Source organism: Bosea sp. (in: a-proteobacteria) (assembly GCF_023953965.1).
Classification (GTDB): domain Bacteria; phylum Pseudomonadota; class Alphaproteobacteria; order Rhizobiales; family Beijerinckiaceae; genus Allobosea.
This window is the reverse complement of the sequence record NZ_JAMLIX010000001.1, coordinates 113,927-342,679: the sequence shown is the minus strand read 5'-3', so window position 1 is coordinate 342,679 and position 228,753 is coordinate 113,927. Positions and strand designations below refer to the sequence as shown.

The 228,753-nt window shown below is 66.2% G+C and carries 200 protein-coding genes, 2 tRNA genes and 1 pseudogene (2 of these 203 only partly in view); 99 read left to right on the top strand and 104 right to left on the bottom strand.

The window, feature by feature from the left end:
• Window positions 1–967 carry the beginning of a penicillin-binding protein 1C gene (gene pbpC / locus M9917_RS01505; RefSeq protein WP_465246310.1) on the bottom strand. Its footprint begins 1,187 nt before the window's first position, so 967 of the gene's 2,154 nt are visible here — the first part of the coding sequence; the start codon lies at window positions 965–967; the stop codon falls past the left edge of the window.
• Between the two features lie 70 nt (window positions 968–1,037).
• Window positions 1,038–6,290, bottom strand: coding sequence for an alpha-2-macroglobulin family protein (locus M9917_RS01500; RefSeq protein ID WP_297250543.1), 5,253 nt, complete (start codon window positions 6,288–6,290; stop codon window positions 1,038–1,040).
• A 204-nt stretch (window positions 6,291–6,494) separates the two neighbouring features.
• On the opposite strand from M9917_RS01500, the gene M9917_RS01495 reads away from it, so the two are divergent.
• Complete coding sequence (locus tag M9917_RS01495) at window positions 6,495–7,883, top strand: peptidoglycan-binding protein (RefSeq protein WP_297250542.1); 1,389 nt, start codon at window positions 6,495–6,497, stop codon at window positions 7,881–7,883.
• Between the two features lies 1 nt (window position 7,884).
• On the opposite strand, the gene M9917_RS01490 is transcribed toward M9917_RS01495, so the two are convergent.
• Complete coding sequence (locus M9917_RS01490; protein ID WP_297250541.1) at window positions 7,885–8,631, bottom strand: enoyl-CoA hydratase-related protein; 747 nt, start codon at window positions 8,629–8,631, stop codon at window positions 7,885–7,887.
• A 162-nt stretch (window positions 8,632–8,793) separates the two neighbouring features.
• Window positions 8,794–8,878 (bottom strand) — tRNA-Leu (locus M9917_RS01485).
• A gap of 140 nt (window positions 8,879–9,018) precedes the next feature.
• Between M9917_RS01485 and M9917_RS01480 the strand changes: the two genes are divergently transcribed.
• Together M9917_RS01480 and M9917_RS01475 are read left to right on the top strand one after the other, a co-directional pair.
• On the top strand, window positions 9,019–9,630 hold the full coding sequence (locus tag M9917_RS01480; protein ID WP_297250540.1) for a YqaA family protein: 612 nt from the start codon (window positions 9,019–9,021) through the stop codon (window positions 9,628–9,630).
• A gap of 10 nt (window positions 9,631–9,640) precedes the next feature.
• Window positions 9,641–10,174: a disulfide bond formation protein B gene (locus tag M9917_RS01475; protein ID WP_297250539.1), complete on the top strand. Its 534-nt coding sequence runs from the start codon at window positions 9,641–9,643 to the stop codon at window positions 10,172–10,174.
• On the opposite strand, the gene M9917_RS01470 is transcribed toward M9917_RS01475, so the two are convergent.
• From M9917_RS01470 to M9917_RS01420, 11 genes are read right to left on the bottom strand one after another with little or no spacing between them, the layout of a single operon-like run.
• Window positions 10,119–11,111 (bottom strand): alpha/beta fold hydrolase, encoded by a 993-nt coding sequence (locus tag M9917_RS01470; RefSeq protein ID WP_297250538.1) that lies wholly within the window; start codon window positions 11,109–11,111, stop codon window positions 10,119–10,121. The two genes, M9917_RS01475 and M9917_RS01470, sit on opposite strands and share 56 nt — an antisense overlap.
• 29 nt (window positions 11,112–11,140) lie before the next feature.
• The gene (locus M9917_RS01465; RefSeq protein ID WP_297250537.1) at window positions 11,141–12,277 is read right to left on the bottom strand and encodes a cobalamin-independent methionine synthase II family protein; all 1,137 of its coding nucleotides are present in this window, start codon (window positions 12,275–12,277) and stop codon (window positions 11,141–11,143) included.
• Window positions 12,278–12,299: 22 nt separating this feature from the next.
• Window positions 12,300–13,520, bottom strand: a complete 1,221-nt coding sequence (locus M9917_RS01460; RefSeq protein ID WP_297250536.1) for a thiolase family protein — start codon at window positions 13,518–13,520, stop codon at window positions 12,300–12,302.
• The gene (locus tag M9917_RS01455) at window positions 13,517–13,936 is read right to left on the bottom strand and encodes a Zn-ribbon domain-containing OB-fold protein (protein ID WP_297250535.1); all 420 of its coding nucleotides are present in this window, start codon (window positions 13,934–13,936) and stop codon (window positions 13,517–13,519) included. The genes M9917_RS01460 and M9917_RS01455 overlap by 4 nt, the downstream gene beginning before the upstream one ends.
• 10 nt (window positions 13,937–13,946) lie before the next feature.
• Window positions 13,947–15,590 carry an AMP-binding protein gene (locus M9917_RS01450; protein ID WP_297250534.1) on the bottom strand — a complete coding sequence of 548 codons (1,644 nt, stop codon included), beginning with the start codon at window positions 15,588–15,590 and terminating at the stop codon, window positions 13,947–13,949.
• Window positions 15,591–15,596: 6 nt separating this feature from the next.
• Window positions 15,597–16,322 carry an ABC transporter ATP-binding protein gene (locus M9917_RS01445; RefSeq protein ID WP_297250533.1) on the bottom strand — a complete coding sequence of 242 codons (726 nt, stop codon included), beginning with the start codon at window positions 16,320–16,322 and terminating at the stop codon, window positions 15,597–15,599.
• Complete coding sequence (locus M9917_RS01440; protein ID WP_297250532.1) at window positions 16,322–17,101, bottom strand: ABC transporter ATP-binding protein; 780 nt, start codon at window positions 17,099–17,101, stop codon at window positions 16,322–16,324. Before M9917_RS01440 ends, M9917_RS01445 begins: the two co-directional genes overlap by 1 nt.
• Window positions 17,098–18,069: a branched-chain amino acid ABC transporter permease gene (locus tag M9917_RS01435; RefSeq protein WP_297250531.1), complete on the bottom strand. Its 972-nt coding sequence runs from the start codon at window positions 18,067–18,069 to the stop codon at window positions 17,098–17,100. The genes M9917_RS01440 and M9917_RS01435 overlap by 4 nt, the downstream gene beginning before the upstream one ends.
• The gene (locus M9917_RS01430) at window positions 18,069–18,935 is read right to left on the bottom strand and encodes a branched-chain amino acid ABC transporter permease (protein ID WP_297250530.1); all 867 of its coding nucleotides are present in this window, start codon (window positions 18,933–18,935) and stop codon (window positions 18,069–18,071) included. The genes M9917_RS01435 and M9917_RS01430 overlap by 1 nt, the downstream gene beginning before the upstream one ends.
• A 27-nt stretch (window positions 18,936–18,962) precedes the next feature.
• Complete coding sequence (locus M9917_RS01425; protein ID WP_297250529.1) at window positions 18,963–20,141, bottom strand: ABC transporter substrate-binding protein; 1,179 nt, start codon at window positions 20,139–20,141, stop codon at window positions 18,963–18,965.
• 54 nt (window positions 20,142–20,195) lie between these two features.
• Window positions 20,196–20,675: a MaoC/PaaZ C-terminal domain-containing protein gene (locus M9917_RS01420; RefSeq protein WP_297250528.1), complete on the bottom strand. Its 480-nt coding sequence runs from the start codon at window positions 20,673–20,675 to the stop codon at window positions 20,196–20,198.
• A 169-nt stretch (window positions 20,676–20,844) separates the two neighbouring features.
• On the opposite strand from M9917_RS01420, the gene M9917_RS01415 reads away from it, so the two are divergent.
• Window positions 20,845–21,336, top strand: coding sequence for a MarR family winged helix-turn-helix transcriptional regulator (locus tag M9917_RS01415; RefSeq protein WP_297250527.1), 492 nt, complete (start codon window positions 20,845–20,847; stop codon window positions 21,334–21,336).
• Between the two features lie 166 nt (window positions 21,337–21,502).
• Here the strand turns inward: M9917_RS01415 and M9917_RS01410 are convergent, their stop codons facing one another.
• Entirely contained in the window at window positions 21,503–22,105 is a 603-nt protein-coding gene (locus M9917_RS01410; protein ID WP_297250526.1) for a TetR/AcrR family transcriptional regulator, read from the bottom strand.
• A 209-nt stretch (window positions 22,106–22,314) separates the two neighbouring features.
• Between M9917_RS01410 and M9917_RS01405 the strand changes: the two genes are divergently transcribed.
• Window positions 22,315–23,859: a carboxyl transferase domain-containing protein gene (locus M9917_RS01405; RefSeq protein WP_297254663.1), complete on the top strand. Its 1,545-nt coding sequence runs from the start codon at window positions 22,315–22,317 to the stop codon at window positions 23,857–23,859.
• 179 nt (window positions 23,860–24,038) lie between these two features.
• Window positions 24,039–26,036, top strand: a complete 1,998-nt coding sequence (locus M9917_RS01400; RefSeq protein WP_297250525.1) for an acetyl/propionyl/methylcrotonyl-CoA carboxylase subunit alpha — start codon at window positions 24,039–24,041, stop codon at window positions 26,034–26,036.
• A gap of 42 nt (window positions 26,037–26,078) precedes the next feature.
• Here M9917_RS01400 and M9917_RS01395 read toward each other — a convergent pair whose 3' ends face one another.
• Together M9917_RS01395 and M9917_RS01390 are read right to left on the bottom strand one after the other, a co-directional pair.
• The gene (locus tag M9917_RS01395; RefSeq protein WP_297250524.1) at window positions 26,079–27,554 is read right to left on the bottom strand and encodes a DHA2 family efflux MFS transporter permease subunit; all 1,476 of its coding nucleotides are present in this window, start codon (window positions 27,552–27,554) and stop codon (window positions 26,079–26,081) included.
• 49 nt (window positions 27,555–27,603) lie between these two features.
• A complete protein-coding gene (locus M9917_RS01390) occupies window positions 27,604–29,088 on the bottom strand; it encodes an aldehyde dehydrogenase family protein (RefSeq protein ID WP_297250523.1) in 1,485 nt (494 codons plus the stop codon).
• 191 nt (window positions 29,089–29,279) lie between these two features.
• Between M9917_RS01390 and M9917_RS01385 the strand changes: the two genes are divergently transcribed.
• Window positions 29,280–31,061 carry a thiamine pyrophosphate-binding protein gene (locus tag M9917_RS01385; protein WP_297250522.1) on the top strand — a complete coding sequence of 594 codons (1,782 nt, stop codon included), beginning with the start codon at window positions 29,280–29,282 and terminating at the stop codon, window positions 31,059–31,061.
• Between the two features lie 197 nt (window positions 31,062–31,258).
• On the top strand, window positions 31,259–32,482 hold the full coding sequence (locus M9917_RS01380; RefSeq protein WP_297250521.1) for an acyl-CoA dehydrogenase family protein: 1,224 nt from the start codon (window positions 31,259–31,261) through the stop codon (window positions 32,480–32,482).
• 68 nt (window positions 32,483–32,550) lie between these two features.
• Here the strand turns inward: M9917_RS01380 and M9917_RS01375 are convergent, their stop codons facing one another.
• Complete coding sequence (locus tag M9917_RS01375) at window positions 32,551–33,276, bottom strand: GntR family transcriptional regulator (RefSeq protein ID WP_297250520.1); 726 nt, start codon at window positions 33,274–33,276, stop codon at window positions 32,551–32,553.
• A 589-nt stretch (window positions 33,277–33,865) separates the two neighbouring features.
• Between M9917_RS01375 and M9917_RS01370 the strand changes: the two genes are divergently transcribed.
• From M9917_RS01370 to M9917_RS01340, 7 genes are all read left to right on the top strand, one after another.
• Window positions 33,866–34,918 carry a phosphotransferase family protein gene (locus M9917_RS01370; RefSeq protein WP_297250519.1) on the top strand — a complete coding sequence of 351 codons (1,053 nt, stop codon included), beginning with the start codon at window positions 33,866–33,868 and terminating at the stop codon, window positions 34,916–34,918.
• 14 nt (window positions 34,919–34,932) lie between these two features.
• Window positions 34,933–35,793: a 3-hydroxyacyl-CoA dehydrogenase family protein gene (locus M9917_RS01365; protein WP_297250518.1), complete on the top strand. Its 861-nt coding sequence runs from the start codon at window positions 34,933–34,935 to the stop codon at window positions 35,791–35,793.
• Window positions 35,790–36,563, top strand: a complete 774-nt coding sequence (locus M9917_RS01360) for an SDR family NAD(P)-dependent oxidoreductase (RefSeq protein ID WP_297250517.1) — start codon at window positions 35,790–35,792, stop codon at window positions 36,561–36,563. The genes M9917_RS01365 and M9917_RS01360 overlap by 4 nt, the downstream gene beginning before the upstream one ends.
• A gap of 16 nt (window positions 36,564–36,579) precedes the next feature.
• Complete coding sequence (locus tag M9917_RS01355) at window positions 36,580–37,368, top strand: SDR family oxidoreductase (RefSeq protein WP_297250516.1); 789 nt, start codon at window positions 36,580–36,582, stop codon at window positions 37,366–37,368.
• A gap of 26 nt (window positions 37,369–37,394) precedes the next feature.
• A complete protein-coding gene (locus M9917_RS01350) occupies window positions 37,395–38,576 on the top strand; it encodes a thiolase family protein (protein ID WP_297250515.1) in 1,182 nt (393 codons plus the stop codon).
• A 44-nt stretch (window positions 38,577–38,620) separates the two neighbouring features.
• Window positions 38,621–39,388: an enoyl-CoA hydratase/isomerase family protein gene (locus M9917_RS01345; protein ID WP_297250514.1), complete on the top strand. Its 768-nt coding sequence runs from the start codon at window positions 38,621–38,623 to the stop codon at window positions 39,386–39,388.
• 64 nt (window positions 39,389–39,452) lie between these two features.
• Window positions 39,453–41,243: an acyl-CoA dehydrogenase gene (locus M9917_RS01340; RefSeq protein ID WP_297250513.1), complete on the top strand. Its 1,791-nt coding sequence runs from the start codon at window positions 39,453–39,455 to the stop codon at window positions 41,241–41,243.
• A 133-nt stretch (window positions 41,244–41,376) separates the two neighbouring features.
• On the opposite strand, the gene M9917_RS01335 is transcribed toward M9917_RS01340, so the two are convergent.
• Complete coding sequence (locus tag M9917_RS01335) at window positions 41,377–44,835, bottom strand: indolepyruvate ferredoxin oxidoreductase family protein (RefSeq protein WP_465246360.1); 3,459 nt, start codon at window positions 44,833–44,835, stop codon at window positions 41,377–41,379.
• 288 nt (window positions 44,836–45,123) lie between these two features.
• Between M9917_RS01335 and M9917_RS01330 the strand changes: the two genes are divergently transcribed.
• From M9917_RS01330 to M9917_RS01270, 13 genes are all read left to right on the top strand, one after another.
• The gene (locus M9917_RS01330; RefSeq protein ID WP_297250511.1) at window positions 45,124–45,444 is read left to right on the top strand and encodes a putative quinol monooxygenase; all 321 of its coding nucleotides are present in this window, start codon (window positions 45,124–45,126) and stop codon (window positions 45,442–45,444) included.
• Window positions 45,441–46,322 carry an isocitrate lyase/PEP mutase family protein gene (locus M9917_RS01325; protein ID WP_297250510.1) on the top strand — a complete coding sequence of 294 codons (882 nt, stop codon included), beginning with the start codon at window positions 45,441–45,443 and terminating at the stop codon, window positions 46,320–46,322. The genes M9917_RS01330 and M9917_RS01325 overlap by 4 nt, the downstream gene beginning before the upstream one ends.
• 163 nt (window positions 46,323–46,485) lie before the next feature.
• The gene (locus M9917_RS01320) at window positions 46,486–47,478 is read left to right on the top strand and encodes an ABC transporter substrate-binding protein (RefSeq protein ID WP_297250509.1); all 993 of its coding nucleotides are present in this window, start codon (window positions 46,486–46,488) and stop codon (window positions 47,476–47,478) included.
• Window positions 47,479–47,582: 104 nt separating this feature from the next.
• A complete protein-coding gene (locus M9917_RS01315) occupies window positions 47,583–48,497 on the top strand; it encodes a DMT family transporter (protein WP_297250508.1) in 915 nt (304 codons plus the stop codon).
• Between the two features lie 353 nt (window positions 48,498–48,850).
• The gene (gene leuC, locus M9917_RS01310; RefSeq protein WP_297250507.1) at window positions 48,851–50,257 is read left to right on the top strand and encodes a 3-isopropylmalate dehydratase large subunit; all 1,407 of its coding nucleotides are present in this window, start codon (window positions 48,851–48,853) and stop codon (window positions 50,255–50,257) included.
• A gap of 17 nt (window positions 50,258–50,274) precedes the next feature.
• Complete coding sequence (gene leuD / locus M9917_RS01305) at window positions 50,275–50,919, top strand: 3-isopropylmalate dehydratase small subunit (protein WP_297250506.1); 645 nt, start codon at window positions 50,275–50,277, stop codon at window positions 50,917–50,919.
• 181 nt (window positions 50,920–51,100) lie between these two features.
• Window positions 51,101–51,874, top strand: coding sequence for an HpcH/HpaI aldolase family protein (locus M9917_RS01300; RefSeq protein ID WP_297250505.1), 774 nt, complete (start codon window positions 51,101–51,103; stop codon window positions 51,872–51,874).
• Window positions 51,875–51,895: 21 nt separating this feature from the next.
• On the top strand, window positions 51,896–52,882 hold the full coding sequence (gcvA, locus tag M9917_RS01295; protein ID WP_297250504.1) for a transcriptional regulator GcvA: 987 nt from the start codon (window positions 51,896–51,898) through the stop codon (window positions 52,880–52,882).
• 350 nt (window positions 52,883–53,232) lie between these two features.
• Window positions 53,233–54,444, top strand: a complete 1,212-nt coding sequence (locus tag M9917_RS01290; protein ID WP_297254662.1) for an IS256 family transposase — start codon at window positions 53,233–53,235, stop codon at window positions 54,442–54,444.
• A gap of 2 nt (window positions 54,445–54,446) precedes the next feature.
• Complete coding sequence (locus M9917_RS01285) at window positions 54,447–55,232, top strand: ABC transporter ATP-binding protein (RefSeq protein WP_297250503.1); 786 nt, start codon at window positions 54,447–54,449, stop codon at window positions 55,230–55,232.
• Window positions 55,229–55,981, top strand: coding sequence for an ABC transporter permease (locus M9917_RS01280; RefSeq protein ID WP_297250502.1), 753 nt, complete (start codon window positions 55,229–55,231; stop codon window positions 55,979–55,981). Before M9917_RS01285 ends, M9917_RS01280 begins: the two co-directional genes overlap by 4 nt.
• Window positions 55,978–56,778, top strand: a complete 801-nt coding sequence (locus M9917_RS01275; RefSeq protein WP_297250501.1) for an ABC transporter permease — start codon at window positions 55,978–55,980, stop codon at window positions 56,776–56,778. Before M9917_RS01280 ends, M9917_RS01275 begins: the two co-directional genes overlap by 4 nt.
• Window positions 56,779–57,347: 569 nt before the next feature.
• Window positions 57,348–57,773 (top strand): helix-turn-helix domain-containing protein, encoded by a 426-nt coding sequence (locus M9917_RS01270; protein WP_297250500.1) that lies wholly within the window; start codon window positions 57,348–57,350, stop codon window positions 57,771–57,773.
• A gap of 253 nt (window positions 57,774–58,026) precedes the next feature.
• On the opposite strand, the gene M9917_RS01265 is transcribed toward M9917_RS01270, so the two are convergent.
• From M9917_RS01265 to M9917_RS01230, 8 genes are all read right to left on the bottom strand, one after another.
• The gene (locus M9917_RS01265; protein ID WP_297250499.1) at window positions 58,027–58,584 is read right to left on the bottom strand and encodes an HNH endonuclease; all 558 of its coding nucleotides are present in this window, start codon (window positions 58,582–58,584) and stop codon (window positions 58,027–58,029) included.
• Between the two features lie 224 nt (window positions 58,585–58,808).
• The gene (locus M9917_RS01260; RefSeq protein WP_297250498.1) at window positions 58,809–59,693 is read right to left on the bottom strand and encodes a 3-hydroxybutyryl-CoA dehydrogenase; all 885 of its coding nucleotides are present in this window, start codon (window positions 59,691–59,693) and stop codon (window positions 58,809–58,811) included.
• Between the two features lie 82 nt (window positions 59,694–59,775).
• Window positions 59,776–60,732, bottom strand: coding sequence for an electron transfer flavoprotein subunit alpha/FixB family protein (locus M9917_RS01255; RefSeq protein ID WP_297250497.1), 957 nt, complete (start codon window positions 60,730–60,732; stop codon window positions 59,776–59,778).
• Entirely contained in the window at window positions 60,732–61,478 is a 747-nt protein-coding gene (locus M9917_RS01250) for an electron transfer flavoprotein subunit beta/FixA family protein (RefSeq protein ID WP_297250496.1), read from the bottom strand. Before M9917_RS01250 ends, M9917_RS01255 begins: the two co-directional genes overlap by 1 nt.
• A 166-nt stretch (window positions 61,479–61,644) precedes the next feature.
• The gene (locus M9917_RS01245) at window positions 61,645–62,343 is read right to left on the bottom strand and encodes a rhomboid family intramembrane serine protease (protein ID WP_297250495.1); all 699 of its coding nucleotides are present in this window, start codon (window positions 62,341–62,343) and stop codon (window positions 61,645–61,647) included.
• Window positions 62,344–62,351: 8 nt separating this feature from the next.
• Window positions 62,352–62,933 carry a cob(I)yrinic acid a,c-diamide adenosyltransferase gene (locus M9917_RS01240; RefSeq protein ID WP_297250494.1) on the bottom strand — a complete coding sequence of 194 codons (582 nt, stop codon included), beginning with the start codon at window positions 62,931–62,933 and terminating at the stop codon, window positions 62,352–62,354.
• 57 nt (window positions 62,934–62,990) lie between these two features.
• The gene (locus M9917_RS01235) at window positions 62,991–63,587 is read right to left on the bottom strand and encodes an acyloxyacyl hydrolase (RefSeq protein WP_297250493.1); all 597 of its coding nucleotides are present in this window, start codon (window positions 63,585–63,587) and stop codon (window positions 62,991–62,993) included.
• 156 nt (window positions 63,588–63,743) lie between these two features.
• The gene (locus tag M9917_RS01230) at window positions 63,744–63,932 is read right to left on the bottom strand and encodes a twin transmembrane helix small protein (RefSeq protein ID WP_297250492.1); all 189 of its coding nucleotides are present in this window, start codon (window positions 63,930–63,932) and stop codon (window positions 63,744–63,746) included.
• 218 nt (window positions 63,933–64,150) lie between these two features.
• Between M9917_RS01230 and cobS the strand changes: the two genes are divergently transcribed.
• From cobS to M9917_RS01215, 3 genes are read left to right on the top strand one after another with little or no spacing between them, the layout of a single operon-like run.
• Entirely contained in the window at window positions 64,151–65,134 is a 984-nt protein-coding gene (gene cobS, locus M9917_RS01225) for a cobaltochelatase subunit CobS (RefSeq protein WP_297250491.1), read from the top strand.
• A gap of 22 nt (window positions 65,135–65,156) precedes the next feature.
• Window positions 65,157–67,058: a cobaltochelatase subunit CobT gene (gene cobT / locus M9917_RS01220; RefSeq protein WP_297250490.1), complete on the top strand. Its 1,902-nt coding sequence runs from the start codon at window positions 65,157–65,159 to the stop codon at window positions 67,056–67,058.
• On the top strand, window positions 67,055–68,056 hold the full coding sequence (locus M9917_RS01215; protein ID WP_297250489.1) for an esterase-like activity of phytase family protein: 1,002 nt from the start codon (window positions 67,055–67,057) through the stop codon (window positions 68,054–68,056). Before cobT ends, M9917_RS01215 begins: the two co-directional genes overlap by 4 nt.
• Window positions 68,057–68,127: 71 nt before the next feature.
• On the opposite strand, the gene rpmB is transcribed toward M9917_RS01215, so the two are convergent.
• On the bottom strand, window positions 68,128–68,415 hold the full coding sequence (gene rpmB / locus M9917_RS01210; protein WP_297250488.1) for a 50S ribosomal protein L28: 288 nt from the start codon (window positions 68,413–68,415) through the stop codon (window positions 68,128–68,130).
• 261 nt (window positions 68,416–68,676) lie between these two features.
• Here rpmB and M9917_RS01205 point away from each other — a divergent pair, with 261 nt between their 5' ends.
• From M9917_RS01205 to denD, 6 genes are all read left to right on the top strand, one after another.
• Window positions 68,677–69,489 carry a DUF3108 domain-containing protein gene (locus tag M9917_RS01205; RefSeq protein WP_297250487.1) on the top strand — a complete coding sequence of 271 codons (813 nt, stop codon included), beginning with the start codon at window positions 68,677–68,679 and terminating at the stop codon, window positions 69,487–69,489.
• Between the two features lie 155 nt (window positions 69,490–69,644).
• A complete protein-coding gene (locus M9917_RS01200; protein WP_297250486.1) occupies window positions 69,645–71,477 on the top strand; it encodes an IlvD/Edd family dehydratase in 1,833 nt (610 codons plus the stop codon).
• A gap of 44 nt (window positions 71,478–71,521) precedes the next feature.
• A complete protein-coding gene (locus tag M9917_RS01195) occupies window positions 71,522–71,848 on the top strand; it encodes a hypothetical protein (RefSeq protein WP_297250485.1) in 327 nt (108 codons plus the stop codon).
• Window positions 71,845–72,507 carry a GNAT family N-acetyltransferase gene (locus M9917_RS01190; protein ID WP_297250484.1) on the top strand — a complete coding sequence of 221 codons (663 nt, stop codon included), beginning with the start codon at window positions 71,845–71,847 and terminating at the stop codon, window positions 72,505–72,507. Before M9917_RS01195 ends, M9917_RS01190 begins: the two co-directional genes overlap by 4 nt.
• Window positions 72,508–72,521: 14 nt before the next feature.
• A complete protein-coding gene (locus tag M9917_RS01185; RefSeq protein ID WP_297250483.1) occupies window positions 72,522–73,268 on the top strand; it encodes an SDR family oxidoreductase in 747 nt (248 codons plus the stop codon).
• 28 nt (window positions 73,269–73,296) lie between these two features.
• On the top strand, window positions 73,297–74,280 hold the full coding sequence (gene denD, locus M9917_RS01180) for a D-erythronate dehydrogenase (RefSeq protein WP_297250482.1): 984 nt from the start codon (window positions 73,297–73,299) through the stop codon (window positions 74,278–74,280).
• A 37-nt stretch (window positions 74,281–74,317) separates the two neighbouring features.
• Here denD and M9917_RS01175 read toward each other — a convergent pair whose 3' ends face one another.
• The 3 genes from M9917_RS01175 to rplU all read right to left on the bottom strand — a co-directional run bounded on the left by M9917_RS01175 (window position 74,318) and on the right by rplU (window position 76,221).
• Window positions 74,318–75,013, bottom strand: coding sequence for a GNAT family N-acetyltransferase (locus M9917_RS01175; protein WP_297250481.1), 696 nt, complete (start codon window positions 75,011–75,013; stop codon window positions 74,318–74,320).
• A 156-nt stretch (window positions 75,014–75,169) separates the two neighbouring features.
• On the bottom strand, window positions 75,170–75,436 hold the full coding sequence (gene rpmA / locus M9917_RS01170; RefSeq protein ID WP_297250480.1) for a 50S ribosomal protein L27: 267 nt from the start codon (window positions 75,434–75,436) through the stop codon (window positions 75,170–75,172).
• A 101-nt stretch (window positions 75,437–75,537) separates the two neighbouring features.
• Complete coding sequence (gene rplU, locus M9917_RS01165) at window positions 75,538–76,221, bottom strand: 50S ribosomal protein L21 (protein ID WP_297250479.1); 684 nt, start codon at window positions 76,219–76,221, stop codon at window positions 75,538–75,540.
• Window positions 76,222–76,519: 298 nt separating this feature from the next.
• Here rplU and M9917_RS01160 point away from each other — a divergent pair.
• Window positions 76,520–76,609 (top strand) — tRNA-Ser (locus M9917_RS01160).
• A 126-nt stretch (window positions 76,610–76,735) separates the two neighbouring features.
• Here M9917_RS01160 and M9917_RS01155 read toward each other — a convergent pair.
• Entirely contained in the window at window positions 76,736–78,019 is a 1,284-nt protein-coding gene (locus M9917_RS01155; RefSeq protein WP_297250478.1) for a hypothetical protein, read from the bottom strand.
• 503 nt (window positions 78,020–78,522) lie between these two features.
• Here M9917_RS01155 and M9917_RS01150 point away from each other — a divergent pair.
• Window positions 78,523–78,804 carry a hypothetical protein gene (locus M9917_RS01150; RefSeq protein WP_297250477.1) on the top strand — a complete coding sequence of 94 codons (282 nt, stop codon included), beginning with the start codon at window positions 78,523–78,525 and terminating at the stop codon, window positions 78,802–78,804.
• 12 nt (window positions 78,805–78,816) lie between these two features.
• Here the strand turns inward: M9917_RS01150 and M9917_RS01145 are convergent, their stop codons facing one another.
• The 6 genes from M9917_RS01145 to M9917_RS01120 form a co-directional block, all read right to left on the bottom strand.
• A complete protein-coding gene (locus tag M9917_RS01145; protein ID WP_297250476.1) occupies window positions 78,817–79,026 on the bottom strand; it encodes a DUF2934 domain-containing protein in 210 nt (69 codons plus the stop codon).
• A gap of 130 nt (window positions 79,027–79,156) precedes the next feature.
• Entirely contained in the window at window positions 79,157–79,858 is a 702-nt protein-coding gene (locus M9917_RS01140; RefSeq protein WP_297250475.1) for an ABC transporter ATP-binding protein, read from the bottom strand.
• Window positions 79,858–80,613: an ABC transporter ATP-binding protein gene (locus tag M9917_RS01135; protein ID WP_297250474.1), complete on the bottom strand. Its 756-nt coding sequence runs from the start codon at window positions 80,611–80,613 to the stop codon at window positions 79,858–79,860. Before M9917_RS01135 ends, M9917_RS01140 begins: the two co-directional genes overlap by 1 nt.
• Complete coding sequence (locus tag M9917_RS01130; protein WP_297250473.1) at window positions 80,610–81,602, bottom strand: branched-chain amino acid ABC transporter permease; 993 nt, start codon at window positions 81,600–81,602, stop codon at window positions 80,610–80,612. Before M9917_RS01130 ends, M9917_RS01135 begins: the two co-directional genes overlap by 4 nt.
• Window positions 81,595–82,509: a branched-chain amino acid ABC transporter permease gene (locus M9917_RS01125; RefSeq protein ID WP_297250472.1), complete on the bottom strand. Its 915-nt coding sequence runs from the start codon at window positions 82,507–82,509 to the stop codon at window positions 81,595–81,597. Before M9917_RS01125 ends, M9917_RS01130 begins: the two co-directional genes overlap by 8 nt.
• A gap of 286 nt (window positions 82,510–82,795) precedes the next feature.
• Window positions 82,796–83,959 (bottom strand): ABC transporter substrate-binding protein, encoded by a 1,164-nt coding sequence (locus tag M9917_RS01120; RefSeq protein ID WP_297254661.1) that lies wholly within the window; start codon window positions 83,957–83,959, stop codon window positions 82,796–82,798.
• Between the two features lie 878 nt (window positions 83,960–84,837).
• On the opposite strand from M9917_RS01120, the gene M9917_RS01115 reads away from it, so the two are divergent.
• The 8 genes from M9917_RS01115 to M9917_RS01080 all read left to right on the top strand — a co-directional run bounded on the left by M9917_RS01115 (window position 84,838) and on the right by M9917_RS01080 (window position 93,266).
• The gene (locus M9917_RS01115; protein WP_297250471.1) at window positions 84,838–85,893 is read left to right on the top strand and encodes an ABC transporter ATP-binding protein; all 1,056 of its coding nucleotides are present in this window, start codon (window positions 84,838–84,840) and stop codon (window positions 85,891–85,893) included.
• 65 nt (window positions 85,894–85,958) lie between these two features.
• Complete coding sequence (locus M9917_RS01110; RefSeq protein ID WP_297250470.1) at window positions 85,959–87,476, top strand: class I adenylate-forming enzyme family protein; 1,518 nt, start codon at window positions 85,959–85,961, stop codon at window positions 87,474–87,476.
• A gap of 48 nt (window positions 87,477–87,524) precedes the next feature.
• A complete protein-coding gene (locus M9917_RS01105) occupies window positions 87,525–88,601 on the top strand; it encodes an ABC transporter substrate-binding protein (protein WP_297250469.1) in 1,077 nt (358 codons plus the stop codon).
• Between the two features lie 3 nt (window positions 88,602–88,604).
• Window positions 88,605–90,293: an ABC transporter permease gene (locus M9917_RS01100; protein WP_297250468.1), complete on the top strand. Its 1,689-nt coding sequence runs from the start codon at window positions 88,605–88,607 to the stop codon at window positions 90,291–90,293.
• Window positions 90,294–90,318: 25 nt separating this feature from the next.
• On the top strand, window positions 90,319–91,464 hold the full coding sequence (locus M9917_RS01095) for a thiolase family protein (protein WP_297250467.1): 1,146 nt from the start codon (window positions 90,319–90,321) through the stop codon (window positions 91,462–91,464).
• Window positions 91,461–91,886 carry a Zn-ribbon domain-containing OB-fold protein gene (locus M9917_RS01090; protein WP_297250466.1) on the top strand — a complete coding sequence of 142 codons (426 nt, stop codon included), beginning with the start codon at window positions 91,461–91,463 and terminating at the stop codon, window positions 91,884–91,886. The genes M9917_RS01095 and M9917_RS01090 overlap by 4 nt, the downstream gene beginning before the upstream one ends.
• On the top strand, window positions 91,883–92,779 hold the full coding sequence (locus M9917_RS01085; protein ID WP_297250465.1) for an SMP-30/gluconolactonase/LRE family protein: 897 nt from the start codon (window positions 91,883–91,885) through the stop codon (window positions 92,777–92,779). The genes M9917_RS01090 and M9917_RS01085 overlap by 4 nt, the downstream gene beginning before the upstream one ends.
• A gap of 31 nt (window positions 92,780–92,810) precedes the next feature.
• Window positions 92,811–93,266, top strand: coding sequence for a PaaI family thioesterase (locus M9917_RS01080; protein ID WP_297250464.1), 456 nt, complete (start codon window positions 92,811–92,813; stop codon window positions 93,264–93,266).
• Window positions 93,267–93,299: 33 nt separating this feature from the next.
• Here the strand turns inward: M9917_RS01080 and M9917_RS01075 are convergent, their stop codons facing one another.
• The 22 genes from M9917_RS01075 to M9917_RS00970 form a co-directional block, all read right to left on the bottom strand.
• On the bottom strand, window positions 93,300–93,740 hold the full coding sequence (locus M9917_RS01075) for a PaaI family thioesterase (RefSeq protein ID WP_297250463.1): 441 nt from the start codon (window positions 93,738–93,740) through the stop codon (window positions 93,300–93,302).
• Between the two features lie 114 nt (window positions 93,741–93,854).
• Window positions 93,855–95,375 carry an aldehyde dehydrogenase family protein gene (locus M9917_RS01070; protein ID WP_465246309.1) on the bottom strand — a complete coding sequence of 507 codons (1,521 nt, stop codon included), beginning with the start codon at window positions 95,373–95,375 and terminating at the stop codon, window positions 93,855–93,857.
• A gap of 84 nt (window positions 95,376–95,459) precedes the next feature.
• Window positions 95,460–97,784, bottom strand: coding sequence for a CaiB/BaiF CoA transferase family protein (locus tag M9917_RS01065; protein ID WP_297254659.1), 2,325 nt, complete (start codon window positions 97,782–97,784; stop codon window positions 95,460–95,462).
• 188 nt (window positions 97,785–97,972) lie between these two features.
• Window positions 97,973–99,043: an ABC transporter ATP-binding protein gene (locus tag M9917_RS01060; protein WP_297250462.1), complete on the bottom strand. Its 1,071-nt coding sequence runs from the start codon at window positions 99,041–99,043 to the stop codon at window positions 97,973–97,975.
• Window positions 99,044–99,083: 40 nt separating this feature from the next.
• On the bottom strand, window positions 99,084–99,887 hold the full coding sequence (locus tag M9917_RS01055; protein WP_297250461.1) for an ABC transporter permease: 804 nt from the start codon (window positions 99,885–99,887) through the stop codon (window positions 99,084–99,086).
• Complete coding sequence (locus M9917_RS01050; protein ID WP_297250460.1) at window positions 99,884–100,816, bottom strand: ABC transporter permease; 933 nt, start codon at window positions 100,814–100,816, stop codon at window positions 99,884–99,886. Before M9917_RS01050 ends, M9917_RS01055 begins: the two co-directional genes overlap by 4 nt.
• Window positions 100,817–100,869: 53 nt before the next feature.
• Window positions 100,870–101,898 (bottom strand): ABC transporter substrate-binding protein, encoded by a 1,029-nt coding sequence (locus tag M9917_RS01045; RefSeq protein WP_297250459.1) that lies wholly within the window; start codon window positions 101,896–101,898, stop codon window positions 100,870–100,872.
• Window positions 101,899–102,024: 126 nt separating this feature from the next.
• Window positions 102,025–103,023 (bottom strand): Ldh family oxidoreductase, encoded by a 999-nt coding sequence (locus tag M9917_RS01040; protein ID WP_297250458.1) that lies wholly within the window; start codon window positions 103,021–103,023, stop codon window positions 102,025–102,027.
• Between the two features lie 230 nt (window positions 103,024–103,253).
• The gene (locus M9917_RS01035) at window positions 103,254–103,673 is read right to left on the bottom strand and encodes a Zn-ribbon domain-containing OB-fold protein (protein WP_297250447.1); all 420 of its coding nucleotides are present in this window, start codon (window positions 103,671–103,673) and stop codon (window positions 103,254–103,256) included.
• Window positions 103,674–103,677: 4 nt separating this feature from the next.
• A complete protein-coding gene (locus tag M9917_RS01030; protein WP_297250446.1) occupies window positions 103,678–104,850 on the bottom strand; it encodes a thiolase family protein in 1,173 nt (390 codons plus the stop codon).
• Window positions 104,851–104,974: 124 nt separating this feature from the next.
• On the bottom strand, window positions 104,975–105,910 hold the full coding sequence (locus M9917_RS01025) for a LysR substrate-binding domain-containing protein (protein ID WP_297250457.1): 936 nt from the start codon (window positions 105,908–105,910) through the stop codon (window positions 104,975–104,977).
• A 328-nt stretch (window positions 105,911–106,238) separates the two neighbouring features.
• A complete protein-coding gene (locus tag M9917_RS01020; protein ID WP_297250456.1) occupies window positions 106,239–107,108 on the bottom strand; it encodes an alpha/beta fold hydrolase in 870 nt (289 codons plus the stop codon).
• Window positions 107,109–107,181: 73 nt separating this feature from the next.
• Window positions 107,182–108,852, bottom strand: coding sequence for an AMP-binding protein (locus tag M9917_RS01015; protein ID WP_297250455.1), 1,671 nt, complete (start codon window positions 108,850–108,852; stop codon window positions 107,182–107,184).
• Window positions 108,849–109,616 (bottom strand): enoyl-CoA hydratase/isomerase family protein, encoded by a 768-nt coding sequence (locus M9917_RS01010; RefSeq protein WP_297250454.1) that lies wholly within the window; start codon window positions 109,614–109,616, stop codon window positions 108,849–108,851. The genes M9917_RS01015 and M9917_RS01010 overlap by 4 nt, the downstream gene beginning before the upstream one ends.
• The gene (locus M9917_RS01005; protein WP_297250453.1) at window positions 109,613–110,527 is read right to left on the bottom strand and encodes an ABC transporter permease; all 915 of its coding nucleotides are present in this window, start codon (window positions 110,525–110,527) and stop codon (window positions 109,613–109,615) included. Before M9917_RS01005 ends, M9917_RS01010 begins: the two co-directional genes overlap by 4 nt.
• The gene (locus tag M9917_RS01000) at window positions 110,524–111,411 is read right to left on the bottom strand and encodes an ABC transporter permease (protein WP_297250452.1); all 888 of its coding nucleotides are present in this window, start codon (window positions 111,409–111,411) and stop codon (window positions 110,524–110,526) included. Before M9917_RS01000 ends, M9917_RS01005 begins: the two co-directional genes overlap by 4 nt.
• The gene (locus tag M9917_RS00995; RefSeq protein ID WP_297250451.1) at window positions 111,408–112,427 is read right to left on the bottom strand and encodes an ABC transporter ATP-binding protein; all 1,020 of its coding nucleotides are present in this window, start codon (window positions 112,425–112,427) and stop codon (window positions 111,408–111,410) included. The genes M9917_RS01000 and M9917_RS00995 overlap by 4 nt, the downstream gene beginning before the upstream one ends.
• A 98-nt stretch (window positions 112,428–112,525) precedes the next feature.
• Complete coding sequence (locus M9917_RS00990) at window positions 112,526–113,626, bottom strand: extracellular solute-binding protein (protein ID WP_297250450.1); 1,101 nt, start codon at window positions 113,624–113,626, stop codon at window positions 112,526–112,528.
• Window positions 113,627–113,836: 210 nt separating this feature from the next.
• Complete coding sequence (locus M9917_RS00985; RefSeq protein WP_297250449.1) at window positions 113,837–115,255, bottom strand: MmgE/PrpD family protein; 1,419 nt, start codon at window positions 115,253–115,255, stop codon at window positions 113,837–113,839.
• A gap of 667 nt (window positions 115,256–115,922) precedes the next feature.
• On the bottom strand, window positions 115,923–116,132 hold the full coding sequence (locus M9917_RS00980; protein ID WP_465246308.1) for a DAK2 domain-containing protein: 210 nt from the start codon (window positions 116,130–116,132) through the stop codon (window positions 115,923–115,925).
• Window positions 116,133–116,259: 127 nt separating this feature from the next.
• Window positions 116,260–116,679: a Zn-ribbon domain-containing OB-fold protein gene (locus M9917_RS00975; protein WP_297250447.1), complete on the bottom strand. Its 420-nt coding sequence runs from the start codon at window positions 116,677–116,679 to the stop codon at window positions 116,260–116,262.
• A gap of 4 nt (window positions 116,680–116,683) precedes the next feature.
• Entirely contained in the window at window positions 116,684–117,856 is a 1,173-nt protein-coding gene (locus M9917_RS00970) for a thiolase family protein (protein ID WP_297250446.1), read from the bottom strand.
• 382 nt (window positions 117,857–118,238) lie between these two features.
• Here M9917_RS00970 and M9917_RS00965 point away from each other — a divergent pair, with 382 nt between their 5' ends.
• Window positions 118,239–119,453 (top strand): M20 family metallopeptidase, encoded by a 1,215-nt coding sequence (locus M9917_RS00965; RefSeq protein WP_297250445.1) that lies wholly within the window; start codon window positions 118,239–118,241, stop codon window positions 119,451–119,453.
• 151 nt (window positions 119,454–119,604) lie between these two features.
• Here the strand turns inward: M9917_RS00965 and M9917_RS00960 are convergent, their stop codons facing one another.
• The 4 genes from M9917_RS00960 to M9917_RS00945 are packed head-to-tail and all read right to left on the bottom strand — an operon-like array spanning window position 119,605 to window position 122,404.
• Window positions 119,605–119,922 (bottom strand): Gfo/Idh/MocA family oxidoreductase, encoded by a 318-nt coding sequence (locus M9917_RS00960; protein WP_297250444.1) that lies wholly within the window; start codon window positions 119,920–119,922, stop codon window positions 119,605–119,607.
• Between the two features lie 11 nt (window positions 119,923–119,933).
• On the bottom strand, window positions 119,934–120,353 hold the full coding sequence (locus M9917_RS00955) for a Zn-ribbon domain-containing OB-fold protein (protein ID WP_297250443.1): 420 nt from the start codon (window positions 120,351–120,353) through the stop codon (window positions 119,934–119,936).
• Entirely contained in the window at window positions 120,350–121,504 is a 1,155-nt protein-coding gene (locus tag M9917_RS00950; RefSeq protein WP_297250442.1) for a thiolase family protein, read from the bottom strand. The genes M9917_RS00955 and M9917_RS00950 overlap by 4 nt, the downstream gene beginning before the upstream one ends.
• 30 nt (window positions 121,505–121,534) lie before the next feature.
• On the bottom strand, window positions 121,535–122,404 hold the full coding sequence (locus M9917_RS00945) for an SMP-30/gluconolactonase/LRE family protein (RefSeq protein ID WP_297250441.1): 870 nt from the start codon (window positions 122,402–122,404) through the stop codon (window positions 121,535–121,537).
• Window positions 122,405–122,709: 305 nt separating this feature from the next.
• Between M9917_RS00945 and M9917_RS00940 the strand changes: the two genes are divergently transcribed.
• The 10 genes from M9917_RS00940 to M9917_RS00895 all read left to right on the top strand — a co-directional run bounded on the left by M9917_RS00940 (window position 122,710) and on the right by M9917_RS00895 (window position 133,219).
• A complete protein-coding gene (locus tag M9917_RS00940) occupies window positions 122,710–123,918 on the top strand; it encodes an ABC transporter substrate-binding protein (RefSeq protein ID WP_297250440.1) in 1,209 nt (402 codons plus the stop codon).
• Window positions 123,918–124,724, top strand: a complete 807-nt coding sequence (locus tag M9917_RS00935) for an ABC transporter ATP-binding protein (RefSeq protein WP_297250439.1) — start codon at window positions 123,918–123,920, stop codon at window positions 124,722–124,724. Before M9917_RS00940 ends, M9917_RS00935 begins: the two co-directional genes overlap by 1 nt.
• On the top strand, window positions 124,721–125,449 hold the full coding sequence (locus tag M9917_RS00930) for an ABC transporter ATP-binding protein (RefSeq protein ID WP_297250438.1): 729 nt from the start codon (window positions 124,721–124,723) through the stop codon (window positions 125,447–125,449). The genes M9917_RS00935 and M9917_RS00930 overlap by 4 nt, the downstream gene beginning before the upstream one ends.
• Window positions 125,446–126,309: a branched-chain amino acid ABC transporter permease gene (locus tag M9917_RS00925; RefSeq protein WP_297250437.1), complete on the top strand. Its 864-nt coding sequence runs from the start codon at window positions 125,446–125,448 to the stop codon at window positions 126,307–126,309. The genes M9917_RS00930 and M9917_RS00925 overlap by 4 nt, the downstream gene beginning before the upstream one ends.
• A gap of 2 nt (window positions 126,310–126,311) precedes the next feature.
• Entirely contained in the window at window positions 126,312–127,313 is a 1,002-nt protein-coding gene (locus tag M9917_RS00920) for a branched-chain amino acid ABC transporter permease (protein WP_297250436.1), read from the top strand.
• 29 nt (window positions 127,314–127,342) lie between these two features.
• Window positions 127,343–129,046, top strand: coding sequence for a GMC family oxidoreductase (locus M9917_RS00915; protein WP_297250434.1), 1,704 nt, complete (start codon window positions 127,343–127,345; stop codon window positions 129,044–129,046).
• A 26-nt stretch (window positions 129,047–129,072) separates the two neighbouring features.
• The gene (gene pcaC / locus M9917_RS00910) at window positions 129,073–129,456 is read left to right on the top strand and encodes a 4-carboxymuconolactone decarboxylase (RefSeq protein WP_297250432.1); all 384 of its coding nucleotides are present in this window, start codon (window positions 129,073–129,075) and stop codon (window positions 129,454–129,456) included.
• On the top strand, window positions 129,443–130,399 hold the full coding sequence (locus M9917_RS00905; protein ID WP_297250430.1) for an NAD(P)-dependent oxidoreductase: 957 nt from the start codon (window positions 129,443–129,445) through the stop codon (window positions 130,397–130,399). Before pcaC ends, M9917_RS00905 begins: the two co-directional genes overlap by 14 nt.
• Window positions 130,400–130,611: 212 nt before the next feature.
• Window positions 130,612–132,144, top strand: a complete 1,533-nt coding sequence (locus tag M9917_RS00900; RefSeq protein WP_297250428.1) for a class I adenylate-forming enzyme family protein — start codon at window positions 130,612–130,614, stop codon at window positions 132,142–132,144.
• A gap of 118 nt (window positions 132,145–132,262) precedes the next feature.
• Window positions 132,263–133,219 carry a LysR family transcriptional regulator gene (locus M9917_RS00895; protein WP_297250426.1) on the top strand — a complete coding sequence of 319 codons (957 nt, stop codon included), beginning with the start codon at window positions 132,263–132,265 and terminating at the stop codon, window positions 133,217–133,219.
• Between the two features lie 42 nt (window positions 133,220–133,261).
• Here the strand turns inward: M9917_RS00895 and M9917_RS00890 are convergent.
• A pseudogene (locus tag M9917_RS00890) lies at window positions 133,262–133,663 on the bottom strand (thiolase family protein); the annotation flags it as partial.
• A 180-nt stretch (window positions 133,664–133,843) separates the two neighbouring features.
• Between M9917_RS00890 and M9917_RS00885 the strand changes: the two are divergent.
• From M9917_RS00885 to M9917_RS00830, 12 genes are all read left to right on the top strand, one after another.
• Complete coding sequence (locus M9917_RS00885; RefSeq protein WP_297250424.1) at window positions 133,844–134,911, top strand: LacI family DNA-binding transcriptional regulator; 1,068 nt, start codon at window positions 133,844–133,846, stop codon at window positions 134,909–134,911.
• Window positions 134,912–134,926: 15 nt separating this feature from the next.
• Window positions 134,927–136,183 (top strand): DSD1 family PLP-dependent enzyme, encoded by a 1,257-nt coding sequence (locus tag M9917_RS00880; RefSeq protein WP_367273892.1) that lies wholly within the window; start codon window positions 134,927–134,929, stop codon window positions 136,181–136,183.
• A gap of 33 nt (window positions 136,184–136,216) precedes the next feature.
• Complete coding sequence (locus M9917_RS00875; protein WP_297250422.1) at window positions 136,217–138,283, top strand: hydantoinase/oxoprolinase family protein; 2,067 nt, start codon at window positions 136,217–136,219, stop codon at window positions 138,281–138,283.
• A complete protein-coding gene (locus M9917_RS00870) occupies window positions 138,280–140,112 on the top strand; it encodes a hydantoinase B/oxoprolinase family protein (RefSeq protein ID WP_297250420.1) in 1,833 nt (610 codons plus the stop codon). Before M9917_RS00875 ends, M9917_RS00870 begins: the two co-directional genes overlap by 4 nt.
• Complete coding sequence (locus M9917_RS00865; protein WP_297250418.1) at window positions 140,112–141,035, top strand: carbohydrate ABC transporter permease; 924 nt, start codon at window positions 140,112–140,114, stop codon at window positions 141,033–141,035. The genes M9917_RS00870 and M9917_RS00865 overlap by 1 nt, the downstream gene beginning before the upstream one ends.
• Window positions 141,032–141,916: a carbohydrate ABC transporter permease gene (locus M9917_RS00860; RefSeq protein ID WP_297250416.1), complete on the top strand. Its 885-nt coding sequence runs from the start codon at window positions 141,032–141,034 to the stop codon at window positions 141,914–141,916. Before M9917_RS00865 ends, M9917_RS00860 begins: the two co-directional genes overlap by 4 nt.
• A 30-nt stretch (window positions 141,917–141,946) precedes the next feature.
• A complete protein-coding gene (locus M9917_RS00855; protein ID WP_297250414.1) occupies window positions 141,947–143,251 on the top strand; it encodes an ABC transporter substrate-binding protein in 1,305 nt (434 codons plus the stop codon).
• A gap of 107 nt (window positions 143,252–143,358) precedes the next feature.
• The gene (locus M9917_RS00850) at window positions 143,359–144,168 is read left to right on the top strand and encodes an enoyl-CoA hydratase (RefSeq protein WP_297250412.1); all 810 of its coding nucleotides are present in this window, start codon (window positions 143,359–143,361) and stop codon (window positions 144,166–144,168) included.
• Window positions 144,165–145,823, top strand: a complete 1,659-nt coding sequence (locus M9917_RS00845; protein ID WP_297250410.1) for an AMP-binding protein — start codon at window positions 144,165–144,167, stop codon at window positions 145,821–145,823. Before M9917_RS00850 ends, M9917_RS00845 begins: the two co-directional genes overlap by 4 nt.
• A gap of 20 nt (window positions 145,824–145,843) precedes the next feature.
• Window positions 145,844–147,043, top strand: a complete 1,200-nt coding sequence (locus M9917_RS00840; protein ID WP_297250408.1) for an acyl-CoA dehydrogenase family protein — start codon at window positions 145,844–145,846, stop codon at window positions 147,041–147,043.
• On the top strand, window positions 147,040–148,191 hold the full coding sequence (locus M9917_RS00835) for an acyl-CoA dehydrogenase family protein (protein ID WP_297250406.1): 1,152 nt from the start codon (window positions 147,040–147,042) through the stop codon (window positions 148,189–148,191). Before M9917_RS00840 ends, M9917_RS00835 begins: the two co-directional genes overlap by 4 nt.
• Window positions 148,192–148,240: 49 nt before the next feature.
• Window positions 148,241–149,134: a DMT family transporter gene (locus M9917_RS00830; protein WP_297250404.1), complete on the top strand. Its 894-nt coding sequence runs from the start codon at window positions 148,241–148,243 to the stop codon at window positions 149,132–149,134.
• Window positions 149,135–149,149: 15 nt separating this feature from the next.
• Here the strand turns inward: M9917_RS00830 and M9917_RS00825 are convergent, their stop codons facing one another.
• The 11 genes from M9917_RS00825 to M9917_RS00775 form a co-directional block, all read right to left on the bottom strand.
• Window positions 149,150–150,064 carry a LysR family transcriptional regulator gene (locus tag M9917_RS00825; protein ID WP_297254657.1) on the bottom strand — a complete coding sequence of 305 codons (915 nt, stop codon included), beginning with the start codon at window positions 150,062–150,064 and terminating at the stop codon, window positions 149,150–149,152.
• A gap of 62 nt (window positions 150,065–150,126) precedes the next feature.
• Window positions 150,127–150,777, bottom strand: a complete 651-nt coding sequence (locus M9917_RS00820) for a flavin reductase family protein (protein ID WP_297250402.1) — start codon at window positions 150,775–150,777, stop codon at window positions 150,127–150,129.
• A gap of 42 nt (window positions 150,778–150,819) precedes the next feature.
• Complete coding sequence (locus M9917_RS00815; RefSeq protein WP_297250400.1) at window positions 150,820–151,287, bottom strand: RidA family protein; 468 nt, start codon at window positions 151,285–151,287, stop codon at window positions 150,820–150,822.
• Between the two features lie 26 nt (window positions 151,288–151,313).
• The gene (locus M9917_RS00810) at window positions 151,314–152,291 is read right to left on the bottom strand and encodes a dipeptidase (RefSeq protein ID WP_297250398.1); all 978 of its coding nucleotides are present in this window, start codon (window positions 152,289–152,291) and stop codon (window positions 151,314–151,316) included.
• Window positions 152,292–152,416: 125 nt separating this feature from the next.
• Entirely contained in the window at window positions 152,417–153,424 is a 1,008-nt protein-coding gene (locus tag M9917_RS00805; RefSeq protein WP_297250396.1) for a succinylglutamate desuccinylase/aspartoacylase family protein, read from the bottom strand.
• 21 nt (window positions 153,425–153,445) lie between these two features.
• Window positions 153,446–154,513, bottom strand: coding sequence for an ABC transporter ATP-binding protein (locus M9917_RS00800; protein WP_297250392.1), 1,068 nt, complete (start codon window positions 154,511–154,513; stop codon window positions 153,446–153,448).
• Window positions 154,500–155,324, bottom strand: coding sequence for an ABC transporter permease (locus tag M9917_RS00795; RefSeq protein WP_297250390.1), 825 nt, complete (start codon window positions 155,322–155,324; stop codon window positions 154,500–154,502). Before M9917_RS00795 ends, M9917_RS00800 begins: the two co-directional genes overlap by 14 nt.
• Window positions 155,321–156,223: an ABC transporter permease gene (locus tag M9917_RS00790; RefSeq protein WP_297250388.1), complete on the bottom strand. Its 903-nt coding sequence runs from the start codon at window positions 156,221–156,223 to the stop codon at window positions 155,321–155,323. The genes M9917_RS00795 and M9917_RS00790 overlap by 4 nt, the downstream gene beginning before the upstream one ends.
• Before the next feature lie 68 nt (window positions 156,224–156,291).
• Window positions 156,292–157,329 carry an ABC transporter substrate-binding protein gene (locus M9917_RS00785; RefSeq protein ID WP_297250386.1) on the bottom strand — a complete coding sequence of 346 codons (1,038 nt, stop codon included), beginning with the start codon at window positions 157,327–157,329 and terminating at the stop codon, window positions 156,292–156,294.
• Window positions 157,330–157,563: 234 nt separating this feature from the next.
• Window positions 157,564–158,772, bottom strand: coding sequence for a diaminopropionate ammonia-lyase (locus tag M9917_RS00780; RefSeq protein ID WP_297250383.1), 1,209 nt, complete (start codon window positions 158,770–158,772; stop codon window positions 157,564–157,566).
• Window positions 158,773–158,892: 120 nt separating this feature from the next.
• Window positions 158,893–159,804: a LysR family transcriptional regulator gene (locus M9917_RS00775; RefSeq protein WP_297250381.1), complete on the bottom strand. Its 912-nt coding sequence runs from the start codon at window positions 159,802–159,804 to the stop codon at window positions 158,893–158,895.
• A gap of 229 nt (window positions 159,805–160,033) precedes the next feature.
• On the opposite strand from M9917_RS00775, the gene ehuB reads away from it, so the two are divergent.
• The 7 genes from ehuB to M9917_RS00740 all read left to right on the top strand — a co-directional run bounded on the left by ehuB (window position 160,034) and on the right by M9917_RS00740 (window position 166,262).
• Window positions 160,034–160,888: an ectoine/hydroxyectoine ABC transporter substrate-binding protein EhuB gene (gene ehuB / locus M9917_RS00770; protein ID WP_297250379.1), complete on the top strand. Its 855-nt coding sequence runs from the start codon at window positions 160,034–160,036 to the stop codon at window positions 160,886–160,888.
• Window positions 160,889–160,973: 85 nt separating this feature from the next.
• Window positions 160,974–161,630 carry an ectoine/hydroxyectoine ABC transporter permease subunit EhuC gene (gene ehuC / locus M9917_RS00765; protein WP_297250377.1) on the top strand — a complete coding sequence of 219 codons (657 nt, stop codon included), beginning with the start codon at window positions 160,974–160,976 and terminating at the stop codon, window positions 161,628–161,630.
• Entirely contained in the window at window positions 161,623–162,285 is a 663-nt protein-coding gene (gene ehuD / locus M9917_RS00760) for an ectoine/hydroxyectoine ABC transporter permease subunit EhuD (protein WP_297250375.1), read from the top strand. The genes ehuC and ehuD overlap by 8 nt, the downstream gene beginning before the upstream one ends.
• Window positions 162,286–162,475: 190 nt before the next feature.
• Entirely contained in the window at window positions 162,476–163,180 is a 705-nt protein-coding gene (locus M9917_RS00755; protein ID WP_297250373.1) for a haloacid dehalogenase type II, read from the top strand.
• The gene (locus tag M9917_RS00750) at window positions 163,167–164,402 is read left to right on the top strand and encodes a CaiB/BaiF CoA transferase family protein (protein WP_297250371.1); all 1,236 of its coding nucleotides are present in this window, start codon (window positions 163,167–163,169) and stop codon (window positions 164,400–164,402) included. Before M9917_RS00755 ends, M9917_RS00750 begins: the two co-directional genes overlap by 14 nt.
• On the top strand, window positions 164,399–164,842 hold the full coding sequence (locus M9917_RS00745; protein ID WP_297250369.1) for a PaaI family thioesterase: 444 nt from the start codon (window positions 164,399–164,401) through the stop codon (window positions 164,840–164,842). The genes M9917_RS00750 and M9917_RS00745 overlap by 4 nt, the downstream gene beginning before the upstream one ends.
• A 19-nt stretch (window positions 164,843–164,861) precedes the next feature.
• Window positions 164,862–166,262, top strand: a complete 1,401-nt coding sequence (locus M9917_RS00740) for a (Fe-S)-binding protein (protein WP_297250367.1) — start codon at window positions 164,862–164,864, stop codon at window positions 166,260–166,262.
• Between the two features lie 25 nt (window positions 166,263–166,287).
• Here the strand turns inward: M9917_RS00740 and M9917_RS00735 are convergent, their stop codons facing one another.
• The 4 genes from M9917_RS00735 to M9917_RS00720 all read right to left on the bottom strand — a co-directional run bounded on the left by M9917_RS00735 (window position 166,288) and on the right by M9917_RS00720 (window position 170,498).
• A complete protein-coding gene (locus tag M9917_RS00735; RefSeq protein ID WP_297250365.1) occupies window positions 166,288–167,769 on the bottom strand; it encodes an aldehyde dehydrogenase in 1,482 nt (493 codons plus the stop codon).
• Window positions 167,770–167,869: 100 nt separating this feature from the next.
• The gene (locus tag M9917_RS00730) at window positions 167,870–168,526 is read right to left on the bottom strand and encodes a GntR family transcriptional regulator (RefSeq protein WP_297250363.1); all 657 of its coding nucleotides are present in this window, start codon (window positions 168,524–168,526) and stop codon (window positions 167,870–167,872) included.
• A 137-nt stretch (window positions 168,527–168,663) separates the two neighbouring features.
• Entirely contained in the window at window positions 168,664–169,056 is a 393-nt protein-coding gene (locus tag M9917_RS00725; RefSeq protein WP_297250361.1) for a tautomerase family protein, read from the bottom strand.
• A gap of 92 nt (window positions 169,057–169,148) precedes the next feature.
• The gene (locus M9917_RS00720) at window positions 169,149–170,498 is read right to left on the bottom strand and encodes an aspartate aminotransferase family protein (protein WP_297250359.1); all 1,350 of its coding nucleotides are present in this window, start codon (window positions 170,496–170,498) and stop codon (window positions 169,149–169,151) included.
• Window positions 170,499–171,069: 571 nt separating this feature from the next.
• Here M9917_RS00720 and M9917_RS00715 point away from each other — a divergent pair.
• From M9917_RS00715 to M9917_RS00685, 7 genes are all read left to right on the top strand, one after another.
• On the top strand, window positions 171,070–172,995 hold the full coding sequence (locus tag M9917_RS00715; protein ID WP_297250357.1) for a hydantoinase B/oxoprolinase family protein: 1,926 nt from the start codon (window positions 171,070–171,072) through the stop codon (window positions 172,993–172,995).
• Window positions 172,992–175,043: a hydantoinase/oxoprolinase family protein gene (locus M9917_RS00710; RefSeq protein WP_297250355.1), complete on the top strand. Its 2,052-nt coding sequence runs from the start codon at window positions 172,992–172,994 to the stop codon at window positions 175,041–175,043. Before M9917_RS00715 ends, M9917_RS00710 begins: the two co-directional genes overlap by 4 nt.
• A 37-nt stretch (window positions 175,044–175,080) precedes the next feature.
• Complete coding sequence (locus M9917_RS00705) at window positions 175,081–176,706, top strand: ABC transporter substrate-binding protein (RefSeq protein ID WP_297250353.1); 1,626 nt, start codon at window positions 175,081–175,083, stop codon at window positions 176,704–176,706.
• Between the two features lie 66 nt (window positions 176,707–176,772).
• Window positions 176,773–177,726: an ABC transporter permease gene (locus tag M9917_RS00700; protein WP_297250351.1), complete on the top strand. Its 954-nt coding sequence runs from the start codon at window positions 176,773–176,775 to the stop codon at window positions 177,724–177,726.
• A complete protein-coding gene (locus M9917_RS00695) occupies window positions 177,726–178,619 on the top strand; it encodes an ABC transporter permease (RefSeq protein ID WP_297250349.1) in 894 nt (297 codons plus the stop codon). Before M9917_RS00700 ends, M9917_RS00695 begins: the two co-directional genes overlap by 1 nt.
• Entirely contained in the window at window positions 178,616–179,650 is a 1,035-nt protein-coding gene (locus M9917_RS00690) for an ABC transporter ATP-binding protein (protein ID WP_297250347.1), read from the top strand. Before M9917_RS00695 ends, M9917_RS00690 begins: the two co-directional genes overlap by 4 nt.
• Window positions 179,647–180,660: an ABC transporter ATP-binding protein gene (locus tag M9917_RS00685; RefSeq protein WP_297250345.1), complete on the top strand. Its 1,014-nt coding sequence runs from the start codon at window positions 179,647–179,649 to the stop codon at window positions 180,658–180,660. Before M9917_RS00690 ends, M9917_RS00685 begins: the two co-directional genes overlap by 4 nt.
• An 82-nt stretch (window positions 180,661–180,742) precedes the next feature.
• On the opposite strand, the gene M9917_RS00680 is transcribed toward M9917_RS00685, so the two are convergent.
• On the bottom strand, window positions 180,743–182,065 hold the full coding sequence (locus M9917_RS00680) for an acetamidase/formamidase family protein (RefSeq protein ID WP_297250343.1): 1,323 nt from the start codon (window positions 182,063–182,065) through the stop codon (window positions 180,743–180,745).
• A 593-nt stretch (window positions 182,066–182,658) separates the two neighbouring features.
• Window positions 182,659–183,684: a LacI family DNA-binding transcriptional regulator gene (locus M9917_RS00675; protein ID WP_297250341.1), complete on the bottom strand. Its 1,026-nt coding sequence runs from the start codon at window positions 183,682–183,684 to the stop codon at window positions 182,659–182,661.
• Between the two features lie 302 nt (window positions 183,685–183,986).
• Here M9917_RS00675 and M9917_RS00670 point away from each other — a divergent pair, with 302 nt between their 5' ends.
• The 9 genes from M9917_RS00670 to M9917_RS00630 all read left to right on the top strand — a co-directional run bounded on the left by M9917_RS00670 (window position 183,987) and on the right by M9917_RS00630 (window position 194,680).
• Window positions 183,987–185,978: an enoyl-CoA hydratase-related protein gene (locus tag M9917_RS00670; RefSeq protein ID WP_297250339.1), complete on the top strand. Its 1,992-nt coding sequence runs from the start codon at window positions 183,987–183,989 to the stop codon at window positions 185,976–185,978.
• 90 nt (window positions 185,979–186,068) lie between these two features.
• Complete coding sequence (locus tag M9917_RS00665; protein ID WP_297250336.1) at window positions 186,069–187,247, top strand: acetyl-CoA C-acyltransferase; 1,179 nt, start codon at window positions 186,069–186,071, stop codon at window positions 187,245–187,247.
• A gap of 14 nt (window positions 187,248–187,261) precedes the next feature.
• Window positions 187,262–188,413, top strand: a complete 1,152-nt coding sequence (locus tag M9917_RS00660; RefSeq protein WP_297250334.1) for a CaiB/BaiF CoA transferase family protein — start codon at window positions 187,262–187,264, stop codon at window positions 188,411–188,413.
• A 155-nt stretch (window positions 188,414–188,568) separates the two neighbouring features.
• Window positions 188,569–189,294 carry an enoyl-CoA hydratase/isomerase family protein gene (locus M9917_RS00655; protein ID WP_297250331.1) on the top strand — a complete coding sequence of 242 codons (726 nt, stop codon included), beginning with the start codon at window positions 188,569–188,571 and terminating at the stop codon, window positions 189,292–189,294.
• Between the two features lie 55 nt (window positions 189,295–189,349).
• Entirely contained in the window at window positions 189,350–190,153 is an 804-nt protein-coding gene (locus M9917_RS00650; protein WP_297250329.1) for an ABC transporter ATP-binding protein, read from the top strand.
• Window positions 190,154–190,170: 17 nt separating this feature from the next.
• Window positions 190,171–191,100, top strand: coding sequence for an ABC transporter permease (locus tag M9917_RS00645; RefSeq protein WP_297250327.1), 930 nt, complete (start codon window positions 190,171–190,173; stop codon window positions 191,098–191,100).
• Between the two features lie 80 nt (window positions 191,101–191,180).
• Complete coding sequence (locus tag M9917_RS00640; protein WP_297250325.1) at window positions 191,181–192,053, top strand: ABC transporter permease; 873 nt, start codon at window positions 191,181–191,183, stop codon at window positions 192,051–192,053.
• Between the two features lie 135 nt (window positions 192,054–192,188).
• On the top strand, window positions 192,189–193,670 hold the full coding sequence (locus tag M9917_RS00635; protein ID WP_297250322.1) for an ABC transporter substrate-binding protein: 1,482 nt from the start codon (window positions 192,189–192,191) through the stop codon (window positions 193,668–193,670).
• Complete coding sequence (locus M9917_RS00630) at window positions 193,670–194,680, top strand: ABC transporter ATP-binding protein (RefSeq protein ID WP_297250320.1); 1,011 nt, start codon at window positions 193,670–193,672, stop codon at window positions 194,678–194,680. The genes M9917_RS00635 and M9917_RS00630 overlap by 1 nt, the downstream gene beginning before the upstream one ends.
• Before the next feature lie 308 nt (window positions 194,681–194,988).
• On the opposite strand, the gene M9917_RS00625 is transcribed toward M9917_RS00630, so the two are convergent.
• A complete protein-coding gene (locus tag M9917_RS00625) occupies window positions 194,989–195,459 on the bottom strand; it encodes a hypothetical protein (RefSeq protein ID WP_297250318.1) in 471 nt (156 codons plus the stop codon).
• A gap of 165 nt (window positions 195,460–195,624) precedes the next feature.
• Between M9917_RS00625 and M9917_RS00620 the strand changes: the two genes are divergently transcribed.
• The 4 genes from M9917_RS00620 (at window position 195,625) to M9917_RS00605 (ending at window position 200,849) form a co-directional block, all read left to right on the top strand.
• Window positions 195,625–197,136, top strand: coding sequence for an FAD-binding oxidoreductase (locus M9917_RS00620; protein ID WP_297250316.1), 1,512 nt, complete (start codon window positions 195,625–195,627; stop codon window positions 197,134–197,136).
• 347 nt (window positions 197,137–197,483) lie between these two features.
• Window positions 197,484–199,697, top strand: a complete 2,214-nt coding sequence (locus M9917_RS00615) for a hypothetical protein (protein ID WP_297250315.1) — start codon at window positions 197,484–197,486, stop codon at window positions 199,695–199,697.
• Between the two features lie 36 nt (window positions 199,698–199,733).
• Entirely contained in the window at window positions 199,734–200,243 is a 510-nt protein-coding gene (locus M9917_RS00610; protein WP_297250313.1) for a hypothetical protein, read from the top strand.
• Between the two features lie 156 nt (window positions 200,244–200,399).
• Window positions 200,400–200,849: a hypothetical protein gene (locus tag M9917_RS00605; protein ID WP_297250311.1), complete on the top strand. Its 450-nt coding sequence runs from the start codon at window positions 200,400–200,402 to the stop codon at window positions 200,847–200,849.
• A gap of 183 nt (window positions 200,850–201,032) precedes the next feature.
• Here M9917_RS00605 and M9917_RS00600 read toward each other — a convergent pair whose 3' ends face one another.
• Window positions 201,033–202,346: an NHLP bacteriocin system secretion protein gene (locus M9917_RS00600; RefSeq protein WP_297250309.1), complete on the bottom strand. Its 1,314-nt coding sequence runs from the start codon at window positions 202,344–202,346 to the stop codon at window positions 201,033–201,035.
• A gap of 8 nt (window positions 202,347–202,354) precedes the next feature.
• Entirely contained in the window at window positions 202,355–203,203 is an 849-nt protein-coding gene (locus M9917_RS00595; protein ID WP_297250307.1) for an ATP-binding cassette domain-containing protein, read from the bottom strand.
• On the opposite strand from M9917_RS00595, the gene M9917_RS00590 reads away from it, so the two are divergent.
• Window positions 203,159–204,961: an ABC transporter ATP-binding protein gene (locus tag M9917_RS00590; protein WP_297250305.1), complete on the top strand. Its 1,803-nt coding sequence runs from the start codon at window positions 203,159–203,161 to the stop codon at window positions 204,959–204,961. The two genes, M9917_RS00595 and M9917_RS00590, sit on opposite strands and share 45 nt — an antisense overlap.
• Here M9917_RS00590 and M9917_RS00585 read toward each other — a convergent pair.
• The 6 genes from M9917_RS00585 to M9917_RS00560 form a co-directional block, all read right to left on the bottom strand.
• Complete coding sequence (locus M9917_RS00585) at window positions 204,907–207,168, bottom strand: cysteine peptidase family C39 domain-containing protein (RefSeq protein ID WP_297254656.1); 2,262 nt, start codon at window positions 207,166–207,168, stop codon at window positions 204,907–204,909. The two genes, M9917_RS00590 and M9917_RS00585, sit on opposite strands and share 55 nt — an antisense overlap.
• Window positions 207,169–207,641: 473 nt before the next feature.
• Window positions 207,642–208,634, bottom strand: coding sequence for a N(2)-acetyl-L-2,4-diaminobutanoate deacetylase DoeB (gene doeB / locus M9917_RS00580; protein WP_297250303.1), 993 nt, complete (start codon window positions 208,632–208,634; stop codon window positions 207,642–207,644).
• Window positions 208,635–208,638: 4 nt separating this feature from the next.
• The gene (doeA, locus tag M9917_RS00575) at window positions 208,639–209,820 is read right to left on the bottom strand and encodes an ectoine hydrolase DoeA (RefSeq protein WP_297254655.1); all 1,182 of its coding nucleotides are present in this window, start codon (window positions 209,818–209,820) and stop codon (window positions 208,639–208,641) included.
• A 158-nt stretch (window positions 209,821–209,978) separates the two neighbouring features.
• Window positions 209,979–211,160 (bottom strand): ectoine hydrolase DoeA, encoded by a 1,182-nt coding sequence (gene doeA / locus M9917_RS00570; RefSeq protein WP_297250301.1) that lies wholly within the window; start codon window positions 211,158–211,160, stop codon window positions 209,979–209,981.
• Between the two features lie 70 nt (window positions 211,161–211,230).
• Entirely contained in the window at window positions 211,231–212,616 is a 1,386-nt protein-coding gene (locus tag M9917_RS00565) for an aminotransferase (RefSeq protein ID WP_297250299.1), read from the bottom strand.
• A gap of 11 nt (window positions 212,617–212,627) precedes the next feature.
• On the bottom strand, window positions 212,628–214,109 hold the full coding sequence (locus M9917_RS00560; RefSeq protein ID WP_465246307.1) for an NAD-dependent succinate-semialdehyde dehydrogenase: 1,482 nt from the start codon (window positions 214,107–214,109) through the stop codon (window positions 212,628–212,630).
• Between the two features lie 140 nt (window positions 214,110–214,249).
• Here M9917_RS00560 and M9917_RS00555 point away from each other — a divergent pair, with 140 nt between their 5' ends.
• A complete protein-coding gene (locus tag M9917_RS00555; protein WP_297250297.1) occupies window positions 214,250–214,717 on the top strand; it encodes an Lrp/AsnC family transcriptional regulator in 468 nt (155 codons plus the stop codon).
• Window positions 214,718–214,730: 13 nt separating this feature from the next.
• On the opposite strand, the gene M9917_RS00550 is transcribed toward M9917_RS00555, so the two are convergent.
• The 12 genes from M9917_RS00550 to M9917_RS00495 all read right to left on the bottom strand — a co-directional run.
• Complete coding sequence (locus M9917_RS00550) at window positions 214,731–215,711, bottom strand: D-2-hydroxyacid dehydrogenase (RefSeq protein ID WP_297250295.1); 981 nt, start codon at window positions 215,709–215,711, stop codon at window positions 214,731–214,733.
• Window positions 215,695–216,627 carry a hydroxymethylbilane synthase gene (gene hemC / locus M9917_RS00545; protein WP_297250292.1) on the bottom strand — a complete coding sequence of 311 codons (933 nt, stop codon included), beginning with the start codon at window positions 216,625–216,627 and terminating at the stop codon, window positions 215,695–215,697. Before hemC ends, M9917_RS00550 begins: the two co-directional genes overlap by 17 nt.
• A 33-nt stretch (window positions 216,628–216,660) precedes the next feature.
• On the bottom strand, window positions 216,661–217,422 hold the full coding sequence (locus tag M9917_RS00540; protein WP_297250290.1) for a class II aldolase/adducin family protein: 762 nt from the start codon (window positions 217,420–217,422) through the stop codon (window positions 216,661–216,663).
• 45 nt (window positions 217,423–217,467) lie between these two features.
• A complete protein-coding gene (locus M9917_RS00535) occupies window positions 217,468–218,544 on the bottom strand; it encodes an ABC transporter ATP-binding protein (protein WP_297250288.1) in 1,077 nt (358 codons plus the stop codon).
• Window positions 218,544–219,344 (bottom strand): ABC transporter permease, encoded by an 801-nt coding sequence (locus M9917_RS00530; protein WP_297250286.1) that lies wholly within the window; start codon window positions 219,342–219,344, stop codon window positions 218,544–218,546. The genes M9917_RS00535 and M9917_RS00530 overlap by 1 nt, the downstream gene beginning before the upstream one ends.
• 57 nt (window positions 219,345–219,401) lie before the next feature.
• Entirely contained in the window at window positions 219,402–220,205 is an 804-nt protein-coding gene (locus M9917_RS00525; protein ID WP_297250284.1) for an ABC transporter permease, read from the bottom strand.
• A gap of 62 nt (window positions 220,206–220,267) precedes the next feature.
• Window positions 220,268–221,083, bottom strand: coding sequence for an enoyl-CoA hydratase/isomerase family protein (locus M9917_RS00520; RefSeq protein WP_297250282.1), 816 nt, complete (start codon window positions 221,081–221,083; stop codon window positions 220,268–220,270).
• An 18-nt stretch (window positions 221,084–221,101) separates the two neighbouring features.
• Window positions 221,102–223,204 (bottom strand): acetate--CoA ligase family protein, encoded by a 2,103-nt coding sequence (locus M9917_RS00515; protein ID WP_297250280.1) that lies wholly within the window; start codon window positions 223,202–223,204, stop codon window positions 221,102–221,104.
• Between the two features lie 73 nt (window positions 223,205–223,277).
• Entirely contained in the window at window positions 223,278–224,444 is a 1,167-nt protein-coding gene (locus M9917_RS00510) for an ABC transporter substrate-binding protein (RefSeq protein WP_297250278.1), read from the bottom strand.
• A 761-nt stretch (window positions 224,445–225,205) separates the two neighbouring features.
• Entirely contained in the window at window positions 225,206–226,546 is a 1,341-nt protein-coding gene (locus tag M9917_RS00505) for an MmgE/PrpD family protein (RefSeq protein ID WP_297250276.1), read from the bottom strand.
• 249 nt (window positions 226,547–226,795) lie between these two features.
• A complete protein-coding gene (locus M9917_RS00500; RefSeq protein WP_297250274.1) occupies window positions 226,796–228,301 on the bottom strand; it encodes a tripartite tricarboxylate transporter permease in 1,506 nt (501 codons plus the stop codon).
• A 5-nt stretch (window positions 228,302–228,306) separates the two neighbouring features.
• A protein-coding gene (locus tag M9917_RS00495) for a tripartite tricarboxylate transporter TctB family protein (RefSeq protein ID WP_297250272.1) crosses the window boundary here: on the bottom strand, window positions 228,307–228,753 show its 3' portion. Its footprint extends 27 nt past the window's final position; 447 of the gene's 474 nt are visible here — the last part of the coding sequence; the start codon falls outside the window, past its right edge — the gene reads right to left on this strand; it ends in the stop codon at window positions 228,307–228,309.

The window sequence follows — 228,753 nt, the reverse complement described above, 5'->3', positions numbered from 1 at the left end:
TGAGGCCGAGGCTGCGTTCGCGCGCCAGCCCCTCGAGCGCGGCTTGCAGCCGCGCATCGAGCGAGAGCCTGTGGACGCTGAGCCTCGGCGCCTCCGCCACGGCCTGCTCGGCGACATGCGGGCTCAAGGCGGGGAAGGGGTGGCGCATCGCGGGGATCGGCTCGGCGCGGGCGGCGGCGATCTCTCCCGGCGTGGCGAGGCCGGCCTGTCCGATCCGCTCCAGCACGCGCTCGCGCGCCTTGCGGGCGGCCTTGGCGAAGCGGTCGGGCCGGCGGGTCTCGGGCGATTGCGGCAGGGCGACGAGCAGGGCGGCTTCCGCGGTCGAAAGCCGTTTTGGCTCCTTGCCGAAATAAGCGAAGCTCGCGGCGCGCACGCCTTCGAGATTGCCGCCGAAGGGAGCGAGCGTCAGATAGAGGTCGAGGATGCGGGCCTTGTCGAAGCGCCGCTCCAGCTCGATGGCGCGCACCGCCTGCCGGAGCTTGGCGGCAAGCGTGCGCTCCGCGCGCGGTTCGAGCAGGCGGGCGACCTGCATGGTCAGCGTCGAGCCGCCGGAGACGACGCGGCCGTTCGCCAGCATCTGGCCGGCGGCGCGCAGAAGCCCGAGCGGGTCGATGCCGGGATGGGCGTCGAAGCGCTTGTCCTCATAGGCTTTCAGCATGGCGAGATAGCGCGGATCGACGTCCTCGCCGGTGACGGGCAGCTTCCAGCGCCCGTCGGCGGTGAGGAAGGGGCGCAAGAGCCTGCCCTCGCGGTCGAGCACCACGGCCGAGCGCTCGGCGGCGGCGGAGAGGTCGAGCGGCGGCAGGGAGCGGATGTAGAGGGCGAGAGCCGTGGCTCCTGCCACGACCGAGACGGCCAGAACGCCGGCCGCGATCTTCAGCTTGCGAAACCGTCGCGGCCGCTCCCCTTCTCCCCTCGGGGGAGAAGGTGGCAGCGCGAAGCGCTGACGGTTGAGGGCGGCCCTCACCCCGTCCCTCTCCCCCGAGGGGAGAGGGGGCTCCGTCGTGCCCGGTCGTTCGGACTGCGCGCTCACGGCCTCACCGTGCCGACGAGATCTCCACCGTGCCGAAGCCGGTGCGGCCGAAGCGGTCGGGCCGGTACATGTCCTCGATCACGGCGGCGGGCGAGACGTAGCGGCCGGGCGAGACCGCCCGCGCGATATAGGCGACGGTGTAGGAGAGCTTGTCGCTCTTCGCGCCCGAGCGCTCGAAAGCGGCGACGAAGCGGTCGTCGCGCGATTCGGTATGGACCGGCGAAACCTCCTGGTTCAGCCAGTCGAGGCCTGCGGTCGAGGCGCCCTCCGTCAGGTTGGCGTTCTCGATCTCGAGCCCGGCCGGCACCGGATCGACCAGCAGCAGCCGGCCATAGCGCGAGGCGGGTTCCGTTACGGTCAGCGCCACGACATAGCGCTCGTTCTGGCGCAGCCGCGCCGGATCGGCCCGTTCGCCCGTCATCGTGTAGATCACGCGCTCCAGCCCGAAACCCTGGTTGAGCGCCGGCTCCGGCGCGGTCGGGATGCCGGCGACCGTGATCACCGCCTGCGCGCTGGCGGCGCCCGGATTGGCGATGGTCATGGGCTTGCCCTCCAGCGCCGCGGCCGGGAGCGTGCGGTAGAGGGCGCCCTTGCGGGCGGCCCCGTCGACCGTCAGCGTCATGCCCTCGGCATCCTTGGCCATGGCCTGCGCCGCCAGCACCATCCACATCTGCTCCTGCGTCGAGGTGTAGCGGCTGCTGCCCCGTACCGCGTCGAGGACGGAGATGGCCCGCGCGATATCGGCGCGCTCGCCGTTCGATTCCGCGATCAGCGCGAGCACGCCCGCGCCGTCGCGCAGCCGCGAGCCGTAATCGGGCCGCGACAGCCCGTCGTCGCTCACCGTCTGGAACAGGCCAAGCGCGCTGCCGAAGGCGGCGCGGCCACGGCCGCGGTCGCCGAGCGCCGAGAGCGCGGCGCCGATCTGAGCGCGGGCGAGCGGCGTCGCGAAATCGCCGAGCTTGTTGTCGGCGAGGTAGCGCAGATCGCCCATCACCGGCCGGCCGTTGCGGGCCAGCACATAGAGCGCATAGGCGATGCCTGCCGCCTCCTCCTTGGCGATCTCGCCGGTGTTGACGACCTGGTTGCGCAGGCGGTCGAGCGCGAGGTTGAAAGCGATCTGCGGCACGGCGAACTGCTTCTCGCGGGCCCGCGTCAGGAAGTCGGTGACGAAGGCGTCGAGCCATAAATCCTCGCCGCCGACGCCCCAGAGCCCGAAGGAGCCGTTGCCGCCCTGGCGGGCGAGCACGCGCTCGATCGCGTTCTGGACGCGCTCGTCGGCCGTGTCGTCGAGGGAAAGCTGCTCCAGCGAGGCGAGCTGGTTGACCGCGAGCAGCGGCAGCGCGCGCGAGACCGTCTGCTCGGTGCAGCCATAGGGGTAGCGGTCGAGCGCCTTGAGCAGGGCCGGCACGTCGAGCGAGGCGAAGGGCGAGACCGTCACCGAGACTTGCCCTGAATCCGGCACGAGGTCGGCCAGGAGGTCGGCGGAGACGGTGATCGCGCCGCCATTGCCGGGGATGGCGCGCACGATCCGGCGTGCGATCGTCGAAGCCGAGGGCTGCACGCGCACCGCGAGGTTCTGCACCGTGCCGATCCCGTTCGGCCCGCTGACCCGCACGTCGAACTCGGCGCGGCCGAGGCCGGCGGCGGTGACCGGGATCGTCATCTGCGTCTTGGCGCCGGCACCGAGCTGCATGGTGCGGCGGGTGGCGTCCGCGGCGACGAGCACCGGCCCCTTCACGTCGAGATCGACGGTATAGGCGCCGGCCGGCCCCTCGACATTGTCGATCTGGAGATGGAAGCGCGACTGGTCGCCGATGGCGAGGAAGCGCGGCAGCGTCGCCTGGGCGACGACCTGGTCGCGCACGATCACGTCGGCGCTGGCCGCGCCGGTGCGCCCGGCCGACCAGGCGACGCCCATGACGCGCACCGTGCCGTTGAAGGCGGGCAGGTCGAAATCGATCCTGGCGGTCCCGTCGGCTGCGACTTTCACCACGCCGGAATAGCGGGCGAGCGGCTCCTGTGTCGGCTTCTCGCCTTCCATCTGGGGGGCGCCGTCGCCGCCGGTGCGGATCGCGCCGCGCGTGCCCTGCATGCCGTCGATCAGAAGCCCGTAGAGGTCGCGCAGCTCATGGCCGAGCTGGCGCTGGCCGAAGAAGAATTGGCTCGGATCGGGGCTCTCGTAGCGGGTTAGGTTGAGGATGCCGACATCGACGGCGGCGAGCGTCACGAAAGCTTCTTCGCCCGGCTTCATGCCGGAGACCTTGACCGGCAGCGACAGGCTCGAGAGCGGCCGCACGAGCTGCGGTGCGTTAAGGTCGAGCGCGAGCGTGCGCGTCTCCTTGCCGATCTGGAACCAGGACAAGCCGATGGCGCGGCCTGGCAGGCGCTTGGCGGCGGCGTCCATCGGGCGGTGGGCGAGCACGACGAGATAGGCGCCGGCACCCCATTCCGCCTTGACCGGGATCGAGGCGCCGGTGCCGCCCTCGGTAATGTCGATGGTGCGGATATCGGCGACCTTGTCGGTGACGACCGCGAGCGTCGCCTTGCCGGAAAAGCGCGGCGAGAGGCGGACCTGCAGGCTCTCGCCATCGGCATAGGCCGCCTTGTCGAGCGCGACGTCGAGCACGTCGGGCGTATCGGCCGTCTTGTCGCTCTCGTAGCCGACGCTGAACGAGACCGAGGTTTCCGCCGCCTCGGCACCATCCGAGGTCACGTCGAGGCGGTAATTCCCCCATTCGACTGGCGCGGCGATCTTCGCAGCCGCAGCTTCCGCGACCGCGATCTCGCCATCGGCGACGCGGCGGGTGGTCTTGACGCCCTCGTAATTCCAGCGGCCGTCCTGGAAATACCATTGGTAGTTGCGGCGCACTTTCGAGAGCACCCATTTCACGCCGGGGCGGCTGAGCCGCTTGCCGTCGCCGCTCGCCAAGATCACGTCGAAGCTCGCGGTCTCACCGTTGCCGAGGTCGCCGTCGCGGAACAGCTTCCTCACGCCGATGGCGGCGCCCTTGGGCACGATCGGCAGCGTCACCGAGCGGGCGATGGCGCGCCCGCCGGGCTCGCCGACGCGCACCGTCATCTCGACCTCGAGCGGGCGGTTGGTGTCGGGCCGCTCGACGGGGTTGGAGAGGCTCGCCTTGCCGGCGGCGTCGGTGGTGGCGCTCTCCTCGAACTCGCTCTGGACCGGCTCGAACTCCTCGTCGGTGAGGCCGACCTGATAGTCCTTGAAGCCGGGGATGGCGCTGGCCGCCGCGGCGCGGATCGTCATCGAGCCGGTGACGTCGAGCGCCGAGCCCGGCGCGCCGTAGAGATAGCGGGCGGAAACGTCGATCTCGGCCGGCTCGCCGGCCTGGAGCACGGGCGCCTTCGGCGCGAGCGTCAGCTCCAGCCGCTCGGGCACATAGTCCTCGACCAGGAAGGAGGTCTCGCCGATGGCCTGTCCCTTCGGATCGGCATAGGCGAGGACGCGCCAGGTGCCGGTCGCGGCGCCCGAGACGAGCTGGATCGAGTGGCTACGCCCGCCCGCGCCCTGGTCCTCGACCTGGCGGCGGCGGTATTCGACGCCGTCGGGGCGCTTGACCACGACGGTCAGCGGCAGGCCGGCGACGGCGGCGCCGCGCGGGTCGCGCAGCAGGGCGGTGAGATAGACCGTCTCGCCCGAGCGGTAGACGCCGCGCTCGGTATAGAGATAGGCGTCGAGGCCGGCGGGCGCGACGCGTCCCTTCACGCCGCGGTCGGAGAGGTCGAAGGCGGTCTGCTTCAGGTCGAGGAAGCCGTAATCCTCGGCGAGCGCGGCCGTGACGAGGCCCGGCGCATTGCCGCCCTGGCCTTTGGCCAGCCCCGCATCGAAGCGGGCATAGCCGTTGGCGTCGGTCTTCGCCGTGCCGAGCACCTCGTTGTTGCGGGCGATCAGCCTGAGTTCCGCATTGGCGACGGGCCTGGCGTCGGCGAGCGAGCGGGCGAGCACATGCACGCCGTCCGGCCCGGTGAAGGAGGTGAGCCCGAGATCGGAGACGACGAACCATTGCGTCGCCCTGGTCGAGCCGTCGTCGTAATCGCCGTCGTCGCCGGAGACTTGCGTCTGTGCCGGCCCGCCCGAGGGCTTGGCCAGCATCACATAGACGCCGGGCTTCAGGGCGCCGATCGCCTCCGTCACCGGGAAGGCGGTGATCACGTCCTGGTTGAGCTCGGACTTGACCTCCATCGTGCCGGTCCAGACTGTCTGGCCCTTGTCGCTGGCGATCTGCCTGGCGGACCAGGTGCCGATCTGGCCAAGGAAATCCTCGGAATGGACCGAATTGATCAGGTTGCGGTCGCCGATGCGCATGACCTCGAGGTCGAGCTTGTTCGCATTGACCGAGACCACCGGGATGCCCTGCTGACCGCTGCGCGGCAGCACGTAGTTCTTGCCGGTGAAGCGCACCGAGGGCGTGCGGTCGCGGATATAGATCTCGTAATCGGCCGATTTCAGCAGCGTCTCGTCGGGGATGGCGGAGGGCACGCCCTGGCGGATGACGATGCCGTAGCGCTCGCCGTGCCGGAGCCCGTCGACGCAGATCTCGCTGCCCTCGGCGCTGACGGCGAAATCCCCCTTGCCGCCGGAAATGGCGACATAGGGCGCGAAATCGACGCGGCCGCGCGCCAGCGCTTCCGAGAACTCGAAGCAGGCGCGCGGAGAGGCGGCGTCGGAATCGGTCTTGTTGCCGGTGAGCCGGAAGCCGCGCTTCTCGCGCAGGCTCTCATAGGATTTCTGCAACGCGGCATTGGCGGAAAGCTCGAGGCTCAGCCGATAGGCGGTGAGCGCCGGGCGCCAGTTCTGGTTCTTCTCGAAGATCTGTGCCAGCAGGCCGAGCGAGGCCGCCTCGTCGGCGCGGCTGGTCGCGCGCTGATAGGCGAGATAGGCGGCGCTGATGGCGCGTCCGCGCAATTCCCAGCGCTCGCGGTAGTCGCGCGGCTCGATCGCGTTGGCGGCCCGCGCCATCAGGCGCCAGCCGGCCGGGTTGGCCGAATCGGCGACGATCGCCGCATTGGCCTGGGGCAGGGCGGCGCGGGCGTCGCCGCGACCGAGCGCCGCCTCGCCGGTGCGGATTGCGTCCGCCGCGGAGCGGTTGCCGACCGCGACCTCGCGCTTGAGCTGTTCTTCCAGCCTCTGCCCGTCCGCGGCGAGGTCGGCGCGGACATAGGCTTTCTGGGCCAGCGCGGGCACAGCTGCGAGCGTCAGCGAGAGGGCGAGCGCGAGACGGGTGAGCAGGGTCATCGTCGTTCCTCTTCGTCGGCCGTGGCGGCGGGCCGATGACGGCGTGAGACGGGGCCGGCAGGCTATCACCGTGCCGCGTGCGTTCAAGTCATGCGAATGCAGGTCGTGCGGGATGGCCCTGGGGTAAATCTCGTCTGCCGGTTGCGGCGCGGTGCGTTCTGACGCTCAATGGGCCCGCTTCGCCCGCCTTCGAGGAGGAGATTCATGCCGCGCGCGCCTCTCTATCACCCGCGAACCGCGCTGCTGTGCGCCACCGCGCTCGTGCTCGCGCTCATCGCGGCGCCGCCGGCCGGCGCGCAGGCTCCCGCTGCCAACCCGCAGATGGCGGCGGCGCAGACAAGCTTCGAAGCCCTGCCCGAAGCCGAGCGCAAGGCGATCCAGGACGACCTGATCTGGGCCGGCCAGTTCAACGGCGCGGTCTCCGGCGCCTACGGGCCGCTGACCTTCCGCGCGATCAACGCCTTCAAGGGCCGGCGCGGCGCGCCCGACGGGGTGCTGGCGCCGGCCGAGCGGGCGGCGCTGGCCAGGGCCGCGCAGGCGGCGCGCGACGCGGCCGGGTTCCAGCTGCTGGCCGACGACAGGACCGGCGTCCGCATCGGTATTCCGACCAAGCTCCTGCCGAAACGCGGCGCGACGCCCGCAGGCGGCAGCCGCTGGCAGAGCGCCGACGAGAAGGTCACGCTCGATACCTCCGCCTCGCCCCCGGGCGAGGATCTCGCCGCGCTGTTCGAGAAGGCGATCGCCGTCAATCCGAACAGCCCGCGCAAGATCACCTACAAGCTCTTGCGACCGGATTTCTTCGTGGTCACCGGCGAGACGCCCGGCGGCCGGTTCTATCGCCGGCTCTCGACCGGACCGCAGGGCCTGCGCGGCTTCTCGATCGGCTACGACAAGGCGCTGGCGCCGAGCGTCGACAAGCTCGTGATCGCGATCGCGGCGAGCTTCGAGCCCTTCCCGGGCGCGGCCGCGCCGCCCGCCGTCGCCGGCCCGGCTCCGGCCGCGCGCGGCAACGAGCGCCATGGCGTCGCGCTCGCGCTCGACGAACGGACGGCGCTCGCCGCGTCGGCCTCGCTGGATGGCTGCCGCAGCCTGCGCGTCGGCGATCGCGTCGCGAAGCTGCGCTTGAAGGACGATGCGAGCGGGCTCGCGCTCGTCGATCTGGAGGGTGTCGGTGCCGCGAAGCCGCCGGGCCTGCGCGCCGAGGCGCCCGCCGCCGGCGAGGCGCTGGTGCTGGTCGCCTATGGCGCCGATGCCGGCGGGCGCGTGGCCCTGGCCTTGCCCGGCGAGGGTGCCCCGGCCGGGGCCAAGCCCGGGCTCAGGGCCCCGCTCCAGCCCGGGCAGGCCGGTGCACCGGCCTTCGACCGGCAAGGCCGCCTAGTCGGGATCGTGACCGAAAGCCCTTCCGACAAGCTCCTGATCGCCGGTGTCGCGCCGCAGCGCGGCTATGGGCTGGCCGATGCCGCCGCGATCCGGGCGCTCACCGGCAAGGCCGGCGTCTCGCTGCCGCCGGCGGCAGGGGGACCGGAGCTCAGCACCGGTGCCGTGGTCGAGCGGGTCTCCGGCGCCGTCCGGCCCGTCCTCTGCGGGCTCTAGCCTATTTCTTCAGGAAGGCGGCGAAGGCCGCCACGGCTTCCGGCGAGCTGAGGCGTTCGCCGAAATGGCGGGCCTCGGTCGCGATGGTCTCGGCTACCGCCTGCGCGGTGCCGCGCTTCATCAGCATCTTGGTCAGCGCAAGCGATTCCGGTGGCAGGGCGGCCAGGGCCTTGGCTTTCGCCAAGCCGGCTTCCAGCGCCGTGCCGTCTTCGACCACGGCGTTGACGAGGCCGGCGGCGGCGGCGGTTTCGGCGGCGAACGCTTCGCCGAGCATCAGGAGCTCCGCCGCCTTCTTCTGCCCCGCGGCAAGCGGCAGAAGATAGCTCGAGCCGCCTTCGGGGCACAGCCCGAGCGTGACGAAGGGCAGGCGGAACGTCGCCGAGCGGGCGGCGAAGGCGAGGTCGCAATGCAGGAGCATCGTCGTGCCGATGCCTACGGCGAAGCCCTCGACCGCCGCGACGATCGGCTTCGTCGCCGTCGCGATCGCCTCGAGGAAGTCGATTGCCGCGCGGGGGGCTTCGCCGGCCGCGGCGGCGGAGGCGAAATCCTTGATGTCGTTGCCGCTGGTGAAGCAGCCGCCGGCCCCGGTCAGCAGGATGGCGCGGATTTCGGCATCGGTCTCGGCGGCGGCGAGCGCCGCGATCAGCCCGGCATAGCTTTTCCGGTCGAGAGCGTTCCTGCGCTCGGGCCGGTTCATGGTGATCTGCACGACGCCGGCCGCGACGGTTTCGCTCAGCACTTCGCTCATCGGTGTGCTCCTGATTGCCCCTCCCGGATCGCATGGGCGTTGGCCGGGGGCAAGCGGAGCGAGGTCGAACCCAACGGGTTCGCAAGTGCGACCGCACGCCGGCCTGTCAGGCCGCCCCATCGGAACGGTGAGCGAAGCGAACACGCGCGAGATTATGGAAATTGGTGCCCCTGGCCGGGATCGAACCAGCACTCCTTGCGGAACTCGATTTTGAGTCGAGCGCGTCTACCAATTCCGCCACAGGGGCCCTTGCAGGCGGGCGGACTATAGCGATCGGTCGATGCCGGTCAATCGGCTCCGCGCTGCTTCCCGCCGGTTTCGGCGGCTGCGCTCGCAAGGCCATGCAAGCCGTTGCGTCACCGGGCTGCCCATGCTCTTAAGCGCGCCATGCTGAAGCGCCTCTATGAATGGACCATGTCGCTCGCCGCCAGGCCGCGCGCCGAGCGCTGGCTCGCCGCCGTCGCCTTCGTCGAAAGCTCCTTCTTCCTGATCCCCGCCGATGTGCTGTTCGTGCCGATGGCGCTCGCCCGGCCGCAGCGGGCCTATCGGCTGGCCTTCGTCGCGACCCTATTCTCGGTCCTCGGCGGCATCGCCGGCTATGCCATCGGCTACTACGCCTTCGAGGCGCTGGCGAAGCCGGTGCTGGAATTCTACGGCAAGCTTGGCGCCTTCGAGACGCTTCGTGCCTGCGCCGGACCGGATACGACGCTGATCCTGCTCACGACCTCGGGCCTCGCCCATCTGCCGCCGATCAAGGTGGTGACGATCCTGGCCGGCGCGGTGCATATCGGGCTCACCTTCTTCATCGTCTCCTGCGTGCTGGCGCGGGGCGCGCGCTTCTTCGCGCTCGCCTTCCTGCTCAGGCGCTATGGCGCCACCATCCGCCATTTCATCGAACGCCGCCTGAAGATCATCGCGGTCATCGGTGCCGCCGCGCTGATCCTGCTTTATTTCGGCCTCAAGCTGGTCGCAGGGTCGGGCCAGCTTCTCTCCTGTTGAGTCCTCCGCCATGACCGCCGCCCTTCCCGCATCGCGGCCCCTGCCGACGCTGCGCCGATTGATCGCCCTGATCGGGTTCGTGAGCTTCGCCCTGGTCGCCGGGGCCTGGTATTTCGAGCTCGTCCTGCATCTGCTGCCGTGCAAGCTTTGCCTCGAGCAGCGCGTGCCGCATTATGCCGCCATCGGGCTTTCGCTCGCCGCGCTGGTGCTGGCGCGCTCGCCGCGGCTGCAATGGCTCGTGCTCCTGGGGCTCGCCCTGCTGATGGCCTGGAGCACCTGGCTCGGCGTCTACCATGCCGGCGTCGAATGGGGCTGGTTCGTCGGGCCGAACGACTGCGGCGGGGCGGCCGGGCCGGTGAGCGGCAGCGTGCAGGATTTCATGAAGCAGCTCGGGACCGCGCGCATCGTCGCCTGTTCGGAAGCGGCGTGGCGCTTCCTCGGCTTGTCGCTCGCCGGCTGGAACGCGCTCGCCTCGGCCGGGCTTGTGCTCATCGCCGCCTTCGGGCTGTTGCGGGGCGGGCTGCTGCGGGGAAGAACGGCCTGATCGGCTCATCCTGCGCCAGACGCCGCAGGATCGCCGCCAGAACCGCGTCGCCATTACGGTCCATCATCGGCAGATGGGAATTGCCGGGCAACCCCGCGCCTGGCAGGTCGAGGAGATCGGCCGTCCCGCCCGCGGCGGCCCAGGCCGAAAGCGTCGCGCGCCAGTCCGCCCGCAAGGCCGGCCAGGGTTCGTTCGCATCGAGGAAATCGCCTTCGACGACGAGCAGGCGGGGCAGCGCCAGCCCGGCCTCGAAGGAGGTCGGCGCCCCATGCGGCTCGATGGCGACCACCGCCCGGACGCGCTGCCGGCACGCCGCCGCCACATGGACGGCCTGCCCGCCGCCCTGGCTGTGCCCGACGAGGATGACCTGATCGAAGCGGCCGACCGCCTCGGTGAGCGCCGCGATCTGGGCCTGCGTGTTGCAGGTCCAGCGCGGCACCGAGCGGGCCGCGAGCGCGTCCAGATGCTCGACCGGAAACTGCTGCCCGCCGAAGGGGCGCCGCCGCGCATAGCGCTGCCTGGGGCCGAAGCGGAACAGGCTCCACATCTCCTCCAGGCTGCGCATGACCGGAGCCTCGTTCCAGAGGCCGGGCAGCGCGCTGAAGCCCGCGCGACCGCGCTCGACATTGTCGATCACATGGACGGCGAAGCCGGCTTCGAGCAGGCGGTTCAGCCAGCCCGGCCGGCCGTCGGGCGTGGTCTCCCAGGAGCTTCCGGTCAGCCCGCCGCCATGGACGAGCAGCACCGGCGGCAAGCGGTTGCGGACCGCCGGCTCGAAATACTGGACATAAGCCGCCTCGACGACATAGGTCCCGTTCGGGTCCGAGCGGGTGGCGAAGCCGCTCGACAGCGCAAGCTCGCGGACGGGCTCGCCGGCGACCGTCACGGTCCGGCCGCCCACCCTGTAGCTGCCCATCGCGGCCAGGCCGAGCGCCATCGCCCGATCCTTCTTCTGCGTCCTGCTGCTCAGGCGGTCTGCGGCCGGAGCGCCCGCGAGGCCAGCGCCGCCCCCTCGACCATGCTGCCGAGCTTCGCCCAGGCGATGTCGGCATCGACGAGCGAGACGCCGGTGAAGGTGCCGAAGCCGCAATCGGTGCCCGCGACGACACGCTCCGGCCCGACGACCGAGGCGAAGCGCTCCAGCCGCTGCGCCACCAGCTCCGGATGCTCGATGAAGTTGGAGGTCGAATCGACGACGCCGGGGATGAGGTATTTCCAGTCCGGCAGCTTCGTCTCCAGGAAGACGTTCCATTCATGGGCATGGCGCGGATTGGCCGCCTCGATCGACAGGCCGGCGGGCCTGGCCTTCAGCACCGAGGCGATGATCTGCCTGAGCGGCGTGTCCTTGTGGTGCGGCCCTTCGTAATTGCCCCAACACAGATGCATCCGCATCCGTTCGGACGGGATGTCGCGCACCGCGTGGTTCAGGGCCTCGATATGGAGGTCGACATAGGAGGTGCCGGCCTTGGTGCCGTGGATCGGGCGGTTGCCGGTCAGGTCCGGGCAGTCGAGCTGCAGGATGAAGCCGGCCTCGTGGATCGCGTCGTACTCGACCTTCATCGCGTCCGCGAGCGCCCAGAGATAGTCCTCATGGCTGGCGTAGTGATGGTTGTCCATGAAGCGCGCGATCACGCCCGGCGACGCGGCGGACATGAAGGCGCCCTTCGCCCCGGCGAGGTCGACGGCGCGCTGGAGGATGCGGCAGTCGCGCGCGACCGCGGCCTCGCCCCGGTAGGAGACCGGCCCCTCGCAGACCGGCGCGAGCACGCTCTCGAACTGCGGCAGCACGCGCTCGGCGTATTCGGGAAAGTCGACCACGTCCGGAAAGGAGGTGAAGCGCGGCTTCATCGCGCTGCTGAAGCCGGAGAGGCGGCCGGCCACATAGGTGGCGTAGCTGACCTTGCCGGCCTCGCCGTCATTGACGATGTCGATGCCGGTCTCGACTTGCCTGGCGACGATGCGCTCCACCACCCGTTCTAGCACCGCGCTGAACAATTCGTCGTCGAAGCGCCGCCCCTCGGCCTGCGCCACCAGCTCCGCGACGATGTCGGCGTGGCGCGGCAGGCTGCCGGTATGCGTGGTCAGGATGCGCTCTGCGGCCATGGTTCGTCCTCCCTCGCGGCTTTCAGCCGTCATGTCCCAGGATCGTCACGCTGTGGCAGGCCTGCATGCCGCCATTGGCGTGGATGAGCGAGAATTGCGGCGCCTTCACCTGCAGCCCCAGCGCCTCGCCGCGCAGCTGGCGGATGCCCTCGATCAGGCTGTCCATCACGCAGGAGACGCCGGGCTGGCCGAACGAGAGCCAGCCGCCATTGGTGTTGGTCGGCAGCTCGCCGCCGGGGCCGGTCGCGCCGGAGCGGACGAAGGCGCCCGCCTCCGGCAGCGTCGTGAAGCCGAGCTCGGTGAGGCACATCAGCTCGACATGCGCGAATTGCGAGGCGGTCTGGACCACGTCGATGTCCTGCGGGCGCAGGCCGGCCATGGCATAGGCGAGATCGCCGGCGACGCGGCAGCCCGTCGCCGTGATGTTGGGCAGGTCGCCGAGCGGCAGGCGGCTCGTCCGCAGCGCCATGCGGTCGGTCAGGTATTCATGGGTCTGGCATTCGCCGGCGCCGAGGATCGGCAGCGGCCGGTCGGTCAGCCTCCGCGCGGTGTCGATGTCGGTGACGATCACGGCGCCGCCGGTTCCGGGCGGGCCCCAGGGCGCGCAATGCCAGAGCCTGAGCGGCGAGGCGATCATCGGCGAGGCCATGACCTCCTCGATCGTGATCCTGCCCTTGTGGCCTTTTGCGGAGAACGGGTGATGCACCGCCCAGTCCTGGCACTGCACCGCGACGGCGGACATGTCCTCCTCCGTCATGCCGTGCTCATGCATCAGCCGCCGCGCGATCTGGGCATAGATCGTCGGAATGATCGGCTCATAGGGCTGCTCGAATTCGGGGTCGGCATCCATGCCGCCGATCGCGGCGCGCACATGCGGCATCGCCGCCGCCGCATCCGAGCCGACGCAGAGCACGAAGCGGGCGACGCCGCTCGTCACCGCCATCCCGGCATGCTTCAGCATCGCGTTCATGCCGGCGGCATGGATGGTGATCTCGGAGGCGTAGCGCGGGGTGATCTTGGCGTGGGCGGCCAGGATATTGTTCCATTGCTGGCGCTGATCGGACATCGGCGCCCGGCCGACCAGAAGCCCGTCGATATCGTCCTTCTCGAGCCCGGCGTCGGCGAGCGCCGCCTTGATCGCTTCCATGGCGAGGCGCAGCGCCGTCTTGACCTCGCCGCGGCGGCAATAGCTGTCGCCGAAGCCGACGATCGCCGCCCGGCCGCGCAGGCTGGCGGCGGTCATCGCCCGGCTCCGGCGAGCACCTTGAACTTCGGCAGGGTCAGCGTCTCGTCGACCCGGTCGAAGAAGACCTCGAGCCGGGCGCCGATCGCGATCTCCCCCGCTCCTTCCGCGACGAACTCCGCGAACATGTGGAAGCCTTCGTCGAGCGCGGCGATCCCCAGAAGCCTGGGCCGTGCCTCGCCCGCCCCGGGCCGCAGCGGGACGTGCTGCAGCGACCAGGAATAGACGCTGCCGCGCCCGGCCGAGCGCTCCCAGTCGAGCGCGTCGGAGAGGCAGTAGGGGCACAACGCGCGCGCATGGAACACCGTCTCCCGGCAATGGCGACAGCGCTGGAAGCGCAATTCGCCCTGCCGGCAGCCTTCCCAATACGGCTCGCTGTCGAGGCTCTTGCGCGGGTGGATGACGGGAAGGGACATCGCGGCGCTCTCAGGAGGCCTTGCGGAAATCCGCGAGGAAGGTTTCGCGCAGCTTGTGCTTCTGGATCTTGCCGCTGCCGGTCAGCGGCCATTCCGCGATCAGCCGGACATAGCGGGGCACGCGGAAATTCGCCATCCGCTGCACGCAGAAGCTGACGATCTCCTCGCTGGTGACGGTCTCGCCCTCGCGCGGCTCGACGATCGCCATGACGACCTCGGTGAGCCTGTCGTCCGGCGCGCCGATGACCGCCGCCTGCACCACCTTGGGATGGCCGAGCAGAACGCTCTCGACCTCCTCGGCCGAGACGTTCTCGCCGCCGATCTTCAGCATGTCCTTGAGGCGGCTGGCGAAGATCAGCCGTCCCTGCGCGTCGAGCGAGCCAAGATCGCCGGTATGAACCCAGCCATCGGGGTCGATCGTCTTCGCCGTCGCGTCGGGCTGCTTCAGATAGCCGTTCATCTTCCACCAGCCGCGCAGCAGGACCTCGCCGGTCTGCCCGGCCGGCAGGAAGGCGCCCGTCTCCGGGTCCTGGATCGCGAACTCGGTGCCGTGCACCGGCCGCCCGCAGGTGGCGGCCCGCTCCTCGCGCGGCTCGGCCGGATGGCCGGAGGTGCCCCCGCCCTCGGTCGCGCCATAGATCTGGACGAGGCCGGGGAGGTTCATTTCATCCATGACGCGCTGCATCAGCGCAGGCGTGCCGACGCACCAGCCGCCGCGCAGGCTGGAGATGTCGAATTCGCGAAAGCGCGGATGGCTCATCTCCATCACGTACATCGCGCCATAGCCGGAGCGGATCGTGCAGCGCTCGCGCTCGATCAGGCGCAGGATCGTCTCGGTCTCGTAATATTCGGCGCTGACGACCTTCGTGCCTTCCGCCAGCGGCACGGGAAGCGCGCCGCACGAGCCGCCGACATGGTAGAAGGGCTGCGTGTTGAGGAAGACGTCCCCGCCGTTGAGGCCGGTCGGCTTCAGGAAGGCGATGCCGAAGTTCAGCACGTAGCGATGGTTGCAGAGCGCGCCCTTCGGCAGGGCGGTGGTTCCCGAGGTGTATTGCAGCACCACCGGCTCGCTCCAGTGCCGCTCGCCCTGCCGCTGGCGCAGCGCCTCGCGCGGGATGTCCCGCCCCAGCGCCAGGAAATCCTCCCAGCAAAGCGCGCCCGGCGCGGGCTTCGGCGAGAGGCTGACCACGCGTTCCAGATGCGGCAGGCGCGAGGCCCGCACCCTGCCGTCCGGCCCGCGTTCGGCGAGGGGCGCGAGCTCGGCCAGCGTCGCGGCGAAATCGTGCTTGAGGAAGGCATCGACCATGACGAGCAGGCGCGCATCGCTGTGCTGGAGCACATGCTCGAGCTCGAAGGATTTCGAGCGGGTGTTGATCGCGGCGATGATCGCGCCGACCTTGGCGCAGGCGAACTCGCAATAGGCGAAGGCGGCGAGATTCGGCGTCCAGACCGCGACGACGTCGCCGGGCCGGATGCCGAGCGCCAGCAGGCTCGCCGCGACGGCGTCCGTGCGCTGCCGCATCTCGCTGAAGCCGATCTGCTCTTCGCCGAAGACCCAGCCGATGCGCCCGTCCCAGCGCCCGGCGGCCTGGTCCAGCGCGTCGCCGAGGCAGGTTTCGCGGATCTCGAAGCGGTAATCGTCGGTATAGGGCATGGCGGCTTATCCGGTTCCGGCGGCTTGCGCGCTGCCGAGATACGCATTGGCGATGCCGTCATTCGCCAGAAGCTCCGCTCCGGAGCCTTCCAGCACGGTCTTGCCGGTCTCGATGACGTAGCCGTGGTCGGCGTGCCGCAGGACGAGGCGGGTGTTCTGCTCGACGCAGAGCACCGCGATGCCCGAGCGCGCCAGCTCGACCACGACCTCCATGATCTGCTGGGCGAGCCTGGGCGCGAGGCCGAGCGACATCTCGTCGATCATCAGGAGGCGGGGCGCCTTGAGCAGGGCCCGCGCGATCGAGAGCATCTGCTGCTCGCCGCCGGAGAGCACCGAGGCCGGCTGCGCGAGCCGCGCCCTCAGCGCCGGGAAATAGCCGAAGATGCGCTCGCGATCGGCGGCGATGTCGCCGCCGGCGGCCCGGCCGTAGCTGCCGAGGCGAAGATTCTCGTCGACCGTCAGCGACGGCAAAAGGCCGCGCCCCTCCGGTACATGGGCGATGCCGAGGCGGGCGATGCTGTGCGCCCGCGCTCCGACGATCGAGCGGCCGTCGAAGCGGATCTCGCCCTGATCCGGCCGCACGAGCCCCGAGATCGCCCGCAGCGTCGTCGACTTGCCGGCCCCGTTGGCGCCGACGACGGCGACCAGCTTGCCGGCGGGGACCGAAAGCGAAATGTCCGAGACCGCGAGCATGCGCCCGTAGCGGACGCGCAGATGGCTGACTTCCAGCATCAGGCGTCCGTCCCTAGATAGCAGGCGATGACGGCGGGATCGGCCTGGATCGCGGCCGGCGGACCGGCCGCGACGCGCTGGCCGAAGTTCAGGACGCAGATGTGATCGCACAGCGGCATGACCAGGTTCATGTCGTGGTCGATCAGCACGATGGAGAGATCGGGCTCGGCGCGCAGGCCGCGCAGGCAGTCCATCAGCTCGCGGGTCTCGGCGTCGTTGAGGCCGCCGGCCGGCTCGTCGAGCATGAGAAGCCGCGGCCCCCTGACCAGCGCGCGCGCGACCTCGACCTTCTTCTGCAGGCCGAGCGACAGCGCCCCGACCTGCATGTCGAGCACCCTGGAGGCGATCCCGACCCGGTCGGCGACGGCGGCGACGGCGCGCCCGGCCTCCGCTTCCGCCCGGGCGACGCCGGGCAGCGGCAGCATCGCGGCAAGCGCGCCATAGCCGAGCGAGAGATGCATGCCGGCGAGGATGTTCTCGCGGGCGGTGCGGGTGCGGCTGAGCGAGATGTTCTGGAAGGTGCGGGCGATGCCGGCGCGCGCGATCGCATCGACGCGCCGGCCGATCACGTCCTGCCCGTCGAGCAGGATGCGCGCCCCGCCGGCCGGGCGGATGAAGCCGGAGATGCAGTTGAACAGCGTCGTCTTGCCGGCGCCGTTGGGGCCGATGATGCCGGTGGTCTCGCCGGTCTTCGCCTCGAGCGCGACATCGGTCAGCGCCTTGACGCCGCCGAAGCGGACCGAGAGGTTCTCGACCTTCAGGATCGCCGGTGCGCTCATGGCGTCTCCCCCGCGCCGGCGCGCCCCGGCAGCAGGCGGCGCAGCGGCTGGCCGAGCGAAACCAGCCCGCCCGGCAGGAAGATGATGATCAGCATCAGGAGGATGCCGAAGACGGCGTTGGCCGCGTCCTGCAGCCCGCGCAGCGCCTCGGGCAGCACGGTCACGACGATGGCGCCGAGCACGCCGCCGGCGATCGAGGTCATGCCGCCGACCGCGATCATCACGAAGAAGTAGATCGACTGCCAGATGTTGAAGTCGTCGACCGAGATATAGCCCTTGAGCGGGGCATAGAGCGCGCCCGCGAGCCCCGCCAGGAAGGAGGAATAGGCGAAGGCGAGCGTCTTGTAGCGCGCGACGTCGATGCCGAGCGCGCGCGCCGTCGGCTCGCGCTCGCGCAGCGCCAGCAGCGCGCGCCCGGGCTTGCGCCGCAGGAAGGCCGAGGCCGAGAGCGCGACGGCGAAGAAGGTGCCCGCGATCACCCAGTAGCGGCGCGCCTCCGTGTTCATCGCGAAGCCGAGCAGATCGGCCTCCGCCAGGGTCAGCCCCGACATGCCGCCGGTCCATTTGCCGCCCTTGCCGATGAGCTGGACGACGATGACGCCGAAGGCGAGCGTCACGATCGCCAGATGCAGGCCGGTGAGCCGCAGCGCCGGGGCCGCCAGCAGCGTGCCTATCACCGTCGCCGCGAAAGCGCCGACGATGGCGGCGGCGAGCCAGGGCACGCCGAAATGCGTCGTCAGCATGCCGGTGGCATAGGCGCCGATCGCCAGCAGCGCCGAGGTCCCGAGCGACATCTGCCCGGCCGCGCCGGAGACGATGACGAGGCCGATCGCCGCGATCGCGTTGATCAGCGTCAGGTTGACCACATAGATGAAGTAGCCGTTGACCTGCTCGGCGCTGGCGAGCGCGCCGAAGCCGGCGAGCGTCGCGAGCAGCACGAGGGTGCCGAGAAGACGCGCGACGCTCATCACGCCCTCCAGGCCGGGGCGGAGCCGAACAGGCCCTGCGGGCGCACCAGCAGGATGCCGATGATCAGGACGAGCGCGACCGATTCCTGCAGCAGCGGCGTCAGGTAATAGGCGACGAGGCTCTCCAGCACGCCGACGAGGAGGCCGCCGACGATGACGCCCGGCACGCTGGTCATGCCGCCGAGCACCAGCGCGGCGAAGCCCTTGAGGATCGCCAGGCCCATCATGTACGGGCTGAGCAGCACCGTCGCCGAGAACAGCACCCCGGTCACGGCGCCGAGGCAGACGGCGGCGATCCAGGCGAGCGAGCCGACGACGCGCAGGTCGATGCCGAGAAGCTGGGCCACGTTGACGTCCTCGGCCGCCGCCCGCATGGCGAGGCCGAGCGAGGTGAACTTGAGGAAGGCCGTGACCGCGACCATGGCGACGAGGCCGACGACCAGCGTCCAGAACTGGCCGGGGCTGATCATCAGCCCGAAGGCCGTGTAGTTCTGCGTGCCGAAGATCGGCGGGAACTCGCGCGCCTCGACGCCGAGCACCCAGGCCACCAGCCCGGTGAGGGCGAGCTTCATGCCGAGCGTCACCACCGCCAGGCTCTCGTGATCGCGCTCGCGGTTGGGGAAGATGATGAGGTTGTAGAGCCCGATCCCGAGGAGGATGCCGACGACGAGCGTCAGCGCCATCGCCGCCAGCGGCGAGAGGCCGAGGACGGCGATGCCGAGATAGCAGACGAAGGCCATCAGCATCGCCAGCTCGCCCTGGGCGAAGTTCAGCACCGTGGTGCTGCGGTAGGTCAGGGCGAGACCGAGGCCGAGCAGCGCGTAAAGCGAGCCGATGGCCAGCCCCGTCACGAGATATTGCAGCATGATCCGGTTCCGGGGCCGGGCTTGCGGCTACTTGGCGGCGCCGATCGGCAGCCAGTCGGTCAGCGCGACGGGCTTGTCGCCCTTCCACTGATAGACGCGGATGCCGTTGGCGCCGGTGCGCTTGTTCGGCCCGTAGCTGACGGGGGCCATCAGGCCGGCCTCGAAGTTCTTGGTGTTCTCCAGCGTGGCGAGCACGCTTTCGCGGGTGGGCGATGCGCCCGCCGCCTTCAGCGCGGCGACGATGACCTTGGCGTGGACGTAGCCGACCATCGCCCCCCAATCGAGCGCTGTCTGCGGGAAGTATTGCTTCATCAGCGCCGCGAGGTCCTGGGCGGCCTCGGAATCCGAGAACTGGGTTTCGATCTCGCTGCCGAAGACCATGCCGTTGATGGCCGGGCCGAGCAGCTTCAGCATCGGCGCGGAGGAGCCGACGCTGAAGGTCGCCCAGGTCGGGGTGTAGTTGGCGCCGGCCGCCTGCTTTACCGCGGTCGCCGTCGAGGGGGCGACGCCCATGGAGATCACCGCGTCGACGCCGGCGTCGCGCAGCTTCAGCACATGGGTGCTGAAATCGGTGGTGCCGCGCTCGTAGCCGACATCGGCGGCGAAGCTGACGCCGAGTTCCTTGAAGGCGCGCTCGATGCCGATGCGGCCGACCTCGCCGAGATCGTCGTTCTGGTAGAGATAGCCGATCTTCTTGAAGCCCATCTCCTTGGAGAGCTGGCGGGCGACGTAGTACATCACGTCGGAATAGTTCGCCATCAGGCCGAAGGTGTATTTGCGCGGCGGCTCCGGCGAGGCGTTGACGGTGAAGAACGGCACCTTGACCTGATCGGCATAGGGCGCGACGGCGAGCGTGGTGGGCGTGCCCATCGCGCCGAACAGCAGGAAGACGCCGTCGCGCTCGACCAGCTTCTTGGCGCCGGCGAGCGTCCGGGCCGGCTGGTAGGCGTCGTCCTCGACCAGCCAGTTGATCTTGCGGCCGTTGATGCCGCCCTGTTCGTTCACCCGGTTGAAATAGGCGCGGATCGCCTGCTCGTAGGGCTCGGTCACCAGGCGCACCGGGCCGCTGACGGCGAAGACGCCGCCGAGCTTGATCTCCTTGTCGGTGATACCGGACGCCGTCTGGCCGTAGGCCGGCAGCACGGCGCTTCCCATGAGGCCGGCAGCCGCGACAAGGCCTTCGCGCCGCGTCAGTTTAATCGTCATCTAGGCATCCTCCCCTGGAAGGCGGACCATTCCATCCGCTCGTTTGCGTGGACATCAGCCGGCAGCGGCCATCGCTTCGTCGGGCCTGCAGGCAATCAACATCGCCGAATCGCCGCTCTGGGTGACGACGCCGTTCTGATTCACGATCTCGAAAAAGCGCTCGATCACGCCGCGGCCGGGCTTGCTGGTCAGCCGCTTGCCGGTGATCGTCATGCGCACATGCAGCGTGTCGCCGATCAGGATCGGCGCATGGAATTTCCAGTTGTCGAGCGAGAGCATGGCGAGCGCCGAGAGCTCGAACACGCCCCAGCGCGTGAACATGCCGGTGAGCAGGGTTATGCCGAAGATGCCGCCGACGACGCGCTTGCCGAACGGCGTCGAGCGGGCGAACTCCTCGTCGCAATGCAGCGGGTTCCAATCGCCCGAAAGCATGCAGAACATGGTCGAATCGGCCTCGGTGACCGTCCGCCCGGTGCTGACGAAGACGCGCCCTGCCTCGATATCCTCGTAGTAGAGCGTATGCGTGTCCGCCATTCCGATGCCTCCTCCCCGGCGGGCGCATGGCTGCGCCTCTTGCCTGATCGATTCATATCATATGAAATGATTATCGCAACGGCCAAATCGCGCGGCATGCCGCCGAGGGCCGGGGCTTGACTTCGCCGGCATCCCGGCATCCGAAACACGGACGGCAGGGAGGCCCGAGGTGACGACGACCATGCACGATGATTGTGCCTTCACGCTGGAGACCTTCCTGCCCTACCACCTGCACACCGTTTCCTCGCTGATCATGCAGCTGACGACCCGTCGCTATGCCCGCGAGCTCGACGTTTCGGTGGCCGAGGGGCGTGTGTTGACGGCGGTGTCGAGCTTCGGCCCGCTCTCCACCCACGAAATCGCCGGGCGTACCCGCATGGACAAGGCGAAGGTCAGCCGGGCGGTGAAGCACCTCGTGGCGCGCGGATGGCTGCTGCGCGACATCAACCCGGACGACAACCGGCTGATCATGCTGACGCTGACGCGCGAGGGCCGGAAGATCCATGACGCCGTCGTGCCGATCATCACGGCCATCGAGCGCGAGATCGTCGATGCGATCGGCGCCAACTCCAAGGCGGCATTCATGGAGATGCTGACGAAAATCGAAGAGAGACTGGATAAATCAATGTTGGAAGATAGTTTATTGACGGATAAAAGCTGAAATTAGATAATTTATAATTATAAATAAGTTTTTTATGTATAGGCCCTCAGATTGAACGATTTTATATTGTTATAATAACGCCGGATTGGTTCATCGGGCCATCGAGCGAACCGGCCCTGCCCATTGCGCGGGCGATCATGCGTTGCAGCCGACATGTTGGGGCGTCCTAATCTCCATCCGCGCGAAAAACGCCCTTTGTCACGAGCCTTGAATAGCAGTCCACGAGCTCTTCCTTCGTGAGTCGCCCGCCTTCCTGGTACCAGGCCGTGAGGCCGGTCAGCATGGCGATGATTGCGAAGGTTGCCACGCGCACATCGGAAACTGAAAACAGGCCCTCGTCGATACCGTCTTTGAGGATCTCGCTGAGGATGTCCTCATAACGACGGCGCATCGCCACGACCTTTGATCGGCTGTCGGGGGCAAGGCTACGCATCTCCATATTGGCGATGAAGACTTCCTTGGGCTTGGCCGCATGATAGCGCACGTGGAACGCGATGAAGGCCTCGAGCCTCTCCTTGGCGCTCGCCGCCACGGGCCTGATTCCATCCCACTGGGACAATAATTCGGTCAGATGGCTGACGATGATCGTCGTCAACAGGTCGTTTTTGCTCGGGTAGTAGCGGTAGAGCGAACTCGCTTGGAGGCCGACATGCTCTGCGATTCCCCGCAGCGTGACGGCTTCAAAGCCCTTGGCGGCGATGAGATCGATCGCGGCACGGCGGATCGCAGCTTCAGTCCGCGCTCCATCTGAACCCGCTGTTCGTGCCATCGCAGCCCCGATCCCGCCCGCTTCGGGTCGTGCATAGGACCGGGGCGCTTGACATTCAACACAAGGCCATAAAGAAACGGTCAACCGTTCGATTATTGCGCCGACATGGAAATGAAGGCGGTGCCTGTGTGAGGGGGGATCGAAGCGTGCCGGCACTTCCGAGCGGCGTGGATCGCCGCCTTCCGCCTTTCGCCGAAAACGCGGCCGCCATGCGCGCGCTGGTTGACGACCTGCGCTCGCAGCTCGACCGGGTCGCCCGCGGGGGCAGCGACGAGGCCAGATCCAGGCACCTGTCCCGGGGAAAGTTGCTGGCCCGCGACCGGATCGAGCTGTTGCTCGATTCCGGTTCGCCGTTTCTCGAAGTCGGGCCCATGGCCGCGCACGGGCTCTACGGCGATGAGGTGCCGAGCGCGAGCCTCGTCGCCGGCATCGGGCGCGTGAGTGGCCGCGAATGTATGGTCATTGCCAATGATGCGACGGTGAAGGGTGGCACATACTACCCGCTGACCGTGAAGAAGCACCTGCGAGCGCAGGATATCGCTCTACAAAACCGGCTTCCCTGCATCTACATGGTCGATTCAGGCGGTGCGTTTCTGCCGTTGCAGGACGAGATCTTTCCTGACGAGCGAAATTTCGGCCGCATCTTTTACAACCAGTCGCGCATGTCGGCGGCCGGCATTCCGCAGATCGCCATCGTGATGGGCTCCTGCACAGCAGGCGGCGCCTATGTCCCGGCCATGTGCGACGAGAGCATCATCGTGCGCGACCAGGGCACGATCTTCCTGGGTGGACCGCCGCTGGTGAAAGCGGCGACCGGCGAGGTCGTCACGGCAGAGGAACTCGGCGGCGCCGACGTCCATACCAGGCAATCCGGCGTTTCCGATCACTACGCTCACGACGATGCGCACGCCATTGGCATCGCACGGCGGATCGTCGCGGGCCTGAACGGCCCGGAGAAATCGGCGCGCGGCCTGATCGCGTCGCGTGAGCCGCTCTACCCGGCCGATGACCTCTACGGCATCGTCCCGGCCGATCCGCGCAAACCCTTCGACATCCGCGACATCATCGCCCGCATCGTCGATGCCTCGGAATTCGACGAATTCAAGGCCCTGTACGGACCGACTCTCGTCTGTGGTCTCGCCCATATCTGGGGGCAGCCGGTGGGTATCCTCGCCAATAACGGGATCCTGTTCAGCGAGAGCGCGCTCAAGGGGGCGCACTTCATCGAGTTATGCAGCCAGAAGAACATTCCGCTGCTTTTCCTGCAGAACATCACCGGCTTCATGGTCGGCAGGAAATACGAGGCCGGCGGTATCGCCAAGGATGGCGCCAAGCTCGTGACCGCCGTCTCCACCACGAATGTGCCCAAGTACACGGTTGTGATCGGCGGCAGCTATGGTGCCGGCAATTACGGCATGTGCGGCCGCGCTTATTCGCCCCGCTTTTTGTGGATGTGGCCGAACGCACGGATTTCCGTCATGGGCGGGGAACAAGCGGCGACGGTGCTGTCTCTGCTGCGGCGTGAGGCGATCGAGGCCAAGGGCGGGGTGTGGAGCGCCGAGGACGAGGAGGCGTTCCGCGCGCCGATCCGCGAGCAGTACGAGCGCCAGGGGCACCCCTACTACTCGACCGCACGGCTCTGGGACGATGGCGTGATCGACCCGGTCGATACGCGCCGCGTCCTCGCGCTTGCGCTGAGCGCCGGCCGCAACGCGCCGGTTGAGCCAACCCGTTTCGGCCTGTTCAGGATGTGAGCCATGAGCCACGCCCGCACCAGGACCGGGAATGGCTTCCTGCGGCTGGGGCCTGGCCGCCGCGTGGCCGCATTTCAGCGTTGGAGCGCAACTATGGGCGCCCGACGAGGCCGGGGGCGGGATTCGGCGCTTTCCTCTTGCACCACACTCCAGCCTGAGCGCCTAGGGAGGAGACGTCGATGACGACCGCATCGCCGCCGCTGGCGCGGCGCTTCACCAAGCTGCTGATCGCCAATCGCGGCGAGATCGCCTGCCGGATCATCCGCACGGCAAGCCGCATGGGCCTGCAAACGGTGGCGGTCTATTCCGAAGCGGACAAGGATGCCGAGCATGTCTCGCTGGCGGACGAGGCCGTATGGATCGGGCCTGCCGCCGCCGCGGAAAGCTATCTGAGAATAGACCGCGTCATCGCGGCCGCGCGGCGCACCGGGGCAGGGGCTATCCATCCCGGCTACGGCTTCCTGTCCGAGAATCAGGACTTCGCCATCGCCTGTCGTGAAGCCGGCCTCGTCTTCGTCGGGCCGCCGGTCGAGGCGATCCGCGCCATGGCGTCGAAAGCCGCCGCGAAGACGCTGATGGAGACATCGGGCGTTCCGCTCGTGCCCGGCTATCACGGGGCGGAGCAAGACGTCGAAAAGCTTGCCGCCGAAGCCGCGCGGATCGGCTTTCCGGTCCTCGTCAAGGCCTCGGCCGGAGGCGGCGGGAAAGGCATGCGGATCGCCGAGGATGCGACCGGCATTGCCGCCGCCATCGGCGCCGCGAAGCGCGAGGCGCAGGCCGCCTTCGGCGACGATCATGTCCTGATCGAAAAGTTCATTATGCGGCCGCGGCACATCGAGGTGCAGATCTTCGGTGACACCCATGGCAATGTCGTCTCGCTCTTCGAGCGCGAATGCACGCTGCAGCGGCGGCATCAGAAGGTGGTGGAGGAGGCTCCGTCCTCCTCGCTGACCGAGGCGGAACGCGAGCGCATCTGTTCGGCGGCGCGTGCGGCCGGCGCTGCGGTCGGCTACACCGGGGCCGGCACGGTCGAGTTCGTCGCCAACGAGGACGGCTTCTACTTTATCGAGATGAACACGCGGCTCCAGGTCGAGCACCCGGTGACGGAGATGATCACGGGGCTCGATCTGGTGGAGTGGCAACTTCGTGTCGCCTTCGGCGAAGCGCTGCCGCTGGCGCAGGACGAGATCACGCGGCGCGGCCATGCGGTCGAGGTCCGCATCTATGCCGAGGATCCACAGAGCGGTTTCCTGCCGTCTATCGGCCGTATCGAGAGTTGGCGGCAGCCGGCGGCAGGCCCGGGCATCCGCATCGACAGCGGCTTTCGCGAGGGTGACACCATCACCCCCTACTACGACCCGATGTTGGCGAAGCTCATTGTCGGCGGTGCTGATCGGCTCGAGGCGTTCAGCCGGCTGCAGGACGCGCTCGCCGGCTTCCAGGTCGCCGGCGTGAGGTCCAATGTCGCGTTCCTCAAGGCGCTCGTGGCCCATCCCGCCGTTCGCGCCGGGACGATGGACACCGGTTTCATCGAGCGCGAGCTCCCGCAGCTTTTGGCGCAAGGCGAGGGCGGGATCGACGAGCGCGATCTGGCGGCCGCCGCGGCCGCCTTCCTCGCCCGGCTCCGCAAGCCCGCTGCCTCGCCCTGGGACAGCACGGACGGCTGGACGATCATCGGCCGGCGCCGCCTGCGTTTGGTCTTTGACGACATCGAGATCGCCATCGACTACCGCCGCGACGGCCTGATCCTGGCGACGCCTGGCGGGGCGCGTGCGTTTCGCGTGAATGTCCGGACCGACGGGCGGCTCGACGTTTTCCACGGTGACGGCAAGGAGGTCGTCTCGGCGGTCTGGCTGGGCCGCGAGGTCGAGGTCTCCACCGCGCGCGGTAGTCGCCGTTTCACACTTGCCGATCCTTTCGCCGGCACGGATGCGGCGGCTGTCGATGCAGGACATGTGCGTGCGCCCATGCCAGGATCCGTCACCCATGTGCTGGCCGCGCCCGGAGACAGGATGAAGCGGGGCGATCCCCTTCTGGTTATCGAGGCCATGAAGATGGAGCACATGTTGCGCGCCCCTGCCGACGGCAGGCTGGTCATGCTGCGCTGCGCGGTCGGAGACTTCGTTCAGGAAGGCACAGACCTCGTCGAATTCGAGATCGAGGCGATGGACGAATGACGCATGCCGCAGGTGAAAGCCTGACGCGCGATTTCCGGCCGCTCATCTTCCCGCGCGATAGCCGCTGACCTGTCGGCCATCCTCATCCCGCAGCAGGAGGAAGCCGGGGATGGCCAGGAGCGGCAGGATGGCCAGCACCAGGAAGGCCACGTGGAAGTCGCCCGTCGTTAGCGGGCCGTTGTCGAGATTGAGGACGGCGAGCAGCGAGGCGCTCACCGAGACACCGAGGCTGACGCTGAGCTGTTGCAATATGCCGCCCAGGCTGGTGGCGCTGCTCAGCCTGCTGTCCGACAGGTCCGCATATGCGAGGGTGTTCGTGCCCATGAAATGGGCCGCACGCACCAGCCCGAAGATGAAGATGTAGAGCATGATCGCCCAGGCCGGCGTAGTCTCGCCGATGAGCGCGAAGCCCGCCAACAGGATGGCGGATGTGATCGCGCTGCCCGTCAGCAGCTTGGCGAAGCCAAAGCGCCGCAGAAGCGAGGACATCGCCCAACGGGAGAGCACGGCGCCGGCGCTGATGAGGAAGGTGAGCGATCCCGAGGCGATCGCGCTCATGCCGAAGCCGAGCTGCAGCATCAGCGGCAGCAGGAACGGCACGCCGTTGATCGCGATCCGGCTCAAGCCACCGGCGAGCGTGCCCACGGCGAATGCGCGGTCGCGGAACAGGGTGAGATCGACCACCGGCGAGGCGGCGGTGCGAGCATGGTGGGCGAACAAGAACAGCAGCAATACCCCGGTAAAGCTCAGCGAAAGCATCATCGGGGTCGAGACGACAGGGTGACTGACGTTCTCCAGCGCGAACTGCAGCAGCACGATACCGCTACCGACCATGAGAAAGCCGCGGAGGTCGAACCTGCTTCGTGTTTCGCTGCGCGCGTCGTCCAGGCAGCGCAGCGCCAGCACAATGCCGGCGATTCCGAAGGGGATGTTCGCGTAGAAGATCCAGCGCCAGGACAGGTAGGTGGTGAGAAAACCTCCAAGCAAAGGCCCGATGACAGGGCCGATGATCGCCGGCAACGTCATGTATAGCATCGCCGTCATCATCTCGCGGCGCGGGAAGCTGCGCAACAGGATCAGCCTTCCGACCGGGGTCATCATCGCTCCTCCGAGGCCCTGGAGGATCCGCATCGCGACGAGCATTCCGTAGCTGTTGGCGACGCCGCACAGCGCGGAGGCGATGGTGAAGATCGCAAGGGCCGCAATGAAGACGCGCCGCGCTCCGAAACGGTCAGCCATCCATCCGCTGACCGGAATGAAAGCGGCGACGGTCAGCACATAGGCGGTCACCGCTGTGTTGAGGTGGACAGGCGAGGTCCCGAGGCTGCGGGCCATGTCCGGAATGGCGGTGGTGATGATGGTCGAATCGAGCTGTTCCATCAGGAACGCCATGGCGACCATCACGGGAATCAGGATGCGGAGCCGGGGCGTGCGCTGCGTTACGAAGGCCGGTTCGTCTTGCGAAATCTCCGGAGAAGGCCGGAAAGGCGGCTTGTGCTCGCCGTCAGACAACCGCACGTCTCGCGACTCCTCACGATAGGTTTTCCCGTTAACCCGCGTCGCCGAGCTAGAGCATAACCGTCACGCTTTTCAACTGCGTGCAGGCAAACATCTCTTCGATCGACTCTTCCCGCGAGGTTCCCGACTGCTTGAACCCACCGAAGGGGATTCCCAGGTGGTGCACGCTCGCATCGTTGACCCACATATAGCCTGCATCGATGCGGCGGGTGGCGCGAAGCGCCAGGGACAGGTTCGTCGTCCAGATCGATGCGGTCAAGCCGTATTCAAGGGCGTTTACATCGTCGAACAGCGCATCTTCGTCTTTCCATCGGACGATGGAAACGACGGGTCCGAAAATTTCTTCCCGCATGATGCGCATCGACATGCCGACATCGGTAAAGATGGTCGGCTCCAGGAAGAAGCCTTTGTCCAGGGGCTTGGATGTGATGCGCTTCCCCCCGTGATGCAGCGTCGCGCCCTCCTTGAGCCCCGTTTCGATGTAGCCCTGGACGCGCTCGAATTGTGCCGCGCTCGAAAGGCAGCCCATCTCGGTCGCGGGATCCGTCGGCAGGCCGATCCGCAGGGTTTTGACTTCGTCGACGATCATCGGAAGCAGTTTCTCATAGACATCTTCATGGACGAAAACCCGGCTGGTCGAATTGCACGATTGACCTGTGGTCCAGCGGAAGTTCATCCCCTTGACCACGCCTGCGGCGGCGCGCTCGAGCTCCGCATCGGGGAAGACGATCAGCGCGTTCTTTCCACCCAGTTCGAGCGAGAGATGTTTGACCGTGTCGCTCGCCGCGCGCATGACCGCCCGCCCGGCCGCGATGCTTCCGATCACCGCGACCTTCGCGACTCCGGGGTGGCTCGCCAGCGCCGCGCCCGCTGCCCTGCCGCCGGTCACCACGTTGAAGGTGCCGGGGGGTAAGAGGTCGCTCCAGAGTTCCGCCACACGCAGAGACGACAGCGGCGTCTGCTCGGGCGGCTTGACCACCACGGTATTGCCGGCGATCAGCGGGCAGGCGGCCTTCAAGGCGGTGAACAGGAACGGGTGGTTGAAGGCGCCGATCCGGGCGATGACACCCAGCGGCTCGCGGACGGTGAAGGCAAAGACATCGTCCGAAACGGGAATGGTGTCCCCTTTCATTTCGGTTGCGAGAGAGGCGAAATACTCGATGTTCGTCGCGGCCATCTCCACGTCCGAAAGCATCGCGGTGATTGGATTTCCGCCATCGAGCGCGTCGATATAGGCGAGTTCATGCGCGTGCTCGCGAAGCCGAAGCGCCGCGGTCCGCAGGGTATTGGCGCGCTCCAGAACGGGCACTTTCTTCCAGAGTTTGAAAGCCGCTCTCGCGGCATTCACCGCGGCATCGATATCGTCTTCGGCACCCTCCGCAACATCCCCGAGATCCTCCGACGTGGAGGGGCTCGTCACCTGTCGGCGCTCACCGGTGGCTGGTGGCTGCCAGCGCCCGCCAATGAACAGGTCTCGATGTCTAGGAAGACGATCGGCAGTGTCAGCGTTCACATCGGTCGCGCGCTTGTGCATGGACGTGTCCTCCTCCGAACGGGCGATGCGTTCGGAATGGCGTGCGCGACAACGCAGCTTGAGGATTGTACGAAGCTGCGCGCCCGTCCATGGCCTTGGGAGTTCTGTGCGCATGGGCGCAAATTCATACAATTATTTCACCCCGGCCCGGAGGCCTAGTCGAACGGTATCCTCTGCCACGGGACCGACCGATGAACTCAAGCCGTCCGCCTGTCAGGGCCAATGTGGAAATGGCATGGGGCAGCGATGCAGTCGCCCAGTTTCTTCGCGATGCCGGCTATACTTACATCAGCATCACACCCGGCGCGAGCTTCCGCGGTCTGCACGACAGTCTGGTCAATTATCTCGGCGGCGAGAAGCCGGCGCTCCTGCTGTGCATTCACGAGGAGCACGCCGTCGCGCTGGCGCACGGATTCGCCAAGGTGACCGACAAGGCAATGGCCGTCGCGTTGCACAGCAACGTCGGCCTCATGCATGCGACCATGGCAATCTTCAATGCATGGTGCGATCGCGTGCCGATGCTGATCATTGGCGCGCAGGGGCCGATGGATGCGGAATTGCGCCGGCCGTGGGTCGAGTGGATCCATACCGCACGCGATCTCGGGAGCCTGATCCGTGGATATGTGAAGTGGGATGATCAGCCCGCATCCGTTGGCGCGGCGCTGGAGGCGCTGGCGCGGGCCGGGATCATCACCGCGACCGCCCCGACCGGCCCGGTCTATGTCTGCCTGGACCTGACGAACCAGGAAGAGCCCGTGAGGCCGGGGCTTGCTCTGCCCGACCTGGCGCGCTTCAAGCCGCCGCTGGCGGCCCAGCCCTCCGATGAGGCGGTCGTCAAGGCCGTCGAACTCCTCAGGGCGGCGCGGAAGCCGGTCATCATCATCGGGCGCGTCAGCCGGGATGAGCAGGCTTGGGCGCTTAGGATCGCGCTGGCCGAGCGCCTGGGCGCCCGCGTTATCACCGATCTGCGTGTCGGAGCCGCTTTCCCGACCACGCATGAGCTTCATCCCCATGCGCCGGGCCTGTTCCTCGGCGAGGACGCCGTTGCGACCATCGCCGAGGCCGACGTCATTCTGAGCCTGGATGCCCTGGATTTGGGCGGGACCTTGCAGCGCGCATTCGGCGTGAGCGCGCCGAGCGCTTCGGTGATCAGCTGCTCCGTGGATCAGTACTCTCACAATGGCTGGAGCATGGACTATCTGGCGCTGCCGCCGGTCGACGTCACCCTGCTCGCGACGCCTGACGCGGCAGTCCCGGTGCTGCTGAAAAAACTCGGGGATGGCGTGCCCATGTCGGTCTGGGAGAGAGCGGTTCGCGGATATGCGGACTGTGCCCCGGGCGAACAGGTTCAGGGGGCGATGTCGATCCAGGCCTTTGCCGAGGCCGTCTCCGAGGAACTGGCGAATGTCGAGTGCTGCTACACGAGCCTGACCATTGGTTGGCCGAGGGAGTTCTGCTCGTTCGAACATCCTCTCGACTATCTCGGACATGATGGGGGCGGCGGCATCGGCGCCGGCCCTGGAATGGCGGTAGGCGCAGCCCTTGCTTTGCAGGATTCGGGACGAATTCCTGTCGCGGTTCTCGGCGACGGTGATTTCCTGATGGGAGCCACGGCGGTCTGGACCGCCGTCCACGAGAAATTGCCGCTGTTGATCGTCATCGCCAACAACAGTTCGTTCTTCAACGATGAACTCCATCAGGAGCGGGTCGCGCGGGCGCGTTCGAGGCCGGTCGAGAACAGATCGATTGGCTTGCGGATGTCGGATCCTTCGATCGACCTGGCGATGATCGCTCGCGGCCAGGGGGCCGAAGCCTTCGGGCCGGTGCGATCCGAAGACGAGCTGCGCACGATCATGAAACGGGCGATCGCGATCGTTCGGAATGGGGCTGTGTGCGTGATCGATGCAGCCGTCCACCCCGAATATGAGCGATCCACGTCGGTCAGCCTCATGAAAAGCGCGCAGACGGGCTGATCGCGCGGCGTTGGAGTTATTATCGTCTGACGATGATGGCTCTGCAATCCTTTGGCTCGATCAGGGTATGCCCGCTTTTTAGCAAAGTTTGCCGGAGTATGGCGAATTCGCTTTTAATTTTGGGCTGTCGCGAACTTTACATGCCTTCCGCGTTCCCATAAGCTCTCGACAAATCGTCTGACGAAATGGACATGAGCATGAACTGGGACACCGGTGTGAGCCCCCGCACGAAGGAACTGGCCGAGAGCCTTCAGGCGTTCATGCATCGCAAGATCTACCCCAATGAAGGGCGCTTTTTCCGCGAGGTCGAAAAGGAAGGCCCCTGGTCGGTATATCCAGTCGTCGAAGAGCTGAAGAAGGAAGCCAGGGCTGCCGGGCTCTGGAATCTTTTCCTGCCTGACAGCGAATATGGCGCCGGTCTCGGCAATCTCGAATACGCCCCGCTCTGTGAGATCATGGGGCGCTCATATCTGGCGCCGGAGGTCTTCAATTGCTCGGCCCCCGATACCGGGAACATGGAGGTTCTGGTTCGCTACGGCACGCCTGAGCAAAAGGAACGCTGGCTGAAGCCCCTTCTGGCCGGCGAGATCCGGTCGTGTTTCGCGATGACCGAGCCCGCGGTGGCCTCCAGCGATGCCACGAATATCGAAAGCCTCATTCGCAGGGAGGCGGACGAATACGTCATCAACGGACACAAATGGTACACGACGAATGCCACCGACCCCCGGTGCAAGATCGCGATCTTCATGGGCAAGACGGACCCGGATCATCCAAGCATCCATCAGCGTCAGTCGATGATCCTCGTTCCGATGGATACGCCCGGTGTCGAGGTCGTGAGGCCGCTTCCCGTGTTCGGATATTACGGCGTCCCCGATCGGGCATCCGAAGTCGTCTTCAAGGATGTGAGGGTCCCTGCTTCCAACATCCTCCTGGGCGAAGGCAGGGGTTTCGAAATTGCGCAGGGCCGGCTTGGACCGGGTCGGATCCACCACTGCATGCGGCTTATCGGTCTCGCGGAACGTTCGCTGGAACGCATGTGCGAACGAACGCTTGGCCGTGTCGCATTCGGAAAGCCGATTGCTGATCAGTCAGTGACGCGGGAGCGGATCGCGGAGGCGAGGATCCTGATCGAGCAGGCGCGCCTCCTCACGCTCAAGACGGCGCATCTCATGGATACCGTCGGCAACAAGGTGGCGCGAAAGGAGATTGCCATGATCAAGGTCGCCGTGCCCAATATGGCGTGCCGCGTCGTCGATTGGGCCATCCAGGCCCACGGAGGAGGCGGCACGTCCAATGATTTTGGTCTGGCGATGGCTTATGCAACTGCGAGGCTGTTGCGATTGGCGGATGGCCCGGATGAGGTCCACCGGGATCAGATCGCGCGTATGGAGTTGAAGGGCTTCCAGAAATCCAACGCTTAGATGCTGGAACAAAGAGCTGAATCGCCATTCTGCGTCCGACGGGACGCACGGCGATCCAGCCAAACAGGTTATTTCGGCTCGCTTGCAATGAACGCGCTGTCGGGCAGATGCTCGATGCTGCGCCTGACATGCGCGACATGCTGGCGGGCCATTTTTTCAGCCCAGTTCGGTTCACCAGCCAGCACGGCTTCGGCAATATCGCGATAGTCGTCGAATCGGACTTTCTCAAGGTTGTCGTCGCTGTCGCGAAATTGTATTCGAACGAGGTGGACCTGCATGCTCGGCAGAACTCTGTCTATTTCTCTATTGTTGGCAATGTCAGTAAGTGTCTTGTAAAATCGATTGCGTGCTCTGACGAATTGCAGGAACTCGCCCCCCTTTTCGAAGCCTACGAGCTGTTGAACCGTGGCGTTGAAGCGCTCGCGATTATCGCCGATGCCAATCCGCTCGGCGGCCAGCCGCGCGGAAAGCCCGACCAGCATTTCGAGCAGAAGAAGGGTATCGATGGCTTCTTCGCGGCTGAGAGCCCTGATGTAGGCCCCCCGATAGAGATTTAACGATACGATGCCTTCGCCCGCCAGCCGGCGTAGCGCTTCTCGGACCGAGCTCCGGCTCGTGCCATACTCACTCATGATGGCAGGTTCGCTCAGCCGCTGGCCGGGAACATAGCGACCCTGATAGAGGCCCTGCACGATCCTGTTGTAGATCAGATCGGGTGAGCTGGGGCCATGCCTGGGCTTGGGGGTCTCTTGCCCGATGCCCTTCTCGCCTTGTGGTTCCGTGACTGAAGACAACGTTGCCGTTCCCGAACTTTCTCGATGCCTCGCAACAGGCCGGAGCTTGCCGTAGCGAGCGATACCAGATGCGCCTCATCAGGCAATAGACGTGAGCGGCACCCAGCGCCCGGCGCAACGGCTTCGTTGCTGTCGTGCTCGCTGCCCGCGGTCACGGCCCTATGCTCCCGTATGGATCGTCTGACAGTCAAGTATTTTTCCGACCCAATCCATTTTCGCGGCTTCGGGAGTGCTCTTGGCCTTGAAATGACGTATGCGGACATTTAACCTCGGATCGATAGGCCGATAAAGCTGCGGGTAGCTTAAGTCCTCCGACAGCGACAAGGGCAGCGGTAGCATTTGTAAGCGTGAAGACGGGTTGACTTCGTCAGACGATTTTATATCGTGGCGGTACCGGGATGGTTCTGAAGGCCAGCAAAGTTGCGTGAGTGGCTGTCGGTCCGGAAGCGCCGGAGGGCAGGGCGCCGATCAGGCGTAGCTTCATCGACACTGACGAAAGGCCGGCGGGCATTCTTCGGCGAGCTCTGCGGAGCGTAAAGAAGAAGACCCGGAGCGATGAAGAATCGTCGCCCGAATTGGGAGGAAAAGGATGAGCGGTTCGCCCGATGGATCGGGAGCTGACGTTGCAACCACTGCCGGCTGGGGCACGCTCGACCATTGGCTCGCTTCGAACGTGAAAGGTTATGGCGGCCCGGCGACGATCTCTCGTTTCGAGGGCGGTCAGTCCAATCCAACCTATCGGCTCGACGCGCGATCCGGGGCTTATGTGCTGCGGCGCAAGCCGTCTGGCGTGCTCCTGCCGAGCGCTCACGCGATTGATCGAGAGGCTCGGGTGTTGTTGGCCTTGGCGGATAGCGGTGTCCCGGTAGCCCATGTTCACGGTTACTGCGCGGACCCGGCGGTCATCGGCACGCCCTTCTATGTCATGGACCTTGTCGAAGGCAGGGTCTTCTGGGATCAAGGATTGCCCGAGCTTTCTCGCGAAGAGCGGGCCGCGATCTACGATTCCATGAACGAGACCATCGCGAAGCTTCACACGCTCGATCCAGCGGCTGTCGGCCTCGAAGATTACGGCCGTCCCGGCAATTTCATGGCTCGCCAGATCTCGCGTTGGACGACCCAATATCGCGCCTCCGAAACCGAGGCGATCGAGCCGATGGATCGCCTGATCGAATGGCTGCCGGCTCATCTGCCCGGGCAGGAAAGCTCTTCCATCGTTCACGGCGACTATCGGCTGGACAACCTTATCATTCACCCGAGCGAACCGCGCGTGGCCGCCGTTCTTGATTGGGAGTTATCGACGCTTGGGGATCCGCTCGCCGATTTTACCTATCACGTCATGGCATGGCGCATCCCGCCGGACGTGTTTCGGGGGTTGAAGGGCGTCGATCTCGCGTCGCTCGGCATTCCCGATGAGGACACGTATCGGGCAAGCTATTGTGCGCGAACGGGCCGGGACGAGATCCGCGATTGGGATTTCTACATGGTCTACGGCATGTTTCGCATCGCTGCGATCCTTCAGGGGATTGCGAAGCGGGCACGCGATGGCAACGCGTCAAGTATCGCCGCGGCAGAGATCGGCAAAGCGACTCGGCCAATCGCCGGGTACGCCTGGGAGCTTGCCCGCAGCGTCGGCGGCTGATTTCGGAGGACATGATGGGGCGTGCTGAGCGGATCGGTGTCGTCGGAGCCGGCCTTATGGGGCGCGAGATCGCGTTGGTCTTCGCGCTGGCGGGCTATGACGTGCTGTTGGCCGATCAATCCATGGATCTCCTCGACGGCGCGCGCGCCCGCTTGGCGGAGATCATCCAGAAGGCTGTGGCGAGGGGGCTCTATCAGGAAAGCGACGCCGCGGCGCTCGATCGCATTGCGACGACGACCGACCTCGAACAGTTCTTCGATCGGGATTTCGTGACCGAGGCGGTTTTCGAACAGGAAAGTACCAAGGCGAAAGTCTTCGAAAGGCTTGACGCAGCATGCAAGCAATCCTGCGTCATCGCGACGAACACCTCGACGATACCAATTTCCGTTCTGGCCTCCCATGTGGGAGCGGAACGTCGAAGCCGCTTCGTTGGGACGCATTATTTTTCACCCGTTTCGCGTATGAAACTCGTGGAGGTCATGCCCGGCATCGAGACAAGTCCCGAAACCGTCGAGACGGCGATGCGGCTCTGCCGTGAGGTGGGTAAAACCCCTATCGCCATCAAGGACGTGCCTGGCTTCGCCGTGAACCGGCTCTTGCATGTCCTCATGATCGAGGCCGTCCGTCTGGTCGAGGAAGGGGTCGCTACACCCGAAGATATCGACACTGCCTGCCGGCTGGGGCTCGGCCACCCGCTTGGCCCCTTCGAGCTGATGGATGCGACGACATCGAGCCTGTGCCTGCAGGCCCAGCAGATCATGTTTGAAGCCTATGGCGAGCGCTTTCGTCCTCGCCCCTTGCTCAAGCAACGGGTTCAGGCGGGATATGGTGGCGGCCGCGGCAAGCCGGGCTGGCGAAACGAGGTCAGGCGATGACCATGTTCGACCTTACGGGAAAGGTTGCGATCGTCACCGGCTCGTCCCGCGGCATCGGCCGCGCCATCGCGGAGCGCATGGCTGAGGCGGGGGCAAAGGTGGTGATCTCCTCGCGGCGTGCCGACGCGTGTGAAACGGTCGCGGCCGGGATCAACGCCCGACATGGCGCGGGGCGGGCGCTTGCCGTCGCAGCCAGCATTTCGTCCAAAAGCGAGCTCGGCGCCCTGGTGCGCAAGAGCGTCGATGATTTCGGCCGAATCGATGTCGTCGTCTGCAACGCCGCCTCAAATCCGTACTTTGGCCCGATGAGCGCGATTGCTGACGAGCAGTTCCGCAAGGTCCTCGACAACAACATCATATCGAACAACTGGCTGATCAGCATGGCTGCGCCCGAGATGCAGCGGCAGGGGGAAGGCGCGATCGTCATTATTTCTTCGATCGGCGGACTGCGGGGCGTGCGATCGATCGGCGCGTACAACATATCAAAGGCCGCCGATATGCAGCTCGCGCGCAATTTGGCCGTTGAGCTGGGAGACCAGAACATTCGGGTCAATTGCATCGCGCCAGGCCTGATCCGGACCGATTTTGCGCGTGCGCTTTGGGAGAACCCCGACACGCTCGCGCAGCACAACCGCCTGACGCCGTTGGGCCGCATCGGCGAACCGGACGACATCGCCGGCTGTGCGGTCTTTCTGGCGAGCAAGGCCGGCTCCTTCATCACGGGCCAGACGATCGTCGTCGACGGCGGTTCCACGATCACGAGCTTCTGAAGGGCGGCGCATAACCATGGATATCCGGGGAAGGATCGTCGTCGTGACGGGCGGTGCGAGCGGCATTGGCCGGGCGCTTTGCGAACGCTTCCACGCCGACGGTGCAGCCAAGGTGATCGTGGCTGATCGTGACGGCGGCCAGGCCGATGCCGTCGCGGGCAGCGTGGAAGGCGCGTCCTTTCCATGCGACGTCTCGGACGAGGCGCAGGTACGGGCCCTGGTGGACACAGTCGAAAGCCGACACGGGCCGATCGCGCTGTTTTGTTCAAATGCCGGTATCGCGTCGTTCGATGCGCTTCCGCGCAATGCTGCCAGTGCCCCGAACGAAGCCTGGGCGAAGAGCTGGGCGGTGAACGTCATGGCTCATGTTTATGCGGTGCGGGCACTCGCGCCTGTGATGGAGCGACGGGCCGAAGGCTACTTTCTTCTGACCGTTTCCGCAGCCGGATTGCTTTCGCAGATCGGTGGGGCGCCTTACGCGACGACAAAGCATGCGGCGATCGGCTTCGCCGAAGCGGTCGCCATCGCTCACGCCGACGCTGGAATCCGGGTTTCGGTCCTTTGCCCGCAGGGGGTGGACACGCCGATGCTGCGCTCGCTCCCCGAGGGACCCCAGGCGCGCGATGGCGTCATGACGGCAGAGGATGTTGCCGCATGCGCCGCGGCGGGAATCGCCATGGAGCGTTTCCTGATCCTGCCGCACCCCCAGGTCGCGGACTACATGCGCCGCAAGACAGCCGACTACGACCGCTGGCTTGCCGGCATGGTCAAACTCCGCCGGTCCCTCGAGGCCAACGCCTCGTGATCCGAATTCCGAGGGAAGGAACAGACATGACCGAGATCGTTCTGGCCGGTGGCATGCGAACGCCGTTCGGCGACTTTGGAAAGTCGCTCCGTGAGGTGCCGCTGGTCGAGCTGGGGGCCCACGCGGCGCGGGCTTCGCTGGCTCAAGCCGGGCTGGCTGCCGAGGCCGTCGATCATCTGGTCTGGGGCAATGTGCTGCCCGTCGATCAGGAGGGCTACCTCGCGGCCCGCGCGGTCGCGCTCAAGGCCGGCCTGTCCGAGTCCTCGACGGCAATGAATGTCAACCGTGCCTGTGGCTCCGGCCTTCAGGCCGTCTTCACGGCGGCCGAGCACATCGCCAGCGGTCATTCCTCGATAGCGCTCGCTGGTGGCGGCGAGAATTTTTCACGGGCCCCCCATATCGTCACCGGGGCTCGGTGGGGGGTCAAGCGCGGTCCGCAGACGATGGTGGACGCACTGGATTGGACTTATCGCGATCCGTTGAGCCTAGAGCTCATGGGCGAAACCGCGGAAAACCTCGCGGAGGATTACAAGTACACGCGCGAAGCCATGGACGCGTATGCGCTGACAAGTCAGAGGCGCGCCGGCGCCGCGGTTGAAAGTGGCTTCCTGGCAAGGCAGATCGCCCCGATTGAGGTGCCTGATGGCAAGGCCAGCCGGGTATTCGAGCGCGACGAGTTCCCTCGGCCGTCGATCACCGCGGACAAGATCGCCTCGATGAAGCCGGTCTTCCGCTCCGGAGGCAAGGTCACGCCGGCAAATTCGAGTGGCGTCACGGACGGCGCGGCATTCATCGTTGTCGCCGAGCGGCGGGCCGCGGAGGCCGCGGGCGTGAGGCCGCGCGCGAGGATCGTCGACTATGCGATCGCGGGCGTGCCGCCTCGCATCATGGGGTGTGGTCCAGTGCCGGCGACCCGCAAGCTGCTCGAGCGTCAGGGGCTCAGGATTTCCGACGTCGACTATTTCGAAGTCAACGAGGCGTTCGCCGCCGTCAATCTCCATGCCGAGGCACAGTTGGGAACCCCGCGTGATCTCACCAACCTGTACGGTGGCGGGATTTCGATCGGGCATCCGCCCGGAGCGACGGGTGTCCGTATGGCGATCACGGCGCTTCAGCACCTGGAAGACGCCGGCGGCCGCCGCGCGATCCTGACGCTTTGCATGGGCGGCGGGCAGGGCCTGTCGGTTCTGATCGAGCGCATCGCCTAGATCTGCCGCGCGTGACGGAGGACGGACCCATGACGGAGCAATGCGTGGCGATCGAGGTCGACGGCGCGCTCGGCAGGTTGACCGTGCGCAGGCCGAACGCGCTGAATGCGCTGAATGCGGCCGTTCTCGAGCAACTGCTTGACGGTGTTGAGAGGCTTGTCACCAATCCGGATGTTCGCGTGTTGCAGGTCAGCGGGGAAGGCGAACGGGCCTTTATCGCGGGCGCGGACATTTCCGAGTTCGTCGGAGCCAGGCCGGCTGACGCGCTGGTCATCGCCGCGCGGATCAAACGGGTTCTCGATGCTCTTGCCCGCTGCCCGAAGCCCGTGGTCGCCGTCATCAACGGCTTTTGCCTTGGAGGCGGTTTTGAGCTCGCTTTGGCTTGCGACATTCGCATCGCTTCGACCAAGGCCCAGTTCGGGCTGCCGGAAATAAAGCTCGGCATCCTTCCAGGTGGCGGTGGCACCGTGCGCCTGACGAAAATGGCCGGATCTTCAGTGGCGCGAATGCTGACGATGACGGGAGATCCCATATCGGCCGCTCGCGCTTTTGAGCTCGGTCTGGTCGCGTCGGTCCATGAACCGGAGCAATTGCCGGGCGCGGCTCGGGCGCTTGCGGAGAAGCTGGCCGCATTGCCGCCTTTCGCGCTGGGGCAACTGAAATCGTCACTGAACATCGCGGTCGATGCCGATACCGAATCCGCCTGCCACGCCGAGGTGAAGGCGTTCGCCCTCTGTTATGCGACGCAAGACAAGGAGGAGGGCGCCAGAGCCTTCCTCGAAAAGAGGAAGCCCGTGTTCACCGGCCGATGAACGACGATGCGGCCAGCCGCACCGCTTGGGATGTCATGGCTATGCCGACAACTGGGAGATAGCCTTGATCACGATTGACCGCCGCGATCTTGAATTCCAGCTCTTTGATCTTCTCGCACTCGACGACTTGCAGAGCACGCCGCGGTATGTGGATTATGACCGCGCTGCGATCGAAGCGGCGCTCGACACCGCAGAACGCCTGGGGTTGGAGTATTTCGAGCCCTTGGCCGCTCAGCTCGACGAGCGGGAGCCGCGTTTCATCGACGGGAAGGTCGACATGCTCGCCGGCGCCGCCGAGGCGCTCGGAGCCTACCGCGATGCCGGCTTCTTCGGCGCAGGCTTCGAGCAGCGCTGGGGGGGAAGCCAAATGCCCGAGACCCTCGGCTGCGCGTGTGGATATATCTTTTCGTCGGCTAATATCGGTCTTGCGGCCTATCCGCTTCTGACGAAGGGAGCCGCCAATCTGATCGCGAGCTTCGGCACGGACGCGCAGCGGGAACGCTTCCTCAGGCCCATGGTCGAGGGCCGCTATTTCGGGACGATGTGCCTCTCCGAACCGCAGGCGGGCTCTTCGCTATCGGATATCGCGACCGTTGCCGAGCGCCAGCCGGACGGCAGTTTCCGTATTCGCGGGCGCAAGATGTGGATTTCCGGCGGTGATCAGGAGATTTCGGAGAACATCGTCCACATGGTTCTCGCCAAGGTTCCCGGCGCGCCGGCAGGGGCAAAGGGCATCTCGCTTTTCATCGTGCCGAAATACCTCGTTTCCGAGGATGGCCGGTTGGAGGGGCGCAACGGCGTCGCGCTTGCGGGGCTCAACCACAAGATGGGCTATCGCGGCACGACCAACACGCTGCTCAATTTTGGCGAGGACGCGCCTTGTACGGCCTATCTGTTGGGAGAGGAGAACAAGGGCCTGGCTTATATGTTTCAGATGATGAACGAGGCGCGGATCGCTGTCGGCCTCGGAGCAACGGCGCTCGCCGCGGCGGGCTATTCCGTGTCGAAAAACTACGCTCGCGAGAGGACTCAAGGCCGGCATCCCGACAAGAAGCGACCGGACCTGCCACAGGTCCCCATCATTGAGCATGCGGATATCAAGCGATTGCTGCTTGCTCAAAAGGTTGCTGTCGAAGGAGCTTTAGCGCTTCTGCTCTATACGGCGATGCTCGTCGATCGAATCCGCACGCGCCCGGAAGACGCCGGCCGCAACGACGACGAACTCGTCCTTGACCTGCTGACCCCCATTGCCAAGTCCTGGCCTTCCGAGTTCTGCCTGGAGGCCAATAAGCATGCGATACAGATCCTCGGCGGCTATGGATATGCCCGCGACTATCCCGTTGAGCGCCTGTATCGCGATAATCGCCTGAACGCCATTCATGAAGGAACGCATGGTATTCAAGCGATCGATCTGCTCGGGCGAAAAATTCCTTACGAAAACAGGGCCGGGTTCAGTATTCTCATCTCCCGGATGCAGGAGGAGATACGCCAGGCGCAAGCTTTCGATTCCCTCCGCGAAGAGGCCGAAGCTCTCGATCGGCACCTGTTGCGTGTAACCGAAACGACCGGAATTCTTCTCGCCGCGCTTGCCGAAAGGCCGCGTCTGGCGCTCGCCAATGCGACCATCTATCTCGATATGATGGGGCATAGCGTGATTGCTTGGATGTGGCTGAGGCAGGCCGTGTGCGCCGCTCGGCAGCTAAGGTCGGGCGATGGCGACGGGCCGTTCTTGCAGGGAAAACTGGCCGCGTTTCGATATTTTATGAATTACGAGCTGCCGAAAGCGCGCACTCAATGCGATATCTTGAACAGAATCGATGACATGACCGTATCAGTCGACCCGGACTGGCTTTGATCGGGCCGCTGTTTCCATCAGCATAGCATCTTTAAGCCTCCCCGAAGACCCCGGCTCGGCAGGGAGCATCGCGCAAGAACGCCGCTCGGATAGAGCACGCGCCATGCGACGGTAAGGCGTTCAAGCAGCCGCGCTATTCAGCCGCAATCGGAATGGGAATATTTCGTTCAAGAGCTGCGACAGCGCGATCGACGCTCTCATAATACGTCGTCAGGCTCCGGCTTTTGACCGGGCCAAAGCCTCGGACATTGTCCGGCAGGTTCAGAATGTCGACAATCGCGTCATGGTTTGCCGGGCTGAGCATGGCGATCAGCTTTTCCAGCAGGGCTTCGTAGTTCCCGATGAGCTCGCGCTCCTCCTTGCGGTCGCTCGATCGGGCGAAAGGATCCCATATCGACCCCCGCAGGAAGCGAAGGCGCGCCAATATTTTCATGAGAGGCAGCATCCAACCGCCGAATTTCATCTTGCGCGGCTCGCCGGTCGCCGGGTCCAGTTTCGCCAATAGCGGCGGCGCGAGATGGAACTCGAGCGAAAAGTCACCGTCGAATTGTGCGTTCATCGCCGCTGCGAAGGCAGGGTCGGCGTAGAGCCGGGCCACCTCGTATTCGTCCTTGTAAGCCATCAGCTTCGCGAGATTCCTGGCGACCGCCGTCGGCAGCCGTTCATCGCCGGCGGCCACCGCGTTTGCCGCGCGCCGGGCCTTTTCGACCCATTGCCTGTAGCGTAGCGCATAGGCCTCGTTTTGATAGGCGGTCAGGAGAGCTGACCTGTGTTCGACGATCTGATCCAGCGTCTGCGGTGCCGAAGGCGCCTTGCTGATCCGGGCCGCGTTGACGACGCTGTCATAGTCGACAGCCGCCCGCCGACCCCACGCCAGCGCGAGCAGGTTCTGATCGACGGCAGCCCCATTCAAGCGAATGGCTTTGGTGAGGGCTTCGAGACCGACCGGGAGCAATCCCAATTGCGCAGCCATCCCCAGCACGAATGAATTCGCCGCAATGGCATCGCCCATGAGGGCACGGGCGAGTTCCGCGGCTGGCACGAAGCGCGTCCTTTCGCTGCCGATGGCGTCTTCCAGGCGCGACATCATGCGGTGTTCGCCAAGATCGATATCCCTGTCGCGAACGAAGGCAGCAGGGGGGATCACCGCGGTGTTGACGATCGCCTGCGTCCGGCCGGCCTTGTAGGTGGCGACGGTCGTGGCTGTCGAGGCGACGACCATGTCGAAGCCGAGTAGGAGGTCTGCGGCTCCATGCGGGATGCGCGACGCATAGATCGGGCTGCCCGTACCGACCCGGATATGGCTCGTCACGGCGCCGTTCTTCTGAGACATGCCCGTTGAATCGAGAACGGTGACCTGTTTGCCCTCGAGGTGGGCGGCCATGCCCAGCAGCGCGCCGATCGTGATGACACCGGTTCCGCCCACGCCCGCGACGACGATGCCGTAGGGTTCCACCGAGTCACGGACCGCCGGCTCCGGCAACCCGACGGACGGGTCCTCGCTACGGGCTCTGGCGGCCTTGCGAAGCCTGGCTCCCTTCACCGTCACGAAGCTCGGGCAAAAGCCGTTGATGCAGGAAAAGTCCTTGTTGCACGACGACTGGTCGATTTGCCGCTTACGTCCGAGCTCGGTTTCCAGAGGCTGGATCGAGATGCAGTTCGACTTCGTGGAGCAGTCGCCGCAGTTTTCACAGACGGCCGGATTGATGAAGACGCGCCGGTCGGGATCGGCCATCAAGCCGCGCTTGCGCCGCCGCCGTTTCTCTGCGGCGCAGGTCTGGTCGTAGATGAGTATCGTCAGTCCTGAGACGTCGCGCAGCTCGCGCTGGATGCGATCGAACTCGGAACGGTCGTGGATTTCGACCCCATCGGCCAGCCTGTCCGACGCGGAGTAGCGGTCCGGTTCTTCACTGACGATGACAATGCGCTTCGCCCCTTCCGCGGCGACCTGACGCGTGATCTGCCCGACGGAGAGGCCGCCCTCGACCGTTTGTCCGCCGGTCATGGCGACGGCGTCATTGTAGAGAATTTTGTAGGTGATGTTCACGCCCGCGGCGGCGGCGGCACGGATCGCGAGAAGGCCGCTGTGCGAATAGGTGCCGTCCCCGAGATTCTGGAAGACGTGCTTTTCGATCGTGAACGGAGCTTGCCCGACCCAGGCGAGGCCTTCGCCTCCCATGTGGCTGTAGAACGGGGTGTTGCGCTCGGGCATGAACGCGACCATGCCGTGGCAGCCGATGCCGGCCATGCCGCGGCTACCCTCGGGCAGCTTGGTCGAGGTGTTGTGAGGGCACCCTGAACAGAAGAACGCCGGCCTCGAAAGGACGGGGGGCAGGGCGATCAAGGCGCCCGCCTTTTCGTCCTGCGCCCGCCCGCGCTCCGCGACATCGCCGGCTAGCATGCCCAGCGCCGCCAGCCTTTGCCGAATGGCGCGCGAAACCAGGTGGGGGCTGATGTCACCATCGCTGGGAATGAGCGTGTTTCGGTCGAGGTCGGTCTTGCCGACGAGTCGTGGGTGTTTCTCCACGCTGAACAGGATCCGCGCGATCTGATCCTCGATGAGGCTTCGTTTCTCCTCCACGACCAGAATTTCGTCGAGGCCTTTCGCGAACTCCATGATGGCGGAGCTTTCGAGCGGCCAGACCATCGCCACCTTGAGAATGCGAATGCCGAGTTCGGCTGCTTTGCTTTCGTCGATGCCAAGCCCCGACAGCGCCTCGCGCAGGTCGAGATAGGCTTTTCCGGATGCGACGATGCCGAGGCGCGCATTCGCGGAATCGGCAACGATCCTGTCCAGACGATTGGCCCGGGCGAATGCCGCGACGGCGGCCATCCGGGGACCATGGAGGCGACTCTCCTGGACGAGAGGCGGATCCGCCCGTCGAATGTTCAATCCGCCGGGCGGCATGACGAAATCGGACGGCGGGTTGATTTCGAGGCGTGCGGGATCAACCTGCACGATACCGGCCGTCTCGATCGTCTGGGCAACGGCTTTCAGACCGACCCAACAGCCCGTGAAACGCGACATGGCGATGCCGAGCAACCCGAGATCGAGGTAATCCTGCAGTGCTGCCGGGCTCAGGATCGGCATCATGGACGCGATCAGGCTCTGCTCGCTCTGCGTCGGGATCGATGAGGACGAGCAGGAATGGTCATCGCCCAGGATCGCGATGACGCCGCCATATCTGGAGGTGCCTGCGAGATTGGCGTGCTTGAACACGTCGCCGGACCTGTCGACGCCGGGGCCTTTCCCGTACCAGATCCCGAAAACGCCATCGACGGTCGCGCCATCGAACAGGTTGAGTTGCTGGCTGCCCCATACGGAGGTGGCGGCCAGGTCTTCGTTCAACCCCGGTTGAAAGACGACATTGCTGCGGCTGAGGTGCTTCTTGGCTTCCTCGAGCGCCCTGTCATACCCTCCCAGAGGCGAGCCTCGATACCCGGTGATGAAGCCCGCCGTGTTGAGGCCGGCCGCATCGTCCCGGGCGCGCTGCATCAAGGGAAGTCTGACGAGAGCCTGGGTGCCGGTTAGGAATACCCGCCCGCTTTCCAGCGTATATTTGTCGTCCAGTTCAACGTGGGCCAACACCAGACATCCACTCCCGCTGTGTTTTCGGCGGCGATCTTCACGCTTGGGAGGGGGCGATCTAGTAGCAAATTGCGGACCGGGTTCTGAAAGAGCGATGAGATCTCGCAATTTCATCCTATTGTGCCGGGGAGTGTCATGGAATGAAGCGCAAGCCTTTTGCCGTTGGCGGCCGCGATCCCATCCGGTAGGTCAGCCTCGAGCGCAGGTTGAACCCGCCTGCGGCGGGAGCGCACCCGCCTCCGACATTGAGGAACGGCGTGCCCTCCAGACCGCGGTGACCGTGTGACATCGATGCAGACAGCCCTCCCTCTCGAACTTGCGCAGATCGACGTCCTGCCCAGCATGGAAGAAGCGTTTTGCCGTGAATTATCCGAGCTTCTGCCATTGATTGCTGCGGCAGAGGGCTGTCACGGCGTGGCGGCCTATCGGTCTGTCGAACATCCGCGCCGCTTTCGGCTGATGGTGAACTGGTCGAGTATAGAGGATCACATCGCCTTCCGCTCGACTGAGGCCGTGCAGCGGATCCGGTCCGTCATCGGTCGCTATGTTCAGTCGCGTGCAGAGACCGAGCATCTGCTACAGATTGCAACGGTGCGCGCGAGCCAGCCATGAGCAAAGCCAGGTTTTTTCGCGAGCTGATCGCAAGGCAGCAGCCGATCGTCACGCCCACTGCCCACGATGCCTTGAGCGCTCGCATGCTCCAGCTGCTCGGCTTCGATGCCATCGCCTTGGGTGGCTCGTCGATGCTCGCCGCACGGTACGGGCTTCCGGACATCGGCCTGGCGGGCTTCGCCGAGATGCTGGAGACGGCGCGTGACATCGTCACTTCGGTGGACGTTCCGGCGGTCGTCGACGCAGATGACGGTTACGGGGACGTGAAAAGCGTCGTCCGAACCGTCCATGCCTATGAGGAGATCGGTGTCGCCGCACTCATTCTGGAAGATCAGCGCCGCGCCGCCAAACGCCCCGGAGACAGCGCGGCCTCGAGTGTCGTTGATATTCCCGAAATGAGGGCGAAGCTGGAAGCGGCCGTTCGGTTCAGGAAGGTCGGCGACACGATGGTGGTCGCCCGCACCGACAGCTACGCCCTGGAGGGCGCGGATGGCGCGATCCGCCGATGCGAGGCCTATCTGAAAGCCGGGGCCGATGGCATCTTTGTTCCAGGGGTGACCCGGCACGAGGATCTGGCGGCTATCGCAGGTGCATTCCCCGGCGTGTTCAAGCTCATGGTCCAGGTGGAGGGCAGCGAGACGCCGTGGCTTTCCCCGGGGGAGCTCTTCTCGCTTGGCTACAACCAGATTGCTTATCCGTCATACATCATGAACCGTATGCTGTCGGCGCTCGAGTCGGCATGCCAAGCGCTGTCGGGCGCAGCGTCAGCCCGGATGGCCCCACCCGTTCTCGATGATCTCGCGGCCGTTCGGGCCCGATTCAATGAGGCTGTCCAGATTACGAAATGGAACGCATTTGCAATTCCAGAAGCGTCCTAGCGGGAGTTGCCCGATCGATTGCGCGCCGCTCGAGCACAGGGACCGGCGCAATTCCGTCCAAGAATGAATGCCAATCTCGCCGCAAACTCTCGTCGTGCCGCGCTTGCTGCGCCTCGATGGCATGCAGCGATCGTCAAGCCGGAAAATGAGGGGAGGAACGTCAATGAGGAAGTATCTGCCGTTGTGCACGATCGCCACTGTCCTGGCTCTCGCCGGTCTCGTGGTTCGTGCCGAAGCGCTGGAAATTTCGGTTTCGAACTATGGGGTCTCGCCGGGCAGCATGCCGATGGCCATCGCCTTGAAGAAGGGTTTCTTCAAGGAGGCGGGGGCAGACATAACCGCCATCAGGAGCTCCCCGGGCTCGGCACCGGCGATCCGCGAGCTCATCGCGGGTGATCTGCCCTTTGCCGAGGCCGGCATCACCGGCGCCATCGCGGCGATCAAGAATGGAGCGCAGCTGAAGATCATCAGCATGGATGTGAATACCTTTGCCGAGGTGACCTGGATTACGATGCCGAACTCCTCGGTCAAGTCGCTCGCCGATCTCAAGGGGAAGCGGGTGGGGTTCACCAGCCCGAAATCCGCGACCAACATGGCGGCTCTTCTGATGCTCAAGAAGGCGGGCATCGAAGCTGACGACGTGAAACTCATCGCCACGGGTAGTTTTCCGCAAGCTCTGACCGCTCTGGAGGCAGGCGGAGTCGATGTCGTGCCCATGGTCGAGCCGACGTTCTCGATTAGCGGGAACAAATACCGGGTGGTGGCGCGCAGCAGCGATTTCATGCCGCCCACCAACAACGTGCTTGGCTTGACGACGGTTAAGGCTGCCGGTGCAAACCCTGACGTTCTGAAGGCCATCATCGCCGGACGCCGGAAAGGCCTGGATTTCATGCTGAAAAATCCAAAGGAAGCCGGTGAGCTCCTTGCGCCGATCTTCAAGGTCGATGCCAAGGTCTTGGAGAATGTCATCATCAACCTTCGGGACAATGGCAGCACCGATGGCTTCAGTTACTGGAGCGAGGGGCAAATCGACCTGACGCCACTCAAGAATGCGGTCAATGGCGCGCTTCTGACAGGTGAGCTGACGGAAACCTTCGATACGGAATCGATGATCGATAGGTCATTTCTTCCGGACGATTTGAAAGCAAAGAAGTAGAATTGGATTTAAATACGAAGAAATTGGAAGGCTCGGGCGCCGTGCCCGAGCCTTTAAGCTTTGAAACATATTGCCCGGCCTGAACCAGCCAACCGCGTGGGATTATGCAGAACAGGACAGCAATCGCTCTCGCTTTTCGCCTCGTTTCTGCGTTCACGCTGTCAATAATGCTGGTTCTCGTTAAACTTTGCGGCCACAGAGGCGTTAATCTGCCTGAGCTGATGTTCTGGCGCCAGCTGATTCCCGGCCTGGTGCTCTTCATCTGGCTTCTGAGGCGAGGAGAGATTGGTCGACTCAAGACCGCACGCCCTTGGGTGCATGCGCGTCGCGCCGCCACAGGGACGCTCAATCTGTTCCTGATGATGTGGGCCGTCCAGTTGCTGCCGTTGGCCGAGTCGACGGTGCTCACCTTCACAATGCCGGTATTTGCGGTGTTGCTGGCAACCGTCTTCCTGGATGAACGGGCAACGGCTTGGCATTGGGGGGCGGTGTGCCTGGGTGTTCTCGGTGTGGCGCTGATCGCTTCGCCGACCGGTGGGCACCTGCCGCTTGTCGGGGTCTGTGTGGGGTTGGGAGCAGCGTTCGGAGGGGCGATCGTCTCCATCCAATTGCGCGATCTCGGGCGCACTGAAGAGCCGGTCCGCGTCGTTTTCTACTTCTCGCTGCTCGGTTGCCTGCTGCTGGCTCCATGGTTGTTCCGCGGCGCCGGCGGCCATGATGCGGTGACTTGGGCACTGATCATCGGTGTCGGGCTGAGCGGACTCCTGGCGCAGCTATTCATGACCTCTGCTTTGCGGTATGGCGGCGTAGCCAGCGTTATCGTCATGGATTATTCGCAGCTGATCTGGTCGACTTGCGGTGGCTGGGTCGTGTTCAGCCAGCTACCTCCCGGAAGCACTTGGGTCGGGGCGCCTTTGATTATCGCTGCGGGTCTGCTCATCGCGTGGAACGAGCGTCTCTTTTCGGCATTCCGCGCTGGTCTGGGGAATCTTGGCTCCAGAACATCCTCCGACAGGTAGTCCCCTTTCGCCTTTCTCGGCAGCGTAGCAGACGGCGGTTCCGGCCTGTTTCGAGGATGTGAATTGGCGCGTCCACGAGCGTTGCCGGCTTTTAGCCGGCAAGAATATCATAATTTTGAACAAGCATAGTTATTTCTGGCTACGCTAAGATTATGTGTAAATTGTTATCACGAAAATTACAGGTTAACTACCGCGGGCATTAGTATCAATAGGATTATATTTATTTAATATTTAATTCTTGCGTCGGGGTCGTTGCAATTTTGTCCAATCGTGGAGGGCCTGGCGCACATACGGTCCTTGTTCCACGTGCTGCCCGTTGATCGCAGCTCCGTAGGAAGATTGGAGAGCGACCGATGTCCGGTGCGATGACGCTGTTCGACAAGATTTGGAATTCACATGTGATCCGCGAGGTCGACGACGGCGTTTTTCTTATCCACGTAGACCGCCACATGGTTCACGAATGCACGTCCGGTGCAGCGTTTGCGGGCCTCGAGCGAGAGGGTCGGCTTACGCGCAGCCCCGAACTCACTCTCGGGGTGGTGGATCACATCTTGTCGACAGCCCCGGGGCGAAACGGGGAGACTTTCGAAGGCGGTCGTGAGTTTGTCGAGCTCATCAGGGGGAACTGCCCCAAACATGGCATCGAGCTCGTGGATGTCGACGATCCACGGCAGGGGATTGTCCATATCATCGCCCCGGAGCTGGGTGTGGTCCTGCCGGGGACGACCCTGGTCTGCGGCGACAGCCACACATCCACCTGTGGCGGGCTCGGCGCTTGGGCGTGGGGCATCGGAACAAGCGAAGTCGAGCACGTTCTGGCGACGCAGACCATTCTGCAGCGGCGGCCAAAGCGGATGCGCGTCACCTTCGAGGGTGCAGTTCGGACGAATGTCTTCGCCAAAGATTTGATCTTGTACCTGATCGGCCAGATCGGCGTCGCCGCCGGTCGCGGGCATATGGTCGAGTACGCGGGTGCGGGCATCCGCGGGCTGTCCATCGATGAGCGTCAGACCATCTGCAACATGTCGATCGAGTTCGGCGCGCGCGCGGGCCTGGTCGCGCCCGACGATACGACCCTGAACTACCTGCACGGCCGCCCTTTTGCCCCGAAGGGAGCCATGTGGGACGCCGCAGTCGCGCACTGGCGCACGCTCAAGAGCGATGACGACGCGATCTTCGACACGGAGGTTGTCGTCGATTGTTCCAAGATCAAACCCCAGGTCACCTGGGGCACGACGCCGCAGGACGTCTGTGCGATCGATGCCCCGATTCCCGATCCCAAATCCTTTGCGGACCCGGTCCGCAGCGCGGCGGCCGAGCGCTCGCTGGCCTATCTCGGTCTTGAGCCGGGCCGCCCGCTGGAGGGCCTGCCGATCGACGTGGCCTTCATCGGCTCCTGCACCAACAGCCGTCTGACCGACATCGAGGCGGCCGCGAAGGTCGTGAAGGGGCGCAAGGTATCCCCGAATGTGCGTGCCCTCGTCGTGCCCGGTTCGGCTCAGGTGAAGCACGCCGCGGAAGCCCAAGGGCTCGACCAGGTCTTCAAAGACGCCGGGTTTGAATGGCGGGAAGCCGGCTGCTCGATGTGCGTCGCGATCAACGACGACTTCGTTGGCCCCGGCAAGCGGTGCATTTCCACCTCGAACCGCAATTTCGAAGGAAGGCAGGGGCCGAAGAGCAGGACGCACCTTGCCAGCCCCGCCACGGTCGCCGCGAGCGCCATTCGTGGCGCCATCGCCGACCTTCGCAAAGTTGCGTGAATGATAGGGCCAGAAAGATGCAGAAAGTCAGCGTTGTCGACGGCGTGGCGGCCCATTTCCGGCAGCCGAATATCGATACCGACGCCATCATCCCCGTATCGTACCAGAGAAGCCTCAAGCAAAATCCTGGAATCGGGCTCTTTGGTGGTTGGCGCTACGATCTGAACGGAGAGGAGGTTGCGGATTTTATCCTGAACAGGGAACCGTATCGCAACAGCAAGATCATCGTTGGCGGCGTCAATTTTGGTTGCGGAAGCTCGAGGGAATTCGCCGTCTGGGCGATGAAGGGATTCGGCATCGAGTGCATTATTGCCGAGAGCTTCGGCGATATCTTCTACGAAAATTCCTTCAAGAACGGCTTGCTCCTGGTCACGATGTCCTCGGATGAAATCGCTCGCCTGCAAGATCACCTTGAGCACACGAACAATCCCAGCATGTCCGTGGATCTCCTCAAGAACCTCATTTCGTTGCCGAATGGAGTGACGTTGCCCTTTGCTATCCCGGAGGCCCGAAGGCGAGCGCTGATCGAGGGTCTCGATGAAATCGGGCAAACGCTCTGCTTTGAACAGGACATCCGCGATTTTCAGGCGAAGCTGCGGGCGCAGCAGCCATGGATCTGGCCGGGCAGGGCGGACATGCAGCTCTCTGCGACAGGAACCTGACCAGACCTCCTCTGTCTCTACGCGTGGCTCGAGAACGCTGAGCGTGAGTGCGCGGCGGCGATGGCTCTGGTGCGTCGAGCTCGGCGATGTCGACCGGGCGCTCATCCGATCCGCCGATGATCGCGCGGCGCGTCGCTCCAACCGCCAGCGTTGGGCTGGAGCCAGCAAGGAGACGGGGACAATGTCCATGATGCAGCTTCCATATTGGCTCGATGCCGGCAAAACCGTCCTCAACGGCTACTGCATGATTGCGGATCCGTTTGTAGCAGAGGCGTTCGCGCGCCAGGGCTTCGACGCCGTCACCATCGACCTTCAGCACGGGCTCGCGGACTATGCGTCGGCATTGCGCATGCTCCAGGCCATGACCAGCTGCGATGTCGTGCCGCTCGTCCGGGTGCCGGGGCTGGATCCCGGGCTCATGATGAAGCTTCTCGATGCGGGGGCCCTGGGCATTACCTGCCCGATGATCAGCAGCGCTGCGGCGGCGGAGCAGTTCGTCCGGAGCACCTCATACCCGCCATTGGGCGAGCGCAGCCTCGGCCCGATTCGGGCTGGGCTGATCTACGGCCGCGACTATGCCGGCCAGGCGAACGCCGCCATCGCGCGCCTGGCCATGATCGAGACCGCCGCTGGTCTGGAAAACGTCGAGGCCATCGCAGCGGTGCCCGGGCTGACGGGGCTGTATATCGGTCCTGGCGACCTCTCCCTGGCACTCGGGCGTCCCAGCCGTTACGATGGTTTCGATCCAATCGTCGAAAAGGCTGTCGAGAGAATTCTGGCGGCCTGCCGCGCAAACAACATCATCGCCGGTACCTTCGCGCCGACTGCGGAGAGGGCCAACGAGCTACGGCGCCTCGGTTTTCGGTTCATTACATTGAACACCGATATCGCGGCGCTTCAACAGCAAGCGAAGGTTTGGGTGGATGGCTACCGCAAATTGGCCGAAGATGGCTGAGCCTTTTCGGAGTGCTGGCGCATGCGACCGGATATCGAGACGCGAAGGATCGACTTTCGGCTTCCCCCGCTCAATTCAGCGCGCGCCTTCGAAGCAGCTGCCCGGCACAAGAGCTTCAGTCTAGCCGCAGCCGAGCTCTGTGTAAGCCAGGGCGCTATCAGCCGCCACATCATAGCGCTCGAGAAGTTGCTCGACGTCAAATTGTTCGAGCGCCTTCATCGCAGGGTTGTCCTCACAGAAGCCGGGCGCTCATACTTTTTCGCGCTCAACGAGGCGCTGTATCAGATCGCGATCGCAACCGACCGGCTTCGCGGCGGTCGGGCCGCATCCCGGTTGACGGTGATGGCGCTTCCGACATTCACGGCGCGTTGGCTGATGCCGCGGCTGGGGTCTTTCAACGCGCTCCATCGGGATATCGCCGTAGAAATCACCACAGCCAACGACCCCTTCGATGCGAGCCGCTCCGATTTCGATGTCGCGATCGGATATGGTCTGGGCGATTGGAGCGAGTTGATAGCCGATGAATTGTTCGGTGAGCGGCTTGTCGTCGTTTCGAGCCCCCGCCTGGCTGATGGGCGAGCCCCTCCGCATCACGTGGACGACGTGCGCGATTTTGCCCTGCTGCATTCGATCAACCGGCCGGGAGAGTGGCGCAGGTGGTTGGATAGCGTCGGCTTGTTCGAAGTCTCCGATCAGGGCGGCCTCCGCTTCGGCAGTTCGGACCTGGTTTACCAGGCTGCCAGATCGGGCCTTGGTCTCGCGCTGGCGCAAACGCCATTCATTGGCGATGATCTGAAAGAGGGGCGGCTGGTCCGAATCTTCGATTCCCAGCCGCTCACGCGGCGCAGCTACTATCTGCTCTATCCGCGGGCAAAAAGATCGTGGCCCGTCGTTCAGAAATTCCGCCGCTGGGCGCTCTCCGAGGCCAACCAATGGCGCCTCGAGAACCAGAAGGCCTTGACCTCCGAGGCCACCGACCGTGACGCAACGAAAGACGCGACGCAATAAAATACAATCAAGCGGACGGTACCCTCCATAGTGTCGCAAAAAATGGGAGCTTCACTTTGGCCGCACAACGACCCCCGCTGCGACCCGTCAGCACCGTGGAAACCGATGATCAGACTGTCACAGTGCATGCCCGCTTGCGGGGTGTGACGCGCGTCTTCAGCGGGGAAGGAGGGGCCGGCACCGTGCACGCATTGGTAGCGTCCGAGGACGTGGTGTAATTTCGGGGAGCGCTTTCGGTGGAAACAGCGGTGGAGAATCCGCTGCGTTTTTGGCCAAAACCGGTGTGGGCACCGGGTCCGTTTGAGAAGGTGGAGTTGCAAGACTTCGACCTGACCGAAACGGAGAACCCGATGACCGAGGACAGATTAGCGCTTGCCGAGCTTTCCGCGAAGAGCGGCGACCCTGATTTTCTGCGCGCGATCGCCGAGAGCGTGCTGCAACTGATCATGGAGGCCGATGTCGATGGCCTGATCGGGGCTGGGCGATACGAGCGCGGCGAAGCCCGGCAGACCTGGCGCAATGGCTACCGTGACCGGACGCTCGACACCCGGCTGGGCACGCTGAACCTGAAAATCCCGAAGATGCGCAGCGGAGCCTACTTCCCCGGCTTCCTGGAGCCGAGGAAGACGGTGGAGAAGGCGCTGGTCGCCGTCATCCAGGAAGCCTGGATCAACGGCGTCTCGACCCGCAAGGTCGATGAACTGGTGCAGGCCATGGGGATGACGGGCATCTCGAAATCGTCGGTGTCGAAGCTGTGCAAGGACATCGACGAGCGGGTGAACGCCTTCCTCAAGCGCCCGTTGTCCGGCGACTGGCCCTATCTGTGGCTCGACGCCACCTATCTGAAGATGCGCGAGGGTGGGCGTATTGTCTCCGTGGCGGCGATAATCGCGGTCGCCGTCGATACCGACGGAAAGAGGGAGATCGTCGGCCTTCACATCGGCCCGTCCGAAGCCGAGCCGTTCTGGACCTCGTTCCTGCGCGATCTGGTGCGCAGGGGACTGACCGGGGTCAAGCTGGTCATCTCGGATGCCCATGAAGGGCTGAAGGCGGCCCTTGTCCGCGTGCTCGGCGCGACATGGCAACGGTGCCGGGTTCATGCGATGCGCAATGCGCTGGCCTACGTTCCCAAGGGCCAGCACACCATGGTCGCCGCCGCGATCCGGCAGGCGTTCATCCAGCCCGACCACGACAGTGCCGTGCAGACCTGGCGGCATGTCGCCGACCAACTCCGCGCCAGATGGCCGAAGCTGGGAAGCTTCATGGATGATGCGGAAGCCGATGTGCTCGCCTACATGGCCTTCCCCGCCCAGCACCGCTCGAAGCTGCACAGCACGAATCCGCTGGAGCGGCTCAACAAGGAGGTGAAGCGCCGGGCCGATGTCGTCGGCATCTTCCCGAACGAGGACAGCATCGTCCGCCTGATCGGAGCCGTCCTGCTCGAAGCCAACGACGAGTGGCAGCTTCAGCATCGATACATGCAGGTCGAGGCCATGGCGGACCTCAACACACCGGCGATCGAGGACGAAAGGCCCCTTCAGATTACACCAAAGGCCGCCTGATCATGACGGCCCGGTCCCACACCCGAAATTACACCACATTGACGGACGCTATCCACGCATTGGGGCCGCTCGACCTCGATTTGATGAAGGGCGAATTCTTTTCTGTCGTCGGTCCCTCCGGTTGCGGCAAATCCACACTGCTCGATATCGTCGCCGGCCTGGCGGCTCCAAGCGGGGGCGAGGCCAGCTTCGAGGACAAGGATCTCCGGGGATCCGTTCCCGATGGCGTGGGCGTGGTTTTTCAGGAAGATGCCAGTTTTCCGTGGCTTTCCGTCTGGAACAACGTGGCGTTCGGGCTCCGTCGGAAGGGCGTCGACGAGGCTGAGATAAGGCGCCGCGTTGACGATGCATTGCGCCTCATCGGGCTTGAGCAGTTCCGCGAAGCCTACCCCCGCCAGCTCTCCGGCGGGATGCGCCAGCGTGTGTGTATCGCCCGAACGCTCGTGCTTCAGCCCCGGCTGATTTTGCTGGACGAGCCATTCGGCGCGCTGGATCAGCAGACGCGCCTTCTGATGGGTGACGAGCTGTTGAAACTCTGGCGAGAAACCGGTGCGACCGTCGTTCTCATCACCCACGCACTCGACGAAGCCGCAATGCTGTCCGATCGTGTCGGCGTGATGTCCTCGCGTCCCGGCCGCTTCATGGAGATCATCACGACGGGCTGGCCGAAGAACCGTGACAGCCGTATCGCGGAGAATGAGGAATTTGGTCGCATCACGACCCGTTTGTGGTCGCTGTTGCGGGGCGAATCGATGAAGGCGATGCAAAGTGGAGGCCCGGGGCGATGAAGCGTGCCACCAGGCTCCAGCTCGGCTCGGTGGTCGCGGCCGTCATCCTGCTCGAAGTCGGCTCTCGAAGCGGGATGATTTCGAGTTTCACCTTCATTCCGCCAAGCGTAATGGCGGTGCAACTTTACAAATCCTTCGCAAATGGATCGATATTTCCCAGCCTTCGGTCGACGTTGGTCGGTGTCTTCATCGCGGCCGTTGCGGCGATCATCAGCGGATTTGTCTTTGGATCGATCATCCACGCCCTTCCCAGGGTACGCAGGACATTTGAGCCGCTATTCTCGAGTTACTATGCGGTCCCGATTTGGGCGTTCTATCCGATGTTCGTCTTTATGTTCGGTTTGACGGACGTGCCCAAAATCGTGATCGGCTACCTCTATGCGCTTGTGGCCATGATCGTCAGCACGATCAACGGGCTTGATGTCGTTCCGAAGGTTTTTGAGAAGACATCTCGTGTTTTTGGAATGACAAGATCGACAACATTGCGGTTGATCGTTATTCCATATGCTATTCCATACGTATTTACCGGTGTAAAGCTAGCGATATCTTATGCTTTTATCGGTATCGTCGGGGCAGAATTCATTTTGTCGACGAGCGGCATTGGATATGAAATCTCGTGGGCCTACATAAGTTTTGAGAACAAGCCGCTATACGCCATGGTCTTGCTGATCTTGATCCTTTCCGTCGGCATCAACATGGCGCTTTTCGCCTGGGAGCGCGCGCTTACAAAGTGGAAGGTCGAACTATGACCAGCGTCGTGCCGCCCTCAGTTCGTACGCCTTCCTTCGCCCGCCTTCGTGTTGGCGGGGTCGCCCAGCGGGCGCTGGATAGCTTGATCCTTGTCGTTGCCCTGATCGTCATCTGGCAACTGCTGTATGACCTCGTGGGAAACGTTGCCCTTTCGTCGCCGCTGACCACAATTCGTGGTGCGGGAAGTCTGTTGGCCTCGGGGGAGTTCTGGTTCCACACGGCCAGTACGTTCAAGGCGTTCCTGCTCGCCATGGCGATTGCGGTGGCGGGAGGCGTCCTGATCGGGATCGTGCTCGGCTCCAAGCAGATTCTCCGTGAGGCCTATGAGCCGATCCTGGTATCGTTCTACACCGTTCCGAAAGTTTCATTCTTTCCGATCATCCTCCTGCTGTTCGGTATCGGACTCGCCGCTCAAGTCGCGTTCGGCGTTATCCATGGCATCGTTCCGACCGCCATTTTTACGATCAATGCCGTGAAAAACGTGAAACCCGTCTTATTCAAGACGGCGAACGTGTTGCGCCTGACGGCCTTCCAGAAATGGATGCTCGTGGTTGTCCCGTCGGTCCTTCCGCAGGTATTCACCGGGATTCGAATTGGTGTCTCCTTGACGTTCATCGGAACGATTCTCAGCGAGATGTTCGGGTCCCACCGCGGCCTCGGCTATATGTTGATGCAAGCTATAGGCATCAATAATGGTGATCTGATCATGTCGTTGACGCTGATTATTACAGTGTGGGCTATCGTCCTTAACTCCGTGCTTTTGTTCATCGATGGAAAGCTCCACAACAGGGGGTGAGGCTTCGCGTGCCGGGGCGTCCCGGCTTTGCGCCACAGCCGTCGGGGTCGACGTGGAAAGCGTCTGCGTCACGATCGAAGCCCGGACTCGCCGCTGTCGTCGCTGGCCGTCGCCGAAGCCGTTGACCGGCTGCCTCTTGTCTGCACGACGACCGGCCTCAAGGCTATGGCCTGACGACCGCTCATGAAAGCGGGGCCGTCTTCGGTGCGCCCCCGGCTTCTGCGGCAGCTGGCTCGGGGTATGTCGATCGTTCCGCCTGGAGCACCGGACCGAAAAATGGAACCCACCTTTCAGAAAACCAGTTGTAAAACAAAAGCTTAGATCGCCGCTTTGCGTCCCGTAGACGCACGGTGATCTCGCGCTTTCATTTGTCCGTTTGCCGCGACGATGAAAGCCGATGCGATCTCAATCGATCTCCGGCGAGCAGACAAGCGCCCTGATCCAGGCGCACGCCATCCTGAACTCGCATGAGATTATCTCATGCTGGAATAGCGAAAAACTGCGTTGAACGACTGGCTCAATGAGGGTCGAATTCAACAAAATAACAATGAATATAAGGGATGGACTCAATGAGGATCGTATCAACGGTTAATCTTCCCACGAAAAATAAAGTATTTTTTACAGATTCACAGAATCAAACCTCAGAAGAGATAGTTAGTACGGTCATGAATTTTGTAAATGATCGTTTGAACTCTAAGATTTCTTTGAAAGACATTGAGGAAATCGTAAATTGCAGCGTCTTCCGCGTGATCCGGGCGTTCCGCAAGGAGCTTGGGCTCACGCCTCATGCGTTCATCATCCAGCAGCGCATTTACAAGAGCTTGGAGCTTCTGGAGCTCGGCGAGCCGGCTGCCGGTATTGCCGTCGATTTGGGTTTTGTCGATCAAAGCCACTTCAGCCGCCACTTTAAGCGGATTCTGGGCGAAACGCCCAGCCGCTATCGCGAACGGGCGGCAAGTAGTGCCGTCAAGGAGAGACGGCGGTTCGCAGCATGATGTGAGTGAATCCGGACCGATCATGGCGGCTGGCAAAGCCCCATACCGCGTCGAGGACGCCGACGACCGTAGCGCGCCGCGTTGAGATCAGCACGCTGATCGCGGCCGCGACGGCGCGTACGACGCCGCCCGACGCCCGATCAGCGCGGATGGCCCGCGACGCGAGGAAAGCGCATCTGCTTTTCGGTGGGATGAAACGGGTTGCGGGGAGCGTTCCGCTCTTACGAGATGCGCGACAGCCGCGGCCTGAGCCTCACGGCTCGAGCTCCGTATCCCAGTAGAGATAGTCGAGCCAGCTTTCGTGCAGGTAGTTCGGCGGGAAGAGCTTGCCGTTGCGGTGCAGGTCGTTGACAGTCGGCGCATAGGGCTTCTGGGCCGGGAACATCTCGACCCTGGCCGGCATCTTGTCGCCCTTGCGCAGGTTGCAGGGCGAGCAGGCGGCCACGACGTTCTCCCAGGTGGTCAGGCCGCCCTTGGAGCGGGGGACGACGTGGTCGAAGGTCAGTTCCTCATGCGCGCCGCAATACTGGCAGGCGAAGCGGTCGCGCAGGAAGACGTTGAAGCGGGTGAAGGCCGGTGTCCGTGACGGCTTGATGTAGCTCTTGAGCGAAACCACCGAGGGCAGCCGCATGTCGAAGCTCGGGCTGCGGACGACGGTGTCGTATTCGGAGACGATGTTGACGCGGTTCATGAAGACCGCCTTGATCGCGTCCTGCCAGCTCCACAACGACAGCGGATAGTAGCTGAGCGGCCGGAAATCGGCGTTCAGCACCAGCGCCGGACAGCCGTCCGGCGATGCCATCGGATGCATCATATGCGCCGTCAAACCCGTCGCACCTCCGCTTCGTCGAGCGGGGCGAATCCCGCCCGACCATCAATGTAAGCGCGAGACGACGGGAATGTGAAGAAACTTGTTGCAGGTGCAACAAACGTCTGCGCGCGGAAAGGGGGCGTCCTCATCCGCGGCAGTGAAACGGTCGATTGTGCTGTTTTCAGGCCGAATTTTCGCGGTTCCCGTGTCGCCGGCCCGTTTCCTCAGCGTGTCGGGACCGGCTTCTCGCCGCGATAATCGTAGAAGCCGCGCTTGGTCTTGCGGCCGAGCCAGCCGGCCTCGACATATTTCACCAGGAGCGGGCAGGGCCGGTATTTCGAATCGGCCAGCCCGTCATGGAGAACCTGCATCACCGAGAGGCAGGTATCGAGGCCGATGAAGTCGGCGAGCTGGAGCGGCCCCATCGGGTGGTTGGCGCCGAGCCGCATCGCGGTGTCGATCGCGTCCACCGAGCCGACGCCCTCATAGAGCGTGTAGACGGCCTCGTTGATCATCGGCAGCAGGATGCGGTTGACGATGAAGGCCGGGAAATCCTCGGAGACCGAGACGGTCTTTTGCAGCGCGGCGACGAGGCTCTTGGCGCGCTCGAAGGTGCCGTCGTCGGTGGCGATGCCGCGGATCAGCTCGACGAGCTGCATCAGCGGCACGGGATTCATGAAATGGATGCCGATGAAGTGCTCGGGGCGATCGGTCGCGGCGGCAAGCCGCGTGATCGAGATCGAGGAGGTGTTGGAGGCCAGGATCGCGTCGGGCCGCAGATGCGGGCAGACCGCCGTGAAGATCTTGCGCTTGACCTCCTCGTTTTCGGTCGCGGCCTCGATCACGAGATCGCAATCGCCGAGATCGGCAAGGCCGATGGCGGGCTGGATGCGCGCGATCGCCGCCCGGCGTTCCTCCTCCGCCAGCGCGCCCTTCGCGACCTGCCGGGCCATGTTGCCGTCGATCGTGGCGAGCGCGGCGTTGATGCGATCCTCGGCGATGTCGTGCAGCCGGATGCCGAAGCCGGCGGCGGCCGCGACATGGGCGATGCCGTTGCCCATCTGGCCTGCCCCGATGATACCGATCGTCTTGATCGCGTGGTCCGACATGGTTTGATCCCGGATGAACGTTCAGGCTCCCGCGGGAGCGGAACGGGCCGCCCTGGGGCGGCCCGGAAGTGGTGGTTCCGTGCTATCCGCCGGCCTTGGCGAGTTCGGCGTCGAGCTCGGGCAGGACGGTGAAGAGGTCGCCGACGAGGCCGTAATCGGCGATCTGGAAGATCGGCGCCTCCTCGTCCTTGTTGATCGCGACGATGACCTTTGAGTCCTTCATGCCGGCCAGATGCTGGATCGCGCCGGAGATGCCGACCGCGATGTAAAGCTCCGGCGCGACGACCTTGCCGGTCTGGCCGACCTGCCAGTCATTGGGGGCGTAGCCGGCATCGACCGCGGCGCGCGAGGCGCCCATCGCCGCGCCGAGCCTGTCGGCGACCGGCTCGATCACCTTGCCGAAATTCTCGGCCGAGCCGAGCGCGCGACCGCCCGAGATGATGATCTTGGCGGAAGCCAGCTCCGGACGGTCGGACTTGGCGACCTCCTCGCCCTTGAAGGACGAGCTGCCGGGGTTCTCGGCCGCCGCGACGGCCTCGACCGGAGCCGAGCCGGCTCCATCAGCCCCTTGGCCCGCCGCCGCGAAGGAGGCGGTGCGGATGGTGATGAGCTTCTTGGCGTCGCCCGACTGCACCGTCTGGATGGCGTTGCCGGCATAGACCGGGCGCTCGAAGGTGTCGGGCGAGACGACCTTGGTCACGTCCGAGACCTGCATCACGTCGAGCAGGGCGGCGACGCGCGGCAGCACGTTCTTGCCCGTCGTGGTCGAGGGCGCGACGATGGCGTCGTAAGCATCCGCGAGCTTGACGATCAGCGCCGCCAGCGGCTCCGCCAGCGCATGGCCGTAAGCGGCGTCGTCGGCGAGCAGCACCTTCTCGACGCCCGCAAGCTTGGCGGCCGCATCGGCCGCGCCCTTGGCACCCTGGCCGGCGACGAGGATGTGGACGGGGCCGCCGAGCTTGGCGGCGGCGGTCAGCGCCTTGGCGGTGGCGTCCTTGACGGAGGCGTTGTCGTGTTCGGCGATCAGCAGCGTGGTCATCAGATCACCCCGGCGGTCTTGAGCTTGGAGACGAGTTCGGCGGCCGAGGCCACCTTGACGCCGGCGGAGCGGCCGGCTGGCTCCACCGTCTTCAGCACCTTGAGCCGTGGCGAGACATCGACGCCGAGCGCCTCGGCGGAGGTCTCGTCGAGCGGCTTCTTCTTCGCCTTCATGATGTTGGGCAGCGAGGCATAGCGCGGCTCGTTCAGGCGCAGATCGGTGGTGACGATAGCCGGCAGCTTGAGCGACACGGTCTGGAGGCCGCCATCGACCTCGCGGGTGACGTCGACCGAGCCGTCGCCGATCGCGACCTTCGAGGCGAAGGTGCCCTGCGGCCAGCCGAGCAGGGCGGCCAGCATCTGGCCGGTCTGGTTGCAGTCGTCGTCGATCGCCTGCTTGCCGAGGATGACGAAGCCGGGGTTTTCCTGCTCGACGATCCTTTTCAGGAGCTTGGCGACCGCCAGCGGCTCGACCACGCCGTCTACCTTGACCAGGATGCCGCGATCGGCGCCCATGGCCAGCCCGGTACGGATCGTCTCGGCCGCCTGCTGCGGGCCGATCGAGACAACGATGACCTCGCTCGCCTTGCCGGCTTCCTTCAGGCGCAGCGCTTCTTCCACCGCGATCTCGTCGAACGGGTTCATCGACATCTTGACGTTCGCCAGCTCGACGCCGGACCCGTCCGCCTTGACGCGGATCTTCACGTTGTAATCGACAACCCGTTTCACGGGCACCAAGATCTTCATCGTCCGATCACCGTATCAGAAGAGATGCGCCTCACGCCGCGCCGTCCCTGGCGACAGGACAGCGGCATCGCGGCCCTCGGCTGGAATGCGGGGGGACCGTAACGACGCCCGTTTGCGCTTGTCAACGCCCGTCGGAGCTGCGGCCCGGAGGCGAGATGGCGCGGCTTCAGCTACGGACGGGCCCGCGCCCGAACAGGGCGATGTTGCGGTGCACGAAAAGCGGGGTCAGCGCGGCCCCCGTCGCCAGCCCGCCGAGATGCGCCCACCAGCCGATCGCGCCGTCGGCGCCGAGGAGGGCGGCGGCCGCCTGCAGCAGGATCCAGCCGCCGAGTGCATAGAGCGCCGGGATGTGGATCGGGATCCAGTTGAAGGCGAGCCCCCAGATGCGCACCTGCGGATAGATCATCAGATAGGAGGCGATGACGCCGGAGATGGCGCCCGAGGCGCCGATCAGCGGCTGCTCCGAATCCGGATGCATGCCGGCATGGAAGAGCGAGCCGCCGAGCCCGCACAGGAAGAAGAAGACGAGGAAGCGGGCATGACCCATCGCATCCTCGACATTGTCGCCGAAGACCCAGAGGAACAGCACGTTGCCGATCAGATGCGCGAAACCGGCGTGCAGCAGCACGTTGCTGAACAGGGTCAGCCAGGGTGGCAGATGGGCAAGCCCTTCCGGCAGCACGGCCGTGCCGAACAGCACCGAGGGGATCATCCCGAACCCGGCCATGATCGCAAGCTCCGCCTCCTGCCCGGGCCAGAGCCGCAGGGTAAGCCGCAGCACGAGGCAGGCGCCGATCAGCCCGTAGGTGACGCCGGGCGTGCGCATGAAGCGCAGCGGCACGCCATCATGCAGGGGAACGAACACGCGCGGACTCAGCGATTGGCGCCGGGCACCCAGAGCACGTCGCCGGCCGCCTTGGCGTTGAGGAAGCGGGAGGCGACGAACAGGAAGTCCGAAAGGCGGTTGATGTATCTGAGCGCGGGCGCGGCGACGCTCTCGCCCTCGGTCGCGGCGAGCTCGGTCATCAGGCGCTCGGCCCGGCGGGCGACCGTGCGGGCGAGGTGGAGATGGGTCGCGGCGAGCGTCCCGCCCGGCAGGACGAAGGAGCGCAAGGGGGAAAGATCCGCGTTCAGCGCGTCGATCTCGGCCTCGATCCGGTCGACCTGGGCCTGGACGATGCGCAGGGGCTCGAAGGCGAGGGGCTTGTCCGTCTCGGGCGTCGAGAGATCGGCGCCGAGGTCGAAGAGGTCGTTGCTGATGCGTCCCAGCATGGCCTCGACCCCGGCATCCTCCGCCGCCGCATGCAGGCGGGCGAGCCCAATGCAGGCATTGGTTTCGTCGACGGTGCCGTAGGCTGAGACCCTGAGGTCGAATTTCGGCCGGCGCGGGCCGCTCGTCAGCCCGGTGGTGCCCTTGTCGCCGGTGCGGGTATAGATGCGGTTGAGCTTGACCATAGCTTGCTTATAGCGCGGCCGGTGCGGGACGGAAGCGGGTTTCCACCGCCGCCGGCTTCAGAAGCTGTAGCCGAGCCTCGCACCGATATTGGCCGGGCCGCGATTGGAGGCGCCGGGCTTGTCGGAGCAGCCGAGCGTTCTGAAATGCTCGAGCGTGGTGACGAGGCTCCAGCGGTCCGACAGCCGGAAGCCGAGGGCCGCCGCCTCGCGCGTCCCGGTGTTGCAGCCGAGCGCCAGGCGGTTCTCAGGGAAGACCGGCCCGGTCTTGGCGTCGTTCAGCGCCGCGCCGAGGCTCGCCTCGACGAAGACGTCGCGCGTCACGTCGAAGGCCCATGTCGCCCCGGCATAGGCATAGCGCGTGCCGTTGAGGTTGAGGCTCGCACCCATGTTGAAGCGCGGGATGAAGGCCGCCGCGATCCGGTCGCCCGGCTGGGCGAGGCGCGGCGACAGGATGTCCGCGCTCAGATTCGCCAGCCCGCTCTCGCGCCCGCCGGGATTGGCGAGGCCGGCGCCGACGCGCGCCTCCCAGGCCGGGGCCGGCGGCTCGCTGGCTGGGGCGTAGCTGGAGACAGTGCCGGAGAGCGACCGGGTCTGCGCGCAAGCGCCAGAGACGGTGAGGCAAACGGCAAGAAACAGCGACGCGACGCGGAGCATGGACCCTGGGCAAAAAAGCTGTGACGAGGCGTTAGTGAAGCGCACACACTCGTGTCCGGAATGTGGCGAAACCCGCCGAAGCGAGCCCTCGCCCACAGCAAAACGCGTCAGATTCGTTTTTGATTTCAGTTGCTTGCGCGTGGTGTCGCAGGGCTTTCAGCCGTTGCGCCACCACAGCACGATGACGATCAGGATGATGGCGATGAATTGCAGGATGACCCTGAGCCGCATCAGCCGCTGCGAGGTGTTGGCGCTGCCGCCGCGCAGCATGTTGACGAGGCCGAGCAGAAGCACGAGGGCAACGGCCGCGACCGCGATGGAGACGAGCGTGTTGGAAAACGTCATGCGCGCAGGCTTAGAGCATCGCACGGGCAAGGGGAATCGGCTTTTCGGAAATGCCCGTGCCGAAGCCCGGCATGCCCTTTGCGTGTGCCGGGGTGCAGCTTTGCGAATTGCCGCCCCCGGCCTTTCGCTCTAATGAGGGAGTATCCGCCTCCCTCCTCGGTCGGCTTTTGGGTTGCCCGGCGAATTCCGGTCACGGCCCTTTGCCCGGAGACAAGATGATGACGACGACGACCGCGCCCGGCCTGCCCGACATGAAGCTGTCGGTCCGGCAGACCTTCGGGATCGAAACGGATCTCGAGGTGCCGGCCTATTCCACCGCCGATGCGCATGTGCCCGATCTCGACCCGGATTACCGCTTCGACCGCGACACCACGATCGCGATCCTCGCCGGCTTCGCCCATAACCGCCGCGTCATGATCTCGGGCTATCACGGCACCGGCAAATCGACCCATATCGAGCAGGTCGCCGCCCGCCTCAACTGGCCCTGCGTGCGCGTCAACCTCGACAGCCACGTCTCGCGCCTCGACCTCGTCGGCAAGGACGCGATCGTGCTGAAGGAAGGCAAGCAGATCACCGAGTTCCAGGACGGCATCCTGCCCTGGGCGCTGCAGAACAACATCGCGCTGGTCTTCGACGAATACGATGCCGGCCGCCCGGACGTGATGTTCGTGATCCAGCGCGTGCTGGAGCAGTCCGGCAAGCTCACCCTGCTCGACCAGAAGCGCGTCATCCGCCCGCACCCCGCCTTCCGCCTCTTCGCAACCGCCAACACGGTCGGCCTCGGCGACACGTCGGGCCTCTATCACGGCACCCAGCAGATCAACCAGGGCCAGATGGACCGCTGGTCGATCGTGACCACGCTGAATTACCTGCCGCACGACAACGAGGTCGCGATCGTGCTGGCGAAGTCGAAGCACTACCAGAAGGCGCCGGACGGCAAGGACATCGTCAACAAGATGGTCCGCGTCGCCGATCTCACCCGCAACGCCTTCATGAACGGCGATCTCTCGACCGTGATGAGCCCGCGCACCGTCATCACCTGGGCGGAGAACGCGGCGATCTTCGGCGATATCGGCTTCGCCTTCCGCGTCACCTTCCTCAACAAATGCGACGAGATGGAGCGCACGCTGGTGGCCGAGTTCTACCAGCGCTCTTTCGGCAAGGAGCTGCCGGAGAGCGCCGCCAACGTGGTGCTGAGCTAGAACTCCAGAGAACGGCCGCGCCTTGTCCATCTCGAACCGCAAGCCCGGAACGCCGAAGGAAGCTCCCGCCGAGCCGCTGAAGCGGGCGATCTCGGGCGCGATGAAGGCGATCGCGCGCAAGCCGGAGATGGAGATCGTCTTCGCCGCCGACAAGCCGTCGCTGGTCGGCGAGCGGGCGCGCCTGCCTGAGCCGCCGCGCAAGCTCAGCCCCGGCGATGTCGCGATCCTGCGCGGCCATGCCGATTCGATGGCGCTGCGCCTCGCCTGCCACGATGCGACGATCCACCGCCGCGCCGCGCCTGAGGGCGATGCGGCGCGCGCCGTCTTCGACGCCGTCGAGCAGGCGCGCGTCGAATCGATCGGCTCGCGGCGGATGGCCGGCATGGCCGGCAACATCACCGCGATGCTGGAGGACCGCTATCACCGCGGCGGGCGCTATGAGGAGATCACCGACCGGGCCGACGCGCCGCTCGAGGATGCGCTCGCCCTGATGGTGCGCGAGCGGCTGACGGGCCTGAAGCCGCCGAAGGCGGCGCAGAAGCTGGTCGAGCTCTGGCGCGAGCAGATCGAGGCCAAGGCCGGCGCCGATCTCGACCGGCTGACGAAGACGATCGAGGACCAGCGCGGCTTCGCCCGTACCGTGCGCGACATGCTGGCCGCGCTCGACATGGCCGAGCAGAGCGCGCAGGGCGACGATCAGGACGAGGACGAGGACAACCAGGACCAGTCCTCCGAGGACCAGCAGCAGCAGGACGGCGAATCCGAGCAGGAGAGCGGCGCCGACCGCTCCGAGACCGAGACCAGCGATGACGCGACCGAGGAGCTGGAGGAGGGCGCCTCCGAGGCGGCCGACGCTCCCGCGGGCGACCGGGAGGAGGAGGACGAATCGTCTGAATCCGAGGATGCCGGCGAGGCGCCGCGCCCGCGCGAGGGACGTAATGACGGCCGCCAGGCCACCGACTACAAGGCCTATACGACCAAGTTCGACGAGGTCGTCACCGCCGAGGAGCTCTCCGATGCCGAGGAGTTGACGCGGCTTCGCGCCTATCTCGACAAGCAGCTCGCCCATCTCCAGGGCGTCGTCGCCCGCCTCGCCAACCGCCTGCAGCGGCGGCTGATGGCGCAGCAGAACCGCTCCTGGGAATTCGACCTGGAGGAGGGCGCGCTCGATCCGGCCCGGCTGCCGCGCATCATCATCGATCCGTTCCAGCCGCTCTCCTTCCGGCAGGAATCGGACGTCAATTTCCGCGACACGGTCGTCACCCTGCTGATCGACAATTCCGGCTCGATGCGCGGGCGGCCGATCACGGTCGCGGCGACCTGCGCCGACATCCTGGCCCGCACGCTGGAGCGCTGCGGCGTCAAGGTCGAGCTGCTCGGCTTCACCACGCGCGCATGGAAGGGTGGGCTCTCGCGCGAGGCCTGGCTGCAATCGGGCAAGCCGCCCAATCCCGGCCGGCTCAACGATCTGCGCCACATCGTCTACAAGGCGGCGGACGCGCCCTGGCGGCGGGCGCGCAAGAATCTCGGGCTGATGATGCGCGAGGGGCTGCTCAAGGAGAACATCGACGGCGAGGCGCTGGATTGGGCGCATAAGCGCCTGCTCGGCCGGCCCGAGCAGCGCAAGATCCTGATGGTGATCTCGGACGGCGCCCCGGTCGACGATTCGACGCTCTCGGTCAATGCCGGCAACTATCTCGAGCGGCATCTGCGCCATGTCATCGCCGAGATCGAGACGCGCTCGCCGATCGAGCTCATCGCCATCGGCATCGGCCATGACGTTACCCGCTATTACCGCCGCGCCGTGACGATCGTCGATGCCGAGGAGCTGGGCGGCGTCATGACCGAGAAGCTCGCCGAGCTGTTCGAGGAGGACGGGCCGGCGACGAGCTCCGCCTCCGGCGCGTCGCGTCGCCTGCATTGAGGCCTTTCAGCCGCCGCGCCGCGCTGGCGGGCCTCTGCACGCTCGCGCTGCCGGGCGCGGCACGGGCCATCGAGCAGACCCGCTTTCCCGTCGCGGTTTCCGCGCGCCGCATCGCCGCCTTCGAACCGCGCAACACCGACAGGCGCCGCTTCGGCGCGCTGCATTTCCGCGGCGGGCTGGTGCTGTCATCCGGCCATCCGCGATTCGGCGGCTTTTCCGGCCTCGCGCGGCTGGGGGACGGGCGCGATCTCGTCGCGGTCAGCGATCGCGGCTACTGGCTCACCGCGAAGGTCATGTCCGAAGGCGGCAGGCTCGCCGGCCTCGCGGAGGGCGAGATGGCGGCGATCCTCGGCGCCTCCGGCCGGCCGCTGACGCGCTCGGGCCTGTTCGACACCGAAAGCCTCTGCATCGCCGACGGCACAGCCTTCGTCGGGATCGAGCGCAAGCACGAGATCGCCCGCTTCGATTGGGCGCGCGACGGCGTCGAGGCCCGGGCCCGGCCCGTGCCGTTGCCGCCGGCGCTGAAGCGCCTGCCACGCAATCGCGGGCTCGAGGCGCTCGGCGTCGTGCCGGCCGGCGCGCTGAAGGGCGCGCTCGTCATGATCGCGGAGCGCTCGGGCAAGGAGGACGAGCCGACCATCGGCGCGATTCTCGGTGGGCCGCGGCCCGGCCTGTTCACGGTCGCGAGGCCCGGCGGCTACGACATCACCGATCTCGCCTTCCTGCCCTCCGGCGACATGCTGCTGCTGGAGCGCTGGTACAAGCCGCTGCGCGGTGTCGGCATGCGGATCAGGCGAATCGCCGGCCGCGGGATCGGGCCGGGCGCCTTGCTCGACGGGCCCACCCTGATCGAGGCCGATCTCGGCAGCGAGATCGATAACATGGAGGGGCTGTCGGTCCATCAGGAGAACGGGCGCACCGTGCTGACCCTGATCTCGGACGACAATTTCTCGTTCCTGCAGCGCACATTGCTGCTCGAGTTCGAGTTGATTCTATAGAGCGCCAGCCGGGCTCGAACGAAAAAAGCGGCCTTGCGGCCGCTTCCTTCAGACCCGAAAGGGAAACCCGCTCAGTTGGCGGCGAGCTTCTTCTCGAGGTCGCGCTTGAGGGCGAGCGCGCCGACCGAGAGGTCGCCGGCCGAAGCCTTGAGCAGGAAGGCGTCGAGGCCGCCGCGATGCTCGACCGAACGCAGGGCGTTGGCCGAGACGCGCAGGCGCACCGAACGGCCGAGCGCGTCCGACTGCAGCGTGACGTTGACGAGGTTCGGGCGGAAGACGGTCTTCGTCTTGCGGTTCGAGTGGCTGACGAGATGGCCGGTCAGGGTGGCTTTCCCGGTCAGTTCGCAACGGCGGGCCATGATATCGTTCCTTGCATCTCCGGCGCTCAAACAAAAAAACCGACACGCGACGTGCCGGCGAGCACCGGAAGTCAAATTGAGGTCGCGGTTCCATAGCCAAGGCGGTCGCCCGCGTCAAGGAAAACTCCGGCCCGCCGTTCACATGGCCTTCAGCGTTAACGGGGTGTAAAGAGGGCGGCCCGATGCTGCGACCGGGCGGTCATGCTTCGGACCGATTCAGGGGGCATTGCAGATGAGTTCGCGCCGTTCCGGAGGCAAGGGATGAAGTTGGCCGTCGCATCGCTCCTCGCTGGCCTTGCTCTCGCTGCCTGCCCGGCTGCGGGGGCCGGCGCCGCCTCGCTCGATGCGCGCTACGAGGTCTCGCTGCTCGGAATCACGCTGGGCACGGCGAGTTTGAGCGGCGGCATCGATGGGACGGGCTACAAGCTCGACATGGTCGCCAGGCTGACGGGCATCGTCGGCGGGGTCACGGGCGGGCGCGGCTCGGGCGCGGCGACCGGCGTGCTCGTCGGCGGCAAGCTCGCGCCGAAGACCTTCGCCGTCAGCTCCGCCAATTCCAGCGAGAGCCGGACCGTCAGGATGGCGCTGGCCGAGGGCACTGTCGCCGGCATCGACATCGAGCCGCCGATCGACGCGAAGCCCGATCGCGTCCCGCTCAACGACAGTCACAAGCGCAATATCGTCGATCCGCTCAGCGCCTTCCTGATGCCGGTCAACGGCAAGGGCCACGACGGCGCCTGCAACCGCACGCTGCCGATCTTCGACGGCGCCGCGCGCTACGACATCAAGCTGTCGAGCGCCGGCACCCGCAAGATCGAGCTCGACGGCTATAGCGGCCCGGTCTTCGTCTGCCAGGCGCGTTTCGTGCCGATCGCCGGCCACCGGGCGCTGCGGCCCAGCACCAAGTTCATGGCCGAGAACCGCGACATCACCGCCTGGCTCGCGCCCGTCGCCGGCACCGACATGATGGTGCCGGTGCGCATCTCGGTGAAGACGATGATCGGCACGGCCGTGATCGAGGCGTCGCGCTTCAGGGTCGATCCCGGCGTGACCGCGACCGCCGCGCGCCGCTGAGGCGCGCCCGCGCCGCCGGCGTAAATAGTATGACTATCCGTCCGATTGGGCCTTGCCGAGCCGCAGGCGATGGGCATGATGGCTTGTCTCGCATTGTTCGCATGTGAGACCGGCGCGCGGCCCTGGCGCCGCGCCGTGCGAGAGGACGCTTAAGGATGGCCAAGGCACCCGGCAAGGCACCCGGCAGGAAGCCGGTTCGCCGCATCAAGCCCGCCGAACTGCGCTCCAAGGCGTGGTTCGACAACCCCGACAATGCCGACATGACCGCGCTTTATATCGAGCGCACCATGAATTTCGGCCTGTCCCGCGAGGAGCTGCAATCGGGCCGGCCGATCATCGGCATCTCCCAGACCGGCTCCGACATCGCCCCCTGCAACCGGCATCATCTCGAGCTGGCGCCGCGTATCCGCGACGGCATCCGCGAGATGGGCGGAATCCCCTTCGAGTTCCCGATCCATCCGATCCAGGAAACCTGCAAGCGCCCGACCGCGAGCCTCGACCGCAACCTGCAATATCTCTCGCTGGTCGAGATCCTCTACGGCTACCCGCTCGACGGCGTCGTGCTGACCACCGGCTGCGACAAGACCACGCCGGCGCAGATCATGGCCGCCGCGACGGTCGACATCCCGGCGATCGCGCTGCCCGGCGGGCCGATGCTGAACGGCTCCTTCCGCGGCGAGCGCACGGGCTCGGGCACCATCGTCTGGAAGGCGCGCCAGATGATGGCGGCCGGCGAGATCGACTACAAGGGCTTCGTCGAGCTCGTCGCCTCCTCGGCGCCCTCGGCCGGCCACTGCAACACGATGGGCACGGCCTCGACGATGAACTCGCTGGCCGAGGCCATGGGCATGACGCTGCCCGGCGCCGCCGCGATCCCCGCGCCCTATCGCGATCGCTACGAGATGGCCTATCTGACGGGCCGGCGCATCGTCGAGATGGTCTGGGAGAACCTGACGCCGTCGAAGATCCTGACGCGCGAGGCCTTCGAGAACACCATCGTCATCAACTCGGCGATCGGCGGTTCGACCAACGCGCCGATCCACGTCAACGCCATCGCGAAGCATATCGGCGTCAAGCTCGACAACGAGGACTGGACGAGGATCGGATACGACATCCCGCTGCTGGTGAACATGCAGCCGGCCGGCGAGTATCTCGGCGAGGATTACTACCGCGCCGGCGGCCTGCCCGCCGTGATCGCGGAGCTCGTCGAGAAGGGCAAGCTGAAGCCCGCGATCACCGCCAACGGCCGCACGCTGGAGGAGAACTGCAAGGGCGCCTTCTCGATCGCGCGCGAGGTGATCAAGAGCTACGACGCGCCGATGAAGGCCCAGTCCGGCTTCCTCAACCTCTCCGGCAACCTGTTCGATTCCGCGATCATGAAGACCAGCGTGATCACGCCGGAATTCCGCAAGCGCTATCTGGAGAACCCGAAGGACCCCAACGCCTTCGAGGGCCGCGCCATCGTCTTCGACGGGCCGGAGGACTACCATCACCGCATCGACGACCCGGCGCTCGCCATCGACGAGCACTGCATCCTGTTCATCCGCGGCGTCGGGCCGGTCGGCTATCCGGGCGCGGCCGAGGTGGTGAACATGCGCCCGCCGGACTATCTCATCAGGAAGGGCGTCACCGCGCTCGCCTGCATCGGCGACGGGCGCCAGTCCGGCACCTCCGGCTCGCCCTCGATCCTCAACGCCTCGCCCGAAGCGGCGACGGGCGGCGGGCTTGCGCTGCTGAGGACCGGCGACAGGGTGCGCATCGACCTCAACCGGCGCAGCGCCGATATCCTGATTCCCGATGCGGAGCTGGCGGCGCGCCGCGCCGCGCTGAAAGCGGCCGGCGGCTACAAATACCCCCGCAGCCAGACGCCCTGGCAGGAGATCCAGCGCAGGATCGTCGACGAGCTTTCCGAGGGCATGGTCCTCAAGCCGGCGGTCAAGTACCAGAAGATCCACAAGAAGTTCGGCGTGCCGCGCGACAACCACTGAGCCTTGGCAATGGCACGCAAGCCGCAGCATTCCGGGAAGCGCGCATGAGCGGCACGCTCCTGATCGCGCCGGAATGGCTTGGCCTGAGCGGCCTCTGGCAGCTCGACCCCAAGGGGCGGCGCAAGCCCGTGGATGCCGAGGAGATCGGGCTGTCGGAGGCGCTCGCAGACCGGCTCGAAGCCTGGATGGATGCCTTCGACGCGATCTATGACGAGGACGATCCCGCCGCTTCCGATTTCGACGGTGCAGTCGAGCGCCTGGCCTGGGAGGCCGAGGGCCATGCCCTCGCCCGGGCCATCGCCGCTGAGCTCGGCGAGGCCTGGGAGATCCGGCACGATCTCGCCGGCTGGAAAGGCAAGGACGCATCATGACGCTGAACTGGAAGGCGCCGCCCTTTCCCCCGGCCAGGGTCCTGGAGGGGCGCTATTGCCGGCTGGAGCCGCTCGACACCGCCCGCCATCTCGACGACATCTGGGCGGCCGCCGCCGGCCACGATGCGATCTGGGACTGGCTGCCGGCGCGGCCCCCGCAGGACAAGCAGGCTTATCGCGCTTTGCTCGACTCGATGGTGGCCAAGGCCGGCATCGTGCCGCTCGCCGTGATCGATAAGGCCGACGGCAAGGCCAAGGGCCATCTCTGGATCATGGAGATCCGGCCCGAGCACGGCGTCTTCGAGGTCGGCTGGATCACCTATTCCCCGTCCCTGCAACGGACGCGGGCGGCGACGGAGGCGATCTATCTCGTCGGCGATTACGGCTTCTCGCTCGGCTATCGCCGCTACGAGTGGAAATGCAACGACCTGAACGAGCCTTCCAAGCGCGCCGCGCTGCGCTTCGGCTTCAAGCCCGAGGGAGTGTTTCGCCAGCATATGGTGGTGAAGGGGGAGAATCGCGATACCGCCTGGTTCTCGATCCTCGACGGCGAATGGCCGGCGCGGGCGCGCGCCTTCCGGGTCTGGCTCGCGCCGGAGAATTTCGATACGCAGGGCCGGCAGAAAGCCGCGCTCGCTGATTTTGCCGAGGCCGGCTGAGGGAGGACACGAGCATGGCAGGACGTTTGAAGGGCAAGGTCGCGGTCGTCACCGCCGCGGGGCAGGGGATCGGCCGGGCCATCGCCGAGGCTTTCGTCGCGGAGGGCGCCACCGTCTGGGCGACCGACAGGGACGTCGCGCTGCTGGAGGGCATCCCGAAGGCGAAGAAGCGCAAGCTCGACGTGCTCTCGACCAAGGCGGTCAACGCGCTCGCCGAGAAGATCGGGCCGGTCGACATCCTCGTCAACGCAGCCGGCTTCGTCCATCACGGCACGGCGCTCGACACCGACGAGCGGTCCTGGGATTTCTCCTTCGACATCAACGTCAAGTCGATGCATCGCACGATCCAGGCTTTCCTGCCCGGCATGCTGGCCAAGGGCGCGGGCTCGATCGTCAACATCGCCTCGGTCGCGAGCACCGTGCGCGGGCTGCCGAACCGCTATGTCTATGGCGCGACCAAGGCGGCGGTGATCGGCCTGACCAAGGCGCTCGCGGCCGACTTCATCAGGCAGGGCATCCGCGCCAACGCGATCTGCCCCGGCACGATCGCCTCGCCCTCCCTCCTCAAGCGCATCAGCGATATCGCCGCGGAGACGAAGACGACGGAGGCGGCCGTGCGCCAGTCCTTCATCGACCGCCAACCCATGGGCCGGCTCGGCCTGCCCGAGGAGATCGCCCGGCTTGCGGTCTATCTCGCCTCCGACGAGGCGAGCTTCACCACCGGCCAGATCCATCTGGCGGATGGCGGCTTCGTGCTCTGAGCCGCAGCGGACTTCCGGGGAGGCGAGGGTGCATATTCTGGTTCTCGGCGGCGCCGGCATGGTCGGGCGCAAGTTCATCGAGCGGCTGGCCCGCGACGCTGTGCTCGGCGGCGAGCCGGTGACGCGCGTGACGGCGCAGGACGTCGTCCCGGCCGCCCCGCTGGCGGCCGCGCCCTTCGATGTCGAATCGGTCGTCTCCGACCTGTCGCTCCCCGGCGAGGCCGAGGCGCTGGTCGCGGCGCGGCCGGAGCTGATCGTCCATCTCGCGGCGATCGTCTCCGGCGAGGCCGAGGCCGATTTCAACAAGGGCTACCGCATCAACCTCGACGGCACGCGCCAGCTCTTCGAGGCGATCCGGCGCGTGGGCGGCGGCTACAGGCCGCGCGTGGTCTTCACCTCCTCGATCGCGGTGTTCGGCGCGCCGTTCCACGACAGGATCGAGGACGAGTTCTTCACCACCCCGCTGACCAGCTACGGCACGCAGAAGGCGATCGGCGAACTGCTGCTCTGCGATTATACGCGGCGCGGCTTCTTCGACGGCGTCGCCATCCGCCTGCCGACGATCTGCGTGCGCCCCGGCAGGCCCAACAAGGCGGCCTCGGGCTTCTTCTCCAACATCATCCGCGAGCCCTTGAACGGCGAGGAGGCCGTGCTGCCGGTCTGCGACCAGGTGCGCCACTGGCACGCCTCGCCGCGTTCGGCGGTCGGCTTCCTGGTTCACGCTGCGACGATGGACCTGGCTGCGATCGGCGCGCGCCGGGCGCTGACCATGCCGGGCTATTCCTGCACCGTCGCCGAGCAGATCGAGGCGCTGCGCAAGGTCGCGGGCGAGAGCGTGGTGAAGCGGATCAGGCGGGAGCCCGATCCGGTGATCGACGGCATCGTCGCGGGCTGGCCGCGCGATTTCGACCCGCAGCGCGCGCTCGCGCTCGGCTTCAGGGCGGAGTCGAGCTTCGAGGAGATCATCCGCGTGCATATCGAGGACGAGCTGCACGGGACCTTCGCGACGTAATTTCAGGAAACGCTCCCCGCAATGACGGCGGCGCCTGTCAGCAAGCCGGGCAGGGGTTGCCCAGCTCCTGCTGGCGGCGCGGAGGCAGCCCGAGCGCCGGGGCGCGTGCCGGTTCCGCCTCAGGCTCAGGCTCGGGCGCATGGGCCCAGCCGCTGGCGCTCCAGCTCTTCAGCGCCGCCCAGGTCGAGCGGTCGAGCCGGAACTGCTCGCAGGGGAACAGCCCGCCGCGCGCCGGCAGCGACTTCAGGAAGGAGCCCTCGGCCCGGAAGCCGGACTTCTCCAGGACCCGCCGCGAGGCCGGGTTGATGATGCGGCTGTCGGCCTCGATCGCCGGCACGTCGATGAGCGAGAACAGGGTGTCGATCAGCCCCTGCACCGCCTCGGTCGCGTAGCCCTTGCCCCAATGGGCGGTGCCGAGCCAGTAGCCGATGAAGGGCACCCCCGTCGCCTGATGGTGTGCGCCGATCATGCCGATCAGCTCGTTCGGCTTCGAACGCGGCGTGATCGCGAGCGCCAGATGCTCGCCCAGCGCATTGCCCTTGCGCATCGCGAAGACGAAGGGCTCCACCGCATCCGGCGGATAGGGATGGGGGATCGACGCCGTCATCTCCGCCACCGCCTTGTCGCCGGCCTGGCGCAGGATGGCCTTGGCATCGGCCATGCGCGGCCAGCGCAGCCACAGCCGCCGGGTCTCGAGCCGGAAGACATCGTCGCGGGTCAATTCGGGGAACATTCTCGTCTCTCCGTCGGCGCAAACGAAAAAAGGGAGCTGGGACTTCGGTCCCATCTCCCCTTCGCTGACCTTCGGGAGACCCGTTCCGGGCCTTCAATCCCTTGATCCGTTCGGTTCGATGGAACCGGCGGATCGAGAGAATTCCCTATCCGCCTCTTACTCTGCGGCCTCTTGGGCCGGGACTACGTTCACGAAAGCTCGGCCGAGTTTCGTCGTGAATCGGACGCGGCCGTTCGTCGTCGCAAAGAGGGTATGGTCTTTGCCCATGCCGACATTGGCGCCGGCATGCCACTTGGTGCCGCGCTGACGAACGATGATGTTGCCGGCCACGACCGCCTGGTCGCCGAAGCGCTTCACACCGAGCCGCTTGCTTTCGGAATCGCGGCCGTTACGCGACGAGCCGCCTGCCTTTTTGTGAGCCATGACGCCTTAACCTTGAAACTTGTGCTGTCCCTGTAACCCGAATCGGCGGCGAAAGCCAGCCGGTCCGGGTCCGACGATCGATCTTACGCTGACGGATGCCGTCAGTAGTCCTCGCCCGAAGCGAGCTCGGCCTGGTCGGCCTTGGCGCGCGGCGGCTTGCCGGCGAGCAGCTCCTTGGCCTGCTCGACCCACTCCTCGCGGGTGGCGCGGCCACGCAGCTTCAGCTCCTCGTCCCATTTGGCGATATCGGCCTCGGTCCAGGCGGCGATCTCGTTCCAGGAGGCGATGCCGGCGGCGCGCAGCTTCTTCTCGATGGTCGGGCCAATGCCCGAGATCAGCGAGAGGTTCGAGGCGTCGAGGCCCTCAGCGGCAGCCTCGGCGGGCTTCGCGGCGGCCTTGCCCTTGGTCGCGGTCGAGGCGGCCTTCAGCGCCACGGCAGAGGCATCGCCCTTCTTCATCTCCGGCTTCTTGCCGCCGGTGAGGATGTCGGTGATGCGCACGATGGTCAGCTCGGCGCGGAAGCCGCGCTTGCGCTTGGAATTCTGGCGGCGGCGCTTCTTGAAGGCGATGACCTTCTCGCCACGGGCCTGCTCGACGATCTCACCGGCGACGGTGATCTCGGAGAGGGCCTTGGCGTCGAGCGTGGTCTTCTCACCCTCGGTGAGCATCAGCACCGAGCCGAAGGCGACGGTATCGCCGGGGTTGCCCTCGATCTTGGCGACGGTGATCCTGTCGTTGGCGGCGACGCGGAACTGCTTCCCGCCGGTCTTGATGACTGCGAACATTTTATCCTCCATGTTCGGCCCCGTCCTGTCTTGAGGCTTCCGGCTGGAAGCGCCTGCGGGACGGCTATTTGGCAGTCGGTTGCGTGGTGTGGCTTGCTCCTGTCGGCCCGCGACGCAGCGCACGGGCCAAAAGAGATCGGGCGCGGGTTTCCCCGCGCCGGACGCTGCTCGATAGTCGAAAAGGCCGGGTCAGGTCAAGCGAAAGCGGCGGAGGCGGCGGGATTTCGCAGGACCGGATGACTTGCCCCCGGGACGCGGCTTGTGTAGTAAGCGCCTCGCTTCGACCGAAGGCGACCGCGGACAGGTGGCAGAGTGGTTGAATGCACCGCACTCGAAATGCGGCATACCTGCAAGGGTATCGGGGGTTCAAATCCCTCCCTGTCCGCCATTCTTTTTTCGCGCTTGATTTGCACAGCTTGCCAGGAAGCTTCGGCGGACCCAGCAGGCTCGCAGAGCTTCGACTCTCGATTATCGGACCGAAAAATGGACCCATTTTCCGGAAAAATCCGATGCGCTAGGCGAGGTGGTACTCATGCAGCGTTTCGGAAGGGATCGCGACCTGTCCCCAAGCCAGGGGAAGCGAGGTCATGAGATAATGCTGGCTCCTCAGCGCGGTAATGTGATTTGCGCCTATGGAATGGGCGAGTTCATGGGCCGCGATCATGGTCAGCGCTCCGCCCGGTGAATACCGGCTGTGCCGACGGATGTTCACCCAGCTCCGGCCGGTGTTGAAGGCGCCGGCGCCGATCGCGTGCGGATCCCTCCCATCCTTGAGGTTCGGGCCGCAGAAGATCAGGAGATCTGCACCGAGGCCAAATTGATAGAGGTCGCGCCAATGCATGAACGCCGCACCGTTCGGGGCTCTTTGGCCCTGATCGAGGATATAGAGGTCGTTCCTGGGGTTGGGGGCCGTCCAGCTGTCCGGATCGTCGTTCAAGGGTAGCTTGTGCTGGATGCGGCTCCAGCCGCGGGTCACCCTCAGATTGACCTGCTGCTCGAAGAGCAGGTTCAGCATGGGAATCAGGTTGTCGAGTATATAGGTATCGTCGCCCGGCGTCAGAACCGGCCCGAGATGCACCACGCTGAGCGAGCGCTGCCGATGATTGCGGACGATGAGCCTCACCGTGACGACGCGCTTGAGGTCCAGCCGCAGGCTCAGCTCCGTCTCGGCGGGCATCAGGCCACGCACGGTCACGTGGATCCTGCGGCCGCCATTCTCGGCGTCGTGGCTCGACATGCGCACGATGCTGCACACGCCCGGGCCATTGAACTCGAAATTGACCTCGCCCTCGCCCCCGAGAAGCGTGAAAACGAGAACGCGCGTGGCGCCCAGGGGGACCATTTGACAGGCGGGGAGCGACGGATCGCGGCGCGACCAGTCGCCGTCGGCTCCCTGCGCCAGGCGCGCGAGGCTGAAGCCGTATCGATCCGTATCGCCGAACATCGGGTTGGGTGAGCTGACGGCGGCGAAGGTCGGTTTCGGCGGGCGGAGTTCCCATTGCCGCATTTCGGCGTCCAGCGCCGCGATGGTGCGGATCCCGACGATATCGTCGGCCTGCTGCTGGCGCGGCCGCGCGACGATGTCGCGCTTGCGCTTGAAGCTCAGCACGGCGTCGGCGGTTTCGGGGCCGTAGCTGCCGTCGATGCCGATCCCGGCATTGTCGACGCGGTTCAAGGCTGTCTGGATCTTGCTGACGTGGTCGCCCCGCGCTCCACGCATGATGTGGGCCGGATCGCGGGTCGCGGCCGCCTCCAACTTGGAGTCGCCCTTGAAGAGGTTCGAGGTCAATACCGCCATTGCGCGTGCTCGAGAGGCCAGGATCGGATGAGCGTTCCACGCTCGTTTCCCATCTGCATCCGTCATTTGAAGGAGTGGCCGGAGCGTGGCGCTGTCGCCCGGGATCGATGCGCGTTGACCTCCGCCTGCCCGACCACCCTGGCTCCATGCGCCTGCGCGGCCCGCCGCTCGTATTGTTCGTGCGCCTTGTCGTCCTCGGCCAGGGAATCGCGATTGGCCTGGGCAGCATCGGATAGCGCCCGAGAAGGACGATGGATCACTGTTGCCCGTCGTCACCGGACGCCGTGAGAGTGAGAAAGGGAGCGCAATCGCCTCCCAACGGTGCGCTCCCTTCCCGCGGGTGCCAGCCCGCCTCGTCTCGAGTGCCATGTGCGGCTGGCCCATTCCAAGACGAGTGAACAGGCTTTAAGGGCCGAAGGCGCACGGGCGGATTACAGGCCGATTAAAAGCGCGACGGGCGGGCGGGGTTGCGGTCTTTCGCCCGGCGCGGCAAAGATAGCGGCATGATGAGGATATCGCTCGCTGCCAGTCTGGTCGCCGTCATGGTCGCGGGCTGCGTTTCGTCCCGGCCCCAGCCTGCCCCGCAGACGGCGCCCTCGCCAGCCAAGCGCATCGTCCGCGACGGCGGGCAATTGGTCCTTCCCGACGGCACGCGGGTCACGCCCGATTCCACGGGCGGATTCCTGCTGCCGAACGGCGACTATGTGCGCAGCGCCGGAAGCGCGCTCGTGCTGCCGACCGGCGCGCGCTGCCCGGCGAGCTCCGGCGGCTATACCTGCCCCTGACGCCCGGCGCCCTCAGGCCGCGTCGGGCCTGCTGCGACGCGGCTTCGCCTCGGTGGCGGGGCCGTCCGATTCGTCGATCACATGATTGTGGCTGCGGAAGGCCCAGATTTCCTTGGCGGCCTCCCAGTGCTCCCGGTCGCGGCCCTCGGGCCGCCCTTCCTCGATCCACAAGGCATAGGCGATCTTCCTGATCTCGTGCCGGGTCTTGTCATCCTGCTGCATGTCTCGCCTCCATGATCGCGTCCCGATGCGTCATCGGGCCATCCTGGTTCCGGAGAGGGCGACGGCTTCGCCGTGCGCGGGAGCAACGCCGCAGAGGCAGAAATTGTTCCCGCGTCAGATGCGGGCTTCCTCAGACGCCGATATGGCGATGCACCAGCGCCGCATCGGCGCAAAGATCGGCGCTCGAGCCGGACCAGACCGTGCGGCCCTTCTCGATGACGTAGTGCCGGTCGGCGATGCGGCCGAGCACGGCGATGTTCTTGTCGATCAGCAGGATCGCGTGGCCTTGCGCCTTCAGCGCCGCGATGCAGCTCCAGATCTCGGCGCGGATGACGGGTGCCAGCCCTTCCGTCGCCTCGTCGAGGATGAGCAGCCTCGGGTTGGTCATCAGCGCGCGGCCGATCGCGAGCATCTGCTGTTCGCCGCCCGACAGCGTGCGGGCGGACTGGCCGGCGCGCTCGCCGAGGCGCGGGAAGAGGCCGTAGACCCGCTCCAGCGTCCAGGGGCCGGCGCGCTTCAGGCGGTTGGCGGCGGTGGCGACGAGGTTCTCGCGCACGGAGAGCGTCGGGAAGACCTGCCTTCCCTCGGGCACGAGGCCGATGCCGCAGCGGGCGATCCGCTCCGGCGCGAGGCTGCGGATGTCGCGGCCCTCGAAGCTGATCTCGCCACCCTGCGGCGCGATGAGCCCCATGATCGCGCGCACTGTCGTGGTCTTGCCCATGCCGTTGCGGCCGATCAGGGTGACGACCTCGCCCTCGGCGATGTCGAGACCGACATCGAACAGCACCCGGCTCGCGCCATAGGCCGCCTGAAGCTTGCGTATGGCGAGCATCAGGGCCCCCCCTCGCCGAGATAGGCTGAGCGCACCTCGGGGTTGTCGCGGATCTCGGAAGCCGTGCCGGTGGCGATGACGCGGCCATAGACCAGGACCGAGATGCGATCTGCGAGCGCGAAGACCGCGTCCATGTCGTGCTCGACGAGCAGCATGGTGACGCGGCCCTTCAGGGCGGTGAGCATCGCCACCATCTCTTCGCTTTCGGCGTGGCCGAGGCCCGCCATCGGCTCGTCGAGCAGCAGCAGGCGCGGCTCGCAGGCGAGCGCGATGGCGAATTCGAGCTGCTTCTGCTCGCCATGGGAGAGGTCGGCGACCCTGGTCCCGGCGCGATCGCCAAGGCCGGCCGCGGCGAGATGCCGGCGGGCGCCGTCGCGCAAGCCTTCGTCGTACCGGGCCTTGGCTAGGAAGCGGAAGCTGTGGCTCCGGCGCGCCTGCACCGCCAGCGCGACATTGTCGAGCATGGTGAAGTCCGGCAGGAGCTGGGTGATCTGGAAGGTGCGGGCAAGCCCGCGCCTGACGCGGCCTGCCGTCGGCAGGGCGCCGATCTCCTCGCCGGAGAGCCGGATCGAGCCCTCGTCATGCTTCAGCTCGCCGAAGAGCTGGGCGATCAGCGTGGTCTTGCCGGCGCCGTTGGGGCCGATCAACGCGTGGATCTCGCCCTCGCGCAGATCGAGATCGACGCCGTCGCTGGCGGCGAGCCCGCCGAAGCGCTTGCGCAGGCCGCGGATCATGAGGAGCGGCGTTCCGGTCATGGCGCGCGCCTCGCGATCAGCCCGCTGAGCCCGCCCCGGGTGAAGAGCACGACGAGAAGCAGGATCGGCCCGAGCACGAGCTGCCAGTGCTCGGTCCAGCCGGTCAGCACGGTTTCGAGGACGACGAGGGCAGCCGCACCCAGAAGCGGGCCGATCAGCGTGCCGACGCCGCCGAGGATGACCATGATCATCAGCTCGCCCGATTTGGTCCAGTGCAGCATGTCGGGGCTGACGAAGCGCAGGTAGTTCGCCATCAGCGCGCCCGCGAGGCCGCAGCCCATGCCGGAGATGACGAAGGCGGCGAGCTTGTAGCGATAGGGCGCGATGCCGATCGCGGCCATGCGCCGCTCGTTCTGCCGGATGCCGGCGAGCACCATGCCGAAGCGCGAGCCGACGATGCGCCAGAGGGCCAGGAAGACCAGCGCCGTGGCGGCCAGGCAGATGAAATAGAAGGTGATGTCGTCGCGGGTGTCGAGGCCGAAGAGCGCGTTGCGGCGGCGGATGGTCAGCCCGTCGTCGCCGCCATAGGCCTTCAGCGAGACGAACAGGAAGAACAGCATCTGCGCGAAGGCGAGCGTGATCATGATGAACTGCACGCCGCTGGTGCGTAAGGAGAGCGCGCCGATCACGCAGGCGACGAGCCCACCGGCGAGGATGGCGGCCGGCAGCGTGATGAGGAGCTGGTCCGTGCCGGGGATGAAGCCGAGGAAGAGGCCGTCGTCCATCAGGGTGCGGTAGAGGATGGCGACGACATAGCCGCCGATGCCGAAGAAGGCGGCGTGGCCGAAACTGATCATGCCGCCATAGCCGAGCGCCAGGTTGAGGCTGGCGGCGGCGATGGCGTAGATCAGCACGCGCGTCGCCAGCGTGACCAGCGCCGGCTGGCCGAGCGCCTGGACCGCGAAGGGCAGGGCGACGAGCGCGGCGGCGACAAGCACGAGCGCCGTCGCGCGGCCGAAAGCAGGCTTGCGGGACGAGGCGTCAGGCATGGGCGGGGAACAATCCCTTGGGCCGCACCAGAAGCACGATCGCCATCAGCAGATAGATCCCCATCGAGGCGAGGCCGGCGCCGAGCGCGTCCGCCTCCGGGCCCGTCATGACGTGGCGCAGCAGGCCCGGCGCGAAGGCGCGCAAGCCGGTGTCGACGAGCCCGACGATCAGCGCGCCGAAGAAGGCGCCGCGGACCGACCCGACGCCGCCGATCACCACCACGACGAAGGTCGTGATCAGGATCTGCTCGCCCATGCCGACCTGCACGGCCAGGATCGGCCCGGCCATCAGCCCGGCAAGGCCCGCGAGCAGGGCGCCGAGCCCGAAGACGACGGTGTAGAGCAGGCGGATGTCGACGCCGAGCGCGCGCACCATCTCGCGATGGGTGGCGCCGGCGCGCACCAGCATGCCGGTGCGGCTGCGGTTGATCAGCAGGTAGAGCCCGAGCGCCACGGCAAGCCCGACCGCGATGATCGCGAGGCGATAGACCGGGTAGCTCAGCCCCGGCAGGAGCTGGACGGAGCCGTTGAGCGCGGGCGGCACGGGCACGAAAAGCGGCTGGCGCCCGAACAGGATGGTGACGCCCTGGTTGAAGATCATGATCAGCGCGAAGGTCGCCAGCACCTGGTCGAGATGGTCGCGCGCATAGAGCCGGCGCAGCACGAGAAGCTCGATCGCCATGCCGGCGAGCCCGGCGGCTGAGAGCCCGGCGAGCACGGCGAGCGGGAACGAGCCGGTCCCGGCGGCCGTGAAGACGGCGGCATAGGCACCGACCATGTAGAGCGAGCCATGGGCGAGGTTGATCACGCCCATGATCCCGAAGATCAGCGTCAGCCCGGCCGCGAGCAGGAACAGCATCACGCCGAACTGCAGGCCGTTGAGCAATTGTTCGAGAACGAGCGTCATCGTGGCGGCAGCCGGGCAGTCCCGACAAAAGCGCGAGGAACCCTCGCCTGTAAGGAGAGGGCAGGGTGAGGTGTAGGCCGCTGGACCAGTGACGCGGACGTGGCGGTCGGGTTCAGGCTCATGATCTCTCTCCCGAACACCTCAACCCTTGCCCCTCTCGCTGATCTCGGGCTCGCCCGAGATCAGCGCTCGAAGTGTCGAAGCCGGCAACACCCGGCTTCGATGCAGGAGAGGGGGTCCCGCGCCTTATCTCATCGTTGTCCGTGCGAACCGGCGTCGGCCTGGCTCAGAGCTTGCAGTCCTTGGCGTAGAAATCGCCATGGTTGCTCAAGACCTTGCCGACGGTCTTCAGGACCGGCGTGCCGTCCGCGCCCTTTTCCGCCTTCAGCGCGTACCAGTCCTGCACGGGGTGCTGGTTCGGGCCGAACTTGAAGGCGCCGCGCACCGACTGGAAATCGGCCTTGGCGAGCGCCGCGCGCAGCGCCGGCACGTCGGTCTTGCCGCCGGTCGCCTTCAGCGCCGAGGCGATGGCGCGCGCGGTGTCGTAGCCCTGGCTCGCGTAATAGGTCGGCACGCGGTTATAGGCCTTGGTGAAGGCTGCGACGAATTCCTTGCTCGCCGGGTTGTCGAAGTCCGTGTTCCACTGGCTCGTCACGTCGACGCCGAGCGCGGCCTCGCCGACCGCCTTCAGCGTGGTGGCGTCGAGCGAGGGCGAGGCCAGCACCATCGGGATCTTCCCGAGCAGGCCCGCCTGCTGGTACTGGCGCAGGAAGGCGATGCCGAGCCCGCCCGGATGGAACTGGAAGACGACGTCCGGCTCGGCCGCGCGGATCTGCGCCATCTCGGGGGCGTAGTCGGTCTGGTCGAGGCGGGTATAGACCTCGCCGGCGATCGCGCCCTTGAACAGGCGCTTGAAGCCGGTCAGCGCGTCCTTGCCGGCCTGGTAGTTCGGGGCGAGGATGAACGCCTTCTTATAGCCGAGATTGGTGGCGTGCTGGCCGGCGCTCTCGTGCAGGTTGTCGTTCTGCCAGGAGACGACGAAGTAGTTCTGGTGGCACTCCTTGCCGGCGAAGTTGGACGGCGCGGCGTTGGGGCTGACATAGAGCGCGCCGGAATCGACGATGTCGGGCACGGCGGCGCCGGCGACGTTCGAGAAGACGATGCCGGTCATGATCTTGGCGCCGTCGGTCTTCAGCATCTTCTCGGCGATCTGCTTGCCCTGGCCGGGCTTGAGGGCGTCGTCCTCGACCATGAGCTCGACCGGCACGCCGCCGAGCTTGCCGCCCTCCATCTCGATGGCGAGCTTGAAGGCGTCGCGGATGTCCTGGCCGAGATAGCCGCCGGGGCCCGACAAGGTGGTGATCATGCCGATCTTGACCGGCTGTTGGGCGAGCGCCGTGGACGCCGCCAGCGTGGCCGCGATGCCGAAAAGCAATCCGCGCAGTTTCATCATGGACTCCCGTCGTTCCGTTCCGTTTTTTGAGAGAATGCGACGCAGGCTTTCCGCCCGTGCCGCGCTCATGGGTGTTCCCGTCGCAGGATTGCCGCGCCTCGCGCCGGGCGCAAGCCGGCTTCGCTTACTATTCCAGCATGGGCGGCGCTGAAAAGGGCGCGGCCTCGATTTCGCGAAGGCGCGCTTCCACCGCAGCCTGCCCACGATGCAGAATTGCCGCGGCGACCCCGCGCAGCCATTCGGTCATGTCCGGTCTTCCCGGCCATGCGCGCTGCCGACAGCCCGTGGCGGGCCGTGGTCGGAACAGGCTGCACGCATCGATGTATACAAAGATATGCAATGAGGCGGAGGCGCAGCCATCGCGGCAGCGGCAACCCCTGCCCGGAGGCCTTCATGGCGGATTCGACGATCGGCCGTGGCGGGGACGTTCCTGTCGTGCCTGTCTCGCGCGCCGAACAGGCATAGTCCCGGCTGAAGGAAATCGACCTCGCGCAAAGGCTCGGCGTCAGCCCGGGCAGCCTCATGCGGACGGCCCTGGGACGGGGGCCGATCGTCGCGCAAGACTGCGAGCAGGGGCTGCGCGAACCCTCCGCCCTGCGAGGCGCCCTGGAGGGCGCTGCGATGAACAGGGCGCGACAAGCTGTCGCCTCGTCCTCATGCAGGCGGGGATCAACATCGCGCGAAAATGCTCCGGAGCCCATGGTTCGGCAATGCGGTTCTTTCGGAGAAATGCGATGATGCCTTGGGCAGGGCGCGGCCATGGTCGGTGGAATTCCTCCAGCTTGACACATACATTCCGCTGTATACAAATGCACTCAAACAAGAAGGGGGGATCTGACCAGCAGGCTTCGCTCCTGACCCGGGGATAGGAACGAATGAGCAGTATCGAGCTTGCTGCCGTCTCAAAACGCTATGATGCGGTCTCCGCCGTCGCCGACGTGACGCTGGCGATCGAGCCCGGCACCTTTGTCACGCTCCTTGGCCCGAGCGGTTCCGGCAAGACGACCACCATGCGGATGATTGCCGGGCTCGAGAAGCCCAGCACCGGGACCATCTCGATCGGCGGGCGCATCGTCAGCGGCAATGGCGTCTTCGTGCCGACCTATCGTCGCCGCCTCGGCATGGTCTTCCAGAGCTATGCGGTGTGGCCGCACAAGACGGTGCGCGAGAACGTCGCCTTTCCCCTGAAGATGCTGCGTGTGGACCGCGCCGAGCAGCACAAGCGCGCCGACAGCATGCTGGAGAAGGTCGGTCTCGACGGCTATGGCGAGCGCTATCCTTCCCAATTGTCCGGCGGCCAGCAGCAACGTGTCTCGTTGGCCCGCGCCCTGGTCGCCGAGCCGCAGGTCATCCTCTTCGACGAGCCGCTCTCGAATCTCGACGCCAAGCTGCGGGATTCCATGCGCGAGCTCATCCACGAGCTGCATCGCGCCATCGGAACCACCTCAATCTACGTCACGCACGACCAGGCGGAAGCGATGGTGCTGTCCGACCGGATTCACATCATGCACAACGGCCGCCTGGTCCAGAGCGGGACGCCGGAAGACCTCTACGAGCGTCCGGCGAGCCGCTTCGTCGCCGAGTTCATCGGAGCGGCGAACACCATCAAGGTCGCGGCGGTCGATCGTGCCGCCATGGGGGTCAAGCTCCGCGAAGGCTCTTCCCTCGCGGTCGGGAGGCTCGACGACCGCTCGAGCGAGAGCATCCTCGTCGTCCGGCCCCATCAATTGCGCCTCGTCGACGCGGCCGCGAGCAATGTGCTGCCCGGTACGATCAGGTCCGCGAGCTATCTGGGTGATCGCCGCCGCTATCACATCGAGCTTGCCACGGGAGAGCCCGTGGCGGTCGAGGTCGATTCGAGCGACAGCCGGGGCTGCGTCGGTGAGCGCGTGTTCGTCCATTTCCCGCCCGAGCACTGCGTGGTGATCTGAATGACCGCCGCCGCGGCAGCGCGGCGGTGCCGATATGATAATGCGTGAATGCCGGAGGAGGCTGCATGCCGACGATCGACGCCGTTCTGTCACGGGCCGCCCTCGCGGCGCCAGAACAGCTCGCCGTTCGCGAATGGAGCACGGGACGCAGCCTCACCTATGATGCGCTCGACAGGGCGGTTTCCGCATTGGCCGGCTGGATGGCCGCCAGGGGCTTCGGTGCCGGCGCCGCCGTCGCGATCCACCTGCCGAACTCGGCGGATTTCCTGATCGCGCAGTTCGCCTCCTTCCGCTCGAGCGGGGTCGCGGCCTATGTCAATTTCCGGCTCGCGGCCAGCGAGGCGGCGCGCCAGATCGGGTTGAGCGGCGCCCGCTTCGTCGTGACCACGGCGGCCAAGGCGCAGGAGCTGCGCGGCCTTCTGGAAGGCACGGAGGTGGTTTTCGTGCTGAGCGACGGCGCCGGCCCCGCGGGCGAAAGCCTGGCCGGGATCGTGGCCGCGGGGGGCGACGTGGCGAGCCCCGAAGGGCGCGAGGACAGCGACGCCATCATCCGTTTCACCTCCGGCTCGACCGGCGCCCCCAAGGGCGTGGTCGTCTCGCATCAGGCCTGGCTGATCCGCGCCGTCTCGATTCTCGCGGAGGAAATCCAGGTCTGCCCCTATTCGACCACGCTGCTCCTCGGCCCGCTCTCCCATCAGGCCGGGCTCTTCGTCCTCCCGACCTTCATGCGCCGCGGCACGCTGCTGATCCTGGAAAAATTCGATGCGGACGACGTCGCCAGGATCCTCGCCACCGAACGGGTGTCCTGCTCGCAGATGGTGCCGACCATTCTCGGTTTCGTGCTGGAGAATGCGGCCTCGCGCGAGGCGTTGCGGCTCTCGGGCGTCAGGCAGCTCGTCTATGGCGGCTCGCCGGCGCGCGCGAGCCTCGTCGAGGAGACGCTGGCGCTGCTGCCGCAAACCGAGCTGATGCATGTCTACGGCTCGCATGAAGCCGGCTCGATCAGCCATCTCGACGGCGCCGGCCATCGCAACCCGCAGCTGCGCGGCAGCGCCGGCACGCCCTTCCTGGCCGCGCAGGTGCGGGTCGCGCGGCCGGACCGGGACGGGATCGGCGAGATCGAGGTCAAGGCGCCGTGGCTGCCGCACGCCCGCATCACCGAAGCGGGCCGCGAAACCCTGACCGCTGAATGGGCTGCGACGGGCGACCTCGGCGAGATGAAGGACGGCTACATCTTTCTGCGCGACCGCATGAACGACGTCATCATTTCCGGCGGCTTCAACGTCTACCCGGCCGAGGTCGAGCGGGTGATCAACGATTTCCCCGCCGTGCGGGACTCCGCCGTGGTCTCGGCGCCGGACGATCGCTGGGGCGAGCGGGTCGTCGCCTTCGTCGCCGTCCGCAACCCGTCGGACTTCTCCCCCGAGGCCCTCCAGCAGCATTGCCGCGCCTCGCTCGCGAGCTACAAGGTGCCGAAGGAAATCCACGCCATTGCCGCGATCCCCCTCAACGCGAACGGCAAGCCGGACCGGCGCGCCTTGAGCGATCCGATCTGGGCCGGGCGCAGCCGCCGCATCAATTGACGTTCTGGTCGGGCCGAAACGTAACGAAGAAAGAAACGGGAGGAAGACATGAGGCATGCGCTTTTCGCCGCTGTATTGGCGGCCCTCGGCATGGCGACGCCCGCCTTGTCGCAGGAAAAGCTTTCGATCACGCCGGAGCTCGTCAAGGCCGCCGAGGCGGAAGGGCAGCTGACGCTGCTCTACTCTTCCCCGCTCAACGCCATGCAGGCCCTGAGCGAAGCCTTCAACCGCGAGTTCCCGCGCATCCGGGTGAACCTCGAGCGCAAGGCGGGCGCGAGCGGCGTCCAGGCCCTGCTCCAGGAAAGCGCGGCCGGCGTCCATCGCATCGACGTGTTCCAGGGAACCGAGATGAGCGCCAACGAGATGCTGCTCAAGGAAAAGCTCCTGGCGGCCATCGTGCCCGACACCGCGAGCAATTTCCCGGAGAAGACCCTGTCCCTCTCCCCCTACCTCTACTACCCCGACCAGAATCGCTCGGTGATCATGTACAATCCGAAGCTCGTCACCGAGCAGGAGGCGGAGAAGCTCAAGAACTGGGACGGCATCCTCGACCCGGCCTTCCGCGACCGGGTCAGCATCGTCGAGCCGACCTTCGGCGTCACCCTCGCGCCGTTGCTCTACGTCATGAACACGCCCTCGCTCGGCGAGGACTTCCTCAAGAAGCTGAAGGGGCAGAACCCGGCGATCTTCGTCAACACCGCCCAGGCGCGCGACGCCGTGGTCTCCGGCCAGAAGCCGATCTCCTGGGGCGCGCAATGGGAGAGCATCGTCTTCAGCGAATATGAGCGGGGCGCGCCGATCCGCTTCATCTACCCGGCTCCGACCGTCGAATACGGCACGAACGGCTGGGGCGTGCTGAAGAATGCGCCCAATCCGAATGCTGCCCGCCTGTTCTTCGCCTGGGTGATGAGCCGCAAGGGCGCGATCGCCATGATGGAGCCGGCCTATAACGGGCTTCCCGCCTTCAAGGGCGTCGACGACACCCGCGGCATCGTTCCCAAGCTGAAGACCGAGCCCTGGTTCGCCTTCCCCACGCAGACCTGGAACCCGGATATCCAGGACTGGATCTCCAATGGCCGCAAGTACCAGGAAACCTGGACGCGGATCATGAAGGCGCGCGGCTGAGGCATGGCACGGCGCCTGGCCCTGTCCCTGAGTCTGCCGCGCTGGGCGCTGCTCCTCGCGATCATCTGGCTCGCGGGGTTGCCGGTTCTCGCCGTGTTCGTCGGCTCGATGCAGGCGGGCACCGGCGGGGGCTTCACGACGAGCCATCTGCAAAAGGTCTTTCTCACCACCAGCTACCTGCCGGCGCTGGTCTCGACCCTGGAGCTCGGCCTCTATGTCGGGCTGGGGTCGACCTTCGTGGGCACCGTCATCGCCTGGCTGATGTCGCGGCTGCGTCCGCCCGGCGGCTTCGTGCTCGAGATCGGCATCATGGCGCCGATCTTCATCTCGCCCTTCATCGGCGCCGTCGGCTGGCTGACCCTCGGCCAGTCGCAGACGGGCATGCTGAACGTGGCGCTGCGCGCGCTCGGGCTGCCGGGCTTCGACATCATCAGCTACTGGGGCGCGGTCTTCATCATGGCGCTCTTTTTCGTGCCTTACGCCTATTCGCTGGTGCGCCACTCCCTCGACCGCCTCAATCCGGAACTGGAGGAGGCGGCCGCCATCTGCGGCGCGGGGCCGATCCGGACCGCGCTCGGCGTCGTCCTGCCGCTGCTCTGGCCGTCCCTGCTTTCGGCGGTGATCATCATCTTCGTGCTCGCGGCGGAGATGTTCTCGATCCCGGGGCTGCTTCTCGTGCCCTATGGCTACGAGGTCCTCTCCTACATCATCTATGACCGCACGACCCATTGGCCGATCGATTACGGCGAAGCCTCCGCCGTGGGGCTCATCCTGCTGCTGGTGACCGCCTTCGGCATGCTGCTTTACGCCCTGTCCATCCGGGTCCAGGAGCGCTTCGTCACGGTCGGGCCGCGCTCGCCGCGGGTCGGCTCTGCGGGCGGGTTCGACCTGAAGCGGACGCTCGCCCTCGGCGCGATCCTGTTCTTCATCCTGCTGAGCTGCATCCTGCCGATCGGAGCCATCGCGCTACGAGCGCTGCTGCCCTATTTCTCGGGCAGCTTCGCGTTCTCCGATCTGACCTGGAGCAATATCAACACGACCTTCTCCGACCGGCTCGCCATCACCTCGCTGCGCAACAGCCTGATCGTCACGGTCGTCTCGACGGTGCTCCTGCTGACGCTCGCCTTCCTGGTGGCCCTTGGACGGGTGCGCTATCGCGACCGCATCTCGACCCTCACCTGGATCATCGCCAGCATCCCGGTCGCCGTTCCCGGCGTGCTGGTCGGCGTCGGGCTGATCTGGCTCTATATCGGCACGCCCGTCTACGCGACGATCAGCATCATCGTCCTGGTGATGCTCGCCCGCTTCCTGCCGATGCTGGTGCGGCTCTTCGAGACCGGCCTCCTGCAGCTCGGCAAGGAGCTCGAGGAGGCGGCCTTCGTCTGCGGCGCCTCGAACCTGACGGTCACGCGCGAGATCAGGCTGCCGCTGCTCGCCGGCACCATCCGCTCCGCCGCCACCATCGGCGGCACCCAGGTCTTCAACGAGCTCACCGCATCGGCGCTGCTCTTCACCAGCGCCTCCAGCGTGCTGCCGGTGGTCATCTTCAACTACATGTTCGATGGCGACTACTCGCGGGCGACCGCCCTGGCGCTGGTTCAGGTCGCGATCGTCGGCGGCGCGCTCGCTCTCACGGGCATCGCGGTGCTCATCATCCGGCTTTGGAGAAACCATCGGCGGCGACCCGCATAGGTCGCGTGCCGGAAAGGAGGGAGCTTTGTCTCTTACCAGCAACCGCAAGGACAGCGTCGCGGTCGTCGGCGTCGGGATGACCGATTTCGGCAAATTGCCCGATCACGACGCGACCTCGCTCGGCATCTGGGCGCTGCGCAATGCCGCCGAGGATGCCGGCCTGACGCTCAAGGACATCGACGGCATCGCCTTCCACCGCTTGAGCGACTATCAGAAGTTCATCCAGATCACGAGCATGTCGCCGCGCCTGCTGACGGTGAACCCCGGCGCCGGGCGCATGCTGGGCGGCACCCTGCAGATCGCGGTGCAGGCGATCCTCTCGGGCATGCTCGACACGGTCGCGGTGGTCTACGGCAATGACGGCCGGACCGCGGGCGCGCGCTATGGCGGCAAGGAGGACCGTTACGGGACCAGCGCCGAACAGCTCTGGTTCCCCTATGGGATGACCTCGCCCGGCGCCATCCATGCCATGGCGTTCCAGCGGCATGCGGCGCTCTACGGCACCACGATCGAGCAGCTCGCAACCATCTCGCGCACCTTCCGCGACCATGCGCTGCTCAACCCCGGCGCGGTGATGCGCAAGCCGATCTCGATGCAGGACTATCTCGACGCGCCGTTCATCTGCGAGCCGCTGCGCCGGCTGGACTACTGCCTCATCAACGACGGCGGCGTGGCGATGATCCTGACCAGCGGCGAGCGCGCCAGGGACATGCGCCGCAAGCCCGTCTACCTGCGCGGGATGGCGCAGCTCTCGCGCCTCGCCCAGGGCGAGCTGCCCGAGGATTTCGGCTATGCGACGATGCAGCAGGTGTCCGGTCGCGTGCACGAGATGGCGGGCGTCTCGCGCGAGGACGTGGCCGCGCTGATGATCTACGACAATTTCACGCCGACCGTGCTCTTCACGCTCGAAGGCTTCGGCTATTGCCCGCGCGGCGAGGGCGGCCGGTTCGTCGAGGACGGCGTGCTGAGCCTGAAGGGCCGCTATCCGACCAACACGAATGGCGGGCATCTGTCCGAAAGCTACATGCAGGGCTGGTCCCTCAATGTCGAGGCGGTCCGGCAGGTGCGCGGCGAGCTCGGGACACGCCAGGTTCCCGAAGCGGGCATCGTCCAGTATCTGCAGGGGGGGCCGCTGAGCACCTCCGTCATCTACGGAAGGGAGCCGTCATGAGCGCCTATCAGAAGCCGCTGCCGGTGATCGACGATCATAACCGGCGCTACTGGGCGGCCACGCGGGAAGGGCGGCTGGAGCTGCCGCGCTGCGATGCCTGCGGCGCCTTCCACACCTATTTCGAGCCGTGGTGCAATGCCTGCGGCCATGAGGGCGTGCATTGGGAGCAGCTCTCCGGCCGCGGCCGCATCTGGGCGAACTGCCGCTTCCACAAGGTCTATTTCCCCGGCTTCGAGACGCCCTACAACGTCGCCATGGTCGAGCTCGAGGAGGGCCCGCGCCTGGTGACCAATATCGTCGGGCTCGAGCACGGCACCCTCGACGAGATGCCGATCGGCCTGGCGGTGGAGGTGGTCTTCGATGCGGTGACGCCCGAGGTCACGCTGGTGAAGTTCAAGCCGGCGGGAAAGGCAGCCGCGTGAGCGCGTCCTGGGTGAAAATCGACGCCCCGGCCTCGATCCTCGGGGAAGGGCCGGTCTGGTCGGGGCGGGAGCAGGTTCTCTACTGGCTCGACGTCGTCGGCAAGGCGATCTTCCGCCTCGATCCGGCGACGGGTGAGGTTCGGACGCGCGCATTGCCCTATGCGCCGAGCGCGATCGTGCCGCGCGCGGATGGCGGGCTCCTGCTCGTCACCAAGAAGGGGATGGCCCTGCTCGACGATTTCGCGGCGGAGCCCCGCAGCGTCCCGCTGCCCGGAATCGACTTCTCGCAGGAGGTGTTCAACGACGCCGCCTGTGACGCGGCGGGGCGGCTATGGGTCGGCACCCGCGATTTCAACGTGCGCGAGCCGAAGGGGCGGCTCTTCAGGGTCGATGCCGGGCTGACCCTGGAGCAGCAGGACGAGGGCTTCGTCGTCTCGAACGGCATCGCCTGGAGCCCCGACGGCGGGACGCTCTATCACGTCGATAGCCGGCCCGGCTGCGTCTATGCCCATGATTTCGATATGGCGACGGGCACCCTGCGTAATCGCCGGGTCTTTCTCGACTACAGCGCGATGGATGTGGCCGGCCATCCCGACGGCTGCACCGTCGATGCGGAAGGCGGCTTGTGGATTGCCGAGGTCGAGGGCTGGCGGGTCGCGCGCTACACGCCGGACGGGCGCCTCGATCGCGAGATCAGGTTGCCCTTCAAGAAGCCCACCAGCGTCATGTTCGGCGGCGCCGGCCTCGACCGGCTCTTCATCACCTCCATGCAATTTCGCCTGACCGATCAGGAGCTTCTGGACCAGCCGTTGGCCGGCAGCCTCCTCGTGGTGGAGCCCGGCGTGAAGGGGTTGCCCGAGCCTGCGTTCCGGCTTGGCGGCGCGACCGTTTGATCTATTCCCGCATCAGAGTGAAGCACGACCGATGGAAGACGACCAGGAGATCGCCCGCCTCGTGGAAGAGGGCTGGGAGCAGATGAAGGACAGCGGCTTTGTCGGCCTGGTAGGGCCTTTCCTCTTCAGGCGGGACGAGGAAGGCCCGTCCTTCCGCTTTCCGACCCGCGGAAAGCACCGCAACCGCAACGGCGCGCTGCAGGGCGGCGCCTTGATGACGTTCATCGATCGCTCGCTCGGCGCCACGGCGCGCGCGCTGACCGGCGCCGCGCATACGGCCACCGTGCAGCTCAGCCTGAGTTTCGTCGACGCGGTGCGCATCGGCGATGTCGTTCAGGTGCGCCCCGTCATGGTCAGGGCGACGAAGCAGCTCATCTTCATGAACGGCGTGTTCCTGGTGGACGAGCGCATCGTGGCGACGGCCAACGGGGTCTGGAAACAGATCAAGGGGCCGTTGTCGCAGACCACTTCGGAGGTCCCCGCCTAGGGAAGGCCGCGTTTTCGCGCGAAGCAGCGGACCCTAAGCCTTCGCCTTGGCATCGGACCGGCCCGACCGGGTATCCACGATGCGCATCGTGCCGAGCGCATGGGCGACCACGCGGCCTTTCGCATCCTCCGCGAAGGCTTCCGTGCTGGCGATGGACCTGCCCTGCCGGACCACCCGTCCCCGCGCCACCAGGTCGCCGCCTCCGGCGGTGACGAAATTCACCGACATGGAGACGGTCGTCACGCCCTGTCCCTCGCTCAACAATGTGCGGGCGGCTATTCCCATGGCGGCGTCCAATAGCGACATGATCGCCCCGCCATGGATGTCGCCATGGCTGTTGGCGATGTCCGGCTGGGTCGCCAGGTGCACGATGGATGTGCCGGGCGCGGGCGCCGGCTCCGACCGCAGGCCGATATGGCGGTAGAACGGCCGGGTGGTGGCCGGATCGACGGCCGTCGGAGTGGTGTCGCTCATCATCGTCCTCCCGGAGCGCGTGCCGATCGGATCACGCTTTCTCCATCAACACGTCAGACATCCGGCATGGGTGCATCCGGCGGACCGGCCGACGGATGCACCCGCTGACGACCCTCAGCCCAGATTGGTGGTGATGGCCTTTGTCTCCAGATAGTTCGACAGCACCGCCTGCCCCATTTCGCGGCCCCAGCCCGACTGCTTGTAGCCGCCGAAGGGCAAGGCGGCGTCGAACACATGGTAGCAGTTGATCCAGACCGTGCCGGCGCGCAGCCGGTGGGCGATCTGCTGGGCCTTGCCCTGGCTGCGCGACCAGACGCCGGCCGCAAGCCCGTACACGGAGTTGTTGGCCTCCGCGATCAGCGCGTCGTCCACCTCGTCGAACGGGGTCGCCACCAGCACCGGGCCGAAGATTTCCTCACGGACAACCTTCATCTCCGGCTTGGTGTCGACGAGGATGGTCGGCGGCACGAAATAGCCCTGGCCGCCCAGCCCCTCGCCGCCGCAGGTGGCGCGCGCGCCCTCGCTTCGGCCGGAGGCCAGATAGCCGGTCACGCGCTCATACTGGACCTGCGACACCAGCGGCCCCATCTGCGTGTCTTCCGTCAGGCCGTGGCCGAGCTTGATCTTCCGGGCTTCCGCCGTCAGGCCCTCGACCACGCGGTCGAAGATGTTCTTCTGCACGAACAGGCGCGAGCCCGCATTGCAGCACTGGCCGTGATTGAAGAAGATCGACGCCGCGCAGCCGGGGATGGTGATGTCGAGATCGGCATCGCCGAGCACGATGTTCGGCGATTTGCCGCCGAGTTCGAGGCTGACCTTCTTGAGGTCGTTGGAGGCCGCCCTGACGATGAGCCGGCCCACCTCGGTCGAGCCGGTGAACGCGATCTTGTCGACGTCGGGATGGCCGGAGAGGGCGGCACCGGCGGTCTCGCCGAAGCCGGTGACGATGTTGACGACACCGGCCGGCAGGCCCGCCTCCAGCATGATCTCGCCGAGCCGCAGCGCGGAAAGCGGCGTCTCTTCGGCCACCTTCAGCACCACGGTGCAGCCGGTGGTCAGCGCGGGCGCCAGCTTCCAGGCGGCCATGAGCAGCGGGAAGTTCCAGGGGATGATCTGCCCGACGACGCCGATGGGCTCGAGCCGGGTGGCGGAGACGAGGTCGAGCCCCGGCGCGGCCAGCGCGGAAATCGGGATCGTCTTGCCCTCGATCTTCGTCGCCCAGCCCGACATGTAGTGGAACATGTCCGCCGACAGGGCGACGTCGGCGGCCTTCGCCACCACCTTCGGCTTGCCGTTGTCGATCGCCTCGAGTTCGGCGAGCTCATCCGCATGCTCGAGGATCAGATCGCCGATCTTGTGGAGGAGCCGGCCCCGCGCCGAGGGGGTCATGCGCGCCCAGGGGCCCGTCTCGAAGGCGCGGCGTGCCGCCTTCACGGCCAGGTCGATATCCGCCTTGTCGCCTTCGGGGACATTGGCGATGACATCGCCGGTCGCCGGGTCATGCGTCGCGAAGGTCTTGCCGGATTGCGCCTGGACCCACCGGCCGTCGATGAGCATCGCGCGCTCGGAAGCCAGCCAGCGCTCCACCGCCGGCGACAGGGCAGGCCGTGTCTTGGGAATCACATGCTCGTTCATGGTGCTTCTCCTGTGTCGCTCGGGTGAAAGTCCGCGCTTCGTGCGCGGGATGCCGCCGAGCCGCCGGCCCGGCAGAACTCGGGGTCACGCCGTCCGTCTGTCGGGCGTGCCTTCCTCGGCCAGCGGGCCGCGTATGATCGGCTTGAAATCCGAAAACAGCACGGGATAGGACAGGATGTTCACATTGCCCGTGGCCGAGGGCAGGGTCCGGACGATGTCGAGCGCCTGCACCTGCGGTTCCGCGAGCAGGTCCTCATGCGAAAGATAGGCGCTGGCGAGCCCGCCGAACCCGCGCACCCGCGCCACCACCTCCGACGAGGGGCGGGTGAGGAAGCCGGCCTCGTATTCCGGCTTGAGCTCGCGCGCCGCCGGACCGAGGCCCGTGGTGCGCCGGCCGTTCTTGTCGAAGCGCGGATCGTCGAGGAGATGGCTGAGGCCCACCGTCTCCACGAACTGGGCCCAGCCGGGCCGCCCCTCGGCGCCGACCGAGCCGCCGAAGGCGAAGGTGATGGGCGCATCCGCCGTGCGCCAGCCGCGCTCCGGCGGATCATAGGCGCCGCCGACCCGTGGACCTTCGAACCGGTCCGGATCGCTCTGCGCGGCGAGGTGCACGGTCTTCAGGGCGAGCAGGGAGTTCAGCATCGACAGGTCGACCCATTGGCCGGTCCCGCTCGCCTCGCGCGCATGCAGCGCCGCGAGGACGGCCTGGGTGGCGAAGATGCCGGTGCTGCAGCCGCCGACATCCGCGCCGAGGCGGATGGAGGGTTCCCCGCCCGTCCCGACATAACGGGTGTACCCCGACATCGCCTGGGCGCAGAGTTCCGAGCCCGGCTTGCCGGCGAGCGGACCATGGGCGCCGAACGCCGAGATCTGCGCCACGATGAGGCGTGGATTGAGCGCGCGCGCCGCCTCGGCATCGGCGAGCCCGAGCGACGCAAGCCTGGCGGCGGACAGATCGGTGATGAAGACATCGGCCTTGGCCAGCATCTCCCGCAGGGTCCGGGCCTGCTCGGCGTCCTCGCCGGCGAGGCGCTGGCCGCGCTTGCCGCGGTTGAGCGCGAAGAAGACCGCGCTGGTGCCATCGGCGAGGAAGGGCGGGCAGCCGCGCATCCAGTCGCCGTCCTGCGTCTCCAGCTTGACGACGTCGGCCCCGAGATCCGCCAGCCGGCAGCCGGCCATGGGGCCGGAGACGCCGCTCGCAAGCTCGACCACGCGCAGGCCCTCGGTGAGGGAGCGGCCGGTCGCGGCGACGGGCTTGCGCGCCAGCGCGCCGTCCTTCAGCCGCTGCAGGACGCGCTCGGTGTCCGCGCCCGGAACCGGCGGCGGCGTCACCGCGCAGGGCGTCGCGCTGAAGTGCCAGGGCAGGCCGCCGATGCTCAGGCGCCCCCAGGCCGTCTCGATCTGCGCCACCATGTCATTGGCGCAAATCTGGGCATGGTGGCGCAGCTGCTCGAAATGCTGGGCGAGCGCGCAGGCGACGCCGTGACGCTCCAGGATGCGCATCCACCAGATCATCGGCCGGGCGGCGAAGATGGGTTCGAGCTCGGCGTCGAGGGCGGCGCGATTGTCCACGCGGGCGGCGTTGCTGGCGAAGCGCGGGTCGGCAACGAGATCGGGACGCTCGATCGCGCTGCAGAAGCCCGCCCACTGGGCCGCATCGTGGACGGTGACGAAGACCTCGCCATGGTCGAGGGTGGCGAAGACGCGGTCCGGGACGAGGCCGGGCGACTGGCTGCCCATGGGCTCGAACAGTCGCCCCGCGCCGAGGATCTCGGCCATGCGGGTGAACTGCATCTCGAGCGCGGCCTGCAGCATCGAGACTTCCACCTTCTGGCCGTGCCCGGTGCGGCTGCGCTCCAGGAGGGCGGCGAGGATGCCCTCCACCGCGACGCTGGAGGTGGTGAGGTCGACGAAGCCGGAGAAGCGAAACGCTTCCAGCGGATCGCCGGGCCGGCCGTTGAGCCGCGCAAAGCCCGAATAGGCCTGCATGATGAAGTCCGCGCAGGCTTCCTTCGCCAGCGGCCCTGTCTCTCCGAAACCGGAGATCGAGCAATAGATCAGCTGGGGATTGCGGGCCTTGAGCGCGGCATAGCCGAGGCCGAGGCGCTCGATGACGCCGCCGCGGAAATTCTGGATGAAGATGTCGGCGTTGGCGCACAGATCGAGCGCGATGGCCTGGTCCTCGACCTTCTTCAGGTCGAGCGTGATGTCCTGCTTGTTGACGTTGAGGCAGATGAAGTTCGTGCCCATGCCCCGCTGGGAGGGCTCCACCCAGCGGGTCCCGTCCCCGCTCGGCGGCTCGATCTTGATGACCTCGGCGCCGAGCTCGCCCAGCAGCGTCCCGGTCCAGGGACCAGCCGCCATGATGCTGGCGTCAATCACACGAAGTCCTGTCAACGGTCCTGCCATCTTGGCACCCATGCCTGAAAAATCCGCTGCGCGCCGACCTGCCCGAACGCGAGGCGTTCCGGCTTGAAGGCGTCCGGCGTAGAGGCGCATTTTCGCGCCGGACGTATCGTCTGGGGGCGGCTCCGGTCGGGCATGTCCCGAGCGGCGACCACTCCGGCGGGGCAGGGTCCTACCTGCTCCCCGGCCGGTCAGGCATTCTCGACCAGCAGAATGCCGGCGCTGGGCGGCCAGCACACGGTCACGCTCTCGCCCTGACGGGGGATCTGGCCGTTGCGCACCGTCACCAGCGTCAGGGCCGTATCGCCGACCGAAACGCCGATATTGAACGTGGAACCGAGATAGCTGGTTCGCGTCACCACGCCGTTGACCGCGTTGAAGCCGCCCGGCGGGGCCGCGGCGATCTGGAGATCCTCCGGATGCACCGCGAGCGTCGCCGGCTGGCCCGGCTGCGCCGGTCCCGTCTGCCGCGCGCTGACGCGTTGCCCCGACTTCAGCATGACCTCGACGACGCCGTCGCCGACCTGCGCAACCTCGCCGCGCAGCAGATTGGCCTGGCCGATGAAGGAGGCGACGAACACATCCGCCGGGGATTCGTAGATCTCCTGCGGCGTGCCTACCTGCCGGATCTGTCCCTTCGACATCACCACCAGGCGGTCGGCGACCGCCATGGCCTCGTTCTGGTCATGGGTGACGAACACGGTGGTGATGCCGATCCGCTTCTGGATCTCGCGGATCTCGAACCGCATCTGCTCGCGCAGGCTCGCGTCCAGGTTGGACAAGGGTTCGTCGAGCAGCAGCACGGAAGGCTCGACGACGATCGCCCGCGCCAGTGCGACGCGTTGTTGCTGGCCGCCCGAAAGCTGGCGCGGGAAACGCTCGCCGAGCTGGTTGAGCTGGACCAGATCCAGCGCCCGGTTGACGCGCGTCGCGATCTCGCCCGGAGCCACTTTGCGCATCTTGAGGCCGAAGGCCACGTTGTCGAACACCGACATGTGCGGGAACAGCGCGTAGCTCTGGAACATCACGCCGATGTTGCGCTTGTGGGAGGGCACCCCGCGCATGGTCTTCATCCCGACGACGATGTCGCCGGAGGTGGGTTCCACGAAGCCCGCGAGCATCTGCAGCGTCGTCGTCTTGCCGCAGCCCGAGGGCCCGAGCAGCGCGAGGAACTCGCCCTGCTCGACGCGCAGCGAAATGCCCGCCACCGCGGTATGGTTTCCATAGACCTTGGTGATGTCCAAGAGTTCAATGTGAGCCAATGATCATGTCTCCCGGCAATGATGTCTCGCGGCGTCGCCGTCAGGCCCGGCGCAGGCCGAACAGGCGATCCATGCCGATGGTGAATTCGATGATGACCAGCGCGGTCGCCGCGGCGAAGGCGAGGATCGAGCTGATGGCCGTGATCAGCGGATCGTAGTTCTGGTCGATATAGACGTAGATCCGCACCGGCAGGGTCGTGGCGGTGGGGCTGGAGAGGAAGAGCGAGGCGGCCACCTCGTCGAACGACAGGATGAAGGTGAAGACGAGGCTGGCGACGACGCCCGGCCGGATGAGCGGCATGGTGATGTGCCAGAAGGTTCTGAACCTGTCCGCCCCAAGGCTCTGCGCGGCGCGCTCCACCTCTGGATTGACGCCGAGGATCGCGGTGCTGACGAAGCGGATCGCGAACGGCGTCGTGATGATGATATGCGCGATCACCAGCGTGACCACGTTGATCGAGATCGCCCGCATGGCGAAGAACTGCAGCAGCGACAGGCCGAAGATCAGGCCGGGCAGGCTCAGCGGCATCATGAACAGCTGCTGGAGCAGCTTGCGGCCGAGGAACTCCCGCCGCACGAGGCCGAGCGCGGTGATGGTGCCGAGCGCTGTCGCCACCAGGCTGGAAAAGACGGCGACGATCAGGCTGACCATCAGCGAGGCCATGAATTCCGGCCGCTTGAAGGTCTCGATGTACCATTTGATGCTGAAGCCGGGCGGCGGGAACACGACATAGTTCGCCGAGGTGAAGGACTCGATGATGATCACCAGGACCGGCGACACCGCGCAGACGCAGATGAAGAGGGAAAACGCGGCGAGGCCGCGCTGCATCGCGGTCGGGATCAATGGAACACCACCTTGAATTTTCCACCTTCGACGAAGCGCGACTGGACGAGCAGGACCAGGAACACGATCAGCACCAGCGCCACCGCGAAGCTCGCAGCCGACGGCCAGTTCTGCATGACCATCGCCTGTTCGTAGATGGTCGTCGACAGCACCGAATAGTTCGAGCCGCCGAGCAGCGAGGGCGTGACGAAGGAGCTCGACGCCAGCGAGAAGACGATGAGCAGGCCCGACATGATGCCCGGCAGCGTCAGCGGCAGCGTGACGTGCCAGAAAACCCGCCAGGCGTTCGCCCCCAGGCTCGATGCCGCCAGCGGAACCGCTGGGTCGATCGCCTGGAGGGAGGTGGCGACGGACAGCACGAGGAAAGGCAGCAGCACGTTGGCGAGGCCGATCACGACCGCAGCCTCCGTGTGCAGGATCGGCGGGATGGGGATCCCGAGCGCGCTGAACGCGGTATCGATGAGGCCGTTCGGCCCGAGGATGATCAGCCATCCGAAGGTGCGCACGACCACGCTCACCAGCAGCGGAGACAGCACCATCAGGATGATGAAGCCCCTCAGATAGGAGGGCGCGATCGACAGGTAGAGCGCGACCGGATAGCCGAGCAGGAGGGTCAGGACCGAGGTGAGCAGCCCGAGCCGAAGGGTCCGCCCGATGATGGAGATATTGTAGGAATCGGTGAAGATGGCGACATAGTTGTCGAGGCTCAGAACCGGGACGATGCCGCTGAGCCGGCTGTAGCCATAGAAGCTGTTCAGCACCAGCATGCACAGCGGAACGATGAAAAACATAAAAAACAGCAGCGTCGCCGGCAGCAGAAGCAGCAGCACGACCGGCCACTGCGCCGTGCCGTGCCGGGGGTGGGCCGTCTCCGCCCCCCCCGACACCGTATGGCCTACGGTTGCAGCCCTCGGAGCCTCGATCGACATGCAAAGTCCTTGGGTTGAAAGCGGAATTTCAGCCGAACGACGCCATGCGCCGATCAGCGTTTCCCCTGGATCTCCCGATCCCACATCGCTGCCCAGTTATCGAGCTGCGCGTTCATCTCCCCGCGGTCGATCTTGATCAGCTTGGCTGCTTCCTCCGGGCTCGGAACGATAGCCTTCAGGTCGTCGGGGATCGCGACTTTCTTGTTGACCGGGGCGGCGACGGTGCCGCGCGCGAGCAGCTGCTGGCCCTCCTCGCCGATCAGATAGTTCACGAAGATCTGCGCCGCCTTGGGATGGGGGGCGTTCTTCACCACGTCGAAATAGTTGGTGAAGTAGCCGGTGCCGTTCTTGGGATAGGAGAAGGCGATCGGCGCGCCCTGGCTCTGGAGGATGCCGGAACGCGCGCTGCCGTTCACCGTCACCCAGGCCTGGCCCTGCACCATCATGGTGTCGAGCTCGGCCGGGCTGTTGACGAACTTCACCAGATTGCCGTTCTCGCGCAGGGTCTTGAGCTTGGCGATGCCGGCCTTCACGTCCTTCTCGGTGCCGCCCAGATAGCGCGCCATCAGCGCCACGAGATCCTGGGAATAGGCCACGTTGAACGAATACATGGCGATCTTGCCCTTGTACCGGGGATCCCACAGATCTTCCCAGGTCTTGGGCGGCTCGATGCCGGCCGCCTTCAGGGCATCGCTATTGTACTGGATCCCGGTGGCGAGGATGTAGCTGCCGACCCCGATGTTGTCGGGGTCCTTGGCCACGTCGTAGACATCGGCGAGGTTGGTCAGCACCGCGGGGTCGAGCTTTTCGTAGAGCCCCTGCTGCTTGCCCGCCACATGGGTCAGCTCGTTGGACCAGTAGATGTCGATGTCGGGATTGTTGCGGGAGGCGTTCACCTTGGCGTAGTTGGTGAACGCCGTGCCGACGACGTAGGTCACCTTGATTCCGGTCTTCTTCTCGAAGTCGGGGATCAGCTTGTCGCGCATGAACTGCTCGATCGTGCCGCCATAGCCGGCGAGCACGACCTCCTTCTCGGCAGCCTGCAGCTGGGCCGCGGTCTGGGCCAACGCGCGCACCGGCACGAGGGAGGCTCCCGCCGCTGCCGCGCCCAATACGCACACAGTGCGCCGCGAAAGCATGTTCTTGTCTTCAACCATTTTCCATCCCCTTCAATTTTGATTTTGTCTTATTCCGTCGCCGTTCCGAGACTACATCGATTTCCGCTGTCCTGCGAGCTTCAACAGGGACGCGTGGACCACGTCGGGAATCTCGACAGACCCGTTCTGCTCGCTCTCGCGGCGGATCCTGGCGGAACCGTCGAATGGCATGCGGACGGGCGGGGCTCCCTCCAGCGGCCGCGCGCTGCGGATCGCATCGGCGAGCTCGGTCACGCGCGCAGGGTATTCGCCGCCGGGCATCAGCACCTTGGGATCGATGACGACGATCAGGAAGGCCATCTCGCAGATGCCGGGAGAGATGACCGGGCCGCCGCACAGGGCGCCCAGCATCTGCACCACCACCGAAAGGCCCGAGCCGCGGTGCCCGCCCCAGGTCTTGATCGCGCCGGCGAGCGCCGCCACGGGGTCGCGGGTCGGCAGGCCTTGCTTGTCGAGCGCGAGCCCTTCCGGGATCTCCTCGCCGACCCGCATGTGGAGCATGAGCTCGCCTTGCATGATCGCCGCGGTTCCGATGTCCCAGATCACCGGATCGCCTTGTGAGGGAAAGCCGAAGGCGATCGGGTTGGTTCCGAGCCGGGCCTCGGCGGCGCCTTCGGGCGCGACCATGGCATTGCCGTTGCCGATGCAGAACGAAACGAACCCCGCCTTGGTCGCCATCTCCACGTAATAGGCGAACAGGCCGGTGTAGTAGGTGTTGTTGGCGCCGACGATGGCGATGCCGCTCTGGCGCGCCTTCTCGATCGCGAGCTGCGTCGTATGGGCGGCGACGATGTAGCCGACATTGTCGCCGCCATCGATCAGCGCCGAGACCGGCGTTTCGTGAACCGTGGCGATCGGCCGGCGGCGGTCGCCGTACTCGTTCAGCCGCTCCGAGATGGCGAGGATGCGCGGCAACCCGCCGAACGTCATGCCGCGCTTGGCCGCGTCGACCAGATGGTCCGCCGTGACCCGCGCGCCCTTCTCGTCGATCCCGATCCCCATCAGCGCTTCCACGGCCAGCGTGCGCGCATCTTCGATTTTCAATTTCATCACGCATCCAAATGCGATTGAGGAGCTCTGCGAACGCCGGCGCGGGATTGCGCCGGCGGCATCCGGTCAGCACCTGTTCGGCAATCTGGAGCAGCGCCCCGGCGCGCTCTGCTGTCCCGAGATCGACGGCGAGTTCGCCGGCCAGGTTGCTGCGTATCTCCCTTTCGGCGAGGGTTTATACGCTGATATGCTGATCGTATCGAGCGCTAATACTACGCTCTGGGCCCCGCTCATCTGGGTTTGAATTTAGGGACAGTCACGATTTCGTTGATTTTTTCGAAGACGGCTTCGACTGGCATGCCGATCCTGATGTCCTTGTTGTCGACGCCGACGATGTTGGCGATGACGCGCGGTCCCTCCTCGAGCTCGACGAAGGCGACGTTGTAGGGGATCTCGTTGGCGAAGGCCTTGTGGTAGAGCTTGTGGAACACGACCCAGCTTGCGATCTTGCCTTTGCCGGAGAGCTTTTCCCAGTGATAGTCGTCGGAGAAGCAATGCGGGCAGACGGGTCCGTTGGGGGCCCACAGCTTCTTGCAGTGGTTGCAGCGCTGCATGCGGAACTCGTTGACCCGCGTGCCTTCCCAGAACGGGCGGTTGAAGTCGGAGATGGCGGGAAGCGGCTTGGCCGGGATGTCCTGCTGTGCGGTCATGGCGTCAGTTCCTCAAGATCAGGGAATCGCCGCGGTTGGTTCCCCATTGCAGGAGCTCCGCGTTCGGCAACTGGCGCTCGCCGCATTCCCCGCGTAGTTGGCGCACCATTTCGATGATGTGGTTCCAGCCCGAGACATGGGCCTCGGACAATAGCCCGCCATGGGTGTTGACCGGCAGTTCGCCGCCGGGCCCGATCCGCCCGCCCTTGGTGAACTGCCAGGCCTCGCCCGGCTTGCAGAAGCCGAACCGCTCCAGCGCCATCCAGACGATGCTGGACATGGCGTCGTAGGTGTAGAAGGCGTCGATGTCGGAGCGCTCGACCCCGGCCATCTTGTAGACGAGCAGGTCGCGCTCGCGCGGCACCGGGTAGGATTCGTCCTGCTGGTGGATGCCCAGCCCCGGCCGCGCGCCGGTGGCTTCCGCCCGCCCGGCGCACATGCCCTGGTGGCCGGCGATGTAGATCGGCTTGTGCGGGCCGTTGCGGGCGCGCTCGGGCGTGGTGACGATGACCACGCAGGCGCCGCCGATGGTCTGGCAATAGTCGTAAAGATGCAGCGGCTCGCAGACATAGCGCGAGGCCTGGTGCTCCGCCACCGTCAGCGGCTTCTTCATCACCGCCAGCGGGTTGCGCAGCGCATGCTCGCGGATCGAGACGCAGACCTCGGCGAGATCGGCGCTGGTCGCGCCGTAGCGGTCGAAATACTTGCGCGCCGCCATCGCCCAGGCGCCGCCCGGCGAGGTCATGCCGTAATAGGGATGCTCGAAATGGGCGCCGCCGATCTCGCGGTCGTCCTGGAACTGGCCGTGGTCGCCGACCGTCCCCGCCCGCGCCCAGTTGATCGAGCAGACGCAGGCGACGTAGTTGGCGAGCCCGGCATCGACCGCCATCGCCGCATGCGCCAGCACGCCCGACATCTGCCGGCCATGGGTCCAGGTCTGGTCGGAGAAGCGGATGTCCAGCCCGAAGGCCTCGCTGACCTGGTCGTAGTCGACCCCGAACGGCGTGCCGATATTGACCAGGATGCCGTCCACCTCATCGCGCTGGATCCCCGCGTCGGCGAGCGCGTTCTTGAACGCCGCGGCCAGCGGCACAAGCGGACTGACCGCCGCGGTCATCTTCCCGTACTGATTATTGCCGACACCGATGATCGCCGCGCGATCGCGCATCGTCCCCATGAGCCTATTCCTCCACTTAACATCGATTTACGTCAGCAAACAGCGATGCTCACGTCGATTTGTCATTGGCGGAATTAGAAAAGCCAAACCCGCCCATGGCAAGCCAGCGTCCGGCAAGGGGATATCACGATTCATGAAGACTCAGACGCGTCCCCTTCCATTCCCCGCTCTTGGTGAGGTCGCGCGCGCAGTCGATGAGGGCGGTGCGGGCGGCGAGCGCCGGCAGGGTCAGCTCGTCGTCGGAAAGCGCGCACACCGCGCTGGCGCGCAGCACGTCCGCTACCTCGATGAGGCGGAAGCGCGACTGGCCGTCGCGCGTGCGCGCAACCGCCGCCCAGGGCAGGAATGCGGCGCCCAGGCCCCGTTCGATGCCGTCCAGCAGCAGCGAGAGGGAATCGATCTCGGCTACGATGCGCGGCCGGATGCGCTCGCGGGAGAACACCGCGTCCAGCGTCCGCCGCAGGCCCTGCGCCGTGCTCGGCACCAGAAGCGGGATGTCCTTGAGCTGCGACAGGGAGAGTGTTTTCCCGTGGTGCGAGACGATCGGGTGAAGCGCGGAATCGATCACGAAAAGTTTTTCCTGGACGAGCGGGGTGACGCTCCAGCGCCATCCCTTGTCGATGTCGAACAGGACGGCCAGATCGATCCGACGGGCGTTCAGCATGCCAGACAGATGGCCGGATCCGCCTTCCACCAGGTGCAGCAGCACGTCGGGGTAGCGGGCTTGCATGCGCTGGAGGAGCGGCGCGCCCAGCACCGCTGCCGTGGTGGAAGTGAAGCCTATGCTGACGCGACCCGAGCGGCGGGCCTGTTGCGCGACGCCGGCGGCATTGTCCGCGTGTCGCAGCGACAGCTGCGCTTCCCGGAAGAACTCCAGCCCCGCCTCGGTGGGCGCGATGCCGCGCGAGGTCCGCTGCAGCAGGCGGGTGGAGAGTTCGCTCTCGAGCTTGGTGATCTGCTGGCTGAGCGTGGAGGAGACGCAGTTCATGTCGTCGGCGGCCCGGCTGATGCTGCCGAGTTCCACCACGCGGACGAAATAACGAAGCTGCCTTAGTTCCATGAAGCCTCCCACCGCTCCTTTCCGGGTCGCGACACCATCTGCACGATACGCAAGGTCCGGCATGAGACCGAACGTTAGCCAAGGTGAACGGCCAAGAATATGCCCAGGCTCGGAAAGTGCGAATCGCCGCGCCGTTCGAACCCTGGTCGAACGGATGATTCCAACGCGTTGCGACGCCGATCGGCACCGAGGCCCATGCCGGCTTACAGCTGCGGGCGCGATGCGGATACCGCCAGCTTTCCCGAAGCCCTTAGGTCCTTGATCGTCTCGATGCCCGGCCGGATCCGGCCTTGTTGGCTTTCCGCCTGTGCGAGCGCATCGGGCCGGATCAGCCCGGGCTTGCGGGCGCTTCCAGGAAGGTCCTGAGGAGGCGGGCCAGATCCGCGGCCCGGTGCTCCATCGTGTTGCCGTGCCAGTCCGGCTCCTCCAGGACGGCAAGCTGCGCCCGCTTCATGATCTCCAGCAGATGATCGCCCTGGCGGCCGATCGCCCGGTCCTCGCTCGGAGAGGCGATTTCGATGATCAGCGTCGGGGCTTCGATCCGCCGCAGGTCGCGCTCGAGGTCGTAGGCGAAATTCGCGCGATAGAGTGCCGGCGCGCTCTCCGCCGACATCAGCTCATCCGCGACCTTCAGGATCGTCGCCGAGCGGCGCGCGGCATTGTCGAAATCACGGACGAGGCCTTCGTCCCACCAGCGGCTGCTGATCACGCTGAACAGGTCGGCCCACTGGACCAGCGCCGCCTCGCGTTCGTCGGCGGCTTCCAGAAGCTTGCGCTTTGTCTTGCCAACGGTGCCGCCGCGCCGCGAATTATCGGCGACGATGCTGTGGCTCTGGCCGACGAGCACGAAGCGACGGATCCGCTCCGGGAAGGCCGCGGCCATCGCGGTGCCGATCTTGTTGCCGGTGTGGTGGCCATAGAGGGCCACCTCGCGAAGGCCCAGCGTATCCAGAAGGTCGATGAAGGCGGCGCCGATCTCGCCGAAGCTCGTGCCGTCGCGCAGCGGATCCGACCAGCCGGACCCGGGATAGTCGATAGCGACCAGATGGAACTCCGCGTCAAGCTCCGCCGCCAGTTCCTTGTACATGGCGACGGAGCGCCCGCCCTGGGGAAGCAGGACGAGGGTGGGATTGGAGGCGTCTCCCCAGGTCGCATAATGGATCTGGCCAAGGCATGTATCTGCATAAGCGCGTCGCATCGTCAGAATCTCTCCCGTTAGACGGTCCGTACCCGCCGCCACGCGGCCTCGAAGGGTGAGGCCGCTCAGCCTTTCACGCGGGGCAATCGTCCGGCCCGATCCATTGCTGCGTCTCCCGGTCCCAGACCGGGCCCGTCCGGCGCATGCGCCGCACCTCGGCGAGGCGCACCTTGCCGGTCTCGGTGCGCGGCAGGCTGGCGGTGAATTCGAAGAAGCGCGGCACATGGGTCCGCGGCAGCCGCTCCGCCAGGAAGGCCGGAAGCTCGGCCAGGAGGGGCGCGGGCATGCGGTGCTCAGGCTCCTGCGCCGACGGCTGCGGCACGATGACGGCAAGGATGTCCTCGTCCCCCAGCGGGCTCGGCACGCCGATGACGGCGCAGGCGGTGACCATGGGGTGGCGCAGAATCTCGGCGCCGATCTGATCGGCGGAGATGTTCAGGCCGCGCCGACGGATGGTGTCGCCCATGCGGCCGAGGAAATGCAGCTCGCCGGCGGAATCGATCAAGCCGCGGTCGCCGGTATGGTACCAGCAGTTGCGGAAGGCCCTGAGCGTCGCCGGCAGGTCGTTGTAGTAGCCGAGCAGCATGCGATAGGGGTGCTGCGGGCGGATCACGATCTCGCCGTCCTCGCCCGGCGGCAGGGGACGGTCCACCGCATCGACGATGGCGACCGTCATGTCCGGGGAGGGCACGCCGGTGGCGGGGCTGCCCTCCGTCCCGCCGTCGCGGCGATGCGCGATGGTTCCCACCTCGCTCAGCGAATAGCTTGTGACCGTCTCGACGCCGAAGCGGGCGTTGAAGCGTTCCGAGCGTGGCGCGGTCCACAGATGGCGCACCGCATGGCGGCGGTCGTCCGGGTGCTCCGGCTGGCTGAGCAGGATCGGCATCAGCGGCGGCAGGATGTGCCCGAGGGTCGCCCCGCAGTCGCGGATCTCCGGCCAGTAGCGACTGGCGCTGAAGCGGCCGGCGGAAGCCATCGTCGCGCCGGCCTGTAGCGCGCCGATCAGCCCGTTGATGCTCGACAGGTTGTGGTGGAGCGGAAACGGGCTGTAGAGCAGGTCGGTGCCGGCGAACTCCAGGATGCGGTTCTGCACGGCCGACTTCGCCAGCATGTGCAGGTGGCTGTGCATGATGCCCTTGGGGTTGCCGGTGGTGCCGGAGGTGTAGCGGATCGAGGCCAGCGCCGAGGCCTGCACCGCGCGCCACAGGCCGTCGGCGGGCCCCGGCGCGGCAAGCTCGGTGAGCGCGACGACGGCGCAGGAGGCGTTCCCGCCGGGCGGCCCGGGCCCGCGCGCGCAGGGCTCGGTGAGAATGATCAGCCGGAGCTGGGCGAGATAGCCGGCGACCTCCGGATCGAGCAGCGCGGCAAACCCGTCGGCGTCGGTCACGATGACCTCGACGCGGGCGGTGGCGAGGGCGAAGAGCAGGGCCGAGCGGCGCAGCTCGTGGTTCACCGGCACGTCGACGATGCCGGCGAACAGGCAGATGAACCAGGCTTCGACGAAGGCCGGCTGGTTGCCGAGGAAGATGGCGGCGGTGGTGCCGGCCGGGATCGCGAAGGCGGTGCGCAGCCGCGTGCTGCCGGCCTCCGCCGCGGCGACGAGGCCCGCATAGGTGATGTGCTCGCCGGTGCGGGGGAAGATCAGCAGCGGCTTGTCGCCGTGGCGCTCGGCCTGGCCGATCAGGACGCGCGGCAGGGACAGCGCGTCGTCGACCGGTATCACCGGGGCTTCCGGCGTGTTCATGACGCAGGCCCGGTGCGCACGCGGCCGGTGGGGATGTCGGTCGCGGTGGAGAGCGCGGCGCTGCCGGCGAGGCCGGAGAGCTTTGCGGCTCCGGCGAGCTGCAGTGCAGCCTGGTTGAGCTGATATTTGTTGTGCGCGAGCGTCATCGGGTTGCGCGGGGCGAATTCCTCGGCGAGCGCAGCGAGCGTCGCGTCCCAGTCGGCCGGCGCCACCGCCTCGTTGCAGAAGCCGTATTCCACCGCCTCGCGCGCGGTGATCTTGCCGCCGCGCAGATAGATCGCCTTGGCGCGCTTGAGGCCGATGGTCATCGGCAGCATGAGCGTGCCGTAGAGCAGGCTCGGCAGGCCCTTCGCGGCGCCGGTGAAATTGAAGCTCGCCGTGTCCACGGCGAAGCACAGGTCGGCGCAGATGGAAATGTGGTTGCCGAGGCCCGCCGTCACGCCGTTCACCGCAGCGACCACGATCTTCGGCATCGCCACGATGCGGGTGAGAAGGTCCACCTGCAGCTCGACGAAGGCGGAGAGCTCCGGTCCCGACAGCTCATTGATGGCGTTGATGTCGGCCCCGCCGGTAAAGGCGCCTTCGCTGCCGGTGATGAAGACGAGCTTGATCGCGGGATCGTGCTGCACCTGCATCAGCAGCTCGTTGAGCCTGCGCGCATCCTGCGGACGAAGCGCATTGCGCGTCTGCGGCCGATGCAGCCGGATGATCGCCGCGGAGCTGACGTCCGGATGGGCCGTGAGAAAGACGGCATCCTCGCTCATGGCTTGCCTCCGCCAGGGGCTGCGGCGTCTGCCGGAAGCCGTGGGGGTTTCTGCCCGTGGCTCGCAAGGCCCACGAGGCGGTCGATCACGATGGCGACGACGAGCACGATCAGCACGAGCAGGGAGCTCGCCGCGCTGATGATCGGGCTCGATTCCTGGCTCATGTAGGTATAGATCCGCACCGGGAATGTGGTCGCCTGGGGGCTCGAGAGGAACAGCGAGAGGTTCACGTCCTCGAACGAGACGATGAAGGCGAAGGCGAAGGCGCCGGCGATGGCCGGGAACAGGATCGGCAGCGTGATCCGCCGGAAGGCCTGCAGCGGCGAGGCGCCGAGATTCTGCGCCGCGAGCTCGAGCCGCTCGTCGAACCCCACCAGGCTGCCGATGGCGAGGCGGGTGACATAGGGAATTGTGATCGCCAGATGGCCGGCGATCAGGCTCGCGGTCGAGGAGATCAGGCCGGAGCGGGCATAGAACTGCAGGATCGCCACGCCGAGCACGATGCCGGGAATCATCAGCGGCGAAAGGAACAGCCCTTCCACGAGGCCGCGGCCGGGAAACCGCAGGCGGACGAGGCCGATCGCGGCAGAAACCCCGACCACGCAGGCGATCAGCGACGATATGGCCGCCACCCTGAGGCTGACCATGAGCGAACCGAGGAACTCCTCGTTCTGCAGCACCGCCACGTACCAGCGCAGGCTCAGCCCCTGCGGCGGGAACGTCACATACTCCGCCGCGGTCAGGGACGACAGCAGCACCACCGCGATGGGCGTCACCAGGAAGACGCACACCATGACCGTGAAGCCGGCGAGCCAGGGCAGGCCTGCCCGCGGCGGACGGGAGCGGGCCATGCCGGCCGGCGCCGCGCCCACGCGCGCGGGGAGGGCGGAGGAGACGCTGTCGCGGGTCATCGCTGGAACACCCCGCGAAACGCGATCCGTTCGATGAAGCGCGAGTAGAGGGCGACGATGGCGATGGTCAGCGCGACCAGGATGACCGACAGCGCGCTGCCGAACGACCAGTCCAGCACCACGATGTTGTATTCATAGATCAGCGTCGACATGAAGCGCAGGCGCGCGCCGCCGAGCAAGGCCGGCGTCACATAGGCGCTGGAGCAGAGCGCGAAGATGATGAGGCTGCCGGCCAGGACGCCCGGCATGCTGAGCGGAAAGAGCACCCGCACGAAGATCTGCCGCCCCGTCGCGCCGAGGTTCCGGCCCGCCCGGACCAGCGAGGGATCGACATTGTCGAGCGCGGAGGCGATCGGCAGCACCATCAGCGGCAGGAAGGTATGCACGGCGCCGATGACCACCGCCGTCTCGCTGAACAGAAGCCGCAGCGGCGCGTCGATCAGCCCGAGCCATTGCAGGCTGCTGTTCACCAGCCCCTGCGGGCCGAGGATCACCACCCAGCCGAAGGTCCGCACCACCACGCTGATCAGCAGCGGAACCATGACGATGAGCGAGAGATAGAGCCGCGCCCGGCCCTGGGTCTTGGACAGCTGATAGGCGACCGGCCAGCCGATCACGAGGCAGATCGCGACGACGATCGCCGCCACCCGGTAGGTGCGGGCGAGCACGGACAGGAAGAACGGATCCGAGAAGAAGCGGGTGTAGTTGTCCGGCGTCCACGCCGCGGCCATGCCCGCGGCGGGATTGGCCTCGGTAATGCTGCGCAGGAACAGCGCGAAGAGCGGCGCCAGCACGATCAAGGTGAACAGGACGAGGCCCGGCACCAGCAGCATGCCGCGCTTGATGCTCTTGAGATGCGGACGAATGATGGCGCCGGCGCTCATTGCGTCCTGTCGGGAATGAGGAGAGCCTGCTCGGGCGCCCAGCGCGCATAGATCTGCCCCTTGCCTGCAAGGGCGATGGCTTCGCCGCTCTGCGACCGCACGCGCAGGGGGCGATCGCCGAGGCGCAGCGCCAGGAAGCTGACCGCGCCGAGGAAGGCGTGGTCGTCCAGCGCCACGGGGTAGGAATTCGGCGGCTCGTGGCGGGCGGACACCGTGATCTGCTCCGGCCGCACCATGACGAAGGCGGGCTTGCCCACCGCCGTCGGCGAGGGGCCGGCGACCACGAATTCGAAGCCGTCGTCGCTGGCGGCGACGACATGGTCCGGCTCGATCGCGCGGACGGTCACCGGTATGAGGTTCGCGCCGCCGATGAAGTTCGCGACGAACGGCGAGGCCGGCGCGCGATAGATCTCCTGCGGCGTGGCGACCTGCTCGATCAGGCCGCCATTCATGACCACCACCCGGTCGGAGATCGACAGTGCCTCCTCCTGGTCGTGGGTGACGTACATCGCGGTGATGCCCGTCTTGCGCTGCACCGAGCGGATCTCCGAGCGCATCTCCTCGCGCAGCTTGGCGTCGAGGTTGCTCAGCGGCTCGTCCAGCAGCAGCACGCTCGGGTTGACCGCCAGCGCGCGGGCGATGGCCACCCGCTGCTGCTGCCCGCCCGAGAGCTGGCGGGGATACCGGTCCGCCATGTTCGCAAGCTGCACCAGCTCCAGCATCTCGCCGGTGCGGCGGCGGATCTCGTCCGGGGCGACCTTGCGGATCTCCAGGCCGAAGGCGATGTTGCGCGCCACCGTCAGATGCGGGAACAGGGCATAGCCCTGGAAGACCAGCGCGGTATTGCGCTTGTGCGGCGGCAGCCACTCGATCTGCCGCCCGTCCACGATGATGGCGCCGCGGTCGGGATGGGTGAATCCCGCCAGGAGGTTCAGCGTGGTGGTCTTTCCGCAGCCCGATGGGCCCAGCAGGGTGACCAGTTCTCCCTGCTGGATGGTGAGGGAAAAGTCCCTCACGGCAGGGATGCCAGCGTATTGCTTGGCCACCTGCTGAAATTCAACAGTCGACAAATTCTCGCCTCTTCATCTGCGTGGTCGGCGCCGGGGCGGGCGGATCAGGTGATCTCGCGGTTCCAGCGGTCGAGCCATTTCGGCAGCTCGCGCGCCACCTGCGCATAGTCGAAATTGAGCAGCCGCGAGACGCGCTCCTCGCCGTAGATCAGGTTTTCCGCGACCTCCGGCGGGATCTTGACGTTTTTGTTGGACGGTCCGAGCTGGATGTCCCTGGCGACGATGAGCTGCATCTCGTCGCTCAGGACCCAGTTCACGAACTCGTTGGCGAGGTTCGGATGGGGCGCGCCCTTGATGACGTTGAGGATTCCGCTCTGGATCGGCAGTCCGTCGCTGGGATAGACGATCTGCAACGGGAAGCCCTTCGCCTTCAGCAGGGCCATGCGGGCATCGAGATTCGTGCCGATCCAGGCCTGCTGCTGCAGCAGGAGGTCGTCCACCTGCGCCGGCGAAGAGATGAACTGGAGGTTGGCGACGTTCTCCTTCAGGAACTTGAACACCGGATCGACGTTGCCCACATCGCCGCCCAGGCTGCGGTTGGTCATCAGGAAGGTGGTGATGCCCTGGTGGGTCGAAAGGTCGAGCCAGGAGATATGCGTCTTGGTTTCCGGCGTGACGATGCCGCCCCATTTGGTCGGTGCGGTGAGCTTGCGCTCGTCGAAGATTTTCTTGTTGTAGCCGATGACGGTGGCGCCGATGCCCCAGCTCGCGCCGTAGCCGTCGAGCTGCGCGAAACTGTGCAGCCTCTCGTAATTGGTCACGCGCTTCAGGTCGAGCTTGTCGAACACGCCTTCGGCCAGGCCGCGCGCATGCGTCGGCTCCACCGTCCAGAGCACGTCGGTCTGCGGATTGGCCTTTTCCGCCACGACCTTGGCGAAGGCCGGGCCGGAATCGTTGACCACCATCGTGACCTTGCAATTGAACTTGGCCTCGAACGGCGGAATGATCTTGGTGCGGTACACCGTGCCGATGGTGCCGCCGCGGGCGGAGAAGACGAGCTCGCGCTCGAGCCCGCCGGAGCCTTGGGCAAAGCTCGCGCGGGGCTTGAGCACGGAGCCGCCGACCACGGTTGCGGCTGCGCCGGCCGCCAAGAGACTGCGGCGGCTCAATCCATTGCCAGGTGAAGTCTTCTGTTTGTCGGACATGGCGTTTCCTCGGGAGCTTTCTGGTTCTTGTTCGGACGTGCCCCCGCCGCTCCAGGCTGTGCGAGGCCCGCTTTCGAGCCGGGTGCCATCGGCTTGCTTCGGCCGGATGGATCCCGCCTCTCGATTCCCGATAGGGAATGCGTCACCCGCCGGCTTGCGCTGCAGCCCGTCCGGGACGCGCCCCTTGGGCCGCGCGCTCGACACGGCGGATCACTGACGTGGCCGAGCCACCGCATTGATCGCGGCCACCAGCTCGGCGCCGCGGTGCCGCTCGAGATCGCCGACCATATCCGCGACGATCCTCGCCTCTGCCGGGCGGCCGAGCGGCTCGACGATGCGCATGAACTTCTCGACGATATCGTCCCAGCTCAGCGGGTTCTCGGGATCGCCCTTGGGCGAGAACATCTCCGCCCGGTCCTCATGGCCATCCTTGAACCGGATGCGGATCTTGCTGGCCCAGTGCGGCATGGTCGGATCCGGGGTGAGGCGGATCAGCGGCAGCAGGTTGCGGATGCCCGGCTCCCACAGGTCCTGCTCGGTGATGTCGGCCACCACCACGTCGCCGCGATGCACCACCAGCGCCACGTTGTATTCGAGGCTGAGGCGGGCCGCGAGCTGGGTCCGGGGATCGTCGTTGCCGACATCGTCGATGATGTGCGGATGGCAGCGCACCTCGATCTCGGCCACCTCGCCGGCGCGGCCGGGATTGCGCCGCATGATCTCGGCGGTGGCGCCGGAGGACGTGATCGTCAGGGTGCAGCCATAGAATGGCCGGAAGCTCGTGCGCTCGACCTCGAACGACTGGCCGAGCGCCTGCGTCACCGGATCGAGCGGGCTGCCGCCTGCGGTGACCGCGACGAAGCCCTGTGGATCCTCGATCACCGCGCCCGGGCCGACGAAGCCCTGCTGCGCGAGCACCGCGGCCTCGACGCCATTCTGCGCCGAACGCCCGGCATGGAAGATCATGGTGAGCGAGCCGTCGCTCTGGAACGCCTTGAGGCCGGAGGACTGGCTGCCGGCGATGCCGAGGGCGGAGTTCATGGTGGCGGCATCGAGGCCGAGCAGCCGGCCTGCGGCGGCCGTCGCGCCGAATGGGCCCAGCGTACCGGTCGGGTGGAAGCCCCGCGCCCAATGGGCCTCGCCCACCGCACGGCCGAGGCGCCCCATCACGTCGTAGCCGGCGGCCATGGCCGGCAGCATGTCGGTTCCAGGGGCATCCAGCCATTCGCCGACGGCGAGGATGACGGGCACCACGCATCCGCCGGGGTGGGAATACGAATCCTTGTGGATGTCGTTCACGCCCACGCTGTAGAGCGTGATGCCGTTGACGAAGGCGGCATCGTGAACGGAGATGCGCTTCCCGCCGATGACGGCGGTCGCCGGCCCTTCGCCGCTACCATGCCGGAGCCGTGTGATGGACTGCCAGGCGATCTGGCCGGGTTCGCCGCGCGTTCCATGCAGCAGGCAGCCGATGCCGTCGAGCAGCAGACGCTTGGTGGCCCCCACGGTCGAAGCCGGAAGCGCATCGTAGGTGAGGCCGGCGGCGAAGGCCGCGAGCTGGTGGCTGACGGCCGGCGGCTTGACGGTCCGGGCGGCCCCCGACGGTTCTGTTTGAGCCTGGATGTTCAAATGTGGCGTCCCCCTGCTTGGCTGATTTTCAGCCTTTTTTATTTTCAACGGACATTGACGACATCAGTGCGATGCGCGTTGCACGATAACGCGCTCATACGTTCAAGCTGCGGCGTTTCCCTCATCGAGATCTCTGCCGCTCGCGCCCGGCCCGGTCCGGGTGCCCTCGAGCACATTCTCGAAAGCAGCAGATAATGGAACAATAGGGCTGACCGATGCGATCAGCTTCCGGCGATCATTCCTGCTCACGACAAGAAGCGGAATGCGATCGTGGAAGCTTCCCATCGATGGCGCCCTCCACCACAGATAGGCCCATTCAATGGCTATCTGTACTCATTCATGTCATGAATGAAAACCATATATCTAAAATCAAGCCGGGCAAGCGAGGGTTTGCAGATGGGGGCATCATGAATCCTGAAGGGTTGTGCCACGCGATCTGACATCCGCACGGGATACCCGCTTGCTGGGAGGCTCCTGGGGAAGTTGCGTTGAGGGCGTCAAGCGGCATGCAAGTCTGCCGAGCCCTTTTCAAGGATTACCGCTTGTTCCGACGGGCCCCAGCGCGGCGCCCGCCTGGATCAGCCTTCCCCGATATTCGGGATCCGAGGCCACGGGCAGCGCAGGCTTGCCCCGCTGGCACCGTCACGGGATTGGCATGGACCCATGGTTAGCGACGGGCGACGGTGCCCAGCCAGATCGACACCGCAGCGGCTCCGCCGTCCGGTACGCCGAAGGCGCGCTCGCCGAGATAGCTCGCCCGCCCGAGACGCGGCCGCATCCCGGCAGTGGCATCCGCGCCGGCCGAGGCGGCTTCGGCCGCGAGGCTCCAGGCCCGGGCTGGCGGCAGGCCGTCTCGCGCCGCGCGGGCGCAACACATCGCGGAGCCGAGGCCTGGCCGCCCTGGCTCTACCATGCAACTGGCATCGACCCCACGGAGCGATCGATGCCAGGGCGTCAGTCAGCAGGCTTCCTCCCAACCGGAGCAACCGGTTGAGAGGCCCCGCTCATCTGGGTTTGAATTTAGGGACAGTCACGATTTCGTTGATTTTTTCGAAGACGGCTTCGACTGGCATGCCGATCCTGATGTCCTTGTTGTCGACGCCGACGATGTTGGCGATGACGCGCGGTCCCTCCTCGAGCTCGACGAAGGCGACGTTGTAGGGGATCTCGTTGGCGAAGGCCTTGTGGTAGAGCTTGTGGAACACGACCCAGCTTGCGATCTTGCCTTTGCCGGAGAGCTTTTCCCAGTGATAGTCGTCGGAGAAGCAATGCGGGCAGACGGGTCCGTTGGGGGCCCACAGCTTCTTGCAGTGGTTGCAGCGCTGCATGCGGAACTCGTTGACCCGCGTGCCTTCCCAGAACGGGCGGTTGAAGTCGGAGATGGCGGGAAGCGGCTTGGCCGGGATGTCCTGCTGTGCGGTCATGGCGTCAGTTCCTCAAGATCAGGGAATCGCCGCGGTTGGTTCCCCATTGCAGGAGCTCCGCGTTCGGCAACTGGCGCTCGCCGCATTCCCCGCGTAGTTGGCGCACCATTTCGATGATGTGGTTCCAGCCCGAGACATGGGCCTCGGACAATAGCCCGCCATGGGTGTTGACCGGCAGTTCGCCGCCGGGCCCGATCCGCCCGCCCTTGGTGAACTGCCAGGCCTCGCCCGGCTTGCAGAAGCCGAACCGCTCCAGCGCCATCCAGACGATGCTGGACATGGCGTCGTAGGTGTAGAAGGCGTCGATGTCGGAGCGCTCGACCCCGGCCATCTTGTAGACGAGCAGGTCGCGCTCGCGCGGCACCGGGTAGGATTCGTCCTGCTGGTGGATGCCCAGCCCCGGCCGCGCGCCGGTGGCTTCCGCCCGCCCGGCGCACATGCCCTGGTGGCCGGCGATGTAGATCGGCTTGTGCGGGCCGTTGCGGGCGCGCTCGGGCGTGGTGACGATGACCACGCAGGCGCCGCCGATGGTCTGGCAATAGTCGTAAAGATGCAGCGGCTCGCAGACATAGCGCGAGGCCTGGTGCTCCGCCACCGTCAGCGGCTTCTTCATCACCGCCAGCGGGTTGCGCAGCGCATGCTCGCGGATCGAGACGCAGACCTCGGCGAGATCGGCGCTGGTCGCGCCGTAGCGGTCGAAATACTTGCGCGCCGCCATCGCCCAGGCGCCGCCCGGCGAGGTCATGCCGTAATAGGGATGCTCGAAATGGGCGCCGCCGATCTCGCGGTCGTCCTGGAACTGGCCGTGGTCGCCGACCGTCCCCGCCCGCGCCCAGTTGATCGAGCAGACGCAGGCGACGTAGTTGGCGAGCCCGGCATCGACCGCCATCGCCGCATGCGCCAGCACGCCCGACATCTGCCGGCCATGGGTCCAGGTCTGGTCGGAGAAGCGGATGTCCAGCCCGAAGGCCTCGCTGACCTGGTCGTAGTCGACCCCGAACGGCGTGCCGATATTGACCAGGATGCCGTCCACCTCATCGCGCTGGATCCCCGCGTCGGCGAGCGCGTTCTTGAACGCCGCGGCCAGCGGCACAAGCGGACTGACCGCCGCGGTCATCTTCCCGTACTGATTATTGCCGACACCGATGATCGCCGCGCGATCGCGCATCGTCCCCATGAGCCTATTCCTCCACTTAACATCGATTTACGTCAGCAAACAGCGATGCTCACGTCGATTTGTCATTGGCGGAATTAGAAAAGCCAAACCCGCCCATGGCAAGCCAGCGTCCGGCAAGGGGATATCACGATTCATGAAGACTCAGACGCGTCCCCTTCCATTCCCCGCTCTCGCCGTTCATCGAGACGCCGGGCGGCAACCCTTGCTCGGCGTTTGCTTAGTCGGCCCCGATTCGAATACCGTCTGTATCGCCGAAGCCTTCACCGGATCGGTGTTTCGCGCCGGTATGCCCGCAAGGGTGCGCGCTGACCGGCGAAGACCGGCCCGGCATGCCTGACAAGCCGTGCCGCGCCCCATCCCTCCGAATGTGAGAACCAGATAGATGAGCGTAGCGGAAAAGCTCGGGAGCAAGGTCGATACGGGCTTTGCGATCGCATTTCTTCAAAAGATGATCCAGCACAAGAGCTACAGCCAGACGGAAGGCGAGCGTGAGCTCGTCGACTGGATGGGCGAGCAGATGCGTGCGCTCGGGCTGAAGAGCGATGTCGTTCCTTTCGACGGCAAGCGCGCCAACGCGATCGGGCGCTGGGTCGGCGAAGGCGGCGGCAAGAGCCTGATGTTCAACGGCCACCTGGATACCAACCCGGTTTCGGAGGGATGGACCGTCGGCCCCTGGGAAGGAAAGGTGGACGACAAGTTCATCTACGGGATCGGCGTCTCGAATATGAAGGCTGGCGACGCCGCTTATTTCTGCGCGGTGAAGACGCTCATCGAAGCGGGCGTTCGCCTGCGCGGCGATGTCCTGCTCACCTATGTCGTCGGCGAATTGCAGGGCGGCGTCGGCACGATGGCGATGATCGAGCAAGGTTATCGGGCCGATTACTTCGTCAATTCGGAACCGACCGATCTGCAAGCTCTCACGATGCACGCCGGATCCTTCGTTTTCGTGATCGAGCTGATCGGCAAGACCCGCCACCTTTCCAAACGGGAAGAGGCCGTCGACGCGATCGCCGCGGCCTGCGATCTCGTTCCGAGGCTGAACGGAATGAAATTCTCGGGCGCCGCATCCCCTGAGCACGAGAAGATCAACCGCGTGAATGTCGGCGTCATTCATGGCGCGCTCGGCAAGGATCTCCATGAGTGGCGCCCTCCCCAGGTCGCGGACTATGTCCGCCTGCGCGGGTCGGGGCGGTATGCCCCGGGCCAGACCGAGGGAAATTGCCTGGAGGACATGCGCCGGGTCCTGCATGAGCTCGAGGAGCGCTTCCCCGGGCTCAAGGCCACGGTCACCAACGAAAAGCTCAACGGGCGGCTTTCGATGCCGACCTTCGAGGTGGATCGGAAGAGCCCGATCGTCAAGGCCACCAACAATGCCTATCGCGCGGTGCGCGGCGCCGAACAGAATACCGGGGCTCTGACGCCGCCCGGCTTCTACGGCACCGATGCCGGCCACCTGTACCGCGTCGCGGGCATGGCAGGCATCGTTTGCGGGCCGGGGGGCAGGTATAACACCATGCCGGACGAGCGCGTCGATATCGACGACTATCTGGACATGATCCGCATCTACATGGGCATCATCTGCGAGATCTGCGCGTAAAGCCTGTCGATGAAGCCGGGGCCGGGCGTGCTTCATGCCCGGCTTTCGCGTGAAGCGGGGCCGGTTGACCTCGCCGATGGATTTGAAGTCTCCCGTTCCGGTGCGAGCGTGAGCGGGATCGACCGCCTGCTTCGGACGCCTTCCATGGAGACTATCGTCCGGCTCGGGCCTCGTGCCGGGCGGCCTGCAGGATGGCGTCGACGAGGGTCTGCGAGGCCAGGGCTTCCTCGCCGGTGACGACCGGATCGCGGCCCAGCTCGATCGCATCGAGGAAGTCGGCGATGACGGCGCGGTGGGCGTCGACGACAAGGATAGCGTCTACATGCTCAATCGCGGCGAGCATCCGATGGTCGTCTTCGACCGGAACGGCAATTTTCTGAATTCCTGAGGCGAGGGCGTCTTCGTGCGCCCGCACGGCATCAACATGGCGCCGGACGGATACATCCACTGTACCGACGACGGCGGCCATACCGCTTCGGTCTAGGGTCCATCCGGCGCCGGCGCGAATTTCACCAAGGTCACGCCGTCGGTCACGGCTTCGAAATGAACTTTCAGAGGCATGCCGACCTTTATGTCGTCGTTGGCGACACCGACGATATTGGAATAGAGGCGCGGCCCTTCTTCCAGCTCGACGATCGCGACGTTGTAGGGGACGTCCGGCGCGAAGCTCGGAAAATAGGCCTTGTGGAAGATGCCGAACGACCAGAGCCGGGCCCGGCCGGAGGCTGCGACCCAGCTCAGCTCCGGGCTGCCGCAGGACATGCACAGCCTGGCCGGATCGGCGCTATGCCGGCCGCAATGCCCGCATGCCTGGATGCGCAGTTCTCCGGCTTTGGCGCCTTCCCAATACGGGGCGTTCAGCGCGTCGATCTTGGGCAGCGGCTTGTCGTACGGTTTCATCGCGGCTCGGCTCCATAGATGACGGTACTCGTGATCGGCGCCGCTGAGAGGAAATGCACCAGCCCGGCGTCCTTGACCTGCCGGGCGCCGCATTCGCCGCGAATCTGCCGGACGGCTTCGGCGTTCAGCGCCCAGCCCTGCATGTAGCTTTCCGACAGATGCCCGCCGCAGGTGTTGGCGGGATAGCGGCCGCCCAGGCGCAGATGCCCCTCCTGCACCCAGCGGCCGCTTTCGCCGCGCGGGGCGTAGCCGAAGCCTTCCAGGCTGAAAAGCACCGTCGGCGTGAAGTTGTCGTAGATCATCAGGGCGTCGATATCGGCTTGCGTCGTCCCGGCCATGGCGTGGGCGGCGCTTCCGGCCGCCTGCATCGGCGCGTACCAGTAGTCCTCCGGCGGCATCGTGGAGCCCTTGAACGCGGTGGCCTGGGCGACGCCGCGAATATAGACGGGCGGCTTGGAGAGATCCTTCGCCCGGTCGGCCGCGGCGACGATCATCACGACCGCGCCGTCGTTGATGAGGCAATAATCCAGCAGCCGCAGAGGCGCGCAGATATAGCGCGATGCGAGATAGTCCTCCAGCGTATAGGGCTCGCGCATGACGGCGCCGGGATTGAGCGAGGCGTGCCTGCGAAAGGTCATCGCCACCTCCGCCAATTGCTCCTGCGTCGTACCGTATTCTTCCATATGGCGGCGGAACAGCATCGCATGCATGGCTCCGGGCGAGGTCATGCCATAAGGGAACCACTGTCCTGCGCCGCCGCTGCCATAGGTGTCGCCCGCGCCGCCATAGGTCTGGCCGGCGCTGCGCCCCACATTGCTGTAAACCAGGGCGACCACCCGCGCCGTGCCGGAGACGATGGCGTCCACCGCTGTCGAGATCGCCGCGCCGGACATGCGTCCCTGGGCCGGATAGGTTCCCAGGAGCTTCGGGCTGATGCCGGCAAGCTCGCAGAAGCGCTGGTAATCGGGCGAGCGATGAATGACGATGCCGTCGATCTCGTTCTTGTCGATGCCGCAATCGGCGACGGCGTCATGGAAGGCTGAGAGCGCGAGGTCATAGACATCGTTGCCCGGATCTCTGCTGAAGGCGGTGTTTCCCACACCGACCACAGCCACCCTGGCGGAAGCGGTGCTTCGTGTTGCGCCTGTCATGGCTCAGTCTCTCTCGCTGTTTCCGATGCTCTAGCCGCCGAAGGGCGCGACCGGCATGCCGGCCACCGGCAGCGCGATCGCGAAGGTGGCGCCGTCGAGCGGATGATGCGCCGCCTCCGCGGTCGACACCGTTGCCTGCGCGCTGGTGACGAAAAGGGTCTTCAGATCCGGCCCGCCGAAGCAACAACTCGTCGGATGCAGGACGGGAACAGGAATATCGTCGATCTTCCGCCCGTCCGGCGCGTAGCGCGCGATGCGCCCGCCGCCCACCATGACGCTCCACAGGCAGCCTTCGACATCCATGGCGCAGCCATCGGGCCGGCCGCCTTCCTCTTCGGCTATATGCGCGAAGACGCGGCGATTGCTGGCCCGGCCGCTTTCCAGATCGTAATCATAGGCGAAGATAGTCCTCGATCGTGTATCCGTGAAGTAGAACCGGGTGTAATCCGGGCTCCAGGCCAGCCCGTTGCCGATCGAGAACGGGCCGTCGATCCGCTCGCAGTGCAACGACGGATCGATGCGATAGAGCGCGGCCATGCCGCCGCGCAGTTCCCGGTCCAGCGTCCCTGTCCAAAGCCGGCCTCGGGCATCGCATTTGGCGTCGTTGAAGCGCTCGTCGCCGAGCTCGTGGTCCAGAGCCTGGAAAGCGGGCTCGTCCCCGTCCCAGAACGCGAAACCGTTCCGAAACACGACAGCCAATCCGCCCTGCGCCCGTTCCACGATCGAGCCCACGATGCGCGGAAGGACGATGCAACGATAGTCACGCGTCGTCGGATCGAACGAATGAATGCACGGCTTTCGAACGTCCACCCAATAAAGGCGCCTCTCCCCGGCAATCCAGACCGGCGATTCGCCGAGAGAGTCACCGGTATTCAGGAGAGAGACTATACTATATTCCATGCTCTCTTTCGCATCGCTTAGTTAAGCAGCATTTTCCGACAAAAATAATTTCCGCTTCGCGCGGAATGCAATGCGTAAAAAGGCATCGTGAGCATGCCGAAAGGAGATATTCGGCCCTGCGCGCCAAGTATCGGACCGGGGCCGGGCGCGGTCGGCGGAGCGCTGGATTTTCGAGGCCGCGGCCCGCGCCGGCGACTGAATCGAGATAAGGAAATTGCCGAAACGGCATTTGCCATGCGCCATGGCCTGCATCAGAAAACCCGGAATAATGACCAAATAATCTCGACCTGGGAGGGAGGACGACGATGTTCCTGCGCAATGAACCTGTCTGCATTTCGCCTGGCCGGAAGTCCGGCGCATCGCGGCGCGTCGTTCTGGCGATCGCGACCGTCGGCGCCGCCGCCGTGCTGGGAGGGATTTCCGGCGTCGGGCCCGCGCAGGCCGCCGACCCCATCAAGGTCGGGGCGATCTTCCCGATGAGCGGAGGCGCGGGGCCGGTCGGTCAGGGCATGGCCAAGGCCGCCACCGCGATGGTCTCGCTCATCAACGGCGACGGCGGCGTGATGGGGCGGCCGATCGAGCTCATCATCCGCGACGACGAAAGCACGCCGGCGGTCGGTGCCGCCAAGGCGAGCGAGCTCCTGTCGCTGGGCGCGTCGGTCATCATCGAGGGCTACAACAGCCCGGTCACGCTCGCGATGCAGCCGATCATCGCCCGCGGCAACGTCCTCGACATCACCATCGCGGCGAAGGCCGATGCCATCCTCGGCAACAAGACCAATCCCTACGCCATCCGGATGAACAGCTCCGGCGCCTTGGACGGGGAGGCGACGGCGCAGTACATCATCGACACGCTCAAGGCCCGCCGGATCGGCTTCGTCGTCGAGAACGACGCCTACGGAAAGTCCACCCAGAAGGGCATCGAGGACAGCCTGAAGGCGCGGGGCTGGCAGTACGAAAAGGTGTCCGAGCAGCTCTTCCCGTTCCAGCAGACGGATTTCCGCGTGGCGCTGTCCAACATCAAGGGCGCGAACCCGGATGCCGTCGTCCTGATCAACGCCAGCGACGCGTCGGGCATGCCGGCCCTGGTCCAGCAATACAGGCAGATGGAGATCCCCGCCGCGGTCGTGATGACCGTGGGCCAGATCTCGCAGCCGATGATCGATGCGCTCGGCGCCTCCGCCAACGGCTTGACCGGCTCGGACATCTACGTCTCGGATGCCCCCTCGCTCGGCGCCGACGCGGTCCACCAGCGTTTCGTGGCGGAGCTCAGGAAGCAGGGCGTCAGCGAGCCCGACAAGTACATGGCGCTGACGGCCGCGGCCCTTCAGATCTGGGCCTTGACCGCCAACAGCCAGCAGACGCTCGATCGCGAGAAGCTCGGCAGGGCGATCCAGGGCCACACCGTGAAGGGCACGATCCTGGGCGACGTGACCTTCCGCGAGGATGGCCAGCTCAATCACCGCCTCATGCCGGTCATCGTCAGGGACGGCCGGATCCGGTCGGCCAAGTGATGGCAGGCGGTCAACCCGGCGGGGCCTCGGCCCCGCTGATGGAAGTCCGCGGATTGTCCGTGCGCTTCGGCGGGTTCCAGGCCCTGAAGGATGTCTCGTGGATGGTGATGCCCGGCGAGATGCTGGGCATCATCGGCCCGAACGGGGCGGGCAAGAGCACCTGCTTCAACGCCGCGACGAATGTCGTGAAGCGCGACGGCCGGGTCTTCCTGCGGGGACGGGAGGTCACGGCAGAGCCTCCTCATCGCCTCGCTGAAAGCGGTGTTCGCCGGACATTCCAGCAGAACGCCTTTTTCAACGGCATGAGCGTGCTCGAGAACATGCTCGGCGTGCTGCAGGAGACGCATGGTTCCGGGCTCGGCGTCTCGGTCTTGCTGCCATGGATCGCCGCCAGGCGGCGGCTTGAGGGCGTCATCGCGGCGCGGGCCTGTCTCGAGCGCTTCAAGGTGCCGGGCGATCTGCACGATCTTCTGCCGACGGAACTGCCATACGGAACGCAGCGCATGTTTTCGATCGCACTCGCCTATGCCGATACCCGTCCCGGCGAGGCTCAGTGCTTCATGCTCGACGAGCCCGCCGCGGGGTTGGGCGGCCGGGATATGGCGCTGCTCGCCGAGGTCCTCGGGACATTGCGGCAGGAAGGGCACGCCGTCGTCCTGATCGAGCATCACATGGATCTCGTCATGGAACTCGCCGATCGCATCGTCGTGCTGGAGCAGGGCCAGGTGCTGGCGACCGGCCTGCCCGAGGCGATCCAGGCCGACGAGCGCGTGCTGGAGGCCTATCTGGGGCGTGCCGCGGCATGAGCGCCATTCTCGAAGTCAGAAACCTCATGGTCGGCTATGGCGGCGAGCCGGTCGTGAATATCGATGGCTTCACCCTGCATTCCGGCACGCTCGTGGGCATCGCCGGCGCCAATGGCGCCGGAAAGAGCACGATGGCGAACGCGCTGCTCGGCTGGTCGCGCGGGCGCCCCTCGGCGAAGGGCAGCATCAGGCTGGCGGGAAGCGAGATCTCCGGCCTCGCGACCGACCGGCGCGTCCGCCGCGGGCTCGTCCTCGTTCCGGAGGGGACGGGCGTTTTCCCGCAGCTTTCGGTGATGGAGAATCTCACCTCGATGACGGCCGATGTCGCGGGATCGAGCCGGGTCTTCAGCGTTGCCGACATCTTCGACCTGTTCCCGCGCCTGGCGGAACGGCGGGAGAACCTGGCCGGCTCGCTGAGCGGCGGCGAGCGGCAGATGCTGGCGATCGCCCGGGCGCTCAGGCTGGGGCCGAGCGTGCTGGTCCTGGACGAGCCTTCCATCGGTCTCGCGCCGCGTCTGATCCTGGACATGCTGCGGACGGTCCGCGGGCTCGTCGCCGACGGGCTCGCGGTGCTGCTGATCGAGCAGAACGTGCGCGCGGCGATCGAGGTCGTCGACCATCTCTACCTGCTGGAGCGGGGGCGATTCACGGCCGATGGTCCCGTCGCGGTCATGCGCGAGGACCCCCGCATCATCGACGCCTATCTGGGACGAGGCAAGGCATGAACATCGTCCAGCAACTGGTGAACGGCGTCATCATCGGGCATGGCTATGCCCTGGTGGCGATCGGCTGGACGGTGCTGCTGGGGACGGCGCGTCTGGTGAATTTCGGGCATGGCCAGATGTACATGTTCGGGGCGTTCCTGACCTGGTGGTTCATGCGCGCCTTCGGCCTGCCCTATCTGCTGTCGATCCCCCTTGCCGTCGTGGCCGGGGCGGTGCTCGGCGCGCTGATGCAGCGGGCCCTGATCCGCCTGACGATCGAGCAGAACCTCGTCAGCCTGATGATCGCGACCCTGGGTTTCGGGCAGATTCTCGAAGGCACGGCGGGAACGCTCTTCGGCGCGCAATCCCAGTTCATCGACAGCCCGTTCGACAAGATCAACATCTCTTTCGGCACGGTCATCTTCACGGCCCAGGATGTCCTCGTCGTCCTGGTCACGATCATCCTGTTCCTGGCGCTGCGCTTCATCATGGTGCGCACCAAGCTCGGCGCCTGGATCCGCATGGTCGCGGAGGATCCGAAATTGACCCAGCTTGCCGGCATCAGCACGAGCTGGGTCTATTTCGTCGTCTTCGCGTTCGAGGGCGCGGCCGTCGTTTTCGCCGCGGCCGTGGTCGCGCCGCGCATGCCCATCGACCCGTCGATGGGGTTCGATCAGGTGATCATGACCTTCGTCGTGGTCGTGCTCGGCGGCATGGGAAGCATCACCGGCAGCTATGTCGCCGGGCTGGTGCTGGGCATCTTCACCGCCGTCGTCGGCGCGTTCGTCGCGCCGGCCTACACCTCCGCGGCGGCATTCCTCGTCCTGATCTTCATCATGGTCGCGCGCCCCGGCGGGCTGGCAGCCGGAAAGAGGGCCTAGTCATGCGCAGTTCGATCCTGAGGGCGCTCGCAATCGCGGCGATCGCGGTCGTCATCGGCTTTCTGCCGGGCCTTCTCGGCGTCTCGCTGTTCTTCTACGACACGCTGGTCGTGATCATGATCTTCAGCGTCATGGCCTATGGCATGGACATCGTGCTCTCCGATCTGGGCGAGGTCAGCCTGGCTCACACGACCTTCTTCGCCGCCGGTTCCTATACCGCCGGCATGTTGGCGACCGGCTATGGCTGGAACGGCTGGGAGACCTTGCTCGCCTCGCTGGCGGTGGGCGGGCTTTTCGCGGCGGTGCTGGGCTATGTCACCCTGCACCTGAGGGAATTCGCCTTCTCGCTCGTGACCTATGCCGCCAATATCGTCTGCTTCACGATCGCCTATAACTGGAGCGCGCTCGGTGCCTCCGAAGGCATCATCGGCATTCCGCCGCTCGAGCTGCCCTTGCCCGGCATCGCGCTGACTGCGGTCAACAGCCGGGATTTCTGGCCGTTCGCCTATACCCTGCTGCTGCTCGTGCTGTTTTTCGTGCATCGCTTCAGGGCCTCCCGGCTGGGGAAGGCGGCGCTGATGGTTCACATGAACCCGCAGCTCGCCACCGCCAGCGGCATCGACGGCTCGAGGGTTCGCTTGATGGTGCTGATCCTGTCGGCGCCGCTGACGGCGGCCGGCGGCTGGCTCTATGCCTATCAGCGGGCCTATGTCGGGCCGGATCTGTTCCAGACCTATTTCCTGGTGCTGATGTTGACCGCCGTCGTCATCTTCGGGCGCCGCATCCTGCTCGGGCCGTTGCTCGGAACGACTTTCCTCTTGGTTCAAAAGAACTATTTCTCGCTCGGCGCCTACGGCGACAAGATCGTTCTGGGCGTGATCCTGCTCCTGGTCCTGTGTACCTTTCCCGGCGGCGTGACCGGTCTGTTCAGCTCTCGCCCCGGCCGCGCCGTCACCCGGTTCTTCGGCTCCAGCCGTCGCGACGCGGCTGCGCAAGGCCACTGAGCAGAGGCGACCGTTTCAGGATCGAACCGATGGCATATGACTACATCGTGGTGGGAGGCGGAGCGGCAGGCTGCATCCTCGCCAACCGGCTGTCCGCCCGTTCGGGCAACCGCGTCCTGCTCTGCGAGGCGGGCCCCGACACGCCCGATGGCCGGGTTCCCGAGGCCATCCTGAATTCCTATCCCGGCTTTGCCTATCTGAGCTCGGGCTTCACCTGGTCGCAGCTGCGCGTCACCACGGACGGGATCGGCAACGACGATCCGGACCGCAGCCGGCACTTGCGGAAATACGAGCAGGCGCGGGTCCTGGGCGGCGGGTCGTCCATCAACGGGCAACTGGCGAACCGCGGCGCGCCGGGCGACTACGACCAGTGGCAGGAGATGGGCGCGACGGGATGGGGGTGGGACGATGTCCTGCCCTATTTCCGCAAGATCGAGCGGGATATCGATTGCGACGGCCCGCTCCACGGCAAGGAAGGCCGGATTCCGATCAGGCGGATCTTCCCGGATTACTGGCCGAAGCATATGACGGCGCTGAGGGATGCCCTCCAGAGCCACGGGCATCCGTTCAAGCTCGACCAGAACGGGGATTTCGAGGACGGCTTCTATCCGGCCACGATCGCCAATCTCTACGACCGGCGGGTATCCTCGGCGATCGGCTATCTCGACCCGGCCACGCGGCTGCGCCCCAATCTCGAGATATCGACGGGGACGGAGGTCACGCGCCTGTTGTTCGACGGGACGCGATGCATCGGCGTCGTGGCGCGCAGGGACGGCAAGGATGTCGAATTCCGCGGCCAGGAGGTCATTCTGTCTTCAGGTGCGGTTTATTCGCCGGCTCATCTCCTGCGCTCCGGGATCGGGCCCGCCGCGGATCTGGCGGCGCTCGGGATCGAGGTCGTGCGCGACCTTCCCGGCGTCGGCCGTCACCTGACGGACCACCCCTGCGTGGCGGTGGCGTCCTTCATCAAGCCGGAAGGCCGGCTCGACGGCCGCACGCAGCGCCACCTTCTGGCGGCATGGCGCTATTCCTCGAACATCGCCGGCGCGCCCGTCGGCGACATGTCCGTCTCGCCGGTGTCCCGCGCTGCCTGGCATGCCGTGGGGCGGCAGATCGGCTCGCTGAATATCTGCGTCTACAAGACCTATTCCCGGGACGGACGCATCCGGCTGAACAGCGCCGACTGGCGCGATCAACCGAAGGTGGATTTCAACCTTCTCTCCGATGAGCGGGACCTGCTGCGCCTGATGGATGGCGTGCGTCGTGTCGGCCGGCTCTACGACACGCCGGACATGCGCGCCGTAACCGCCAATCCCTTCCCGGCCGTCTATGGCGAAAAGGTGCGTCAGGTCGGCGCCGTCACCGCCAGGAACAAGATCCTGACCGCCATCATGGCCCGCCTGCTGGATGGGCCGGAGGCGCTGCGGGACATCCTGATCCGCAATGTCGTCATGGATGCGTTCACGATCGAGGGCGTGATGAACGACGATGAGGAATGCGCCGCCTTCGTCAGGACATGCGCGATCGGAGCGTGGCACGCCTCCTGTAGCTGCCGGATGGGCGCTGCGGACGACCCGATGGCCGTCGTCGATGCGCAAGGGCGCGTCCGGGGCGTAGAGGGCCTGCGCGTGGCCGACGCTTCGATTTTCCCCGATGTGCCGCGCGCCAATACGACGCTGCCGACCATGATGGTCGCCGAGAAGATCAGTGACATCATCCTCGGGCAGCACTGAGCTGCTTTCACGCCAGGAGCATCCGCATGGACCAGAACATGTTTGAAAAGGGAATGAAGATCCGCCGGGCAACGCTCGGCGATGCCTATGTCGACAAGGCATTGACCCAGGTGGACGACTTCACGAAAGATCTCCAGGAGCTGGTCACGACCTATTGCTGGGGCGAAATCTGGGGGCGTGAGGGCCTGCCGCCCAAGACGCGCTCGATGATCAACCTCGCCATGATCAGCGCCCTGAACCGGCCGCATGAGCTGGCTCTCCATGTTCGCGGCGCGATCAACAACGGCCTGAGCCGGGATGAGATCAAGGAGGTGCTTCTGCAGGCCGGGATATATTGCGGCGTGCCGGCGATGGTCGACAGCTTCCGGATCGCGCGCGAAGTCCTGAGCCAGATCGATGCCGACAAGTGAGCATCAGCCCGCTCCGGTACGGCCCCGCGTCGGCTTCATCGGCCTCGGCAAGATGGGCGAGCCGATGGTCCGTTGCCTGGCGCGCGCGGGCTTTCCGCTTCACCTCTTCGACATCGACGCTGACGTCACACGGCGATTGGCGGGCGATGTCGCGGCCGTTGCCGCGCCCTCCGCGGAAGCGCTCGCCGGGCAGGTCGACCTTACGATCCTGATGCTGCCCAATTCGGCGATCGTGAAGCGCGTCTGCCTGGGAGCGGGCGACGGGGAGGGCGGCCTGAAAGCCGGGCTGCGGCCGGGCAGTCTGGTCGTCGACATGAGTTCGTCGGATCCGATGGAGACGCGCGCCCTGGGCGCCGTTCTGCGCGAAAGCGGGGTTTCTCTGCTGGACGCGCCGGTTTCCGGCGGGGTCCGCAAGGCGGTCGACGGCACGCTGGCGATCATGCTCGGCGGCGACGATGACGCCGCCTGTGCCGCCGCACTGCCGGTCCTTGGCGCGATGGGCAAGGTATTCCGCACCGGTTCGCTCGCATCCGGCCATGCGACGAAGGCGCTGAACAACTTCATTTCCGCCGCCGGGCTGGCGGCGGCCTGCGAAGCCGTCATCGTCGCGCAGTCCTTCGGCCTCGATCCGGCGGTGATGATCGATATCGTCAATGCCTCCACCGGGCGCAACAATTCGACCGAGGTCAAGATCAAGCCTTTCGTTCTGACGGGAGAATTCTCCAAGGCGAATTTCGCCATGGATCTGATGGCGAAGGATGTTGAGACCGCTGCGCGGCTGGCCGAGAGCCTCGGTTTGGCGATGCCGAACCTCGCCCAGGCGAAGCTTCTCTGGAAAGCGGCCTCAGCGCATCTGGGGCGTGGCGCGGACCATACGGAAATCTTCCGCTACCTGCGCGAGGCCGATGGATCGCCGCCTGAGATACAGGGAGAGACGGATTAGAGGCCGCGAACCGGTCCGGAAATGCGTCGGGCGTCGGGTCACCCAACCCATTCGGGTGATGGGGAGACGGAAGCTTTCGTCCTTATGCCGGTTCAATATAATAAATATGCCAGATTGATCTCTGTATATCCTATAGATTTATTTTGCTTTTTGCAATAAAAATTTCCACAATCTCAGTTTAGAGATTTGAAGAGAAAGTATCGGGGTTTTCCATGAACGCCGGCAACTATGTCACCCGCTCGGCGCGCTTCCATGGCGAGAGAACGGCGATCGTCGATGGAGACAGGGCGCTGTCATACCGCATGCTCGATCAGCGCACGAACAGGTTGGGCAATGCGCTCGTTGCGATGGGTGTCATGCGCGGCGACCGCGTTCTGATCGTGTTGCCGAACAGCGCCGAATGGATCGAGGCCGACCTCGCGATCGTCAAGGCCGGCGGCGTCTCGGTCCCGATCACGGCGCATCTGCATGAGCGCGAGATCACCGAGATGGCGGCCTTCGTCGAGCCCAGGGTCCTGATCACCAGCCATGCGCTGCTCGCGCGGCTGGGCGCGATGATCGCGCGGCTGAACCTGCGCATCATCGTCGTCGGGGGCGGCGGCGATGCCGATTACGAGACCCTGATCGCGGGCAGTGCCGACACGCCGCTGTGCGTCGATGTCGACGATGCGGTCGACGGGCGGATCATCCGTTTCACCTCAGGCACGACGGGCGCGCCGAAAGGCGTCTACCTGACGCACCGCAATTGGCTCAGCACCGCCTGTTGCATGCTTTTGGATCGCTATGACTTCAAGCCCGACGACGTCTATGTCGGAACCAGCCCCTATGTTCATGCCGGCGGTCTCTGGCTCCTGCCGGCTCTCATGCGCGGGGCCACCATCCGGGTCCTCGACAGGTTCGATCCGGATACCGTTCTCGGGCTCGTCGATTGCGACCGCTGCACGGTTCTGCAGGTGGTTCCAACCGGGCTGCGCAGGCTTCTGGATCACGGGCAGGCGGCCGTGATGGCGCGCGAGTCCCTGCGGGTGGTCAGCTATGGCGGGGCGCCGATCGACAGCGTGACGCTAGGCGAGGCGAGCGCCCTGATGGGGTCCAAGCTGATACAGGGCTACGGGCTGAACGAATCCCCGATCGTCTCGACGCTGCGCGAACCCTGTCGCCCCGCCGACCCCGAGGAGGGCAAGGGCTGGTATCAGCCGCTCGGGCGCGAGGTCACCATGGCGGAGGTGCGCATCCTCGACGCGGATGGCGAGGAGCTCGGCGAGGGCGAGGTGGGGGAGATCGCGGTGCGCGGGCCGATGGTCTTCCGCCACTACTGGCGCAATCCCGAGGCGACGGAAAACGCCGTCCGGCAGGGTTTCCTGCGAACGGGCGATCTCGGCCTGAGGGGCGAGAACGGCTTCCTGTTCATGGCGGGGCGCAGCAAGGACATCATCGTCACCGGCGGCTACAACGTCGCCCCGCCGGAGGTCGAGGAGGTGCTGCTGGCGCATGACAGCGTGAAGGAATGCGTCGTCGTCGGCATGCCGGACCGGGAATGGGGCGAGAAGGTCACCGCATTCGTGGTGCTGAAGGCGGGCAGGGCGGCCGATGAGCAGGATCTGATCGATTTCTGCCGGGAGCGCCTGACGAGCTACAAGAAGCCGAAGAACGTGCACTTCGTCGCCGCGCTGCCGGTGAACAGCAACGGCAAGGTGGTACGACGCATGCTGCGCGAGCAGGCCATGGCGGGGACGCTGGGCTAGAGGCACCCCGAAAGCGGCCATCGCTGCGATCGACCATGCTTGCAAGCCCCCGGTCCGGCAGGGGATAGTCGCCCGGGATGGTGATTGAAACAGGGACACGATCCGCAAGCCGAAGGCCATGGAACTCCGCCAGCTCCGCTATTTCATTGCCGTCGCACGGCTCAATTCGTTCTCGCGCGCGGCCGAGAGCCTGAACGTCGCCCAATCGGCCCTGAGCCGCCAGGTGCAGGGCCTCGAGGAGGAGCTCGCGACGACGCTGTTGCTGAGGGACCGGCGCGGCCTGCATCTGACCGAGGCCGGCGAGGCGCTGCTGGAGCGCGCGGAGATGGCGCTCGAGCAGGTGCGGTTGTGCAAGGAGGATGTGCTGCGCAGATCCAATGTCCCGAAGGGTGATCTGCGTCTGGGCGTGCTGCCGTCGCTGGGTGAATTCCTGATGCCGCGTATCCTGGCCCGGTATTGCCAGCAATATCCGGAGGTGCATGTCCATCTGCGCTCCGGCTTCAGCGGGTTCGTCAACGACTGGCTGGCGGAGGGGCATATCGATCTGGGCGTCATGCACAGCCCCTGGTGGGGCGCGAACCTCGTGACCGAACCGATCGTGATCGGCGATCTGATCGTGGCCCTTCCGCCGGAAGCGGCGGCGCGCAGGCTCGGCCTGCCGGAGAAGGAGGTCTACGAGATCCAGGACCTCAAGGACCTGCCGATGGTGGTGCCCAGCAAGCTGCACGCGCAGCGCATCCTGATCGAGCGTGAAACCGCCGCGCACGGCATCTCGATCAACGTCGCGCTGGAAGTCGACAACTCGAGCATCATCAAGGCTCTGGTCAAGGAAGGGATGGGCTGCACCGTGATCGCCTATAGCGCCGTGCATTCCGACGTCAAAAAGAACGATCTTCGCATCGCCAGGCTCGCCAAGCCGGGGATACGCAACGACATCTCCATCGTGACGCGCAGCGATCGGCCCGTTACCGCCGCCATGCGCGCCATGATCAACGACATCAAGCTGGAAATGCGCGGGCTCATCCAGTCCGGCGAATGGCCCGCCGAGCACTTCCAGCTGGTGGGATCGAAATAAGCGGTCGCCCGCAGGGCGTCATGGCCGCATGGCCAGGCCGAGATCGCCGGTGGGCATGACGAAGGGCGCGCGCGACATGCTCTCGACGCCGCCGGCGATCATCAGCTCGGCCTCGCCCGCCTTGATCGCGCGCACCGCCGCGATGACGGCATCCATCCCCGAGCCGCAGAGCCGGTTGATGGTGGTGCCCGGCACCTCCTTGGGCAGGCCGGCGAGCAGCAGCGACATGCGCGCGACGTTGCGGTTGTCCTCGCCCGCCTGGTTGGCGCAGCCGAAGATCACGTCGTCGACAGCCCCGAAATCGAGCTGCGGATGCCGCTCGACCAAGGCCTTCAGCGGCACGGCGCCGAGATCGTCCGCTCTCACAGAGGACAACGAGCCGCCGAAGCGTCCGATCGGAGTGCGGACAGGCGATGTCGAGCCCGGAGAGGTCGGAGACTGCAAACGGCCCCATGGCTTGGCCGGGCTGGCCGGTTGTCGATGCCGCCCAGGATTTTATATACCCTCCCCGACGTCATGGCTCCCGGCGTCGTCCGATAGCCCTTCCTTGCGCGGCAGGCCGGGACGATACTTGTCAATGGAACAGGAGCGTGCGCCTGCAGTTCAGGGCCGCGGGAGAAGACGATGAAATTGCCTAGTCGGGTCAGGCTTCGCGACATCGCCGCCGAGGCGGCTGTCTCCGTCAACACGGTGTCACGCGCGCTGAACAACAAATGGGATGTGAGCCAGGAGACGCGCAAGCACGTGCTCGGCGTCGCGGAGCGGCTGGGCTACACGCCCAACATTCTTGCGCGCTCGCTGGTGCAGCGTGCGACGCGCACGCTGGGGCTGGTGGTGACCGATGCGACGCACCCCTACTACATGCAGATCATCCGCTCGGTCGAGAAGGTGACGAGCGAGGCCGGGTTCGCCCTGCTGCTGGCCACCAGCGGCAGCGACCCGGAGCGCGAGCGGCGTGCAATCACATTGATGCGCGAACGCTGCGTGGACGGCATCCTGCTCGCGCCCGTCGACGTGCAGCAGCCGCATATCGCGACGATCACCAAGGACCACGATACGCCGGTGGTCCTGCTCACGCGCTGGCCGGAAGGCTACAAGGGACCGCTGGTGACGATCGACAACGAGACCGGTTCCCGGCTGGCGACCCGGCATCTCCTGGACCTCGGCCACAGGCGCATCGCCATGCTGACCCGCAGCGGAGCCGACCTGAATCCCCGGCTGAGAATAGCCGGCTGGTGTTACGAGCTGAAGGCCGACGGCCTCGCCTGCGACGAGGCGCTGATCCATCCCGAAGAGGCGAGCATCGAGGGAGGGCGCCGGGGCGCGCAATGGCTGATGGACGCGCAGCCGAGACCGACGGCGATCATCACCTACAGCGACATGCAGGCGATCGGCGTGGTGATGGGGCTGCGCGAAGCGGGCATCGATGTGCCCGGAGACGTCTCGGTCGTCGGGTTCGACGATGTCCTGCTCGCCTCGCTCGTGACTCCGGCGCTGAGCACGGTTTCCCAAAGGATTCATACGATCGGGACGATCGGGGCCGAAATGCTGCAGGCATGGCTGCTTGGCCAGCCCGTCGAGCGCGAGCAGGTCTTCCTCGATCCCGAATTCGTGCCGCGTGAAAGCTCCGGCAGGGCACCCGAAACCGTCCGGCGCCCAGCCCGCAAGCGTGTGGGGCGCATGCAGGTCTGAGTCGAGAAAAACATATTGCGTTTCACGATGGCCATCGGTAACGTTACCGAGTGCGCAATTGGACGTTGGAACTTAATCGGTAACGTTACCGAAGCGGTTCATTGCCGGAAGTTGCCGGCCGCGTTTTTTCAAGGAGCGGTATTCGCAGTGTCCCAGCGTCAACCGGCCGAAATCGGCGATACCATCGAGAATATCGACACTCCGGCTCTGATCGTCGACCTGGACGCCTTCGAGCACAATCTCGACAAGATGGCGGCGATCGCGGCTGCGGCGGGCGTGCGTCTGCGTCCCCACGCGAAGACGCACAAATCCCCGACCATCGCCCATATGCAGATCAGGCGCGGGGCCGTCGGCGTTTGCTGCCAGAAGGTCAGCGAAGCCGAGGTGATGGTGCTCAACGGCGTCGCCGACGTGCTGGTCAGCAACCAGATCGTCGGCGCCCGGAAGCTGAGGCGGCTGGCCGCGCTCGCTCGCAGGGCGCGGATCGGCGTCTGCGTCGACAATGCCGCCAATGTCGCCGATCTCGGCGCCGCCGCGACCGAGGCCGGCGTCAAGCTCGACGTGCTGATCGAGGTCAATGTCATGCAGGCGCGTTGCGGGGTTGCTCCCGGCAGCGCGACCGCGGAACTGGCGGCCGTCATCGGGCGCACGGCCGGTCTGCATTTCCGCGGCCTGCACGCCTATCACGGCAAGGCGCAGCATTATGCGGGCTTCGCCGAGCGCGCCGCCGCCATCGCTGAAGCCGTCGAGCAGATCCGCGACACACTCGGCCTCATTCGCGCGCAGGGGCAGGATTGCGAGATCGTCACCGGTTCCGGCACTGGCACATTCGAATTCGAGGCGGCAAGCGGCGTCTTCAACGAGTTGCAGGTCGGCTCCTATGTCTTCATGGACGCCAGCTATGGGCGGATCCTCGACCGCGGCGGCGCTCCGATCGATGTCTTCGAGCAGAGCCTCTTCGTCCTGGCGACCATCATGAGCCTGCCCGCCGAGAATCGCATGGTCTGCGATGCGGGGCTCAAGGCGCTGAGTGTCGATTCCGGGCTGCCTTTGGTGGTCGACAATGAGGGCGTCGAATATTTGGCGGCGTCCGACGAGCACGGCAGCCTGCGGCTCGATCGCACGAACCGCAGCTTCTCGCTCGGCGACAAGCTGCGCCTGATACCGGGTCATTGCGACCCGACGGTCAATCTCTACGACTGGTTTGTTTGCGTGCGCCGTGGGCGGGTGGAGGAGATCTGGCCGATCTCGGCGCGCGGGATGCTGGTTTGAACGCTGCGAGATGCACATACGAGAACGGGGAACATGTCCCAGATAGCAATTGACATTGGCGGAACCTTCACCGACGTCGCCTGCCTCGATGACGGCGGCCGGCTGGTGATCGCCAAGGTGCCTACCACGCCGCATCATCTGGTCGAGGGCGTCCTGGCCGGCGCGCGCAAGGCGCTCGATCTCGCCGGGCTCGACCCGGCCAGCGTCACGCGCTTCATCCACAGCACGACGATCGCGACCAACGCCATTCTCCAGGAACGCGGCGCGGTGACGGCGCTGCTCCTGACGGAAGGCTTCGAGGACATTCTGGAAGTCGGCCGCCAGAAGCGGACCGAGATGTACGACAACAATATCGGCCCCGAGACGCCGGCGTTCCTGGCGCCGCGGCGTCTGCGCGCCGGCATTCGCGAGCGGATCGGGCCGGACGGCAAGGTCATCCAGCCCTTGGACGAGGGCCAGCTCATCGCGGCGGTCGGCGACCTCGTCGACCGGTTCGACGTCGAGGCGGTAGCGATCTGCTATCTGTTCGCCTTCCTCGACGACCGCCATGAGCGCCGCAGCCGGGAACTGATCGGCAAGCACTTCCCCAAGCTGAAGGTGTCGATCTCGTCCGAGGTGAACCCGGTGTTCCGCGAGTATGAAAGATGCTGCGTGACCGCCTTCGACGCCTATGTGCGGCCGGCCGTCTCGGACTATATCCAGGAGCTCGCCGCCGGGCTCGGCGGGATCGGCGTCAATGCCGAATTGCAGGTCATGCAGTCCCGGGGCGGGATCACCAATTCGGGGATCGTGGCGGAGAAGCCGGTCACGATGCTTCTGTCGGGCCCCGCCGCCGGTGTCGTCGGCAGCCAGTCCGAAGCGGCGTTGTCGGGGTTCAGCGACCTGATCACCGTGGATATCGGCGGCACGAGCTGCGACGTGGCGCTGGTCACCAGCGGCAAGCCGCTGATCTCCCGCGAAGGCCAGATCCGCAACTATCCGGTGCGCATCTCCATGGTCGACGTCAACACGATCGGCGCCGGCGGCGGCAGCTATGCCTGGATCGACGACGCCGGCGGCCTGCATGTCGGCCCGCAAAGCGCGGGGTCGGACCCCGGCCCGATTTGCTACAATCGCGGCGGCACCATGCCGACGGTCACCGATGCCAGCGTGGTTCTGGGCTATCTCAACCCGGAGTATTTCGGCACCGGCGAGCTGAGCCTCGACAAGAAGCTGGCCTGGGACGGCATCGCCGCGATGGCCGCCCGGCTTTCGATGACGCCGGAGGTTCTGGCGGCGGGCATTCACCGGATCGTCAACGAGCGGATGGCCAACGAGATCAGGCTCGTCTCCGTGCGGCGCGGCTATGACCCGCGGAACTTCTCGCTGGTCGGCCTCGGCGGCGCCGGGCCGGTGCATGGGGGGCGGCTCGCTTCCAGCCTGTCCATACCGCGGATGATCGTGCCGGCCGCGCCCGGCGTATTATGCGCCTTCGGCCTGCTCGCGGCCAATATCGAGCATGAGCAGACCAGAACCCTGGGCCGCCGGCTCGACGAGGCCGATCCGGCCGAGGTCGCCGCGATGTTCGCCGATCTCGACCGGCTGTGCGAAGCCAAGATGCGCCGCGAGAACGTCGACATGTCGCGGGTCGAGGTCACGCATCTGATGGACATGCGCTATGTCGGCCAGTCCTACGAGCTCGAAGTGCCGACCGAGGCCGTCAGGGGCCGAGCTGAGCTCAAGGCCGCGATCCTCGCCTACAACGAGCTCCACGGGCGCATCTACGGCTATACGCACCCCGAAGCGGTCGAGGCGATCAATCTGCGCAGCGTGTTTTCGTTCAAGGGCGGCCGCCCGCCAGTGGAGACGGCGCCGGCCGGCGGACGCCGCGCCGAGGGCTACGGGCACAAGGGCACGCGCCGCGCCTATTTCGAGGAGCTGGGCGGCTATGTCGACACGCCGCTCTACGACCGCGCGCGGCTGACGCCGGACGTGCCGATCGCCGGGCCGGCGATCATCGAGCAGCCAGACACCACCACGGTCGTCTATCCGGGGCAGGTCGCGACCGGCGACTGGGCCGGCAACGTGATCGTCGTGACGGGAGCGGAACAGGCGTCATGAATGTGGATCCGATCACGACCGAGGTTCTGAGCAACCGGTTCGACGTCATCGCCAACGAGATGGAAGTGGCGCTGTTGCGCGCCTCCTATTCGCCGGTGGTGAAGGAGGCGCTGGATGCGTCGTCGGCCCTGTTCACGCCCCAGGGCGACGTCATCGCCCAGGCGTCCTCGATCCCCATCCATCTCGGCTGCCTGCTGCCGGCGGTGCGCCGGATCATCGAATGCTTCCCGGTCGCGGAGATGGCCGAAGGCGACGCCTACATCATGAACGATCCCTATGATGGCGGCACGCATCTTCCCGACACGACGGTGGTGCAGCCCGTTCATTGCGACGGCGCGGTGGTCGCGCTTTGCGCCACGATGACCCACAACCAGGACCTCGGCGGCGCGACGCCCGGCAGCCTTCCCACCGACGCGACCGAGATTTTTCAGGAAGGGCTGTGCATTCCGCCGCTCAAGTTCCTGATCGGTGGCGCGCCCAACCAGACCCTGCACGCCCTGCTGCGCAAGAACGTGCGCCTGCCCGACACGCTGATCGGCGACCTCTACGGGCAGATCGCCGCCGGAACGGTGGGAAGCCGCCGTTTCCAGGAGGTCGTCGGCGAATACGGCGCCAATGTCGTCGGCGCCGCCATCCACGACATGATGAACCAGACCGAGGCGGCGACGCGGGCGGTCATCGCGGCGATCCCCGACGGGGAATATGTTTTCAGCGACTATCTCGACAATGACGGCGTCGAGCGCGACCGGCTGATCCGCATCCGCGTCCGGATGAAGGTGAGCGGCAGCGACATCCACTTCGATTTCGACGGCACGGACGGGCAGACGCGCGGGCCGATCAACTGCGTCCCGTCGAGCACCGCCTCGGGCGTCTTCTGCGCGGTCCGCATGATCGCCGGGCCGGGGATCGGCAACAACAGCGGCTGCTACAGGCCGATCTCGCTCACCATGCCGCCAGCCTCCGTGGTCAATCCGAACTATCCGGCGGCGGTCAATGCGCGCGTGGTCACGACGATCCGGATCGCCGATGCGATCCAGGGCGCGCTCGCGCAGGCGCTGCCCGACGCGATCCCCGCCGCCCATGGCGGCCCGCTGACCGGCACCTTCGGCGCCATCGACCCGAAGACGAGCATCAGCGTCATCACCAACGAGCTGGGCACCGGCGGCGTCGGCGCGCGGCCGGGCCGCGACGGCATCGACGCGCTGGAGTTCGGCCCGGTCAACTGCATGAACATCCCCGTCGAGGCCCACGAGCTCGGCGGCATCCTGCGCATCGTGCGCTCCCGCCTGCGTTGCGATTCCGGGGGAGCCGGCCGGTTTCGCGGCGGGCTCGGCACCGAGAAGACCTTCGAGGCGGTCCGACTGGATGTCAGGATCTCCTTGCGCGGCGAGCGCTTCTATTCCCGCCCTTGGGGTGTGCGGGGCGGCCACGCCGGAGAGCCGGCGCGCGCCTTCATCGAGACGCGGGACGGCGAGCGCCGCGAGGTGCCCTCGAAGCTGGTCTTCACCCTCCGGGCGGGGGATCGCCTGCACATCTTCACCGCGGGCGGAGGCGGATACGGCGATCCGCTCGACCGCGATCCGGAGGCCGTCGCGGGCGACGTTCTCGATCGCAAGGTGTCGGCCGAAGCCGCGCGCGAGATCTATGGCGTCGTCCTCGCCCCCGGCGGGATGAGCGTCGACCGGCCCGGCACCCTCGCCCTGCGCGACAGGATGCGGGGCGCGGGACCAGCCGCCACGGCGAATTTCAGCCATGGCGGAACGACGCTGAGCGCCCAGGGCATGGAGACGGCGGCGATCGCCCTGGCCGCCCATGCGGGAGCGGGCTGATGCGGGGCCGCGAGCGAGGACAGACCGGCAAGGGCAGGCGCGCCGTGCGGCGCGAATGGTCGGTGCCGCTGCTCTCGCTCAACGGCGTGGCCGTGCTCCTGCTGGCGGCCTTCAGCGTCTTTCCGCTGCTCTATGTCTGCTATCTCAGCGTGGTCGACCTCAGGGCGGGACAGGCGGTCGGCTCCTTCGTCGGGCTCGACAATTATCGCTTCGTGCTCGAGAACGATTCGACGATCATCGCCTTCCGCAACACGCTTTATTTCTCGACGCTGACCGTGATCGTCGCCACCCTGATCGGAGCGGCGATCGCGTTCGTCACCAGCACCGAGGCCTGGTTCGCCCGGCTCCTGCTGCCGGCGGCGATCCTGCCCTGGGCGGTGCCGGAGGTGGTGAACGCCCTGATGTGGAAGTGGATCTTCGATTTCCACTGGGGCGCGCTCAACGCGGTGCTGCACGGGCTGGGCCTGATCGAGGACCATCGTGCCTGGTTCAGCGAGGGCACCTCGGCGATGCACGCGCTGATCCTGGCCTATGCCTGGAAGCTCGTGCCCTTCGTGGTCATCACGCTCTATGCCGCGCTGAAGAGCATCCCGACCGACGTGATCGAGGCCGCCCGTGTCGACGGCGCCGGCGAGTTCGCCCTGTTCTGGCGCATCCGGCTGCCGCTCATCATCCCGGCTCTGGCGGTATCGGTTCTGCTTTGCGTCATCTTCTCGATGCGCGCCTTCGACCTGATCTATCTCCTGACCCGGGGCGGGCCGGGCGAGGCGACGACCGTGCTCAGCTATCACGTCTATACCAGCACCTTCGAGTTCGGCGACGTCGGCTCGGGGGCGTCGATATCCGTGTTCCTGGCCGTCGTGACGATGGCCGTCACGCTGGCCTACTGGTGGATCTTCAACAAACTCGAGCGGGAACAATGAGCGCGCGCGGCTGGAGGATCGCCCGGCGAACGACGCTGTTTGTGGCGAGCCTGCTGGCGTTCGTCTATCTGCTCGGTCCGCCGCTGTGGATGATCCGCTCGAGCTTCATGCTCGACAGCGAGCTCAGGACATTGCCGCCGCGATTGCTGCCGGAGCATCCCACGCTCGGCCATTTCTCGGCGATCCTCCAGCTCGGCGACGAGCACGGCGTCCTGGAGCGGAACACGAGCCTCAAGGATTTTCTCAAATCGGCGCGGAATTCGCTGATTGTCGCGACGGTGACGACGATCCTGACCACTTTTCTCGGCGCCGTCTTCGCCTATTCGATCTCGCGCTTCGTCGGCGCCCGGCAGCGCAAGCTGATCCTGCTCGGTCTGCTCCTGCTGAGGATGCTTCCGCTGATCGCGGTGCTGATCCCGATCTACCTGCTGATGCTTCTCGCCGGGCTGCTCGACACGCTGCACGGGCTGATCCTGGTCTATACCGGTCTGCTGCTTCCGTTCGCGATCTGGATTCTCGAGGGCTTCTTCCGGCAGATTCCGCGCGAGCTGGAGGAAGCCGCCTCGATCGACGGCGCGACCCGGTTCCAGACCTTCATCAAGATCATTCTGCCGATTTCGTGGAACGGGATGTTCGTGGCGGGAGCCTTCGTCTTCGTCTCCACCTGGTCGGACTTCGTGGTTGGCCTGATCCTGACGAACAGCATCCGGGCCTATCCGATTTCAGTGGTGATCGCGAGCAGCATGGCACCCTGGAACGAGCCGGACTGGGGCGTCCTCAACGCGGCGGGCCTGGTCACCGCGATCGTGCCGGTTCTGCTGGCCTTCGCGCTCAGGGGCATGGTCAGCGGCGGACGCTTCGCAGGGGCGACGAAGGGTTAGTGGAGAGCGGATGAAACGGGAGGAATGACGATGTTGAAGACTTCACCTTTTTCCAGACATTTGAAGACGGCGCTGCTGGCAACGGCCCTGACCGCCGGGGTCTGTTCGCCGGCGCTGGCGGACAAGACCAAGATCAAGATGCTGTTCTGGACCTTCCAGCCGGAGGCGGTGCAGGCGTTCGTCAATGAATTCATGCAGCGCAACCCCGATATCGAGGTCCAGATCGAAGGTGTTTCCTCGGCCGAATACAATGCCAAGGCCGCATTGATGTTCCGTAGCAAGACGCCTTTCGACGTCGCCTACATCCGCGACACGGCCTTGCCCGAATGGGTCTCCAACGGCTGGGTCGCCCCCATCGACGACTGCGCCGGTGTCGCGGAGGCGAAGAAGAACATGCTGCCGCTGGCCCTGCAGGGCCAGACCTACCAGGACCATCTCTACGGGTTGACCTACTACACCGGGATTTTCCCGCTCATCGTCAACAAGAGCATGCTCGCCAAGGCCGGGATCGATACCCTGCCGACGACCTTCGACGGCTGGTTCGCGGCGGCGAAGGCGGTGAAGGACAAGGGCATTGTGGAATATCCCATGGTGTTCCCGATCCGCTCCTATGGCTGGGGGGCGACCTATATCTGGGGCGCCATGGCCAAGGCCATGGGAGGCAAGGCCTTCGACAACGACTTCAACCCGACGCCCGAGGGGCTGGCGGCCCTGACATGGTGGCGAAAGGCGTTCGAGGCCGGCCTGGTCAACCCGGCCAGCATCGAATGGGGACCCGCCGACGCCGCGAACGTGTTCGTGGAAGGCCAGGCCGCCATCCAGTGGAGCATGCTGCTTTATGCCGGCAATGCCTTCGCCAACAGCGAGAAGTCCAAGGTGCGCGGCCAGGTGGTCCTGGCGAAGCCTCCCCAGACCGGCCAGCTCGTCGGGCAGGCGGCGATGTACGGCATCAACGCCCAGAGCAAGAACAAGGAAGCGGCGTGCAAGCTCGTCACCTTCCTGGGGACCAAGGATCAGTCCGGCCAGTACGCCACGCCCAAGGCCTGGGTGAAAGCGGCGACGCTGACCTGGGGCGAGCGCGGCATCGAGAAGGACCCCGACGTCCGCGCCGCGATCACGGGCTGGGGCGGCGACCCGGACCAGATCGCCCAGTTCCTCGAGGACGCGACGCATCTCAAGGACGTCCTGCCCTATGACAGGCTCTGGTACACGGAATGGGAGGACTATTCCAACAAGCAGCTGCAGGAGATCCTGATCGGGCGCGCTTCCGTCGCGGACGGCCTGAAGAGGATGTCCGATCGCGCCCGCGCCCTGGACAGGCGCTACAAGAAATAACGCTCGAAATACTGGCCGGCCCGCTTCCTTTCGGGAGCGGGCCGGTCACCGGACAGCGACCGGATCGTGTAGGCGGGCGGGTTTCGATCCTCTGGCGCGAAGGGCGGATGAAGATGAATTTCGAATGTATTTCGGTCGAACGGAGGGGGGCGGTCGCCTGGCTCTTCCACAACCGCCCCGAAGCGCGCAACGCCGAAAGCCGCCAGCTCCTCGACGAGCTGGACGCCGCCCTCGGCGAGGCGGTCGCGAACGACACGGTCCGCGTGATCGTGATCGCCGGCAAGGGCGAGCATTTCTCGGCCGGCCACGACCTGAAGGAAGCGCAGTCCAGCCGCTCGGCCTTCACGGTCGAGCAGCGCTATGCCTATGAGGAAACGCGATATTTCGACTACGCGCTTCGGATATGGGATTGCCCCAAGCCGACGATCGCCTCGGTGCAGGGAGCCTGCATGGCCGGCGGCTTCATGGTCGCCAACATGTGCGACATGATGGTGGCGTCCGAGGACGCCTTCTTTTCCGATCCGGTCTGCCAGAGCCTCGCCTCGGCGGCGGTCGAGGTGCTCGTGCACCCCTGGGTGATGGGCCTGCGCGCCGCCCACGAATTCCTGCTGACCGGCCGGCGCATGAGCGCGCAGGAGGCGCATCGCCTCGGCATGGTCAACCATGTCGTCCCGCGCGATCAGCTCGATGAGCGGACGACGGAGCTGGCCGAGAAAGTGGCGGGGGCCTATCCGTTCGCGGCGAAGCTCGTGAAACGCTCCCTCAAGCGCGCGGCCGATATCCAGGGTTTCCGCGCTTCGTTGCAAAGTCATTTCGATACCCATCAGCTGTCACACGTGTCCGATGAGTATCGGCGGATGCGCGAGGCGGGACTTGCCGCGGGGATCGCCAGAGGAAAAGGCGCGTCCGGGACATGAACGGCGACGGGGCTGCGCGGCGTCCGTTCGCGTGGGAGGCGTCCTATCCCGCGCGGATCGGCTGGGACGACCCGATCGCGGTTTGCGGGATCGGCGACTATCTGGCGAGCGCCGTGCGCAGATACCGCGACCGCGCTGCGCTACAATATTGTGAAGCCCGGATCAGCTATGCCGAGCTCGGCCGGCTCGTCCTTCAGGCGGCCGCCGGCTTTCTGGCATTGGAGGGCGCGCGGGAAGGCGGCGTGGCGCTCCTGCTCCCGAACACGCCCTGGCATACGATCTGCTTCTTCGGGGCCGCCTCGGCGGACCTGCGGATTGTGCAGCTGAGCCCGATGGATTCGATCCGGGAGCTGGAGCACAAACTGCGCGATTCCACGGCGCGGATCGTGGTGACGTTCGATGCCGTCGACTATCTGGCCAAATGCCGGGAATTGCAGGAAAAGGGCCTGATCGACCGGATCATCCTCGCCGACGACGCGCGTTGGGGTGCGGCCGACGAGACCGCCGGCGTTGCCGGGCTGACGCGCCTCGACGAGCTGATCGATCGCGCGCCCTTGCCGCGCCCGCTCGATGTCGATCCGCAGGGCATCGCGGTGCTGCAATATACCGGCGGCACGACGGGGCTGCCCAAGGGCGCGGCGCTCAGCCATGCCAATGTGATCGCCGCCGCCGAGATTTCGGCGCACTGGCAGTCCGTGCGCGCGAACTCCGAAGGCCGGCACGACCAAGTGCTGATGTGCCTCCCGCTCTTTCACGTCTTCGCGCTGACGATGACGAACCGCCATCTCGGCCATGGCAACACCGTCCATCTGCGCCGGCGCTTCGAGGTGGAAACGGCGCTCGACGACATCGAGCGCCATCGCATCGGCATCTTCCACGGCGTGCCGACCATGTTCATCGCCATGCTGGGCGATGCGCGGCTGGAACGGCGCGACCTGTCATGCCTGGATTACGCCACCTCCGGCGGCGCGCCGCTGCCTGCCGAGGTCGGCCGCAGCTTCGAGGCCCGCACCGGGATACGCATCCACCCGGGCTGGGGCATGTCGGAGGCCGCCGCCATTGGCTGCCAGCACGTTCCGGGCGGGGAGATACGTCCGGGCGCGATCGGCCTGCCGCTCCCCGGCATCGAGTTGCAGGTGGTCGCCCTCGAGGATCCCTCGCGCTTGCTGCCGGCCGGAGAGACCGGCGAGTTCCGGATGCGCGGGCCCAATCTGTTCGAGGCCTATTGGCGGCGCGAGCACGAACGGGACAAGGATTTCGTCGACGGCTATTTCCGCACCGGCGACATCGGCCACATCGACGCGGACGGCTACGTCTTCCTGACCGACCGCAAGAAGGACATGATCCTGTCCAGCGGCTTCAACGTCTTCCCGCGCACGGTCGAAGAAGCGATCTACGAACATCCCGATGTCGCCGAATGCGTCGTCATCGGCGTTCCCGATGCCTATCGCGGGCAGGCGGCGAAGGCATTCATCGTGCTGAAGGCCGGCAGGCGCTCGTTCGACCTCGACGAGCTGCGCGCTTTCCTGATGTCGCGGCTCGGGCGCCACGAGATGCCCCAGGCGATGGAGATACGCGACCGGCTGCCGAAAACGAGCGTCGGCAAATTCTCGAAAGTGGCCTTGCAGGCGGAAGCGGCCCGCGCCGCCTCATAGCCGGATAGGGAGACCCGCCAATGGAACTGGGCTTCACCGCCGAGGACATCGCCTTCCGCGAGGAAGTCCGCGCTTTCATCGCCGGCAATCTGCCCGCGCAAACCCGCGATCACATGAAGCAGGGGAAACATCCGACGGCGCAGATGATCCGGGACTGGCAGCGGCGGCTGAACGCCAGGGGATGGGCCGTCCCGCATTGGCCGAGGGAATGGGGCGGACAGGGCTGGGACGCCGTCAGGCGCAACATCCTGCGCGAGGAAACGGAGAAGGCCCCGGCTCCCAGCGTGCTGGCGTTCAACACCGACATGTGCGGCCCGATCCTGCTGGCCTTCGGCACCGAGGCGCAGAAGAAGCGCTTCCTGCCGCGCATGGCCAATCTGGACGATTGGTGGTGCCAGGGCTTCTCGGAGCCGGGGGCAGGCTCGGACCTCGCCAGCCTGCGCTGCGCGGCGGCGCGCGAACAGGACCACTACGTCGTCAACGGCCAGAAGGTCTGGACGACGAAGGCGCAGCATGCCGACTGGATGTTCATGCTGGTGCGCACCGACCCCGCCGCGCCCAAGCCCCAGCACGGCATCTCGTTTCTGCTGGTGGACATGCGCTCTGCCGGCATAACCGTGCGCCCGACCATCACCATCGACGGGTTCCACGAGGTGAACGAGGTCTTCTTCGACGATGTGCGCGTGCCGGTGGAGAATCGTGTCGGCGCGGAAAACAGGGGGTGGGACTGCGCCAAGCTGCTGTTGTCGAACGAGCGCACCGGCCATGCCAAGGTCGGCCCCTCGAAGGAGCGGCTGCGGACGCTGCGCGAATACGCCGCGACGGTCGAGAAGAACGGCGGGACATTGCTCGACGACCCCGCCTTCGTGACCCGTCTCGTCGATCTGGAGGTGCAGCTTAAGGCGCTGGAGATGACGACGATGCGGGTCCTGGCCGAGGATCGGGTCGATATCGCCCTGCGCAAGCCCAACCCCGGATCGTCGGTCCTGAAGATCCGCGGCTCGGAAATCCATCAGGCGATCAGCGCGCTCTTCGTCGAGGCCGCGGGGCTCTGCGGGCTGGCCGTGCCGGCCGGCGACGGCGGCGATGCCGGCTTCCCGGACTGGATGGAGCAGGCCCATCCCAACTACTGCAACATGCGCAAGCTCAGCATCTATGGCGGGTCCAACGAGATCCAGAAGACGATCATGGCCAAGGCGTTCCTGGGGCTTTCGTCATGAGGCTGGAGCCGAGCGAGGAGCAGGTCCTCCTCAAGGACATGCTGGGGCGGCTGCTCCAGGACCGCTACGGCTTCGAGCAGCGCCGGCAATACGGCCGCGAGCCGGCGGGGTTCTCCGACGGCATCTGGGCGGCCTATGCCGAGCTCGGCCTGCTGGGCATCGGCTTTTCCGAGGAAGAGGGCGGAATCGGCGGCGGGGCGGCCGAGGTCATGATCGTCGCCGAGCGCCTGGGCGCCCATCTTACCCTCGAGCCCTGGATCGAGACGGTGGTGACCGCGGGAAGCTTCCTGCGCCGCGGCGGATCGGCCGGGCAGTGCGCGGCGCGTATCCCCGCGATCGTCGCGGGCGGGCACAGGATGTCCTTCGCGCAGGCCGAGCGCCAGTCGCGCTACACGCTCCACGATGTCACCACCACCGCAACGCGGGTCGCCGATGGCTGGCTGCTGGATGGCGAGAAAATCCATGTGGTCAACGCCGATTCGGCCGGTGAATTCATCGTGACGGCCCGCATCTCAGGAAACCGCCGCGACCGGGACGGCATCGCCGTTTTCATGGTGGGCGCCGATACGCCCGGCGTGGGCATTTCCCCTTACGCGACCGTCGACGGCCGCCGCGCGGGAATTGTCCGGTTCGGCGGAGTTGCGGTTTCCGACGCGGATCGTCTGGGAGAAGCGGGCGAGGCCTTGCCCCTGGTGGAGGCCGCGGTCGATGAGACGCTGGCCGCGCAGGCCGCCGAGGCCCTCGGCTCGATGCAGGCGGCGCTCGACATGACGGTTGAGTACGTCAAGGCGCGCACGCAGTTCGGCCGCCCGATCGGCTCGTTTCAGGTCGTGCAGCATCGTGCGTCGGAGATGCTCGCCGCAGCCGAACAGGCCCGGTCGATGGTGCTTCTGTCCGCGATGATGGCGCGTTGCGAGGCGCGGGACGACCGTCGCCGCGCGATCAGCGCCGCCAAGGTCGAGCTCTGCCGCGCGGCCCGGTTCATCGGCGAGCAGGCCGTGCAGCTGCATGGCGGGATCGGCCTCACCATGGAATATGCGGTGGGCCACCATCTGAAGCACCTGAAGGCGCTCGAGGTCGCCTACGGCGACGGCGATCACCATCTGCAGGCCCTCGTCGAATTGGGCGGGCCCTTCGCCGGAGAATAGCATCGGATACTTCGTGAATGGAAATTCCAGTATCTTAATCGATAGATAGATGAAGCTGCGCCAGATATCGATTTTCCTGTTTCTCAGCGTAGCCTGGGGAAGCAACTTCATTTTCGTAAAATTATCGACGGCCTATATATCTCCGTTGCAGGTGACCTTGCTCAGGGTGTTGTCGGGATTTGTCCCGATACTGGCCTATGCGATATTCTGTCGACATATCAGTGTCGATCACATCAGGCACATGCGGCATTCCGCGGCCATGGCGTCGTTTTCGACCATCGGATTTTTGGCGGTCACCAAGGGGACGGCGCTGCTTCCGTCCAGCGTGGCCGGCATGTTGAACGGCGCAAGTCCGATCTTCGCATTTGCCTGCGCTGCGTTGTTTCTCGACAGTGAACGGATCGATTCCAGGAAAATCATCGGCGTTGCTGTCGGATTCGTCGGAATTGTCCTTATCGCGAAGCCATGGTCCATCGACGGGACAATCGATATCCGAGGGGTTGGCTGGATGGCTCTCGGTGCCCTCAGCCTTGGCGGCTCTTTCGTTTATGTGAAGAAATATGTCGTCCGCCTGAATATCCCGCCCTCTGCTCTGGCTGTCTACCAGATCGGCATAACCATCGTTGTTTTGCTGATCGTTACGCCTTTTGAAGGAACAGGCGCGGTTTTCGCGGACACGCGCGCCTGGACGGGCCTCCTGTTCGGATTGGGCCTGTGCGGCACGGGGCTCGCCTACATCGCCTATTACCGGATCGTCGAGGAGCTGGGTGCGCTCGCCGCATCGGGCGTGGCCTATGCGGTTCCCGTCGTCGCGGTGCTCATCGGAACGGTTTTGTTCGACGAGCCGCTGGCCGTTCTCGATATCGTCGCCATGAGTCTTATCTGTTCCGGGGTGTTCATGATCCAGTCCGATCTTCTCAAGGGGCGGAAATCGAGCGGATGAGGGAGCGGCAATGCTCTAGCCCCAGCCGCGTGGGGATCGCACGATGCAATCGCGAGCCCAGTTGCAGAAGTCGACGATCAAGCGGTTGTCCTTTTTGTCGTCGGGAACGACAATATGATACGAGAATTCGGACGCCGTCATATTGTCAAGAATGGTTCGCAGCTGACCACTGTCGAGCTCCCGCTCGATCAGGTAGACCGGCAGCAGAGCTGCGCCCAGCCCTGACAAGGCAGCCTCGATGACCATCGTGAACAAGTCGAAGCGGTGACCGCGATACGGTGTGTCTACCGAAACCCCATGCTGGTCGAACCAGTCCGCCCAGGCCTTCGGCCGCGTCGCCACATGCAGCAGGGGCATGGAGGCGAGGTCCGCGAGACAGCGCGGCGCGAAATGCTCGATCAAGGCGGAGCTGGCGACCGGAACGATGACCTCCCGGCAGAGCGGAAGGCAGCTCGCACGCGCCCAGACCGGCTGGCCGTAATGGATCGCCAGGTCGAAGGGTTCCTCCGAGAAGTCGAAGGGGTGCGATCGGGCGCCGACATTGACGGCGATGCCGGGATGTTGGGCGATGAAGTCGTGGAGGCGCGGCAACAGCCAGCGTGTCCCGAAGGTCGGCAGGGCCGCGATCGACAGGGATGACGACGACTGCGACGAGGCCATCGTCCGCATCATCAGGTCTTCCGCCATCACCAGGATGTGGCGGACCTCCGGCAGGAACCGCTTGCCCGCATCGGACAGCACCACGCGCTGCCGCACGCGCTCGAACAGACGCACGCCGATCTGTGTCTCCAGCTCCTTGATCTGACGACTGACCGCGCTCTGGGTGAGATTGAGCTCGCTCGCCGAGAGGGTGAAGCTGCCGAAGCGCGCGGCGCTCTCGAAAGCGCGCAGATTATCGACCGCAGGGATGAGCTTCCGGCTCACTCGGATCGGAGGGAAAGCCTTCGACATGCCGCGATAGCACCTGTTGTTCGGATCCCTGTCAACGGCGCTCAATCCTCGATCGGCAGATCGGCGGCAAGGGTCGCGCGCTGCCAATCCGCCAGCATCATGCGCGGCATCGACATCCTGTCCCAGTTTTTGGCATAGAAGGTTCCGCCCAGGCGCGCGACGAGATTCAGTTGGCCATGGTCGATCCGGCCGTCGTCACGCATCAGCGCATCATCGACCCAGACGCGCTCCACCGTTCCCAGGATGATCGAGTGGCTGCCGTGCCGGACCTCCTGCAGCAGCTCGCAACCCAGGCTCACCGGCGCCTCCCCTATGCGCGGCAGGTCGTCCTGGAAGCCCTCGACCGCGGTCAGGCCGGCGAGCGCGAGCTCGTCCTCGCCCTCGGTGAAATCGACGCCGCAGAGATTGACCTGCTGCAGCATCGCCTCGTTGACCAGTCCGACGACGAAGCTGCCGCCGGCGCGGATGTTGACCAGCGTATCCTTGGGCCTGCCATTGGCACGGTCGCCGATGCCGAGCGCGACGATGTCGGGCTGGTAGCTCAGCACGTTGAAGAAGCTGAAGGGCGCCGTGTTGAGCCCGCCCGCCGCGCCGCGCGTGGTGACGAGCGCGATCGGCCGCGGCACCACGCAACTCGTCAGCAGGTGCAGGCGCTCGACCTTGTCGAGCTCCGAGAGACGAAGTTCAGCCATGGCTTTTCCATCCGCCGCCCTGGTCCGACCCGCACGGCCTCATCACCGCTCCTCCGCCAGGAAGGCGACGACCTCGATCTCGAGCGGCACGTCGTTGGGCAGGCTGTTGGCACCGAGCGACAGCCGGGCATGGCGGCCGCGATCGCCGAAGATCTCGACCAGCAGGTCGGAGGCGCCGTTGACCACGGCGGCATGACTGATGAAATCGCTCGTGCAGTTGAGATGCCCGACCAGCTTCAGTATGCCGCCGACGCGGTCCACGTCGCCGACCACATCGGCGATTTTCTGGAGCATGTTGAGCGCGGCGATCCTGGCCGCGTCGTTGCCCTGCTCTATCGTGATTTCCCGGCCGATCTTGCCCCGGTATTTGGGCCGCCCGTCGACCATGCAGGTCGCACCCGAGCAGAAGATCAGCGAGCCCGCGACGGTCGCCGGCACGTAGCTGCCGATCGCCGGCGTGGTGGGCTGGAGCGTCAGCCCCAGCTCCTTCAGGCGGCTCGATACCGACATGGAACGATCCTCTTCTCGTTTGCTTCTCAGGAGACGCGCTCGAACACGCGCAGAATGTTCTCGCCGCGCATCTTGCGCACCGCCGCCGCGTCGAAGCCCATTTTGCCCAGCGCGGAGAAGATGTTGCCGACCTTCTCGATGTTCTCGACATCGCGCGGATAGCTGTGCAGCACGCCGCCATAGAGCGCGCCGGTCGGATCGATCGCCTTGATCTTGTGGTGGAAGACATCCTCGGCGTAGTCGACGAAATCGGTTCCGAGACCGACATGGTCGACGCCGGCGAGCTCGACCATCACCTGCATGTGGCGCGCGACGTCGTCCACGCTCGGATCGTCATCCGTCACCAGCGTCGGATGCAGGCTGACGCCGACCATGCCGCCGCGTTGGGCGAAGGCCTTGATCTGATCGTCCGAGACGTTGCGCACGGTGTCGCAGATCCGGCGTGTGTTCGAATGCGAGGCCACGACCACCGCCTTGTCGGTGACTTCGAAGATATCGGAGACGCCGCGCTCCGAGGTGTGGGACACGTCGATGACGATGCCGAGCTGCTCGAGCAGCCGCACCAGGTCGACGCCGAGATGGCTCAGCCCCGAGACGCCGCGCTCGGTGCAGCCGTCGACGAAATAGTTCCGCCGGTTGCCCGCCATGGTGAAGAGCCGGACACCGAGCTCGTGGAGCATCGGCAGGCTGTCGAGCTTGTCGCCCAGCGTCGCGAAGCTGGCGGCGAGGATGCAGGCGCAGCCGCCGCGTTCGGCGATGGCGCGGGCCTGCGTCGCCGTCTTGGCGAGCTCGAGGCGGCCCTCGCTGCGGCGCACCTCGCGGATGAAGAGCTCGAGCTCGCGCAGGCTCTCGCCGGGCGTGACGATGACGTTGATGCCGCCCTTCTGCAAACGCGGCAGGTGGTTCTTCACGAAGACGTCGCTCTCACCGTAGCGCTCCGTGCGGAACTGGACGTCGGACAGGATGGGGCCGCCATAAAGCGATGCGCCGATCATGGTGGACATGGGATTCTCTCCTTGTTTCAGCCGGATTTCGGGCGTGCATCATCGGTCGCGGTCCAGCCGCGATCGAAGAAGCGTGGTCTTGAGGCATCCGCGGGAGCCTTGCGTCCCGCCGGACGCAGGGCGCTCTAGAACTTGGGCTTGGGGCCGACCCCGCCGAGGCTGACGCACCATTGGCCGGTGGCGACCACGGCGGCGTTGCGGAAGGCGTAGATCATCCCGTCGATCGGGCTCTTCAGCTCCTCGACGACATTGCCGAAGAAATCCGTGATCTCGCCCAGGACCTCGCCCTTGACGACGCGCTGATGCACCTTGATCCGCATCCTGAGGATGCCGCCGTGGCGCGGGCGCACCATGGCCGTCGAGTTCATGAAGGTCTGCTCCCGGTCGATCTGCGGTTCGCCCGGCAGGATGCCGAGATGCTTGATCACATTGGTGTATTCGCGATGCATCTCGGCGGCGTAGCCCTCGTTGATCGAGCAGCCGCCACCAATCTCGATGGTGATGTTCGGGATGTGGTTGATCACCGCGCCGAGCATGCCCGGATATTTGGCGCGGTCCTCCGGATTGGACAGCGTGATCTCGCGTATCGCCGGGTTGCCGGTCGCGAACGCCATCGCCCGCGTGCGGCGCGTCACCTCCTCGTCCGGGCTGGTGCAGTAGAAGATCTCGGTGTCGTCGCCCAGCGGGCCGGCGTCGTGGGTATCGATCATCGCGTCGGCGTGCGCCCGGATCTCCTGCACCATGGCGTGGATGATCGCCTCGGTATGCCCGAGGATGTGCATCACCTTCTCCGGCGGCGCGCCCGGATAGTTGCGGTTGAAGTCGAGGCCATCGACCGGCGACGAGCGCAGCTGGGCGTTGAAGGCGATGATGTTGAGCACCGGCACCAGGATCAGCGCGCCGGAGAGGTCGGCGGGGTTGGTCTCCTTGATCAGGCGCTGCGTCGCCGCCATGCCCTGATATTCGTTGCCGTGGCTGGCGCACTGGATCCACAGCGTCGGCCCGTCCTTGGCGCCGTTGACGATGGCGATCGGCACCTTGCAATAGGAACCGTCATACCACTGCACCGGCTTGAGGAAGCCGGTGACCTTCTCGCCCGGCCTGGCGGTGAGTTCACCGATCGTGATCGTCATTTTTCCCTGGTCCTCCCTGGATCATTCGGTCAGAAGCCGCGTGTCCGCGATGTCCCAGACAGCGGACACGGCGGTGCGGAGCTTGGTCGAAGCTCTGTTCAGGTCGATGGCGATGGTCTCGGACTCGTTCAGCCTGACGACATGGCGGCTGGTGGCGCCGCCATAGGCGATGTGCTCGATCGTGCCGTCGACCCGGTTGACGCCCGGCGCGGCCGTGTCGAAGCCCGTCAGCCTCACCGTTTCGGGCCTGACCGGCACCGAGACCCTTTGCCCCGGCGAGACCGGCCGCTGCGTCTGCGCCAGGATGGTCAGGCCGCCATCGGTACGGACCTTGACCGCATCGCCGACCATCCCCTCGACGACGCCGTCGAACAGCGTCGCCTCGCCGATGAAGGCGGCGACGAAGCGGTTGGCCGGGGTCTCGTAGATCTCCTGGGGCGTGCCGATCTGCGCGATCCTGCCGCCGTTCATCACCACCACCCGATCCGACAGCGACAAGCCCTCGCCCTGGTCGTGGGTCACGAACACCGTCGTCACCCCGATGCGGGCATGCAGCTGCTTGAGCTCGACCCGCATCTCCATGCGCAGCTTGAGGTCGAGATTGCTCAGCGGCTCGTCGAGCAGCAGGACGCTCGGCTCGATCGCGATCGCGCGGGCGAGCGCGATGCGCTGCTGCTGCCCGCCGCTCAGCTGCTTCGGATAGCGCTCGGCGACGCCGGGCAACCTGACGACGTCGAGCGCCGCCGCGACGCGGGTCTGGATCTCGGCACGGGAGAACGCGCGCATCTCCAGGCCGAAGCCGATATTCTCCGCGACCGTCATGTGCGGGAACAGCGCGTAGCTCTGGAACACCATGCCGAGATTGCGCCTGTAGGGCGGCAGCGCCACCACGTCGCGGCCGTCGATCTCGATGCTGCCGGAATCCGGGTCGATCAACCCGGCGATCATCCGCAGGGTCGTGGTCTTGCCGCAGCCGGAAGGCCCGAGCAGGGAGATGAATTCGCCATCCGCGATGGCAAGCTCGACCCCGTCGACCGCGACCATCTGGCCGTAGCTCTTGCGGATATGCCGGATATCAACGGAACTCATCGGCGCCGCCTCCAAAGATCTTCTGCAGGCCGACGGTCTTCTCGATCACGACCGCCAGAACCACGGTGATGGCTATCAGGACGGTCGAGATGGCCGCCACGCTGGGCGATCCGGACCATTGGATATGTTCGAGTATCCGGATCGGCAGCGTGGTCGTGCGCGGATTCGACAGAAAGAGAGAGATCGTGATGTTGTCGAAGCTGATGATGAAGGCGAAGATCGCCCCGCCGACGACGCCCGACTTGATCAGCGGCAAGGTGATGCGCCGGAAGACCGTCACCTCGTCGGCGCCGAGCGTCATCGCCGCCTGCTCGTAGATCGCCGTATCCCGCGCCAGCGCCACGAAGACGAGCCGCAGCACGTAAGGATAGGTGATGACGACATGGCCGAGCACGAGCGACCAGGTCGTGCCGACGCCCGAGACCAGCGAGAAGAAGAACAGGATGGCCAGGCCGGTGATCAGGCCGGGGAGGATCAGCGGCGAGGTGAGCACCGAGAGCAGCACGTGCTTGCCGCGAAAATCGGCGCGATGCAGCCCGATGGCGGCGAGCGTGCCCACCGTCGCCGCGATCACCGTCGACAGGGCGGCGACGACGAGGCTGGTGCCGAGCGAGGCGCGCCATTGCGCGTCGGAGAGCACCTCGCCATACCAGCGCAGCGAGAAGCCCAGCGGCGGAAAGATCGAATAGCCGACCCGGTTGACCGAGATCGCCGCGACGACCACCACCGGCGCCAGCATGAAGACGGCGATGAGCGCCATGTAGGCGCTGGCGAGCCCCGCCGCGACGCGATTGCGACGACGCACGCTCATCGCAGGCCCCGCGGCATGACGAGGCGGAACCCGGCATTGATCAGCGCCAGCATGCCGAGCGCCACGGCGAGCAGGATGAGCCCGAGCGCCGCGGCGAACGGCCAGTTCAGCGTCGCCGTGACCTGCTGGTAGATCAGCGTGGTCATGACGAAGAAGCTGCTGCCGCCGAGAAGCTGGGGCTGGACGAAGGCGGCGACGGAAAGGCTGAAGATCACCGCCGCGGCGCCGGCGACGCCCGGCAGGCTGAGCGGCAGGACGATCCGCAGGAAGCGCCGCATCGGGCGCGCGCCCAGGGTCGAGGCGGCTTCGTCCAGATGCCGGTCGATGCCGAGCAGGGCCGAATAGATCGGCATGACGGCGAAGGCCATCTCGACCTGGGCGAGGCCGATCACCACGGAGGTCATCGATTCCATCAGGCGCAAGGGCTGCTCGACCAGGCCGAGCCCGACCAGGAACTTGTTGAGCACGCCGGTGTCACCGAGGATCACCATCCAGCCGAAGACCCGCACGACGACGCTCATCAGCAGGGGCAGCAGGACGAGCAGGATCAGCAAGGCCCGGATACGCGGCCCCGAACGCGCCATGATCAGCGCAACCGGGTAGGCGACGATAACGGTCACCGTCGTGGTGACGAGGCCGAGCAGCACGGTGCGCCCCAGCGCCGCGAGATAGAACGGATCGGTCAGAAAACGCGCATAGTTCTCGACGGTCGGCGCAGTCGGCCCGAAGCCGTTCACATCGTAGCGCCACAGGCTCACCCAGAAGAGCAGCAGCATCGGCACCGCGAAGAGCGTCAGGAAGATCGCGCCGAGGGGCGCCATCTGCAGGAGCGCGCCGGTCCGGGCGAACATGCCGCCGAGACGAGGCACGGTCCGCGTGTTGTGCGAAAGCTGGCTCATCGACCTCACTCAACCAGATCTGTCGGTCACGGGACGGCGAGCCCAGCATCCGGGCCTGCGGGGCCTCGCTACTTGGCGAGGACCTCGCGGTTCCAGCGCTCCACCCAGCCGTCGCGCAGCGGCGTGATCTCGTGCCAGGGCAAGCTGATGAGCTTGGCGACTTCCTCGCGCCCGTAGATCACCCTCCTGGCGATATCGTCACTCAGCACCGTCTTGGCGTTGACCGGTCCGCTGCCGGAGACCCGGGCGAAGACCTCCTGCGAGGCCGGCGACAGGAATTCGTCGATGAAGGCCTCGGCGAGATCGATGTTCTTCGAGCCTGCCACGATGTTCGCATTGGTGTTGGTGACGAAGCAGCCTTCCTTCGGGCAGGTCATGTCGACCGGGAAGCCTTCCGCCATCAGCCCGGCGACGCGCCCGTCGAACATCGGCGACAGCCAGAGCCCTTCCTGGACGAACATGTCGACCGCGGCCGGGTTGCTCTCGAAGAAATAGGGGTTCTGGCTCTTCAGTGTCTTCAACTTGGTGAAGCCCGGCTCGATGTTCTGCAGATCGCCGCCATTGAGCTTCGCCATCAGATAGAGAAGCATGATGCCGCCATTGCTGGTCATGTTCATCATGCCGACCTTGCCCTTGTAGCGGGGATCCCACAGCGTTTCCCAGCTCTCCGGCTTCGGCTTCACCCGGTTCGTGTTGTAGGCGAGCTTGACGCCGGCGAAGCCGATCGACGGTCCCAGTCCCTCGATTGGATTCTTCGCGACCGGGTAGACGTCGGCATAGTTCGATAATTTGCTGAAATCGCGCTTGATCAGCAGATTCTCCTGAAACGCCGTCAAGTCCAGCCCGCCCCCCATCAGGACGATATCGATGCTGGGGTTGCTCTTCTCGGCCCTGAGCTTGGCCATGATCTGCGCGGAATTGCCCGGCAGAACGATGCTGACGTTGACGTCCTTGTGGGTCTTGCGGAAATTCTTGACGACCTCCTTGACGGCCTCTTCCCAATTGCCGCCGAAGGAGGTCACGACGAGGTTACGCTCGGCGGCCTCGACCGATCCGGCCATCAGTGAAACGGCGACGGCGGCAAGCATTGCACAGCGCTTCAGCATGTCGAACCCCCCATGTCGATGCGGCGCCGTCGGCGCCGCCTTCCGAGGATCCTTGCCCCGGACGAGTGGCAGACTAAGCCGCCCCCGCTGAAGCGATAGTGAATTGTCGCGCTGATTTGATGCGGATTCGGAATGAACCATGCGGCTGCAAGGACAGGTTGCGCAGCCCTTCCGATCCGCTCGAGCTGCTCTCGAAGCCAGCCGCCATCGCCGCCCTCGACGCGGCGATATCGGTCATCCCCGCAGCTTCGCGTTCGCGGCCAAGACCTCGGCGGGAGAACGCCCCACGATCTCCTCGTAAAGAGCCGGATCCGTCGCGCCTTCGGTGTTGATCAGGAAGATGCGCGCCGTCTCATCGAGGCCGATCTGCCTGCGCAGCGCGGGATCACGGGCGACCTGGCTCAACGCGGCCAGGCCGACGCCGCCGCTCTCGCCGGCAACGATCGCGGGGTCCCCCTTCAGCGGGCTGGCGAGCCGCTTCATCGCATCGACCGCCTCGCCGTCCTCGACGGTCATGAAGGCATCGGCGACGCGGGACAGAACGCGCCACGCCACGAGCGAGGGCTCGTAGCATTCCAGCATGGCCATGATGGTCGCCTCGCCATGCTCGACCTTGACCGGACGGCCGGCGCGCGCGCTTTCGAACAGGCAGGCAGCCCTCGCAGGGTCGACGACCACGAAACAAGGCCGCTTCTCGCCGAGGGCCAGGGCGAAATACGCCGCCGTCGCCGCCGCGATGCCGCCGACGCCGGCCTGGACGAAGACATGGGTGGGCGGTTGCGGCATCGCATTCAAGGCCTCGCCCAGCAGGGCCGTGTAGCCCTGCATGACCAGGCCCGGAATGCGTTCATATCCCGGCCACGAGGTATCGGAGACGATGATCCAGCCTTCCTTCCCGGCGATACGCGCGGCCTCGGCGACGGAGTCGTCGTAGTTTCCGGCGACCCGGACCATCTCGGCGCCATACCGCGCGATGGCGGCCACGCGCTCGTCGCTGACGCCCGCATGAACGAAGATGACGCAACGCGCGCCGATCAATCGGGCGCCCTGGGCGACGGATCGACCATGGTTGCCGTCCGTCGCGCAGGCGACCGTGAATGTCGACGCCACCTCGCGGACCTCAGGCGCATCGAAGTCCACGAAGTCGATCGCCCGGCCGAGCTTCCGGGAGGCTTCCTCCACGATGAGGCGGATGACGGCATAGGCCCCGCCGAGCGCCTTGAAACTGCCGAGGCCCAGGCGATGGCCTTCGTCCTTGATGTGGATCGAGGACACCCCCAGCGCCTCCGCGAGCCGCGCAAGCGCGACCAGCGGGGTTTGCCTGTGGCCCTCCCGCTTCGCGAGGAACCGCTCGACTTCGGCTGCGGCTTCGGGGCCGAGCATCCCGGCATCGGCGCGGTCGAGCGGTTTTCCGTGGTCGGGATGGGAATTGGCGATCAGCATGCGACGGGCCTTCAGCTATGGCGAACCTGCGATGTCGACATTATGGCGGCTTCGCGAGGCGACGACGGAGACCTCCGGCGCCTGTCACAGCCATCACGCAATCGTCGTTCGAGCAACGCCTTATCCGGATTCATTTTCGGCAACGATATCCATGAGGGTCTGCCGCAGCCAGACCAGGGCCTGATTGCCCTCGTGACGGCGATGCCAATACATCGACCATTCGAACGGATCGGATTCGAAGGGCAGCTCCTGGATCGTCATCGCGCTGCGCCCCAGGGCGAGGGCCAGGCGCCGGGGCATCACCGACAGCAGGTCGGACCGCTCGAGCACATGCGGGACCAAGAGCCAGTGCGGGACGTTCAGCGCCACACGACGCGTCAGCCCCAGCCGCGAGAGCACATCGTCGACGAAGCGGCGATCGGTCGGCGACATCGAAACCTTGAGCTGCCGGGCCGCGAGGAAATCGTCCAATGAGAGCGGGCTTCCGACCAGCGGGTGGTCCCTTCGCATGACGCAGACCATCCGGTCCGACATCAGGCACGCCGATCTGATCGAGGTCGCGTGGATCAGCCCCATGCTGACGGCCATGTCGACCTCGTCCTTCTCGAGCGCTTCGACCGTCCGCGTCGGAGATGCATGGATGATGTCGAACTCCAGCCCCGGCGCCTCGACGTTCAAGCGCTCCGAGAGGCGCGGCAGCAGCAGCAGGCCGAGCAGATCGGAAAGCCGCAGCGTGAAGGAGCGCGAGGACGTCGCCGGATCGAACCCCGGCTCGCTGTCGAGCACGCGCTCGATCTGGCGCAGGACCTGACGCACCGGCTCCGTCAGCTCCAGCGCCCGCGGCGTCGCCTGCATTCCCGCCGCCGTTCGCACGAGCAGGTCGTCCTTGAAGATATGGCGCAGTCGCGACAAGGCGTTGCTCATCGCCGGCTGGCTGAGGCCGATCTTGTCGGCGGCGCGCGTCACATGCCGATCGGTGAGGAGAGCATTCAGCGCCACCAGGAGATTGAGGTCTATGGATCGCAGATTCATTCGAATCGTCCCGCGCCCGGCATGCGGCCATTCATGGCGTCAATAATGACAGAACAACAATCAATTTCTGCAACGGGTGCGGCTGCGCTCGTATGGCGCCGATGACGCGGCGCCCCCGAAGCCCGGCGCAAGACAGTTCCGGCGTGAACCGGCCCGGCCGGGGCCGCGCCGGGCGCAAAGATCAGGCGCCGCCGCATTGCGAAGCCGGAAAAACAGAAGGGGATTGAAGATGATCACGAGGCGCAAGACGATATTCGCGGCTGCCGCTCTCTTGTCTGCGGGCTTCGCGCTGGCTGCAAACGCGCAGTCGACCCTCGATCGGGCCAGGCAAGACGGCTTTCTGCGCGTCGGATTCCCGAACCAGGTGCCCTATGCCTATGCCAATGAACGGGGGCAACTGACGGGCGCCGATGCTGCTGTCGCACGGCTGGTCGTCAAGAAGATGGGCATCGCCGAGATGGATGGCGTGCTCACCGAGTTCGCATCGCTCATCCCGGGGCTCAAGGCCAAGCGTTTCGACGTCGTTCTGGCCATGTTCGTCAATCCGCAGCGCTGCGCCCAGGTTTTCTTCTCCGAGCCGATCTACAAGATCGGCCAGGCGATCGCGGTGAGGCAGGGCAATCCCAAGAAGGTCACGGGCTGGAACGACCTCGTCAGCCGGGACGACGTCAAGCTCGCGATCATGGCGGGTGCCGTCCAGGCGAGCTATCTGAAGAAGCTCGGCGTGGCCGATGCCCGGGTCTCCGCCTTCCCGGACGGGCCGAGCGCGATGGCGGCCGTCGCCACCGGCCGGGCGGATGCCTTCGCCATCAGCGACCTGCCGGCGCGCCGGCTCGTCGAAGCGATGGGCGCCTCCGGCGGCGTCGAGCTGGTGAAGGGCGTCGCGGACCCGACGATCGACGGGCGGCCGGGGCGCGGCTACAGCGCCTTCGCCTTCCGCCCGGAGGACGAGAGCCTGCGGGTGGCGTTCAACGCGGCCCTGGCCGAGGTCAAGAAATCCGACGAGTTTCTCGCGGCGATGACCCCGTTCGGCTTCACGAAGGAGAATCTGCCGGATCTCACCACGGCCGAACTCTGCCGGTGAGAGCCGGCTCGCGGCCGGGACGCGACTCGATCTGCCGGCCGCCGCCGGCGGATCGAGAGGTCATTGGGGGCGAGAGACGAGCCTGATGCCTGCCTATCTGCCCAATCTCCTCGGAGGCATCGGCGTCACGGCCCAGATCGCGGTGCTGTCCGCTCTGGTGGCATTCCTGCTGGCGTCGATCTTCGGCGTGATGCGGGGCTCCGCCCGGCGTTCGCTCGCTATCCTCGCGATCATCTACATTGAATTCTTCCGGGGCACGTCCCTCCTCGTCCAGCTCTTCTGGTTGTACTTCGTGCTTCCGCAGTTTGGCGTGTCCTGGCCACCGCTATGGGTGGCGGTCATCGGCATCGGGCTGAATTACGGCGCCTATGGCGCGGAAATCGTCCGCGCGGCGCTGGCGTCCGTCGCGAAGGGGCAGCGCGAGGCCGCTCATGCGCTCGGCCTGACCGGGCTTCAGTGCCTTCGCCTGGTCATCGTCCCGCAGGCACTGGTCATCTTCATCCGCCCCTGGGGCAATCTGATGATCCAGCTTTTGAAGGCGACCTCGCTGGTGTCTCTGATCACGATCGCCGATCTGACCTATCGCGCCTATCAATTGACGCAGCTGACGATGCAGACGATGCAGATCATGGGTCTGGTTCTCCTGATCTACTTCGTTCTCGCCCAGATCATCGCCGCGGCCGTGTCGTTCGCCGATCTGCGTGTCGGAACGTGGAGAAGGGTGCGGGCCGGCGATGGATGACATCTGGGACTGGTCGTTCGCCTTCTCGGTGCTGCCGGCGCTGCTCAAGGCGACGGGGGTGTCGCTGTTTGCCGTGGCGGCCTCCTTCGCCCTGGCCTTGATCGTCGCGCTGCCTTTGGCCGTGGCGCGGGAGAGCCGAGGGCGATCCATTCGCTATCTCAGCGGCGGCTTCGTGGAGTTCGTGCGCTCGACGCCGATCCTGACGCAGATCTACGCGCTCTATTTCGCTCTCCCGGGGTTCGGGATCGTGCTTCCGGCGCTGGCGACGGGCGTCCTCGCGCTGGGCGTTCACTATGCGGCCTATATCAGCGAGGTCTACAGGACCGGCTTCAGGAGCGTCGGACAGGGGCAGCGCGAAGCCGCGGCGGCGCTGGGGCTTTCGCGGCCGGTCGCATTCCTGAAGATCGTCATGCCACAGGCCATCGTGCCGATGATCCCGATGCTCGGGAACTACCTGATCGCGCTCTACAAGGAAACGCCGCTGCTCGCGGCCATCGCGATCATCGAGGTGATGCAGACCGCGAAGCTGATCGGGTCCGAGACGTTCCGGTACAACGAGCCGATCACGATCGCCGGCCTGATCTTCCTGGTGCTGAGCATTGCCTCGGCCCGGGTCATTGCGATCATCGAGCGCCGCGCCACGAAATGGCGATGAGCATCGCTGCCCGAGACCGGCCCCTCCGGAGCCGATCGCCGCAGCCCGGCTTCGCCCCGGCGTCCGCCGGCATCGCAATCATTCACCATATCAATACCTCTAGAGAAACAATCCATTTTGCTGATGATGAAGCATCGGGTTGTATCGATCCCGTTCCAACCCGTCAGGCACACATATGAGGAGCGCGCCGGTGACCGATATCCAGAATCTGAAGGACACGATCAAGGTCTGCATGTTCGACCAGTATGGCACCGTAGTCGACATGCAGGGCGGGCTCACCAAGATCGCCACGCCCTATCTGGCGTCGAAAGGCTGGAAGGGCAGCCCGAACTCCTTCGTGACCTGGTGGCGCCGCACCCATTTCGAGAACTCGATGATCGACGCCCTGCTGCACAGGGCGCATACGCCATATCGCGAGATCGGCTTCCGGGCGGTCGACCACGTCCTCAACCGCTGCGGCATCGCGCATACCGACGACGAGGTCAGCGCGCTCGTCGCCGAGATCGAGAAGCTCGAGTGCTTCCCCGAGGTTCCGGCCGCGCTCGCGAAATTGCAGACAAAGTACAAGCTCGTCGTGCTCTCGAACGGCGATCCGGACATGCTCGAGACCGCGAAGAAATACCACAAGGTCCCGTTCGACCGGGTCATCTCCGTTGCGGAAGCCAACTCCTTCAAGCCGCATGTGGCGACCTATACCAAGGCGGCGGAGCTTCTCGGCCTGCGGATGGACCAGATCCTGTTCGTCGCCAACCACGCCTTCGACGTCATCGGCGCGAAATCCGCCGGGATGCGCACCGCCATGATCAACCGGCGCGACCGGCCGTTCGAGCGCACGCCGCACCAGCCCGACATCACCATGCCGACAATGACGGACCTTGCCGATGCAATGGTCTGACGGCGCCCCGCTCGCCGGCATCAGGGTCCTCGACCTCTGCCGCGTCGTCTCGGGCCCTTTCGCGACGATGCTGCTGGGGGACCTGGGGGCCGACGTGCTGAAGGTCGAGGAGCCGAGGAATGGCGACGAATCGCGGACCTATGGTCCGCCCTTCGTCGGTGGCGAGAGCGCCTATTTCCTGTCGGTCAACCGCAACAAGCGCAGCTGCGCGGTCGACCTCAAATCGCAGACCGGCCGCGACCTCGTCCTGCGTCTCGCCCGCGTGGCGGATGTCGTGATCGAGAATTTCCGGCCGGGCACGATGGAGCGGCTGGGGCTGGGCTTCGACACGCTGCGGCAGGGCAATGAACGGCTGCTCTATTGCGGCATCTCCGGTTTCGGGCGGACCGGCCCCGAGGCCGGCCGGCCGGGCTACGACCTGATCCTGCAGGGCGAATCGGGCGTCATGGACATCACCGGCGACGCCGATGGCCCGCCGACCAAGGTCGGCACCTCGATCGCCGATCTCGTGACCGGCCTCTACGCGGCCCAGGCCGTGCTCGCGGGGCTCGCCCAGCGCCAGCGCACCGGCACCGGCGGGCGCGTCGACGTCTCCATGCTCGACTCTATGGCGTCGCTTCTGACGTTCAACGCCGGCATGTACTTCGCCTCCGGCAGGAGCCCGAAGCGGCGCGGAAACGCCCATCCGACCATCAGCCCCTACGAGACCTTCCGGGCCGCCGATGGCTGGTTCAATCTGGGCGTCGCCAATGACCGCTTCTGGGCGGCCTTCTGCAAGGCGATGGCGCGCCCGGACCTGCTGGCGGAGCCGCGCTATGCGCGCGCCGCGGACAGGGCGGCGCTGCGCGCGGAGCTCAAGGCGATCCTGGAACCGGTCTTTCGGGAAAAGCCGCGCGGCCACTGGACGGCGCTGTTCATCGCGGCGGGGATTCCCTGCGGCGCGATCAAATCGGTCGGCGAGGTCTGCGAGGAGCCCCAGCTCGCCGCGCGGGGCGTCGCGCGCAGCATGCATCATCCGGCGGCCGGCGACCTGCGCTATCTGGCGAGCGCCGTGCGCTTCGACGACGAGCCGCCGCCGGATGCGCGCAGGCCCCCGCTGCTCGGCGAGCACAACGGCGAGATCCTCGCCGAATGGCTTTCGATGGACGAGGCGCAGATCGCGGGCCTTGCCTGCTCGGGCGCATTCGGGGAAACGTCCGCCGGCGGGAAGGAGAACGCATGAGCAAGGCGCAACATGATTGGCAGGCGCTCGGGCAGGAAATGCTCGTGCGCGCGGCCGGCGAAGACCGGCAGGCGTTCAACTCCTTCTTCCTGTCGCGGCTGTTCGGCTTCAAGGTCTCCTATCCCGGCGACGAATGCCTGGTGGCCTTCGAGGCGATCCCGACCCTGTTCAATCCCCAGGGCACGCTTCACGGCGGCGTCCTCGCCACCGCCCTGGATATCTCGATGGGGCACCTGCTCAACCATCGCGCCGGCCCCGGCGCGACCCTCGAGATGAAGATCCAGTACATCGCTCCGATCGGTGGCGGCGAGGTCACCTGCCGCGCCTCGTTCCTGCGCCAGGGCCGGGGCATCTCCTATCTGCAGTCCCACGCCTTCAGGGCCGATGGCGAGCTCGCCGCCCATGCGACGGCGACGTGGAAGCTTCTCAAGGCCGGCTAGATCGCCGCGAACCGATCGCATGATCCCACGCCTTTCGATCGCGCCGCCCGACCGGCAGATCGAGCCGGCCGCCCGCGCCGCGTTCGGCGACGCGCTCTCCTGCAACGGCAACGGCGCCTGCTTCAATTTCGACGCCGACGATGCGATGTGCCCGTCCTGGAAGGTGACGCGCGACCGGCGGCATTCCCCCAAGGGGCGCGCCGGGCTCGTCCGCGAATGGCTGCGCCTGCTGGCCCGGCAGGGCGTCGATCCCTCGGCCGGCCATGGCGAGCCGTCATGGCTCACCCTGCCGCGCCGCGCCTGGCACAGCTTGCGCGCCAGATGCGGCGAGCCGGACTTCTCACATGAGGTCAAGGCCGCGATGGATGGCTGCCTCGCCTGCAAGTCCTGCGTCGGGCAATGCCCGGTCAAGGTCGATGTGCCGGCGTTCCGGGCGCGCTTCCTCGCCGCCTATCATGGCCGCTATCTGCGGCCGCCGCGGGATTGGCTCCTGTCCCTGCTCGAAAGCCTGCTGCCGGTCGCCGCCTATGTCCCGGCGCTCTACAACGGCGTCGTCTCGAGCGGCCCCGGCAGGATGCTGCTGCGTTCCTGCGGGCTGGTCGCCACGCCCAGGCTCACCGGTCTGCGGCCGGAGCCGTCGCTCGCGCGGCTCGGCGTGAAAACCGCCACGCCGGATGCGATCGGCCGCCTCTCGCCCGAGGAGCGCGGTCGCAGCCTCGTCCTGGTGCAGGACGCCTTCACCGGCTATTTCGAGACCCGGCTCCTGATCGATCTGGCGCGGGTCGCGCAGGCGCTCGGATACATTCCCTGGCTTGCGCCATACAAGCCGAACGGCAAGCCGCTGCACGTGACCGGCCGGCTCGCGGCCTTCGCCAGGGCGGCCGCCCGGAATGCCGCCATGCTGAAAGCGCTGGAAACCTCGGGCGTTCCGCTGGTGGGCCTCGACCCCTCGATGACGCTGACTTATCGCTCCGAATACCGCAGCGCGCTCGGCGAAGCCGCGCCGCAGGTGCTGCTGCCTCAGGAATGGCTCCTGCGCGCGCTCGCGGGGCGGGCCCGCCCCGCGCGCCTCGGCCGGGAGTTCCAGCTGCTCCCGCACTGCACCGAGCGAACCAATGCGGGCAGCGCGGCCGATGACTGGAAGTCCGTCTTCGCGGTGTTCGGGGCCAGGCTCGACATCCTGCCCAGCGGCTGCTGCGGGATGGCGGGGACCTATGGCCACGAGGCAACGAAGCGGGATCTCTCGGAGCGCATCTATCAGATGAGCTGGGCGCCGATCGTCGCCCGCGCCGGCAGGCAGGGCCGCCTGATGGCGACGGGCTATTCATGCCGGTCGCAGGCGAAGCTGATCGATGCGATCGAGCTCAAGCATCCGATCCAGGTCCTGACCGCGCTGGTCGAGGCCGGCTCCGGCCCATGACCGGCCGGCCGCTGCGCCTCCTCCGTCAGGCCAGCCGCATCACGAAGGGGTTGGCGGGACGCTGATCGGAATTGTTCAGCCAGACCGTCTTCGGCTGCATGTAGCTCTTGATCATCTCCTGGCCGCTTTCGCGCCCGAGGCCGCTGTCCTTCACCCCTCCGAACGGGGCCATGTAGCTCAGCGCGCGGTAGGTGTTGATCCAGACCGTGCCCGACTGCAGCCCCTTCGACATGCGGAAGGCGCGCGCCATGTCCTTCGTCCAGACGCCCGCGGCCAGGCCGTATTGAGAGTTGTTGGCGATCCGGAGAGCCTCGGCTTCGTCCTCGAAGGGGATGACGGCCAGGACGGGGCCGAAGACCTCCCTGCGTGCGAGCTCGGCCTCGTTGTCGACATCCCGGAATATCGTCGGCTCGACGAAGAGGCCGCCGGTCGCGGTCTCCATCGCCTTTCCGCCCCAGGCGACGACCAGCCCTTCCTTCCGGGCATCGGCGATGCACGAGAGGACCTTGTTGTAATGCGGGAGGTTGGCCAGCGGCCCCATCTGGGTCTCGGGGTCGAGCGGGTCGCCGATTTTGACGTTCCGCGCCATCTCGCGCAGCGTCTCGATGAAGGGTTCGTAGATCGAGCGCTGCAGCAGGAGGCGGGATCCGGCGATGCAGGTCTGCCCGGCGGCGGCGAAAATGCCGGAGGCGACCCCCGCGGCGGCGGCTTCGAGATCCGCATCGGCGAAAACGATGTTGGGCGACTTGCCGCCGAGCTCGAGCGTGACGTGCTTGAGATCCGCTGCCGCGGCCTTGTTGATCGCCTTGCCGGCGGCGTCGGAGCCGGTGAAGGCGATCTTGGCGACGCCTGGATGCGACACCAGGGGAGCGCCCACGCCCTGTCCCGTGCCGCAGATCACGTTCACGACCCCGGGCGGGAACCCGGCCTGCTCGAACAGCTCGACGAAAGCAATCGTCGAGGCGCTCGCGAACTCGGACGGCTTGACGACGAAGGTGTTGCCGGCGGCGAGGCCGGGCGCCAGCTTCCATGTCAGCAGCAGGAGCGGAGAATTCCACGCCGTGATCGCGGCGACGACGCCGAGCGGCTCCCAGGTGGTGTAGACGAAATGATCGGGCCGCTCGATCGGCAGGACCGCGCCTTCGACCTTATCGGCCAGGCCGCCATAGTAGTAGAACCATTGCGGGATCGTCCGGAGCTGGATCAGCATCTCGTTGAGGAGCTTGCCGTTGTCGCGGACTTCCAGCTCCGCCAGCCGGGCGGCGTTCCCGGCGATCAGGTCGCCCACGCGCCTGAGCAGCGCGCCACGGGCCGTCGCGGACAGGCCCGCCCATTCCGGAGCCCTGAAGGCCGCAGCCGCGGCGTCGACGGCCGCATCGACATCGGCCTGGTCGCTGTCGGGAATCGCGCACCAATTCTCGTTGCGATAGGGATCGAGGCTCGGCAGCCATCGCCCGGATGCGGCCGGCACGCTTCGCCCGCCGATGATGTTCGTGAAATGCTCCATGATCGGCTCTCCTCATAATCCTGTGCGGGCAAGCGCGCGGCCTGCCGGCCCCCTGCTGCGGGGGCATGATGCCATCCTCCGCCGGCGTCGCCGGCGGCGCCTATTCGGGGATGCAGAGCTTGAGCACGTCCCAGGATTTGCGGATCAGATCCTGGGTCACCCTGTGCGCTTCCTCGGAATTGCCCCGCCGGATCGCCTCGGCGATGGCGCGGCTGCCTTCCAGCGAGGTTCCCATCAACTGGGGAAAGTTCCGATAGGCGAAGAAACGATAGCGCAGGCTTTGCTTGTCGATCCCGTTCAGCAAACGGCGCAGCGTGGCATTGTCCGCGGCGATGTGGATGGCGCCGGTAAAGGCCACGTTGGCCTCGAAATAGCGGGCGACATCGGAGCGCTCGAAGGCTTTCTTCAGTTCGACGAGCGCGCGGTCGAGCAGGCGCTGGGCCGGCGGGCGGATGTTCTTCGCCGCCTCGCTCGCGGCGATCGCCTCCAGCGACAGGCGGCAGAGATAGACCTCGTTGAGATCGCGGCGGTTCATCGCCGCGACGCGCGCGCCGCGCCGCTCGGTCTTGACGACGAGACCTTCCTGCTCCAGCAGCCGGATCGCATCGCGGACCGGAGAGCGGCTGACGTTGAAGCGCGCCGCGACATCATCCTCGATCATGCGCGAATTCGGCGCGATGCGCCCGACGATGATATCCGAGGTCAGGACCTCGGCGATGCGCCCCGGCGAAAGCGTGGGAGAAGCGGTATCGGTCATCGCTGCCCTGTCCGAGAAAGTCGGTTATCGGTCCGCGGCCATCGGATCGGTTCGATTCCAGTGAATATCGCGATGACCGCCGGGCCGCCAGTTCGGCGTGCCCGGCAGGCGGCGCCGCCTCCCGGCCGGGCCGCGGTTCAGATCTCGACCTTGTAGGTCAGCTTGATCTCGTCGCCGCACTCGCCCATCAGGCCCCAGGCGTGGCGGGGCTGCTCGGAGATGATGACGTCGACGTCGCGCGGCGCGAGGCCCGTGGCCGCCGGCACCCGCTGGTAGATCTCGCGCACCAGCGTCTTCAGCACGTCCTTGGAGCGGCCCTGGAAGGTTTCGATCTCGATGATCGTATAGCGTTCCGAGCGCTCGTGCTTGGGGTAGATGAAATCCGCCGCGTCCATCGGGAAGAAGCGCTGCAGGCGCCGCTCGGCCGGGAAGGAGAACGCGACCGAGATCGATTCGTTGACCGCGTCGGAGAGAGCATCGCGGATCGGCACGAGATGCTCGCGGATTCCATAGATCTTGGCTTGAGGCATGGTGTTGTCTCTTCAAAAGGCGACCGCGGTCGCGATGCTGGTCGAAAAGGGGCGCGCGGCCGGTCCTCGCAGGCCAGCCGCGCTCGAGGTCGTCAGTGGCCGGCGAACGCCTTGCAGGCGCGGTCCGCCGCGGCGAAGGTATCCGCAAGGTCGCGCTCGTCGTGCCGGATCGAGATGAAGCGCCGGTTGTTCGGCAGCACGAACAGCCCCTGCTTGATCATCTCGGCCTCGAACCGGGCGAGCTTGCCGGTATCGGTCGCGACGATGTCGCGCCAGTTCTGCGGCACCTTGTCGGTGAAGAGCATGTGCCACATCGGCCCCTCGCCGAAGACGAGAAGGCCCATCCGGTTGTCGTCGAAGACCTTCTGCAAGCCGGCGCGCAGCTTGTCGGCCATCGCGAAAACCCGGTCGTAGAGGCCGGGCTCCTCCAGGATGTCCATGGTCGCGAGCGCGGCCGCGCATCCGAGCGGATGGCCCTGGAGCGTCCCGTTCTGATAGACGTAGCCCGGCTTGCCCTTGTTGCTCGGATTGGCCTGGTCGAGGATATCGGCACGGCCGGCGACGGCCCCGACCGGAAGCCCGCCGCCGATGATCTTGCCGTAGGTGGCGAGATCGGGCGTGATGTCGAAATAGGCCTGCGCGCCGCCCAGCCCGTAACGGAAGCCGGTGACGACCTCGTCGAGGATCATGACGATGCCGTGCTTGCGGGTCAGGTCCCGGACGGCCTGCAGGAAGCCCGGCTTCGGCGAGATGATCCGCTGGATCGGCTCGATGATGACGGCCGCGATGTCATGGCCGTGCTCGGCCAGGATCGAGGCGAGCGTTTCCTCGTCGTTGAACGGCGCGACGAGCATGAGATCCTGCACGACCTCGGGGATGCCGGCGGTGTCGGGCAGGGGATTGGGGAAGTTGTTGAGCGTCTTCGGCGCGGTCGAAAGCTGCGCGTAATCGTGGACGCCGTGATAGGCGCCCTCGAACTTCAGGACCTTGGACCGGCCGGTGAAGGCACGCGACAGCCGGATCGCGTGGAAGGTCGAATCGGAGCCGGCGGTCGTGAAGCGGATGCGTTCGGCGCAGCGGATATGCGGCGTGACCCGCGCCGCGAGCTCGATCGCCTGCTCGTTGAGATAGGCGAAGAAATGCGTGCCGCGCTTGACCTGCTCGGTGACGGCTTCCTGGATGCGCGGATGCGCGTGGCCGACGAACATCGTGCCCGAGCCGAGCACATAGTCGATGTACTCGTTGCCGGACGCGTCCCAGAAGCGCGATCCGTCACCGCGGGCGAACACGAACTTCGCATCGCCGGGCAAGGCGTTGCCCCCGAGCGCCCCGCCGGGAAGCAGGCGCTCGGCCGTGGCGAATTCTCCCCGCTCGCGCTCGCTGAGGCGCCCGTGGCGCCCGATCGACGGAACGGCATCGGCTGACGTTGAGGCGGTAAGCATGGATATGATCCTTGACGATGGGCGGCGCGAAGTCGCGGCGCGTCCAAAAAAATATTGGTACACATTACGGATTGTCAACTATCATTGATAACAAAGGAAATTTTTGCTTCAGAGTACAAAAAATTTGAGATTGACGGGCTTTGGGCAGCCTTCCAGTTCCGGCATATCCGGGCTATCCATGGCGCGGCCAAGCCGGCGGTCGACCGGCTCGCCCGTGACCGGATAGCTGTAATTTTGCCGATTTTCATTGGCTTTTGGCGCTTCAGCGGGCCCGGTTCGGTGTCGCGCCCAGGGGCAGCTTCCCGGAGGCGAGCATCGCGGCAGCAGTATCATATCCGTAGTTTTGTATCCGAAATCAAAAAAAGCGGTTATATCACAAATGGGATTGACAGAATTTTATGTGTACGAATAGGCTCCACCCACCTGCTGCGGCGAGGCTGCGTCGTCGCGGGGCCCGGCGGCTCGCGAAGATGAGAACACGCCGCGTGACGGGTAGGGATCAAGCCGGCCGGATCGCGTTCCGGCGGTCTCGGAGAGAGGGCGACCCGCGGTCGCGGAAGGAACTGGCGCAATGGCAGAAGCTGAAACGACGATCGTCAGACGCACCGATGTCGCCACCAGCGCCGTCATTCGCGAGGCTTTGAATTCCGTCGTGCGCGAGATGCGGCGGGCGATGGTGCAATCCTCGTACAGCTCGATCATCTACGAGGGCTACGACTTCTCCTGCGTCCTGATCGACGGGCAGGGACGGCTCGTGGCGGAGTCCGGCGAGGACCATCCCTTCCACATCATCCCGGTCGCCGGCGCGGTGCAGGGCGCGCTCGCCATTCATGGCGCGATCGCGGAGAACGATATCCTGCTGCACAACGACCCCTATACGGGCGGAACGCATCTCAACGACGTCGCCGTGATCTGGCCTGTCCACCAGGATGGGGCGGCGCTGTTCTACGTCGTCATCCGCTCCCATTGGGGCGACATCGGTGGCATGACCCCCGGCTCGCTCAACGGTGCGGCGACGGACATCCTGCAGGAAGGGCTGCGCCTGAACTTCCTGAAGATCGATAAATCGGGCAAGTCGGAGATGCTGCGCATGATCTTCGACAACGTCCGCGCCACCGCCGAGGCTGCGTCCGACTTCCAGGCCGTGCTCGGCATCTGCCGGGTGGCGGAGCGGCGCCTGCGGGACCTCGCCGGCAAATACGGGACCGCGACGCTGCGCGACGCGCTCGAGGACATCCTGGACGGCGCGGAGCGCCGGATGCGGGACGCGGTGCGCCGCTTGCCGAAGGGGACCTTCCGGCACATCGGCTACATCGACGGCAACGCGTCCACGCCCCATCCGCTCGAGGTGCATGTCAAGCTGACCATCGCCGACGACCATGTCGAGGCGGATTTCACGGGCACGTCCGCCCAGGTCGCGGCGCCGCTCAATGCGGGGCCGGCGATCGCGCCGACATCGGTCATGACCGTCCTGAAGTCCTTCCTCGACCCTACCGGCCCGATCAATTCAGGCACATTGCGGGTGATTTCCGTCGTCGTTCCGCCCGGCACGATCGTCAATGCCGCCAGGCCCGCTCCCTGCGGCGGCCTCAACGAGGTCCGCTTCGGTTGCGACGCCGCGGTGATGGGCGCGCTCGGCCAGGCCGTTCCGGGCCGGATGACGGGCGATGTGCGCGGCACCTCCAACCACACCTATATCGGCGGGCACGATTTCATCTTCTACGAATACCCCTCGGGAGGCACCGGCGCCTGGTCCGAGCATGACGGCAACGTCGCCGTGCGCGCCTTCAACGAGGGCGAGAACGTCTCGATCCAGTCGACCGAGGTCGTCGAGCGCGTGTTCCCGCTGCGCGTCGTCAGGCAGGAAATCCGCCAGGACAGCGGCGGGCCCGGCCGGCACCGCGGCGGCTGCGGGCTCGTCCGCGAGATCGAGGTCATGACCGACCAGGCGAAGCTCTCCGTCCTGTCGGATCGCAACATCATCCCGCCCGCCGGCGTCAGCGGCGGCGAGTCCGGCGCGCCGAACCGCTACAGCGTGCGGCGCGACGGAAAAACCGTCGAGCCCAGCGACTTCCCCGGAAAGATCGCCAATTTCCCGCTGCGCCCCGGCGATGTCGTCGTCATGGAGAGCTCGGGTGGCGGCGGCTTCGGCAAGCCCACCGAGCGCCCGCCCGAGCGGTTGCGCGACGATCTCGCCGACGGCTATGTCACCGCGGCGACGCGCGATCGCTACGAGGTGGCGGCGCCGATGGCCGAGGCCTGCGTGTCGGCGGCGGTCGCGAGCGGCCAGTGCCGCATCGCCCGGGGGCTCGCCAGCGCGTCCGGCATCGGCCCCGGCGATCTGATCGAGCTCATCGCGACACAAGGGCCGGCCCGCCGCTACTGGGTCGCCGCGATCGACGACACGCTGGACGACGGATGGGTGTCGGTCGGCCCGGACGGCCGCGCGGGCCCGCAATCCCTTCGACGCCTTACGCCTGCACGGGTGCCTGCATGACCGTCCAATCCAGCGCCGCGCCGATCTATGTCGGCATCGATGTCGGCGGCACCTTCACGGACCTGACGATCTACACGCCATCTTCCGGGCAGACGCGCGCGGTGAAGGTGCCTTCCAACCGCGCCAGGCCGGACGAGGCCGTCCTCGCCGGGCTGGAGAAGGCGGAGGTCGCGGGCGAGGCCGTCAAGCTCATCGTTCACGGCACGACCGTGGCAACCAACGCGCTGCTGGAGCGGCGTGGCGCCCAGGCCGCTTTCGTGACGACCGAGGGCTTTCGCGACGTCCTCGAGCTCGGCCGCACGACGCGGCTGGTACCGAACAGCCTCTACGATCCCTTCTTCGAGCGCCCGCAGCCCCTGATCCGCCGGCGTAACCGGCGAACGGTCCGCGAGCGCATCGAGGCGGACGGGCGGGTCTCGGCTCCGCTCGACGAGGCTGCGCTCGACGCGCTCGGCGCCGCGCTCGCCGCCGAGGGCAACGAGGCGGTGGTCGTCGGCTTCGTCAACAGCTACCTGAACCCGGAGCACGAGCGCCGCGCCGGGGAAATCCTCAGCCATCACTTCCCGCATGTGACGATCTCGACGGGAATCGTGAACGAGATCCGCGAGTTCGAGCGTTTCTCGGCCGCCGCGATCAACGGCTATGTGATGCCGGTGATGGCGAGCTATATCGGCCGGCTGACCGGCGCGGTCCGGGAGAGATATCCGGCCTCGGGCTTCTATACCGTCGCCTCCCATGGCGGGCTGCTCTCCACCGCCTCGGCCACGACCCAGCCCGTGAAGACCGTGCTGTCGGGACCGGCCGCGGGCATCGCGGCGACGGTGCATCTCGCCCGCACGATCGATACGCCCAATCTCATCACCTACGACATGGGCGGGACCTCGACCGATGTGGCGCTGGTCGCGGATGCGGCGTTTCCGCTCAAGCGCGAGACGCTCCTCGACGGGCTGATCATCCGGCTGCCGCAGCTCGACATCCATACGGTCGGGGCCGGCGGCGGCTCGATCGCCTCCGTCGACGCCGGCGGCAGCCTGCTGGTCGGGCCGGAAAGCGCGGGCGCGGTGCCGGGGCCGGCGGCCTATGGCAAGGGCGGCACCCGCGCGACGGTGACCGACGCGAACGTGGTGCTGCGGCGGCTCGGCGCTTCGCAGGAGATGGGGCGCTCCCTGCGGATCGATGCCGAGAAGGCCGAGGCCGTCGTCCGGCCGATCGCCGAGGCGCTGGGAATCGGCACGGTCGAGGCTGCCGAGGCGATCCTGCGGCTGGCCGTCGCCAAGATGGCGGCGGCGGTCCACGAGATCTCGGTGGCGCGCGGCTTCGATCCCCGCGAGTTCTCGCTGCTCGCCTATGGCGGCGCCGGTCCTCTGCATGCCGCATTGGTGGCGCAGGAGGTTGGCATTCCCAGCGTGATCGTGCCGCCGGCGCCCGGCGCGTTTTCAGCCTTCGGGGCGCTCTGCTCGGCTCTGGCCAAGGACCGCTCGATCACGCTGCTGGGCCCGCTGGACGATGGCAGGCTCACGGAGATCCGCAGGCATTTCAAGGCCATGGCGGTCGCGATCGCGGAGGAGTTCACCGCCGAAGGCGCCGATGTCGGTGCTATCGCTCATGAGTATCAGTTCGATCTGCGCTATAACGGGCAGGCGCATGAGCTGACCGTTTCCTGCGAAGCCGGCGCGGACGCGTCTTCGATCGTCGCCGCGTTCGAGGCCGCCTTCGAGCGCCAGTTCGGTCGCAGGGACAGCGAACGGGGCGTGCAGGTGGTGAACATCCGCCTCATCGGGCGCATTCCGATCGAGACGCCGAGCTGGAAGGTGGCCGGCGGCGGCGGTGGCAAGGCTTCGTCCCGGCAGGTCGCCGTCGATGGCCGGTTCGTCGCATGCCCCGTCTGGCAGCGGGACGAACTCGACGGCGCCGAGGCGGTGAACGGCCCCGCGGTGATCGAGGAAATGTCGGCCACGACCTATGTGCCGCCGGGCTGGCAGGCGCGTGTCGGCGCGATCGGGCAGCTGACGCTGACGCGGCTCCAGGAGAACGCCGCCGCGCGATAATCGCTCAACGACGATGCAACAACGAGAGGGGACAACAATGAATCCGAAGATAGAAAGACGCACGTTTCTGGTCGGCGGTGTCGCGACCGCCTCGCTGGGGCTCTCCGGCGCGCTTTCGGGCGCCGATGCGCAGGCCGAGAAGGTCCTGCGCATCGCTATGACGGCCAGCGACATTCCGCTGACGGCGGGCGGGCCGGACAACGGCTTCGAAGGGTTTCGCTTCACCGGCTACACGATCTACGACGCGCTGATCAACTGGGACCTGCGCCCCTCCGACAAGCCGGCGGCGCTGGCGCCGGGGCTTGCGACATCCTGGACCGCCGATCCGGCGGACCGCAAGCGCTGGACGCTGAAGCTGCGCCAGGGCGTCAAGTTCCATGACGGCTCAACCTTCGACGCCGACGCCGTGATCTGGAACATCGTCAAGCTCTTCGACGACAAGGCGCCCCATTACGACCAGCGCGCCTCCGCCCAGATCAAGAGCCGGGTCGGCTCGCTGGCGTCCTGGAAGAAGATCGACGACAGCACGGTCGAGCTCACCACCCGGTCGGAAGACGCATTCTTCCCCTACCAGCTGACGTTCCTGCTGATCTCCAGCCCGGCCCAGTTCGAGAAGCTCGGCCGCGACTGGCAGGCTTTCGCCGCGCAGCCCTCCGGAACCGGGCCGTTCAAGCTGGAGCGCCTCCAGCAACGCGAGCGCGCCGAGCTGGTGGCGAACCGCGAGTATTGGGATGCGGCGCGGCGGCCGAAGGTGGATCGCATCATCCTGCGCCCGATCCCCGAGGCCTCCGCCCGCACCGCGGCCCTGCTCGCCGGGCAGGTCGACTGGATCGAGGCCGTCGCGCCGGACCAGGCGGCGCAGATCGCCGCATCGGGCGCGCGGGTCGAGACCAACGACTATCCCCATGGCTGGAACTACATGCTGAGCTACCAGCCGGATTCGCCCTTCAAGGACATTCGCGTCCGCAAGGCGATCAATCTCGCGATCGACCGCGAGGGCCTGAAGCAGGTGCTCAACGGCTTCATGAAGCCGGCCGTCGGGATGGTGCAGCCGAACGATCCCTGGTTCGGCAAGCCCGGCTTCAAGATCACGCATGATCCGGCCCAGGCCAGGAAGCTCCTGGCCGAGGCCGGTTACGGGCCGACCAATCCGCTGACGTTCCGCGTCATCGTCTCGACGAGCGGCTCGGGGCAGATGCAGCCCCTGCTGATGAACGAGTTCATCCAGCAGAACCTCGCCGATGTCGGGGTGAAGCTGGAGCTGGAGGTGATGGAGTGGGGCACCCTGCTCGCCCGCTGGCGGGCGGGCGCGATCTCGCCGCAGAACAAGGGGCTGCCGGCCCTGAACGTCAGCGCCGGCCTGTTCGATCCGTTCAGCGCCTTCGTCCGCTATTTCGACAGCGTCTACGCCGCTCCGAACGGCTTCAACTGGGGCGGCTGGTCCAACCCCGACTACGACGCGCTCATCGGCAAGGCGAGGACGACCTTCGACATCGCCGAGCAGAACCGGCTTCTGGGCGAAATCCATAGCCGCGCCGTCGACGATGCGCTGTTCGTCTGGATCGCGCACGACGTCAATCCGCGTGGATTGTCCAAACGCGTGAAGCCCTTCGTGCCCGCCAACAGCTGGTACGTCGACCTCACCGCGATCGAACTGTCCTGAGGGGACGGCCCGCGGCAGGACCGTGCGCCCGCGCGAGGCGCCGGACCTGCCTGGGCCGATGCGGTCATGCTGCTATTCATCGTGAAGCGGGTGCTGGCCGTCATGCCCGTGGTGCTCGGGGTCAGCGTAATCTGCTTTCTGCTCGTCCATATCGCGCCCGGCGATCCGCTCAGCGCCGTCCTGCCGCTCGACGCATCGCAGCAGATGGCGAGCGAGATGAGCGCGCTCTACGGCTTCGATCAGCCGCTCGTGGTCCAGTATGGCCGCTGGCTGCTGAGGGCCTTGCAGGGCGATCTCGGCGTCTCGATCGCCACCGGCCGGCCGGTGCTGGCGGAGGTCGGCGCGGCCGTCGTCAACAGCATGATCCTGGCTTCGGCGGCCACGCTGATCGGCTTCACCCTCGGCTGCGTGTTCGGCTTCATCGGCGGCTATCACCGGGGCACCGTCTTCGACCGCCTGTCCTCGATCGCTTCCGTGCTGGGCGTCAGCGTGCCGAACTACTGGCTCGGCATGGTGCTGGTCATCGTCTTCTCGGCGCTGCTCGGCTGGCTGCCGCCGACCGGGGCAGGCCCCGACGGCGGCGCGACATGGCGGCCCGATTTCGAGCATCTCAAATATCTGCTGATGCCGGCGCTGACGATGGCCGCGATCCCGATGGGCATCGTCGCACGCACGGTGCGCGCGCTGGTCGGCGACATCCTCTCCCAGGATTTCGTCATGGCGCTGCGCGCAAAGGGCATGCGCGAAACGGCGGTGCTGGCGCATGTGATCAAGAATGCCGCCCCCACCGCGCTGGCGGTGATGGGCATCCAGTTCGGCTATCTGCTCGGCGGCTCGATCCTGATCGAGACGGTGTTCGCCTGGCCCGGCAGCGGGCTTCTGCTCAACACCTCGATCTTCCAGCGCGACCTGCCCCTGCTGCAAGGCTCGATCCTCGTGCTCGCGCTGTTCTTCGTGTTCCTGAACCTGATCGTCGACGTGGTCCAGACCCTGATCGACCCGCGCATCAGGAGGTTTTGATGGACGCGACGCACGGCATCGAAGCCCCGCAGGCTCTGCCACAGGCGCTCCCGGCCTCCGGCTACTGGCGCGGTGTCGGCCGGCGGCTCCTGCGCAATCCGACGGCGATGGCGGCGGCGTTCATCCTGCTGGCGATCGTCGTGCTCGCGCTCGCCGCGCCGTGGATCGCGCCGGCGGACCCCTATCGCGGCTCCATGCTGCGGCGCCTTCGTCCCGTCGGCGACGCCGTCTACCTGCTCGGATCGGACGAGCTCGGCCGCGACATGCTGACCAGGCTGCTTTATGGCGGGCGCCTCTCGCTCCTGATCGGCGTCACGCCCGTCGTCTTCGCCTTCGTCATCGGCTCGGTCATCGGCATCGCGGCGGGCTATGTCGGCGGCTGGTTCAATGCCGTCGTCATGCGCATGATCGACGTGCTGTTCGCCTTCCCGTCCGTGCTGCTGGCGGTGGCGCTGTCGGGCGCGCTCGGCGCCGGGATGCTGAACTCGATCGTCGCGCTGACCTGCGTGTTCTTTCCGCAGATCGCGCGCGTCGCCGAGAGCGTCACCACGCAGATCCGCCATCGCGACTACATCGACGCCGCGCGCATGTCCGGCGCCTCCGCGCTCACCATCGTGCGCGTCCAGATCCTCGGCAACGTGCTCGGCCCGATCTTCGTCTACGCGACCAGCCTGCTCAGCGTCTCGATGATCCTGGCTTCGGGGCTGTCGTTCCTGGGCCTTGGGGTGCGTCCGCCCGAGCCGGAATGGGGGCTGATGCTGAACGCGTTGCGCAATTCCCTCTATGTCAATCCGCTGGTCGCGGCCTTGCCCGGCATTGCGATCTTCACCGTCTCGCTGTCGTTCAACATCTTTTCCGACGGGCTGCGCGCCGCCATGGAGGTGAAGGAATGAGCGCCTTACAGCACGCCTCGGCGAGCCCGGCGCCCGCGCTGATGCGTGTCCGCGCGCTGGTGAGGCATTTTCCGGGCAAGCGGCAGATCGGTAAGGAGGCCATGCCGGTCAGGGCGGTGGACGGTGTCGATTTCGATCTGTTCAAGGGCGAGACGCTCGGGATCGTCGGCGAGTCCGGCTGCGGCAAATCGACGACCGCGCGCCTGATCATGGGGCTCGACCGGCCGAACGCGGGCTCGATCGATTTCGAGGGCCGCGTGCTGGGCAGCCCGGAGCTGCCGCTGCGCCGCTATTGGCGCGATGCGCAGATGGTCTTCCAGGACAGCTATTCCTCCCTGAACCCGCGCATGACGATCGAGTCCTCGCTGACCTTCGCCCCGCGCGCGCAGGGGGTGAGCGCCCGCATCGCTACCGAGAAGGCGCATGCGCTGCTGCACCGTGTCGGGCTGGAGCCGTCGCGTTTCGCCGCGCGCTATCCCCATGAGCTCTCGGGCGGCCAGCGCCAGCGGGTCAACATCGCACGCGCGATCATCATCGAGCCGAAGCTCATCGTCCTGGACGAGGCGGTGTCGGCGCTGGACAAGTCGGTCGAAGCGCAGATCCTCAACCTGCTGCTCGACCTGAAGCAGGAATTCGGGCTGACCTATGTCTTCATCAGCCACGACCTCAACGTCGTCCGCTTCATCTGTGACCGGGTTCTGGTGATGTATCTGGGGCGCGTGTGCGAGGCTGGATCGGCCGCGCGCGTGCTGGGCGCCCCCGCCCACCCTTACGCCGAAGCGCTGCTCGCCTCGATGCCGTCGCTCGATCCGCGGCACCGCACGAGCAAGGCCCCGCTCGCCGGCGACCCGCCGAGCCCGATCGCGCCGCCGCCGGGGTGCCGCTTCAACCCCCGCTGCAGCCTGGCCGAGGAGCCGTGCCGGCGCGATGTGCCGCAACTCGAACCGGTGGCGGCCCAGCACGACGTCGCCTGTCTCGCGCGGCAGGCCGGATCGGGCCACTCGCTGGCGCAGGAAAGGGTCGGCGCATGAATGAGGCCTCCACCTCGCCGGCCGTGGCGATCAGCGGGCTGACGGTGACCTTCGCCAGGCGCATCGGCGCGGTGCGGGGCGTCGACCTCACCCTGAACCGCGGCGAGGCCGTGGCGCTGATCGGCGAATCCGGCTCCGGCAAGAGCGTCACGCTGCGCGCGATCATGAGGCTGAACTCCGAACGCGCCGCCGCGACGACAGGCGTGATCGAGGTCTATGGCCGCGACGTCCTGAGGATGTCGAAGCGCGAGCTCTCGGATTTCCGGGGCGGGGAAGTCGCCATGATCTTCCAGGACCCGGCGCTCGCCCTCGATCCGGTCTACACCGTCGGCGAGCAGATCATCGAAGCGATCAGGCGCCACGAGCCGATGAGCCGCGCCAAGGCGCGCCTGCGCGCGCTGGAGATGCTGGAGCGCGTCCGCATTCCCAGCCCGGCCCAGCGCCTCGACGCCTATCCGCACGAGATGTCCGGCGGCATGCGGCAACGCGCGATGATCGCGCTCGCCCTGTCATGCCGGCCACGGGTCCTGCTGGCGGACGAACCGACCACGGCCCTGGATGCCACCGTGCAGATCCAGGTGCTGCTTCTGTTGCGCGATCTTCAGAAGGAACTCGGCCTCGCGACGGTGTTCGTCACCCATGATCTCGGGGCCGCGGTCGAGGTCGCGGATCGGATTGCGGTGATGTATGCCGGGCGCATCGTCGAACGTGGCACCGCCGAAGAGGTCATCCTGGCGCCGCGGCACCCCTATACGATCGGATTGCTGCGCAGCCGTGCCGATGGCGCCTTCAACAAGGGCGCGCGCCTGACGGCGATCCCCGGCAGCCCGCCGGACCTGTCGAACACGATCACCGGCTGCGCCTTCGCGCCGCGCTGCTGGCTGGCGGCCGAGCGCTGTCGCCGCGAGCAGCCACCGCCTCTGCCATCCGCCGGGGGGCATGATGCGGCATGCTGGCGCGCCGAGGAGGCGGCCGCGAGCTACCGCGAAACGGCGGATGCCGCCAGCTGAGCGGCGGTCCGGCTGTCGCCTTGTCCCGTGCGGACCGTCGGCACCACGTGCGCCGGGATAAATGGCCGCCGGCGCGGAGCCCTTACAGATTGTACTGTTCGCGGGCGTAGACGCCGAGGCCGACGGCATCGAGCCGGCTTAGCGGAGCCAGGAATGTTACCTGGATGACGCCTGGCGCCCGGCCGATCTCGATCGCGCCGTTCACTGTCGCGCGGTTGCGTATCTCCGGCACGGTCATGCCCAGCAGCTTCGCTGCTCGCTCGAGGCCGTTGTCGATCGCCGCGTTCATGTTGGCCGCGGTGCCGACGACCGAGATGGGTGCCAGCTCCTCCACCGCCTCCATGCCCCAGCTGCGCGCCAGCCGCTCGGCGCGGGCGCGCTCGTCGGACGTGAAGGGGCGCGCAAGCGGCGGAAGATCCTCCGGCAGCGGGAACAACACCGGGCCGTCGATGGGATAATTCTTCACCACCTCGACCTGAAGGGTGACGCTTCCCGCGACGTCCATGGTGTGGCCGGCGATCTCGCCGTCGCCTTGGGCGGCGTGCATGTCGCCCATGTAGACGCCGGCGCCCTTCACCTTCACCGGAGCGACCAGGATCGCGCCCGGGCGTACCGCGTCGATGTCCATGTGACCGTCGGTCTTGTGCATGGCAAGCTGCTCGGCGGTCATGGCGTATGAATGCGGCGCGCCGATGAGGAAGGCTCCGAAGTCGCCGGCATTGTGCGAATCCGGCATCGGGTGTGACGGCGTCGTGCCGAGCTGGCCGAGGAAGGGACGCATGCGCACCATCACGCCGGGCATGTCGGACGGCGCGAAGGCGAGGATCGGATGCTGCACGGATGCGTCGGGCAGGGCCGCGTAGTGATGGGCGTTGCGGGCGATCTTCTCCGCTGCCTCCTTCGGGACGGTGACGCCGACGCGGCGCGTGTCGTCGAAGACGACGGTATAGCCGTGGACGATCTCGAAGGGCTTTACCGCGTTGCCACATTTGTCGCACTTCACCGCGTCCTGGCCGATCCCCTCCAGATGCGTCTCGGGCCAGACCTCGTCGCAGGTGGGACACCGTGCGGCGACGTAGGGGTCGCCGAGGCAGAAGCCCGCCGGCGAGGAATCATGGCCCGAGGCGGTGGCGATCGCCGTCACGGTGATGTCGCGGATGCGCATCGCGATGCCGTCGCCTGGCTCCGCGCCATCGACATAGACCGGCTGGGTGACCTCGTGGCCGCCGCGCAGGCGCGGGGTGATCATCGGCCCCCAGCAGCCGGGGGCGGTGTTGGCGATGATGGTGCCGCCGTTCTCGACCGGCCCCAGCATCGGCGCCGCGGGGTCGAGGACGCTGTTCGTGAAGCCTTGGACGACGACGCTGCGCTGCGGCGCACCGGAGATCGCTGCCTGCTTGTTCATGTCTGGCCTCCCTCCATGATCCTTCGCTGGCCGTCGCTTCCGTGGCGGAATGCTTCTGCCGCCCGCGAGGCACATGATCCGGCAACCGCCGGAGGTTAGGACATCATGCCGTGGGTGACCAGTGCCAGCGGCTGGTTCGCCCCGTGCCGGGCTATGACGAGCCATGCACGAACGCGGTAGCTGTCGTTCACATCCGATCGCGCGCGATTGACAAAAATCCTATGGCTGCGATGTTCTTTCCCTGTTCGCAATGTTCGGGGAGACGCTTCGTGCGGGCGGCGATGGGTGCCGTACGACAGCTGGAACCAGCTGTGCCCATGACGGTACCAAGGCAGATCTGCCTGCCCGATGATCTCCGCCTTGTGGCGCCCAAGCGTTCCAATTGCATGGCATCGCCGCAGCGCTGGAAATCCGGGCTCCCGTCGGCTGAGATTGCTGACCGGGGAGGCGACAATCTCTCAAGCCCGGAGATTGGGCGGAAGCCCCCTGCTTCGCGCCCATTTCGCAGGCTCTGTCCTGTCACGCCCTCATGTCGCCCTCAGGCAGAGGCGCCACGCGTCCCATCTGTCCCGTTTTCCTGAACCGCTCGCATTCTACGCGGTTGCGCCTTCGACGATCTCGTAGCCGATATCGATCGTCACCTTCTCGGCGGGGCGCTCGCGACTTGCGAGCAATTTCTCGACGATGAGCTTGCCGGCAAGGAATCGCTGGGACCGCACGGTCGAAAGCGGCATGGGAAGCGCCTGGCCGATCTCCAATCCGCTGAAGCCGAAAAGGGCAAGTTGCTCCTTGGGCCTGATGCCCTTTTCGAGGCAATAGAAGAAACCGCCGACCGCCATGTCGTCATTGGAAAACACGACCGCGTCGAGGCCGGGGTGCTCGGTCAGGAGCAACGCGAGCAGGTCTCGTCCGGCGGTCGTCGAGGTCGGGACGTCGAAGCGGCGTTCGGCCGGCGGCGGAAGCCCTGAATCCCGCAGCGCCGCGCACAGCCCCTCATAGCGCGCGCGAGCGCGGTCGTCTGCCTCCAGATCATGCCCGACATAGCCGAGCCGGCGATAGCCGCGCTGAAGCAAATGCCGGCCGGAATCGTAGCCGGCCTGCCGGTGCGACATGCCGACGGCGACATCGATGGCCTCGCCGTCGATATCCATCAGTTCGCCGACGCGAAACCGCCCCTTCTCGAGATAGCCGCGTGCTGCCGGCGTGTGATGCAGGCCGACGACGATGATCGCGGCCGGTTGCCATTCCAGGAAGGAGCGGACGATCCGCGCTTCGGCTTCGCGGTCATAGTCCGTCACGCCGATGACCGCCTGAAACGGGGTGCCCGAGAGGGCCGAGTGAATGCCGTTGAGGACTTCCGCGAACACGATGTTCGAGAGCGAGGGAAGCACGACGCTGATCAGGGTCGAGCCGGCGGAGGCGAGGCTTCCGGCCGCGCGATTGGGGATATAGCCAAGCTGCTGGATCGCCGAAAGCACACGCAGCCGGGTCGCCTCCGCGATGGGCTGGCGATTGCGCACGACGCGCGAGGCGGTGATCTCGCTGACATTCGCCAGACGGGCGACGTCGGCGAGCGTCGGCGTGTCGGCCCGCAAAAATGCATTGCGTTTTTCGTTCATGAAGAGCGTCTCGATCCCCGGATTCTAATTATGACAGCGGTAACATATTCCGCTTGATCCGTACTAGCGACTATGGTTCAACTCTTGTGCTAGCGCTGTCACAGAACAAAAGCGCGGCACGGAGGAAGCCTGATGTCGGACTGCGCGATCAGCTTCGCGACCATCGAACCGTCTGCGCAGGGGCGGGCGAGGCCTGCCGCGAAAGGGCCCGCGGCATCCCGCGAGATCCGCCTTGTCTGCGCGCGGATGCGCGTCTCGGCGATGATGCGTTGCTGCCGGTCTTCGCGCATGAAGGCGGTACGGTGAACGTCGCTCCTCAAGCAAGGGCCGCTACCGCAGGCGGGACCGCGAGGTTCGTCGACACCTCCGGCCATGCATGCATCGGCTATGCGGTCGGCCATGGCATCGGCGTCATCACCCTGAACAACCCGCCGGTGAATGCGCTGGCGGTCAATAACGGGATGGTTCAGCGCCTCTATGACGTCTTTGCCGAGGGCAGCCGGGACCCGGAGGTCCAGGCTTTCGCCTTGATCGGGAACGGAGCGAATTTCTGCGGCGGCGCCGAAATCACCGAATTCGGAACGCCCTATGCCGAGGGACAGGCGGATGTGCCGGCGCTCCTTCCGTTCATGGATACGCTGACCAAGCCGATCGTGGCCGGCCTGCATGGCGCCACAATGGGCGGCGGCCTGGAAATCGCACTCGCCTGTCATTACCGCATTGCGCTAGCCGGCACACGCCTGGCTCTGCCCGAGGTGAAGCTCGGCATCCTGCCGGGGGCCGGCGGGGCGCCCCGCGTCACCCGTCTCATCGGTGTCGAACGTGCGCTTGACTTCCTGGCGTTCGGCGAGCCGGTTTCCGCTGAAGAAGTCTTGGCTATCGGTCTCGTCGACGAGGTCGCGGCCGATGACATTCGCAACGCGACGCTCGCTTATGCGCGCCGGCTGATCGAGGCGGGGACGGGCATCCGGCGCACCAGCGAGATCGCGGTCGCTTTCGAGCGCCAGGCGGTCGATGTCTTCGCCTCGGCGCGCCGTCGCGTCGCCAAGGCCACGCAGTATAGCCCGGCTCCGCTTGCGCTGGTGGATTGCGTCGAGGCGACGGCGGTCCTGCCCTTTGCGGAGAGCGTGAAATTCGAAGCGAGGGTGTTCGATTTTCTGGTCACGACGCCGGCGTCGCGCGCCCTGCGGCGCATCTTCTTCGCCGAGCGCAAGGCGGCGCGGCCGCCGCAGTTCGCCGGAAACGCCAAACCCGCGAGAATCAGCCGGGTCGCCATCGCAGGCGCGGATTCGTCGGCCGCCGATCTCGCGGCGAGCTTCGCAGCCGCCGGCGTCGCGACGCTCATCTTCGACGAGGACGCGACCCGTCTGGAGCAATGCCTCGCGGTCATCCGCGAGAGCCATGCCGCCGCATTGGCTTCGGGCGCGCTGTCGCCGTCGACGGTCGATCAGTGCATGGCGCTCATCCGCACGAATACCTCGCCGGAAACGCTTGCGGAAGCGGGCCTCGTCATTGCGTCGGTCCCCGGCGACATGGCCTCGGCGGTCGAGACCTTCCGGATGTTGGACCGGGTTATGAAGCCGGATGCCCTTCTCGCCGCCAATACGGCCTCGCTCGATATCGGCGCGCTTGCGGCCGCGACCGCGAGGCCGCAGGCGGTCGTCGCGATGCGCTTTTCAGGGTCTGGCCGCGAGGCGAAGCTGGCCGAGATTTCGGCAGGCGAGACCTGCGTCCCTGAAACGCTGCTGACCGCCGCGGCTTTCTGCAAGCGCGTCGGCAAGGCGCCAGTGATGGTCGGAACGGGCCACGGCCTGATCGGCGAGCGCATGGCGGATGCCTTTCGGCAGGAAGCTTTTCGGCTCGCAGAGGAAGGCGCAGACCCGCAGCGCATCGACGAAGCGATGCGGGATTTCGGCTTCCCGGCGGGGCCGTTCGAAAAGGCGGGCTCCAGCGGGACCGACACCGGCCGGCCAAGATCGCACGAAGCCGTCGGCGCGCGCCGCGCCCCGTCCGGCCCGGAGATCGTCGAGCGGCTGATCTACAGGCTGATCAACGAGGGCTCCCGTCTTCTCGAAAGCGGCGTCGCGCGGCAGGCGAGCGACATCGATGTCGTTCAGGTGCTGGGCTATGGCTTTCCGCGCCATCGCGGCGGCCCGATGTGTCTGGCCGAGGAGGTGGGGCTCGCGCGGGTCCTGGCCAGCATAAGAGAGTTCCACCGCGATCACGGCGAGGCCTGGGCGCCGGCGCCGCTCCTGGTCGAGCGAGCCCTGTCAGGGGGCGGCTTCGATGCGTGAACCGATCGCGCTTCACCCATTTTCCCGCACCGCTGCCCCTGCGCATCGCGGCGAAACCCCGATCATCGCCATCCCTTCTGGAGTTCATCAATGACGGATGCAGTAATTGTCAGCACGGCGCGCACGCCGCTCGCGAAAAGCTGGAAGGGCGCCTTCAACATGACGCATGGCGCAACGCTGGGCGCCCATGCGGTGAAGGCCGCCGTGGCGCGCGCCGGCATCGGCGCCGAGGAGGTCTATGACGTCGTCATCGGCTGCGCCAATCCCGAAGGCGCGACCGGCTTCAACATCGCGCGCCAGATCGCGATCCGCGCCGGCCTGCCGGTGAGCGTCGCGGCCATGACGGTCAATCGCTTCTGCTCCTCGGGCCTGCAGGCGGTCGCGCTCGCGGCGCAGCGCATCATCGCGGGTGAGGGCGATATCATCGTGGCCGGCGGCGTCGAATCGATCTCCTGCGTCCAGAACGAGATGAACCAGCACATGGCGCAGGAGGACTGGATCGCGGAGCACAAGCCCGAGGTCTACTGGAACATGATCCAGACCGCCGAGACCGTCGCCAGCCGCTACGGCATCTCGCGCGAGCGCCAGGACGAGTTCGGCGTTGCCAGCCAGCTCAAGGCGGCAAAGGCGCGCGACGAGGGCAAGTTCGACGACGAGATCGTGCCGATGGCGACGCGCATGAGGGTCGTCGACAGAAACACCGGGCAGGCGGCGGTCAAAGATGTCCTCATCTCGCAGGATGAAGGCATCCGGCCCGATACGACCTATGAGGGCGTCTCAAATATCCGCACCGTGGTCGAGGGCGGCGTCGTTTCCGCCGGCAATGCCAGCCAGTTCTCCGATGGCGGCTCGGCGCAGGTCCTCATGAGCGACAAGGCCGCGGCCGCACGCGGGCTCGAGCCGATGGGAATTTTCCGGGGCTTCGCCGTCGGCGGCTGCGAGCCGGACGAAATGGGCATCGGACCGGTCGTGGCCATACCCAAGCTGCTGAAGCAGACCGGCAAGACCGTGAGCGACATCGGGCTCTGGGAGCTGAACGAGGCTTTCGCGGTCCAGGTAATCTACTGCCGCGACACGATCGGCATCCCGAACGACAGCCTCAACGTGAACGGCGGCGCCATCGCGGTCGGCCATCCCTATGGCGTGACCGGCAGCCGGCTGGTCGGCCATGCCCTCATCGAAGGCAAGCGTCGCGGTGTCAAATACGTGGTGGTGACCATGTGCATCGGCGCCGGCATGGGCGCTGCGGGCCTGTTCGAGGTCGTCTGAAGGGAAGCCGGTCGATGCGTGCGCTTGATGGCGTCAAGGTTCTGGAACTATCGCACTATATCGCAGGCCCGTTCGCCTGCCAGTTGCTGGCAGATCTCGGCGCCGACGTCGTGAAGGTCGAGCCCCCGGCCGGAGAGGCGGGGCGGCGCGCCCCGCCCTTCACCGAGGACGGCGAGAGCCTCTATTTCGCGACATTCAACCACAACAAGCGCACGCTCAGCCTCGACCTTCGCGGTCCCGAGGCGGAGCGGGTCCTGCCCGCTTTGATCCGGTGGGCGGATGTCATCATCACCAATTTCGCGAATGATGTGCCGGATCGGCTGAATTTCGGCTGGGACAAGGTCGAGGCGCTCAATCCGCGCGCGATCCTGATCCACATCACCGGCTTCGGCTCATGGAGCCCGATCGGGGCCTTCCCCGCCTTCGATCCGGTGATCCAGGCGATGAGCGGTTTCGCCGACATGGTCGGAGATCCCGCGGGGCCGCCCTTCGTCAGCAACATTCTGTTTGGCGACATCATCACCGCGCATCAGTCCGCCGCGGCGGCGATGGCGGCCCTGCATCTGCGCGAGCGCACCGGCAAGGGCTCCTTCATCGAGGTCAGCATGCTGCGGTCGCTCGCGCCGCTGCTCGGCGACTATGTCGCGCAGTCGACGACGCTCGGACAACGTCCGACCCGCGTCGGCAATCGCCAGACGAGGCGCTTCATCAATGCTTTCCAGACCGCCGACGGCCATCTCGTCGTGGCGCCGATCACACCCGATCAGTGGAAGAGCTTCTGCGACGTGATCGGCCGGCCGGAATGGGGGGCGCCCGAGGTCACATCGAACCGCATCAACGTCACCGACGAGGCCCTGAGGCGCGATCTCGAGAATTCGACGAGCGCCTGGATGAAGCGGCGCACCTCCGACGAGGCCGCGGCGACGCTTCGCGCGGCCGGTGTTCCCTGTGGCCCGATGTGGAGCATTTCCGAGTTGCCGAGAGCCAACGAGACCTTCGATCTGCGCATGCTCGGTCAAGCGCAGCTCATCAACGGAACCGAGGTGACCATTCCCGGCTCGCCGTTTGAATTGCGCAGCGCCGCCGCCGCGCCGCGCCCGGACAACAAGGTGCCTGCCGTCGGAAACCACTCAGCGGCGATTCTCAAGGAGATCGGCGTCGCCTGATCCGACAGGCGATGAAACAGGATTTTGGGCCGGCGTCCCAGGCGGAGACCGGCATCGCATCAAGCCCGGCGTGACCTCGGCGATCGGTCGGGTCCGGGCCTTTGGAGAGCGGCGATCCGGGGATCGTCGCGTTCCGGGAAAACCAGGAAACAGGAATGTCCAGCGAACTCGTCACATATGAATCCCAGGACGGCGTGGCCGTGATCACGCTTTCGCGGCCGGAGAAGCTCAACGCCTTCAATCCCGCTCTCGCGCTCGCGCTCGAGGCGGCATGGAAACGCCTCGCCGCGAGCGACGACAGGGTCGCCGTTCTCACGGGGGCAGGCTCCAAGGCCTTCACGGCCGGCGCCGATCTCAAGGACCCTCCGCTCGTCACCGGCTATGGCTATGTTCCGAATATCGGCGTCGAGGTCGATAAGCCCATCATCGCCGCGGTGCGCGGCTGGTGCATCGGCGTCGGCGTGGTGCTGGTCCAGCAGGCCGATCTCTGCGTCGCCAGCGACACCACCTTCTTCCGCTACCCGGAGGGCCGGATCGGCGTCGGCCGCGGCTTGCTGGGCGGTCTCGCCGCACGCATTCCGCACAAGATCGCCGTCGAGTTGATGATGCTCGGACAGGACGTCTCCGCCGAGCGCATGCTGCAATATGGCTTCGTCAACAGCGTGACGCCCAGCGAGGACGTGCTGCCGACGGCGATGGAATGGGCCAGGATCCTCGCCGAGCAGGATGGCAGCGTTACCCGCTACTTCAAGCAGAGCCTCCTGGCCGTGCTGCCCAAGAGCCCCGGAGAGGTGGCGGAACGGACGCGCTGGATCAACGACCAGCTCCCGGGCAACCGCTCCTGGGGCGGCGGGGGCGCAACGCCGGGAGCCTCGCGCTGACATGATGAGCGGCGCAAATCCGGTGCCGGCCGGTCCGGACGCCCGGTCTCCCGCGTTGGCGGCGGCGGCGCCTCCCTCGCGCGACCGGGCGGGCGCGAAGGAATGCATCCTGAGAGTGGAGAATCTGTCGGTCAGATTCCCGCAGCAGGGCACCGGCGGCGTGAAGGCGGTGCAGGATGTGTCGTTCGACCTCGGCGCCGACGAGATCCTCGGAATCGTCGGCGAATCCGGCTCCGGCAAGACGACCCTGGGCCGCTGCGTCGCCGGGCTGATCCAGCCGTCGGAAGGGATGATCCATGTCGAGGCGCCGGGTTCGGGCGCTCGTTCGCCGGCGACCGCCGACAAGATCCAGATGGTGTTCCAGGAATCGACCACGGCCCTCAATCCGCGGCTCGCGGTCTGGCGCAGCGTGGCCGAGGCCGTGAGCGGCGGCCAATCGGTGTCGAGCCGGCTTCAGCCGGCGGCCATGGCTCAGTTGCAGCGTGTCGGCCTTTCGCCCGAGCAGGGCCTGAAGCTGCCACGCGAGCTTTCGGGAGGGCAGCGCCAGCGCGTCGGCATAGCGCGCGCGCTCGCCTCCGGCGCCCGCATCATCGTCTGCGACGAGGCGGTGGCCGCGCTGGACGTGTCGGTCCGGGCTCGCGTGCTGAACCTCATCGCGGACTTGCGCAGGAGCGCCGGCGTGTCCTTCATCTTCATTTCGCACGACATGAGCGTGGTCGCTCACCTGGCCGACCGGGTTCTGGTCATGCAGCATGGCCGGATCGTCGAGCAGGGCACGACGCGCGACATCATCGCGAACCCGAGCCACGACTACACCAAGCACCTCATTTCCTGCGTACCGGACATCGCGCTATGTTGAATGTTCTTCGGCGCCGCATGCTGACATTCGTCCCGACCTTGCTGATCGGGTCGTTCATCGTCTTCTTCCTCCAGCATCTCGTGCCCGGAGGGCCGGCGGCCGCGCTTCTCGGCGGCGGCGACATCACGCCCGAGGCGGTCGAGGCCGTCAACGAAAGGCTGGGCCTGAACCGGCCGCTGTTCGTGCAATATGTCGATTGGCTGATGCATGTTGTCCGCGGCGATCTCGGCGTGTCTTTCCGGGATCAGGAGCGGGTCAGCCGCTTCATCATCCAGCGGCTGGAGCCGACGCTGCTGCTGGTCGGCGGCGCGCTCCTGGTCGCGCTGATCGTCGGCGGGACGCTCGGCATATGGGCCGCGCTGCGCAAGGAGCATTGGGACGGGCGCGCCGTGCAGACCTTGACGGGTGTCGGCCTGTCGGTTCCGAATTTCTGGCTGGGGACGCTCGCCGTCGGCTTCTTCGGCGTCTATCTCGCCGTCATTCCGGTCGGCGGCTATGTGCCGCTTTCGGCCGGCATGCCCGCGAGCCTGCATTCGGTGATCGCGCCGATCCTGGTCATGTCGATGATCAGCACGGTCATGGTCGCCCGCCACCTGCGCAGCTCGATGACGCTCGTCCTCGAAAGCGTGCATCTGCGCACGGCGCAGGCCATGGGTCTGCGTCCGCATGAGATCTACCTGAACTACGCGCTTCGGATCGCGGTGGCGCCGCTGATCACCTTCCTGCCGCTCGTGGTGTCGCAGCTCGTCGGAAGCACCGTCGTCGCCGAGCGCATCTTCAATATCCCCGGCCTCGGTTCGGGCATCGTCCAGGCGGTCAACAACCGGGACTATCCGACCATCCAGGGCGTCATTCTCGTCATCCTGTGCGCCGTGACGGTTCTGAACCTTGCCGCAGATCTCGCGCTGAACGCGCTCGATCCGCGAATACGCCAGCTCCGCAACTGATGCTCCACCAGAACTTTGGCTCATGAAGATATCACGGCATGTCGTCTTCGATCCCCAGCGCGTATGAGGCAAGGGTGCCCATGAAACTCGCAGCGGCTCAGTCCGAGAGTGACGGCGCAGCCGGAGCATGGGCGCGCGGCATCTCCGGCTACGGCGCATTGCCGCGCTCGCTGCGCTATGGTCTGCCGATCCTTGCCCTCATCATTCTGGCCGCGATCTTCGCGCCTTGGATCGCGCCCTATGATCCGCTGGCGAATGCCGTGCGCGAGCGGCTTCAGGGACCGAGCATGGCGCATTGGCTCGGCACGGACGCGACCGGGCGGGACGTGCTGAGCCGCCTCATCTTCGGCGCGAGGGAATCCATTCGCGGCGTTCTCATCGCCATCTGCGTCGCCGGCGGGCTGGCGCTGCCCTGGGGGCTCGCCGCCGGCTATCTCGGCCGGTTCTGGGACGAGGTGCTGATGCGCCTGGCGGATGCGATGCTGGCTTTCCCCGGCCTCATCCTGGCGCTGGCGATCGGCGGCGTGCTCGGCCCCAGCCTCACCAATGCGATGATCGCCATGGGCATCGTCTACGCGCCCTCCTGCGCGCGGCTGCTGCGCTCGGCGGTGCTGCCGCTGCGCCGGGCCGATTTCGTGCTCGTCGCGAGAACCCTCGGTGCGAGCGCCACGCAGACGGCGATCCGCCATGTGCTGCCGAATGCGATGGCGCCTTTCCTGGTCCAGCTGTGCTCGGTCGCAAGCCTGGCGCTGCTGGCGGAGGGCGCGCTCAGCTTCCTCGGGCTGGGCGCACAGGCTCCCACGCCGAGCTGGGGCAGCGATCTCGCAAAGGCCTATCTCAATTTCAGGAGCGCGCCGCTTCTGACGATCGCGCCCGGCATCACCATCGCATGTTTTTCCTTCCTGCTCGCTCAGGTGGGAAATGGAGTTCGGGAGTGGCTGCGGACCGAATAGCGCAAGCGCAACGCAGTGCTTCAGGAATGGAATGCGAAACACAAGACGTTAAGGGAGGTTGCGATGATGGATGTTACGCAGAGCCGGCTTGGCGATGCTCGATACATGGAAAAGACCGGCAGCCGGTGGCCGCGCATGCGAGCCGGCCTCGCCGCCGCCGCGCTCGCCTTCCTTATGGCGGGGTCTCAGGCGGCAACGGCTCAGGGCGTTCTGCGCGTCGGCAGCACGAGCTATCCCACCTCGCTCGATCCGGCGACCTCCGGGGGCGGCTCCGATCACCCTTATCTCTATCTGATCTATGATCGCCTGGTCGACGCCGATCGCGCCACCGGCGAGCTCAAGCCGGGTCTCGCCACCGCCTGGAAATTCTCCGATGACGGCCGCAAGCTCGAGATGAGCCTGCGTCAGGGCGTCGTCTTTCAGGACGGCACGCCGTTCAACGCCGATGCCGTCGTCGCCAGCATCAAGCGCTACCAGCAGAAAGGCGTGCAGACCGATCTCAAGATCGTCAGCAATGTCGAGGCGGCCGAGCCCTACAAGGTCGTCTTCACCCTCGCCAATCCCGACTCGTCCCTGCCGGCGATTCTCGCGGATCGCGGCGGGATGATCGTCTCGCCGACGGCGGTGAGCAAGCATGGCGACGGCTTTCCGCGCAACCCGGTCGGCACCGGCCCCTATAAGGTCGATTCGACGGTGCAGGGCGCCTCGGTGAAATACAGCCGCTTCGATGGCTACTGGGGCGGCAAGCCGGCGCTCGACGGCGTCAACTGGACGACCTTCACCGAGGTGATCGCGCTCGAGAACGCCGCGACGACCGGACAGCTCGACATCGCCATGCAGATTCCCGCGCGCGACGTGCCGGCGCTGCAGAATGGCACCGGCTACAAGGTCTCCAGCGGGCCGAGCCTCGAAGTGACGCTGATGATGCTCAACGGCACCAAGGCGCCGGTCAATTCCAAGGCGGTGCGGGAGGCGATCAGCCGCGCCATCAACCGCGACGATATCCTGGTCGCGACCAATAACGGCGCCGGCGCCGTGGCGACGCAGCTCCTGCCCTCGACCTCGCCCTATTACAGCGAGGAGGTCGCGTCGAAATACGGCTATGACCTCAACCGGGCCAAGCAATTGATGCAGGAGGCGAAGCAGAGCAACGTCTCCCTCGAATGCACCTATTTCGCCGGATTGGGCTACGAGATCGCGGGCCCGCTGATGATCGAGAATCTCGCTCAGATCGGCATCAAGCTCACGCTCGTCGAAAAGACGCTGGCGCAGGGCGTGACCGACATGGCCGCGGGCAAGCTGCCCTGCTTCCTCACCCGCTGGACCGGCCGGCCGGATCCGGCGATGACCCTGTTCGGCGTCTTCGATTCGCGCGGCTTCGCCAATTACGGCAAGAACGCGATCGGCGTCGATGCGCTGATGGACCAGATGCTGGCCACCAGCGAACCGACCAAGCGCGTGGCGCTCGGCAAGCAGATCGCCCTGCTCGGCGCGCAGGATCCGCTCTCGATACCGCTGATCTATCAGCCGGCCGTGGTGCTGGTCGGTTCCAAGGTCGACGGCTATACGCCGAACTATCTCGGCAAGCAGGATCTTCGTTCGGTGAGCCTGCGCTGATGGCGGCATCGATCCAACCGGCTTCGTCGTTCGACGAAGCCGGGCTCCTGCTGAACATCGAGAATTTGACGGTCGACTTCGTCAGCCGCGGCGCTACGACGCGCGCCTTGAGCAATTTCAACCTTACGCTCGCCGAAGGCGAGATCGTCGGCATGGCCGGCGAATCCGGCTGCGGAAAATCGACGGCCGCGATCGCCATGATGGGACTTCTGCCGAGCGGTGCTCGCGTCAGCGGCTCGATCCTCTATCGCAACCGGCAGCTCGTCGGCCTGCCGGCCGCGCAGCTGCGCGAGGTGCGCGGCCGGGAAATCGCGATGGTCTTCCAGGAGACCATCACGGCGCTCAACCCGGTCGTGCGCGTGGGCGACCAGCTTCTCAGAGCGGTTCGCGCTCATGCGCCATTGACGCCCGGCGAGGCGCTCGACCGCGTCACGCGCTCGCTGCTGCGCGTGCGCCTGCATGATACTCAGCGTGTGTTGGCCAGCTACCCTTCCGAACTGTCGGGAGGCATGTGCCAGCGCGTGCTGATCGCAATGGCGATCGCCTGCGGTTCCAAGCTCCTTCTGGCCGACGAGCCGACGACGGCGCTCGACGTCTCCGTGCAGCGCGAGATCCTCACCCTGCTCAAGGACCTGGCGGCTCAGGGCATCGGCATCCTTCTGATCTCGCATGACCTGGCCGTGCTGAGCGAGGTCGCCAGCCGATTGGTGGTGCTCTATGCGGGAGAGGTCGTGGAGGAAGGGCCGACGCACTCCGTCATCCGGCGTCCCCGCCACCCCTATTCGCGGGCGCTGCTCGCTTGCGTGCCGCGTCTTCACGGCTCGCATTCCAGCTTCGTCGAGATTCCCGAAGGCAGGATCGACGCTGGCGGCGGTGACGAGGGCTGCCGGTTTCGCACGCGCTGCGGATTGCGCGCGGAGATTTGCGAAGAAAGACCGGCGTTGCACACGATCGGAGCCCCGAGCCAGCGATCGCGATGCTGGAGGGCGCCCGAGTTGATGGCGGATTGATCGGCAAGCTCGGCTGCGGCGCGGGCTGTGACCCGGCTCGCGGTTGAGGTGAGCCGCGCCGGGTTTGCCGGAGGCCCAACTCCTGAGAGCACGGGGCTATGACGCACAAGACGAGGAACAAGTTCTCGCCTGAGGTGTGCGCGCGGTGCGTATGGTTCTGGATCACGAGGCCGATCAACCCGCGCCGACGAGCCGAACTTCCTGCCCGGCGGCCACCTGACGATCATCATCGCCCGTGAAGTGTTCTTCGGTCCGATGCCTCAACAATGCGATAGTTGATCGTTGCCGCGTCCGGTGGGACGCACGGCCTACCGCGAGAACACCTCGGCGCAGCGCGAGAAGGACAGGCCTCGGCCATCCGTGTCACGGCTGATGCGGATGTTCTCGATCACGCCGGAGGCGTCGGCGACGATCTGGGCCTCGCAATAATAATCGATGCGCCGCGCCGGCTGGACGAGGACCGGATAAGGCTGGGGATTGAAACCGGAAAACGCGCTCTGGCTCCTGTTCGCCGGCTTCGATGCCGGCATCTGCCATTGCGCCGGAAGGTGAGAGGTCGCCTCGCCGCCGCGCCAGGTGTAGATCGCACCGCCCGTGTCGCGCGTGAACTCGCTCGCCGGAGGCCCGTTGGCGACGAAGAAGGCATCGGCCGGCTGCCCGATCCAGCGGTTCTCCAGCACCTCCGACGCCTGTTTCGTCGTCTGGCAGCCCGCCAGCGCCACAGCGACAAATCCGACCGCTAGGATAGTCCGCACCATCATCACCCTCTTCGGTTTCATGTGCCTGAGCCGCACGCGATCGCTCAGTAGCGGGCCAGATCTTCAATTTTCGGCAGAAAATCCCGTAAAATTGATGCCAAGCCTCCCGCCCCCGCGGAGAGTCTTTCAGAGATTCGAAACGCCGCCGCAGCTATAGGATCGGGCATTCGATCGGGGGACGAGCGCATGACCAGAAGCAACCGCGCGCCTGCGCTGAGCCGCCGCGGCTTTCTCATGGGCAGTGTCGCGCTCGGCCTCGGCGCTTCCGGTCCGGCGCTGGCGCGTGCCTCCCTGTCGGCCGATTGCGGCTGGTGCCTGCCGGGCGAGGCCGCCTGGCGCGACCTCGCCGATCGCAGCCATGGCCAGGTCCTGCGGCCGGGGGAGGCGGGTTTCCTCGAACGCGCCGCGCCGCAGAACCTGCGCTATCGCCGCGTCAGCCCGCAGGCGATCGCCCGCTGCGGATCGCCGGAGATCGTCGCTGCCGTCATCGACTGGTGCCGCGGGCTGGACATGCCTTTCGCCATCCGGGGCGGCGGCCATTCCTATGCCGGGCATTCGACCTCGGCCGGCATCCTGATCGACCTGTCGCCGATGAACCGCATCGATGTCGACGCCGCCACCGGCGCCGTCGACATCGAGGCCGGCGCCCGCAACGCCGACATCGCCCGCGCCCTGGAGAAAAGCGGCCGCACCATCACGCATGGGCGCTGCGGAACCGTGGGAATCGCCGGCTTCCTGCTCGGCGGCGGCATCGGCTTCAACATGCGCCGTTACGGAATCGGCTCTGACCTGATGCGCGCGGCCGAACTCGTTACGGCCGATGGCCGCGTCCGCCATGTCTCCGAGGGCAGCGAGCCAGACCTGTTCTGGGCTCTGCGCGGCGGGGCCGGCGGCAATTTCGGCGTCGCGACGCGCTTCACCCTGGCGTCCCACCCCGCCGACGAGCGGATCACCGTCTTCTCGCTGCGCTGGAACACGCAAAGCGAAGCCGTCGCGCAGGCCTTCGTTGCGGCGGCCGAGAAGGCGCCCGAGAGCTTCGCCAGCCGGTTCTCGCTGGGCGCGGCCTCGCCGGAGCAACGCCGGGCCGGAATCGACGTGCATTTCGATCTTCTCGGACAACATGCCGGCCCGAAAGGCGAATTGCTGGATCTCCTCGCCCCCGTCTTCGGCGTCGCCCGGCCGGAACGCCTCGTGGTCGAGGAGCGCTCCTATTGGGCCGGCCAGGATTTCCTCGCGGAACCGGGAGAGCCCGGATTCTACCAGGAGCGCTCCGGCTTCGTGCGGCAGCGGCTCGACGAGCGCATCCTCGAATGCGGCTTTCGCCGCCTGCGCGACTGGCCGGGCACGGCGGTCGGCGCCGATCTGCGCTTCTTCCAGACGGGTGGAGCCATCAACCGGATGGCGCCGGATGCGACCGCCTTCGTCCATCGCGACAGCGCCTGGCTGTTCTCGATCGGCCTGGACTGGAGTGCGGGGGATCAGGCGACGCCGGAGGTGATCGCACCCGCCCAGCGCTGGCAGGACGGCTTCTATCGCGAGATGCGTGAATTGTGCGGCAGTGGCGCCTATCAGAACTTTCCCGATCCCTCGCTGGTCGATTGGCGCAAGGCCTATTACGGCGCAAACCTCGCCAGGCTGGAAAAAATCAAGGCGGATATCGATCCCTTCAACCTGTTCCGCCACGGCCAGTCGCTGTGATTCGGGTGGTCACTTGATGTGAGGGTCGATTGAAATTTACGCATGGGAAACCCTCGAAAGAGCATCGTGTTGCTTTTGAGGGGGCGAGTAGATTAGGAACTAAACGTAAGCCGGTAAGACTAAAATATAAAACGAATATACGTTGTGTTTACTTTAACGATGAGGTGGCGAGTCCGTTCTTTGGTGCCTGCCGTGGGAGTTGCGCCGGTCGCCGCGCCAGCTCCGGCCCGTCTCGCATCCGCGCCGCGCTCGGCGCCGCCGCCCCGCAAGAACCCCCATCGCAAACCCTCAGCCACAGCTACAACCCAAGGCCATGCCCGATCATGCAGAATGAGACCGAAGGTTCGATGTTCGCCAGTCGCGCCGATGCGCTCTCCGTCGATCAGCTGAAGGCGATCATCGGCGGTGTTCGAGCAGGCGAGAAGCGCGAGCTCGACGGCGATGACGCCGCGGCCCTGACCGCCGGCAGCGACGCTGCGGAACCGGCCGCCCTGAAATCCTCGCATGGCGGTCTCGCGGACGATCGGAGCGGCGGCAACGCCGACAAGGATGCGGCCAAGCACATCAAGGAGCTCGAAAAGGAGCTCCGCGGCGGCCAGAATACCGAGACCGGTGCCCCGGGCGGCAAGGTCCTGGGCAAAAGCTTCACCAAGGCCGAATACGAGCGCACCTCGCAGGGCTGGACGAAGGAGGTCTCGACCGACGCGACCGCTGCGGCCAAGGCGGAGGAAACCGCGAACAAGGCCAGGCAGGACAAGGCGGACAAGGCGGAGATCCAGAAGGATCGGGCAGAGACCAAGGCCAAGTTGCTCGACGGTCTGCCCGCCCTCGGCGAGAAGATCGACAAGGCGCTCGAGAAGGGCACCGCCTCCAGGCTTGCCGGGAGCAAGCCCCTCGACGACAAGCCCACGCCGGACAAGCCGATCCCGGCCGGCTTCAAGGAACTGCACGACACCATTTCCAAGCAGAAGGCGCAGGCTCCCGCCGACAGGGAGACGCTGAAGGCCGCCGAGCACGTCAAGGAACTGGCGACGATCAAGCACGACGGCGCGAACCAGATCGTCAAGCATGCCGAGAAGAGCCTCGATGCGGTGGCGAAGAGCAACGCCCACTCGAAGAACCCGGAGGCGGTGAAGGCGGCGACGCAGAAGCTCGCGGATGCCTATGCCGAGCAGAGCAAGACGGCGAAGGAACTGAAGTCCGCGACGTCCGCGCATGATGCCGCCAAGCAGAAGATCGCCGATTCCAAGCAGGCGGTGGAGGATGCCAAGCAGAAGCTCGGCAAGGACCCTGCCGACAAGAAGGCGAGCGAGGACGGCGCCCGCCAGCGCTCTCAAAGCGTCGCCGACAAGCCGGCGCAGGACAAGGCCAGCGACGACGACGGTCGCGGCCGGTCCAAGACCGTCTCCGAGCCGCGCAGCAAGGAGATCGAAACCAAGCCGGGCGCGCTCGACAAGGTCCAGAAGATGGCGGCCAGCAGCTGGAAGGGCGGCAACAAGCAGGTCTCGAAACTGCTGGAGGCCCATGACAAGTCGCAGGCCAAGAAGAACGGCACCTATCAGGAGGACGTGATCGACGAGGTCCTCGCCGGCGGCGTCACCGACACCGTCATGGTCGACGGCAACACCAAGCATCAGATCGTCGACATGGCGCAGGTGAAGGTCGAAGGCGGCACCGTCTCCTACACCAACGGCAGCAGCAAGGGCGCAAGCGCGGCCTGGACGATCCGGGCCGAGGTCGGGAAGGAGCACGTCGCAACCGAGGATCTCGGCGACGGCGCGACCAGGACCACGACGGACAAGGCCTATGCCGGCGCCTCCTTCGAGAACAAGGCGAAATACGCCGTGACCAAGAACAGCGTCGCCGCCGAAGCGTCGACCAAGGTCGCCGTCCACGCCGAAGTCAGCCATTCGACGACCACGAAGATCGGTGATACGGAGCAGACGCAGACCGTCGCGGCCATGGCGCATGCCGAGGCGGGAGCCAAGGCGGGCTTCCGTCTGGGCTTCGACGGCCTGTCGGCGGAAGCCAAGGCCGCGGTCGAGGCGGTCGCGAAGGTCGACTTCGTCAACGAGACCAAGGTCGGTGACCTGACCAGCACCGAGAAGCTCGAACTCTACGCCCAGGCCAAGGCCGAGGCGAAGATAGGCGCCGAGGTCACCTTCAATCCGTTCGAGAAGGATGGGAAGATCAAGATCAAGGGCGGCTACAGCGCCGAAGCCTCGGCCGGTGTCGGCGCTTACGGCGAGAAGGGCCTGCACGGCAAGAACGGCGGCGGCGCCGATGTCGGAGGCGGCGTCTATATCGGCAAGATCGGTGGCCATCTGGACACTGATTTCGACTTCAAGGACGGCAAGCTGAACGCCGAGATCGACTTCGGCGGCGGGCTCGGGATCGGCTTCAACGGCAAGATCAAGATCACCGGCGACGTCAACGAGGCGACGAAATCCGTCCAGGAGGGGGCGAAAGCGCTGGACGAGCTCGGCATCGTCGGACAGGTCGTGAAATACGCCTCCCCCGTGGTCCACATCACGAATTTCTTCCGGGGCTTCTTCAGCTGATCCCTTGAACGACACCGGAACGGCAGGACGATTGACATGATCGACAAAAACAGCACTCCCGAGCAGATCGCGGCCTACAAGACCGATGCGATGAGCCGGTTCATCCCCGCCGTGGCCCATCTCGACGAGGCTTCCGCGCGGCTCATCCGCGTGCGCGCCGAAGCCGAGGGCTGGTCGGCTTCCCAGGCCGAGTGGCTGGATCGGCTCGCCAAGGCGCCGCTGATCCAGGCGGTGGTCGACGGAACGCCGGCGCCCGAGGCGCTCGAGCAAGCCTATGCGCAGGCCCGCCGCGACCTGACCATCGCCTATTTCGACAACGCGCTCGCCGAGGGCAAGACGCTCTTTGCAGCGTTCCTCACCCTGATCGAGCTGGAGCGCCAGCTCGCCGAGCGGCGTGGCGAGGCGGCCCCCGACTATGCCGACAACATCCTGCTGGCGGCTTGCGAGGCCGTGCAGGTCGCCGCGGAGCGCGGCCTGTCGAGCGAGGATCAGGTTTCCGCCGGCTTCGGCATGATCCGCAAGCTGGTCGCGGCGCGCGGCAATTGAGCCGGGCCCCGATGCAGGACGCCCTGGAGCATCGCGCCGAAAAGGGGAATCCGCTTTTCGGAAAGGTCCGATGCTGGAACAAGGAGCCGGATTGCCACTTTGCGGCCGATCGGGCGCAAGGCGATCCGGCCATCATCTGCCGCGAAAGGATGCCTCATGCTGCCCATGGCGTTGCCGCCGCCGCCCGCGTTGGTCCTCATGGCTGAACAGGGCGCATCGCTGGAGACGAGGCTGGCCGACCGCGCGAAAGCGGACGGCTGGTCGCAATCCCAGGCCGGCTGGATCGGCAAGCTCGGCGTCGCTGCCGCCGAGAGCGGCGCAGGGGAGGGCGGCTTCGAGGCCGCCTACAGGGCCGGGCGGCGCGCGCTCTCCATCGCCTATTTCGATCACGCTCTGGCGGAGGGCAAAAGCCGCCTCGTCGCCTTCCTGACCGTGGTCGATCTCGAGAAGCAGGTGGCGCAGCGGGCCGGAGTGGCCGCGGCCGAACCGGCTGATGCCGACCTGCAACGGGCCTACGCCGCCGTCGAGGTCGCGTCCAGCCAGGGCGCGTCCAGCGCCGCCCAGCTCGAGGCTGGCTTCGCCATATTGCGCTCCCGCCAGCAATAGGCTGCAAGACGGCCCGCGGCGGGGGCACCTCCGTGGAAGCTAGAGCATTTTCGAGCGAAGTGGACACCGGTTCGCGTGAAGAAAATGCGATAAAACAAAGACTTGGAGCAATTCCGCGATTCGGGGAGTTGCTGAATTGCTCTAACTGGAAACCCGTTCGCTGCGCGTCCGTTGATCGGATGCTCAGATCGGCTGCACGGCTGCGGGCGGGCCTCTGACGAGATCCTTCAGGGCGGGCAGCAGCAGGCTGAGAACGGAGACGTGATCGATTACGATCTTCGCCTCCAGCAGGGTTCCTGCGGTGATCTGTGCATCCGGCCCCTGCGAGCTCGTCCAGCGGAACCCGGTCTGCGTGGACTTGTCCCGTTCCATTTCCACGGTGATCAGGAAGGGCGGGCCGCTGGCGGTGAGTTTGCGCACGAGATCGTCGTTGCGCAGGATATGGCGCAGATATTCCGGGCTCGCCGCGACTTGCGGGGTCTTGGAGACGGTGCCCTTGATCGCGCCGTATACGTCGCGGCGCACCGAGGTGGGATCGACGAGCGCCGGCATGCCGACGCGCATCTTCTTGCCGTCCTTCACCGGGATCAGGATGGCGGCGACGAGGCGCTCGCCGCCGGGGCGGATGCCGGCGAAGCTCTCGTCGACCGGCAGAAGGCTGATCAGGGGCGTGTCGAAGCGCACGAGATCGCCGGGCAGGACCTTGAGCTCCGAGACCAGCCCGTGCTGCGTGCTGCGGATCACGGTATCATGGCGGATCCGGTCGGAAAGCCGTTCGATCTGCCGCTGGGCCTGGGCGCGGCGGCTTTGCAGGGCCTGGAGCTCGCGCTCGTATTGGGCCTGTTTCTCGGCGCTGTTCAGAGTGAGCGACAGGAGGTCGCCCTGCTTGCTGGCCGAGCGCTCCAGCACCTCCGCCAGCTCCGCATGCACCCGCAGATAGCGCTCCGAGGTGGTGTTGCCCGATTTGCGCAGCAGTTCCTGGCCGTCGGCGAGCTGCTGCAGCAATTCGCGCCGCTGCCCCAGCAGCTGGATGGTATCGCGGGCATTGGCCTCCTGCTGCTTGCGCAAGGTCTCGAACAGGGCGGTGCTGCGCTCCTGCAGCGCGAGAACCCGCGTTTCCTCGCTCCTGATCAGGTCGAGCTCGCTTTCCGCCAGCTTCAGGTCGGTCGCGAGGCTCGGCAGCGTGAGGCGTGCGATTTCCTGCCCCGGCTCGACGCGCTGTCCGATATCGACCAGCAGATCCGTGATCCGGCCGTCCTGCTGCGAGGCGATGGTGAATTCGAGCACGCCTTTCGAGCTGAGCACGACGCCCGTGCCGGTGATCGAGATCGGCACCTTGATATAGGCGGCGCCGGCGATTGCGGCGAGGAGCAGGGCGCAGAGCATGACCACGGCGGTCAGATAGCCCGGATTCACCAGCCGCAGGCCGGAGGAGAGCTGGTCGGGGCGTTGCAGGACGGCCTGGGCCTCGGATCGGAAGAGACTGCGCTCGCTCATCGGCTTTGTCATCCGCGCGCGTGGAAAAGGGGCTGCCGCCTCATGATATCCTCAGGCGAACCGTCATCGACGATGGTCCCGCGCTGGAGGACGACGATCCGGTCCGCCTTCGCCAGCGTCGAGGGACGGTGCGAGACCAGAATGCGCGTCAGGGGCAGGCGGGACAGCGTTGCGAGGATGCGCTGCTGCGAGGCGCCGTCCAGCGCGCTCATCGCCTCGTCCAGCACCAGCACCGCGGGCTTCTTGGCCAGCGCCCGCGCGATCAGGATGCGCTGCGCCTGTCCGGTGGCGAGGCCCGATCCGCCCTCGACGACGATGGTCTGCAACCCCATCGGAAACTGGCGCAGCTCCTCGGCGATGCCCGCCAGCTCGGCGAAATGCCAGGCCTCGTCGAGGTCGATGTCGCTGACGCCGCGGATGTTCTGGAAGATCGAGCCGGGGAAGAGCCGGCTGTTCTGCATCACCATGCCGATCTGCCCGGCGATCTGGCGCCGGTCGAGGGCGGCAAGCTCGTAGCCGCCGAGCAGAACCCGCCCCGATTGCGGCCGCTCGAGGCCGGAAAGCAGGGCGAGCAGGGTCGATTTTCCGCCGCCGGACGGCCCCGCCAGCCCGAGGAACTCGCCTTGTGCGACGGAAAGGTCGATATCGCTGAGAATGCGGCGCTCGCCATGGAAGAAGCTCACGCCGGTCATGTCGATGGAGCCGGACAGTGACGGCACCCTGACGCCCGAGACCAGCGGGTCGATCCGCTGTTCGATCAGAGACTGGGAGAGCTTGGCCATCGGCATCAGCTTCGAGGCGCCGAGCAGCGTATGGGCGAGCTCCCGGCCCGCCCGTATCAGCCGGCCGAGTGCCATCACGAAGACGATCGCCTCGCCGGCCCCGAGCTCGATCCGAGCGGCGAGACCGCGCCCCGGCCCTTCGATGCAGCGCAATGGCGCCTGCTGTCGGCCGATGCCTTCGCCTTCTACCGCACGCTGCCGGCGGGCAAGCTCGGCTGGCGCGACATCCTCGGCTTCGGCCTGCGCGACAGCGCCTGGGATTTCGCCTTCCTCGGCTTCTGCGGCGTCATCGGCGCGGGTCTGGCGCTGCTGCCGCCGATCGCCTCGGCGCAGATCGCCAACATCGCGGTCCATACCGCCGATACCGGCTTCCTGATCGACCTGCTCATGGTGCTGGTCGTGGCACTGGTGGCGGAAACCACCTTCCATGTCGTCGGCCACCTCGCCGAACTCAGGGCGCAGGGGCGCTCGGGCCTGGCGCTGCATGCCGCGATGGTCGACCGCCTGCTGCGGCTGACGCCCGCGGCGCTGCGCGGCTCCACCACGCTGATCCTCGCCACCCAGATGGAGACGGTCGAGAAGTTCCGCCGCGCGATGATCGGCTTCGCGGCAGCCGGCGCGCTGGCCCTGGTCAACGGGCTCGCCGCCGCGCTGCTGGTCGCCTTCATCTCGCCGATGGCGGGGCTCGCCGCGATCGGCCTCGTCGTGCTCCTGCTGGCGGTCGCCTGTCTCCTCGGCTGGGCCCAGTTCCGGGCGATCTACGAGGGCGAGCGCATGGACGTCGTCGTCCTGGCCTTCGTCTACGACCTGATCCGCCTGATCCCGGTGATCCGCGCCGGCCACCGCGAGAAGCGGGCCTTCACGCAATGGAGCGAGAACTTCCTCGCCTTCCAGAGCCGCATCATGCGCTCGACCCGGCTCTCGAACCGGCTGGCGGTGATCGAGCCCTTGTGGGAGGCGCTGACGCTCGCCCTGTGCTTTGCGGCGCTGGCCTATGCCGGCAGCCGGATCCTCCAGCCTGTAGCCGCCGCGGGCGCGCGGGATCAGCAGGAGCGGGCGGGCCGCCTCGTCGAAGACCAGGAAGGGGCCGTCGCCCTCGGGAGGCTCGCCGGCCTTCGTCCTGATCCGGCGCAGGCGCAGCCCATGGGCCGCGGCGAAGCGATCGAGAAACTCATCGCGTGTCTCGCCGGGCTGCTCTCGGATCGCAACGGGCTTGGCCTGCCGCAGGGCGGCGAGCTGCGCCGCCGCGCCGGCGAGGGGGCTCGGCGCGGCGGCGGGCCGGCGCCTGAAACGCTGCGCCAGCAGCAGGCGGAAGCCGTTGAGCGTGCTCGCATAGGCTTTGTCGTCGCGCTCGGCGGCAGCGCTCTCGGCTCCGGCGGGCCTTTCCTCGTCGGCGAAATGCCGGGCGATGGCTTCGAGCAGATACTCCGTCGCCTCCGCGAAGGCTTCCGGTCCTTCGGGTTCGGCCGTTTCGCCGGCGCGATCGGGCAGTGCGCGGGACAGGGCCTCCAGCCAGGGGCGTGCCCCCTCGGAAGTGCCGCCGGGCATCAGGGAGGCGGGCCGGCGCGCCCGGATGAACAGCGCCGCTGCCGCTGGCGCGCCGGGCAGCAGCGTCTCCGGCGGCAGCGTCGCGACGAAACGCCCGCCGGGGCTGCCGGGCGTGACCATGAAGAGATCGGCCGGCCCGCCGCTCAATGTCGCGGGGGCGGCATCGGACAGGGCATGGCTCTCGCCGGCTGCGAGCCGCACGCGTGCGATCGCCGGGGCGAAGGCGACGTTCATGCCACCTCCGGCGCGCCGATGGCGGCCAGCCCCTGCGTGGCCGCCTCATAGGCGCTTTCGACCGGCACGGCGACGAGCTCGCCCTGATGCAGGGCGAAGGCGTGGTCGAGATGCCGGATGGCGCTGGCGCGGTTGGTGAACAGCAGAATGGTGATGTTCCGGCGCCGCAGATTCTCCAGGAGCCGCTCCTCGGTGCCCTCGTCGAGCGCGCTGGTGGCATCGTCCAGCACGAGGATGCGGGGCCGGCCGATCAGGGCACGGGCCACGGCGAGGCGCTGGCGCTCGCCGCCGCTGAAGCCGCCGCCGCCTTCGCCGATCGGGCCGTCGATGCCGCCGGGTCTGCCGGCGATCACCTCCTCCATCTGCGCGTCGGCGAGAGCCTGCCGGATGTCGGCCGTGTCGACGGCCTCGCCCCACAGGGTCAGCGCCGCGCGCAGCGAGCCGTTCGGGAAGAATGGCGTCTGATCGACATAGCCGATCCCGGTGCTGCGCCCTGCCCAGGGCGGACCGTCGCGGCGGGCGGTTTCGAACAGGATCTCGCCCTGCGTCGGCGCGAGCACCCCCGCCAGCAGCCGGGCGAGCGTGCTCTTGCCGCAGCCCGAGCCGCCGATGATGCCGATGCAATCTCCCGCGGCGACGTCGAGTCGCAGCCCGGACAGGATCGGCGCGCTGTTAGGATAGCCGAAGCTTACGCCGTTCAGGGCGATCGCGCCGGTTGCGGCCGGTGCCGGCTCCTCCGGCCCGGATGCCGATGCGGTGCCGGCAGCCTCGCTGTGTTCCCGGTCGAGGCTGTCGCCGAGGCGTTCGATCGCGGCATGGGACTGGCCGAAGGCGGTACCGACGCGCGTCAGGGCGCCGAGCGCGGCCGAGAACAGCGAAGTCAGCATCAGGAAGCCCAAAAGGGTCCCCAGCGTCATCTCCGTCCAGATCACCAGGAGCGAGCCGCCGCCCAGCACGGCGAGCGTCGTCAGGCGGCTCATGGCGAAGGGCAAGGCCTCCAGCAGCCGGATCGCGCGGCCGTTGCGCTGCTCGGAATTGATCAGCCGGGCGGCGGCCTCGATCATGCGGTCGAAGAGCACGGCTTCGCTGCCGTTGAGCCGGGCCTGCTCGAGCAGGGCGACGCCCTGCACGGCGGCCGAATGAGCCTGGCCGGCGGCCATCTGGAGATGGACCGCCTTCTCGCGGATGGGGCGGGCGACGAGGCGCAGGACCAGCAGTTCCAGCCCCGCGAAGAGCAGCACCACCAGCGTCAGCGGCAGGCTGAAGCAGAGCATGACGACGACATAGCCGGTCATGGCGAGGCTGTTGACGCCAGCCTGGGCGAGGGGCCCCGAGATCGTGCCGGCCACCTGCGCGGCAAGCTGGGTGCGGCCCGAGATTTCGACCGGGCTGCGCCGCACGAAGAAGTCGTAGGGCAGGTGGAACAGCCGCCAGACGAAGCGCGCCGACACGACACCGGCGATCTTGGTCTGGAGCTTCTGCAGGCCGCGCAGATGCAGGGCCGTGAAGACGGCATTGAGGCTGCCTGCGGCGAGGATCGCGCCGAGCAGCGGAATCAGCCAGTCCTTGTGGCCCTGGACCAGGAAATCATCGACGAAGATCCGGGTGAAGCCCGGCAGCAGCACGCCGATCAGCACCGCTGCGAAGCTGGCGAGGCTGATCGCGACGAACATGTCGAACGATCCCGCCAGCATGCGCAGGAGCCGCCGCGCGATCGCTGGGGGCCGTTGCGTCGGGCGGAAATGCGGCCCGGGCGTGAAAGTGAGCGTGATGCCGGTGAAACGGCGCCCGAATTCGGCCGTGTCGACCTGCCGCCGGCCATGGGCCGGATCGTTGATCCGGAAGCCGTCGCGCGTGATCGCCTCCAGCACCACGAAATGATCGAAATCCCAGAACAGGATCTGCGGCAGCGGCAATTGCGCGAGCTCACCGACCTCGCGGCTATAGGCGGCCGCGTCGAAGCCGCGCGCGCGTGCGGCCGTGACGATATCGGCCGCGGAGGTTCCGTCGCGCGAGACGCCGCAGCTGTCTCTGATCCGGTCGAGCGGCTCCCAGCGTCCGAACGCGGCGAAGACCATGGCGAGGCAGGCGGCGCCGCATTCGGCCGCCTCCATCTGCAGGATTGTCGGAACGGTGCCGGGTCGCCGCCGGCCGGCGGCGTATGCAAGGCTCGTCCCGCCCTTCACGCCGTCATGCCCCGCGCTGTGCCGCCCGCCGGCCGGGGATGGCCCGGGCTGGGGCCTGTTCGGGAACGTCATCGTCAAGGGATATGCCGATCGTCGGGAGCGCTGGCCGTTAAAACCCGCGCCATTCTAGGATCGTAAAGGTTTCGATTTCTTTGCCGGGCAAAAGGCGCTGCCGGATGTGCGCGACCACCCGGTTTGCGCCCTTACGGGCAGGCAGGACCGGGCCGCGGGCGACCGCGCGCCGCACATGTCGATGGTCGAACCGCTGCGGGCTGGAGACGGCCATGGGGAGCGCAGTCGGCTGGCGTTGCCGATCTGGTCGATGAAGCGCCCGGAGCGGGCCGCTTCGATGCCAGGTAGGAGCTCCAGAGCCGCGATCCGCCCGGGGCGGCTTCTCGCATGACGGCCATGGCGGAGGCCACGGCGCCATCATGATTTTCCGGTGGTTCCCAGCCGTTGCACGATCCATAACAACAGGAGGTTGAACGCGAGGACCGGGCACAGGTCTCTTAAATCTACTTAAAGTACATCATCGCCATCTCGTTTCAACTTGCGAATGTCGCGACAACGCCGAGATGGTCGCCGACCTGGACCAGGCCTGGGAAGTGCCGGCTGGCGAGGATGCCGTCATGTGGTGCGCGATAGATCACCGGCGGCTGTCCGCAGCGCTCGATCGAGTGGATGCTGACGATCGGCTCGCTCTTCGCGACCTTGGCGCCGAGGTCGCAATGAGGCTCGACCAGCCCGGCATGCTCGCTGAACAGAAAGCAGCCATCCGCCTCCATCGACAGCCAAGTGGTCTCAGCGACCTCAACCGGGCCGTCGAGAATGCCGGCATGCCGAAGCAGGTTGAGCGTGCCGCGCCGGGCGATGGCGATCGTTTCCGCCGTGGCGGTTCCGCCGCCGCGCAGTTCCGTCGTGACGAAGATCTTACCCATCTCCTCGGCCATCGTGTCGTACATTCCGACGGCGTCGATCTCGCGCATCCGCATCGAGTAGGGTGCGCCGAACGCCTTGACGGCATCGAAGCATCGCTGCTGCTGCGCTTTGTCGTCGAGAATATGCGCCGCCGCAAAGGGAAGCAGATCGAGCGTACGGCCCCCGGAATGAAAATCGAGTACCAAATCCGCGAGCGGCAGCAGTTCCCGCGTGAAGAAATCGGCGATCTTCGCGGTGACGGCGCCTTCCGGGCTTCCCGGGAAGGCGCGATTGAGATTGCCTTTGTCGATGGGCGAGGTGCGGGTTCCCGCCGCGAAGGCGGGATAATTCATCGCGGGCACGATAACGACCCTCCCTTGGACGCGTGCCGGATCGAGTGTTCGGGCCAGATCGAAGAGCGCCACCGGCCCCTCATATTCGTCGCCGTGATTGCCGCCGGTGAACAGGGCCGTCGGCCCCACGCCGTTCTTGACGACGGTGATCGGGATCATGACGGAGCCCCAGGCGGAATCGTCGCGGCTGTAGGGAAGCCGCATATGGCCGTGCTGAACACCGTTGCGGTCCGGGTCGATGGTCAGCGTGACGGGAGAAGGACGCATCGCATCAATCCTTTACGAAGAGACGGCGCGGAACGTCGGCGAGAAGTTCGTAGCCGGTCTGGGTGATGGCGATGCTCTCGGTCATCTCGAAGCCCATCGTCTCAAGCCAGACTCCGGTCATGAAGTGGAAGGTCATGCCAGGCTCGAGCACGGTCCGGTCTCCGGGTCTGATGCTCATCGTGCGCTCGCCCCAATCGGGTGGATAACTGACCCCGATGGCGTAACCGGCACGGCTGTCCTTCTCGATTCCGTGGCGCTTCAGCACGGCGAAATAGGCATTGGCCATGTCTTCGCATGTGTTGCCCGCCTTTGCGAAGGCGAGCCCGGCCTCCATGCCCTCCAGCGTCGCCTTCTCAGCATCGAGGAAGGCGTCGGAGGGCTTGCCGAGATAAAGGGTGCGGCAGAGCGGGCAGTGATAGCGCCTGTAGCAACCGCCGAGCTCGAAAAAGATGCCCTCGTCGCGCTGCAGCGGGTTCTCGTCCCAAGTCAGGTGCGGGGCGGAGGCGTCAGCGCCGGCGGCGATGATCGGCATGAAGGCCGAGTAGTCGCCGCCCTTGCCATCGACGCCCATGATGCCGGAGTGAAAAATCTCCCCGGCGATGACATTTTTCCGGACGCCGGGCTCGGCGATCTCGAGGATGCGCTTGTGAACTGCCCCGGCGATCTGGCCGGCCGTGCGCATATAGTCGAGTTCCTGCACGCTCTTGCGCGCCCGCTGCCAGTTCACCAGGCCGGTCGCGTCCTTGAAGCGGGCGTTCGGCAGGCCCTGTCGCAGCGTCGCATCAGCGGCGGCGGTGAAATAGTAGTTGTCCATCTCAAGGCCGATCGTGCCGCCTCCCAACCCACGCTCGCAGAGCCGTGCGGCGAGGACCTGCATCGGGTGGCGTTCGGGGGTCTGCACGTAGGCCTCGGGATATGCGACGACGTCTTCGTCGGGCAGCCAGACCGTCAGCAGGGCTCCCGCCGCATCCATCTTACGTCCGAACCAGAACGGCGCCCGGTCCAGCGGAACGACGACGCATTGATGCACGTAGAAGGACCAGCCATCGTAACCGCTGAGCCAGTTCATGTTGGAGGGATCGGTGACAATCAGTGTGTCGATGCCGGACTTCTGCATCGCGCGCTGCGTCTTGGCGAGGCGTTCGGCATATTCTTGCGGAGAGAAGTTCGGCGTGCGATTGACCATGTCTTCGTCCGTCGGCTGGCGTTCTAGTACGTTTGGTGAAGGGCGCATTCCCACCCCTGCGTGGATGCGACATCCGAGACCGGCCATGGGGCGCTCGATGCACGGCGGAGCGGGCGGTCGCGGATATCTGCCTGCTTGGACCAGCGCGACATGCCGCCCTACGCCTTGACGAACAGCTGGCGCGGGACGTTCGCCAGAAGCTCGTAGCCAGTCTCGGTGATGGCGATGGTCTCGGTGATCTCGAAGCCCATCGCCTCGCGCCACAGTCCGGTCATAAAATGGAAGGTCATGCCCGGCTTCAGCTCGGTGCGGTCGCCGGGGCGCAGGCTCATCGTGCGTTCGCCCCAGTCGGGCGGGTAGCTCAGCCCGACGCCGTAGCCGGCGCGGCTGTCCTTGTGGATGCCATGGCGCCTGAGCACCGCAAAATAGGCGTTGGCGATATCTTCGCAGGTGTTGCCGGGCCTTGCCGCGCCAAGGCCGGCTTCCATGCCTTCCAGCGTCGCCTTCTCGGTATCGAGGAAAGCTTCGGTCGGCTTGCCGAGGAAAACGGTGCGCGAGAGCGGGCAATGGTAGCGCTTGTAGCAGCCACCGATCTCGAAGAAGGTCCCCTCGCCGGATTTCATCGGCACATCGTCCCAGGTGAGATGCGGCGCGGCCGCGGCCGCGCCCGACGGCAGCAGCGGGACCACCGCCGCGTAATCGCCGCCGGCGCCTTCGACGCCGGTCAGCGCGGTCCTGTAGATTTCGGCGGCGACCTCGTTCTTCCGGACGCCGGGCGCGACGACCTCGAGGATGCGCGCATGCATGGCCGTGACGATCCGGCCAGCCTCGCGCATATAACCCAGCTCGGCCGGGCTTTTCACCGCGCGCTGCCAGTTAACCAGATTGGTCGCGTCGCAGATGATCGCGTTCGGCATTCCCGCCTTCAATGCGGCGACGCAGGCGGCCGTGACATAATAATTGTCCATTTCGATGCCGATGCGGCCACCGGCCAGCCCGCGCGAAGCGAGGATGGTCGCGAGCAGGTCCATCGGGTGCCGGTCCGGCGTCTGGACATAGATGTCGGGATAGGACAGCACTTGCGCGTCGTCGAGATAGACGGTGCGGAGCGCGCCGGCCGCGTCCATCTTGCGGCCGTACCAGAAGATGTCGCCGTCGCCCGGCACGACCACGCATTGATGCGTGTAGAAGGACCAGCCGTCATAGCCCGTCAGCCAGTTCATGTTGGACGGGTCGATCACGACCAGCGTGTCTATGCCCTGCGCAGCCATGGCGCGGCGGGTCTTGGCGAGGCGCTCCCGGTATTCGGCCAGCGAGAAATTGAGGGTGGCGGCGGGCATCGGTCGTCCTGAATCGTCCTCGTTCGTCAGGGAGCGTCGTTCGGCGCTCCCGGCATTGCAACCTTGGCCTTCAGGCCGGCATCGTGTCGAACACCTCGCGGACGGCCTCGTAGGCGATGTCCAGAATCTCGTCGATCTCCGCCCTGGTCGTGACGAGCGGCGGCGAAAAGCCGAGGATGTCGCCATGCGGCATGGCGCGGGCGATCAGGCCGCGCCGGCGGGCGGCGGCCGAAACCTTCCCTCCGATAGAGGCGGCGCTGTCGAAGCGCTTCTTCGTCGCGCGATCGGCAACGAATTCGAGCGCGCCCATCATGCCCACACCGCGGACCTGGCCGACGAACTCCATCTGCGCGAAGCGCTGCTGCAGCCCCTGCTGGAAATAGGCGCCGACGGCGCGGGCATTGCCGGCGAGATCCTCCCGCTCGACGATGTCGAGCACGGCGTTGGCGGCGGCGACGGAGATCGGATGGCCGGAATAGGTGTAGCCATGCGAAAAGGCGCCGACTCGGTCCGCCGCTTCCTCGATCACCTGATAAACCTTCTCGCCGACGATGACGGCGGAGAGCGGCGCATAGCCCGAGGTCAGCCCCTTGGCCACCGTGACGAGGTCGGGCTCGATTCCGTAGAGATCGCAACCGAAGGCGGCCCCGGTGCGGCCGAAGCCGCAGATCACCTCGTCGGCGATGAGCAGGATGTCGTAGCGCTTGAGCACGGGCTGGATCTTGTCCCAGTAGCCGGCCGGCGGCGGCACGATGCCGCCCGTGCCGAGCACCGGCTCGGCGATGAAGCCGCCGATCGTGTCCGGATCTTCCCGCAGGATCATCTCCTCGAGCTCGCGGGCCAGGCGGCTGGAGAAATCCTCCTCGCTCTCGCCGGGAGCGGCTCCCCAGTAGTAATGCGGCATACCGGCGTGCAGGATGCCGGGGAACGGCAGGTCCATGTAGTCGTGGTAGAAGCTCATGCCGGTCATCGATCCGGAGATGACGCTGCAGCCGTGATAGCCGCGCTCGCGGGAGATGATCTTCTTCTTCCGCGGGCGGCCGAGCAGGTTGTTGTAATACCAGACCAGCTTTGCCTGGGTCTCGTTCCCGTCGGAGCCCGACAACCCGTAGAACACCTTGCTGGCCCGGCCCGGCGCCATGTCGACCAGCCGCTTCGACAGCACCGCGAGCGCCTCGGTCGAGTGGGCGGCGTAGCTGTGGTAGTAGGCGAGTTGCCGGGCCTGCTCGGCGATCGCCTCGGCGACCTCGCTGCGCCCGTAGCCGATATTGACGCAATAGAGCCCGGCGAAGGCGTCGATATAGCTGTTGCCCTGTGCGTCTTTGATCCTGATGCCCTGGCCGCCCGTCACGAAGGTCGGCGCCGGTCCGCTGCCGCTGCGGTGGTCCTTCAGGTTCGTGAAGGGGTGGAGGACCGTCGCGCGATCCATTGCAGCAAGGTCGTCATAGGCGTGCATCGGTACTCTCCTCAAGCCGCCAGGTCGCCCAGGCAGACATATTTCAGCTCCGTGAAGGCGTTCAGGCCGTGCCGCGAGCCTTCGCGGCCGAGGCCGGACTGCTTCCAGCCGCCGAAGGGAATCGGCGCCCCCGTGAAGGAGGGCGTGTTGACACCGACCATTCCGTACTCAAGCCGGTCAGACACCCGCATGCCGCGCCGCAGGTCGTCGGTGTAGACATAGGCCGCGAGCCCCATCTCGCTGGCGTTCGCGCGCCCGATGACCTCGTCCTCGTCGTCGAAGGGCAGGATCGCCGCCACGGGACCGAAGGTCTCCTCGCGGCTGATCAGCATGCCGTCGGCCACATCGGCCAGCAGCGTCGGCGACACAAAGTTGCCACCGTCGCTCATGACGTCCCGCTCGCCTACGACAACCCTGGCGCCGCCCGCGACGGCGTCCGCGATCTGCCGGCGGCAGTTCTGCGCGATGCCGGCATGCGTCATCGGCCCGATCTGTGTTGCCGGGTCGAGCCCATGCCCGACCTTGAGCCGCGAGACTTCGGCTGCGAAGGCGGCGACGAAGTCCCGGTAGAGGCGCCGCTGCACATAGATGCGGTTGGCGGCGAGGCAGTCCTGCCCGCTGGTCGCGAACTTCGCGGCGAGCGCGCCCTGAACGACGCTGTCGAGCCTTGCATCGTCGAAGACGATGAAAGGAGCATGTCCCCCGAGCTCCATCGAGACGAGCTTGATCGAGCTCGCCGCTTGACCGGACAAGAGGCGCCCGACCCTCGTCGACCCTGTGAAGGACAAGGCCCTTACCGGGGGCGCCGCGAGCAGCGCACCGGTCAGTGGACCGGGCTCGCCGGTCAGCACTTGAAAGACTCCTCCGGGAAGGCCTGCCTGCTCGGCCAGCTGCGCGAGCGCCAAGGCCGAAAGCGGCGTCTCGTCGGCCGGCTTCACGATGACGGGGCATCCCGCCGCCAGCGCCGCCGCGGCCTTGCGCGTGATCATCGCGCAGGGGAAATTCCATGGTGTAACGGCCGCGACGATGCCGACAGGCTGCACCTTTACGAAAATCTGGCTGTCGCGCTTATGCGGGGGCAGCGTCTCGCCATATGCCCGCTCTCCCTCGGCCGCGAACCAGTCGACGAACTCAGCCGCATAGGCGATCTCTGCGCGCGCCTCGACGAGTGGCTTGCCTTGTTCACAGGTGAGGATCGTCGCCAGATCCTCGACATTCTGGCGGATGAGCGTTCCCCACCGGGACAGCAACGCACCACGCTCACGCGGCAGAAGCGCGCGCCAATCGACGAACGCCGCCTGCGCTGCGGCGACCGCGATATCTACGACCTCGACCGGGCATTGCGCAACGGCGGCGATCGGTTCGCCGGACGCCGGATCCTGCACGGAGGCGGTCTCCCCGCTGCGCAACCAATCCCCGCCGACATAGGCGGCGTCCCGCAACAGCGCGCTGTTACTCAAGCTCAAAATCCGCGCTTTTGCGGTCATCTGCACCGAAGTTGGCCTCCCTCTCGCCGGCTTCTTGCAAGTTATCGATTTCACAGGCAGATATCCTAGATAGCTTGCTCAATATGGGCATTTTAACTGCGTTTTTCTGAGTATTGCGCTGAATAACTGCACAAACGTAGGATCTCATGGAACTCGACCGCATCGACAGGCGGCTTCTCGCCCTTCTTCAGGAAAACAACCGGCTGACCTCGGACACGCTGGGGGAAATGGTCGGCCTGTCGTCGACGGCCTGCCAGCGCCGCCTGAAGCGCCTGCGCGCCGAAAAGGTGATCGAGGCGGACGTCTCGATCATCTCGCCGAAGGCCGTGAACCGGCCGATCCAGATGCTCGTGCTGGTGACGCTGGAACGCGAGAGGACCGACATCATCGACCGCTTCAAGAAGTCGATCAGGAACACGCCGGAGGTGATCAACGGCTTCTATGTGACCGGGGCATCGGACTTCGTCCTCTACGTCTCGGCCCGGGACATGGAGGATTACGAGCGTTTCACACGCGCCTTCTTCTACGAGAACCCCGACATCAAGGGTTTCACGACGATGGTCGTGATGGACCGGGTCAAGGTCGGTTTCGCCTTGCCGGTAAACGAGGAATAGCCGCAGCGCCCGTTCAGTAGCCCGCAGCCGGGTCGACCCTGTTCGTCAGTGGCAGGCCGGCGCGGAACGCCCGCAGATTCTCGGCGAAAATCGCGAAGACGAGTTCCTCGTAGTCGGGCAGGAAGCCCGAGACATGGGGCGTGACGATAAAATTGGGCGCCGTCCAGAGAGGATTGTCCGCTGGCAGGGGTTCCGTCCGGAAGACATCGCTCACGCCCCCGGCGATGACGCCGGCTTCCAGCGCTTCCAGCAAGGCCTCTTCGTCGACGACGTCGCCGCGCGCCATGTTGATCAGGAAGGCGGAAGGCTTCATGCGGTCCAGCCGCGCGCGATCGAACAGCCCCCGCGTCCGGTATGTCGACGGCACGACCAGCACCACGAAATCGGCCTCAGGCAGGAAGCTGTCCAGGTCTTCGAGGCGGCCGGTTCGATCCGCGACACCGGCACGGTCGATGCCGCTGTTGCTGACGGCGAGGACGCGCATCCCGGCGGCCTTCGCCCGCCTCGCAATCGCGCCGCCGATGGCTCCGAGCCCGACAAGGAAGAGCGTACTGCGGCTGAGCGGAGCGACCGGCACCTGTTCCCAGCGCCGCGCGCGCTGCTGGTCCAGCAGCCTCGCCAGCCGCCAGCGCAGCATGCCGATCACGGTCATCGCGTAATCGGCCATCAGCTGTGCGTGCACGCCGCGCGCATTGGTGACGAGGAGAGCCGGATCGAGCGCGGCGCCGCTGAGAAAGTCGACGCCCGCATTGGTGACCTGAAGCCAGCGCAGCCGCCTGGCCTCCTTCAGCAATTCGGCGGGGAAGCGCCCGGCGAGCAGGATATCGGCGGTCTCCAGCCCCCGGCGCAGCGCGTCGTGCGTGTCCGCGATCCGCGGGGCGACATCGGGAAACGCCTGCGCGATGCGCTCGCCGTAGCTGTCTGGCTTCGGCGAATAGACGAGGAGATCGAGCCGCTCCCCGCGCGGGCCGGGGCGATCAGCCGAGGTTCGCATGCGCCCGCTCCGCAACAGCCCGGAGCTCGGACCCGAGACGTTGGCCGAGCCGCTCAAGCTCCTCCCGCGAAGACGAACCCTCGACCGACCAGGCCGATGCCCCGGCCGGATCGAACAGCGTTGCGCGCAGACGCGGAAGTCCGTCCTCGCCGATATCGGCATAGGCGGCCAGCGGGGTATGGCAGTTCCCGCTCACGGCAGCGAGCACGGCCCGCTCCGCACGCACCATCAGCGTCGTCCGCGCGCAGGCGAGCCGGGCCACGAGCGCAGTGACCGCCGCGTCGGATGTCCTGCACTCGACCGCGAGCGCACCTTGCCCGGCTGCGGGCAACATGCGTTCGACCTCGAGGATCTCGGTGACCCGCTGCTCGAAGCCCAGCCTCGTCAAGCCGCTGAGCGCGAGCACCAGCCCGTCGCAAACACCCGCATCGAGCTTCGCCAGCCGCGAATTGACGTTGCCGCGCATCGGGACCAGCTCGAGATCGGGCCGCAGTCGGCGCAGGAACGCCAGCCTGCGCGGCGAGGATGTGCCCACGCGAGCGCCGGCCGGCAGATCCATCAGCCGCCGGCCGTCGCGGGACAGGAACGCGTCGCGGGGATCGTCCCGCGGCAGGATCGCGGCGAGGCCCAGCCCCTCTACGGTATTGCTCTCGACATCCTTGAGCGAATGGACGGCGAGGTCGATCGAGCCGTCGAGCAGCGCGCGTTGCAGTTCCTTGACGAAAAGCCCCTTGCCGCCGACATCCGCGAGCGGCCGATCGAGGATGCGATCCCCGGTCGTCATCAGCGGCACGAGTTCCAGAACCGTCCCGGGGGCCGGCCCGTCGAGCGCCGACAGCCTCGCCATGACGAAGCGCGCCTGCGCCAGCGCCATGGGGCTCGCCCGCGTGCCGATCCTGATCGTCGTTCCCGTCATGATCCGTCCCGTCTGCGTCTTGCGCAATCCCGCTCAGCAGCGATAGTTGGCGCCCTGGCGATCGATCACGCGCACGAGCGCGTCGAACTCCGCCCGGCCGTAGTCGGGATCGTCGCGGAACTTGCGCATGTACACCGCCGCCTTCTTGACCACCGCGTCATCGACGAAGACCGGCGGCTCGCCCATCATGCGGGACACCATCTCCATATCGCAGGCACGCTCGAGCCGGTAATGCAGATAAACGCCGTTGTGGATCGACGGCGTCACGGTCAGCAAGCCGTGGTTCTCCAGGATGATGCAGTTGTGGTGCGCCACGGAATGGCCGAGCTCCTCGCCTTCCTCCTTCGAAGCCGGAACGCCGTAGGGATGGTAGGCTATGTCGTCGAGGACGTGCAGGGCGTCCTGGCTGATCGGCCGGATGGCGTCCTTGATCATCGAGATGCCGGCGCCGGCGCGCGTGTGGGTATGGAGCACGCACATCGCATCCGGCCGGGCCTTGTAGCAGCCGGAATGGATGGTGAATCCAGCGTCGTTATAGCGCCCGGCCGGACCGATGACGTTGCCCTCCATGTCCATCTTGACCAGGCTGGAGGCCGTGATCTCGTCGAAGGTTTGGCCATGGTAGTTGATCAGGAACGTGTCCGGTTCGTCGGGAAGCCGCGCCGACATATGCGTGTTGATGAGATCGGTCCAGCCCAGATAATGGGCGATGCGATAGACGGCGGCGAGGTCGCAGCGCGTCTGCCACTCGACGTCGGACATCGTCGGTTCTGGTTTGCAGCTCGCGAGCGTCATGTCCTTACTCCTTTGCGAGGGACGATCGAAAGGCGTCGTTGCGGTTCAGGCGAGAATGACCACGTCGTCCGGCTTGAAGCGGGCGGTGACGGGCCGGCCGGGGTCGAGAGAGCTCGCCTTGCGCGAGGTCAGCTCGCGTAGCGCGATGCGGCTGCCGTCGGGCAGCGCGAGCCTGAGTTCGGTGACCCCGCCGATCATGGTGACGGTGTCCACGGTGCCGCTGATCTCGCCATGCGCGACGCCGTCGAGCGCGGACAGCGTGAGCGATTCCGGGCGGATCATGATCTTCCCGCTCGTGCCGGGCGCCAGCCGGCAGGGGCCGACATCGACGCTCGTTCCGGCGCAGCGGATGTGCAGGCGCGCCCCGCCGGCCGCTCCCTGTCCGACGGTGACGTCGAGGATGTTCGATTCGCCGAGGAAATCCGCCGCGAACACGCTCTTGGGATTGAAATAGAGCTCGTGCGGCGTGCCGAGCTGCTCGATCCGACCGCCATTCATCAGGCAGATCCGGTTCGACATGGCCAGCGCCTCACCCTGATCATGCGTGACGTAGACGACGGTGACGCCAAGGCTGGCGTGGATCTGCCGGATCTCGAACTGCATGCTGTCGCGCAGCTTCTTGTCCAGCGCGCTGAGAGGCTCGTCCATCAGGATGATGCTTGGCCGGTAGACGAGGCTGCGGGCGAGAGCCACGCGCTGCTGCTGCCCGCCGGAGAGCTGCTTCGGCTTGCGTTCGCTCATGTTCGGAAGCCGGACGATCTCGAGGGCCTCGCCGACCTGCCGCTGGATCTCGTCCTCCTTCAGGCGCCGGACGCGCAGCGGGAACGCGACGTTCTCGAACACCGACATATGCGGCATCAGGGCATAGTTCTGGAATACCATGCCGAGGCCGCGCTCGCCGGCGGGCACGCGGGTGACGTCGCGCTCCCCGATCAGGATGCGGCCGCCGGATGCCGCCGTCATGCCGGCGATCACGTTGAGAATCGTCGTCTTGCCCGATCCGCTTGGTCCGAGCAGCGTGAAGAACTCGCCCGAACGGATGGTCAGGTCGGTCGGGAAGAGCGCGGTGACGGAGCCGTAGCTCTTCGACACTCCTTCGAGCCTGATCGCGCTTTCGGACATCAATTCTTCCTTTGCAGCAGAGCCGTCACCACACAGATCATCAGCGCGAAGACCGTCAGCATGCTCGAGATCGCGGCGATCACGGGCGTGATCTCCCACTTGATCGAGCTGTACATCTTAACCGGCAGCGTCGTCTGCCTGACGCTCGCGATGAAATAGGAGATCACGACCTCGTCGAACGACATCAGGAAGGCGAACAGCCCCGCGGCGAGCACCGACGGCAGCAGGAGCGGCAGCGTCACCCGCCGAAGCACGTAGAGCTTTCCCGCGCCCATCAGGCTCGCCGCCGTCTCGAGCCCGCTGTCGATCTGGCGCAGGCCGGCATTCGCGGTGACGATGACGAAAGGCACGACCACGATGGTATGGCCGATCATCAGGCCGAAGGTCGTCCCCGCGATGCCCAGGCGCGACAGATAGATGTAGAGTGCCAGTCCGACGACGACGCCCGGCACGAAGATCGGGCTGAGCAGGATCAGCGTCACCAGCTTCTTGCCGCGGAATTCCGAGCGCTGCAGCCCATAGGCGGCGCCGACGCCGATGACCAGCGAGAAGAATGTCACCCCCAGCGCGACGCGCAGGCTCTGCCAGGTCGCATCGAGCCAGTTTCCTTCGACGAAATACTCCCGGTAATGCGCCATCGACAGGTTCGGCGGCGGAAACACCAGGATCTGCGAGTCACCGAAGGAGAGCGGGATCACGATCAGGCTGGGGATCACCAGGAAAGCGTAGCCCAGCCAGGCGAGCAGCTTGGCGCCGAGCGAGAGCCAGGAGAAGGTGCGGATCTCCGAAGCGTCGCTCATCGCAAGAGGCCTCCGGTCGGGCGATCCGCGCCGGCGCGGGCCATGGGGGCGGGGCGCTCAATCAAACAGCTCTCCCTTGCGGACGCGGGCCAGGCCGACGACGAAGAGCGCCGTGATCACCATCAAGGCGACGGAGAGCGCCGAAGCCAGCGGCCAGTCGAGCGTCTCGCGGACATTGAGGTCGATCAGATTCGAGATCATGTAGTCCTGCCGGCCGCCCAGCAGCGCCGGCGTGATGAACATGCCGAAAGACAGGATCGCGCAGATCAGCGTCCCGGCCATCACGCCGGGCAGGCTGAGCGGCAGCGTGATCGACCAGAAGATCCGCAGCCGCCCGGCGCCCATCATCATCGCCGCGCGGCGCAGGCTGCCGTCCTGGGCGAGCAGGCTGCCGAGCACGATCAGCACCATGAAGGGCAGCAGGTAATGCGTCATGCCGACCATGACCCCGACCCGGTTGTACAGCAGCTCCAGCCTGGCGCCTTCTCCGAAAAGCGCGGCGAGCGCATTGTTGATCAGGCCGCCTCGACCGAGCAGAACGGCGAAGGCGAAGCTCTTGACCAGGATGCTGGTCCAGAACGGCAGCAGCACCAGCACGAGCAGGAGCGTCCGGCGGCGCGGCGGCTGGCCCGCGAGATGATAGGCGACTGGATAGCCGATCAGCAGGGTCAGCGCCGTCGCCGTGGCCGTGATTTCCAGCGTGGTGAGGAGAACGCGGCCATAGAGCGGCTCGTCGAGGAGCTGGGCGTATTTGACGAAGGTGAAGCCGGGATCGAACAGGCTCGTATAGAACACGAGCCCGAGCGGTATCATGAAGATCACCGCGAAGACGATCAGGGCCGGCAGGAAGAACAGATACATCGCATCAGCCCGGAAGGCGCCGGCAGCGGACGCCCCCACCCATGCGTCGGGTTGCTGCCGCCTCATTCATAGGGCTTAAATTGCCCGTCGCGCCAGGCCAGCGCCGCTCCGAGCCCCTGTTCGGCCCGGATCCGTGCGAATTCGATGTACTCGGGCGTATGGATCACGTCCATCAGCGTGCAGGCTTCGAGGCCGTAGAGCAACGCCGGCTCGAAGCCCATCGCGGAATAGGTGTTGGTGATGGCCCGTTTGTTCCAGACCAGGCAGTCGAGTGCGACCTGGCCCATGCGCTTGGCGTTCTTGATCACCTCCTCGCGCAGCCTGTCCTTCGGATAAACCCGGTTGACGAGGCCGAGCCGCTCCGCCTCGGCGGCATCGAAGGTGTCGCCCGTATAGATCAGCTCGCGGCAGCGGTTGCCGATGATCCACGGCATGCCGAGCGCCACGACGCCGGCGGAGAACCGCGTCTCGACGACGCCGAAGGACGAGGTGTCGGAGCAATAGCGAATGTCGCACATCTGCGCGAATTCGAGCCCCCCGGCGAGGCAGTGGCCGTCGATCATCGCGATGATCGGCTTGGGACAGTCCCAGGGCGAACGGCAGAACAGGTAGTCGTCGCGCGTCCGTTCGCGCCATTTCTTGACGTCGGTACGCGGCGTTCCGGTCGACTCGACAAGATCGAACCCGACCGAGAACGCCTTTCCGCCCTTGCCGGCTATGACCATGACGCGCAGATCGTCGTCTTCGGAAAAGCGCTTCAGCGCATCCGCCATCTCCTCCTTCACCGCCTTGTTGATGGCGTTGAGCTTATCGGGGCGGTTCAGCTCCACTATGGCGACGCGCCCGTCGACTTCGAAGGTAATTGCTTCGTAGTTCATTTCATCCGCTTCCCGATCTCAATGCCCGGCTGAGTGGGCGCTCCGTTCGACTGCGACATCCACGCCCGTGGCGCCGTCACCGCGGCGGTGGACGATCAGCGGGTTGATCTCGACCGCGCTCACCTGCGGACCGAGCCCCTCGGCGAAGTCCGACAGCGCGGCGATCGCCCCCGCGGCCGCATCGATGTCGTAGGGCCCTTCGCCGCGGAAGCCGTCCATGAGCTGGCCGGCCCGGGAGGAGGCCAGCATCGCCTTCGCCTGTGCGGTGGTCACGGGGCCGATCCGGATCGCCGATTCGCGAAGGAGCTCGACGAACACACCGCCGAGACCGACGACAACGATATTGCCGAAGCCGGGCTCCTTGCGCACCGCGATGATGAGCTCGAGCCCGGCGGGTGCCATCGGCTGCATGATCACCGCGGCTCCCGGCCCCGCCGAATGGCGGGCAAGCCCGGCGGACAAGTCCTCGAATGCCCCGGCCACGGCGGCCGGTGTCGAGAGATTGAGCCGCAGCAGGCCGAGTTCGCTCTTGTGCAGGAGATCGGGTGCCGTCGCCTTCAGGGCCACCGGCCGCCCGATCCTGGCCGCTGCCGCCACCGCCGCCCCGGCATCGGTGACCTTGAGGCTCATGGCCATCGGCACGCCGGCCGCGCTCAGGGCGGCGAAGCGCTCCGCCTCGTCGGCATCCAGGAACCGCGCTGCATCCGCACGCGCCGGCGCCGGCGCGGAATCTTCGAAGGCGACGCAGGCCTTGCTCCAGCCTCCCATGGCGGCAAGCGACGCGCGCATGCCGCACAGGAACGGAATCCCGGCCCGGCCGAGAACCGCGTCGATGTCGCGATTGGGCCCGCCGCCGGCGGTGTTGGTGAAGAAGACCACGCGCGTGTCGCCCATGTTTTCCGCGGCGCAGACATGGGCCATGTCGTTGACCATGAGCTGGTCGCCGACGCCGGCGCCGGAGGCGTCGGAGGCGATGGCGATCGCGCCGATTTCGGGGTCGGCTCGCAGCGTGCGGATGATGCGCGCGAAACGTTCCTTGTCCCAGCTCAGCCCCATCGAATCCAGCGGGTTGCGCGGGACGAGATAGGGCGAGACATCCGGCTTGAGCGCCGTGATCCTCTCCGCGCTCAGCGACATCAGAGGCAGCGAAACCTCCGCCGCGACGTCGGCGATGAGGCCCGCCTCGCCGCCCGACATGGTGACGACCACCGTGCCCGGCCGCAACGGCGGCGCATGGTGTGAGAAGAGCTTGGCCGCCTCGATCATCGCGTCGAGATCGGGCGCGCGAACGATGCCGTTGCGCTCGAAGAAGGCGTCGTAGACGGCGTCGTCGCCGACCAGCGCGCCGCTGTGGGCGGCCGCGGCCGAACGGCCCCCCTCCGAGCGTCCGACCTTCGTGACGATGATGCGCTTGCCGCGGCAGGCCGCGTTCCGCGCGATCGCGGCGAAACGCTGCGGATTCCGCAGGGTCTCGATGAAGCACATCACGACCCGGACACGCTCTTCGGCCAGTACGAATTCGGCGTAGTCGCAGACGTCGAGCGCCGCCTCGGTGCCGACCGTGATGTTGTAGCCGATGCCGAGGCCGCGATCGTCCTGCGAGAGAGCCGCGGAGACCGAGCCGCTCTGCGAGACGACGCAGACCGGGCCGGGGCCGGTGACGGGCAGATCGTAGAAGGTGCTGGGACAGAAGCGGTCCCAGAGATTGATGAAGCCGGAATTGTTGGGTCCGCACAGCACCATCCCATGCCGTCTGATCCGTCCAACCAACTCCTCCTGCCGCTTCTCGCCTTCAGGGCCCGCATCCGAGAAGCCGGATGCGTTCGTCATGATGGCGCCGACGCCGAGCCGGCCCGCCTCGTCGACGATCCCTGAAATCTGTTCGCCCGGGATCGCGACGAAGACGGTGTCCGGTACCTCGGGCAGACTGCTCAGCGAAGGATGGCAGGGTAGCCCGAGAATGGTCTCGTAGCGCGGATTGACCGGATAGATTGCGCCTCCGAAGCGGCCGGCGATGATGTTGCCGAGAACGCGCAACCCCGCGGAATGGGGACGCTCCGAGGCGCCGACGAGCGCCACCGAGCGGGGCGCGAGCAATCGTGAAAGCGGTGATCTATGCATGGCCGATACTGCAGGAGGTGGCCGGCACCGCGATACCGGCCGGCCGTCATGGACTGGGATACCGGCTGCCGGCTCAGCGCAAGAGCCAGTTGCGGTACTGGGTGGTGACCTCGGCCAGCCGCCCGTCCGCTCCCCACCATTCGGCATTGAGCGCCAGATGTTTCCCGGTCGTGAGATCCGGAAACCAGGCCTTGCGCTCGGCTTCCGGAATCAAGGCAGAAGCGGCCTTGGTCACGGGGATGAGCCGCAGCGCTTTCCAGAGCTCGGCCTGGAGATCGGGCTTCATCATGTAGCCGAGCAGCCGCATGCCAGCTTCCGCATTCGCCGCCCCGGTCGGCAAGGCGAAGGCCGGAAAGGCCATCATCAGCTGCTCCGTGTTGAACGCGACCGGCACGCCGCTCGACTGCGCGGCGAAGACGCGGTTGTTGAAGGTGTGCGTGAAATCGACGTCGTTGGTCTGGATCAGTTCGATCGACTGCGGCGCAGTGTCCGCCCACTTCGCGATATGGGGCTTGATCCGATCGAGAGCCTTGAAGGCTCGCGGGACGTCAAGGGGATACATCGCCGACGGCGCGACCCCGTCCGCCAGCAGGGCGATCTCGAGCACGTTGTCGGGGCGCGAGCGCAGGGACCGACGCCCCGGAAACTTCTGCACGTCCCAGAAGTCAGCCCAGGTCTCGGGATGCTTGCCCGCCGGGAATTTTGCCGAGTTGTAGCCGATGCCGGTGGTGTAGTTGTAGGTGCTCAGCCAATGTGTCTGCTTGGCTTCGGGCACCGAGAGCTCCGGAATATCGATCTTCCCGAAGTCGAGCGGCATGACGAGGCCCATCCGCGCGGCCGTAACGCATTCCGACGGGATCAACTCGATCACGTCCCATTCCGGCGACTTGGACTGCACCTGCGCGCGCAGCTTCGCCATGTCGGCAGGCGCCGTCTGGATGACCTGAATGCCGGTTTCCTTAGCGAAGGGCTGGAAGAAGATGCGCTTCAGCGCCTCGCCATAGCTGCCTCCATAGGTCCCGAAGACGACGCTGGTGGCGGAGCGCGCATCGGGCGCCCGGAGCACGAACGGGGCGGCGATCACGCCACCGATGCCGGCGCGCAGCGCTGCTCTCCTGGACATTTTGGTGGTCAATAGACCTGATTGGGCACGCTTCATGCTTATCCCCTTTTTGGCTCTCCACACTGACGGTGGCTTAGAAGCTCTTGCTGCGGTGCAGGGTACTGTTTTTTCGAGCATTTTTGCAGCCAACTTGTAACTTATGACGCAGGATTTATGCGTTTCTTCAATTTTATGCGCAGGATAGACCTCTCATGTACGAGAAGGGATCATACGCGAACCGACGAGAGCTGTAGATGAGGTGGCGGCGCGATTGCCCGGGCTCGATGACGCTGGAGATTTTACCGCTCGAGAAGGGCCTAAGGCGTCGCTTCGGCTAAGTGCTTGTGTGGACGGCGCCCGCGGGTCCAGAAGTTTGTGGGGGTTGGGACGATCTGATCGGCAGCAGTCATGCGTCCGGCCTGTTGCTGCGGTGCGCATGACCGCTGGCCTTGATGAGATCCCTGGGGCGGGTTCCAAACGGTCCCGCGCGCTTGGACAGCACGAAACACCTACCGGATTGTCCCAATTCCGGTCCGACCGTTCGTCATCACCTCCTCAGCGCCTCCGACCCATCCCTTGGCTCCGTGGTTGTGCGTGCTCTCAGGCAGGGCGGGCCCCGGGTCTTGACCGATACGTCTCCTGCCCACCGTGGTAGACGCGCCCGGAGCGCCGGGAACGACATGGAGTGCGCGCAATCCGGGCTGCGCCGGAACCGTCTTGCGCCACGGGCCGGCGATCGTATCGGGATGAACGGTGCCGATCCCGCCCAGGCGGCTCTCCCGCTGGCGGAAGGCATCGAGATAGGACAGCTCGGCTTATTGCGGGTCTCCAGCTGGTCCAGATACTCGCTAAACGGGATCCGGACCGCCAGCCGATCAAAGCTCGCAAGCGAGCTCTGACTATCTACACAACTCGTCGATCAGCGGTGTAACACTCGCCGCCTCTTGCAGGCGTGCGACCTCGGCCACGATCGTTTTAGCTTGTCCGATCGAGCGCTCTCGTGGCCAGAGCGTACCAAATTTTTTCTCGACGTCGTCGTGGGACATCGGATTGTTGCAATGGCCGATCGGATAAATCGTTTCCGCACTCACATGCCCACCCGCGGCGAGCGTGATCGTAATCCTTGCAGGCGACGTATTGGCGTCGCCATGCGTGAATGCAGGAAGCTCGGCGACTTCGATCTTCGGGAGAAAGGCACGAGTTTTCGGGGACGCCAAGGCCTCATCCGTGAAAGCGGCCGCGGAAATCTTGCCCGAGAGCAAGGAGACGGCCACAACGTAGGGGAGGGAATGGTCAGCGGTCTCACGAGTCCGCGGATCCCATCGGCTCGCCTCGCGTCCCATGACCTCGAACGTCATCCTGTTCACCTCGATGCGAACCTTTGCGACATCGGCATCTGCCATGCGGCCGTGTAGGTCGAGCGCGGCATCGACCGCTGCCTGGCCGTGATAGCAGACCGGATGGCGCTTGATGTGGGTCTTCAGGATAAAATGCCCGCCATCCTCAGGCCAGACGATCTTGCCAACCACCGCTTCGAGACCGCCGATGCCTTCGAACACGCCAGACGGGCCCGTCACGCCTTCCGACGCCAAGCGGGCGGCGAAGACACCGTTGCGGGCGGCATTCGGCCCCGCGCAGGCCTTCCATTCGGACAGGCTGCCCATCCGTACATTGAACAGGCCCACATTCGCTGAGACCGCCAGCGCGAGAGCATGCTCCGTCCGTGTCTCGTCGAGCCCGAGCAGGCAGGCGGATCCGCCAGCGGCGCCCAGCGCCGCCGCGATGACCTGGTCGACCCCTTTCTCCGCCAAGGCGACGCCGTTGCACAGGCCGCAATAGAGATCGTAAGAGATGATAATCGCACGAAGCAGCGCTTCGCCGGATGCACCCCGTTCTTCGGCAAGCGCCATCAGCGCGGGGATGGTGTCGCTCGGATGTCCTGATGTTCGACCCAGGATGGTGTCGTTGAGATCGAGGTAGCGGGCCATGGTCCCGTTCACCAGTGCCGCATCTTCCACCGTGGCGCGACTGCTTGCTCCCCAGATGCGCGCGCCGCGCGTGACGGAAGGAGAGGCCAGAATGCGGCGCAGGCGAGCGCAAAGCTCATCGTCATAGGCGGCGAAAGCGCAGGCGATGGTGTCCAGCATGCGCGTTTGCGCCGCGCGCACGGCGTCCCCAGACAATCGGGTGCGCGCGGTTCTCAGAGCTTGGCTCGCAAGCTTCTTGGTCAGGCTGTCCATTATCGGATTCCTTTCAATATTGGCCCGTGTCGCGCCGTCAACGTCCGGCGAACCTGGGTTAGCGCGTCTCCCGGAACGCGCTCGAACGCCACGGCCGGCGAGATATCCATCTGCACGCCGGTTCGGACGGCACGTGTTGCGGAAGCAAGGCTCAACAGCGCGCGTTTGGTAACCCCCGGCCAGGTCCAGCCCGTTCTTATCTCGCTGCCGGCAGCTTCGTGCCGAGGTCGCATTGCCTGCAAGCCTTCCCTATTCGTCCTGCAGGGCGATCTCGCGGCTGCGTCTCACCATCGGGACGGCAATCAAGAGCGCGATTGCGACCGTCGCGGCAACGAGGGCAGCACTGAGCGGACGCTCGATAAAGATCATCGGGTTACCTCGCGACAATTGCATCGCGCGCCGCAGGTACTCCTCCATCAGCGGGCCAAGAACCATACCCAGGATGAGGGGCGCGGGCTCGCAGTCGAGCAACCTCAAAACATAGCCAAAAAAAGCGAGCGCGATCATGATATAGACGTCGAACGGCGAGTTATTCAGCGAATAGACGCCAATGCAGCAGAAGATGATGATCGATGGATAAAGCAAGCTATAGGGGACCGTCAGAAGTCTCGTCCACAGACCGACGAGCGGCAGATTGAGGATCACGAGCATCAGGTTTCCGACCCACATCGAGGCGATCAGCCCCCAAAACAATGTCGGCTGCTGGTGGATGATGCCGGGGCCCGGCTGGATCCCCTGGATGATCAGCGCGCCGGCGATCAGGGCCACATTGACGTTCGACGGAATGCCGAGCGTCAGCAGGGGAATGAAGGACATCTGGGCGCCGGCGTTGTTGGCAGCTTCGGGAGCCGCTACACCTTCGATCGCGCCGTTTCCAAACCGCTGAGGCTCCCGGGACAGTTTCTTTTCCAGCAGATACGCGGCAAAGGAGGACAACATGGCGCCGCCTCCCGGAAGCATGCCGAGCAGGACGCCCATCGCCGTGCCTCGTATTGCCGGGCCGGTCGATGCCTTGATGTCATCCTTTTGCGGCCAGAGATCGCGCAGCGAAGGTTGCAGGCTCGATCGACGCTGGGTTCCTCCCGGCAAGTTGTGGATGACTTCGGTGATGCCGAACATGCCCATGGCGACGGCAACGATGTTCAGCCCGTCGCTGAGTTCAAGTATCCCGAAAGTGAAACGAAGGTCGCTGGAACCCCTGTCCGAACCGATCAGCCCGAGCGTGACTCCGAGGACGACCATCCCGAGCGCCTTGACGAAGGAGCCGCGCGCAAGCGCAACCGCCACCACGAGGCCGAGAACCATGAGCGAAAAGTATTCAGCCGCGCCGAAAGTCAGGGCCATTGCCCCGAGGACCGGGGCGAAGAATGCGATGATGACCGTTGCGATGGTGCCGGCGAAAAACGAGGCGAGAGCCGCAATTGCCAGTGCCGGCCCGGCCCGGCCCGCTCTCGCCATCTTGTATCCATCCAGCGCGGTGACCACGCTCGACGGCTCTCCGGGAAGGTTGATCAGCATGGCCGTCGTCGATCCGCCATACTGCGCGCCGTAATAGATGCCCGCCAACATGATCAACGACCCGGTGGCATCATGACCGAACGTCAGCGGCAGCAGCATGGCGATCGTCGCTGCCGGTCCCAGGCCGGGCAGAACCCCGACCAGAGTGCCGAGAAGGCACCCCACAAGACAATAGAGAAGATTGTCCGGTGTGATGGCCGTGGAAAGGCCAAGTGCGATGTTTGAAAGAATGTCCATGTCACTCAACGGTCGAAAAGGTAGCCGACGATCGGTATCTGCTGCTCAAGGGCGATCGGGAACATGAGCGTCGTTCCTGCCGCGAGGAACGCGGCGAGCACCAGAACAGTGGATGCCGGTCTGCGCGGGTCGTCGGCCAACGCCGACAGGAGCACAACCAGGAATACGGTGATTGGCAGGCCCAGCGGCCCGATCAATAACGCGAACAGGATTGTGGATCCCAACACGTAGACCGTAGGCCGGATCGAGAACGGCGCGGTCGGCTCATTTTCGCCGAAGAAGCTTCTGCCGATCAGGATCAGGGCGATTGCGCCGAGACAGCACCCCATGATGATCGGAACGTAACCCGCTTCCATCTGTCGGGCCGTTCCGATGTTATAGCCGCTGGCAACTGAAACAACGGAGGCCGCAAGCAGGAGAAAGATAATACCAAGGATCAGGTCCTTTGGCTT

Excerpts from the sequence above, each read along its gene's own strand:
- M9917_RS01370 (WP_297250519.1), top strand. The coding sequence starts at position 33,866 with ATGAGCGGTTCGCCCGATGGATCGGGAGCTGACGTTGCAACCACTGCC.
- ehuD (WP_297250375.1), top strand. The coding sequence starts at position 161,623 with ATGGATGACATCTGGGACTGGTCGTTCGCCTTCTCGGTGCTGCCGGCG.
- M9917_RS01325 (WP_297250510.1), top strand. The coding sequence starts at position 45,441 with ATGAGCAAAGCCAGGTTTTTTCGCGAGCTGATCGCAAGGCAGCAGCCG.
- M9917_RS01410 (WP_297250526.1), bottom strand. The coding sequence starts at position 22,105 with ATGGCACGAACAGCGGGTTCAGATGGAGCGCGGACTGAAGCTGCGATC.
- M9917_RS01500 (WP_297250543.1), bottom strand. The coding sequence starts at position 6,290 with ATGACCCTGCTCACCCGTCTCGCGCTCGCCCTCTCGCTGACGCTCGCA.
- M9917_RS00715 (WP_297250357.1), top strand. The coding sequence starts at position 171,070 with ATGGCAGAAGCTGAAACGACGATCGTCAGACGCACCGATGTCGCCACC.
- M9917_RS01080 (WP_297250464.1), top strand. The coding sequence starts at position 92,811 with ATGGAAGACGACCAGGAGATCGCCCGCCTCGTGGAAGAGGGCTGGGAG.
- M9917_RS01360 (WP_297250517.1), top strand. The coding sequence starts at position 35,790 with ATGACCATGTTCGACCTTACGGGAAAGGTTGCGATCGTCACCGGCTCG.
- M9917_RS01400 (WP_297250525.1), top strand. The coding sequence starts at position 24,039 with ATGACGACCGCATCGCCGCCGCTGGCGCGGCGCTTCACCAAGCTGCTG.
- M9917_RS00875 (WP_297250422.1), top strand. The coding sequence starts at position 136,217 with ATGTCCCAGATAGCAATTGACATTGGCGGAACCTTCACCGACGTCGCC.
- M9917_RS00690 (WP_297250347.1), top strand. The coding sequence starts at position 178,616 with ATGAGCGCCTTACAGCACGCCTCGGCGAGCCCGGCGCCCGCGCTGATG.
- M9917_RS01030 (WP_297250446.1), bottom strand. The coding sequence starts at position 104,850 with ATGGGGACGATGCGCGATCGCGCGGCGATCATCGGTGTCGGCAATAAT.
- M9917_RS01495 (WP_297250542.1), top strand. The coding sequence starts at position 6,495 with ATGCCGCGCGCGCCTCTCTATCACCCGCGAACCGCGCTGCTGTGCGCC.
- M9917_RS01185 (WP_297250483.1), top strand. The coding sequence starts at position 72,522 with ATGGCAGGACGTTTGAAGGGCAAGGTCGCGGTCGTCACCGCCGCGGGG.
- M9917_RS01050 (WP_297250460.1), bottom strand. The coding sequence starts at position 100,816 with ATGTCGATCGAGGCTCCGAGGGCTGCAACCGTAGGCCATACGGTGTCG.
- M9917_RS00555 (WP_297250297.1), top strand. The coding sequence starts at position 214,250 with ATGGAACTCGACCGCATCGACAGGCGGCTTCTCGCCCTTCTTCAGGAA.
- M9917_RS00710 (WP_297250355.1), top strand. The coding sequence starts at position 172,992 with ATGACCGTCCAATCCAGCGCCGCGCCGATCTATGTCGGCATCGATGTC.
- hemC (WP_297250292.1), bottom strand. The coding sequence starts at position 216,627 with ATGACGGGAACGACGATCAGGATCGGCACGCGGGCGAGCCCCATGGCG.
- M9917_RS00830 (WP_297250404.1), top strand. The coding sequence starts at position 148,241 with ATGAAGCTGCGCCAGATATCGATTTTCCTGTTTCTCAGCGTAGCCTGG.
- M9917_RS00605 (WP_297250311.1), top strand. The coding sequence starts at position 200,400 with ATGCTGCCCATGGCGTTGCCGCCGCCGCCCGCGTTGGTCCTCATGGCT.
- M9917_RS01120 (WP_297254661.1), bottom strand. The coding sequence starts at position 83,959 with ATGAAACTGCGCGGATTGCTTTTCGGCATCGCGGCCACGCTGGCGGCG.
- doeB (WP_297250303.1), bottom strand. The coding sequence starts at position 208,634 with ATGCGTCCTTCTCCCGTCACGCTGACCATCGACCCGGACCGCAACGGT.
- M9917_RS00730 (WP_297250363.1), bottom strand. The coding sequence starts at position 168,526 with ATGACCGATACCGCTTCTCCCACGCTTTCGCCGGGGCGCATCGCCGAG.
- M9917_RS01125 (WP_297250472.1), bottom strand. The coding sequence starts at position 82,509 with ATGACGCTCGTTCTCGAACAATTGCTCAACGGCCTGCAGTTCGGCGTG.
- M9917_RS00700 (WP_297250351.1), top strand. The coding sequence starts at position 176,773 with ATGCTGCTATTCATCGTGAAGCGGGTGCTGGCCGTCATGCCCGTGGTG.
- M9917_RS00635 (WP_297250322.1), top strand. The coding sequence starts at position 192,189 with ATGCGAGCCGGCCTCGCCGCCGCCGCGCTCGCCTTCCTTATGGCGGGG.
- doeA (WP_297254655.1), bottom strand. The coding sequence starts at position 209,820 with ATGGTCAATCGCACGCCGAACTTCTCTCCGCAAGAATATGCCGAACGC.
- M9917_RS00980 (WP_465246308.1), bottom strand. The coding sequence starts at position 116,132 with ATGTGTTGCGCCCGCGCGGCGCGAGACGGCCTGCCGCCAGCCCGGGCC.
- M9917_RS00795 (WP_297250390.1), bottom strand. The coding sequence starts at position 155,324 with ATGAGCGTGCGTCGTCGCAATCGCGTCGCGGCGGGGCTCGCCAGCGCC.
- M9917_RS00535 (WP_297250288.1), bottom strand. The coding sequence starts at position 218,544 with ATGTCCGAAAGCGCGATCAGGCTCGAAGGAGTGTCGAAGAGCTACGGC.
- M9917_RS01300 (WP_297250505.1), top strand. The coding sequence starts at position 51,101 with ATGTCCATGATGCAGCTTCCATATTGGCTCGATGCCGGCAAAACCGTC.
- M9917_RS00800 (WP_297250392.1), bottom strand. The coding sequence starts at position 154,513 with ATGAGTTCCGTTGATATCCGGCATATCCGCAAGAGCTACGGCCAGATG.
- M9917_RS01460 (WP_297250536.1), bottom strand. The coding sequence starts at position 13,520 with ATGACCGCCGCCAGCCTGCGCGGCCGGGCGGCGATCGTCGGCTTCGGC.
- M9917_RS00655 (WP_297250331.1), top strand. The coding sequence starts at position 188,569 with ATGTCCAGCGAACTCGTCACATATGAATCCCAGGACGGCGTGGCCGTG.
- M9917_RS01290 (WP_297254662.1), top strand. The coding sequence starts at position 53,233 with ATGACCGAGGACAGATTAGCGCTTGCCGAGCTTTCCGCGAAGAGCGGC.
- M9917_RS00965 (WP_297250445.1), top strand. The coding sequence starts at position 118,239 with ATGAGCGTAGCGGAAAAGCTCGGGAGCAAGGTCGATACGGGCTTTGCG.
- M9917_RS01420 (WP_297250528.1), bottom strand. The coding sequence starts at position 20,675 with ATGGCGGACACGCATACGCTCTACTACGAGGATATCGAGGCAGGGCGC.
- M9917_RS01155 (WP_297250478.1), bottom strand. The coding sequence starts at position 78,019 with ATGGCGGTATTGACCTCGAACCTCTTCAAGGGCGACTCCAAGTTGGAG.
- M9917_RS01455 (WP_297250535.1), bottom strand. The coding sequence starts at position 13,936 with ATGTCCCTTCCCGTCATCCACCCGCGCAAGAGCCTCGACAGCGAGCCG.
- M9917_RS01465 (WP_297250537.1), bottom strand. The coding sequence starts at position 12,277 with ATGGCCGCAGAGCGCATCCTGACCACGCATACCGGCAGCCTGCCGCGC.
- M9917_RS00925 (WP_297250437.1), top strand. The coding sequence starts at position 125,446 with ATGAACATCGTCCAGCAACTGGTGAACGGCGTCATCATCGGGCATGGC.
- M9917_RS00850 (WP_297250412.1), top strand. The coding sequence starts at position 143,359 with ATGAAGATGAATTTCGAATGTATTTCGGTCGAACGGAGGGGGGCGGTC.
- rpmB (WP_297250488.1), bottom strand. The coding sequence starts at position 68,415 with ATGGCCCGCCGTTGCGAACTGACCGGGAAAGCCACCCTGACCGGCCAT.
- M9917_RS00520 (WP_297250282.1), bottom strand. The coding sequence starts at position 221,083 with ATGAACTACGAAGCAATTACCTTCGAAGTCGACGGGCGCGTCGCCATA.
- M9917_RS01065 (WP_297254659.1), bottom strand. The coding sequence starts at position 97,784 with ATGGCAGGACCGTTGACAGGACTTCGTGTGATTGACGCCAGCATCATG.
- M9917_RS01285 (WP_297250503.1), top strand. The coding sequence starts at position 54,447 with ATGACGGCCCGGTCCCACACCCGAAATTACACCACATTGACGGACGCT.
- rpmA (WP_297250480.1), bottom strand. The coding sequence starts at position 75,436 with ATGGCTCACAAAAAGGCAGGCGGCTCGTCGCGTAACGGCCGCGATTCC.
- doeA (WP_297250301.1), bottom strand. The coding sequence starts at position 211,160 with ATGCCCGCCGCCACCCTCAATTTCTCGCTGGCCGAATACCGGGAGCGC.
- M9917_RS01005 (WP_297250453.1), bottom strand. The coding sequence starts at position 110,527 with ATGACCCGCGACAGCGTCTCCTCCGCCCTCCCCGCGCGCGTGGGCGCG.
- M9917_RS00595 (WP_297250307.1), bottom strand. The coding sequence starts at position 203,203 with ATGGCACTCGGCCGGCTGATACGGGCGGGCCGGGAGCTCGCCCATACG.
- M9917_RS01020 (WP_297250456.1), bottom strand. The coding sequence starts at position 107,108 with ATGCGACGCGCTTATGCAGATACATGCCTTGGCCAGATCCATTATGCG.
- M9917_RS01025 (WP_297250457.1), bottom strand. The coding sequence starts at position 105,910 with ATGGAACTAAGGCAGCTTCGTTATTTCGTCCGCGTGGTGGAACTCGGC.
- M9917_RS00750 (WP_297250371.1), top strand. The coding sequence starts at position 163,167 with ATGCAATGGTCTGACGGCGCCCCGCTCGCCGGCATCAGGGTCCTCGAC.
- M9917_RS00645 (WP_297250327.1), top strand. The coding sequence starts at position 190,171 with ATGCTGACATTCGTCCCGACCTTGCTGATCGGGTCGTTCATCGTCTTC.
- M9917_RS01230 (WP_297250492.1), bottom strand. The coding sequence starts at position 63,932 with ATGACGTTTTCCAACACGCTCGTCTCCATCGCGGTCGCGGCCGTTGCC.
- M9917_RS00915 (WP_297250434.1), top strand. The coding sequence starts at position 127,343 with ATGGCATATGACTACATCGTGGTGGGAGGCGGAGCGGCAGGCTGCATC.
- M9917_RS01175 (WP_297250481.1), bottom strand. The coding sequence starts at position 75,013 with ATGTTCCCCGAATTGACCCGCGACGATGTCTTCCGGCTCGAGACCCGG.
- M9917_RS00835 (WP_297250406.1), top strand. The coding sequence starts at position 147,040 with ATGAGGCTGGAGCCGAGCGAGGAGCAGGTCCTCCTCAAGGACATGCTG.
- M9917_RS00565 (WP_297250299.1), bottom strand. The coding sequence starts at position 212,616 with ATGCACGCCTATGACGACCTTGCTGCAATGGATCGCGCGACGGTCCTC.
- M9917_RS01110 (WP_297250470.1), top strand. The coding sequence starts at position 85,959 with ATGCCGACGATCGACGCCGTTCTGTCACGGGCCGCCCTCGCGGCGCCA.
- M9917_RS01035 (WP_297250447.1), bottom strand. The coding sequence starts at position 103,673 with ATGACCGCACAGCAGGACATCCCGGCCAAGCCGCTTCCCGCCATCTCC.
- M9917_RS00775 (WP_297250381.1), bottom strand. The coding sequence starts at position 159,804 with ATGAATCTGCGATCCATAGACCTCAATCTCCTGGTGGCGCTGAATGCT.
- M9917_RS00885 (WP_297250424.1), top strand. The coding sequence starts at position 133,844 with ATGAAATTGCCTAGTCGGGTCAGGCTTCGCGACATCGCCGCCGAGGCG.
- M9917_RS00640 (WP_297250325.1), top strand. The coding sequence starts at position 191,181 with ATGAAACTCGCAGCGGCTCAGTCCGAGAGTGACGGCGCAGCCGGAGCA.
- M9917_RS00695 (WP_297250349.1), top strand. The coding sequence starts at position 177,726 with ATGGACGCGACGCACGGCATCGAAGCCCCGCAGGCTCTGCCACAGGCG.
- M9917_RS00870 (WP_297250420.1), top strand. The coding sequence starts at position 138,280 with ATGAATGTGGATCCGATCACGACCGAGGTTCTGAGCAACCGGTTCGAC.
- M9917_RS01205 (WP_297250487.1), top strand. The coding sequence starts at position 68,677 with ATGAAGTTGGCCGTCGCATCGCTCCTCGCTGGCCTTGCTCTCGCTGCC.
- M9917_RS00945 (WP_297250441.1), bottom strand. The coding sequence starts at position 122,404 with ATGGAATATAGTATAGTCTCTCTCCTGAATACCGGTGACTCTCTCGGC.
- M9917_RS01480 (WP_297250540.1), top strand. The coding sequence starts at position 9,019 with ATGCTGAAGCGCCTCTATGAATGGACCATGTCGCTCGCCGCCAGGCCG.
- M9917_RS01425 (WP_297250529.1), bottom strand. The coding sequence starts at position 20,141 with ATGACGATTAAACTGACGCGGCGCGAAGGCCTTGTCGCGGCTGCCGGC.
- M9917_RS01010 (WP_297250454.1), bottom strand. The coding sequence starts at position 109,616 with ATGAGCGAGGATGCCGTCTTTCTCACGGCCCATCCGGACGTCAGCTCC.
- M9917_RS01450 (WP_297250534.1), bottom strand. The coding sequence starts at position 15,590 with ATGCCCTATACCGACGATTACCGCTTCGAGATCCGCGAAACCTGCCTC.
- M9917_RS00665 (WP_297250336.1), top strand. The coding sequence starts at position 186,069 with ATGACGGATGCAGTAATTGTCAGCACGGCGCGCACGCCGCTCGCGAAA.
- M9917_RS00900 (WP_297250428.1), top strand. The coding sequence starts at position 130,612 with ATGAACGCCGGCAACTATGTCACCCGCTCGGCGCGCTTCCATGGCGAG.
- M9917_RS00630 (WP_297250320.1), top strand. The coding sequence starts at position 193,670 with ATGGCGGCATCGATCCAACCGGCTTCGTCGTTCGACGAAGCCGGGCTC.
- M9917_RS01100 (WP_297250468.1), top strand. The coding sequence starts at position 88,605 with ATGGCACGGCGCCTGGCCCTGTCCCTGAGTCTGCCGCGCTGGGCGCTG.
- M9917_RS00990 (WP_297250450.1), bottom strand. The coding sequence starts at position 113,626 with ATGTCCGACAAACAGAAGACTTCACCTGGCAATGGATTGAGCCGCCGC.
- M9917_RS00780 (WP_297250383.1), bottom strand. The coding sequence starts at position 158,772 with ATGCTGATCGCCAATTCCCATCCCGACCACGGAAAACCGCTCGACCGC.
- M9917_RS00530 (WP_297250286.1), bottom strand. The coding sequence starts at position 219,344 with ATGAGCGACGCTTCGGAGATCCGCACCTTCTCCTGGCTCTCGCTCGGC.
- M9917_RS00720 (WP_297250359.1), bottom strand. The coding sequence starts at position 170,498 with ATGCTTACCGCCTCAACGTCAGCCGATGCCGTTCCGTCGATCGGGCGC.
- M9917_RS01440 (WP_297250532.1), bottom strand. The coding sequence starts at position 17,101 with ATGAGCGCACCGGCGATCCTGAAGGTCGAGAACCTCTCGGTCCGCTTC.
- M9917_RS00895 (WP_297250426.1), top strand. The coding sequence starts at position 132,263 with ATGGAACTCCGCCAGCTCCGCTATTTCATTGCCGTCGCACGGCTCAAT.
- M9917_RS00815 (WP_297250400.1), bottom strand. The coding sequence starts at position 151,287 with ATGTCGGTATCGAGCCGCCTGAAGGAGCTGGGGCTGACGCTCCAGCCC.
- gcvA (WP_297250504.1), top strand. The coding sequence starts at position 51,896 with ATGCGACCGGATATCGAGACGCGAAGGATCGACTTTCGGCTTCCCCCG.
- M9917_RS01070 (WP_465246309.1), bottom strand. The coding sequence starts at position 95,375 with ATGAACGAGCATGTGATTCCCAAGACACGGCCTGCCCTGTCGCCGGCG.
- M9917_RS00550 (WP_297250295.1), bottom strand. The coding sequence starts at position 215,711 with ATGCGAACCTCGGCTGATCGCCCCGGCCCGCGCGGGGAGCGGCTCGAT.
- M9917_RS00845 (WP_297250410.1), top strand. The coding sequence starts at position 144,165 with ATGAACGGCGACGGGGCTGCGCGGCGTCCGTTCGCGTGGGAGGCGTCC.
- M9917_RS01200 (WP_297250486.1), top strand. The coding sequence starts at position 69,645 with ATGGCCAAGGCACCCGGCAAGGCACCCGGCAGGAAGCCGGTTCGCCGC.
- M9917_RS01000 (WP_297250452.1), bottom strand. The coding sequence starts at position 111,411 with ATGAGCGCCGGCGCCATCATTCGTCCGCATCTCAAGAGCATCAAGCGC.
- M9917_RS00735 (WP_297250365.1), bottom strand. The coding sequence starts at position 167,769 with ATGGAGCATTTCACGAACATCATCGGCGGGCGAAGCGTGCCGGCCGCA.
- M9917_RS00585 (WP_297254656.1), bottom strand. The coding sequence starts at position 207,168 with ATGACGTTCCCGAACAGGCCCCAGCCCGGGCCATCCCCGGCCGGCGGG.
- M9917_RS00685 (WP_297250345.1), top strand. The coding sequence starts at position 179,647 with ATGAATGAGGCCTCCACCTCGCCGGCCGTGGCGATCAGCGGGCTGACG.
- M9917_RS01385 (WP_297250522.1), top strand. The coding sequence starts at position 29,280 with ATGAACTCAAGCCGTCCGCCTGTCAGGGCCAATGTGGAAATGGCATGG.
- M9917_RS00960 (WP_297250444.1), bottom strand. The coding sequence starts at position 119,922 with ATGGCCGCCGTCGTCGGTACAGTGGATGTATCCGTCCGGCGCCATGTT.
- M9917_RS01195 (WP_297250485.1), top strand. The coding sequence starts at position 71,522 with ATGAGCGGCACGCTCCTGATCGCGCCGGAATGGCTTGGCCTGAGCGGC.
- M9917_RS01250 (WP_297250496.1), bottom strand. The coding sequence starts at position 61,478 with ATGAAGATCTTGGTGCCCGTGAAACGGGTTGTCGATTACAACGTGAAG.
- M9917_RS00705 (WP_297250353.1), top strand. The coding sequence starts at position 175,081 with ATGAATCCGAAGATAGAAAGACGCACGTTTCTGGTCGGCGGTGTCGCG.
- M9917_RS00505 (WP_297250276.1), bottom strand. The coding sequence starts at position 226,546 with ATGGACAGCCTGACCAAGAAGCTTGCGAGCCAAGCTCTGAGAACCGCG.
- M9917_RS00935 (WP_297250439.1), top strand. The coding sequence starts at position 123,918 with ATGGCAGGCGGTCAACCCGGCGGGGCCTCGGCCCCGCTGATGGAAGTC.
- M9917_RS01075 (WP_297250463.1), bottom strand. The coding sequence starts at position 93,740 with ATGAGCGACACCACTCCGACGGCCGTCGATCCGGCCACCACCCGGCCG.
- M9917_RS00680 (WP_297250343.1), bottom strand. The coding sequence starts at position 182,065 with ATGAACAAGCAGGCAGCGATCTCCGGTGCGCCGCAGCGCAGCGTCGTC.
- M9917_RS00920 (WP_297250436.1), top strand. The coding sequence starts at position 126,312 with ATGCGCAGTTCGATCCTGAGGGCGCTCGCAATCGCGGCGATCGCGGTC.
- M9917_RS01435 (WP_297250531.1), bottom strand. The coding sequence starts at position 18,069 with ATGAGCGTCGCGCGTCTTCTCGGCACCCTCGTGCTGCTCGCGACGCTC.
- M9917_RS00590 (WP_297250305.1), top strand. The coding sequence starts at position 203,159 with ATGGGCGAGCTCCCGGCCCGCCCGTATCAGCCGGCCGAGTGCCATCAC.
- M9917_RS01190 (WP_297250484.1), top strand. The coding sequence starts at position 71,845 with ATGACGCTGAACTGGAAGGCGCCGCCCTTTCCCCCGGCCAGGGTCCTG.
- M9917_RS00600 (WP_297250309.1), bottom strand. The coding sequence starts at position 202,346 with ATGAGCGAGCGCAGTCTCTTCCGATCCGAGGCCCAGGCCGTCCTGCAA.
- M9917_RS01240 (WP_297250494.1), bottom strand. The coding sequence starts at position 62,933 with ATGGTCAAGCTCAACCGCATCTATACCCGCACCGGCGACAAGGGCACC.
- M9917_RS01405 (WP_297254663.1), top strand. The coding sequence starts at position 22,315 with ATGCGCGCGCTGGTTGACGACCTGCGCTCGCAGCTCGACCGGGTCGCC.
- M9917_RS00675 (WP_297250341.1), bottom strand. The coding sequence starts at position 183,684 with ATGAACGAAAAACGCAATGCATTTTTGCGGGCCGACACGCCGACGCTC.
- M9917_RS01470 (WP_297250538.1), bottom strand. The coding sequence starts at position 11,111 with ATGGCGCTCGGCCTGGCCGCGATGGGCAGCTACAGGGTGGGCGGCCGG.
- leuC (WP_297250507.1), top strand. The coding sequence starts at position 48,851 with ATGTCCGGTGCGATGACGCTGTTCGACAAGATTTGGAATTCACATGTG.
- M9917_RS00725 (WP_297250361.1), bottom strand. The coding sequence starts at position 169,056 with ATGCCTCAAGCCAAGATCTATGGAATCCGCGAGCATCTCGTGCCGATC.
- M9917_RS01145 (WP_297250476.1), bottom strand. The coding sequence starts at position 79,026 with ATGCAGCAGGATGACAAGACCCGGCACGAGATCAGGAAGATCGCCTAT.
- leuD (WP_297250506.1), top strand. The coding sequence starts at position 50,275 with ATGCAGAAAGTCAGCGTTGTCGACGGCGTGGCGGCCCATTTCCGGCAG.
- M9917_RS01475 (WP_297250539.1), top strand. The coding sequence starts at position 9,641 with ATGACCGCCGCCCTTCCCGCATCGCGGCCCCTGCCGACGCTGCGCCGA.
- M9917_RS00810 (WP_297250398.1), bottom strand. The coding sequence starts at position 152,291 with ATGTCCACCATGATCGGCGCATCGCTTTATGGCGGCCCCATCCTGTCC.
- M9917_RS01265 (WP_297250499.1), bottom strand. The coding sequence starts at position 58,584 with ATGCATCCGATGGCATCGCCGGACGGCTGTCCGGCGCTGGTGCTGAAC.
- M9917_RS00745 (WP_297250369.1), top strand. The coding sequence starts at position 164,399 with ATGAGCAAGGCGCAACATGATTGGCAGGCGCTCGGGCAGGAAATGCTC.
- M9917_RS00500 (WP_297250274.1), bottom strand. The coding sequence starts at position 228,301 with ATGGACATTCTTTCAAACATCGCACTTGGCCTTTCCACGGCCATCACA.
- M9917_RS00615 (WP_297250315.1), top strand. The coding sequence starts at position 197,484 with ATGTTCGCCAGTCGCGCCGATGCGCTCTCCGTCGATCAGCTGAAGGCG.
- M9917_RS00740 (WP_297250367.1), top strand. The coding sequence starts at position 164,862 with ATGATCCCACGCCTTTCGATCGCGCCGCCCGACCGGCAGATCGAGCCG.
- M9917_RS00515 (WP_297250280.1), bottom strand. The coding sequence starts at position 223,204 with ATGCATAGATCACCGCTTTCACGATTGCTCGCGCCCCGCTCGGTGGCG.
- M9917_RS00525 (WP_297250284.1), bottom strand. The coding sequence starts at position 220,205 with ATGTATCTGTTCTTCCTGCCGGCCCTGATCGTCTTCGCGGTGATCTTC.
- M9917_RS00840 (WP_297250408.1), top strand. The coding sequence starts at position 145,844 with ATGGAACTGGGCTTCACCGCCGAGGACATCGCCTTCCGCGAGGAAGTC.
- M9917_RS00660 (WP_297250334.1), top strand. The coding sequence starts at position 187,262 with ATGCGTGCGCTTGATGGCGTCAAGGTTCTGGAACTATCGCACTATATC.
- M9917_RS01430 (WP_297250530.1), bottom strand. The coding sequence starts at position 18,935 with ATGCTGCAATATCTCGTGACGGGGCTGGCCATCGGCTCGCTTTACGCG.
- M9917_RS00860 (WP_297250416.1), top strand. The coding sequence starts at position 141,032 with ATGAGCGCGCGCGGCTGGAGGATCGCCCGGCGAACGACGCTGTTTGTG.
- M9917_RS00625 (WP_297250318.1), bottom strand. The coding sequence starts at position 195,459 with ATGAAACCGAAGAGGGTGATGATGGTGCGGACTATCCTAGCGGTCGGA.
- M9917_RS01445 (WP_297250533.1), bottom strand. The coding sequence starts at position 16,322 with ATGCTGGAAGTCAGCCATCTGCGCGTCCGCTACGGGCGCATGCTCGCG.
- M9917_RS01380 (WP_297250521.1), top strand. The coding sequence starts at position 31,259 with ATGAACTGGGACACCGGTGTGAGCCCCCGCACGAAGGAACTGGCCGAG.
- M9917_RS01115 (WP_297250471.1), top strand. The coding sequence starts at position 84,838 with ATGAGCAGTATCGAGCTTGCTGCCGTCTCAAAACGCTATGATGCGGTC.
- M9917_RS01390 (WP_297250523.1), bottom strand. The coding sequence starts at position 29,088 with ATGCACAAGCGCGCGACCGATGTGAACGCTGACACTGCCGATCGTCTT.
- M9917_RS00970 (WP_297250446.1), bottom strand. The coding sequence starts at position 117,856 with ATGGGGACGATGCGCGATCGCGCGGCGATCATCGGTGTCGGCAATAAT.
- M9917_RS01330 (WP_297250511.1), top strand. The coding sequence starts at position 45,124 with ATGCAGACAGCCCTCCCTCTCGAACTTGCGCAGATCGACGTCCTGCCC.
- cobS (WP_297250491.1), top strand. The coding sequence starts at position 64,151 with ATGACGACGACGACCGCGCCCGGCCTGCCCGACATGAAGCTGTCGGTC.
- M9917_RS01150 (WP_297250477.1), top strand. The coding sequence starts at position 78,523 with ATGATGAGGATATCGCTCGCTGCCAGTCTGGTCGCCGTCATGGTCGCG.
- rplU (WP_297250479.1), bottom strand. The coding sequence starts at position 76,221 with ATGTTCGCAGTCATCAAGACCGGCGGGAAGCAGTTCCGCGTCGCCGCC.
- M9917_RS00610 (WP_297250313.1), top strand. The coding sequence starts at position 199,734 with ATGATCGACAAAAACAGCACTCCCGAGCAGATCGCGGCCTACAAGACC.
- M9917_RS00905 (WP_297250430.1), top strand. The coding sequence starts at position 129,443 with ATGCCGACAAGTGAGCATCAGCCCGCTCCGGTACGGCCCCGCGTCGGC.
- M9917_RS01235 (WP_297250493.1), bottom strand. The coding sequence starts at position 63,587 with ATGCTCCGCGTCGCGTCGCTGTTTCTTGCCGTTTGCCTCACCGTCTCT.
- M9917_RS00540 (WP_297250290.1), bottom strand. The coding sequence starts at position 217,422 with ATGACGCTCGCGAGCTGCAAACCAGAACCGACGATGTCCGACGTCGAG.
- M9917_RS01490 (WP_297250541.1), bottom strand. The coding sequence starts at position 8,631 with ATGAGCGAAGTGCTGAGCGAAACCGTCGCGGCCGGCGTCGTGCAGATC.
- M9917_RS01270 (WP_297250500.1), top strand. The coding sequence starts at position 57,348 with ATGAGGATCGTATCAACGGTTAATCTTCCCACGAAAAATAAAGTATTT.
- ehuB (WP_297250379.1), top strand. The coding sequence starts at position 160,034 with ATGATCACGAGGCGCAAGACGATATTCGCGGCTGCCGCTCTCTTGTCT.
- M9917_RS01355 (WP_297250516.1), top strand. The coding sequence starts at position 36,580 with ATGGATATCCGGGGAAGGATCGTCGTCGTGACGGGCGGTGCGAGCGGC.
- M9917_RS00510 (WP_297250278.1), bottom strand. The coding sequence starts at position 224,444 with ATGCTCGAAAAAACAGTACCCTGCACCGCAGCAAGAGCTTCTAAGCCA.
- M9917_RS01260 (WP_297250498.1), bottom strand. The coding sequence starts at position 59,693 with ATGTCGGACCACGCGATCAAGACGATCGGTATCATCGGGGCAGGCCAG.
- M9917_RS00790 (WP_297250388.1), bottom strand. The coding sequence starts at position 156,223 with ATGAGCCAGCTTTCGCACAACACGCGGACCGTGCCTCGTCTCGGCGGC.
- M9917_RS01315 (WP_297250508.1), top strand. The coding sequence starts at position 47,583 with ATGCAGAACAGGACAGCAATCGCTCTCGCTTTTCGCCTCGTTTCTGCG.
- M9917_RS00805 (WP_297250396.1), bottom strand. The coding sequence starts at position 153,424 with ATGACGATCACGATCGGTGAACTCACCGCCAGGCCGGGCGAGAAGGTC.
- M9917_RS01280 (WP_297250502.1), top strand. The coding sequence starts at position 55,229 with ATGAAGCGTGCCACCAGGCTCCAGCTCGGCTCGGTGGTCGCGGCCGTC.
- M9917_RS00930 (WP_297250438.1), top strand. The coding sequence starts at position 124,721 with ATGAGCGCCATTCTCGAAGTCAGAAACCTCATGGTCGGCTATGGCGGC.
- M9917_RS01130 (WP_297250473.1), bottom strand. The coding sequence starts at position 81,602 with ATGCCTGACGCCTCGTCCCGCAAGCCTGCTTTCGGCCGCGCGACGGCG.
- M9917_RS00820 (WP_297250402.1), bottom strand. The coding sequence starts at position 150,777 with ATGGCTGAACTTCGTCTCTCGGAGCTCGACAAGGTCGAGCGCCTGCAC.
- M9917_RS01040 (WP_297250458.1), bottom strand. The coding sequence starts at position 103,023 with ATGAAATTGAAAATCGAAGATGCGCGCACGCTGGCCGTGGAAGCGCTG.
- M9917_RS00855 (WP_297250414.1), top strand. The coding sequence starts at position 141,947 with ATGTTGAAGACTTCACCTTTTTCCAGACATTTGAAGACGGCGCTGCTG.
- M9917_RS00620 (WP_297250316.1), top strand. The coding sequence starts at position 195,625 with ATGACCAGAAGCAACCGCGCGCCTGCGCTGAGCCGCCGCGGCTTTCTC.
- M9917_RS00950 (WP_297250442.1), bottom strand. The coding sequence starts at position 121,504 with ATGACAGGCGCAACACGAAGCACCGCTTCCGCCAGGGTGGCTGTGGTC.
- M9917_RS00955 (WP_297250443.1), bottom strand. The coding sequence starts at position 120,353 with ATGAAACCGTACGACAAGCCGCTGCCCAAGATCGACGCGCTGAACGCC.
- M9917_RS01015 (WP_297250455.1), bottom strand. The coding sequence starts at position 108,852 with ATGAACACGCCGGAAGCCCCGGTGATACCGGTCGACGACGCGCTGTCC.
- M9917_RS00940 (WP_297250440.1), top strand. The coding sequence starts at position 122,710 with ATGTTCCTGCGCAATGAACCTGTCTGCATTTCGCCTGGCCGGAAGTCC.
- M9917_RS01350 (WP_297250515.1), top strand. The coding sequence starts at position 37,395 with ATGACCGAGATCGTTCTGGCCGGTGGCATGCGAACGCCGTTCGGCGAC.
- M9917_RS01365 (WP_297250518.1), top strand. The coding sequence starts at position 34,933 with ATGGGGCGTGCTGAGCGGATCGGTGTCGTCGGAGCCGGCCTTATGGGG.
- M9917_RS00865 (WP_297250418.1), top strand. The coding sequence starts at position 140,112 with ATGCGGGGCCGCGAGCGAGGACAGACCGGCAAGGGCAGGCGCGCCGTG.
- M9917_RS01140 (WP_297250475.1), bottom strand. The coding sequence starts at position 79,858 with ATGCTCGCCATACGCAAGCTTCAGGCGGCCTATGGCGCGAGCCGGGTG.
- M9917_RS01275 (WP_297250501.1), top strand. The coding sequence starts at position 55,978 with ATGACCAGCGTCGTGCCGCCCTCAGTTCGTACGCCTTCCTTCGCCCGC.
- M9917_RS01135 (WP_297250474.1), bottom strand. The coding sequence starts at position 80,613 with ATGACCGGAACGCCGCTCCTCATGATCCGCGGCCTGCGCAAGCGCTTC.
- ehuC (WP_297250377.1), top strand. The coding sequence starts at position 160,974 with ATGCCTGCCTATCTGCCCAATCTCCTCGGAGGCATCGGCGTCACGGCC.
- M9917_RS01105 (WP_297250469.1), top strand. The coding sequence starts at position 87,525 with ATGAGGCATGCGCTTTTCGCCGCTGTATTGGCGGCCCTCGGCATGGCG.
- M9917_RS00975 (WP_297250447.1), bottom strand. The coding sequence starts at position 116,679 with ATGACCGCACAGCAGGACATCCCGGCCAAGCCGCTTCCCGCCATCTCC.
- M9917_RS00785 (WP_297250386.1), bottom strand. The coding sequence starts at position 157,329 with ATGCTGAAGCGCTGTGCAATGCTTGCCGCCGTCGCCGTTTCACTGATG.
- M9917_RS01255 (WP_297250497.1), bottom strand. The coding sequence starts at position 60,732 with ATGACCACGCTGCTGATCGCCGAACACGACAACGCCTCCGTCAAGGAC.
- M9917_RS01320 (WP_297250509.1), top strand. The coding sequence starts at position 46,486 with ATGAGGAAGTATCTGCCGTTGTGCACGATCGCCACTGTCCTGGCTCTC.
- pcaC (WP_297250432.1), top strand. The coding sequence starts at position 129,073 with ATGGACCAGAACATGTTTGAAAAGGGAATGAAGATCCGCCGGGCAACG.
- M9917_RS01090 (WP_297250466.1), top strand. The coding sequence starts at position 91,461 with ATGAGCGCCTATCAGAAGCCGCTGCCGGTGATCGACGATCATAACCGG.